A 230,686-nucleotide genomic window follows, 5' to 3' on the forward strand; every position below is an offset into this window, starting at 1 on the left:
GGCGATGAAGGCGCAGATCGAACACGGGATTTTCGATTACAGCGGGGCGACGGTAGTGAGTTCGACGCTGATGGTGGAGTCGGAGGTGCGTGATCCGCAGGAGCATCTGCAAACGGCGCGACATATCGGCGCCCAGATGTTCACCTGAGTCGCACCTCCTGTAGGAGCTGCCGAAGGCTGCGATCTTTTGATTTTTTTAAAGCAAGATCAAAGGATCGCAGCGTGCCGCAGCTCCTACAGGTCAGCGGGCGCCGGGCCAGCCGGCCTTGGCGAGGGCGGCGAGCAGAATTTCCTTATCCAGCCCAGGCACTGCATGCCCGTTGCCCGCAGTGCTCTCGCTGGCGAGCAGGGCGTTGATGATCGCTTCTTCGACCGCCTCGGTAGCCGCGAGGAACAGTTCGCTGATGTGGTCGTTGTTGACCATGCGCAAGCCGTCGCAGGTTGGCGCGCCTTTACCCTCGTAAGCGGCGGATGGCACCTGCTCGTTGCCGGTGGCGAAGGCAATGAAGATGTCGCCGCTGTGGTCTTCGTTACCGCCGCCGCTGCGCGCCAGACCGAGGCTGGCGCGCTGTGCCAGGCGCGTGCATTGATGCGGCAGCAGCGGCGCGTCGGTGGCCAGGCAGACCACGATCGAGCCCATGCCCGGATGCGGCAGCGAAGCCCGCAGGAACGGCGAATCTACCTGCTCCATGTAGCGACCCACCGGATAACCGTCGACCCGCAACTCGCTGCGAATGCCGTGGTTGGCCTGGACGATCGCGCCCACCGTCCAGCCGCCCTGAGCGCTGCTCAACCGGCGTGAGGCGCTGCCGATGCCACCCTTGAATTCGTGGCAGATCATGCCGCTGCCGCCACCGACGGCGCCTTCTTCAACGGCACCGTCATGCGCGCAATTCAGCGCCTCGGCGACATGCTCGGGTTTGACGTGAAAACCATTGATGTCGTTGAGCAAGCCATCGAAAGTTTCCAGCACCACCGGCATGTTCCAGTAGAGGCGCCCGTCGTCCGGTTGCTGTTGGCGATCCAGCGCAATCAACGCATCGCGCACCACGCCGAGGCTGTGGGTGTTGGTGAAGGCGATGGGACTGGTCAGCAGCCCGGCCTCGCGAATCCACTCAAGGCCGGTGGCATCGCCATTGCCATTGAGCACATGCACCCCGGCGAAGCACGGTTGCTGGTTGGTCGAGCCGCGGCGCGGTTCGATCACTGTGACGCCGGTGCAGATGTCACGTCCGCTGTCGCTGCGGCCACGCACGTTACTGTGGCCGACGCGCACGCCGGGGACGTCGGTGATGGCGTTGAGTGGGCCGGGTTGCAGTTGGCCGATGCGGATGTTGAGGTCACGGGCACGAGGTTTCATGGGATGTCTCTCTATAAAAAGGCAGAAATGAATGAGCGGGACTGAACACAAAACCCTGTGGGAGCGCGGCTTGCCCGCGAAGGCGGTGTGTCATTCAAAGGAGATGTTGACTGACCCGACGCATTCGCGAGCAAGCTCGCTCCCACAGGGAAATGTGTTGGGGTTACTGGCCGTTCTTGACCTTGCTCCACACCCGCGTACGCACGCGTTCGGTGGCTTTGGGCAGCGGTTCCAGGGTGTACAACGTGGCCATCGCCGCGGCCGACGGATACACCGCCGGGTTATCCCGGGTGGCCGCAGCCACCAGTGGCGTCGCGGCGCGGTTGCCGTTGGGGTACGACAGGTGATCACTGACCGGCGCGATCACTTCCGGGCGCAGCAGGTAGTCGATAAACGCCAGACCCTGAGCGCGGTTCGGCGCATCCTTGAGCAGCACCAGCGTGTCGAACCACACCGGCGCGCCTTCCTTGGGCAGGCTGTAGGCGATCTTCACGCCGTTGTTGGCCTGTTCGGCGTTGGTTTTGGCTTCGAGCATTGCGCCGGACCAGCCGACCGCTACGCAGATGTTGCCGTTGGACAGGTCACTGATGAATTTCGACGAGTTGAAGTAGGCAATGTGCGGGCGCAATTTGAGCAGCAGCGCTTCGGCTTTCTGGTAGTCCTCGGGGTTGGTGCTGTTGGGCGGCAAGCCCAGGTAGTGCAGGGCGACCGGGAGCATTTCCGACGGCGAATCAAGCATCGCCACCCCGCACTGGCCAAGCTTGGCGAGGTTCTCTTCCTTGAACACCAGATCCCACGAATCCAGCGGCGCCTTGTCGCCGAGCGCGGCGCGCACTTTGTCGACGTTGTAGCCGATGCCGTTGGTGCCCCACAGATAAGGCACGGCGTATTGATTGCCGGGATCGTTGTTGGCCAGTTTGCTCAGCAGATCGCTGTCCAGATTGTTCCAGCCCGGCAGTTGATCGCGAGGCAGCGGGGCGAGGGCGCCGGCCTTGATCAGCGTCGGCAGGCTGAAGTTGCTCGCCACCACCACGTCGTAACCGCTGCGGCTGGTCAGCAGTTTGCCTTCGAGCACTTCGGCGCTGTCGAAGGTGTCGTAAACCGGCTGAATACCGCTGTCGCGCTTGAAGTCAGCGAGGGTCGTCGGACCGATGTAGTCGTACCAGTTGTAAACGTGCACGCTCGGCGCATCGGCGGCACTGGCGACGGATGCGACGCCAAAACAGGCGAGCAGGCCAAGGTTGATGCCCCGGTTGATATAGCCACGACGACAACGCATGATGCGGCACTCCTGGCCTGCGGCAGGCCGGTGATTGACAGGAGTGCTCAGCCTATCGGGGCGGGCACGCCTGACCCATTCCCATCATGGGTTACTCAAAAGGGGTAGAGCGTGGACGCGTTGTTGCAGGAGTTGCCGGTGCACCAAAGTCTGGCGCGGGTGTTTGCCGCCGTCGGCCAGGACGCTTTCTGGCGCGCGCTGGTCGACACGCTGCGCCTGCTGGTGCCGCTGGACAACGCGCTGGTGGCGCTGATGAAGGCGGGGCAGGCACCGCAATTGCTGATCGACTTCGACAGCAAGGGCCGCGCCGATGAACAGGAAGAACTGGCCAGCTACACCGCTGGCATGTACCTGCTCGATCCGTTCTACCAAACCGCCTCGACCGGCATCGCCGACGGCTTGCACAGCCTGGCCTCGGTGGCGCCGGACCAGTTTCTGCACAGCGAGTATTACCAGAGCTACTTTCGCTCGGTGGTCGGTGAGGACGAGTTGCAGTTCATGATCAACATCGAGGGCGGCGTGCTTGGCCTGTCACTCGGACGCTCGACGGCTTTCGATCTGGCGGAGCAGGGCCGTCTGCTGTGTGTGCGCGACTGGGTGTTGGCGGCGATGCGCCGACACGTGCAGCTGTTGCCGCCACAAGGGACCGGCACCGAGCCGGTGGCGGGGGATCTGGCAACGCTGCTCGATCGCTTCGATGCGCGCCTGACCACCCGCGAAGTCGACACCGCGCGGCTGATTCTGCAGGGCTTTTCCAGCAAGGCCATCGCCCAGCAGATGGGCATCTCGCCGGAGACGGTGAAGGTGCATCGGCGCAATCTCTATCACAAGCTCAATGTGACCGGGCATGGCGAACTGTTTGCGCTGGTGTTGCGTCCATCCACCCCCTGACCCACCACAAATTCCTGTGGGAGCTGGCTTGCCAGCGATGACGGCCTACCCGCCGACCAACTCCCACCTGAATGCACGCAATCCAACTGTGGGAGCGGGCTTGCTCGCGAAAGCGGCCTCAAAGTCGACCAATCCCTGACTGAATACACTCGGTCAAATTGTGGGAGCTGGCTTGCCAGCGATGGCGGCCTACAAGACGATCACCCTCCCACTGAATGCACTCATTCCAACTGTGGGAGCGAGCTTGCTCGCGAAAGCGGCTTGCCAGACAACATCAAAACAACAGAGCAAACCCCGCACATAAACATAACCCCGCAACCACGTTTAAAGTACACGAACCGTTACGCCATAACGGCTACAACGCCTTGCGCCGTTACCTACGCGTACGCCAGAATCCGCCGGCTTACACGGCTATGCGACGGGCTTATCGTTTCCCTGTCACTGAAAATCAGTGATCGGGTTTGGTAGCCCGTCTGTAATAGCTGTATGGCAACACCTTTGCAGTCCCTTTGTGGGGCTCGTTTTTATGGTGGTCATGCGTGGGGCTCACTCGTGAGCGCCGGGTTCCTATTGCAGCCGGTCTACCAACCCGCGTATGGCCACCACCCCTCGTTTGGTAGCGAGAGTGATGGCTCCTGAATAACTGCAATAGGAGTACATCCATGTTCAAAGCCACACCCAACCCCCCGGACACTTCGATCCCGTACGACCCAGCCCTCGACCCGCAGAAGATAAAAGCCGCGACCGACCGTGCCATCAACTTCTACCTCAACCCCGGCGCCCTGAAGATCTCGATCCCTTCAATCTCGTCATGCAAGGCGAACAGAATCTTCCTCATCGACCCCACCGTGGACGAAGAAACCTTGCTCGTCGAAGCCTGCGAATCTTTAGCGGCCGCCAGTGACATGGCCCGCGACATCGGCGATGTCGTCGACCACTCACAGCGCCGGGCGATGCTGATGCTGCATCAGGTGATCATGCTCAGTGAACTGATGGTCAACCGGGTACTGGACGGCCGCCGCGTGCCGAACTAACTGCCCGGTCCCCCTGTAGGAGCTGCCGAAGGCTGCGATCTTTTGATTTTGTTTTTCAAGATCAAGATCAAAAGATCGCAGCCTGCGGCAGCTCCTACAGTGAGTAATCCTTTCAAAGTGCCTCGATCGGAGTTCCAGCTGATGTCCGAAACCAAGCCCAACCCACCGACCACAGACCCGCTATCACCCTACGAATCCCTCAACTCCAGAAAACTCCACGAAGCCGCCGAACGCGCCCTCGACCACTACCTCGCACCCGCGCAAATCATGGCAACGCCATACACCCCCAGCAGCATGTTCCTCGTCAATCCACAAACCGACACCGAATCCCTGCTGGCCAACGCCTGCGAATCACTGGCCTCGGCCACGGTGATGCTCGGCGATTTCGCCGGCACGCTGGAGGGGCCGAGTCGTAACACGGTGTTGGGCATTGCGCAGGTGGTGATGCTGGGGGAGTTGGCGGTGAATCAGGTGCTGGATAATGTTGTGCCAAAGGAATAGGCGCTGACAGTTCTGGCCTCTTCGCGAGCAAGCCCGCTCCCACAGTGGATCTTCGTTGATCACAGGTTATGTGACCGGCAAAGATGCCTTGTAGGTGTGAGCCTGCTCGCAATTGCCATCAAATAAATCCGTCCTCTTCCTGTTCATAATCAGAGGCCTTGAGTCCTGTCAGACAGGGACTAACGCGAGGACGTATCCGGAGACTCGTTGGGGGGGCGAGAGCAATGAAGAGGAGTCGAAGCGTTTATTTTCGGGAGATACCGCAGATATAACGCGAATGATGTCGGAGTCCGGGGAGTGGAAGTAATAAGCCCAGTACGGCCATGGGGCGTGTGGCTCGGATGGATTCAGTACAACACTAGCGTCTGGGTATTCGATATCGAAGTGATTCATCAATGTGCGGATGAGAATCTCAGTGGTCACTCCTCCAACTGAGGCTATCCATCTAGAAATCTCTGCGTAGGTTCCGGGCACGGGGGTCGACGACCTCACTACCTTGTATATTTTTATTTCGGTGCATTGGACGGGGAATTGTGCTTGGGCGCCATTCTGGTCTCTCACCGATATGACAGTCCACCCTTGCCGGAGGCCGGTCACTATCCCGTCATTGGTTACGCTTGCGATGGCTGGATCCGTCGATGTGTACGTATAGGGCGGGACGCCGCCGGTTGCCTCACGCCGACGTACTGACTCCGTTTCAGGCTTTCGAGCCCATCCGTAGTCATTGATCAGTCGCACCCCGTGAAGAAACATGTTCGAAGGGTCGACGAAAATCGGTGCAGTGCTGTCCGTCACGGTCAACGTCCACACCTCCGACTCCTTCCCGCCGCCATACAACGCTTTGGCTTTGAACACATGCGTTGTAGTTGTCAGCCCAGTCAGTTCAACCGTCCATATGCCTTTGTCATCGGACTTGGGCTTTTTGCCAGTGGAGGTAGCACCGTCGAAGATTTCCACTTCCTGTTCTACAGCTCCGGTGCCCTCAAGAGTGATTGAGGTGTCGTCAGTCGTGCCGCCCGGGAGAATCTCATTCCCTTTGGAGTCTTCCGCACCGGTAATTTCTGGCCGCACATCCTCAACCGCTTTGATCGTGTAAGTGCGCACGGGGAAGGGCACCGCCTCGCTCTCATCCGTGCTCTTGCCGAACGCGGCTTTGAACTCCATGGTCAACGGGCTGCCATCCTTGAGGTTTTTCAAGCCTTCAAGGGCGATGCTTCGCTCGTAGTAACCTTGCGCGATCCATTGATCAGTGACGTATGAACCCGGTGCCGTATGGATCTGCAGGTTGTAGTTGCTGCCATCAGCGTTCGTCCCTTTCAGGCGCAGCCAGACATATTGGCCTGTGGCAATCAACGGCCAGACGCCCATGCGATAGGTGGCATTGCTGGTCAGATTCCCTACGTTGAACTCCGGGCCTTCGCCGTCGTTGTCCGCGTCCTTGATGATCGGTTTGAGCAGTTCATTCTGCGGCATGCTCAACACAGTCAAATCAAAGACGAGGGACGGCAGCGGCTTGCTGTCGCGGATGACGACGTAGGACACCTTCACATCTTTGTTCAGGTTGAACGCGACCACACTATTCGGAATCGCAAACTCCCGGTTGCTGCCCAGCGGCCGAGGAGCAGAGGTATGCGAACCGCCTGCGGGCGTACCCTGTGCGCCAGTCCAGGTGACGCTGATTTCATCAGTTGGCAGCAACGCGCTGTTGTCCGGCACCACGATGGTCAAGGTGTCCCTGACCAGCAGCGGGTTGAGTGCGCTGTCGCCGTTGTTCTCCTTGATAGAGGGGGCGAGCAGATCCAGCGCGACGCCCACGGTGAACACCAATGGATTCGAGAGGCTGGTCTCATTTGTGGCATGGCGCCAGAGCTGGTAGCGGACGGTGATCTTGCCGCCGCGGTTCGGTTCGATGTGTTGGGCGACGAAGGCGGCGTCCAGGTTGATGACCCAGTCTTGTTGGGCGGTTACGGCATTGAATGTGCGGGACCCGGGTTCCTCGCCGGAGATGTCGCCCACCCACTTCCAGGTGGCCTCGTCGTTGGCTACCCATGGCTTCACCACAGGCCTGGGGATGGTCAGTTTACTGGTACCGCCGGGCAGTGTGGCCGGGTCGAGGAAGCCGTTCGCCACCCCGAGGACAATGGGGGCGTCCAGCTCGAATTTCGGTTCACCCACATTGAGCAATTTCGTGTGCAGCGACTCCCGTCTGAGGATCTCGTCGCCTTCGGCTATCAGCAGGTCGTACCACCCCTTCAGGGTTCCGCCGTCAAGGAGCTTGAGGTTGTAGTCATCGACGGTGATGACAAAACCTTCGGGATTCTCGACTTCATCCTCCTCCGGAATGTGCCACTCCAACTCAGGCAGGAAGGTGCTGCCGTCCGGGCTTTTACCCAACAGGAACAGCTCGATGCCCATGCCGTACTCGATGGCCGGATCGAACGGAATGCGGACGTTGATGGGTGTCTTCGTGGGATCGATGAATTCTCCCTCGGCTTCTTCGATGATCGGTGCGGCCAGGCGGTGGGCTGCGCCGGTGACTTGTACAAACTGCCTTTTTGAGCCTAACGGGTCACTGCTGCCGCTGCGTTCCAGCCGATAGAAGAAACTGACCTGGGTATTGACCAGTTTACGCACGGCCGCAATGGACAGCTTGAACTCGTAGTTATGCGGGATATTGTCGACGGTCTGGGGCAGGGCGGTGACTTCGACTTTTTCGCCCTCCGTGGTGGTGCCGAACATGGTCAAGTGAATGATGTCATTCATCTCGAAGTCTGGTCGGTCGGCCGTGACATGCACCGTGATGTCGTTATCGCCCTGTTTATCGGCGTCGAGCTTGTTGTTGACGGCCTCCTGAACAATCGGTGCGGCCAGCAGGTCGATGCCGGTGGTGACGACAATGCGGGTTTCCTTGCACCAGTCTTCCGATTCATTGCCGACGATGTCGCGCACCTTGAAGGTGACCGCCAGACCGAAGAGGTCGGTGTCACCAGCCTCTTTAATAGTGGCTTTGGAGACCGTGATTAATATCGGGTTTGCCGCTGGATCGTTGATCTGCGCCTGGGTCACCGGTGTGGAATACTCAAAAAAGCCACCCCAACTGAGATGAATGACATCGCCCTCCGCGATGTCCGGGTAAGGCAAGCCGCTGCCGGACTCGGACCTGATGACAATCGGCACCCCCGCTTCGGCAACGTCTTTGTCCACCCCGCCGTTGACGATTTCCGGGGGAATGTACATGTACAGGTTGGAGTGACCAGGGTCCGGGTCGATGTCCTGGCCACCGGGGAGTTCCAGTTTGACGAAGAGGTTGAGGGGCTTGTCCGGACGCTCTTCTTTTTGATTGGGCTGTTTGATTTCGTAGGTGAGTTGGTAAGGACCTGTCTGCAGATGACGGGGAGCCACCCACAAGAGGGTCGGTTGTTTGAGCTCGGTCTGGTCAATGATGGGACGCCCGTCGACCTCACGGTCATTGAGCAGCAGCTTGACGGTATCGCCGACAGCCTTGGTGGCCCAGACGGGGATGACGACCAGCAGGCCGAGGTCGGGAAAAGTGAACACCGCCGCCCGGTTGATCCCCCACTGGCCGGAAGGCAGGAGGCGCCCGAGCACTATCGGGTCCAGCAATGAATGGGGGGCAGAGATTTTCTTCTTGGGCGGAACGAGCATGGACGGAACTCCAAGCGAACTGTCGGGAGACAAAGGGCATGGAGTTATTCAGCGCTGAAGATGACGGCTCTGGCTACTGTCAGAAATTACAGGTGAGGAGGTATTTGCGATGAACGGTCGGGGGGCGCTGAGGTGATTGCGGGTGGGCAGGACAGCGCGGCAATCATCAGCAGCGTGCTCAATGATCATTCGTTGAAGACGGGTACGATTTGATCTCGGCCTGAACGACAAAACCCGCCGCCCCGGTTGATCGGGGCGGCGGGTTTTGTCCTTCTGAAGAAATGGGTTGCCGGTGAGTCAGTCTTCGCGAGCAGGCTCACTCCTACAGGGATGAGCGGGGTTCGCGGGATGTCGGGTCAGTCGAGGCGTTTGAAGACGAGCGCCTTCAGGCCGCTCTCAGGATCAATATCCGGAAACTCAGGCGGATTCTCCAGCCGCTGCTCAAAGCGCAAGCTTGGCGCCTCTTGCGTCACGCCATCGATCAGAAAGTCCGAACCGAACGACGGATCATTCATGCACGCCAGCACCGTGCCGTCAGCCGTGAGCAATTCCGGTAAACGACGCAATACGCGCTGGTAATCCTTGGTCAGCAGAAAGCTGCCTTTCTGGAACGATGGCGGGTCGATGATCACCAGGTCGTACGGGCCGCTGTTGATCACCTTGCCCCAGGACTTGAACAGGTCGTGGCCAAGGAAACTTACCTTGCTCAGGTCATGCCCGTTCAGCCGGTGATTGTCACGACCGCGGCTCAGTGCGGCGCGGGACATGTCGAGGTTGACGACATGGCTGGCGCCGCCTTCGATCGCTGCCACGGAAAACCCACAGGTGTAGGCGAACAGGTTCAGTACGCGTTTGCCCGCTGCCTGCTCACGCACCCAGTTGCGCCCGTAGCGCATGTCGAGAAAAAGCCCGGCGTTTTGCTTGCGGCCCAGGTCGACGCGGTAGTGCAAGCCGCCCTCGACGATGCTCATCTCCTCGATTTCATTGCCCAGCAGCCATTCGGCGGTGCTCTGCGGCAAATACCGATGTTGCACCAGCAAGGTGTGGGCGCCGGACTGTTGCCATTCTGCCGAGGTGCTGATGTCGAGCAACAAGTGTTTGAGCGCTTCGAGCTGCTCGGGCACAGGTTCTTTGAACAGCGAGACCAGCACCACGCCTTGCAGCCAGTCCACCGTCAACTGTTCCAGCCCCGGCCAGCAACGCCCACGGCCATGGAACAGGCGGCGGGTTTCGCTCGGTGCCGCGGCGAGTGCAGGCAGCAGATGGGCGCGGAGGGTGGCGAGGGCTTCAGGGTTCATCAGTCACGGTCGGCAAGCAAAAGGGCCGGCATTTTAACCACAAAAGCCGCTTGGCGAACGCCCGTCGCCGAACGCTGATCAGGACTGTTAAGAAAAGACCTGTATCAAAAATGAATTTATGCAGGGCGCGCTGCTCATACCAGATAAGCAGCGGAAACAAGCCGCTAAATCGTTAATGCAATTCAGGGAGTGCCAGTTCATGAGTCCAACACCGACGGCGAGCGAGCACCTTCCTGACGGGTTGATTCTGGTGGTTGAGGACGACCCGTTGATTCTGGAGTTTCTCTGCGAAATTCTTCAGGAGGAAGGTTTCAAGGTCGAGCCGCAAACCAGCGCGGATGCCGCCAAGCTGTATCTGGAAGAGCACGCGCCGGAAGTCGCGCTGCTGCTGACCGACATCACCATGCCCGGTGAAATCAACGGAGCGGGGCTGGCCAATCTGGTCGGCGACCGCTGGCCGGACAAACCGGTGATGGTCATGTCCGGTTATGAAACCCCGGAAACTTCCGGGGTCAAGCATCCGGTGGCGTTCATCAAAAAGCCCTGGGCGATCGGCCAGTTGCTTGACTGTGTCGACAGCGCTTTCAAGTCCAAGGCGCCACGTCTGCACTGAGGTGGCGGGTCGAACTGCCGGGTAAAAATGCTACATTGCCCGGCCAATCCGCCCAGTTCTGTCAAAGGATGCGACCTTTTGTCTGCTCACGATAACGTCTTCGACCGCGCGTTCGGCGCGTTCCTGTTCGACATGGACGGCACCGTCCTCAACTCCATCGCCGCTGCCGAGCGCGTCTGGGCCGCGTGGGCCGAGCGCCACGGGGTTGATGTCGAGCGTTTCCTGCCGACCATCCATGGCGCCCGCGCCATCGACACCATCCGCCGGCTGAACCTGCCAGGGGTGGACGCCGAGGCGCAAGCGGCGTTTATCGCGCAGGCGGAAATCGATGATGTCGAAGGGATCGTGCAGATACCTGGGGCCGCGGCGTTTCTCGAAGCCTTGCCGAGTGAGCGCTGGGGGATGGTGACTTCGGCGCCACGGGATCTGGCGTTGCGGCGGATGGCGGCGGCGGGGATTTGCGAGCCTGCGGTGATGATCACGGCGGAGGATGTGACGGCTGGCAAACCCGATCCGGCGGGTTATCGTCTGGCGGCAAAGCGCCTGGGGCTTGAGGTTGGCGACTGCCTGATTTTCGAAGATGCCACCGTCGGCATCCAGGCTGCTGAAGCGGCAGGTGCAGCGCTGATGATCATCACCACGACGCACCAGCATCCCCTCGAAACCCGCCACGCGACTATCGACAGTTATGAGCCGCTGAGCGTTGTCGTCGATAGCCAAGGTCAACTGCACCTGCAGAAGGCCTGACACTACAAAGTCCCCTGTGGGAGCGGGCTTGCTCGCGAATGCGGTCTTTCAGTTGCATGCGATGTCGACTGATTCAGCGCATTCGCGAGCAAGCCCGCTCCCACATTCGATCAATGTCGGGCCGTAAATGTTGCCCGCTATCCAACACTGCAGGAGCCGGTTCAGTCTGCTGGTGATGGCGTCAGTAAACCCCCGGCAACAATCGCCAGCTGCGCGCGCGATAAGCCTCGTACTCTGCACCAAACTGCCCGCGCAGCAGCGCCTCTTCCGAGTGAATACGTGCGATCAGTGGAATCAGCGTCAGCGCCGCCAGAATCAACCCGACACAGGAACGAAACGCCAGCGCCCAGCCCACGGCGTTGACCACCAACCCCAGATAGCTCGGATTGCGCAGGCGTGTGTAAATGCCGTCGGTGACCAGCCGATGCCCCGGCTGAATCGCCACCAGGCCGCTGAACCGACGGCCCAGCACAAACACCGGCCACAGCCGCAGCGTGCCACCGACGATAAACAACAGCGCGCCGAGCCAGCGCACGCCTTCAGCGCCGAAGGTCCAGAAGTCGATGCGATCGCAGTACGCCGGGAGAAATCCGCTGACCAGACCGATCACGCCGAACGCCGGAATCACCCAGCGATTGGCGCGGTCCTCGCGCTCGCCCGAGCTCATGTTTACATCGGTGAACAGCGACGCCACCACCATCAGCACCGTGGCCAGCGCCACCAGCACCAGCGCCCCATGCGAAAAGAACACCGCCGGCCCACCAATGCCCCACACCGCAAGGCCCAGGTAGGCGAGGGTGGCGAGCACCGCAACCACGGTTATTTGCGCAGACATTTTCATGGTCATCTCTTGAAAAGCGGCTGATCCTTTCAGTGTAGGACGCCGCTGAACCCGCGAAGGTGTCGGGTCAGTCACCATTGAAGCCGGATGTCCCGGCCCCTTCGTGAGCAAGCCCACTCCCACCCTTGATCATGGCCAGCCCGAGAGCCTCCATCCACCGACAATCCCAAGTGGGAGCGGGCTTGCTCGCGAAGGCGTCGGGTCGGTCGTGACCGGTCTTTGGTCGGCAACGCCTTCATCCGGCCAACATCGCGTCTACGCTGATCCATTCCTTCTATTTGTCCGTGTATTGCCCATCAAAGAGGTGAACCCATGAAAATCGACTTGAGTGGAAAACTGGCCATCGTCAGCGGCAGCACGGGTGGCATTGGTCTGGGCATCAGTCAGTCACTGGCCGAGGCCGGAGCCACGGTTGTGGTGATCGGGCGTGAAACGGCCAAGGTCGAGCAAGCGCTGGCGAGCATTCGCCAGCAGGTGCCGGGTGCGCAACTGCGCGGTCTGACGGCCGATCTGGGCACTGCCGAAGGTGCGGAAAAACTGTTCGCCGCTGAACCGCGCGCAGACATTCTGGTGAACAACCTCGGCATTTTCGACGCCGTGGATTTCTTTGACACCCCGGACAGCGAGTGGACACGTTTCTACGAGGTCAACGTGATTTCCGGCGTGCGCCTGTCGCGGCATTACGTGCCGGCGATGGTCGAGCAGGGCTGGGGACGGGTGATTTTCCTGTCCTCGGAATCCGGTGTGGCGACCCCGGCCGACATGCTTAATTACGGCGTGACCAAAAGCGCCAACCTTGCGGTGTCCCATGGCCTGGCCAAGCGTCTGGCGGGCACCGGTGTGACGGTCAACGCGATCCTGCCGGGGCCGACGTTTACCGGTGGCGTGGAACACATGCTCAAGGACGCCGCCGCCGAGTCCGGCCGCAATCTGCGTGAAGAGGCTGATGCGTTTGTGCGCAGAGCGCGGCCGACGTCGATCATCCAGCGGGTGGCCGATGTTGCCGAGGTAGCGCATCTGGTCACGTACATCGCTTCGCCGTTTTCCTCCGCCACCACTGGCGCGGCCTTGCGCGTGGATGGCGGTGTAGTCGACAGTATGGCGATCTGAACCGCGAAGACTCTGGAGAAGCGTTTATTTATGGCAACTGCATCAGCAACGATCGACATCCCGGCTTCGGCCGATCAGGTCTGGCAATTGATCGGCGGCTTCAACACGCTGCCGGACTGGCTGCCGTTGATTCCCAAGAGTGAGCTGAGCGAAGGCGGACGCGTGCGCACCCTGCAAACCGCCGACGGCGCGGTGGTGATCGAGCGTCTGCAAGCGTTCGACAACGCTGCCAGGACCTACAGCTACTCGATCGAACAGGCACCGTTCCCGGCGACTGACTATCTGGCGACGATCAAGGTTGAAGCTCAGGGGCAGGGCGCCCGGGTAACGTGGTCGGGACGCTTCAACGCCAAGGGCGTGAGCGATGAGGAAGTGGTGGCGCTGTTCACCGGCATCTATCAGGGTGGCCTTGAGGCGCTGCGGGCGAACTATCCGGCCTGATTGAACGCCACAAAAACCCTTGTAGGAGTGAGCCTGCTCGCGATAGCGGTCGATCATTCAACAATTATGTTGGCTGACCCACCGATATCGCGAGCAGGCTCACTCCTACAATGCAGCGCGGTGATTCTCAGGACTGCGAGATCAAACTCTGTCGACAATCCAGCACCAGCTGCGCACCGCCCAGCTCACTGCTGCCCACCTCAAGATTGAAGCCATGCAGGCTGACAATCGCCGCGACAATCGATAGACCCAGGCCAAAGCCACTCTGTGGTTGCCCGCCCTCGGCACGATAGAAACGCTGGAACACCGCCTCACGCTCGGCTTCGGGAATCCCCGGTCCGGAATCGTGGACTTCGATCCGCGTATGCCCACCGTCATTCACTCCGCGCAAAATCACCGTACCGCCCGCCGGAGTGAACTTGATCGAGTTGCTCAACAGATTGGCCAGCGCCTCGAACAGCAACGCCCGGTCGCCATTGAGCGGTGGCAGGGTTTCCGGCATGTTCAGCACGAACAGCAGTTCGCCTTCCTCGGCCAGTGGCAGGTAAAACTCATGCAGTTCTTCCAGCAGTTGCACCGGATCGAGCTCGACAAAACCTGAGCGGCGCTGACGATCTTCCAATTCGGAAATCCGCAGCAATCCGCGAAACCGCGCCATCAGCGTGTCCGCCTCGGCCAGCACCAGGTCCAGTTGCGCCGCCTCCTGTGAGCCTTCACCAGCCTGCTGTTGCATGCGATACAACTGCGCGCGCAAACGCGTCAGCGGCGTGCGCAAATCGTGGGCGATGTTGTCGCACACGCCTTTGACTTCATGCATCAGCCGTTCGATGCGATCGAGCATGGCGTTGACGATGGCGGCGAGCATGTCCAGTTCATCGCGGCGGTTGGACAGCGGCAAACGGTGGGTCAGGTCGCCAGCGACAATCGCCTGGGCGCTGTCCTGAATCGCGCGGATGCGGCGCATTGGTCGGCGGCGCAGCAAATGCCAACCGGCAATCCCCGGCAGAATCGTCAGTGATACCCCCCAGAACAATGCATGCAGAATGATCCGCGTCACGGCGAACAACGAACCGTTGTCGCGCAGCAACACCAGCCAGCGGCCGTCGCGGGTCTGAGTCGCCACCGCGTCGCAGCTGTCGGCGGGCAGGGTTGGGTCATCGGAATCGGCGCAGTCATCCAGGGTGTGGATCTTGCCATCCAGCGGCAGGCCTTCGGGCAGTTGCTGCAAAGCACCGCCGAGGTAAACGCCCTGGGCGTCGAACAGGCCATAGGCGTCGATGCCGCGTATATCAAAGGTCATGCTGGCGGCGAGCGCTTCTTCCAGCTGCTCACCGCGAAAGTGCGAAAACAGATGCTGACGTTGCATCAGCGAATGCTTGGCGAGGTTATCGAGATAGCTGGAGACCTCGAAATACATGACCCCCATGAGGATCGCGCTCCAGGCCACGAACAGCGAACTGTACAGCGCCAGCAGTCGACTGCTAGAGGAGCGCCAGCCGTCAGACGGGTTCGGCAATGACATAACCCGAGCCCCGTACCGTGCGAATCAGCGGAACATTGCCCGCCGCGTCGATCTTCTTGCGCAGACGACCGATGTGTACGTCGATCAGGTTGGTGCCCGGGTCGAAGTGATAGCCCCAGACCTCTTCGAAAATCATCATCCGCGACAGGATCTGCCCGCTGTTGCGCATGAGAAATTCCAGCAGCTTGTATTCGGTGGGCAGCAGCGTCAGGACCTGCCCGGCGCGGCGTGCTTCGTGGCTGATCAAATCCAGTTCGAGGTCGGCGACCTGCAACGTGGTGGCCTGGGTGGCAACGCTGTTCTGGCGGCGCAGCAGCACTTCCACACGTGCGGCCATCTCGTCGGTGGCGAACGGTTTGGTCAGGTAATCATCGCCGCCGGCGCGCAAGCCGCGCACGCGCTCATCGACATCGGAGAGGGCGCTGATCATCAGAATCGGCGTGGCCACGCCCATGGTGCGCAGGGTGGTGACGATCGCGAGGCCATCGAGTTCCGGCAGCATGCGGTCGAGGGTGATCAGGTCGTAGTTGCCGCTGACGGCTCTGTCCAGGCCTTCGCGGCCATTGTCGACCCAATCCACTTGCAGGCCGTGGCTGCTGAGTTCGGCGACGATTTCACGGGCAGTCACGGCGTCGTCTTCGATGGTCAAAATACGCGTCATAGGGCAGGCCTTGATCGGTTCAAACGGAATGGCTGCATTTTGCCAAGTATTTTGCGTCGCGCTTTAAATTAACTTTCATGTATAGCCTGTTACAAACGTCAATCCGGGGCGCTTTGCGGCGTTGGCGTCAATGCATAAAACCCGCTGCTTTCCGTCCATTGTTGCAAATTGCAATGAATGTAGAAGTTCAGTCTTTTTAAATCATTGAAATTGAAGGATTTGTTTCGGGCTCTCGACTGGCACGGTCGCTGCAATTCATCTCGTGACGAGTTGTAACACCATTTTTCATGCCTGGAGCACTACAACAATGAATAGATCCTCTGATGGGTTTTATCCTGCCTTCGAAGGAGAGTCGAGCAACGTGTCAGGCGTGTCCTGGGGCGCGATTTTCGCGGGCGCAGCGGCGGCCGCAGCACTGTCGATGATTTTAGTGCTGCTTGGCTTCGGTTTGGGATTCTCTGCCGTTTCACCTTGGGCCGGGGAGGGCATCAGCGCCAAGGGTCTGGGGATTTCGACGATTGTCTGGCTGGCGGCGACGCAAATCATCGCCTCCGGTCTGGGTGGCTACATCGCCGGTCGGCTGCGGGTGAAGTGGGCCAACATGCACGGGGATGAAGTGTATTTTCGTGATACTGCCCATGGCTTCCTCGCCTGGTGTGTGGCCACGCTGGTCACCGCAGTATTGGTAGTCGGCTCGGTCAGCAGTGTGATCAGTGGCGGTGTGCAGGCCGGTGCCAGTGTCGCCGGTGGCGCAGCGGCAGCCGCGACTCAGGCTGCCGGTAGCGCAGCGGCCAACACCGACAGCAATCAGTACGGTTACTACATCGACAATCTGTTCCGCGATGACCGTCCAGCATCGGTCAGTGATGATGCCGCCCATGGCGCCGTAGCGCGGATCTTCGCCCAGAGCCTGGCCAACGGCCAACTCAGCCCGGAAGACCGTACCTACCTCGCGCAACTGGTTGCACAACGAACCAATCTGAGTCAGGCCGACGCCGAGAAGCGTGTCGATGAAGTGTATGCCCGCACTCAGAAGGCCATCGCCGACGCCAAAGTCAAAGCCCAACAGGCTGCCGACACCGCTGCGAAAGTTGCTGCCTGGACCTCGCTGTGGATGTTCATCGCGTTGCTGGCCGGTGCGTTCTTCGCCAGTCTCGCCGCCACCTTCGGCGGTCGTCGCCGGGATGCGGTCGAGTACGTTGAAGTCGAGACCTACGCCACCACGACCACTCTGCCTCCAGTCCGTTAACAAGGAGAATCACCATGCGCTCTCTATTACTGTTTTTCCTCGGTGTGCCAATCCCGATCATCATCCTGATCGCCCTGTTCGTACACTGATTCCAATGCTCCATTGAGGCCCATGCCTCGGCCGCTTTCACTTCACGGTGAAAGCGGCTTTTTGCTTTCTGGCGTGCACCATTCGTCTTCTTCAACCGAATCGTTGAACAATCCGACCGCTTTCACTGGCCTGGATCAATATTCGCGTTTGTAACTTCCCCTAACGTAAATGTTCCAGGCCTTCGCTGAGGTTTGAACTACAGTGCTTCACGCGCACTTTGCTGCGCTGACGAAGTACCCGCGAGCCCGCCTGTAATCGAACAATAAACGGGCCGCACGGTGTAGAGCAGCAAGGAGCTGACGCAATACCTTCCCCCTGAACCTTTTCACGGATGAACTTCGTAATGCACTGCCTAGAACGCACTTTCGATATCCAGCCCCTGACCCAGGCGGATATGACCGTCCACATCAATGGTCAACCGGTGACGGCGGCCATTGGCGAAACCGTCCTGAGCGTTATCCAGTCCCTTGGCGTGCGCCAGGTCGCACGCAACGACCATGGCCAGATCAGCGGCGCCTACTGCGGCATGGGTGTGTGCCAGTGCTGCCTGGTGAAGATCAACGGCCGCCACAAGCGCCGTGCCTGTCAGACCGTGGTGCGCGACGGCATGCAGATCGAAACCCAGGTCAACCGCATCAACGAGCAGGAGGTCGTATGAGCCTGCAACCGGTGATCGTCGGCGGTGGTCCGGCGGGGATGGCGGCGGCCATCGAGCTGGCGCGTCATGGGGTGCGCTGCACCTTGCTCGAAGAGGCCTCGCGTCTTGGTGGCGTGGTCTATCGCGGGCCGCTGCGCGACGGCGTGCAACTGGATTATCTGGGGCCGCGCTATTCCGAAGCCCTGAGCAAACTGCACGGTGATTTCCAGGAACAGTCCGGGTTGATCGACGTGCGCCTCAATCATCGCGTGGTCGGCGCCGAAGGCACCCGCGCGCTGGTGGTGCTCGACGGCGACGAGCAGCTGCACGAGATCGAGTATCCGCAATTGCTGCTGGCCGCCGGCTGCCACGAACGCAGCGTGCCGTTTCCCGGCTGGACCCTGCCGGGGGTGATCATGCTCGGCGGCCTGCAACTGCAAATCAAAAGTGGCGTGGTCAAGCCGCAAGGGCCGGTGATCATCGCCGGCACCGGGCCGCTGCTGCCGCTGGTGGCCACGCAGCTGCACGCGTCCGGCGTCAAGGTCGCGGGCGTGTACGAAGCCTGCGCGTTCGGCAAGATCGCCCGCGAAAGCCTGGCGTTGCTGAACAAGCCGCAGCTGTTCCTCGACGGTTTGAGCATGCTTGCTTACCTTAAACTGCACGGCATCCCGATGAACTACGGCTGGGGCGTGGTCGAAGCCCACGGCGACGGCGAGCTGAAAAGCGTCACCGTGGCACCTTACTCGGCCAGCTGGGAGCCGGACCTGACGCGCATCGAGCGCTTCGAAGCGCAGACCCTGGCGGTCGGTTACGGCTTCATTCCGCGCACCCAGCTCAGTCAGCAGATGGGCCTCGATCACGGTTTCAGCGACGACGGTTACCTGCGCGCCAATTCGAACAACTGGCAGCAAAGCAACGAGCCGCACGTGCATCTGGCCGGTGACATGGGCGGGATTCGCGGTGGTGAAGCGGCGATGCTCGCCGGCAAGATCGCCGCGACCTCGATCCTCCTGCAACGCGGGGTGATCGAAGAAGAGCTGGCGCGGGTTCGCCGCGATCGTTATCTGGGCAAACTCAAATCCATCGTGCGCTTCCGCGCGGCTGTTGATCGCTACACCGAACGCGGTGTCGGCCAGACCGCTTTGCCGGCCGCCGACACCGTGATCTGCCGCTGCGAACACGCCACCCGCGCGGACATCGATCTGGCGCTGGAGCAGGGCGTGAAAGACATCGCCAGCCTGAAAATGCGCACCCGCGTCAGCATGGGCGATTGTCAGGGGCGGATGTGTGTCGGCTACTGCAGCGACCGTCTGCGTCAGGCCACCGGGCGCAAGGACGTCGGCTGGCTGCGCCCGCGCTTCCCGATTGATCCGATCCCTTTTTCCGCGTTCCAGTCCGTCGGCACGGAGGCCGCATCCCATGAGTAAGTTCTATGACGTGATCATTGCCGGTGGCGGCGTGATCGGGGCGTCCTGCGCCTATCAATTGTCCAAGCGCCAGGGCCTCAAGGTGGCGGTGATCGACGCCAAGCGCCCGGGCAACGCGACCCGCGCTTCGGCCGGAGGCTTGTGGGCCATCGGCGAGTCGGTGGGGCTGGGCTGCGGGGTGATTTTCTTCCGCATGATGTCGGCCAACCGCAAGCGCGAAACCCAGGGCGCGGCGGTCGCGGTGGACGCCAGCACGCCGCACATCCTGCCGGAGTCGTTCTTCGATTTCGCCTTGCAGTCCAATGCGCTGTACCCGGCGCTGCACCGCGAGTTGAAGGACAGGCACGGGATGGATTTCAAGTTCGAAAAGACCGGACTGAAGTTCGTCATCTATGACGACGAAGACCGGCTCTACGCCGAGCACATCGTCAGTTGCATTCCGCATCTGGCCGATCAGGTGCGCTGGCTCGATCAGGCCGCGCTGCGCGAGGCTGAGCCGAGCGTCAGCCACGAGGCGCGCGGCGCGCTGGAGTTTCTCTGCGATCACCAGGTCAGCCCGTTCCGTCTCGCCGATGCCTACATGGAAGGCGCGCGGCAGAATGGCGTCGACATCTTCGTCAACACCAACGTCATCGGTGTGTTGCACCACGGCAGCCGCGTGACTGGCGTGCAGACGGCCGAGGAGGGCGTGTTCCACTGCAAGACGCTGATCAATGCTGCTGGTGCCTGGGCGGCGGACTTGAGTGAGTGGGCGACGGGGATTCGTATCCCGGTGAAACCGGTCAAGGGCCAGATTCTGCTGACCGAACGCATGCCGAAGATCCTCAACGGCTGCCTGACCACCAGCGACTGCTATGTGGCACAGAAGGACAACGGCGAAATCCTGATCGGCAGCACCACCGAAGACAAAGGCTTCGACGTCACCACCACCTACCCGGAAATCGCCGGACTGGTACAGGGCGCGGTGCGGTGCCTGCCGGAACTCAAGGACGTCAATCTAAAGCGCACCTGGGCCGGACTGCGTCCGGGCTCGCCGGATGAGCTGCCGATCCTCGGGCCGATGCGTGGGGTGGAGGGATACCTGAATGCCTGCGGACACTTCCGCACCGGTATTCTGACCTCAGCGATCACCGGCGTGCTGCTGGACAAACTGGTCAATCAGGAGGCGCTGCCGCTGGATATCACACCGTTCCTGGCGGATCGGTTCGAGACTGCACCGGTCAAGCAAGAGCGTGAATTGGAAATGGCCTGAGCCCATCCACAATCCCTGTAGGAGTGAGCCTGCTCGCGATGGCGGTGTGTCAGTAACAGAGATGGGTACTGATAGATCGCCATCGCGAGCAGGCTCACTCCTACAATTGGAATTGCGCTGAAGTCAGACCTTGCGCGCTTCTTCTTCCAATTGATCCGACTCGAACAACCGCGCCAGTTCCGCTCGGGCTTCCTGGGCGGTTTGCAGGACTTTGGCCGCGTCGTCGTAGACCGCGTGCTGGGCTTCCAGCACCTGTTCGTCATGGTGTTTGAAACGCTTGATCCGCGCATCGGCCTGGGCCTGGGTCAGACCGAGGCCGACCAGGGTACGGCGGCTCATTTCCAGGCTGGAGTAATAGGTCTCGCGAATCGCTTCGGCGCCGACATCGACCAGGCGGTGCACGTGCTGACGGTTACGTGCGCGAGCGATGATCTTCATGTGCGGATACAGCTTGCGCACGATCTCGGCGGTCTTGATGTTGGTCTCCGGATCATCCGTGGCAATCACGAAATACTCCGCCTCGCCAACCTTCGCCGCATTGAGGATTTCCGGGCGCATCGGGTCGCCATAGAACACCGGCACACCGCCAAAACTGCGCGACAGCTCGATGGTTTCCACCGACGTGTCCAGCGCCACGAACTTGATGTTCTGCGCGCGCAGAATCCGCGCCACGATCTGGCCCATCCGACCCATGCCGGCGATCACCACGCGCGGCGCCTCGGTATCGATCTCGCGGAATTTCTCCGGCACCTCCACCGGCTGCACTTTTGGGCTGACCAGCCGTGCGCAGATCAGCAGCAGCAACGGCGTCAACGCCATCGACAGGGTGATGGTCAGCACCAGCAAGTCATACAGGCGCGGTTCGAACAGGCCCTGATCACGACCGATCTTGAACACCACAAAGGCAAACTCACCGCCGGCCGCGAGCACGATACCCAGGCGAATCGCACTGACCTTGGTCAGCCCGCCGGCCAGACGCCCGACCACAAACAGCAGCGGCAACTTCAAACCGATCAGCAGCAGCGTCAGGCCCAACACGGTGATCGGTGCGCTGAGCAGCAGACTGAGGTTGGCGCCCATGCCGACGCTGATGAAAAACAGCCCGAGCAGCAGGCCCTTGAACGGCTCGATCTGCGCTTCCAGTTCATGGCGATATTCCGAATCCGCCAGCAGCAGGCCAGCGAGGAAAGCCCCGAGGGCCATCGACACGCCGACCAGATCCATCAGCCACGCCGTACCGATCACCACCAGCAATGCGGTGGCGGTGGAGACCTCCGGCAGACCGGTTTTCGCCACCACGCGAAACACCGGCCGCAGCAAATACCGCCCGCCGACCACTACCACGGCGATCCCGCCGAGCACTTGCAAACCGTGGTTCAGGCTTTCCGCGTTGCTGCTGGCGTGGGCGCTGCCGGCGAGCATCGGCACCAGCGCGATCAACGGGATCGCGGCGATGTCCTGAAACAGCAGAATCGCAAACGCCAGTCGCCCGTGGGGGCTGGTCAGCTCCTTGCGCTCGGCCAGGCTTTGCAGGCCGAATGCGGTGGACGACAGCGCCAGACCAAGGCCGAGCACAATCGCACTGTTCAGCGGCTGTCCGAACACGTACAACGCCAGCACGCCGATCACCGCCGCCGTCAGCAGCACCTGCGCCAGACCCACGCCGAACACCGACTTGCGCATCACCCACAAGCGGCGGGGCGATAGCTCAAGGCCGATGATGAACAACAGCAACACCACGCCCAGTTCGGAAATATGCGCAACGCTCTGCGGATTGCCAATCAGGCCGAGCACCGACGGGCCGATGATCACCCCCGCCAACAGATAACCGAGCACCGCGCCCAGTTGCAGACGCTTGGCCAGTGGCACGGTGAGCACGGCTGCGAAGAGAAACACGACAGCGGCTTGCAACAGGTTGCCTTCATGGGGCATGGGTTGACTCCTGACAGCGGTACGGCGGGGGGGACAAGGATAAAGGCTGCGCCGCTCGTCAATCCACCACAAAACCCTGTGGGAGCGGGCTTGCTCGCGAAAGCGCTGGTTCAGTCGATGTTGATGGCGACTGTGACACCGCATTCGCGAGCAAGCCCGCTCCCACAAGGGCGATATCATCAAATCTGTAATAAATTGCATCATTTGGTTACATTGATAGCCTTCGCGAATCAATCTTTTCGAGTCCGCCATGGCCATCAACTTCGACCTCAACGACCTGCAAGCCTTTCGCGCCGTGGTCGAGCAGGGCAGTTTCCGCAAGGCCGCCGACACCGTGCGCCTGTCACAACCGGCCCTGAGCCGACGCATCGAGAAGCTTGAAGACGCCCTCGGCGTAAAGCTGTTCGAGCGCACCACGCGCAAAGTCAGTCTGACCCAGGCCGGGCGTGGCTTCATGCCCAGCGTCGAGCGTTTGCTGGATGATCTGGACGTGGCGCTGCTGGGCATCAGTGAAGTCGCATCGACCCGACTCGGTCATGTCACCGTGGCTTGCGTACCCTCGGCGGCGTACTACTTCATGCCGCGGGTGGTCGCTCGCTATCACCAGCAGTTTCCGCGGATCAAGGTCAAAGTCCTCGACTCCAGCGCCCACGACGTGTTGAGCGCAGTGGTCAACGGCGAGGCGGATTTCGGTTTGAGTTTTCTCGGCACGCAGGATGCCAAAGTCGATTTCGAACCGCTTGTGCAGGAGTGCTATGTCGTCGCTTGCCGGCGCGATCACCCGTTGGCCGGACGCAGCAGCGTGACCTGGGACGAGTTCTATCAGCAGGATTACATCTCGCTGGACAAGACGTCCGGCAACCGTTTTCTGCTCGATCAGGCCTTGAGCAGCGTGGTGCCGCAGCGCCCGAGCATCTGCGAGACGCGGCATGTGACGACCATGATTGGTCTGGTGGAGGCGGGGCTTGGCGTGGCGGCGGTGCCGCTGATGGCGATGCCCGGGCCGGATCATCCGATCCTGACGCGGGTGCCGCTGACCGATCCGCAAGTGATGCGCAGTGTCGGCATCCTCAAGCGCCGGGGTCGCACGTTGACCCCGGCGGCATTGGAACTGGAGCGGCTGGTGGTGGAAATGAAAGTCCAACCGCCAACGCTCAGCGCTTGACCGAATCCAGCCCGGTGGCTTGCACGTCAGCCTGGGCGGCAGGCGCGGCAAGATAGTCGAGCAGGGCCTTGGCCTCTTTTGGATGCTGTGCGCCGACCGGGATGCCGGCGGCGAAGCGCGTCACCGACTGCACCGACTCCGGAATCTTCCCGACAAACGTCACCCCCGGCACCGGCAGCAATTCGCTGACCTGCTGGAAGCCCAGTTGGTAATCGCCGGTGGCAACCACCGAGCCGACCGGGACTTTCGGGACCATCTTCGCTTTCGGTTTCAGTTGATCCTCGACACCAAGTTTGTTGAACAACTCTTTCTCGATGTACACGCCGCTGGCGCTGTCGGAGTAGGCCACCGATTTTGCGTCGAGCAGGGTTTTCTTCAGGCTTTCGACGCTGCTGATGTCCGGCTTCGGCGCGCCTTCACGCACCACCAGACCGATCCGTGAATCCGCCAGTTCGACCCGCGAGGCCGGGTCGACCTTGCCCTGTTTGATCAGGTCATCGAGGGCGTAGCCGACCATGATCACCACGTCGGCGTGCTCACCGCGAGCGAGGCGATTAGGGATGGCTTCCGGCGCCTTGCCCATCGACGGACCGAGTTGGGTGTCGAGGGTGTTGCCGGTGGCGGCCGCGAATTTCGGGCCGAGGATTTTGTAGGCGGCGGTGAAGCCGCCCGACGTCATCACATTCAGCTGTTCAGCATGGGCCAGGGCGCTGAAAGCGAAGAGGGCGATGGCGCTGAGATTGATCAGTTTTTCAAGGTGATTGCTCCTTAGGCGGCAACCGGTTGCAAACGGCCGCCTGCGCGGCGATAGAGGTACAACGTGGCGCACAACGCGCAGAGTGCGCCGACGCTCATCCAGTAACCCGGCGCCGCTTTGTCGCCGGTGTACTGGATCAGGAAGGTCGACATCGCCGGGGTGAAACCGCCGAAAATCGCGGTCGCCAGGCTGTAGGCGAGGGAGAAACCGGCTACTCGCACTTCCACCGGCATGATCTCGGTCAGCGCCGGAATCATCGCGCCGTTGTACATGCCGTAGATGAACGACAGCCACAGCAGCGACAGCAACATATGGCTGAAGCTCGGCGCCTGCACCAGGTACGACAGCGCCGGATAGGTGGTGGCCAGTGCCAGCAGCGCCATGGCGATCAGCACCGGGCGCCGGCCGATACGGTCGGACAACATGCCGCCAATCGGCAGCCAGAAGAAGTTCGACACGCCCACCAGCAAGGTCACCAGCAACGCATCGGAAGTGCTCAGGTGCAGCACGGTCTTGCCGAAGGTCGGCGCGTACACGGTGATCAGGTAGAACGCAGTGGTGGTCAGCGCGACCATCAACATGCCGCCGAGCACCACGCCCCAGTTCTGGCCAAGCGTGCGAAACACTTCCTTCATGCTCGGGCGGTGTTTGCGTGCGGCAAACTCTTCGGTTTCTGCCAGGTTACGCCGCAGGAAAAAGATGAAGGGCACGATCATGCAACCGACGAAAAACGGAATGCGCCAGCCCCAATCGGCAATCACGTCTGGCGCCATCCACGCGTTCAACGCATAGCCCAAGGCTGCCGCGACGATGATCGCCACTTGCTGACTGGCCGACTGCCAGGCAGTGAAAAAGCCCTTGCGGCCAGGGGTGGCGATTTCCGACAAGTACACCGAAACACCGCCCAGTTCCGCACCGGCGGAGAAGCCTTGCAATAGCCGTCCGACCAGCACCAGCGCTGGCGCAAACAGACCAATGGTCTCGTATCCGGGCACCAGCACAATCAGGATCGTGCCGCTGGCCATGATCGACAGGGTGACGATCAACCCTTTGCGCCGACCGACGTCATCGATGTACGCACCCAGCACGATGGCGCCCAGCGGACGCATCAGAAAGCCTGCGCCGAATACGGCAAAGGTCATCATCAGGGAAGCGAACTCACTGCTCGCCGGGAAGAACACCGCCGCGATCTGCGTGGCGTAGAAGCCGAACAGAAAGAAGTCGAACTGTTCGAGGAAGTTGCCCGAGGTGACCCGGAAAATGGCGCCGGCCCGCGAGCCGCCATGTGGGATTGAGGCTGTCATAGAAAAATCTCCACCGCTTTTATGACGTGCGCGACGTGGAAGCGGCGCACGGTTGTTATTGCGGCGGATGGTCGCGCAGCTGTAACAGGATGTTAATTGCATTGTTGGCATGGATTGATGCGCAAAGCGGATCAATCCTGAAAACACCGTCTAACCTGTGGGAGCGGGCTTACTCGCGAAGGCGGTGGTTCAGGCGGAACAGTGTTGAATGTGCCGGCCCCTTCGCGAGCAAGCTCGCTCCCACAGTTTTGCGGGGCGATCACACATCCTGTTTCATCAGCGGACCCTGTGGGAGCTGAATTGCCAGCGATGACGATCTGCCTGCCAACGACAATTCCCCAGCCAGCTCAGGCAAAAAAACAAGGAATGATTCCAGTCCTCCGCAGTCGGAGTTCAGGTATCACACATCCGAAGGAGGTTCACCGATGAACAGCAAAACCCTAATCGCCAGCCTGGCCCTGGTCGCCGGCATTGCCGGGATCAGCCCACTTGTTCAAGCGGCGCAAACCTCAAGCGAACCCACGGTCCAGTCGCCGACCAGCGACCGCGAATTGAAGGTCAACGACCGGGCTCCAGACATTTATCAGCGCAGCGACAAAGCGTTGAAAAACTGGAAACAGAAAGGCTTGAAAGCCCCGGTCGATCAGGCGCAGTGGGTGCAGATCAATGACAAGTACGTGATGGTCATGATCACCAACGGCACCATTGTCGAGATGCAACCTGTCGAGCGTTAAGTCCCCGACTCAAAGCCCTGCGCATGCACTCGTGCAGGGCTCTCGCCCCCCAACCGATACTGATTATTCCCACTGCGCTTGGCCTCATACATCGCCAGATCGGCAATGTGCAGCAGCCGATCCATGGTTGGCGCATGGTCCGGAAACACCGCGACCCCAAGGCTGGTACCGACATGGCGCTGGTCGTTGCCGATGCTGATCGGTGGGGACAGTTCGATGAAAATTTTCTGACAGATGCTGCGGGCTTCGTCCTGCAGGTTGAGGCTCGGGGCCAGACCTTGCAGGATTACTACGAATTCGTCGCCGCCAATCCGCGCGACGGTGTCGGTGGCGCGCAGGATGCGTTTCAGACGAGTCGCAGTGGTGATCAGCACGCGGTCGCCGGCGGCATGACCGTAGTGGTCGTTGATCGCCTTGAAACCGTTGAGATCGATAAACACCAGTGCCACCCGGGTCAGGCTGCGGCGCGCCTGTTCCAGTGCTTCGGATAAACGCTCCTCGAGCACCAGACGATTGGGCAGACCGGTCAACGGGTCGAAGTGGGCGAGGTGCTGGAGGTAACTCGCCGAGGCTTTCTCCTCGGTAATGTCGCGCACCACGCCCATCATCTTGATCACCGCGTCGTGGTCGTTGCGCACCACATTACCAGTCTCGCGCAGCCAGCGAATCGTACCGTCGGGCCAGACTACGCGGTATTCCTCATCGTGGTTTTCACCGGTCTCCAGGCAACGCAATTCACCGTCGCGCACTCTGACGCGGTCGTCCGGGTGCACGCAGGAGCAGAACAGCGCATAAGACGGCGTGATCTCGCCGATCTTGAACCCGAACATGCCGTAGATCGCGTCTGACCAGTACAGCCGATCGGTGTCGACTTCCCAGTCCCAAGTGCCGATCCGCGCAAAATATTGGCTGCGTTTGAAACGCTCGGCGTCACCGTCCTGGTGGATGTTCTGGCGTTCGGCGGCGCGGGTCAGCAGCTCGCGGTATTCGTTCAGTTGCTTGCGCAAACCGCGCGCTCGCCAGATCAAGACGACGATCAATCCAATCATGACAACGCCAAGGGCAAGGCTGATCCAGAGGTAAGTCATTCGGGAACTGCCAGCATGAAGAATCGATCCGTGAAGTAATGGCGGTTGGCTATCTTAATGGGTTGTCAGTCACTTCGGATACAGCGCCAATTTTCGTCAATGAGTTGCGACCAGCCGACATTTCTGGGAAAACGGCGGCCTGCTGAGAAATAGAGTGAATGTCATGACTGATGAACTGCAGGTAATCAATCTTCAGGTGGGCGAGGGCAAGGCTGCCGTCAAAGGCGCGCTGATCACCACCCATTACACTGGCTGGCTGGAAGACGGCAGCGAGTTCGATTCTTCCCACAGCCGTGGCAAACCTTTCCAGTGCGTGATTGGCACGGGCCGGGTGATCAAGGGCTGGGATCAAGGGCTAATGGGCATGCAAGTGGGCGGTAAGCGCAAGCTGCTGGTGCCGGCGCACTTGGGGTACGGCGAGCGGACGATGGGCAAGATTCCGCCGCATTCGAATCTGGTGTTCGAGATTGAATTGTTGGAGGTTTTGACGCGGGAGGATTGAGGCGAATAAACGCCGATCAATCAATGTCCATGCAACCTGTGGCGAGGGGATTTATCCCCGATGGACCGCGCAGCAGGCCTTGTTGGGGCATTGCTCCGCGATCCATCAAGCCCTCGCCATTTTTACTCAGGCAACCATCGCAATCTCGGTCAACGTGTCAGCCACTGTCCTTTCAAGTGACGGAAAACGCCGTTTCACTCGGTGCAGCGCGGGCAGCACAGCCTCCATTTCAAGCCCATCAAGTTTCCCTAGAGCGTTCACGGCCGAGGCCACAATTGTTTCCCGCTCGCTTTCAAACAACACCAGGCATGCGTTCTGCGCCCAGCGGCGATCCCGTTCGTTGAGGCCCATGGCGACTAATGCGGCGACGACGTGGGCATCTGGTTTATTGGCCATGTGAAATTCTCCGTTGCGCCGTTTTCCTTGTGGCGAGGGAGCTTGCTCCCGCTGGGTTGCGAAGCGACCCCAAGCCCCATCGATCCGGTTCGGATCCGGATTTTCGACTGCTATGCAGTCGAGCGGGAGCAAGCTTCCTCGTCACAGGGACGCTTTTTCAATTGCTGATAGGGGACTCGAGGTTGTCGAGGGCGCGGTTGACGGCGAGTTCGCCTAGCATCACCACTTGCTGGATGCCGAGCAGGGTGTTGCGGTAGGGCGTGTCGAGCAGGCTGGCGAAGTCGCTGAGCATGATGCTGGCCGAGGCCATGGATTCGCAGGCGTGGGTCAGCAGTTCTTCGTTGTCCATGTTCGGGGCGACGACAAACATGTGGCTGGGTTTGCGCTCGGGCGGGGCTTGCGGTTTCAGGTAGTGATCGAGGGCGCGTTCGGCGGCTTCGTGGAGTCTTCTGGAATAGGGGGATGTTGATTCCGGGTCAGGTATTGCGTCCGCTTCAGGCGGATTTGGCGTCACTTTAAACATTTGCTGGGTAACCTCAATGAGGCTGACACGCACTTGCGACTAAACAATAGGTGGCAGCTGTACGCAGGTTAGTCGACCAGTACCCAAGCATTACTGGCGCGCCCGAAGGCGCCCTGCGCACAGCCGCCATTGAGCGCAGGCGTAGAGATGCCTGACTGAATAACAGCTTGCGAACTTGAGATAACACCGAGCGACTAAACCCGATCACTGATCATTCAGTGACGCGAGCCAAGTTACCGATGCCCCCCAAACCGCACAAGCCGGCGGATTCTGGCGCAGTTGTAGGCAAAGGCGCAAGGCGATGTAGCCTCTTGGATGATGCTGAAATGATGCTGCGTTTTTCAGGCTGCCATCGCCAGCAGGCTGGCTCCTACAGGGGAATCTGCGTACGGCGCGGAACCCGAGCACCCCCCGGAAAAATGTAGGAGTGAGCCTGCTCGCGAAGGGGCCGGTACATCCAGCATCTTTGTTTCCAGACACACCGCTATCGCGAGCAGGCTCACTCCTACAACGGGATTGAGGCCGCTTTCAGCATCCCGTTCATCCCCTGAACACTCACCGAGCTTGCGATTGCCCAAGCCTTCGGCGACCATGCGCGCCATATAGGGGTAGGGGGTATAGGTATGTCGCACATTCATGAACACAAGGACGAGCTGCTCAACCGTGTACGACGCATTGCCGGCCAGGTACAGGCCGTCGAGAAAGCGCTCGAGGGCGATGCCGATTGCGCCAAGACCTTGCATCTGGTGGCGGCGATTCGCGGGGCGGTCAACGGGTTGATGGAGCAGTTCATTGAGGCCCACACCCGTGAGCACGTGGCGCATCCCGATCTCACCGATGAACAGCGCGCTCAGGGCGCCGAAGATCTGTTGCAAGCCATCCGCCGTTATTCCAAATAGAGCATCCGTATCATGAGCCTGACCCCAAGCGCTGAGCGTTTCAGCCACGATCACCAATTCCTCGGCGCGTCTCACGACGAAAACGCCCGCCGCACCTTGTGGGTGGTGGCGCTAACCTTTGTGATGATGATCGGCGAGATCGCCGCCGGTTATCTCACCGGCTCCATGGCCCTGCTGGCCGACGGTTTCCACATGGCGACCCATGCCGGGGCGTTGGGCATTGCTGCTGCGGCCTATGGTTTCGCCCGGCGCAACGCCAACAACCGCCGCTACAGTTTCGGCACCGGCAAGGTCGGCGATCTGGCCGGTTTTGCTTCAGCCATGGTGCTGGGGCTGGTGTCGCTGGGCATTGCCGGCGAGTCGATTTTTCGCTTGTTTGAACCAACTACCGTGGCGTTCGGCGAAGCGACCCTGATCGCGATTGTCGGGTTGGGCGTAAACATCCTCAGCGCCTTCCTGCTGATGGGCCATCACGGCCACGACCATGGCCATCAGCATGATCACGCGCACGGCCACGATCATCATCACCATCACGACAACAATCTGCGTTCGGCCTATGTCCATGTACTGGCCGATGCCCTGACCTCGGTGCTGGCGATTGCCGCGTTGCTGGCCGGGCGCTACCTCGGTTGGGTGTGGCTGGATCCGGCGATGGGGATTGTCGGCTCGATTGTCATCGCGAAGTGGGCCTATAACCTGATGCGCGACAGCGCTGCGGTGCTGCTCGACACCACCGACGAACCGGTTGCCGCAGAGATTCGCGAACTGCTGGAAATCTCGGACGACGTGCGCATCAGCGACCTGCACGTCTGGCAGGTCGGCCCGCAGGCGCGGGCGGCGATTGTCAGTGTGGTCGCGGCGGCGGGCGTGACGACGGAGGCGATTCGCGAACGGCTGGCGCCGGTGCATGAGCTGTCGCACCTGACCATTGAGCTGCGCAGCGCTTAAGGCTGCATTGCGCTGAACAGGGGAATCCGCCCATTGAGCGATGGGCGGTAATGCCACGTCAGTTGTTGCAGATTCATACCCTGATCAAGGATTTCTCTGACAGTCGCAGCGGCAATGCTCAACGCCAGCGTCTGCCCCGGACACTGATGCCGACCGCTGCCAAAGCTGAAACTGCGCCGGTCAGGACGATCCAGCAGAAACCGCTCGGGCTCTGCATTCAACAAAGGATCGCGGTTGGCCGAAGCCAGCAGCACCAGAATCACCTCACCGGCCTCAAGCCGCACGCCATCGATCTCGCAAGTCTGCGCGACAAAGCGCCGAGTGTTCTGCACTGGCGGATCAAAGCGCTGAACCTCGGCCAACAGTGCGTCCACTGAGGCATGGCGCAATTCGGGCTGACGTCGCAGCGCAATCAGTGCATTGCCGATCAGTCCCGCACTGGCCTCGAACGTCTGCGAACAGAGGCCGATCAGGTTGGCAATCATGGTCTCCTCATCGCCATCAAATCGCTGCCCGAACGCCTTGAGCAAATCGCTAGGCGGTTCGGCCAGCAACTCGACGAAGTAACCGCGCAATTGCTCCGCCGCCGCATGCGCCGCCGCCAGTTGCAGGTCATTGCTCAGCGGCGACAGGCAGGCGACGAAATCCGCCGTCAGCTCACTGATCGCCCGGCCTTGCGCCGGGGTGAAGCCGAGCAGCGCCGCGACCACGCACACCGGGCCGCGAAACATCGCCTTATATAAGCCGTCGGCGTCCGCTGTAATCAGACGCGCGGCCACCAGTGCGCGTACTTGCTCGTCATCTATCAACTGCAGTGACGGCTCGATTGCCGCACGCGGACAGCGCTGACGCTCGCCATCGTTCATCCGCATCAACTGCCCGAACACCTTGCCGGCCAGCCCCGAGGCAATCGCCTTGGGCACCGGTTCCAGCAACGGTCGCACCCGACAATCGGCATGCGTCAGAACCGCACGCACCGCTCGGGCGCTGCTGGCGACCCACAGCTTCAATCCATGATCAAAGGTCAGTCCGCCCTCGGCGCGCAGTTTGGCGTAGTAGGGGTAGGGATCGGCATGCGTCGCAGCGATGATCGGGTCCATGGTGCACAGCCTTGTGGTCGGGAAAGTGATGCGAGTATCTTCAGTTCGCAGCGGCGACGATTCGTCGGGGAGCGAAATATGCACGCAGAACATCAAGACATCGGCGTTTCGCAGGTGGCGGCCGCCATCGCCGAACCGGCACGCACGAAAATTCTCTGCTCGCTGATGGACGGCCACGCCCGCACCAGCACTGAATTAGCGGCCGTGGCGGAAGTCAGCGCCTCCACCGCCAGTGCACATCTGGCCAAGCTCAAGGATCTGGCACTGGTGCGCCTGCACGTGCAGGGCCGCCATCGTTATTACAGCCTCGCCGATCAGCGGGTGGCTCAGGCGCTGGAAGCGTTGATGGTGATCGGACAGAACGCCGCGCCGGGCTTCAAGCCGCACACCCCGGATCGCCTGCAATTCGCCCGCACCTGCTACGACCACATGGCTGGGACGCTCGCGGTGTTGCTCCACGACCGTTTGCTCGAGGCGGGGTGGCTGGTGGAAACCGATGAGCGGGTTTATCGCTTGAGCGGCACCGGCGACGCGTTGTTTGCGAGCTTGGGAATTGAGGTGCAGGACTTGAGTACCTTGCGCCGCAAGTTTGCTTGCCCGTGCCTGGACTGGAGCATGCGCCGGCCGCATCTGGGCGGATCGTTGGGCGCGGCGTTGTTGCAGATGGCGTTGAAACGCAAGTGGGTGACGCAGGATCTTGATAGTCGAGCGTTGGCGCTCACCGTGGCGGGGCGAAAGGAAATGGGTAAGCGGTTTGGTCTTGAGTTGCCTTTAGACGCGAAGATCAAAAGATCGCAGCCTGCGGCAGCTCCTACAGTAAGTCCGTACACCCGATAAATCTCGACCCTGCCCAATCCATGTAGGAGCTGCCGCAGGCTGCGATCCTTTGATCTTGAGCTTCTGCCCGACGAGGTGCGCTTCTGGCTCCTTGTAACCCCGTGCTCGGACCTATACTGTATATCCACACAGTAAAGAGCCCGCGCCATGCAAATCATCGACAAGCTCAGCATTCTCGCCGACGCCGCCAAGTACGACGCCTCCTGCGCCAGCAGCGGTGCGCCCAAGCGCAGCTCCGAAGGCAAGAGCGGGTTGGGCTCGACCGATGGCATGGGCATCTGCCACAGCTACACGCCGGACGGCCGTTGCGTGTCGCTGCTGAAAATCCTCCTGACCAATTTCTGTCTCTACGACTGCCAGTATTGCGTCAACCGTCGCTCCAGCGATGTGCCGCGCGCACGCTTCACCCCCGAGGAAGTGGTCACGCTGACCCTGGATTTCTACCGGCGCAACTGCGTCAGCGGGCTGTTTCTCAGTTCGGGGATCATCCGTTCGGCGGACTACACCATGGAACAACTGGTGCGCGTGGCGAAGCTGTTGCGCGAGCAGCACGAGTTTCGCGGCTACATTCACCTCAAGACCATTCCCGAGGCCGATCCGGCATTGATCGAGGAGGCCGGGCGCTACGCCGATCGCCTCAGCGTCAATATCGAACTGCCCACCGACGCCAGCCTGCAAACCCTGGCGCCGGAGAAGCAGATCGGTTCGATCAAGCAGGCAATGAACACCATTTACACCGGCGTACAAACGGTGCTCAACGAACCGCGTTCGGCAAAATTCGCTCCCGCCGGGCAGAGCACGCAAATGATTGTCGGCGCCGATGACACCGACGACAGCACGATCCTGCACAGCGCCCAGTCGCTGTATGGCAACTACCGCTTGCGGCGCGTCTACTATTCGGCCTTCAGCCCGATTCCCGACAGCCCGAAAAGCGTGCCACTGGCCGCGCCACCGCTGATGCGCGAACACCGTCTGTATCAAGCCGATTTCCTCTTGCGCAGCTACGGCTACAGCGCCGATGAGTTGCTCAAGGGCCCTGGTAATCTGGCGCTGGATATCGATCCGAAACTGGCTTGGGCGCTGCAGAATCGCGAGGTGTTTCCGCTGGACCTGAACCGCGCCGAGCCGTCGCTGATCGCACGAATCCCCGGCATCGGCCTGCGTACCACCGAACGTCTGGTGCAATTGCGCCAGCAACGGCGCATTCGCTACGAAGATGTGGCGCGCATGCGTTGTGTGTTGGCCAAGGCCAAGCCGTTCATCATCACCAGCGACTACCACCCGCAACAGGCCGAAGTCACCAGTCATATGCTTTACCAGCAACTGCGCGACCGGCCGCAGCCGCAGCAGATGGGGTTGTGGGGATGATCAATCTCGATTGCGACGACCTGTTCGACACCTGGCGCCAGCAGGCACGCTGGCTGCTCAGCCATGAAGTCGACCCGAGTCTGGTGAGCTGGGCGTCGGAAGGGGTGAGCGATCTGTTTGCCAGTGACGTTTCGGTGCCCGAGGGGCAGGGGCCGTTTCAGGCACGCATCCCCCGTGCACTGCTCGACACCCTGGAGCAAGCCGCACGCTACCGGGGCGACCAGCGCTGGAGTCTGTTGTATGAAGTGCTGTGGCGAGTCAGCCATGGCGATCGCACGGCGATGATGGCCGGCGACAAGCTCGGCAGCGAGTTGCAGCGGCGGATCAAGCAGGTGCAGCGCGAAGCCCACCATTTGCATGCGTTCGTGCGTTTCATCGAACGCCCGCAGGATCAGCCAGGCCCGCAATACGTCGCGTGGCACGAACCGGCCCACGACATCCTGCACAGTGCCAGCGAACATTTCATCGGACGCATGGGCCGGCATCGCTGGTTGATCGCCACGCCGCGTGACGGGGTTTATTACGACGGTGAACAGTTGATTCATCAGCGCCAGTGCCCGGTGGAATGGCAGCAACTGGCGCAGAACGTCGATGACCCGCATGGCGAGCTATGGCTGACCTATTACAGCCACATCTTCAACCCGGCGCGATTGAACGAGAAGGTCATGCAAGGGCATTTGCCGGTACGGTTCTGGAAGAATCTGCCGGAAGGGGAGTTGATTCCCGGGCTGATTACCCAGGCGCGCACGGGCAAGCAGCAGAACGGACAGGCCAGCGGGATTGCCGCGCGAGCCGGCAAGCGGATTGCCTTGAAACAGGATGAGCCTGAGCAGGTCGATCAGCGGGTTGCCGACGCCATCAGCAGACCAAAACCGGCAAAGGTCACCCCCGAGACTTTTGCCGCCAGCCAGGATCCTTTCGGGCTCGACAGCCAGCCTTTGGCCGCATTGGCGAGCAGGGCGTAGCTGCCGTGCACCAGAATTACCAGCACCGCGTAAGAGGCCACCAGTTTGAAGAACTGCGGGTAAAAAGCCTGTTCAGTGTCGATGAACTGCGGGAATACGGCCAGAAAGAAGAAGATCGCTTTCGGATTGAGAAACTGCAGGGACGCGGCTTCGAGAAAACGGTAGCCCGGACGAGAAGGGCGAACCTGCTGCAGGCTACGGAAACGATCTGAACGCCAGCTCTTGAAGCCCAAGTACAACAGGTATGCAGCTCCGGCGTATTTCAGCACGGTAAACGCCTCGGCCGAGGCGCTGAGGATCAAGCCGACGCTGGTGGCGCTGAGGGCAGCCACCACGAACGCGCCCGAGGCGATGCCCAGAATGCCGGGTACTGCGCCGGTCCAGCCCAGGCGCACGGCGTTGGACAGGGTCAGCACCACGCCCGGGCCGGGGCTCAAAATGGTCAGGGCGGCGAACAATACAAAGAGTCCGTAGCTGTGCATGATGTTGCTCCGTCGAATCGCGTATCTGCGTGCGGGCAGATTGGCGTGGCGGCAACGCGCTGACAAACGCTTTAAATGCAGTGCATATGTAACTAAATTAGACCCATGAAAAATTCACTTCCCCCGCTCAATGCGGTTCGCGCCTTCGCTGTGGCTGCTCGTCATCAGAGTTTCAGCCTGGCGGCCGACGAGCTGCATGTCAGCCATAGTGCGGTCAGCCGCCACGTCAAATTGCTTGAAGAACATCTGGGCGTTTTGTTGTTTGAACGGCGCATCAGGCAGTCGCTGCTGACGCCGGCGGGTGAGCTTTTTTATCAGCAAGTCAGCGCCGGTCTGGCGCAGATTGCCGACGCCGCTGCCGAGTTGAGGCGACAGGCAGCGCGGCCGACGATCACGATCAATGTCCGGCCGTCCTTCGCCCTGTTATGGCTGACGCCTCGTTTGGCGGACTTTTCGGTGCAGCATCCGCACATCGACACCCAGGTCGTCACGCAGACCCAGTCGCCGGATCCGGCCCGCGACGATTTCGACATTGTCATCCGCCGGGGCCGTGACGATTGGGCGCCGACGCTGGAGGCGCACGCGTTGTTCGAGGATGAATTGGTCATGGTCGCGGCGCCGGCATTGATTGAGCGACTGCCACTGACAAATCTCGCCGGCCTCAGTGCGCATACCTTGCTGACCGTCAGGGCGCGGCGTGAAGACTGGCACCACTGGGCCATGCATTTTGGCCAGAGCCAGAGCAGTAGCCAGGTGATCCGCCAGTTTGATTACATGCACCGGGTGCTGGAAGCGGCCGTGGCGGGCGAGGGCATCGCGCTGTGTCCGACTACTTTGCTCGGCACACATTTGTCGAGTGGTCGCCTGATCTGTCCGTTGCCGGATCTGCGCATGCCGCTGCCACGCTATTACTACGGCGTTGCCCCGCAAGCGTCGGCGCACACCAAAGTGTTGATTGAGTGGCTACAGCAACAGCGCCCATGAAAAAGCCCCCATCGATCACTCGATGGGGGCTTTTGTGCATCAGCAGCCGTCAGATCAAACCTTGACGATCCAGCCCGCTGGCGCTTCGATGTCGCCGGTCTGCACGCCAGTCAGCTCTTTGTAGAGCTTCTGGGTGACCGGGCCGACTTCGGTTTCGCTGTGGAACACGTGCAGGTGGTCGTTGTAACTGATCCCGCCGATCGGGGTGATCACCGCCGCGGTACCGCAGGCGCCGGCTTCCTTGAAGTCCGACAGTTTGTCGATCAGCACGTCGCCTTCAATCACTTCCAGACCCAGACGGGTTTTCGCCAGTTCGATCAGCGACAGACGGGTGATGCCTGGCAGCACGGATGGCGAGTTCGGGGTGATGAACTTGTTGTCGTGGGTGATCCCGAAGAAGTTGGCCGAACCGACTTCCTCGATCTTCTTGTGGGTCAGCGGATCCAGGTAGATGGCGTCAGCGAAGTGCGCTTTCTTGGCCTGGGAGCCCGGCATCAGGCTGGCGGCATAGTTGCCACCGACCTTGGCCGCACCGGTGCCTTGTGGGGCGGCGCGGTCGAAGCTGGAGATCTGGAAGTTGTGCGGAGTCAGGCCGCCCTTGAAGTAGGCGCCGACCGGGATCGCGAATACCGAGAAGATGAACTCCGGCGCGGTACGCACGCCGATGTTGTCACCCACGCCGATCACGAACGGACGCAGGTACAGCGCGCCGCCGGTGCCGTATGGCGGGATGAAGCGCTCGTTGGCGCGAACCACTTCCTTGCACGCTTCGATGAACTGCTCGGTCGACACGTGCGGCATCAGCAGGCGAGCGCAGCTGCGTTGCATGCGCGCGGCGTTCTGGTCAGGACGGAACAGGTTGATCGAGCCGTCCTTGCAACGATAAGCCTTCAGGCCTTCGAAGCACTGCTGGCCATAGTGAAGGGCAGTCGAGCCTTCGCTGATGTGCAGCACGTTGTCTTCGGTCAGGGTGCCTTTGTCCCACTCGCCATTGCGAAAGTACGACAGATAGCGTTTGTCGGTCTTGATGTAGTCAAAACCCAGCTTGTCCCAATTGATGCTTTCGTTACCCATGACACCCTCTATCACTGAACAACCGTCGAAACGGTTCAAGGCTTCTGACGTTTTTTTGGATGGGCACAACAATACTTCATTCTTGCGCGGTTTCGCAGCCCGGACTATCGGATGACAGGCAGATAAATCGTGTCGGCCTCAAGAATTCGCGAGCAAGCCCGCTCCCACATTTTGAAATGCATTCCCATTGTGGGAGCGGGCTTGCTCGCGAAGGGGCCATTACAGCCACCCACCATCACAGATGCAACGCATGCCCCAAAGCACGCAACGCCGCTTCCTGCACCGCTTCACCCAGGGTCGGATGCGCATGAATGGTGCCGCCGATGTCTTCCAGGCGCGCGCCCATTTCCAGACTTTGCGCGAACGCGGTCGACAACTCGGAAACGCCAACCCCGACCGCTTGCCAGCCGACAATCACATGATTGTCGCGACGCGCGACCACGCGCACGAAGCCGCTTTTCGATTCCAGGGTCATCGCCCGGCCGTTGGCAGCGAACGGGAAGCTGGAAGCGATGCAGTCCAGCCCCGCAGCCTTGGCCTCGTCCGGGGTCTGGCCGACCACCACCAGTTCCGGATCGGTGAAGCACACGGCGGCGATGGCGGTCGGGTTGAATTCGCGGGATTTGCCGCTGATCAGTTCGGCAACCATTTCGCCCTGAGCCATGGCGCGGTGCGCGAGCATCGGTTCGCCGCTGAGGTCGCCGATGGCGTAGACGTTGCGCATGCTGGTCTGGCAGCGGCTGTCGATCTTGATCGCCGAGCCGTTCATGTCCAGGTTCAGCGCTTCAAGGTTCCAGCCCTGCGTATTCGGCTTGCGACCGACCGCCACCAGCACCTGATCGGTTTCCAGATTGAGGGTGTCGCCGTTCGGGTCACGCACCTGCAAGGTGCCGTCGAAACCCAGCACGCTGTGCTTGAGATAGAGCTTCACGCCCAGTTGCTTCAGTGCTTCGTGGACCGGTTGGGTCAGCTCGGCATCGTAGGCCGGCAGGATACGATCCTGCGCCTCGACCACGCTGACCTCGGCGCCGAGCTTGCGGTAAGCAATGCCCAGCTCCAGACCGATATAACCGCCGCCCACCACCACCAGACGTTTGGGTACGGACTTCGGTGCCAGCGCTTCGGTGGAGGAGATGATCGGCCCGCCGATTGGCAGGATCGGCAGGTTGACGCTGGTCGAACCGGTGGCCAGCACCAGATGTTCGCACTGGATCCGCGTATCGCCGACTTCCACGGTTTTGCCGTCGATGACTTTGGCCCAGCCATTGATGACCTGGACCTTGTTCTTTTTCAGCAGTGCGGCGACGCCGGTGGTCAGGCGATCGACGATGCCGTCCTTCCACTCGACGCTCTTGCTGATGTCGAGGGTTGGTGCCGAGACGCTGATGCCCAGCGCCGAATGCTCGCTGTGATGGCGGGTCTGGTGGAACTGCTCGGCCACGTGAATCAACGCTTTCGATGGAATGCAGCCGATGTTCAGGCAAGTGCCGCCCAGCGATTGGCCTTCGACCAGAATCGTCGAAATGCCCAGTTGCCCGGCGCGGATCGCCGTGACGTAACCGCCGGGGCCGCCGCCGATAATCAGCAGCGTGGTGTTCAAGGTTTGCATTGCATCACTCCACAAACAGGGTTGCGGGTTGTTCGATCAAGCCACGAATGGCCTGGATGAAGAGCGCCGCGTCCATGCCGTCGACCACGCGGTGATCGAAGGAGCTGGAGAGGTTCATCATCTTGCGGATCACCATTTGGCCTTTGACGACCATTGGCCGTTCGACGATTTTGTTCACGCCGACGATCGCCACTTCCGGCAGGTTCAGCACCGGGGTGCTGACGATGCCGCCCAGCGCACCGAGGCTGGTGAGGGTGATGGTCGAGCCGGATAATTCGTCGCGGCTGGCCTTGCCATTGCGTGCGGCATTGGCCAGACGCGAGATTTCCGCGGCGCTGTCCCACAGGCTGCGCGCTTCGGCGTGACGCACCACCGGCACCATCAGGCCGACATCACTTTGCGTGGCGACACCGACATGCACTGCGCCGAGGCGGGTGATGACCTGGGCTTCGTCGTCGTAACGGGCGTTCATCTGCGGGAAGTCACGCAGGGCGACGACCAGTGCGCGGACCAGGAACGGCAGCAAGGTCAACTTGCCCCGGCTGGCACCGTGTTTTTCATTCAGATGCGCGCGCAGTTCTTCGATGGCGGTGACGTCGATTTCCTCGACGTAGCTGAAGTGCGCGGCACGCTGAGTGGCGTCCTGCATGCGCTGGGCGATCTTGCGGCGCATGCCGATCACTTGAATCTGTTCTTCATCGTGACGCTGGGCGTACGCGGCGGTTGCCGGTGCCGAAGCGTTTGATTGACCCTGGGCCAAATAAGCGTCGAGGTCTTCGTGCAGCACACGACCGGCCGGGCCAGTGCCGCGTACCAGACGCAGCTGAATGCCCAGATCCAGCGCATGTTTGCGCACGGCCGGCGAAGCCAGCGGACGTTCATCAGCCTCGCGGGCAACCATCGGGCCTTGGCAAACCGGTGCGGAACGCGGTGCAGCAGCGGCGGCAGGTTTGCTCTCGACTGCGGCTTCAACTTTCGACGCAGCAGGTGCCTCTTTCGTAGCAACCGGTGCTGGTGCGGCGGATTCCTTCAGGTTTCCGGCGCCTTCAACTTCGATGCTGATCAGCACACTGCCGACCGCCATCACTTCACCCGGCTGACCGCCGAGCGCAATCACCTTGCCGTGGACCGGCGATGGAATATCGACCATTGCCTTGTCGGTCATCACGTCCGCCAACACCTGGTCTTCAACCACCAGATCGCCAACCTTGACGTGCCACTGCGACAGTTCGACTTCTGCGATGCCTTCGCCGATGTCCGGCATCTTGATAACGTGCGTGCCCATTCAGACCTCCATGACCCGTTTCAACGCCGCGCCCACTCGGGACGGCCCTGGGAAATACGCCCACTCTTGCGCGTGCGGGTAGGGGGTGTCCCAACCGGTGACGCGTTCGATCGGCGCTTCCAGGTGGTGGAAGCAATGCTCTTGCACCAGTGACACCAGCTCGGCGCCGAAACCGCAGGTGCGGGTGGCTTCGTGTACCACTACGCAGCGGCCGGTTTTCTTCACCGACTTGACGATGGTTTCCAGGTCCAGCGGCCACAGGCTGCGCAGGTCGATGACTTCAGCGTCAACGCCGGATTCTTCGGCGGCCACTTGCGACACGTACACGGTGGTGCCGTAGGTCAGCACGGTCACGTCCTTGCCCGGACGGGTGATCGCGGCGACGTCCAGCGGCACGGTGTAGTAACCGTCCGGCACCTGGGCTTGCGGGTGTTTCGACCACGGGGTTACCGGACGGTCGTGGTGGCCGTCGAACGGGCCGTTGTACAGGCGTTTCGGCTCTAGGAAGATCACCGGGTCATCGTTTTCGATGGAGGCGATCAGCAGGCCCTTGGCGTCGTACGGGTTGGACGGCATCACGGTGCGCAGGCCACAGACCTGGGTGAACATCGCCTCGATGCTCTGGCTGTGGGTCTGACCGCCGTAGATCCCGCCGCCACATGGCATGCGCAGGGTCATCGGCGCGGTGAACTCGCCGGCCGAGCGATAACGCAGGCGCGCGGCTTCGGAAATGATCTGGTCGGAAGCCGGGTAGACGTAGTCGGCGAACTGAATCTCGGCCACCGGGCGCAGGCCGTAAGCGCCCATGCCCACCGCAACACCGACAATGCCGCTTTCAGAGATCGGCGCGTCGAATACCCGCGAGGTGCCGTACTTGGTCTGCAGGCCTTCGGTGCAACGGAACACGCCGCCGAAGTAGCCGACGTCCTGACCGAACACCACCACATTATCGTCACGCTCAAGCATCACATCCATGGCCGAGCGCAGGGCCTGGATCATGGTCATGGTGGTCGTGGTCATGGCGGTTTCCAACTGAATATTGTTGTTGTGATCGTTCATGTCAGATCCCCAACTGCTGACGCTGGCGCTTCAAGTGCTCCGGCATCTCTTTGTAGACGTCTTCGAACATGGTCGCGGCGCTTGGAATCTGCCCGCCGGCGAGGGTGCCGTACTGTTCGGCCTGTTTCTGCGCGGCAATCACTTCGGCTTCGAGCTCGGCGCTGACGGCGGCGTGCTCTTCTTCCGACCAGTGGCCGACCTTGATCAGGTGCTGTTTCAGGCGGGCAATCGGGTCGCCCAGCGGGAAGTGGCTCCAGTCATCGGCAGGACGGTATTTCGACGGATCGTCGGAGGTCGAGTGCGGGCCGGCGCGGTAGGTGACCCATTCGATCATGGTCGGGCCGAGGTTGCGCCGGGCGCGTTCGGCAGCCCAGGCGGAAGCGGCGTAGACCGCGTAGAAGTCGTTGCCATCGACCCGCAGCGAGGCGATTCCGCAACCGACGCCGCGTCCGGCGAAAGTGGTGGCTTCACCCCCGGCGATGGCCTGGAAGGTCGAGATCGCCCACTGGTTGTTGACCACGTTGAGGATCACCGGCGCGCGGTAAACGTGAGCGAAGGTGAGGGCGGTGTGGAAGTCCGATTCGGCGGTGGCGCCGTCACCGATCCAGGCCGAGGCGATTTTCGTGTCGCCCTTGATCGCCGAGGCCATGCCCCAGCCGACGGCCTGAATGAACTGGGTGGCGAGGTTGCCGGAGATGGTGAAGAAACCGGCGTCCTTGACCGAGTACATGATCGGCAACTGCCGGCCCTTGAGCGGATCACGCTCGTTGGACAGCAGTTGGCAGATCAGGTCGACCAGCGGTACTTCGCGGGCCATCAAAATGCTTTGCTGACGGTAGGTCGGGAAGCACATGTCGTCGATGTTCAAGGCCAGGGCCTGGGCGCTGCCGATGGCTTCCTCGCCAAGGCTCTGCATGTAGAACGACATTTTTTTCTGGCGCTGGGCGACCACCATGCGGTTGTCGTAGATCCGCGTCTTGAGCATGGCGCGCATGCCCTTGCGCAGGATCTCGACCGGCACGTTTTCAGCCCAGGGGCCGAGGGCGTTGCCCTGATCGTCGAGCACCCGAATCAGCCCACGCGCCAGGTCGGCGGTGTCGGCAGGTTCGACGTCGATGGAAGGTTTGCGCACCGTGCCGGCATCGGTCAGATGCAGGTAGGAGAAGTCGGTTTTGCAGCCTGGGCGGCCCGAGGGTTCAGGGACGTGCAGACGCAGCGGTTCATACGCTTGGGTCATGGCTTCTACGCTCGATCTTGTGAATTTCTTGTAGTGAGCTGGCAATCATTCTTGGGTGAAAGAAATCTTGTCCTACAACAATCATAGGCCCGGGCCAGAAGAATATTTCTCTCTGTTTCGTTGCGCTGGAGACGATTTGCAGATAGAAATTCTGCATAAACATAAAAAACAGGTGGTTTTGTCTCATGCGCAAACTGGACCGTACCGACATCGGCATTCTCAACAGCCTTCAGGAGAACGCGCGCATCACCAACGCCGACCTCGCGCGCTCGGTGAACCTGTCGCCGACGCCGTGTTTCAACCGGGTCAAGGCGATGGAGGAATTAGGGCTGATTCGCGAGCAGGTGACGCTGCTGGATGCCGATCTGCTGGGGCTGCATGTGAACGTGTTCATTCACGTCAGCCTGGAGAAACAGGTCGAGGAGGCGTTGCAGCATTTCGAAGAGGCGATCTCCGACCGCCCCGAGGTGATGGAGTGCTACCTGATGGCCGGCGACCCGGACTATCTGATCCGGGTGCTGGTGCCGACGATTCAGGCGCTGGAGAGGTTCATGATGGACTTTCTGACCAAGGTGCCGGGGGTGGCGAATATCCGCTCGAGTTTTGCCTTGAAGCAGGTGCGCTACAAGACGGCGTTGCCGTTGCCGGCGAATGGTTTGACGCTGGGACTTAAAGCTTGTTGATCGGCACCTTCAGATACACGACACCATTGTCCTCGGCCGCCGGAAAATTCCCCGCCCGCACATTCACCTGAATCGCCGGCAGCAACAGCGTCGGCATGCCCAACCCGGCATCGCGTTTGGTGCGCATCTCGACAAACGCCGCCTCGTCGATCCCGTCATGCACATGAATATTGCTCAGACGCTGCTCACCGACGGTGGTCTGGCATTGCGCAGCGCGGCCCTCGGGCGGGTAGTCGTGGCAGACGTAGAGTTTGACGCTGGCCGGGAAGGCCAGCAGTTTGTGGATCGAGTTGAACAGCTGATGCGCGTTGCCGCCGGGGAAGTCGCAGCGGGCGGTGCCGACATCGGGCATGAACAGCGTGTCGCCGACCAGAATCTGTTCGCCGTCGATCAGGTAGGCCATGTCTGCCGGAGTGTGGCCGGGGACGTGCAGGGCGGTGGCCTTGAGGTTGCCGATCTTGAACGACTCGTTCGGCGCGAACAGGTGATCGAACTGCGAGCCGTCAACGCAGAATTCCGGTTCCAGGTTGAACAGCGCCTTGAACACGTTCTGCACCTTGCTGATGGACTGGCCGATCGCAATCTTGCCGCCCAGTTCGCGGCGCAGGTACGGCGCGGCGGACAGGTGGTCGGCGTGTGCGTGGGTTTCCAGCAGCCATTGCACCTGCAAGTGGTGTTCTCGGACGAAGGTGATGATTTTGTCGGCCTGCGCGGTGCAGGTGCGACCGGCGGCGCCGTCGTAATCGAGTACCGGGTCGACGATTGCACACTGCCCGCCATCGGCTTCATAGACCACGTAGCTGTAGGTCGAGGAGGCGGGGTCGAGGAAAGCTTCAATCTGCGCGGGCATGGACACCAACCTGAATCAGGGAAATGGGTTGCAACACTTTATCTAAAAACATAATGTTCGCAGCTTAAGTGACGTTGAAGGCATCGTGCAAATGCAATCCAGTCTGACCGAATGTGAAGTCGCCCAATTGCGGGCGTCCGCCTCCAAGGCCTGCGCGCTGCTCAAGGCGCTGGCCAATGAGGATCGCCTGTTGATCCTGTGCCAGCTGACCCAGGGCGAGCGCAATGTCGGCGAGCTGGAAAAAATGACCGGCGTGCGCCAGCCGACCCTGTCCCAGCAACTGGGCATCCTGCGCGATGAAGGCCTGGTGGCGACTCGTCGTGAAGGCAAATACATCTTTTACGGTCTGGCCAGTCCTGAAGTGATTCAGGTGATGAAGACCCTGTCCGGGTTGTATTGCGGAGCGGTGCTGAAAAGCCTGGGCCATCAATAAATGTCAGCCACCACACAATCTCTGTAGGAGTGAGCCTGCTCGCGATAGCGGTGTATCAGCCAACATCTTCATAGACTGACATACCGCTATCGCGAGCAGGCTCACTCCTACAATGGATTTGTGCGATGGCCAAGAAATCCTTGCATGCAGCAATAAGGAACAAGCAATGAACGATCAACACTGGGGCCTATCCATCAGTGCCGATATCGTGGTCATCGGCGGCGGCACCGCCGGCATCGGCTTCGTCGCCAGTCTGCTCAAGCGTGATCCCACTCTTAAAGTCACTGTGATCGAGCCAAGCGTCCAGCACTACTACCAACCGGCGTGGACGCTGGTCGGCGGTGGCGCCTACGACGTCAAGGACACCGTGCGGCCGATGAGCAAAGTGATGCCGCGTCAGGCCACCTGGATTCAGGCGGCGGTGACCGGTATCGATCCCGATCTGCGCCAGTTGACCCTCAACGATCAGCGCACCGTCACTTACCAGAACCTGATCGTCTGCCCCGGCCTGCGTCTGGCCTGGGAGAAGATCGAAGGCCTGCAGGAAAGCCTCGGCCAGCATGGCGTGACCTCCAACTACAGCTATCAGCACTCGCAGTACACCTGGGATCAGGTGCAGAAACTGCGCGGCGGCAAGGCGCTTTTCACGCAGCCGGCGATGCCGATCAAATGCGCCGGCGCGCCGCAGAAGGCGTTGTACCTGTCGTGCGATCACTGGCGCAAAACCGGCGTGCTGAACAAGGTCGAGGTTGAATTCAACCTGGCCGGCGCTGCGTTGTTCGGTGTCGCGACCTTCGTCCCGCCGCTGATGAAGTACATCGAAAAGTACAACGCGCAACTGGCCTTCAACTCCAACCTGGTCAAGGTCGACGGCCCGGCGAAAACCGCCTGGTTCGAGGTCAAGGATGCTGACGGCAACCTCACCACACAGGCGAAAACCTTCGATCTGCTGCACGTGGTGCCGCCGCAAGTCTCGCCGGATTTCATCGCCCAGAGCCCGCTGGCCGACGCTGCCGGCTGGTGCGAAGTCAATCCGCACAGCCTGCAACATCCGCGTTACCCCGAGGTGTTCGGCCTCGGTGATATCTGCGGCACCAGCAATGCGAAAACCGCTGCCGCCGTGCGCAAGCAGGTCGTCGTAGTCGCCGAAAACCTCTTGGCCCTGCGCAAACAACAACCGCTGCCACTGAAGTACGACGGCTACGGTTCGTGCCCGCTGACGGTGGAGAAGGGCAAGGTGATCCTCGCCGAGTTCGGCTACGGCGGGAAGTTGCTGCCGACCTTCGCCCTCGATGCGACCGTGCCGCGCCGCTCGGCGTGGTTCCTCAAGGCGACGCTGCTGCCGTGGTTCTACTGGAACGGCATGCTCAAGGGCCGCGAGTGGCTGACCGGTTTGTCCAAAGTCGACTGAGAACTCCCTATGTTGCTGGCAAGTCTGTTTGGCGTGTTGATGGGGCTGATTCTCGGACTGACCGGGGCGGGCGGCGGGATTCTCGCGGTGCCGGCGCTGGTGCTTGGCCTCGGCTGGAGCATGACCCAGGCCGCGCCCGTGGCGTTGTTCGCCGTCGGCAGTGCGGCGGCAGTGGGCGCGATCGACGGTTTGCGCCATGGGCTGGTGCGCTACCGCGCGGCGCTGCTGATCGCCGCGCTTGGCGCGGTATTTTCGCCACTGGGCATCTATTTTGCGCACCAGTTGCCGGAGAAGATCCTGATGATCCTCTTCAGCCTGCTGATGGTCATGGTGGCCTGGCGCATGCTGCGCCGCGAGCGTGCGCAAACGGGGCCGAGCGACCACGGCCACGCCAGTTGGGGGCAGAAAAACTGCATGCTCAATGAGCAGACCGGGCGTTTCGACTGGACCGCCAAATGCACCGCGACCCTCGCGGCGCTGGGTGCGGTGACCGGCGTGGTCTCGGGCTTGCTCGGCGTCGGCGGTGGCTTCCTGATCGTGCCGGCGTTCAAGCAACTGACCGATGTGCAGATGCGCGGGATTGTCGCGACGTCGCTGATGGTGATCAGCCTGATTTCGGCGATTGGTGTGATCGGCTCGTTTCACGCGGGTGTGCGGATTGATGCTCAGGGCGCGGCGTTTATCGTGGCCAGCATCGTCGGCATGATCATCGGCCGCAAACTGTGCGCGCGGGTGCCAGCGCGGACGTTGCAGGTGGGGTTTGCCAGCGTGTGTCTGGTGGTGGCGGGGTATATGTTGTTGCGTGCCTGAATGTTGGCAGATCAAAAGATCGCAGCCTTCGGCAGCTCCTACAGGAAGCGCATTCCCATGCAGGAGCTGTCGAGTGAAACGAGGCTGCGATCTTTCAGGCTGTTACAACACCAGATGCGGTAGCCACAGGGAAATGGCGGGGATGTAAGTGACCAGCATCAACACCAGAAACAGCACCGCATAAAACGGCAGCAGCGCCTTCACGGTGCTTTCGATACTGACCTTGCCCACCGCCGAACCGACAAACAGCACCGCACCCACCGGCGGTGTTATCAGCCCGATCCCGAGGTTGACCAGCATGATCATGCCGAACTGCACTGGATCGACACCGATGCCGAGAATCACCGGCATCAGGATCGGCGTCAGAATCAGGATCAGCGGCGCCATGTCCATCACCGTGCCGAGCAACAGCAGCATGACGTTGATGCACATCAGGATCACGTAACGGTTGTCCGACAGGGTCAGAAACAGCGTGGTGATTTTCGCCGGAATCTGCATCAGGGTCATGATGTAGCCGAAGCTCGCGGCGAAACCGATCAGGATCATCACGATGGAAATGGTGCGTACCGTGCGGTGCATCAGCTTCGGCAGTTCACGCCACTTGTAGTCACGGTAGATGAACATGGTCACGAAGAACGACCACAACACGGCGATGGCCGCCGATTCCGTGGCGGTGAAGATCCCCGAGAGGATGCCGCCGAGGATGATCACCATCGCCATCATGCCCCAGAGGGCTTCGCCGACGATTTTCAGCGCCTGGCGCATCGGGATCACTTCACCCTTGGGGTAGTTGCGCTTTTTCGCGAAGATCAGGCACAGCACCATCAGGCAGGCGCTCATCATCAAGCCCGGCACGATGCCGGCCATGAATAGCGAGGCAATCGAAACCGTACCACCGGCGGCCAGGGAGTAGAGCACCGAGTTATGGCTGGGTGGCGTGAGCAGGGCTTGTACAGAGCCGCTGACGGTCACCGCGGTGGAGAAATCCCGTGGATAGCCTTTGCGTTCCATTTCCGGAATCAGCACCGAACCCACCGACGCGGTGTCGGCCACCGAGGAACCGGAGATCGCGCCGAAGAAGGTCGAGGCGACAATGTTGACCAGCGACAGACCACCGCGCACAAAACCCACCAGCACCCCGGCACACGCCACCAAGCGCCGGGACATGCCGCCCTCGGCCATGATCGCGCCGGCCAGGACGAAGAACGGAATGGCCAGCAGCGAGAACTTGTTCACCCCCGACGCGACCTGGATCATCACTGCCTGGAACGGGATGTCGATCCACCACGCACCGATCAGCGCGGCGGCGCCCAGCGCATAGGCGACCGGCATGCCGATCAGGATCAATACGATAAAACTGCCCAGCAGAATCAGAGCGTCCATTAAGCGCCACCTTCACTTTCTTCAACCAGATCGAACTGCACGACCCGCCGTTTGCTCTGGTCACCGAGCAAGAGTTTTTCCAGGACGAAAACCAGCGTCAGCAAGCCGCCCACGGGAATCGGCAGATAGGTCACGCCAACCCGCAGATCGGGGAGGGCCGCCATGAACTGGTTCCAGGTGGACATGCACAACTTGGCGCCCCAGATGGTCATGAAAATGCAGATCGACGCCATGAGCAGTTGCGAGAATATCGCCGCCGCAGATCTCAGCCGGGGTGGCATACGGTCGGTGAGCATGGCCACAGCCATGTGCGCGCCGGCGCGGTAACTGGCGGCGGCACCGATGAAGGTGAACACCATCATCAGCAGGATCGCCGTCGGCTCTGGCCAGCTCGAACCGGTGCCCAGCACGTAGCGGGCGAACACGCCCCAGGGAATCATCAGGGAAATCGCCAGGACGGAAAGGCCGGCGACCCAGATGCACGTCATGTAGATCTTGTCGTTGATACGCAGCAGCAGATTCTTCATCGGGTTCCACCGTAACCGGGCGCGCCTGAGTGATCAGGTGCGCCGGGCCTGGTTAATGAGGACGGAGCGGGAGGCGTTACTGAACGGCTTCGATTTTCTTGATCAGGTCGGCGTACTTCGCACCGTACTTTTCCCGCACCGGTGCGGTGGCGTCGTAGAAGGGTTTCTTGTCGACCTCGATGAACTCGACGCCAGCGGCCTTGAGTTTTTCTTCGCTGGCAGCGGACTTCTTGTCCCACAGCACGCGCTCTTCAGCCTGGGCAGCCTTGGCGGCGGTCTTGACCAGCGCCTGTTGATCCGGGGTGAGTTTTTCCCAGGTGATTTTCGACATCACAATCGGCTCTGGCAGGATCAAGTGACCGGTCAGGCTGTAGAACTTGGCGTTCTGGAAGTGGTTGTGTTCGAGCAGGGTCGGCGGGTTGTTTTCCGCGCCGTCGATCACGCCGGTTTGCAAGGCGCTGAAGATTTCCCCGGTGTCCATGGCGATACCGTTTCCGCCCATGGCGTTCATCATGTCGATGAACATCGGGTTGCCCTGGACACGAATCTTCATGCCCTTGAGGTCTTCGAGCTTGCGCACCGGTTTCTTGGTGTAGACGTTGCGCGTGCCGCCGTCCATCCAGGCCAGGGCCACGAGGCCGAATTCGGAGTTGGTGATTTTGTCGAGGATCTCGTCGCCCACTGCGCCGTCGATGACGTTACGCATGTGTTGATGGTCGCGGAAGATGAACGGCATGTTGAACACGTTCACATCCGGCACTACCGGGCCGACGATACCCAGGCTGACGCGAGACAGCTGTACCGCGCCGACTTGCATCTGCTCGATGACTTCCTTTTCTGAGCCCAGCACACCCCCGGGAAAGTATTGGAAGGTCAGCTCGCCGTTGGTTTCCCGGGTCAGGGTCTTGCCCATGTTTTCTTCGGCCACCACGGTGGGATAACCGGCGGGATGGATGTCAGCGAATTTGAGTTGCAGGGCCTGGGCGGCGCCAGTGAAGGTGAACATCAGCGGGAGTGCAGCGGCCAGCAAGGTGCGTTTGAAGTTCATGGGGGTGAGTCTCCAGTCTTGTTATTGTTGTGTTCAAGGCGCAGCGGTGCAGCAGAGGCGGGTGTTACAGGGAATCGTCGAACAGCGGTTCTTCCAGGCCTTTGACCCCAGGGTTGAGGGCGAACACGCCGCCGGCCAGGGATTGCGGATCGCGGTCGTCGCCGGGGCGAATCGAGGTCACGAAGAGGGTGTCCATGCGGCTGCCGCCGAAGGCACACATCGTCGGTTTCTTCACCGGCACTTCCAGCGAGAAATCGAGGCGGCCGTCCGGGGCAAAACGGTGAATCAGTCCGGCGTCGTTGGCGCAGATCCAGTAGCAGCCTTCGGCATCCACGGCAGCGCCATCCGGCCGGCCGGGGAAGTGGTTCATGTCAACGAAGATCCGCCGATTCGACGGGGTGCCGGTCTCGGTGTCGTAATCGAAGGCCCAGATCAATTGCACGTGCGGATGTGAATCGGACAGGTACATCGTCTTGCCGTCAGGGCTGAAGCCGAGGCCGTTGGGCACGATGAACCCGTCGAGTTGCGCTTCGATCACACCAGACTGCCCGGCGCCGTAGCGGTAGAGGCGGCCTTCGGATGCGTTCAGGCCCATGTTCAGCACCATGCTGCCAGCCCAGAAACGGCCCTGGCGGTCGCAGCGACCGTCGTTGAGGCGCATGTCTGCTCGGCTGTGCTCGACGGTGGCGAGCCATTCGCTGTCGAGGCTGCCATCGCTGTGCGGGTGCAGATGAAAAAAGCCGTTCTCCATGCCGGCAACCCAGCCGCCACCGCTGTGACGGGCGATGCAGGCGAGCATTTGCGGGGTTTTCCAGGCATGCACATGGCCGGTGTCAGCGCTCCAGCGTTGCAGCCCGCCGTTGGGAATATCGACCCAATACAGCGCGTTTTCCTGCGGCACCCAGACCGGGCTTTCGCCCACGGCGTTGCGCGCATCGACGATCAATTCGGCTTGCATACTCATTCCTTTGCGTCGTTGGCAGAGTGTTCAGTCGCCGAAGGGGCCGGCCGCGACGAACGCGCCGCCCTGATAGACCCGCGCCGGGTCATCGGCGGCGGGCATTGGCTGCGCTTCGACTTTTTCGCGGAACACTTCGGAGTTGTCCTTGGCTTCAAAACCGAGGTGGCTGGCGAAGCGGTTGTCCCACCAGACGTCCTTGTTGGCGGACATTCCATAGACCACGGTATGGCCCACGTTTGGCGTGTACAGCGCGCGTTCGAGCAATTGCGTGAGGTCGTCGAAACTCAGCCAGGTGTGCATCATTCGGCGGTTCTGCGGCTCGGGGAACGAGGAGCCGATGCGGATGCTGACGGTCTCGATGCCGTAGCGATCAAAGTAGAAACTGGCCATGTCTTCGCCGTAGGACTTGGACAATCCGTAGTAGCCGTCGGGGCGGCGGGCGCAGCTGGCGTCGAGCGGCTCGTCCTGTTTGTAGAAGCCGATGACGTGGTTGGAACTGGCGAAGATCACTCGCTTCACACCATGGCGGCGTGCAGCTTCGTAGATGTGAAATACGCCGCAGATGTTGGCGCCGAGGATTTCTTCGAAGGGCCGCTCCACGGAGACACCGCCGAAATGCAGGATCGCGTCGACGCCTTCGACCAGTTGGTGCACTGCCTGTTTGTCGGCAAGGTCGCAGGGGACGATTTCTTCGCGATCATCAATGGCTGGGGCGAGGGCGGCGATGTCCGACAGGCGCAGGACATGGGCATAAGGGCGCATACGTTCGCGCAGGACTTTGCCCAGGCCACCGGCAGCGCCGGTCAGCAGCAGACGGTTGAACGGGGCGCGGGGAATAGAGGTAGACGTCATGGCAATCCCTTACACGTTGTTATTAGGTTTGTTGTAGGTTGTCGTATGACTGCGCTGAAGTATCGGTAGGGTTTCCGGAACTTGTCAACGCGACTTTTGGGGTAAATGACGGAAGGGGCTCATTCACTTTTCAATCACCGCGACGCCTTCGTTGCAATGCAATCCCCCTGTGGGAGCGGGCTTGCTCGCGAAAGCGGTGTGTCATTGAAAGATGAATTGACTGACCCGACGCATTCGCGAGCAAGCTCGCTCCCACAGGGAAACCCGGTGTGAGGACTGGCTTTACAACAACGAAATCGGATAGCTGATAAAGACCCGGTTCTCGTCGAACTCATTGGTGCTGAAGTCCCGGCGTATCGTCGCGTTGCGCCATCTCACGTTGAGGTTTTTCAGCGGCCCGCTCTGCACGGTGTATCCCAGTTCCGACTCGCGCCCCCATTCCTTGCCGTCGGTTATCGTCCCGGTGTGCACGTTATCGCCGCTGATGTAGCGGTTCATCAGGGTCAGGCCGGGAATGCCGAGGGCGACAAAGTTGTAGTCATGCCGCAACTGCCAGGAGCGCTCTTTGGCGTTGTCATAACTGGCGTTGTAGCTGTCGTTGGCCAGGGTGCCGCCGCTGGTGCCGTTGACCCGCATCCACGCGTCATCGCCGCTGAGTTTTTGCAGGCCGACATAGAAGGTGTTGCCGCCGTAGCGGGCCGACAGCATGGCGAACGCGGTCTTGTTATCGAGGTCGCCGGCCTGGGCGCTGCCGTCTTCCTTGCCGGTGAAGAAACCGAGGTTGGCGCCCAGCGTCCAGTCACCCAGCGGCTGGCTGTGGCTGAGGTTGAAATACTGCTGCTGGTAGATGTCGCTGAGTTCGGCGTACCACACGCCGACCAGGGTGCGCTTGTCGTTGAAGGTGTATTCGCCGCCGCCGAAGTTGAAACGGTCGGAGGTGAAGGCGCCGCGGCCGTTCATCGACATGTCTTCCATGCTGGCGTCGTTGCGCGGGCTGTTGCCACGGAACTGCCCACCGTAGAGGGTCAGGCCGTTGATTTCGGTGGAGGTGATCTGGCCACCGCGAAAGGTCTGCGGCAACGAGCGGCCATCGTCCGAGCGCAGGATCGGCAGCACCGGCATCCATTCGCCAACCTTCAATTCGGTCTTCGACACCTTGGCCTTCAGCGCCACGCCGAGGCGACCGAAGTTGTCCGCCGGACGCCCGTCATCGTGAATCGGCAACAGTTGCGTACCGCCGGTGCCCTTGCCGCCATCGAGTTTTTGCGAATACATCCCCAGCACATCGAGACCGAAGCCGACGGTGCCTTGGGTGAAGCCGGATTTGGCATCAAGGATGAAGTTTTGCGTCCACTCTTCAGCCTTGCCCTGCGGGTAGTTCGGGTTGACGAAGTTGCGATTGAAGTAGGCGTTGCGCAGGTTCAGCGTGGCTTTGCTGTCTTCGAGGAAGCCTTCGGCGTCGGCGCTCATCGGCAAAACCAGGGCGAGGCTGCTGCAGCCGATCAAACTCAGGGTGGAACACGGGCGGGGGAAGGAAATACGGGACGTGCGAACGGAATTGCAGACGAGTGTGCTCACTGTGACGCTCCCTGTTGTTGTTTTTATTATTTGTCATACGTCGTCGTACAACATGGTTGCGGATAGTTGCGAGGTTTTCCGTAAAAGTCAACAGGGCTTGTTACGATTATTTTGCACGAGGTGGCAGCCCTCCAAATGCTGCGAAGAGGGCTGTTTTCGGCGGGTTTACCGGTTATAGAGCGCCTCTGTGTTGTCGATCAGCGGGTTTTTCTCGGTCAGGACGATCCGGGCGATCTGGTCCTTGCGCATGAATGTCACCTTCGGATGCGCCTGCGCATAGCGGATAAAGCGTTCCATCGCCTCGACCATCGCCGGAGTGCCGCCGATGCGATCGTGCAGACTCACTGACATCATCCGCCGCTTGCCAGCTCCTTCGGAGTACAGCCGATCAAATTCCAGAACCAGTTGCTGATAGAACTGCTCGGCGGAGAAATGCCGACCCTCGATCAACACGATGTCGTTGTTGCGCAAGGTATACGGCACCACGGCGAATTTGCGCCCACGGACCATGGTCACGAACGGTTCGTCGCGGCTGACATCATCGATGTGGTAGGTGAAATTCAGGTCTTGCAGGACCTTCAGCGTGTTGGGGCTGCGCCGCAGCCAGTTGGCGTTGTAGCCCACCGAGCGCTGGCCGGTGAGTTTTTCCACCGCGTTGACACCGTCGCCGATGAACTGTTTTTCCTGGTCGTAACTCATGTTGTAGGAATCGGCCCAGCGCATGCCGTGGGCTGCCAGTTCGTGGCCGCGCTCGGCAATCGCTTTCGCCAGTTCCGGGTGCTTGAGCGCCGCTTCGCCGACCACATGCGAGGTGACCTTGATCCCGGTGCGATCCCACAGGTCGAGCATCCGCCACAGGCCTTCCTTGTAGCCATAATCAAACCAGGTCTGCGCCGGCAGATCCGGGTAGCCCTTGGGCAATGGGCTGCCGGAAAACGGACTTTCCGCACCTTCGGGCTGGCCGCCGGTTTCGAACTGCATCGACACCGAAATCACCAGTTGCGAGCCGTCCGGCCACGGGCGTTCCTGGGCGAAGGCGAGGGCGGGCAGCAACAGGGCGGCAGCCAGAAGGTTTTTCAGCAGGCGTGGGGAGCGTTGCCGGTGGGGCGTGGTCATAACGGGCACCTTGCAGGTTGAGAAGGGCTGCAAGGGTGGCAGTTGCCCGCCGCGGGAAAAATCCGTTGCGGGCGAGAGGACCTTTAAACAGAATTTACGAATCCACCGCGAACCCTGTGGGAGCGGGCGTGCCCGCGATAACGGTCTGCCAGTCAGCCTGTTGCCGAGCCGACTGCCGTCATCGCCGGCAAGCCAGCTCCCACAGGATTGTGGGTTTGCCGCAAGATTTGCGGCAAACTCCCGGCAACACAAGCACAAGGCCTTTCAATGGATCGATACGCCCCGCGCGACTGGCAGCCTCACGAGAAGCCCAGTCTGCCCGGTTCCCCCTCGACGCCGCTGCACTCCAACCCCAAGCGCCTGGCCTATGCGCTGGTCGGGCTGCTGGTGGCGGTGACCGGTGGTTTGGGTAACTCGCTGGTGGTCGCCAACCTGCCTTACCTGCAAGGCGCGCTGGGCGCGACCACGGCGGAGATGGCCTGGCTGCCAGCTGCTTACGTGATGACCAACGTGTCGATGAACCTGCTGCTGGTGAAGTTTCGCCAGCAGTTTGGCCTGCGTGCATTCACCGAAGTGTTTCTGGTGCTGTATGCGCTAGTGACGTTCGGTCATCTGTTCGTCAACGACTTGAGCTCGGCCATCGCGGTGCGGGCGGCGCACGGCATGGTCGGTGCGGCGCTGAGTTCGCTGGGTCTGTATTACATGGTTCAGGCGTTTCCGGCCAAATGGCGGTTGAAAGCGCTGGTGCTGGGCCTCGGCGCCTCGCAACTGGCGCTGCCGCTGGCGCGCCTGTTCTCCGAAGACTTGCTGCAGATTGCCGAATGGCGCGGCTTGTACCTGTTCGAATTGGGCATGGCCTTGCTGTCGCTGGGCTGCGTGCTGCTGCTCAAGTTGCCGCCCGGTGATCGCTTCAAAACCTTCGAGCCGCTGGACTTTCTGACCTTCGCCATTCTCGCCAGCGGCGTGGCGCTGCTCTGCGCGGTGTTGTCGCTGGGACGCATCGACTGGTGGCTGGAAGCCAACTGGATCGGCTACGCGCTGGCGGCCTCGATTGCCCTGATCCTCGCCGGCCTGGCGATCGAACACAATCGCAGCAACCCGATGCTGATGACCCGCTGGCTCGGCAGCGGCACGATGATCCGCCTGGCGCTGGCGGTGACCCTGATCCGCATGGTCACCTCGGAACAGTCCACCGGCGCCGTCGGTTTCATGCAGAACCTCAACATGGGTTATGAGCAGTTGCACAGCCTGTATGTGGTGATGCTGATCGGCAGCGTCGCCGGGCTGGCGACCAGCGCCCTGACCATCGACCCCAAGCACCTGCTGATGCCGTTGATCATCTCGCTGGCGCTGATGGCGACCGGTTCGGTGATGGACAGTTTTTCCAATAACCTGACCCGCCCGCAAAACCTGTATTTCAGCCAGTTTCTGCTGGCCTTCGGCAGCACGTTTTTTCTTGGGCCGACCATGGTGTTCGGCACCCGCAACGTGCTGACCAATCCGCGCAATCTGGTGAGTTTTTCGGTGTTGTTCGGGATCTGCAACAACCTCGGCGGCCTGCTTGGCGCGGCGTTGTTGGGCACGTTCCAGATCGTGCGCGAGAAATTCCATTCCAGTCACCTGGTCGAGCATCTGACGTTGTCCGATCCGTTGGTGGCTGCCCGTGTGCAGAGCGGCGGGTCGGCTTACGGTTCCTTGCTGGCCGACCCGAGCCTGCGCAATCTGGCCGGGATGCGCAGCCTGTCCAACGCGGCCACTCGCGAAGCCAACGTGCTGGCCTATAACGATGTATTCATGCTGATCGCCGTGATTGCGGTGCTGACCATGATCTGGCTGTCCATTCGTGCGCTGTGGCTGATGAGCACCACCAAAGCCGTCGACCCCGCGCCTTCCGTACCTCCTAGCGGTGCTTCCAATTCATGACCGAACCCACCACCACAACCACCAATGCCATCGCCGCCACCCCGGAAGGCGTGGCACCGCCGTCCTCGCCGAACACCGAGCCGCGCTCGCTGCGGGTGCGGATCATCTCGTCGCTGGGCTTTGCCGCGATTGCCATCGTCGGTGTGCTGATCGTGCTCTACGCCTGGCAGTTGCCGCCGTTCAGCAGTGCGGTCGAAACCACTGAAAACGCCCTGGTGCGTGGCCAGGTGACGATCATCGGCCCGCAGCTCAGCGGTTATGTGTTCGAGGTGCCGGTGCAGGACTTCCAGTACGTGAAGGCCGGCGATCTGCTGGTGCGCCTGGACGACCGGATTTATCAGCAGCGCCTCGACCAGTCGCTGGCGCAACTGGCGGTGCAGAAAGCCGCGCTGGCCAACGTGGTGCAGCAACGTAACAGCGCCGAAGCGACGATCAAACTGCGTCAGGCGGTGGTGGCCGACAGCGAAGCGCAGTTGCGCAAAAGCGAGGCGGATCTGCGGCGTAACAAGGAGCTGGTGAGTGACGGCTCGGTGTCGAAACGCGAGATGGACGTGACGCTCGCGGCCAATGCGCAGAGCATTGCGGCGGTGGCGCAGGCCAAGGCCAATCTGGAAATCGCCCGGCAGGATCTGCAGACGGTGATCGTCAATCGCGGTTCGCTGGAAGCCTCGGTGGCCAGCGCTGAAGCGGCGGTGCAACTGGCGCGGATCGACTTGTCGAATACGCGCATCGTCGCCCCGCGTGACGGCCAGCTCGGGCAGATCGGCGTGCGCCTGGGCGCTTACGTCAACTCCGGTGCGCAACTGATGGCGTTGGTGCCGAACCAGAAATGGGTGATCGCCAACATGAAGGAAACCCAGATGAACAATGTGCGCGTCGGGCAGCCGGTGCGCTTCACCGTTGATGCGCTGAACCACCGCAAGTTCACCGGCCATGTGCAGCACATTTCGCCCGGCACCGGTTCGGAATTTGCCCTGTTGCAGGCCGACAACGCCACCGGCAACTTCGTGAAAATCGCCCAGCGCGTGCCGGTGCGGATCACCATTGATGAGGGGCAGCAGGAAGAGGAACGCTTGCGCCCGGGGATGTCGGTGGTGGTCAGCATCGACACCGCGGCGGGTGACACACAACCGCATTGACCTGCGCAGATCAAAAATGTGGGAGCGGGCTTGCTCGCGAAAGCGGTGTGTCAGGCGATATTTTCGTATCTGATACACAGCCTTCGCGAGCAAGCCCGCTCCCACAGTCTGATTGGGTTTATCCAGCAATCATCGGCGGCAGGGTACCGAGCAGGGAGACGGCCGCCACCGCACCCATCCCCAACAACCACTCCAGCACCACACTGCGCTTGAGCGCGCCCATCCGCTGTTCGCAATCATCAATCCGCAAGCGATTGAACAGCGCCAGCGCGAGCATGCCCAGCACCAGCAAGGCCTTGATCAGCAGAATCAAGGCAAACCCTGCAAAGAGCGGCGTCGGCCACCATTGCCCGGTCAGCACGCGCACGTTGATCAACCCGGTGATCAGAAGGCCGCCAACGATCGCATAACCGACACCGCTGAAGCGTTGCAGGATCCGGCCCATTGCTGTGCTCGGCTGACGCAGGATCAACACCAACAGCAACAAGCCGCCCAGCCATGCAGCGACGCAAGTCAGATGAACGATCTGGTTGAGGATCAGCAGTTGCCCGCTGAGGCCGTCGAGCATCGCGCCGTGACCGACCGGCGCCAGGGTCGCCAAGAGCAGCGCGCTCAAGCCCAGGCGCAGCAGCACATTCGAACGCCACGGCGTGAACAGCAGTGCCAGCAACAGCGCGTTGATCAGCAGATGCCAGCGCCAGACCTGGCCGAAAAAGGTGTTGCCGAGCACCACGCCAACAGTGTCCGGATCGAACGCTGCCGCCGCCGAACCGGCCATGCTCGCGGTGATCAACAGTGCCCAGGTGACACCGCTGACCAACGCAATCGCGGTCAGCCCACGCGCCAGTCGCGCCAGATGCCGATCCAACGTCGGCACTGGTGCCTTGAGCAGCAACAGCCGGAACAACCAGGCGCCGAACAGCATCAACACCGCGCTGAAATGCACAAAACGGCACAGCACCAGCGCTTCACTCATGAATTACTGGCCAACCTTGAACTGGTAGGCGCCTTCGCTCTTGTGTGTGTCGACCGACACCGCGTGCCATTCGACTTTGTATTCACCGGCACCGAGCGGTGCGGCAGGGGTGACGATCAGGGTTTTCTTGTCGCCTTCGGTGGTCAGCGGTTTGATTGCGACCGGGGCGCCGTCGTGGGTCAGGCTGACTTTGGTGAAACTGGCTTCGACGCCTTCAGAAAAGGTCAGGCGCAGATCGGCCGGCGTGGCGACGGTGCTGTCGGCGGCCGGGGTGGCACTTTTCAGGTGGGCGTGGGCGAAAACCGAAGATGCGGCGAACAGCGAAGCGAGCAGGGCAGTGGTGGTCAGGACGTTCTTGAACAGCATCGCGGATACCTCTGAGGCAGGACAAAGAAGCGCCAGTTTAGCCATGCGCCGGCCTTCATACGAAGTTTTGTTTGCAGCGGTCGCCCCGAGGCCAGAGCGGATGCTAGTCTTCAACAACGTCGTTGTCAGGGAGCCCTCATGGGCAATCACAAGATCGAGATCCGTCGCAGTAACGTCGAGAAAATCCTGCTCGCGGCGGAAAAAGTCTTCGCCGAAAAAGGTTTCGGCGGCACCGCCATGGCCGACATCGCCGCCGAAGTGCAGCTGCCGCGTTCCAACCTGCATTACTACTTCTCGACCAAAAGCGAACTGTACAGCGCGGTGCTGTTCGACCTGCTGGAGGTGTGGAAACAGGACGCGCTGTGCTTCGAGATGTTCGATGACCCGCGGGTGGTGCTCAGCAGCTACATCCGCGCCAAGATGAACCACTCGCGCAGCCGGCCGCACGGCTCGAAAGTCTGGGCCAACGAGATCATCCACGGCGCGCCAACGTTAGGCGAGGCGCTGGATGTCAGCCTGTATGACTGGGCGAAAATGAAGGAAGCGAAGATCCGCCAATGGGTTGAGGACAAGCGGATTCTGCCGGTGGAGCCGTCGAGCCTGCTGTACATGATCTGGGCTTCGACCCAGCATTACGCCGACTTCGATCATCAGGTGAATATTCTCAACGAGCATCAACCGCTGTCGGACATGCAGTTCGAGCGGGCGGTGCAGACGGTGACCAGTGTGATTTTGCGCGGGATCGGGTTGGAGCCCTGAAGCAAGAGCTGACCCTCACCCCAGCCCTCTCCCGGAGGGAGAGGGGGCCGACCGAGGTGTCTTGCGAGTTACATCGACCTGAAAAATCCAGTCGAATATGGACTCAAAAAGCCGTCCGTGCCTGTGCATGCATCGATTTTGGATTCAAAGCCGTCCGTGCCTGTGCATGTATCGATTTTGGATTCAAAGCCGTCCGTGCCTGTGCATGTATCGATTATGGATTCAAAGTAAATCGCTCAAGTCGGTGGATTTCTGAAATATCCCCCAATCAGTCCCCTCTCCCTTTGGGAGAGGGTTAGGGTGAGGGGGCTGTTGGATCAGCCGGCGATCTAGACGGCAACGTGGTAAGGATTCCTCGGATCATGATTCCAGTCCAGAAACGGCTTGCCGGTTTCCATCGGCACCATCTCGATACAGTCCGCCACCGGACAAGTGATCTGGCACAGATTGCAGCCGACACACTCATCATCGATCACTTCATATTTATGCGTGCCGTCGGCCTGTTTCAAGCTGCTGATCGCTTGGTGTGAAGTGTCCTCGCAAGCAATGTGGCAACGCCCGCAACCGATGCACGCGTCCTGGTCGATCTTGGCGATTACCTGGTAGTTGATGTCGAGGTACTTCCAGTCGGTGGTATTGCCCACCGCGCGCCCGGAGAACTCGGCGATGTTGGCGTAGCCTTGGCTGTCCATCCAGCGCGACAGCCCGTCCTTCATCTCCTCGACAATCCGGAAACCGTGGAGCATCGCCGCCGTGCACACCTGCACCGCGCCACTGCCCAGCGCGATGAACTCCGCCGCGTCACGCCAACTGCCGATGCCACCAATGCCGCAGATCGGCAGGCCCTGGGTCTGTGGATCACGGGCGATTTCGGCGACCATGTTCAGCGCGATCGGTTTGACGGCCGAGCCGCAGTAACCGCCGTGGGTGCTCTTGCTGCCGACGGTGGGCAGGGCGACCATGTGTTCCAGGTCGACGCTGGTGATCGAGTTGATGGTGTTGATCAGCGACACCGCATCGGCGCCCCCGCGATGCGCAGCGCGGGCGGCGACACGGATGTCGGTGATGTTCGGTGTCAGTTTGACGATCACCGGTAGCGAGCAATAGGTCTTGCACCAGCGCGTCACCTGCTCGACGTACTCCGGCACCTGACCGACCGCCGCGCCCATGCCGCGCTCGGGCATGCCGTGCGGGCAACCGAAATTCAGCTCGATGCCGTCAGCACCGGTGGCTTCCACCAGCGGCAGGATGTGTTTCCACGATTCCTCGACGCACGGCACCATCAGCGAGACGATCAGCGCACGGTCCGGCCAGTCCTTCTTGACCTGTGTGATCTCGCGCAGGTTGATTTCCAGCGAGCGGTCGGTGATCAGTTCGATGTTGTTGATGCCCAGCACCTCGCGGTTGTTGCCGTAGTGCGCCGAGTAGCGCGACGAGACGTTGACCGCTGCCGGGTCCTCGCCGAGGGTTTTCCAGACCACGCCACCCCAGCCGGCCTCGAAGGCGCGGACCACGTTGTAGGCCTTGTCGGTCGGTGGCGCGGAGGCCAGCCAGAACGGATTGGGCGCTTTGATGCCGGCGAAGACTATCGAGAGATCGGCCATTTATGCAGCCTCCACGTTGAGCATCAGTTGCGCATTGATCGCCTCGGCGGCGAGTTTGCCGTGTTGCACCGCTTGCACGGTGAGGTCCTGATCGAGGCTGGTGCAGTCGCCGCCGGCATACACGCCGGGAATGCTGGTGCGCAGGTTGTCATCGACCTGAATCCGTTCGCCCTGACGCTTGAGTTCACGGGCCAGCGGGTCGGCGAGGGCGCTGCTGTCGAAGGCCTGGCCGATGGCTTTGAAGATCGCGTCGGCGACCAGTTCGAAGGTCTCGCCAGTGGTTTGCAGGCGACCGTCGACCAGTTGTGTACGGGCGAAACGCATGCCGCGCACCTTGCCTTGCGAGTCGAGCAGCACTTCCTCCGGTTGTGCCCAGGTCAGCAGGCGCACCTGATTGGCTTTGGCGATGTCTTGTTCGTGACCGGTGGCGCCCATGTCCGCCGCGCCCCGGCGATATACCAGATTCACGTCACGCGCTCCGAGGCGGGCCATTTGCACGGCCATGTCGATCGCGGTGTTGCCGGCGCCGAGGACGATGCAGCGTTCGGCCAGTGGCAGTTGCGTCAGGTCATCGGCCTGGCGCAGTTCGCGGATGTAGTCGGTGGCGGCGAGCAGGCCGGGCGCGTCTTCGTGGGCCAGACCGAGCTGTTTGCTGGCGTTGAGGCCGAGGCCGAGGAACACCGCGTCGAACTGCTGATGCAGCTCGCTGAGGGTCAGATTCTCGCCGAGTTTCTGTCCGTGACGGATTTCGATGCCGCCGATCTGCAGGAGGAAATCCAGCTCCTTCTGCGCGTAGTCGTCGACCAGTTTGTACTTGGCGATCCCGTATTCGTTGAGGCCGCCAGCCTTCTCCCGTGCTTCGAAAATCACCACGTCATGCCCGTGCATCGCACTGCGGTGGGCGCAGGACAAACCCGCTGGCCCGGCGCCGACCACGGCGATGCGCTTGCCGGTGCTCGCCGCACGCTGGAACGGGTGCTCGGTGAAGTGCGCGTTGTCCACGGCGTAGCGTTGCAACAGGCCGATCAGCACTGGCGCGCATTCCTGGGCGTTGTTGCGCACGCAGGCTTGCTGACAAAGGATTTCCGTCGGACAGACCCGGGCGCAACTGCCGCCGAGGATGTTCGCCGAGAGAATTTTCTGCGCCGCACCGGGCACGTTGTCCTGATGGATATTGCGGATGAACGACGGAATATCGATCTCGCTTGGGCACGCGTTGACGCATGGCGCGTCGTAGCAATACAGGCAGCGCGAGGCTTCCAGATGCGCCTGCCGGGCGTTGAGCGGTGGCGCCAGATCGGTGAAATGGCCGGCGAGGGCGGCCGCGCTTTCGTGCGGGTGCGGGAGATGGTTCAGGGTCTCGATCACGGTTTTTTGCCTCACGGTTATTGAGGTTCTCTGCCTCTGATGGGCAGTGGTTTTTTTGTTGTCTGGACGGGCCCCTTCGCGAGCAAGCCCGCTCCCACATTTTGGAATGCGTACACCCTGTGGGAGCGAGCTTGCTCGCGAAGGCCGAAGGCCTGGATTTCAGCGTTTCACCGCAGTCGGCTTTTGTAATTCAGCCCGCTTGCTCAGCAAATCAAACACCGCCGGATACGCCGGCCGTTCGATGTACCGCCCGGCCCCACGCTCGGCGCGCAGGTCGCCGTCGGCCCAGACCACTTTGCCCTGGCTGACGGTATGGCTCGGTACGCCGCGCACGGTCTTGCCTTCGAAGATGTTGAAGTCCACCTGCTGATGGTGGGTCTTGGCGGAGATGGTGCGGCTGCCTTGCGGGTCCCACAGCACCAGGTCGGCATCGGCGCCGACGCGGATCGCGCCTTTGCGCGGGTAGAGGTTGAAGATTTTCGCGGTGTTGGTGGAGGTGAGGGCGACGAAGTCCTGCATCGACAAACGTCCGCTGTTGACCCCTTCATCCCACAGCACCGCCATGCGGTCTTCAATGCCGGCGGTGCCGTTGGGGATCTTGCTGAAGTCGTCGCGACCGGCGGCTTTCTGCTCGGCGCAGAAGCAGCAGTGGTCAGTGGCGGTGGTGTGCAGATTGCCGCTTTGCAGACCGTGCCACAGCGCTTCCTGATGCCCGCGCGGGCGGAACGGCGGGCTCATCACGTAACCGGCGGCGGTCTGCCAGTCCGGGTGCTGGTAGACGCTGTCGTCGAGCAGCAGATGCCCGGCCAGCACCTCGCCGTACACCGGTTGACCCTTGCTGCGGGCGTAGGTGATTTCGTCCAGCGCTTCCTTGGTGGAAACGTGCACCAGATACAACGGCGTGCCGATGGTCTCGGCAATACGAATCGCCCGGCTCGCCGCTTCGCCTTCCACCTGCGATGGCCGCGACAGTGGATGCGCTTCCGGCCCGGTAATGCCTTGGGCCATCAACTTGCGTTGCAGGTGATAGACCAGCTCACCGTTTTCCGCGTGCACGGTCGGCACGGCGCCGAGTTCCAGGCAGCGTTCAAAACTTGCCACCAGCGTGTCGTCGGCGGCCATGATCGCGTTCTTGTAGGCCATGAAATGCTTGAAGCTGTTGATCCCGTGATGGCTGACCAGCTCGGCCATTTCCTCACGCACTTGCTCGCTCCACCAGGTGATCGCGACGTGGAAGCCATAGTCCGATGCCGACTTCTCGGCCCAGCCGCGCCACTGATGAAACGCTTCCATCAACGACTGCTGTGGATTGGGAATCACGAAGTCGATGATCGAGGTAGTGCCGCCGGCCAGACCTGCAGCGGTGCCGCTGTAGAAGTCTTCGCTGGCCACGGTGCCCATGAAAGGCAGTTGCATGTGAGTGTGTGGGTCGATGCCGCCGGGCATCAGGTATTGGCCGCTGCCGTCGAGCACTTCGGCGCCGGCGGGAACATCCAGGTTCTGACCAATGGCTTTGATCACGCCGTCGGCGCAATAGACGTCGGCGCGATAACTTTCATCATGGGTAACAACGGTGGCGCCACGGATCAACAGAGACATTCCGAGTTCCTCGCAGGCATGACCGACTTGTGCCGGTTCTAAATGTTTTATTGATGTACAACGCTGATCGGCGTATTCCTGTCAGCGCTGTCAGGAATAGAAGCTAGTCGCAGTTTTGAAATTGATCAAGATTATTTTTTATAAGCTTATGACTGTTTTAACTGTATGAAAAATAACGATAAAAACTGCAAATCACCAAAATGGTGAGGCTGTTCACCATTTTGACGCACTTGACAGGATGGAAATATGAGCAAGATTTCCTATGTGAAATCAGCCGCTTGAAGTTGAGCTGCGGCTGATTGCCCATGATGAAAAAAAGAGCAGTGCACCAGATTGAGTCCTGACATTTCGGACAACGTTGGCAAACGTTTGGCCTGAGCGTGCAGACAAGTTTTCGCGGACCCTTTCGTTGAATAATTAAAACCGAGCAATATCAGAAAGTTGCAATGTGTTTGAACCACGGCCCTACCGTTAAGCGGGGCACCCGGCACGTTTATTGATGCCGCCGCTGACACCATGGCCGGTACACGAAAGTTGTCAGTTCCTCCGGCCATCGTCCGGCTCGCACCCCGTGTGCAGCCGCCTGATGAGCAAAAAAATAATCAGAAGAACAGTGGAGCGGCCATGCAACAGAACAGATCGCAAGTGACCGAGCGCGACGGCTTGTTCGAACTCGAAGCCGGCAGTGACGTCCTCGACAGTCCCCGTTACAACCACGACATGGCACCGACCAAGGTGCGCGAACGAACCTGGAATAAATGGCACATCACCGCGCTGTGGGTCGGCATGTCGGTGTGCGTGCCGACCTACACCCTCGGCGGCGTGCTCACCGCGTATTTCGGCCTGACCGTCGGCGAAGCGCTGATGGCGATTCTGCTGGCCAACGTCATCGTGCTGATCCCGTTGACCCTCAATGCTTTCCCCGGCACCAAGTACGGCATTCCATTCCCGGTGCTGCTGCGCTCGTCGTTCGGCGTGCTCGGTTCCAACGTGCCGTGCCTGATTCGTGCACTGGTGGCGTGTGGCTGGTTCGGCATTCAGACCATGTTCGGCGGGTTGGCGATTCACCTGTTTCTCGGCTCGGTATTCGAGGGCTGGAAATCCCTCGGCGGCACGGGCGAGGTGATCGGCTTCATGATTTTCTGGTCGCTGAACCTGTGGGTGGTGATCCGTGGCGCCGAGTCGATCAAATGGCTGGAAACCCTGTCCGCGCCGCTGCTGGTGGCAGTCGGCATTGGCCTGCTGGTGTGGGCGATGCCCAATGTGTCGATGACCGAGCTGCTGGCGATTCCACCGAAACGCCCGGAAGGCGCGAGCGTGGTCAGTTACTTCGCCGCCGGGCTAACAGCGATGGTTGGCTTCTGGGCCACGTTGTCGCTGAACATTCCTGACTTCAGCCGCTACGCCAAGAGCCAGAAGGACCAGATCCTCGGGCAGATTTTCGGTCTGCCGCTGACCATGTTCCTGTTCGCTTCGCTGGGTGTGGTGATGACTGCCGCGTCGGTGAAACTGGTCGGCGTGACGGTGTCCGACCCGGTGAGCCTGATCGGCCATATCCAGAGCCCGGTGTGGGTGGCGGTGGCCATGGCACTGATCATCATCGCCACGCTGTCGACCAACACCGCAGCGAACATTGTCTCGCCGACCAACGACTTTCAGAACATCGCGCCCAAGGTGATCAACCGCACCAAAGCGGTGTTGCTCACTGGTTTAGTGGGGCTGGCGTTGATGGCCCACGAGCTGCTGAAAAAGCTCGGGCTGATCGTTTCCGATGTCAGCTTGGAAACCGTGTATTCCAACTGGCTGCTGGGCTATTCGAGCCTGCTCGGACCGATTGCCGGGATCATGGTGGTGGACTATTTCCTGATCAAGAAACAGCAGCTGGACCTGGCCGGGCTTTATCGCGACGACGTGTATCCGGCGTGGAACTGGGCCGGGTTTACCGCATTTGGCGTGCCGGTGGTGCTGACCTTGCTGTCGCTGGGCAGCGATGCGTTCAGTTGGTTTTACAGCTACGGCTGGTTTACCGGTTCGGCGCTGGGTGGGGTGATTTATTACGGGTTGTGTTCGATGCGAAGCAGCCCCTCTGTTGTGAAATCTTCGGTGTGAGGAATGGCCCCTTCGCGAGCAAGCCCGCTCCCACAGGGTGAACGCATTCCAAATGTGGGAGCGGGCTTGCTCGCGAAGACGGCCTCAAATACACACAAGAACTGCCTGTAGAAACTCATAAAAAAACTGCCTGAGGAGATCAACATGAACGCAGCCGTAGACGTTCTGCAATCCACCCATCAGCACATCAACCGCGACCGCCTCTGGGCCTCGCTCATGGAACTGGCCAAGCTCGGTGCCACGGTCAAGGGCGGGGTCTGTCGTCTGGCCCTGACCGACCTCGACCGTCAGGCTCGTGACCTGTTCGTGCAGTGGTGCAAGGACGCCGGGTGCAGCGTCACGGTGGATGAAGTCGGCAACATCTTCGCCCGCCGTCCCGGGCGCAATCCGAACCTGCCGCCGGTGATGACCGGCAGCCACATCGACACCCAGCCCACCGGCGGCAAGTTCGACGGCTGTTTCGGCGTGCTCGCCGGCGTCGAAGTGCTGCGCACCCTCAATGACCTCGGCGTAGAAACCGAAGCGCCGCTGGAAGTGGTGGTCTGGACCAACGAAGAAGGCTCGCGCTTTGCTCCGTGCATGATGGGTTCCGGCGTGTTCGCCGAGAAATTCACCCTTGAAGAAACTCTGGCCAAGGTCGATGCCGACGGCGTCACCGTCGGCGAAGCCCTGAATGCCATCGGCTATGCCGGTTCACGCAAGGTCAGCGGGCACAAGGTCGGCGCCTATTTTGAAGCGCACATCGAACAAGGCCCGATCCTCGAAGACGAACAGAAAACCATCGGCGTGGTACTCGGCGCTCTCGGGCAGAAGTGGTTCGACCTGAAACTGCGCGGCGTCGAAGCCCACGCCGGGCCCACGCCGATGCACCTGCGCAAGGACGCGCTGGTCGGCGCCTCGGTCATCGTTGGTGCGGTCAACCGCGCCGCCCTCGGCCATCAACCCCACGCCTGCGGCACCGTCGGTTGCCTGCAAGCCTACCCCGGTTCGCGCAACGTCATCCCTGGCGAGGTGCGCATGACCCTCGACTTCCGGCATCTGCAGCCAGCGCGTCTGGACTCGATGATCGCCGAGGTGAAGCAGGTCATCGACGCCACCTGCGAGGAACACGGCCTGACCTATGAGCTGACCCCGACTGCAGACTTTCCGCCGCTGTACTTCGAAAAGGGCTGCGTCGAGGCGGTACGCGGCGCGGCAAAAGGCCTTGGCCTGTCGCACATGGACATCGTCAGCGGCGCCGGGCATGACGCGATCTTCCTCGCCGAACTCGGTCCTGCGGGGATGATTTTCGTACCGTGCGAAGGCGGGATCAGCCACAACGAAATCGAGAATGCCGCGCCGGAAGATCTGGCGGCCGGGTGTGCGGTGTTGTTGCGGGCGATGCTGGCGGCTTCGGCGATGGTGGCGGAGGGGCAGCGCGCGGCCTGAAAACGCGGCGTGACCTGTGGGAGCTGGCTCGCCAGCGATGGCGGTGGACCAGTCGACACTGGATTAACTGAAAGTCCGTCATCGCTGGCAAGCCAGCTCCCACAGGTTTTTGTTCAGTTGAGTAAAGTGATCAGCCGGGCCGGTCATTCTTGCCCGCTGTGCCCTGGCGTCGGTCGGGGCCGTTGGGGTTGCCGACATCCAGCAACCGTCGTTCGACCAAAACATTCTCCAGCGCCTGACGCTCGACCGGCGCCATTTGGTGTTCGCGCTTTTTCAGCTCCAGCAGAATCGGGCTGGACCAGGTGCGATAAGTCTGTTCGATGTTGCGACGCGACGTCATCAGTCTCTCCTTGATCAAGAGCCCGGTGGATCTGGCAGGGGCTCAATCCGATGAGGGGGTAACCTTAGTCGAGAATCCCCGGGTCCGCGAATGTGGCGTTGTTCCCTGTAGGAGTGAGCCTGCTCGCGATAGCGGTGTGTCAGTAGCGCAAATGTCAGCTGACACACCGCTATCGCGAGCAGGCTCACTCCTACAGGTTTTGCATTGCATGCGGATCCGCGGTCAATCGTCGATATTCATCATCGCCTGCACACCTTCCCATGCCTCGGCGCGCATCCGTTCGATATCCAGCCCCGGAATCACGCCGTTATCGACCACGATCCGGCCGCCCACCAGGCTGTACTTCACCGTGATCGGTTCCCCCGCGACCACCGGTGCAACCGCGCAATCGTGGAAGCCGAAGAACCGTGGATGATCAAGGCTGTAGATCACCAGATCCGCCGCTTGCCCGACCTCCAGCGTACCGACCGCGCCCAGTCCCAATACCTGCGCGCCGCCCGCCGTGCCCCAGTGGATCACGTCTTCGGCAGTGGTCGCCGAGGCGCCTTGTTCGGCGCGGTGGATCAGCCATGCGGTGTTGGCTTCGCCGACCATGCTTCCGGATTCGTTGGACGCGACGCCGTCGACGCCGAGGGAGATCGGTACGCCGGCCTCATACATTTGCGGAACCGGCGCGACGCCGCTGCCCAGGCGCGCGTTGCTCACCGGGCAATGCGAGATGCCGCTGCCGGTCTGGGCGAGCATGCGGATTTCGCCGGGTTGCAGGTGCACGGCGTGGGCGAACCACACGTCGGGGCCGAGCCATTCGTGTTCGGCGACGAACTCCACCGGCAGGCAGTTGTATTTCTCGCGGCAGAAATTCACGTAGTTCTGCGTTTCCGACAGGTGCGTGTGCAGGCGCAAACCGAGGCCGCGCGCGGTGTGCCCCAGTTCGCGCAGCAGGGTCGGCGGCAGCGAAAAGGTCGGTGTGGTTGGCGCGACGACCACCCGGCGCATGGCGTCCGGGGTGTCCTGGTGATACAGCGATTTCAGCCGCTCGATATCGCCGACCATTTGCTCAAGGCTTTCCGGTTGCAGCGCGGTTTTCGAGAAACCCGGGTGCGCGCTGGCGGATTCCAGCGCGCCACCGCGACACAGCACAAAGCGCAGGCCGAACTCATCGGCCAGATCGAACAGCAGGTCCCCGGTCTCGGTGGTGCCGTGGGCGTGGTAGAGATAATGATGATCGGCGCAGGTCGTCACCCCGGACAGCAGCAATTCGACCATGCCCAGCCGAGCGGCGATCCGCGCCAGTTGCGGGGTAAAGCGGTTCAACCTTGGGTAGGGCACGCTCGCCAGCCAGCCTTGCAGATCCTGATTCAAACCTTCGGGCACGGCTTTGAGCAGGTTCTGGAACAGGTGATGGTGGGTGTTGATCCAGCCCGGATAGATCACGCAGTTGCGTGCATCGATCACGCGCTCGCCGGGTTGCGCTTGAAGGTCGGCGGCCATTTCGGCGATGCGTCCGTTGACCACGCGAATGTCCACCGCGCCGGCCCGTGCTCGCGGGCCGCGCAGGCCGGTCATCACCGCCAGCGGGTTTTTGATCAGGATGTTTTGAAGTCGAGTCATGGGCAGGCTCCAGTCAGAGAATGTGCGAAGCGGATTTGCCGGGTGTGGTGTCTGGCACGCTGACGCCGTTGAGCGCCGCGTTGAGCAGCACCGACACCAGGCAGGCGATGACCACGCTGCTGTGCAGGAACGGCTGTGACCACTCGGGCATTTGTTTGAACAGGGTGGGCGCGAGCACCGGTACCAGCGCGGCGGCGATGGTGAAACCGACGATCAATACGTTGTAGCGATTGCGCTCGTAATCGACCTTGGCCAGGGTCTGGATCCCCGCCGCCGCGACCACGCCGAACATCGCGATACCGGCGCCGCCCAACGCCGCGGTCGGCATCGACGCGATGATCGCCCCGGCCTTGGGCACCAGCGCAATCGAACACATCAACAGGCCACTGACGGCGACCACCCAACGGCTGCGCACGCCGGTCAGGATCACCAGACCGACGTTTTCCATGAAGGCAATGAACGGAAACGCGGCGAACATTCCGGCGATGGTGCTGGCCAGGCCATTGGCGCGCAGGCCGTTGACCACTTGCTGGTCTTCCACCGGTTTGTCGACGATGTCGCCGATGGCCACGAACAGCCCCATCGACTCGACCATCTGCACGATCATCACCACCACCATGGTCGCGATGGGGATCAAGCTGAAAGTCGGCAAACCGAAGTAGAACGGGTAGGGCACGGTCAGCCACGGCGCCTCTTCGACACTGTGGAAATTGCCCATGCCCAGACCGTAGGCCAGACCGGCGCCGACCAGCATGCCCACCAGCACCGCCATGTTGCGCAGCAGCGGACTGCCATAGCGATTGACCAGCAGAATGGTCAGCAGCACCACCACCGCCACCGCGAGAAATGCCGGGGCGCCGAAGTTGCTCGCGTTGCGTCCGCCACCGACCCATTCATAGGCGATCGGGAACAGCTGCAAACCAATCACCGTGACGATGCAGCCGGTGACCACCGGCGGGAAAAACCGCCGCAATCGGCCCACGAACGGCGCCATCAGCAGGGTGAAAATCCCGGCGCCGATCACCGCGCCGCAGACTCCCGCAAACCCCACGTCAGGGTTGCTGCCGATGGCAATCACCGGGCCGACGCTACTGAACGCCACGCCTTGCAGAATCGGCAGACGCACGCCGAATTTCCAGAAGCCGACGGTTTGCAAAAGGGTGGCGATGCCGGAGCAGAACAGCGTGGTGCTGATCAGCACCACGGTGTCGGCGTGGGACATCTTCAGGGCACTGGCGACGATCAACGGCACGGCGATGGCGCCGATGTACGAGACGGCCATGTGTTGCAGGCCGAGGGTGAGCATCTGTCGCACCGGCAAAACGCGGTCGACGGGGTGCACGGTGGAGGAAGGAGTGGCTGACGACATGGAATCACCTCTGGCTGTTTTTATGCGGTAGAGAGGGGTATTCGTCTGATGCCGCGTAGCGCCAGAACACGGTGTAACCCTGTGGGAGCGGGCTTGCTCGCGAAAGCGTTGTGTCAGTCGACATCACTGTGCAATGACCCACCGCATTCGCGAGCAAGCCCGCTCCCACATGTTCTGCGCCAGGCGAAAGAACATCAGTCATTCGTGCTGCGAAGCCGCCATCCACCGGCTCCGATGCCTTGTTCAGCCTGCCAGGCAGGCGGCAAAGCCCTGGTTCAACGCCGCGCGGTCCAGGTCGCGGCCGATGAACACGATCTTGCTCGAACGGGGCTCCATGCCCCAGGCGGTCGAGGCGCGAAACTCCACCAGGCTGTGCACGCCTTGCAGCACATAGCGCTGGTCTTCGTTGGCCACGGCGAGCACGCCTTTCATGCGATAGAGGTTGTCGGCCTGGGACGAGCGCAGCTCGCTGATCCAGCGGTGGAACGCCATCAGATTGACCGCGCCGTCGACGGCGATGCCCACCGATGACACGCTCGGATCGTGTTCGTGGTCTTCTGATTCATGGTGGTGGTCATGGTCGTGATGCTCAGGTTCCGCGCCGATTTCCATAAGCTTCTGCGTGCACTCGAACGCACCGATGCCGAGAATTTTCGTCAGGTCGATCTGCGCATGGGTGGAGGTCACCAGATCTGCGGTGGCGTTCAAACCACGGATCTTGCCGCGCAGGATTTCCACCTCGTCGCCGCTGACCAGATCGACCTTGTTGATGACAATGCGATCGGCGCAGACGATCTGATCCACCGCCTGATTGTCGACGCCATCCAGTTGCAGATCCTCCAGGTGCTGGGCGATGTGCTTGGCGTCGACCATGGTCACGATCGCGTCGAGTTCGACTTCTTCGGCAATCGGGTCATTGATGAAAAAGCTCTGCGCCACCGGGTACGGATCGGCCAGCCCGCTGGTCTCGATCAGGATGTGATCGAGGCGCACCGGGCGCGCCACCAGCTCGCGGACGATGCGCACCAGGTCCTCACGAACCTCGGCGGTACAACACACGCAGCCGTTGACCATTTCGTAGATCTCTTCGGTCTCGGAGCTGAGCACCAGATCGCCGTCGATGCCGACCTCGCCGAACTCGTTTTCGATCACGGCAATCTTGCGCCCGTGGTTTTCCTTGAGGATGTAGTTGAGCAGGGTGGTTTTGCCGGCGCCGAGGAAGCCGGTGAGGATGGTCACGGGGATTTTGGTGTTGGGGGTTGGGGCGTTGAAGGGGGTGTTCATATGCAGCTCCTTGATGGACGCGGATTTGCTTTGGGTGGGAGCGGGCTTGCTCGCGAATGCGGCGGTTCAGCCACCATCATTGTTGAATGACCCACCGCATTCGCGAGCAAGCCCGCTCCCACAGGGTTCTCGGTGTTCTTTCCAGCGGGTGGCAACGCCGGCATCGAGGCCGAACAGATCGAGCACTCTGCCGAGGCTGTGATCGACCATCTGCGCCAGGCTTTCGGGCCGGGCATAAAACGCTGGAACTGGGGGCGCGATGATTCCGCCCATCTCGGTCACGGCGGTCATGTTGCGCAGGTGGGCGAGGGTCAGCGGGGTTTCGCGGGCCATCAGCACCAAGGTGCGGCGTTCCTTGAGGGTGACGTCGGCGGCGCGGCCGATCAGCCCGGAAGACGTGCCGGTGGCGATCTCCGCCAGCGTGCGCATCGAACACGGCGCGACCACCATGCCCAGGCAGCGAAACGAACCGCTGGCGATCCCGGCCGCGACGTCATCGGCGCGGTGGTAGTGGCTGGCAAGCGCAGTGACATCGGCCAGTTTGTAATCGGTCTCGTGGGCCATGGTCAGCAGCGCGGCGCGGCTGATGATCAGGTGGCTTTCGATCTCCAGTTCGGCGAGCAATTGCAAAAGACGCACGCCGTAGATGAAGCCGGACGCGCCGCTGATGCCGACCACCATCCGCCGACGGTTCACGATGCCAGACCCTTGAGCAATTGCCGGGCACGTTCGAGCACGTCCTGATCGAGCTGCGCCTTGATCCCGTCGAAGCCCGAGCCACGGGTGGCGTCCAGGCCCATGCGCGAAGTGGTGCCGTTGACCGAGGATGACGGGTCCAGCGGGCTGCCGGGCAAGCCGTCGATCATGAACAGGTCCAGATGCGGCTGGAAATGCGCGGCCAGTGCCCACAACACCTGGCTGTCGTCGGTGATATCGATATCGCTGTCCACCGCGATCACGCTTTTCAGATAAGGATCCCAGCCGAGCAGGGCCAGCATGATCTGCCGCGCCTCGCCGTCGCGGCTTTGATCCAGCGCCACGTAGCAATGAAAGTGGGTGCCGGAGTTCGGATAATGCACGGCGGTGACGGCAGGGAAACGCGCCTTGAGTTTTTCGCTCATTTCCGCTTCGCGCGGTAGCCGCGCCAGTGTCAGGTGTTCGGCGTAGCGGCCGCCCATCACGTCCACCAGCCAGGCGTCCTTGCGCCGCAACAGGGTGTCGACGCGCAGCACGTTGTTGGTCGAACGATCCGAGGAATATCCGCTGAACTCGCCGAACGGGCCTTCCTCGGCGTAGGCCGTCGGGTCGATGGCGCCTTCGAGGACGAACTCGGCGTATGCCGGGACGCCGATGCCATAGCGCGGGGTCTTGACCAGTTCCAGCGGTGCGCCGAACAAGCCGCCGGCGACGGCGCGTTCATCGCTGCCGTAGGGTAAACGCGCTGCCGCCGCGAGCATGAACAACGGATGTGCACCGACCACCATCGCCACGCGCAATTCTTCGCCGCGCTCACGGGCGGTCTGCAGCATCCGCCACAGGTGTCCGCGCGAGTGCAGGCTGGTCGCCAGGGACTGGCGCGCGTGGCGCATCGAGCGGTGGTAGCTCATGTTGGCGATGCCGGTCAGCGGGTCCTCGGCGATGATGATCGCGTTGGTGATGTACGGCCCGCGATCGCTGTCGAAATGCTTGAGCATCGGCAGCAGCGCCAGATCTACGGCTTCGCCTTCGAACACTTCATCAAGCACGGGGCCGCTTTCCACGTAGCGCGGGGCGATGGGCTGGTTGGCGCGGCGCTGGAAGGTTTCGTGCAGTTGTGCCGGGGTGACATCGAACAACCGGGCAATGCGGGTGCGGGAGGCGAACAGGTTAGTTGCCACCGTTACCTTGAGGCCGCCGACGTTTTCGCAGATCAGCAACGGATCGCGACCCTGTGCGGCGAGGGCATCGACCAGGGCGGTGATGTCCTGATCGGCAGAAACGGGTTGGGTGATGGTCAGCACATCGTCCGGGTATTCACGGCGATAGGCGTCGATGAACACGTGAAAATCCTGAGAATCGCCGAGCGTCGAACGGGTCATGGTTTCACCTCGTAAAAAGCAGGCACGCAGGGGTGAGAGGGCGTTCGATCGAGCAGCCGTTGGCCTGCCGGTCGAGGGAACGCCGGGTCATCTTCGTGCCTGTAAAGTCGCTGTGTAACTGTCGTAACACGGCCCCAATGTGGGAGCGGGCTTGCTCGCGAATGCGGTGGATCAGCCACCTTCATTGTTGAATGACGCACCGCTTTCGCGAGCGAGCCCGCTCCCACATGGATTGTGTGTGGCTACAAGTACGTGGTGGTCAGGCGAATATCCGCCTCAACCAGATCCTTCGGCGGTGGCGTCGGTTCGATCCCACACAACCGGGCGATGTTGTTGCCCAGGTAGTCCTCCAGATGATCCTCATCGATGCCCAAGCCCTGCGGTGCCGGTGAGCACAACACCTCCAGTTCGCGCAGCCACATGCCCGGTTCGTTCGGCGGCGAGTCGGTGCCGAACACGATCTTGTTGCGCGGCAGCTCCTTGGCGAATTCGACGATCCGCGACTGGAAGCACCAACCCGATTCGCAGTACACGTTCGGCGTGTCCATCGCCATCCAGAACGCCTCGAACGAGTAGTTGCCGCCGGTCTGGATGCCGAAGTGGCCGATGATGAAATTGACCATCGGGAACTCACGGATGATCGGGTAGAACATCGTCGGAATGGTGTACGGGCCGTCGCCGGTATGGATCAGCACCACGATGTTGTACTTGGCGCAGACTTTCATCGCCGGACGCAACCAGTCCAGCGCCCGATCCGGGCGATAGCCGTGCATGTTGGCGTGCAGCTTGAGCATCTTGAAGCCGTATTCCTTGATGTGGAATTCCAGCTCCGCCGCACCGTTTTCCGGTCCCCAGCGCGGGTTGAAGTTGAAGTTGCCGATGAAGCGATCCGGGTACTTCACACAGAGTTCGGCGACATACGACATGTAGTCGCGCACGCCCTCGCGGCCCCGGCGGTTACCGTCGCGATAACCGGTGTTGCCCGGTGGCGGCTGGATGAAACCCATGTCGATGCGGCGCGGTTTGCCGTTGATCATGTACGGGCCGTCCATCAGTTTGAGCATGCGCTCGCCGGTGAACGGTTCGCCGGTGTGGCGCCAGGCCTCGTCGACCAGATTGGTGGGGTGCAGATGGGTGTCGATGATCATCGGTTCAGCTCCTGGCCAGTTGCGTGGTGACGGGGCGCTTGAGTTGCGCCTCTGCTTCGGAAACGGAACGCGGCGGCGGGGTCGGTTCGAGGCCGATCATCCGCGCGGTGTTGTTGCCCAGGTATTCCTCGAGGGTGTCTTCGTCGAGGTTCAGGCCTTGCGGCGGCTCGTGGCACAGCACTTCGAGCAGGCGCAGCCACATGCCCGGTTCGTTCGGCGGGGTGTCGGTGCCGAACAGGATCTTGTGCGTTGGCAAGACCTTGGCGAACTCGACGATCCGCGATTGCAGGCACCAGCCGGATTCGCAATAGACGTTGGGCAGTTCCATCGCCCATTGCATCGGTTCGAACACGTAGACCCCGCCGGTCTGCACGCCGAAGTGGGCCATGATGAAATTCACGTTGGGGAATTCCTTGATCATCGGCACCCATTCCGAGGGGATGCTGTACGGGCCGTCACCGGTGTGCAGCTTGACCGGAATACCTAGCTCGGCGCACTTCTCGAAGCATGGGCGCACCCAGTCCAGTGCACGATCAGGCCGGTAGGCGTGCATATTGGCCTGCATCTGCACCATCTTGAAACCGTGCTCCTTGACGTAGCGCTCGATCGCCTCGACGCCGTTTTCCACACCGCAGCGCGGGTTGTAGACGAAGCAGCCGATGAAACGATCGGGGTAGGTCTGCACCATTTTCAGGGTGTAGGCCATGTAGGCGTCGATGGATTCACGGCCCGAGAGTTCGCCGTCGGTCCAGGTGTAAATGGTGTTGCCCTGCGGCGGCTGGATGAAGGCTTTGTCGATCCGGCGAGGTTTGCCGTTGACCATGTACGGGCCATCCATCATCTCCAGCAAACGCTCGCCGGTGAACGGGTCACCGTCATGCCTCCAGGCGAGGTCCACGAGATCCGTGGGATAGCAGCTGATATCGATGATCATTGAAGTCGATCTCCTGATAGCGGGGAAGGGAGCCTTGCGGCTCTCGGCATCCACGCCCCGGGCTATCGGCCATTTCTATGCGCAGCACTCGCGCATTCCCTCGCCTGTTCGCATCCGGCCCGGGTGGGTGGTTGCTGAGGGCGAGTATTGGAAGGCGGGGGAGGGTTCGTACAATATTAATTGGGTGGGGTGGTGATACTTCTGGGATATGGGCCTTGGATCAAGAGCCTTGCCCTCACCCTAGCCCTCTCCCGGAGGGAGAGGGAACCTACGGAGGTGTCTTTCGGTTTACATCGACCTGAAAGATCCAGTCGATTATGGATTCACAGCTGAGCTTTCACGTCGGCGTAATTCGTCAATATTCCCCAATCGGTCCCCTCTACCTCTGGGAGAGGGCTAGGGTGAGGGCAGCGTTCTCAAGCGTACACAGAGCCAACTGTTTGATGACCTCAACCACCGGCGCCACACGCTCGGCCTGCCCATGCGGCCAAACCGCATACAGGTTGTAATGCGCAGCAATCTGCGCCTCGTTCAACGCCACCAGCCGCCCATTGCGCAACGCATCGGCGGCGAGTAAACCGCGCACCAGCCCGGCACCAACCCCGGCTTCGGCAGCCGCAATCAGGTTCGCCGCATTATCGAAAATCACCCGCGCCGCTGGCTCTACCGGGGGCATTCCGGCCGCATCCAGCCACGGTATCCACGAGCGCCGCGTATAGCCCAACAGCGGCAATTCAAGGATCTGCGCCGGGCTCAGCGGCAACTGCAAACCATAGCGCTCAAGCAGCGCCGGTGAAGCCACCGCCAGCACCCGGTCGCCGCAGATCTGCGTCATCTCGCAGTCATCCCAATCGCCATAACCGTAACGCAACGCCAGATCCACCCGCTCGAAGCTGCTGCGATCACTGCGCGGCATCGACCGCAGCGTCACCTCGTAATCCGGCAGTCCGTCGAGCAACTCCGGCAGGCGCGGATTGAGCCAGCTCTGCGCCAGTTCACTGTCCACGTCCAGGGTCAGGCGTTGCGCCACGCTGCGGTTTTTCACCGAGGACAGCGCCCGGTCGATCTGCGCCAGCCCGTCCGCTAGCACGCTGGCAAACAACTGCCCGGCATCGGTGAGGTTGCTGCCGCCGCCCTCACGTACGAACAACGGCTGACCGATGAAATCTTCCAGTGCGCGAATCTGCTGGCTGATCGCACTGTGCGTCAGGTCGAGCTTGCGCGCAGCGCTGGAGAAACTGCCGCTGCGCGCCGCTTGGATGAACGCGCTCATGGACTGCACCGACGGGTATCGCTTGTACATGTTGTTAGTCCTGCTTACACCGGTTGGCAGAAATCGTCGCTGGCCGCGTGTTGCGTGGGCTTCCAATAATCGGTCACCAGGCCCGCACAAAGACGGGCCGCTCTTTTGGAGCCTGACAATGATCGCATTCACGGTTAACGGCGAACGACGCGAGCTGGATGAGGCGTCCCCCTCCATGCCCTTGTTATGGGTACTGCGTGATCAACTGAAACTCACCGGCACCAAATTCGGCTGCGGCATGGGCCTGTGCGGTGCCTGCACCGTGCATCTGGACGGTGTCGCGGTGCGTTCCTGCCAGTTGCCGCTGGCCGCCGTCGCGGGCCACAGCATCACCACCATCGAAGGTTTGTCGCCGAACGAAAGCCATCCGCTGCAACTGGCCTGGGTCGCCGAAGATGTGCCGCAATGCGGCTACTGTCAATCCGGGCAGATCATGTCCGCCGCCGCGCTGCTCAACACCGGCGCGGCGGTAACCGACGATTCGATCCGCAATGCGATGACCGGCAATATCTGCCGTTGCGGCACTTACGCGCGGATCAACAAAGCGATCAAGCGCGCGGCGAACGCGCCGAAGGAGGCGTGATGAGCCTGCGCGACGACACCTTGCTCGAACCGTCACGCCGGGTCTTTCTCAAGCAAGCGGCGACGGTGGCTTCGGGCCTGGCGATTGCCTTGTATCTGCCCTCCGGCAGCGCCGCCAGCGACCCGAAAGCTCCGGCGCCGGCCACCGAATTCGAGCCCAACGCCTGGGTGCGGATCTTCCCCGGCGGCACAGTGAAACTGGTGGTGCACAAACACGATTCCGGCACCGGCACGCAAACGGCGTTGGCCGCGTGTGTGGCCGAAGAGCTGGATGTGAACCCGATGACCGTGCAGGTGATCACCCCGGAAGATCCGTTCTTCGACACCTACATTCACCCGGTCTGGAAAGTCTTTTCCACCGGCGGCAGCACCAGTGTGTCGCTGGAATACGAGCGCCTGCGTATGGCCGGGGCCACGGCGCGGGCGCTGCTGATCGCGGCGGCAGCACAGCAATGGAAAGTCAGCCCCGACAGCTGCAGCACCGAAGAAGGTCGGGTGGTTCATCTGCCCAGCAAACGCAGCCTCGGCTACGGCGAACTGGTCGGCGTGGCGGCGCATTTGCCGGCGCCGGCCGGTGTCACGCTGAAGGATCCGACGCAGTTCAAATACATCGGCAAACTGCGGCACAAGCGCGATGCCGCGGCCAAGGTCTGCGGGCGCTTCAAGTACAGCATCGACGTGCAGTTGCCGGGGATGATGGTGGCAGTGATTCAGCGCGCGCCGGTGGTCGGGGCGAAAGTCGTCAGCGTGAATTCGGCGGCGGCATTGCAGGTGCCGGGCGTGCGCCAGGTGCTTGCAATCCCTGGGCGCCCGGACGTGCTCGGCGGCAATCTGGAAGGCGTCGCGGTGCTGGCCGAGACGTTCTGGGCGGCGCAGCAGGGGCGCAAAGTGCTGGAGATCAAATGGAGCGATTCGCCGCTGGCCGGGTTCGACAGCGCGGAACTGGCCAAGGCCCAGGCTGCCGCTATTTCCGACCCGAACAGCCAAACCATCAAAGCCATGACGCATGGCGATGTCGGCGCGCAATGGCCGCACGCGGCGCAACTGATCGAAGCCGATTACCGCATGCCGTACAAGGTGCAGAACCCGCTGGAACCAATCTGCATCACCGCGCACGTGCAGGACAGCGCAATCACCTATTGGGGCGGCGTGCAGGTGCCATCGTCAGCGCTGGAAGCCGCGCAAACCGTGTGTGGCATCGCCAAGGACAAAGTCACCATCAACGAACTGGTATCCGGCGGCAGTTTCGGTGCGCGGGAAGCCAAATACTGGTTGTTCGAGGTGGCGTATCTGGCGCAGCAAACCGGTGTACCGGTGAAGTTGCTCAACAGTCGTGAAGACGAGATGCACGCACTGTTCAATCACCCGGCCACACTGCACCGAGTCAAAGGCGCGTTGGATGCCCAGGGCAACCTCGCTGCGCTGAAACTGCACGCGGTATCACCCGCCTCGCCGGAGCAGTGGGAGCCGGGCTATTTCGAACGCCCGGATCACATGGATTACAGCACCACCGAAGCGATCACCGCGTGGGACTTCGCCTACCGTCCGCCGCATCTGGAGCTGAACTGGGTCAAGCACGAAAGCCATGTGCCCAGCGGCTGGTATCGCTCGGTGAGCTTCATCCCCAACGTGTTCGCCGTCGAGAGTTTCATGGACGAACTGGCCCATGCGGCAGGCGCGGATCCGCTGGCGTTCCGTCTGGCCAACATGCAGGAGCGGCCACGGCATGTGGCGGTGCTGAAACAGGCTGCCGAACGCGCCGGATGGGGCCAGCCGTTACCGCCCGGCACTGCGTTGGGGATTGCGACCAATCAGGGTTACACCAGTTTTATCGCGGTGGTGGCGCGGGTCGCGACGGTCGATGGCAAGTCGAAAGTGGAGAAGCTGACCTGCGTGGTCGATTGCGGTCTGGCGGTGTCGCCGGGCGGGGTCGAGGAGCAGATCTACGGCGGACTGATGTGGGGCTTGGGCCATGCGTTGTTTGATCGCCTCGACATTCAACAGGGCAGGGTGGTGCAGAGCAATTTCCACGACTACCGCGTGACCCGCATGTCGGACATGCCGGCCACCGATATCGTGGTGCTGGATGGCGAGCCGGGCAAGCCCGGTGGCGTAGGCGAGTTGGGCAGTCCGTCGGTGGCGCCGGCGATTGCCAACGCCTTGTTTGCGCTGACCGGCGTGCGCCAGCGCTCAACGCCGCTGAGTCCGGGGTAAGCGCCATGGACCTGCGCCTGCTGCGGTACTTCATGGCCCTGGCCGATGAGCTGCATTTCGGTCGGGCGGCGGAGCGTTTGCACATCTGCCAGCCACCGCTGAGCCAGCAGATTCGCCTGCTGGAGGAGGAGCTGGGCACGCCGTTGTTCGAGCGCAGTCACCACCGGGTCGAACTGACAGCGGCGGGGCAGATGCTCAAGGAGCAGGCGCCGCTGGTGTTCGAACAACTGGAACGGGCGCTGGACCTGACGCGCCAGACCGGGCGCGGGCAGCTTGGCGAGCTGGAAATCGGCATGATCAGCTCGGTGATGGTCGGCGTGCTGCCCAGAGCCCTGCACCTGTTTCGCGAGCGCTATCCGCAGGTGAACTGGCGCCTGCATGAAATGACCCCGGCGGCGCAGGTCAAGGCGTTGAAGGAAAAACGTATCGACGCCTGCGTGTTTCGCGTGGGTTATGACGATCCGTTGCTGCGCAACGAGTTGTTGATCTACGAGCCGATTCATGTGGTGATGCCGGCCGATCATCCGCTGGCCAGCCGCGAGCTTCTGGCCCCGGCGGATCTGGCACAGGAACCGTTTGTCGCGCTGGAACTGAAGCAGTCGCGGTTCGCCAACTTCCTTTATCAGTGCTGCATTCAGGCCGGATTCACCCCGCAGATCCGCCAGCAGGTGATCGAGGTGCAGACCTTGCTCAGTCTGGTGCGCGCCGGTTTCGGGGTGGCGCTGCTGCCTGCTTCTATCGAGCAGTTGGCCCCGGCTGGGTTGGTGTTTCGCAAGCTGACACCGGCGCTGCCGGAGGTGCCGTTGTATGCGACTTACCGGGCGGATGATGCCTCGCCAGTGCTCAAGCTGTTTCTCGATACGTTGCGGGAGCTGGTGGAAACTTCAGATCACCATTGATCCCCTGTAGGAGTGAGCCTGCTCGCGATAGCAGTGTGTCAGTCAGAGTTGATGTGGCTGACAGACCGCTATCGCGAGCAGGCTCACTCCTACAGGGATTTGTGGTGTTGTTGAAGAGTTCGGCACGATCACGAACGCCTGCGGTCGTAATCTTCACACGCGAATTCCCTGTGGAGATCCAATGAGCCAGGAAGTCCTGACCACTGAAACCAACCGTCGCCAGCTGCAGCAGATCATCGCCGGGCTGTCCGACGGGGTGATTCTGCTGGAGCTCGATCAGAGCATCCTCTGGGCCAATGAGGCGGCGCTGGCGATGCACGGTGTCAGCCGGATCGGTGAGCTGGGCACTAATGCCGATGAGTATGCCAAGCGCTTCAGCCTGCGCTATCGCAACAATCATACGGTGCCCCCGGAACACTATCCGATCAGCCGCGCTGCACGCTGCGAAGCCTTCAACGACGTGCTGATCGAAGTGTCTGCCGTGAATGATCCCGAGCACGTCTGGGTGCACAGCGTGCGCAGCATGATCCTGACTGATCGCGAAGGGCAGCCGGAGTCACTGGTGCTGATCATGAGCGACGTCACCGATTGGGCGAACGCCGAGCAGCGCTTCGAAAAGACCTTCAATGCCAACCCGGCGCCGGCGGTGATCTGCCGCCTCAGCGATTTGCGCTACATCAAGGTCAATCCGGGGTTTCTGGAGATGACCGGTTACACCCGCGAGCAGGTGATCGGCACCTCGGCCTATGAAATCGACATCTTCGAGCAGGCCGAAAAAAAGGATCTGGCGATCCAGCGCCTGCGCGATGTGGCGACCATTCCGCAGATGCAGGCTCAACTGCGCCTGCCCGATGGCGGCAGCAAGCAAGTGATCGTCGCCGGGCAACCGTTGGTGCTCAATGATGAGGATTGCATGCTGTTTTCCTTCGTCGACATGGAGCTGCGCCACAAGGCCGAAGTTGCGCTGCGTCAGAGTGAAGAGCGCTTTGCCAAGGCGTTCCGCCTGACTCCGGTGCCGATTCTGATCTGCACCGCCGACGAACAGCAGGTGATCGATGTCAATCAGGCGTTCCTCGACACCCTGGCGTACGAGAATGACGACGTCGTCGGCAAAACCGTGACGCAGCTGAATTTCATTGACGACGATGGTGCGCGGGCCCGACTGCTGACCGCCTTGGCGAAAAGCGGACGAGTGGATCGGGTCGATGTGCGGGTGCGCAAGAAGGACGCGGATCTGCTGGAGTGCGCGGTGTCTGCGGACACCGTGAATATTCAGGACACGCCGTGCTATCTGCTGGTGCTGATGGACATCACCGAACGCAAGCGCACCGAGCTGGAGCTGGTGGCGGCGATTGAAGAGGTGATGAAAGACGCTTCGTGGTTCAGCCGGACGCTGATCGAAAAACTGGCCAATGTGAAGAAGGTCAACTCGCCGCAACTGCCGAGCGTGTCGTTCACTGACCTGACGGCGCGTGAGCGCGACGTGCTGGGGCTGATCTGCGAAGGCCTGGCCGACAAGGAGATCGCCGCCCGCCTGAAACTCGCGCCGAACACCGTGCGCAATCATGTGGCGACCGTGTATTCCAAGCTTGATGTACACAGTCGCAGCGAGGCGATTGTCTGGGCGCGGGAGCGTGGTCTGTTTTCTGGCGAGCGCGGCGCGAAGGGTCAGCGGTAGGTGCAAATGCACTAGCTGATGCGGTGCAAATGCAGGTTCTGGTGAGATAGGGCAGTTCTTAGTCTGTTGGGGTGCGATACGAGCCTGTTTGGCTTGGGATCGTCTCCCTTCGAAACAGCTAAAGGAACAGGCTCCATGATGAATCTTGCGCAGTTGCGCGCCAGCCTCGAACAGAGTTTTTCGCCATTGGCGTGCGAGTGTTCAGTGGATGGGGATCATTCGCTGACGGTGAAGTTGTATCACCCGGATTCGGGGCAGGTGGATCTGGTGATCAGTGGGTTGAAGCTCAATGCGTTGCGTACGCCTGAGTCGGTGGCGGCGCTGGTGGATGAGTTGCGGTATGAGTTGGAGAGCAATTCTTTGCGGGCTGCTCGGGATCCGGATATGGCCTAGGGTTTTGGTGTTGGTTTGTTTTGGGGGGAGTGTCATAAATTTTGTGTTCGGGCATAACATGTCGCAGAGGTGCATGTATGCCGACCAAAAAGAAACCGGCCCGAGAGGCCCAGCGTGACCTTCCTTCCATTCCCCAAGAGCTGATCGACCAGTTCGTCAGCGGCCCGATGAGTGCCGACGCTATTCAGGATGCCGCGATGGCGTTTAAGAAAGCGCTGATCGAGCGAGCCCTTGGCGCCGAGATGGGGCACCACCTTGGTTATCCTCAGGGCGCGGAGCGCCCTGAGGATTCGAGTAATCAGCGTAATGGCAGAAGCAGCAAGACCGTGCTGACCGAAGACGGCCCGTTGCGTCTGGATATTCCCAGAGACCGCGACGGCAGTTTCGCCCCGATCCTGATCCCCAAGCACGAGCGCCGTTTCACGGGTTTCGACGACAAAATCATCGCCATGTATGCCCGTGGCATGAGCGTTCGCGAGATTCGTGCTTTCCTCTCGGAACAGTACGGCACAGATGTCTCTCATGACTTCATCAGCTCCGTCACCGATGCGGTTCTGGAGGAAGTCAGTACCTGGCAGCAACGCCCGCTTGAGCCCATGTATCCGGTCATTTTCTTCGATGCTCTGCGGGTCAAGATCCGTGACGAAGGCGTGGTTCGCAATAAGGCCATCTACTTGGCTCTGGGCGTGCTGCCGGATGGGACCCGAGATATTTTGGGGATCTGGATCGAGAACACTGAAGGTGCCAAGTTCTGGATGAAGGTCTTCAATGACCTCAAAACCCGGGGCGTCGAAGACGTGCTGATCGCGGTAACTGACGGGCTCAAAGGTATGCCGGAGGCTTTGAGTGCGGTGTTTCCAGAGACAACGCTGCAGACATGCATCGTCCATTTGATCCGCAACAGCCTTGATTACGCGGCGTGGGACAAGCGCCGTGAACTGGCCAAGGCCCTTAAGCCGATTTATCAAGCTCTCAATGCCGATGTCGCCGAACAGGCTCTGGACGCCTTCGAAGCGGGGCCGTGGGGCAAGCAGTATCCGACGATAGCGGCGGCTTGGAGACGCGCCTGGGAGCGGGTTATCCCATTTTTCGTGTTCCCACCCGCGATACGCAAAGTGATCTACACCACCAACGCGATCGAAAGCATCAATTCGCAGTTACGCAAGATCATCAAGACAAGAGGCCACTTTCCAACCGATGAGGCGGCGACAAAACTGATCTGGCTGGCGCTGAAAAACATCACCGCCAACTGGGGCAGCGCCGCCCATGACTGGAAAAACGCCATGAATCAGTTTGCGGTTTTATATGGAGACCGATTCATCAGGCCGAACTGGTGAAATGAAGGCCTGCCTGACGGCAGGCCATTACCGGCCCGCACACAAAAAATCTGACACTCTCGTTTTGGGTGTATATCCGTTGCTGCGGTAACGGTCACTTAGGGTTCCGCCCTTACGGCGGGTCACTTTTTCCAGACGCCGAAAAAGTAACCAAAAAGGCTTTACCCTGACGTTCGGCCCTCGCTTAGGCTCGGGTTCCTTCGCTGCGGGATTCATCCGGGGGGCAGCGCCTACGGTTTGCTTCGCTGCACCTCCTCTCGCTGTGTTTGGCTGCGCCAAACGGTCGCTGCGCTCCCACCCCCGGATAAATCCCTCCACTCAGCCTGCCGACGGGCCCTCAGATCAAAAGCGGTACTCGAGCTAACGCTCATTGTGTTGAGTGGGGCGGCTTCGCCGCATGGGGGGCTCGCTCTCTGAATTGCAGGAGTCAGCCTGCTGGTGAAGGCGGCCTGACAGCCGACCAATTTTTGGTGATGCACCCGGCCCAACTGTGGGAGCGGGCTTGCTCGCGAAGGCGGCCTGACAGCTGACCCATTTCAGTCAGGAATACTCAACCCCTGTGGGAGCTGGCTTGCCAGCGATGGCGGCCTTCCAGTCAAAAAATTCTTGTTGATGTACCCCTCCCAAACAGAGTTACTCCCCGCAAAATCGACAGCCAATTCCCTTATCCCCCTCCATTTCACTGGCGCTTACAGGGTGGTCGGCTATAAAGAATGAGTGGTCAGGTCTTCCGTCATCCGCGGTATTCGTGCGCGATTGCGGAAGTGGCTCTTCCATTCATCGCGGGTCGTCCTATGAATAATCCTGGGAAACGCGTGTATCTGCCGTTGTCGCTGGCTTTCTCTGTCGCGCTATTGAGCGGCTGCGCCAGTCCTCCGCCACCGCCTCCTGCTGCACCGCCACCACCGCCGGTGCGTACCTGTCAGACCCTGGAAAACACTCAGGTGTCGGGCGATATGTATGTTGACGAGCAGGTCACTCGGCATATCACCACCACCCGGTGTGTCACGCAATAGTGCTGTAGGGGTACTTGCCGGTGCACTTTGTCAGGCAATTACCCAAAGTCACTGTCTTACGGATAACCCCTGTGGGAGCGGGCTTGCTCGCGAATGCGGTGTGTCATTCAAGGCAATGCTGCCTGACACTCCGACTTCGCGAGCAAGCCCGCTCCCACAGGGTTAATCATTTGTCAGAGAGATCAGGACAGGAACCCACCATCCACATTCAGCGAAACCCCGGTGGTGTAGCTCGATGCATCACTTGCCAGATACAGCACCGCCCCGGCCATTTCACTCGGATCGGCCACGCGCTTGAGCGGGATCTGCGTCAGTGCCTGCTTGAGGATCGCGTCATTCTTCACCAAGGCCGAAGCGAATTTGGTGTCGGTCAGGCCCGGCAGCAAGGCGTTGCAGCGGATGCCGAATTGCGCGCATTCCTTGGCGAAGACTTTGGTCATGTTGATCACGGCGGCCTTGGTCACCGAGTAGATGCCCTGGAACACGCCCGGTGAAATCCCGTTGATCGAGGCGACGTTGATGATGCTGCCGCCACCGTTCTCGCGCATCAGCTTGCCGGCTTCCACCGACATGAAGAAGTAGCCACGGATGTTCACGTCGACAGTCTTCTGGAACGCACCCAGATCGGTGTCCAGCACGTTGCAGAACTGCGGGTTGGTCGCCGCGTTGTTCACCAGAATATCGAGGCGACCGAACTGTTCCTTGATCCCGGCGAAGACTTGGCTGATCTGTTCCATTTCACCAATGTGGCAGGCCACGGCGGTGGCCTTGCCGCCGGCGGCGATGATCGCGTCGGCGACGTGCTGGCAGCCTTCGAGCTTGCGGCTCGAGACGATCACGTGGGCGCCTTGCTGGGCCAGCAGTTTGGCGATGGCTTCGCCGATGCCACGGCTGGCGCCGGAGACGAATGCGATTTTGCCGTCGAGGTCGAACAACTGAGTCTTGGACATAAGGGTTCCTTGGTGTGGGCCGTCAGAGGCTCGATTTCGCAATGACCTGCAGGCTCATGTGCTCCAGCAGTTTGTTCATGTGAATGAACTGCGCGAAGCGTTTGTCCTGAGTCTGGCCGTGGTAGAAGCGGTAGTAGATCTGCTGCACGATGCCGGCCAGACGGAACAGGCCGTAGGTGTAGTAGAAGTCGAAATTGTCGATCTGGATGCCCGAGCGTTCGGCGTAGTAATCGACGAATTCGCGTCGGGTCAGCATGCCCGGGGCGTGGCTGGGCTGGCGGCGCATCAGTTGCACCGGTGCCGGATCATCGGCCTGAATCCAGTAGGCGAGGGTGTTGCCCAGGTCCATCAGCGGATCGCCGAGGGTAGTCAGTTCCCAGTCAAGCACGCCGATGATCTGCATCGGGTTGTTCGGGTCAAGGATCACGTTGTCGAAGCGATAGTCGTTGTGGACGATGCTCGAGGTCGGATGGTCGGCCGGCATCTTGTCGTTGAGCCAGGCTTTGACTTTCTCCCAGTGCGGCGCGTCCGGGGTCAGGGCTTTTTCGTAGCGCTCGCTCCAGCCTTTGATCTGACGGGCGACATAGCCTTCAGGCTTGCCCAGATCGCCGAGGCCGCAGGCGTTGTAGTCAACCCGGTGCAGCTCGACGAAACGGTCGATGAAGCTCTTGCACAGCGCTTCGGTTTTCGCTGCATCGAGGCCCAGTTCTGGCGGCAGGTCGGAGCGCAGGATGATGCCCTTGACCCGTTCCATCACATAGAACTCGGCACCGATCACCGACTCGTCGGTGCAGTGCACGTAGGCTTTCGGGCAGTAGGGGAAACCGTCGAGCAGTTGATTGAGGATGCGGAATTCGCGGCCCATGTCGTGGGCGGATTTGGCCTTGTGGCCGAACGGCGGCCGGCGCAGCACGAACTCCTGCTGCGGGTATTCCAGAAGGTAAGTCAGGTTCGACGCACCGCCTGGAAACTGGCTGATCTGCGGGGTGCCGGTCAGGTCCGGAATGTGCGCCTTCAAGTATGGATCGATCAGGCTGGCATCGAGTTCTTCGCCAGAGCGGATCCGGGTGGACTGGTCAGTAAGCGCCATGCTTATCCCTTCTGCTTATTTTGGAGGCCAGACATCATTGGCTAATCTAATGGCGCACTCGGGCGGCCACAAGCGCGCAGCGGTCTTATAGGTTAGCGTGTTGCAGGATAATCAGCGTTTCGAATAGGTACGGCAGCAGGGCGCTGCCGGCTCTTTTCAATGCACGCGCTGGTTGTTGAGCCTGGGGGGCAGGGCGATGGGCGTCAGCACCGGTTGCCCTGAGAAGAACGCCACGAGGTTTTTTCCCACCAGTTCCACCGTGCCTTGGGTGGCCTCGGGTGACAGGCCGGCGACGTGTGGCGTGAGAATCACATTACTCAGGGTTTTCAGCGCATCCGGCACCTGCGGTTCGTGATCGAACACGTCCAGTGCGGCGCCGGCAATCCGCCGTTGCTCAAGGGCGCTGATCAGCTCAGCGGTGGCGATCACACTGGCCCGCGCGATGTTGACGATGAAACCGTTCGGGCCAAGGGCGTCGAGCACCGGGCGAGTCACCAGATGCTGGGTGCCAATCCCGCCCGGCGTGGCGACGATCAGAAAGTCCGAGGCCCGCGCCAGTTCGGTCGGCGTCGAGCAGAACGTATAGGGCACATCACTGCGCAGTTGACGGTTGTGGTAACTGATCTGCATGTCGAAACCGAGGTGAGCACGTTTGGCAATCGCCATGCCCACCGCGCCCAGGCCGAGAATGCCCAGGCGCTTATGGGCCAGCGACGGGCGCATGATCTTCGGCCATTCACCCCGGCGCACCGCCGCGTCGCAGCGCGGAATGTCGCGCACCAGCGCCAACAGCATCGCCATCGCATGATCGGCCACCGACGAGGCGTTGACCCCGGCACCATTGGTCACGGTGATCCCGCGATCGCTGGCAGCCTGCAGGTCAACGTGTTCATAACCGGCGCCGATCACGGTGATGATTTTCAGCGCCGGCAGGGCGGCGATTTCCTCAGCGGTCAGTCCCAGCGGGCCACGGGTCAGCACCGCGTCGATCCGTGCGCCGTGGCTGGCGATGGCTTGCGCACGTTCGGCAGGGGTTGGTGCGAGGATCAGGTGAAAACCCTGATGCTCGAGAATCGGCAAATAGTCATTGATGGTTTCAACCAGTACCAGAACGGTGGCGGGCATTGCGCGGCTCCTGTGATCTATGACGGTGTGGTCGCGAAAGTCTTGTCAGAGTGCTGATTCCAGAGCGGTTTGGCAATGGTGGCCGCAGCCCCGCTTCAGCCAGTGTAGGAGCTGAAACGGGGAGCGCGCGGGCGCTTCGTCAGAAGCTCACGTCGGCGCTGTTGATCAGCCGCGTAAATGCCCCGCCGAGGGTGGCGTTATGGTGCTCGATAATGATGTGGGCGGGTAATGCGGGGGTGTCCATGCAAGTGTGGGCGTCGGCCACCAGCAACGGTTTGAAGCCCAGATCAGCAGCGGCGCGGCAGGTGGCGTCGACGCAGAACTGGGTTTTCATGCCGACCAGGTACAGGTCGTCAATCTGATTAGTGTTGAGTTGCTGCGCCAGATCGGTGCCATGGAAGGCGTTGGGTCGGGACTTGTCGAACACGTGGTCGGACTCGGCATTCAGGTCAAGTTCCGGCAGCAATTGCCAGAAGGGGCTGCCGGCGGCAATCGGCGAACCTGTCGGGCCGGTGTGGCGTACGGCGTAGATCGGCACGTGTTGCAGGCGTGCCTGGTGGATCAGCTGCTGGATGTTGGCGAGCACACGTTCGCCGTCGTGGGGTTTTTCCGGGCCATGGAACAGACCGACCTGCATATCGATGATCAACAATGCTGCGGACATGATGTTTCTCCTTGAGGGCTGCAAGTGCCGCACGGACGGGAGAAACAGCAAGGCCCCGTCCATTGCTGGCGGGGCCTTGGGTTCACTGCGCTGGATTCATCTCAGGCAGCAACACCACGACCCGCCGGTGGCGGTCGTGGTGGTACGGGTGAGGTGCAGCGGGCGAAGGTTCATGCCGCCGATCATGCTGGCGGCGGCGAAGGGCTGTCAACTGGCGTATTGAGCGATGCCGTTGCCGAACGACCAATTCTCCTTTTTGACTTCCACCAGATTGATGAACACGTCTTCCAGGCGGATGCCCAGTTGGGTGTTCAGGTTGTGCGCGATGGTCTGGTACAGGGCTTTTTTCTGCTCCAGCGTCCGCCCTTCATTGAGGGTGATCTGGATGATCACCAACCGATCGCTGCGCTGGATGCCCAGGTACTGCGGGTCGAAGATGAAATGCTCGCCGTCGTGCTCGTTGAGGATCTGGAAGTTGTCGTGCTCCGGCACGTTGATGGTGCTGCGCATGGCGGCGTAGATCTGCTCGCCGATGCGTTTGGCGAAGGTGGGGTCAGAGTGTTTTTTGATTTCGACGCGGACGAGGGGCATGGGCAGAGACTCCGTGAGGCAGGGGACTGATCTCACGCTAGAACATGTCGGCCAGATTGAAAGTGTAGGGTGATGAACTCGCCGCTGTTTTTGTACGAGGCTACCTACGTTTTTCGCGGATTTTGCCTACGAGTTTGGCGGATGCGTCTGCTACCGGAATGGTGATGAACGCGAAATCATGGAGGCACAAAGTAGCTTGGGCAGTGACTACCAACAGCCAAGGAAGGCAAATGCTTCAAAACAATCGAGAACACCTGGAACTCGAAAGGATAATGAGTGAAATACGGAAACTGGCGGCCGAGAGAAAAAAGCTTATAGCGGAAGAAAAGAAGTTGAGGTGGGATACGTATTTTTATCCGTTTGCGGTAGTCACTGGGGTGTTGACCGCAACAGCAGCCGCAGTAGGACTTTCACTCAAGGTTTAAGTGTTTGCGTTTGTACCATTCAGACCCCTCTCTAAAAAAGGAAATCACCATGAGTACATTTGACCGTCAGGCCATGATTGAACGGGCAGATCGAGAATACGATGAGGACGTTGAAAGAATGCGCGTCAAAAACAAGGGCGATATGTACCCAATCTGGGGAATGCTGGTGTTCGGCCTGTTTTGCATGTCACTCGGATTCATGCTGGCTCGATCAATCTGATCAAGTCTTCCCGCTCGTATTACATTGAAACTTGCCGGAAAACGACATCGCACGTATCCGGAGCCGACAGCCATTTTCCCGAAAACGACAACCCGCTGATCTGCTCCGTACAACCATTCCTCAGCTAAGTCTTTGCTTCTGCTCATTTATCGCGGAGAATCGCGCCCCTGTTTCGGCCGGAGCATGTCTGTCGGTTTTTTCCGACGCGTCCTGACCGAGTGGCAAGTGACCGGAATGCGGAGATCCGACCGGATGAATGATCAGGCCAATAGCGTCGACGCACGCTATGAAGCGGCAGCACCAGCTGAACTGTCGAGCTGGAATCGCCATGACACCACGTGGATGTTGGGACTGTTCGGGACGGCCATTGGCGCCGGTACCCTGTTTTTGCCGATCAACGCGGGTCTGGGTGGCTTCTGGCCGCTGGTGATCCTCGCGCTGCTGGCCTTCCCGATGACATTCTTCGCTCACCGCGGCCTGACCCGCTTCGTGCTCTCCGGTCGCGAAGGCGCCGACATCACCGAGGTGGTCGAGCAGCATTTCGGCATCAAGGCCGGCGCGCTGATCACCCTGCTGTACTTCTTCGCCATCTTCCCGATCCTGCTGATCTACAGCGTCGGCCTGACCAACACGGTCGCCAGCTTCCTCGAACACCAACTGCACATCACGCCGCCGCCGCGCGCGCTGCTGTCGTTCGTGCTGATCCTCGGCCTGCTGGCCGTGGTGCGTTGCGGCGAGCAGGCGATCGTCAAGGCGATGAGCCTGATGGTGTATCCGTTCATCGTCGCGTTGCTGTTCCTCGCGGTGTACCTGATTCCGCACTGGAATGGCGGCATTCTCACCACCGCTTCGCAAGTGCCGGCACCGTCGGCACTGCTGCACACACTGTGGCTGGCGATTCCGGTGATGGTGTTCTCGTTCAACCACTCGCCGATCATCTCGGCCTTCGCGGTGGACCAGAAGCGTCGTTACGGTGCCAATGCGGAGCAGCGCAGCTCGCAGATCCTCTGCCGCGCCCACCTGCTGATGGTGGTGATGGTGCTGTTCTTCGTCTTCAGTTGCGTGCTGACCCTGTCGCCGGAACAACTGGCCGAAGCCAAGGCGCAGAATCTGTCGATCCTGTCGTACCTGGCCAACCACTTCAGCAATCCGGCCATCGCTTTTGCGGCGCCGTTGATTGCCTTTGTGGCGATTTCCAAGTCGTTCCTCGGCCACTACATCGGTGCCAGCGAAGGCCTCAAGGGCCTGATCGTCAAGAGCGGCAAGCGTCCGGGCGCCAAAGCGCTGGATCGTATCGTGGCGGCGTTCATGCTGGTGGTGTGCTGGATCGTTGCAACCCTGAACCCGAGCATTCTCGGGATGATCGAGGCCGTCGGCGGTCCGGTGATTGCGGCGATCCTGTTCCTGATGCCGATGTACGCGATTCGTAAAGTACCGGCGATGGCGCGCTATCGCGGTCAGGCGTCGAACGTATTCGTTACCCTGGTCGGTCTGGTGGCCATTTCGGCGGTGATTTATTCGCTGACGGCGTAAGCCAAAGCGCCAGAGACTCAGCTACAGTGGCCGCTGTGCGTGATACGCACAGCGGCTTTTTTTCGTCTGGAGACAGTGGATTGTCGAGCGCGCCCCAATCTGTAGAGCCCCCCAATCGCTGGCAGGATATCCTCGCCGGTCTGTCGATTGCCGGTCTGCTATTACCCGAAGCGGTCGCCTATTCGACCATCGCCGCACTGGCGCCCCAGGCCGGGGTGATTGCGCTGTTTGCCGGGTTGCTGTGCTATGGGTTGTTTGGCACCAGCCGCTTTGCCATTGTCTCGGCCACGTCTTCGTCAGCAGCGGTGCTGGCGGCGGCCACCGCGACCATGGTCAATGGCGACCCGCAGTTACGCGCGACGCTGGCGGTCGGGTTGGTGCTGGTCACCGGTGGGCTGTTCTTGCTGGCGGGGATCTTTCGTTTCGGCAGCGTCACTGCGTTTATCGCCAAACCGGTGCTGCGCGGCTTCGCCTTCGGCCTCGCGCTGACCATCATCCTCAAGCAGGTCGCCAGTGTGGTCGGTGTGCATCTGACCGATGCCAATCTGGTGCGCTTCGCCCCGCAACTGCTCGAACAACTGCCGCAGTGGAACTGGCCGGCGGCGGCCGTCGCAGCGGTGTCGCTGGTGCTTTTGGGACTGTTCTCGCGCTTTCCACGGGTGCCAGGCGGTTTGCTGGTGGTGGTGATCGGCATCGTCGCCGGACAATGGCTGAACCTTCCGGCGTATGGCGTGAACATGATTGGCTTGATCGACCTGAGCCTGGAGGTGCCAAGCCTGCCGGTGCTGCCGTTTGCCGACTGGCTGCGGCTGGGGGAGGTGGGGTTTGCGCTGGTGATGATTCTGTACGCCGAGTCGTACGGCTCGATCAGTTCGTTCGCCCTCAAGCACGGTGATCGTGTGACCTCCAACCGCGATCTGCTGGCGCTCGGCGCAGCGAACTTGTTGTCCGGATTGTTCCATGGCATGCCGGCGGGGGCCGGGTATTCGGCAACGTCGGCGAACGAGGCCGCTGGCGCGACTTCTCGCTGGGCCGGTGGGGTGGCGGCGCTGGTGGTGCTGGTGATCGTGCTGACGGTGCTGCCGTGGATCGCCCTGACACCGGAGCCGATTCTGGCGGCCATCGTGGTTCATGCGCTGGCGCGGGGCTTGAGTCTGCAGCCGCTGGGGCGCTATTTCGTCTGGCGCCGGGATCGGGTGCTGGTGTTGTGCGCGGTGGGGGCGGTGTTGGTGCTGGGCATTCTCGACGGCTTGCTGGTGTCGGTGGCCATCAGCGTGTTGCTGATGCTCAAACAGATGTCGGCGGCGGACATTCAGGTGCTCGGTCGGATCGACGGCGGCCATGATTTTGTCGATCTGCAGCGTCACCCAACGGCGGTGACTGAGCCGGGAGTGCTGATTGTGCGGCCCAGTGAGGCGTTGTTCTTTGCTAACGTCGAGCGAGTTCTTGGTGCAGCTTTGCACTTGATTCGTCATTCGGACGTGGCGCTGCACACGGTGATTCTCAGTCTGGAGGAAACCCCGGATCTGGACGGCACCAGCATTGAGGCGATCCAGGAGTTCTTCCTGCGGGTGCATCAGGAGGGCAAGCGCCTGATTCTGGCGCGACTCAAGCATGAGGCGCTGGCCGTGTTGGAGGCGTTGCCTGAAGTGCAAGCAAATGGCGTGACGCTTAGCGGGCTGAGCGTTGATGGCGCGGTCCGGCAAGCCCTCAAACTCAACACTTAACCCCCCTGTAGGAGTGAGCCTGCTCGCGATAGCGGTGTGTCAGTCGATACAAATGTATCTGACACACCGCTATCGCGAGCAGGCTCACTCCTACAGGGGACGGTATTCCAAGGTATAAAAAAACGCCGCGCATCTCACGATGGGCGGCGTTTTCTATTGCTTTGTAACCTTAGGCTTGAACGACTGGAATCTTGGCGTTCGCAGCAGCTTCACGGAACTCGGCGATCTGGTCGAAGGACAGGTAGCGGTAGACATCGGCCGCCATGCTGTCGATCTTGCCAGCGTATTCCATGTACTCCTCGACGGTCGGCAGGCGACCCAGGATCGAAGCCACGGACGCCAGCTCGGCCGAAGCCAGGTAGACGTTCGCGCCGTCGCCCAGACGGTTCGGGAAGTTACGGGTCGACGTCGAGACCACGGTGCTGTTCGGCTCAACGCGTGCCTGGTTACCCATGCACAGCGAGCAGCCTGGCATTTCCATGCGTGCGCCAGCCTTGCCGTAAATGCCGTAGTAGCCTTCTTCGGTCAGTTGGTGAGCGTCCATCTTGGTCGGCGGCGACAGCCACAGACGGGTTGGCAGCTGACCTTTGACCTGATCCAGCAGTTTACCGGCAGCGCGGAAGTGACCGATGTTGGTCATGCACGAACCGATGAACACTTCGTCGATCTTCTCGCCAGCGACGCTGGACAGCAGACGGGCGTCGTCCGGATCGTTCGGCGCGCACAGTACCGGCTCGTTGATGTCGGCCAGATCGATTTCGATGACTTCGGCGTATTCGGCGTCGGCATCGGCTTCCATCAGCTCAGGGTTGGCGATCCAGGCTTCCATCGCTTGCGCGCGACGTTCCAGGGTACGTGCATCGCCGTAGCCTTCGCCGATCATCCAGCGCAGCAGGGTGATGTTGGACTGCAGGTACTCGGTGATCGACTCTTTCGACAGCTTGATGGTGCAACCGGCAGCCGAACGTTCGGCCGAGGCGTCGGACAGTTCGAACGCCTGTTCCAGGGTCAGACCTTCCAGGCCTTCGATCTCCAGGATGCGGCCGGAGAAGGCGTTTTTCTTGCCTTTCTTCTCGACGGTCAGCAGACCGTTCTGGATGGCGAAGTAAGGAATGGCATGAACCAGGTCACGCAGGGTGATGCCAGGTTTCATTTTGCCTTTGAAGCGCACCAGGATCGATTCCGGCATGTCCAGCGGCATGACACCGGTGGCAGCGGCGAACGCGACCAAACCGGAACCGGCCGGGAACGAGATGCCCATCGGGAAACGGGTGTGCGAGTCACCACCGGTACCCACGGTGTCCGGCAGCAGCATGCGGTTCAGCCACGAGTGGATGATGCCGTCGCCCGGACGCAGGGAAACGCCGCCGCGGGTCATGATGAAGTCAGGCAGGGTGTGGTGGGTGGTCACGTCGATCGGCTTCGGATACGCCGCGGTGTGGCAGAAGGACTGCATCACCAGGTCAGCGGAGAAGCCCAGGCACGCCAGGTCTTTCAGTTCGTCACGGGTCATCGGACCGGTGGTGTCCTGAGAGCCCACGGTGGTCATCTTCGGTTCGCAGTAGGTGCCAGGACGAACGCCTTTGCCTTCCGCGAGACCGCACGCCTTGCCGACCATTTTCTGCGCCAGGGTGAAGCCCTTGGTGCTTTCAGCCGGTGCTTCCGGCTTCTTGAACAGATCGAATGCCGGCAGACCCAGTTCGGCACGAGCCTTCTCGGTCAGGCCACGGCCGATGATCAGCGGAATACGACCGCCGGCACGGACTTCGTCCAGCAGCACAGGGGTCTTCATTTCGAAGGTGGTGATGACTTCGTCGGTACCGTGCTTGCAGACTTTGCCAGCGTGCGGGTACAGGTCGATCACGTCGCCCATGTTCATGTTCGACACGTCGAACTCGATTGGCAGTGCGCCGGCATCTTCCATGGTGTTGTAGAAGATCGGAGCGATTTTGCTGCCGAAGCAGAAACCGCCAGCGCGCTTGTTCGGCACGTAAGGGATGTCGTCGCCGAAGAACCACAGCACCGAGTTGGTCGCCGATTTACGCGAGGAACCGGTACCGACCACGTCACCGACGTAGGCGATCGGGAAGCCTTGACCGCGCATTTCTTCGATCTGCTTCATCGGGCCGGTCTTGCCTTGCTCGTCCGGAACGATGCCGTCACGGGCCATTTTCAGCATGGCCAGGGCGTGCAGCGGGATGTCAGGACGCGACCAGGCGTCTGGTGCAGGCGACAGGTCGTCGGTGTTGGTTTCGCCGGTGACCTTGAATACGCGCAGGCTGATCTTGTCGGCCAGGACAGGACGCTTCTTGAACCACTCGCCGTCAGCCCAGGATTGCAGCACGGCCTTGGCGTGAACGTTGCCGTTCTTGGCTTTTTCAGCCACGTCGTGGAAGGCATCGAACATCAGCAGGGTGTGCTTGAGTTCTTCGGCAGCCACTGGCGCCAGCTCGGCGTTGTCCAGCAGTTCAACCAGAGTCACGATGTTGTAGCCGCCCTGCATGGTGCCGAGCAGTTCTACAGCACGCTTCTTGTCCAGCAGAGGGGAGGTGACTTCGCCTTTGGCCAGGGCCGACAGGAAACCGGCTTTGACGTAAGCGGCTTCGTCCACTCCTGGTGGTACGCGATTGGTGATCAGGTCAACGAGGAAAGCTTCTTCGCCAGCCGGAGGATTCTTCAGCAGCTCGACCAGGCCTGCAGTTTGTTCGGCGTTAAGCGGCTGGGGAACGATACCCAGGGCTGCACGCTCTTCGATATGTTTGCGGTAGGCTTCAAGCACAGTTATTACCCTCATCAGTGGTCCCAAATGGGTGTCCGGGACGCTCATCCCGAAATTGCCGTACTCATGCACCGCACGACGTTGTGGGTCGTTTGGCCAGAATTACCGGCAATTCCTTACAGAAGCTGCTTTCAAAGTTTTACGCCTGCAGAACGGGGAGCTGATGAGGGTTGGCGTTGGGCTTTTCCCCGCTGGAAAAACCCTTCGCCAACACCGCTCTGAAGGAACGACTGTGCTCGTGACGCTTTGAAAACAGCTTCTAACGGACATTGGCGCCTTAAAAGGCTGGCTGATTCTACGGCAAAAAAAATTTAAAGGTAAGTCGCGCTCTATTGGACTTTGGTGGCGTTGTGCGCGGGCGAGGCAAACCGCGAGCCAGCGCTTGCCCCTGACGTTTGAGGGGTGATCAATGCCCGACAAAGGGCTAACATGCCGGCCTGTTCCGCGTTTCAGTGTTTTGCCAATTTATGCCCAATCAGACCATCAAGACCCCCTGCGTCGGCCTCTGCTCCACTGTTTACGGAGATCTGGTGTGCCGTGGCTGCAAGCGTTTCCACCACGAAGTGATCCACTGGAATGGTTACGGCGAGGAGGAAAAGCGTGCGGTGTGGTTGCGTCTGGAGCAATTGCTGTCACAAGTGATGGCGAGCAAGGTCGAGATCTTCGATTCGGCGCGGCTGCGCCAACAGCTGGAGCAGCGCAAGATCCGCTTCGTGCCGCATCAGTCGGAATATTGCTGGGCCTATCAGCTGATTGCGCGCGGGGCGCGGGTGATCATTAATCTGGAAGCCTATGGGATGGTGTTGCTGCCGGAGTTCCGCGACTGGAACCTGCCGGCGTTGCGCGATGCCATTGATCGGGAATTTTTCCTGCTGTCGGAAGCGCATTATCAGCGCTACATCGCCCCGGGCTTCCTCAAGGACGTCTTTGGCGCCTGAAGATCAAAAGCTTCGCGAGCAAGCCCGCTCCCACAGGAGATTGCATTCCAAATGTGGGAGCGGGCTTGCTCGCGAAGACTGACTTTCAAACGCCGCAGTCCCTAATGCTTCACCGCCAACTCCACCAGATGATCTTCAATCTCCTCCGGCTTGAGCACCAGCACGTCGCTTTCCAGGGCATCCAGCACCACTTCGGCGGTATTGCCGATCAGTGCGCCTGACAACCCGGTGCGCGCCACAGTGCCGATCACCGTCACCGCCGCCTGCAGCTTGTGCGCCATGAATGGGATCAGCACGTCGGCCGGGCCTTCCTCGATGTGCAGGTGTTCGTCGTCCACATCGAACTCGGCCTGAAACGCCTTGCACTGCTCGCGGTATTTCGCCTCGATGGTTTCCTTGAGTTGAAAGGTCGGATCCGCCGCCGAGAGCATGGGTGACGGATGCGCCGTGATCACATGCAGATGCGCCTTGGCGAGGCTGGCAATGTCGTAGCCGTGATCAATGATCGTGGTGTGCAAATGCCGGTGTTCGCCATCGGCATTGCCCACGTCCACAGCCGCAAGAATCACCCGGTCTTTCCAGGAAGTGGATGTTTTTACCAATAGCACCGGGGTCGGGCAGTGCCGCAGCAGTTTCCAGTCGGCCGGCGTCAGCAGGGCCTTTTTCAGCGCACTGTCGGGATAGTGCTGCTTGACCACCAGCCCGCAGCCTTCGGCCTGCTGCACATCGATGATGGTTTCATGCAGGCTCTCGTTCCACGCCTGTTCGGTGGTCGCGCTGTAGCCATCCGCCAGCAGCGCGGCTTTGAGCACGCCGAGCATGCCGGCGTGGTCGTGCTTGCGGTCGCACACCAGCAGGTGCAGATGGGCCTGGGTCACGCCGGCGATCAACTTGGCGCGCTTGAGCGCCAGGCTTTCCGAATGTTCGGGTTCGATGACCACCAGAATGCTGCGAATGGCTTGCATGAGCGGAGTCTCCAGCAAAGAAAAGGCACGGCGTTGCACAACTATAGTTGCTGCTCATGCGCCTGCGACTTGATACATATCAACGCCTGCGACTGGTGGTCTGCGGGCAGGCCGGTATAATCGGCGGCCTTTGCTCGTACACCTTTTACCGTGAGCCCCATGATCCTTCCCGAAATCCACGAATTCCTTGGCTGCCGCACGCCCGACGCCTGGGTCCAGGCGGCACTGGCCGATCAGGAAACCCTGCTGATCGACCACAAGAACTGCGAGTTCAAGGCCGCCAGTACCGCGTTGAGCCTGATTGCCAAGTACCATTCCCACGTCGACCTGATCAACATGATGTCGCGTCTGGCCCGGGAAGAGCTGGTGCACCACGAACAAGTCATGCGCATCATGAAACGCCGCAAGATCGAGCTGCGCCAGTTGCACGCCGGGCGTTACGCCTCGGGCCTGCGCAAAGTGGTGCGCAGCCATGAGCCGGTGAAACTGGTGGATACGCTGGTGGTCGGCGCATTTATCGAAGCGCGCAGTTGCGAGCGTTTCGAAGCGCTGGTGCCGCATCTGGACGAAGAACTCGGCAAGTTCTATTTCGGCCTGCTGAAAAGCGAGGCGCGGCACTTTCAGGGTTATCTGAAACTGGCTTACCAGTACGGCGACGCGAAGGACATCGCTCAGGTGATCGACAAGGTGCGTGCGGCCGAGCAGGAGCTGATCGAGTCGCCGGACGAAGAGTTCCGCTTCCACAGTGGTGTGCCGGCCGCGGCCTGAAACACAAACTGTTAAAAACTCTTAAGAGTATGAAATATCACCGAAAACCGGCCCCTGCGGCCGGTTTTTGCTGCCCGAAACAACGCCTCGCCGACGAATCCCGCCATACTGTCGCCCACTTCACACATGGGTTGGCAGACGGTCGTTATGGATAACCTGGGTTTTGGCAAAGTCCTGCTGGTCGAAGACGATGAGCGTCTGGCCACGTTGATTGCGCACTTTCTCGAACAACATGGCTACGAGGTGCGCGCGGTGCATCGCGGTGATCTGGCAGTGGCCGCGTTTCTCGAGTTCCAGCCCAAAGTGGTGGTGCTCGACCTGATGCTGCCGGGGCAGAGCGGCCTGCACGTGTGCCGGGAAATCCGCAGCGTGTCGGACACGCCAATTGTCATCCTTACCGCCAAGGAAGACGACCTCGACCATATTCTCGGCCTGGAATCCGGCGCCGACGACTACGTGATCAAACCGATCAAACCGCCGGTACTGCTCGCTCGGCTGCGCGCCTTGCAGCGGCGGCAGATGCCGGAAGCCGGCGTGGTCAGTGCGCTGGAGTTCGGACGCTTGAGCATCGATCGCAGCTGTCGCGAAGTGCGTCTGGCCGGCGAGATCATCGAAATGACCACCATGGAATTCGAGCTGCTGTGGTTGCTGGCCAGCGCCGCCGGCAAGACCCTGTCCCGCGATGACATCCTCAATCGCATGCGCGGTATCGCTTTTGACGGGCTCAACCGCAGCGTCGACGTGTACATCAGCAAGTTGCGCAACAAACTCAAGGACAACCCACGCGAACCGGTGTGCATCAAGACCGTGTGGGGCAAGGGGTATCTGTTCAATCCGTTCGCGTGGGAGCTGTAGATGCTGCGGTTATTCCTCGGGCTGTTTCTGGTGATGACGGTGGGCCTGGTCCTGGCCCTGCAAACTGTCGAGCGTACGTTCGATGCCTTGCTCGACTATCAGATGCAGGACTACAACCGCGAGGCGGTGCGTGGTCAGGCCTGGACGCTGGGGGAGTTGCTGCGCAACCTCGACAGCCCGGCCCGTGAAAAACAATTGCAGGCCCTGCGCCCGCACTATGGCCTGGGGTTGACCTTGGTCGACGCCGATCAACTGGCGCTCAGCGACGAGGAAAAAGCCGAGCTGGCTCAAGGCTTGCTGGTGATCCGCGACAAATACACCCAATACATTTCAGCCATCGACGGCGGCTCGCAACTGCTCAGCATTCGCTTGCCCGCCGAACCCAGCCTGATGCCGTTCTACATTGCCGGTGCCTACTTGATGATCGCCGTGCTGATCGGCTGTGTGTTGTTTTTCTGGGTGCGTCCGCACTGGCGCGATCTGGAAAAACTGCGTCTGGCCGCCGAGCGCTTTGGCGACAACGACCTGTCGGTGCGCATTCAACTGTCCAAGCGCTCGAACATTCGCGATCTGGCTGAACACTTCAACCTGATGGCGGCGCGCATCGAGAGTTTGATCGCCAATCAGCGTGAGCTGACCAACGCGGTGTCCCACGAACTGCGCACGCCGATTGCGCGATTGTCGTTCGAACTCGACCAGCTCAAGCAACAGCCGGACGCCAGCCAGAACCGCGAACTGATCGCCGACATGTACGCCGACCTTGGCGAGCTGGAAGAAATGGTCTCCGAGCTGCTGACCTACGCCAGCCTCGAACGTGGCGCGACGGTGATCAAGTGCGAAAACATTCAAGCGGCCAACTGGCTCGACAGCGTGGTCGGCAGTGTGGCGCTGGAGGCGGAAGCGGCGGGGGTGCAGTTGCTGATTGGTGATTGCCTGCTCGACACCGTGCGCATCGAGCCGCGGTTCATGGCGCGGGCGGTGATCAATCTGCTGCGCAACGCCATTCGTTATGCCGAGCAGCGAGTCGAAGTGACGCTGGTGCGCAGCGGCGATTACTACGAAGTGCGGGTCAACGACGACGGCCCGGGTGTGCCGGTGGAAGGTCGGGAGAAAATCTTCGAGCCGTTCTCGCGGCTGGATGCCAGTCGCGACCGTCGTACCGGCGGTTTCGGCCTGGGTCTGGCGCTGGTGCGGCGGGTGTCGCAGTCTCATGGCGGGCAGGTCGAGGTCGGGGAATCAGTGTGGGGTGGGGCGTCGTTCCGGATGACCTGGGCGCATCTGGACTGATTTGTGTAGACAGGTTGGGCCCTATCGCGAGCAGGCTCACTCCTACATTTGGAATGCATTCCCTTGTAGGAGTGAGCCTGCTCGCGATAGGGCCATCAATCACAACACAACCCCCTGCTCATTTGACCAATCCCAACCGCTCATGCCACTGCGCAATCGACTCCTCGGGATACACCGCAAACTGCTTGTCCTTGGGTTTCGCATCCACCTCGACCCAGGGCGCCTTCGACCCCAGCATCAAATGCGTGTGCTGCGGCGGCACCGGCAGTGGCGTATCGATGGCCGAGGCGAATGGATGAATCAACTCCGGCCATTCCGGGCTGAACAGCCACAAGCCGCTGCCGCACTGTGAGCAGAAATGCCGCTCGGCGGTGCTGCGATGGGCACGTTTTTCACCTGCTTCCTTCATCTTCGCGTGGTAGATGCTGATGTGCTTGCGCCCCTGAACCTTGAGGCTGGCCGCATCGCCACCGAGGTTGATCGCATAGCCGCCACCGCCTTGAGTCTTGCGGCAGATCGAGCAGTAGCAGCGTTGATAGGGGTAGGGATGGGCGCTGGTCAGGCTGAAAGTGACGGCGCCGCAATGGCAGGAGCCTTCGAGGTGCATGTTGGGCCTCCGGTTGGCTGAAGTGGGTGCGGTTGAGCCTAGAAGATTTGTGGTGATCATGTTGACGCCTTCGCGAGCAAGCCCGCTCCCACAGGGGAACGCATTTCAAAGTGTGGGAGCGGGCTTGCTCGCGAAGAACGATAACGCGGTGCCACTGGACGCCTGCTCAAGGCCCGGTCAGCATGTCCCCAAAAAAGGCACCCCAACCCATGCGAAGACTCCCCTCACTGGCGGCCCTGCGAACCTTCGAATGCGCCGCCCGCCACGCGCATTTCGGCCGGGCTGCCGCCGAGTTGTGCGTCACCGACAGCGCGGTCAGCCACCAGATCCGTCAGCTCGAAGAGCAACTGGGCGTCTCGCTGTTCATCCGCGAAGGCCGGCAGATCCGCCCGACCATCGCCGCCGGACGCCTGATGCAGAGCCTGCAGCAGGCCTTCGAACTGATCGGCGAGGCCTGCGATGAACTGCGCGATCCTTCCTCGCTGGCGGTGTTGCGCCTGGCGGTCACCGCCGAGCTGGCGCAAAAGTGGCTGATGAACCGCCTCACCGATTTCTACGCACGCTATCCGCACATCACCCTGCATCTCTACGAACAGCCGATCGACGCCAGCGCGCCGGGCGAAGACATCGACCTGGCGATCACCTACGGCACCGGCCCGGTGGACAGCAGCGCCTACTTCGTACGGCCGTTGCCGGCGCTGCAATTCTTCCCGGTATGCAGCCCGGGGCTGTTCAACCAGGGCACCCTGAAAACCCCGAAAGACCTGGCGCGCCACTGCCTGCTGCACGACGATCAGGACGGCAAGACCTGGACCGCATGGCTGACCAGTCACGCCGGCGATCTGCGCCCGCAGCGCCAGTTGTATTTCGCCCATGCCGGTCTGGCGCTGGAAGCGGCGGCACAGGGGCAGGGTGTGGCGATGGGCGACAACCTCACCGCGCAGGAGGACTTGCTGAGCGGGCGGCTGGTGCGGCCATTCACCTCGAGCATGACCGCGCTCGGCCAGTACGCGCTGGTCTGCGAACGGCTGCGCCTGGAGCGGCCGGCGGTGGCGCAGATGCTTGAATGGTTCAACGATCAACTGGCCGATTGATGAGTTGAATTCAACTGTTCCGCAATATTCATCGTTGGCGGGCCAGCCGTCCGCGACCGTAGCCTGTGGTCATTCCCAACCCCAAGACGAGGTTTGACCATGGCACGTTTGCTCGACTCCACCCCCAAGCGCGACGGCTTCCGTCTGCCCGGCGAATTCGAAGCCAAGTCCGGCTGCTGGCTCGGCTGGCCGGAGCGCACTGACGTGTGGCGCAACGGCGCGAAACCGGCGCAGAAAGTCTGGGTGCAGATCGTCACCGCCATCTCCCACAGCGAACCGGTCACCGTCTGCGCCTCCGCCGCGCAATTCGCCACCGCCCGCCGCCAGTTGCCGCCGCAAGTGCGTGTGGTCGAGATGACCTGCAACGACACCTGGTTCCGCGACAGCGGCCCGTGCTTCGTGGTCAACGACCAGAGCGGCGAAGTGCGTGGCGTCGACTTCGAGTTCAACGCCTACGGCGGCCTCGACGGCGGGCTGTATTACCCGTGGGACAAGGACGACCAGATCGCCAGCAAGATCCTCGAAATCGAACGCTTCGACCGTTACCGCGCACCGCTGATTGCCGAACTTGGCGGCATCCAGAGCGATGGTCAGGGCAGCATCCTCACCACCGAACAGTGCCTGCTCAACCGCAATCGCAACCAGCATCTGGGCAAGGACGAGGTCACTCGACGCCTGACCGATTACCTCGGTGCCGAACAGGTGATCTGGCTGCCACGCGGCTGCAAGTTCGACGAAACCGATGGCCATGTCGATGACCTCGCCTGCTTCGTGCGCCCCGGCGAAGTGGTGCTGCAATGGACCGACAACCGCGACGATCCGCAGTGGGAAATCTATCAAGAGGCCTACGACATCCTGCGCAGCACCCGTGACAGCCGTGGCCGCGAGTTGATCGTGCACAAGCTGCCGCAACCGGACGTGCTGGAGTGGACCGCCGAAGAAGCCGAAGGCCTCGATCAGCAGGACAGCACTCACACCCGTCAGGCCGGCACCCAAATCTGTGCGTCGTACATCAACTACTACGCCGGCAACAGCTCGATCGTGGTGCCGCTGTTCGGTGATCGCAACGATCAGGTGGCGCTGGCGACCCTCGCCGAGCTGTTCCCGCAGCACAAGATCGTCGGCATCGAAAATTCCCGGGAAATCCTCCTCGGTGGCGGCAACGTCGCGTGCATCACCATGCCGCAATACGCCGGCACGTCTAATCGCAAGGGGGTGTGATGATGGGCCTGCACAAACTGACTCAAGCGTTATTGCTGGTGCTTGCACCCCTGTGTGTGCAGGCCGCCGACACCGCCAGACCGGTGGTTAATCTGTATATCTGGGGCGAGTACCTGGCCCCGGATACGCTGAAGAACTTCGAGGCGAAAACCGGGATTCAGGTGGTCGCCGATCACTTCGATTCGCTGGAAACCGTGGAGACCAAACTGCTCACCGGACGCAGCGGGTATGACTTGGTACTGACCGCCGGCCAGCACCTGTCGCGGGCCATTGAAAGCGGTGCGATCCAGCCGCTGGACAAGGCTCGGGTGCCGCACTTTGCCGGGGTCGGTGACGAGTTCCGCCAGCACATGGCGGTGTTCGATCCGGGTAACCGTTACGCCGGCATTTATGCCTGGGGCACCACCGGCGTCGGCTATCAGGAGCAAGCGATCAAGCAGCGTTTACCAGAAGCGCCGACCGACAGCTGGGCGATGCTGTTCGACCCGGCGGTGGTGGCCAAATTTGCCGATTGCGGGGTGAGTCTGCTCAACGATCCGAACGAAGTGTTCGCGGCGGTCATGAAGTACCTGGGCCTGGACATCAACCGGCAGAACCTCGATGACCTGAAACTCGCCGAACAGCAACTGGCGAAGATCCGCCCGTACATTCGCTACTTCGACAACGATCTGAATATCAGCGATCTGGCCAACGGCAACACCTGCGTGGCGATGTCGTGGAACGGCAACGTGGCGATTGCCGCAGGGCAGGCGCAAGCGGCGAACAAGCCGTTCCAGCTCAGTTACCGCATCCCCAAAGAGGGCACGTTGATCTGGTTCGACGCCATGGTCATTCCCAAAGATGCGCCGCATCCGCAGGCGGGGCTGGCATTGATGGATTATCTGATGACGCCTGAGGTGATCGCGCCGATCACCGACACCATCCACTACGCCAATGCGATCACGGCGGCGGATGGTCTGGTGGATGCATCGATCCGTAATGATCCGGGGACGTATCCGTCGGAGGCGGTGCGGGCTTCGCTGTACAGCAAAAATGACAATGGCAAGGCGTTCAATCGGGCTTTGATTCGGGCGTTCAGCAAGTTGAAATCTGGCCTCTGAAAAGCCAACCCTCACCCCAGCCCTCTCCCGGAGGGAGAGGGAGCCGACCGAGGAGTCTTGCGTAATACATTGACCTGAAAATCCTGGGCGACTATGGATTCGCAGCAGCTATTACAGGTCGGCAAACATCTCCAGTCTCCCCCAGTCAGTTCCCTCTCCTGGAAGGACAGGGAGCCAACCGGGGCGACTATGGATTCACAGCCGCTATTTCAGGTCGGCGGATATCTCCAATCTCCCCCAGTCAGTTCCCTCTCCCTCCGGGAGAGGGCTAGGGTGAGGGCAGCGGTTTTGGTACGCGCCACAGGTACCACGCCGCCACCGTCCGATACGGACTCCACGCCAGGCCGATCTCGATCATCTGCCTGCGCGTCGGCTGTACCTCCAGCGCCTTCAATCGGCGATAGCCCTCGCGCACGCCAAAATCATCCGCCGGCAGAATATCCATGCGCTCCAGGCTGTAAATCAGCAGCATCTCCACGGTCCAGCGGCCAACCCCGCGCAGGCTGACAAGGCGTTCGATCAGCGCTTCATCGTCCATCGCCAGCGCGGTGGGATAATCCGGCACCATACCGTCCAGCGTTGCCCGGGCGATGCCCTGAATGGTCGCAATCTTGCCCGCCGAAAAACCGCAACCGCGCAGTTGATCGAAGTCGGTCGCGAGAATCTGTTCAGGCCGGGGAAACGTCTGCCCCGGAAACAGCGCCACCAGACGCCCGACAATCGCATCCCCGGCCTTGGCGTGCAGTTGCTGATAGGCAATCGCCCGCACCAGCGATTCGTAAGGGTCACGCGCCGGGTGCGGTTGATGCAGGCACTGGCCGACGGCTACAACGTGGCGCTGCCAGTCCTCGTCGAGCGCGGCCAGAAATTCGCTGGCCGCCTGATAACGATCCGTCATGCTATTTCAGCAGTCCGTTGACTTCGCCGTAGGTCAGCGCCTTCAGGTCGTGGGTGTCGAGCTTGCCGCTGGCGAGGAAGCTTTTCACCAGCGAACCCATCGCGCCGTAGAGGAACTCGGCGATTCCCGACCCGGCGCTCAGGCGCCGCACGCCCAAAGCTTGCAGCTCGGACGGCGAGGGCAGGCAGGCAAAGCCGAGCACGTTCACCGGCAGTGACGTGCCCTTGCAGATTGCCTCGATTTCATAAGCGGCGGTCACGCCAGCGGCAAACAAGCCATCGGCCCCGGCGGCCTGGTACAACGCTGAACGGTGCAGGGTTTCGGCGACGCGATCCTCGGCCGGTACCAGGCCCTTGAGGTAGACGTAAGTGCGTGCGTTGATGAACAGCTTCACACCACGCTTCTGAGCGATCTGCCGTGCTACTTCGATCTTGCGCGCCAACAGTTCCGGGGCGCCGCTGCCGTCCTCGATATTGATCCCGACCGCACCGGCGGCGAGCACCGCGTCGACCACTTCGGCCACACGGCCAAGGTCATCGGAATAACCCGCCTCGATGTCCACGCTCAGCGGCACCTGGATCACCCGCGCGATGGATTCCACGGTTGAAATCAGCCGTTCAAGGGGCAGGGTGTTGCCGTCTGGATAGCCATGCGCCCAAGCGACTGCCGCGCTGCTGGTGGCGACCGCTTGCCCACCCGCGTGCTCGACCAGCCGCGCGCCGGTGGCGTCGGCGACGTTGGTCAGGATCAGCAGACCTTCCTGGTGTAACTGGTGGAACCGAGTGTCGAGCGCGTTCATCGAAATCCCTTCTTGTGAGTGGTGCGAGCGTCAGAAAGCCAGTGGTTGCGTGAGCTGCACCGCAGCGTTTTCCAGCCTCAGCAGAAACGCCTTGCGCGGCTGTCCACCACCATAGCCGGTCAACGAGCCGTCCGCACCGATCACCCGATGGCACGGGACCACGATCGACAGCCGATTGTGCCCATTGGCCAAGCCTACCGCGCGACTGGCGCCGGGTTTGCCCAGGCGTGAGGCGATGGCGCCGTAGGTGCTGGTCTGGCCATAAGGAATTTGCAGCAGTTGCTCCCAGACTTGCTGGTCGAACGCGCTGCCGGGCAGATGCAGCGGGACGCTGAATGCACTGCGCGTCCCGGCAAAATATTCGTCGAGTTGCTCTTCGATCTGCCGCAAAGGCGCGTTGTGTCCCGGGGCGACCACGTAGCCATGACGGCTTTGCAGCTCTTCGACTTCGCGGGTCAGCGCCGGGCGATCGAGAAACTCCAGCAACACCAGTCCGCGACGTTCGGCCATGGCGATCATCGGCCCCAGCGGCGTGGTCAGGCGGGTGAACAGCAGCGGTTCACTGCTGGCCGCACGACCCGGGGTGATGTGGAACGACTTCTGGAACGCATCGCGAAAACCGCTGAGCGATTCGTAGCCGGAATCGAACGCCGCATGATCAATCGAGGTGCCTTGGCGAATGCCGCCCAGTGCCATGCCGAGCCGGCGCGTGCGCAGCCACGCATGAAAGGTCATGCCGAAATGCTGCTTGAACCAGCGCCGCAGCTTCAGCGGTTCGATGCCTTCGGCCAGCAGTTGCGCATCGCTCCAGCGCATTTCCGGGTCGGCATCGACGGCGGTGAGCAGGCGCTGCACCCAGTCGGGGGCGATGGCTGCGGCGTCCAGCGGCTTGCAGCGCAGGCAGGCGCGATAACCGGCGCTCAAGCACTCATCGGCATGGGCGAAGAATTCGACGTTCTCCGGTTTCGGCTTGCGCGCCGTGCAGCTGGGGCGGCAGAAGATCCCGGTGGTTTTCACGGCCGTGAAGAACACCCCTTCGTAGGCGGTGTCGCGTTCGAGCATGGCGCGAACCATCTCGGCGTGGGGCGGCAGGAGTGCGGTTTGTATGTTCATGGGCAGAGCTTAAATCCAGGATTTCGATGGCTCCACCGAAAAATCGACAGTGAATTTTTTCGATTCTGCACCACAATCAGCGGATCGCCGATTCGCTGGAGCCAACCATGCCACCGTTCATCATTCAACACATCGATCACATCGTCCTGCGTGTCGCCGATCTGCAACGCAGTATCGAGTTCTACCGCCAGGTCTTCGGCGCCGAGGTGGTCAGGCACAACGAACCATTGGGGCTGGTGCACCTGCGCGCCGGCACCTCGATGATCGACCTCGTCGACTTGCAAGGCGAACTCGGCAAAAAGGGTGGCGCGGCGGCCGGTGCCGAGCGGCGCAACGTCGATCACTTCTGCCTGCGCATCGAGCCGTTCGATGAATCTGCGCTGACCGAGCACTTGCAGGCGCACGGTCTGACTGTGGAAAAAGCCGCCAGACGCTTCGGCGCCGAGGGCTACGGCCTGTCGTTGTATTGCTTCGACCCGGACGGCAATCAGGTCGAACTCAAAGGGCCGTCCGAGGCCTAGGTATCACGCGCGTTTCGCCAGCAACAACACCGAAGCCGCCGCCGACAACAGCCCTGCGCAGCAACGGTTGAAGATCCGTTTGCCGCGCGGCTCGGCGAACCAGCGGCGCATGTGCAGGCCCATCCACGCGTAGGCGCCGATGGCAATCCATTCCAGCAGCAGAAACAGCGCGCCGAGCACGGCGAATTGCGCCGGCACCGGGCGGCTCGGATCAACGAATTGCGGCAGAAACGCGGTGAACAACAGGATCGCCTTCGGATTGCCCGCCGCCACCAGAAACTCCTGACGTGCCAGCCGCCAGAACCCCACCGACGCTCCGTCCATCTGCTGCTCAGCCTCGGGGTTGGCCCGCCACAGTTGCCAGGCCAGGTACAGCAAGTACGCCGCGCCAATGATCTTGATCGCATGGAACAGCCATTCCGAGGTCTGCAGCACCACCGACAGCCCCGCGCCGGCGAGGGCGATCATTGCGGCGAATGCAACGATTCGCCCGATACCGGCGGCGCAGGCCCGACGATAGCCGTAGCGGGTGGCATTGCTCACCGACAGCAGGTTGTTCGGGCCGGGGGCCATGTTCAGGGCGAAACAGGCCGGGAGAAACAGCGAGAGCGTGGCGAGATCCATGGGCTTGGGCTCCGGAAACGATGGTGCTTTTTTAGCACAGGCTGCGGGCGCCTTGACCCGTACAGTCACGCGGTGCTGTCGCGGTACAGCATCAGCAGCCCGACCATCGAGTCGAACTTTTCCGGTTGGCCGAAACTCTCAAAGGTCTGAAGGCGCTGGTTTCGTCAGAAAAATCTGTGCGCCAAGTCAGAAAAAGGCGTTTGCCGTGTAATATCCGTCCAAAGCTGCAAACACCCTGCCGGCCCCGAAGCGGCCCCACCAAGAGCGATCTACATGCAAGCAAAGGCCCGTGAAGTTTATGTGCCACCGGTGCTGCAAGATCTGCGAGCCGGCACTGCCGAACTGCACATCGCACTGGAAAAACGTCTTCCTTTTTTCTCCGATACCCTCGATTCCAACGCTTTTTTGCGGTTGATGCAGGCCTACTACGGCTTTTATCGACCGCTGGAAAGTGCACTGCTCGACAGTGGCGTGATGCCGGTCGATTTCGATCTTGCGCCACGTCTCAAGGCACCGACCCTGTTCAATGATCTGAGGGCCCAGGGTCTGTCGGTCGAGGCTATCGCCAGTTTGCCGCTGTGTCAGGCGCTGCCCGTGATCGACTCCAACGCTGCCTGTCTGGGAGTGACGTACGTGCTGGAAGGGGCAACCCTCGGCGGGCAGATCCTGCGCCGCGAAATCGCCTCGCGGTTGAGCCTGAACGCCGACAATGGCGCGGCATTCCTCGACATTTATGGCGCCGCCACCGGCCGCCGCTGGCGCGCTTTCATTGAATACCTGGGCAGTCGATCACTGGATGCGAGCGAACGTGAAGCCGTGGTTGCGGCGGCCCGAACCACATTCAGTTGTTTCGAGCGCTGGCTCGAAAGCCGGGAGGTACTGGCATGAACCCGCAAGACCAAGAAGCCTTTGAAGAACTGCTGGCCAACTGTGCCGACGAACCGATCCGCTTTCCCGGGGCAATCCAGCCCCATGGCCTGTTGCTGACCCTGAGCGAGCCGGCGCTGGAGATCATTCAGATCAGCGCCAACGTCGAGACCCTGCTGGCACGCCCGGCGCAGGAACTGATCGGCCAGCCGCTGCACGAATTGCTGGGTGAGAAGCACGCGGTGGCCGTGCGCGAGGCGTTGCAACAACCGGTATTTGCCGATGCCGCACCGCTGCACTTTCGCCTCAACGGCACCGCGTTCGAAGGTCTGCTGCACCGGCATCAAGGCGTGTTGATTCTGGAACTGGAAATCCACGTTGAAAACTTCCAGCCGCGCAACGTCGCCGGCAACCAGACCCATCTGGGGCGCATGCTCCAGCGCTTGCAAGCGGCCACTTCGCTGCAGGCCCTGTACGACATTAGCGTCAAGGAAATCCAGGCGATGACCGGTTACGACCGGGTGCTGATCTACCGCTTCGAGGAGGAGGGCCACGGTCAGGTGATCGCCGAGGCGTCCGATCCGTCGATGGAAGTGTTCAACGGCCTGTTTTTCCCGGCCTCGGACATCCCCGAGCAGGCGCGCGAGCTGTACCGCACCAACTGGCTGCGGATCATCCCGAATGCCGATTACCAGCCGGTGCCGCTGGTGCCCAAGTTGCGCCCGGACACCCAGACCCCGCTGGACCTGAGTTTCGCCACCCTGCGCAGCGTCTCGCCGATTCATTGCCAGTACATGAAGAACATGGGCGTGCTGTCGTCGATGAGCATCTCGCTGCTCAAGGGCGACAAACTCTGGGGCCTGATCAGTTGCGGCAACCGCCAGCCGTTGCATGTTCCGCACGAACTGCGCAGCGCGTGCCAGACCATCGGTCAGGTGCTGTCACTGCAGATCAGCGCGATGGAGGCGCTGGAGATCAGCCGCCAACGCGAGGAGAAAGTCGAGGCGTTGGCGCTGCTCAATCAAGCGATGATCGACTCGCCGGAAAACGTCTTCGATGGTCTGGCGCAGCAACCGCAAGTGCTGATGGCGCTGGCCGGGGCCGGGGGCATTGCGATCATCGAAGACAAGCAATTGCACCGTTACGGCAATTGCCCGGAGCCGGAAGACATTCGCGCCCTGCACAAGTGGTTGCAGGACACCGGTGAGCCGGTGTTCGCCAGCCATCATCTGGCGAGCGTTTACCCGCCAGCCGCGCAGTTTCAGCAAGTGGCCAGCGGCGTGCTTGCCATGAGCCTGCCCAAACCGGTGGACAACGGGGTGATGTGGTTCCGTCCCGAGGTCAAGGAAAACATCAACTGGAGCGGCGACCCGCGCAAACCGCTGGATCTGGAAAATTCCGACGCCGGCCTGCGTCTGCGTCCGCGTACTTCGTTCGAAATCTGGAAAGTCGAGATGGCTGGAATCTCCACCAAATGGAGTCACGGTGATCTGTTTGCGGCCAATGACCTGCGCCGTTCGGCACTGGAAAACGACCTCGCCCGTCAGGTGCGCCGTGAGCAGGAGGCGGTGCGCGCCCGTGATGAACTGGTAGCGGTGGTGTCCCACGACTTGCGCAACCCGATGACCGTGATTTCCATGCTCTGCGGCATGATGCAGAAGACCTTCAGTTCCGACGGCCCGCACACCTCGCGGCGCATCTCCACGGCTATCGACACCATGCAGCAGGCAGCTGGGCGGATGAACACGCTACTGGAAGATCTGCTCGACACCTCGAAGATCGACGCCGGGCGCTACACCATCGCCCCGCAGACCCTGGATGTCGGGCAGATGTTCGAGGAAACCCAGTCGCTGCTCGGGCCACTGGCGATGGACAAGGACATCAATATCTCGTTCGAGGCCGATCCCGACCTGAAAATCCACGCCGACCCGGAGCGCCTGTTTCAGGTGCTGTCGAACCTGATCGGCAACGCGATCAAGTTCACCCCGCGCAAAGGTTCGGTGGGCGTGTTGGCCAAGTCTGACGGCAAAGAGATCGTGTTTACCGTGCGCGATACCGGCGAAGGCATTCCCAAGGAAAACCTGGCGCGGGTGTTTGATCGCTACTGGACGGTGAAGGAGGGCAACCCGACCGGAACCGGACTGGGCTTGTACATCACGCAGGGGATTGTTGAAGCCCATGGCGGGCGGATCGAGGCCAGCAGTGAGCCGGGTGAGGGCACTGAGTTTCGGTTTACCGTGCCGGCGATGCTCTCCGGGGAATGAAGAAATCCGTGCCACGTTAAACGGGGCACGGATTTTGAGTGGTTAGCCCAGATCGCTCAACGACATGAACACGTGTTTCGGCATCGGTACAAATCGATTGTTGCGCAGTTGGCTGATCGCATACACCGCGCTGGCGGTACGACCATTGCCGTCGCCGAAGCCTTGAAAACCGGCGATGGCCGCCAGCAAGTGTTTGTCGACATGCTCATGGGCGGCATCGAGCGTCTTCAGATGTTGTTCCAGCGAAGCATAACCGCTGATGCTGCCACCATATTTTGTTGGCTGTCCTACCTCGCGCACAGACTCCGCCAGTTGAGGCACCAGTCGAGCGTGGATCTCTTTGACCACGTTCGCATCGGTGAGCGATTTATTGTTGCTCGTATACTCGCGCAGGATCGCGACAATGTGCTCCAGTTCGTTGTCGGAGGACGAACCCTTGACCATCCAGGCTCCGGCTCTCTGCGCATTGTCGGTGAAACCCTGCGGGTTGAACGCCGTTTCGGGCATCACGTCGCTGTAGGGTGGCTTGCCCAGATCCGTCTTCAAGACGCTTTGCTGATGATTCTTCAGATAGATGACTTTCCTGGATTCAAGCTCGGCCATTGATCCAAGTATTTCCGAATAGTCACCAGCTTTTGTAGTGAACTTTGTGCCGTTGAACCGGGGGCCTCTGCTTTTGGTGAAGCTGATCAGTACGTCGTTCGCCGCGGCATGACCTATTAACGATTCCAGTTGCTGGAATCCCTTTGAGGACTGAGTCGCTTCCCTCGTTGCAGCGTTGAACAGATGCTGCAGTTCTGTCGCATTGCCGCCCTTGGGTATGGAAACAACGTCCTGGCTCAGGCGTGTGACGAGCTGTTCGACTGTTTCGAGTGCATCATCCTTGAACAATGCCCGTGCATGCGCCAGCGTCGGCAACGTCATGCGAATCTCCGCTGCAACTCCGGTCTTGCTCAGGGCCTTGACCAGGTCGTACGAGCCGCTGCTGGTACTGCTCAGCGCTCGGAGTTGTCCGGCTCCGGCCCGGATGACGGTATGGCCGAAATGGCTGAGTTTCATCACGCCTTTGCCGACCAGTCTGGCGCCACCGTAAACCAGCTTCGGAACGCCATCGAGCGGATTGAACACCGACAGCGCTACGCTTGCGCCGACCTTGCTCAGGCTTAACAGTCTTGTACTGCTGCCCAGCGCCTTGCTGAACGGCCCCAGCGCTCCGGCAAAGACGAAAAGGATCGCGGTCAGGTCCATCACGCAACTGAATATGGCGCCGCTGCGAAGATCCGGGTCACTGGAGGACAGGCCCCTGATGCATTGGCGGAACGGGATGACGACGTCGAGAATGGTTTCGGTGATGTTGTCCCAGTCATCAAGATTCTTCTCCAGGGCGGTTTTGTCGTAACTGATTGCATAAAACTGATCGTAATGGGTCGGCGGATTATGTTCGGCAATGATTTCGCCGATCTTGTTGAAACGTTCCGAGTTGAAACTGTGCATAGGGCTACGCGTAAAGGGTAGCGCGTCGTCAGGCTCATCGAATTCGGCAAAGCGTTCGAGAATGATGCCCGGCCTGTCTCGCAGCTCCTCGCCCAAGGGGGCCTGGCCTTCGAAGTAGGCGGTTTTTTCGATTCGCGTATGAAGATACGTCAGCGACTTGAAGTCGTTGTCGCCGTTCGGCCCTTCGGTAAACCATCCGATCTCATCGAGTGTCTGGCCGCGGACGTAGGCCTCAGCAAGAGCCGGATTATTGCGGCAAATGCCTTGCAGGGGGAATATTTCAAAACAGTAAAACTGCAATCCATACTTGCAAAACAGCAGGGTGCCGAAGCGCGCTGTTTTACGTGGATCAAAAGGCACAAAGCTGCTGTTTATCGGGGTTTGTATGGAGAATTCGCGAACGATGAATATGGCTGCCTTGCCAAATTCAAGTGCCATCCGTTCTTCCCGTGGCAGTCGTGAAAGTGTCAGGCGCATAGTGGTGTTGATGGCCGCTTTGTATTGCTTGAAGTATTCTTTTACTTTTGCCTTGTAAAGGTCATTGATTGGTTCGAGTCTCAGCAGATCCGGATGTGCCTTGTAGATACTTGTGCCGGATTGCCTGTCATAGTCCTTTTTGAACAACAGGTTGCGCGTCATATAAACATCAAGTACGGAATGATAGTTGCGTTTGAATCCGTATTCGACCGGCAACGATATTTCTGTCGTCGGATCGCAATCAATGTCGTACAGCTCGGCTTTCGCCAGCTTGCGCCGACTGACCGGTGGGGTGGCGAGCGTTGTCAGTGCGGCGCTGATCGCGTCGAGGTGGGCGTTGTATTGGCTGGCTGCCTGCTTGAACAGTTCCTGGGTTGGCAGTTCATTGGCATTTTCCGGTTCCAGGCCATTCAGCATCGACCAGTCCATGATGCCTTGCAGGTTCGCCCAGTCATGCAGGGTCTGCTGTTGCGCACTGGTGGGCAAAATCGCGCCCAATTCAAGCAACTTGTCATAGGACATCTGACTGGACAGGCCCGGCGCGACGCTCTCGGCCAGACTTACCGATTTGCGCAGAATTACCCAACCAGGCGTGCCGATCTGCAGAGTTGCGGGTGTCCTGACCAGGAACTCAGGTGCAAGTCCGGCGAGGATCAGTTCCAGCGTCATGGGAACTGCATATTCCTTGATACGTCGGCGTCCGAGTGCCTGTTCCAGTGCCAGGTTGACCTCATGGGAGGTAGCCTGCACGTAACCTGGGTTATAGATATTCTGCTCGATGAAGTTCTGGTTCTTGTCTTCGCGACCCAACGACAAATCCAGCATGACCGCTGCGACCAGCAGGCGACTGCGCTGCGCTGTGCTCAGCACAGTCGCATTGGCCATGGACGGTCCATTCAACGCTTCAAGGCAGGACTGGACGAAAGCTTTGGCTTCTTCGGTCTCGATCAGCAGTGCCCAGGCGCGACGCGGGTATTCACGCAGGGCTGTCGGCGTCTCTTTCTTGAGCAGTGCGCCCGCCAGATAATTGATCAGCGGTTCCGCGCGCGGCTCGCCCTTGTCCATCAGCTTATGGATGACCTGGTAGATAGCCGATTGCTGATCTTCGTCGATGCACAGCTCTGTTGCGCCGGTTTCGTTCGATATCCCCCAGTAGTTGCCATGCGTGGGCGGCAGCGGCAACGTCAGTTCGAGCCAGGCAATCAGGTTTTGCAACTGGTCTGCGGTCTCGGGCAGGTTCAGTTGCTGGAACTGCAGCCAGTTGAGCAAGGGCAGACGGTCGCTTGAAGACACGATGCCGCCTGTCATGACTGCACTGCTGGCCAGCAGTTGCAGGTCGGCTTTCAACGAATCAATCTCGTTGATCTGCTGGGTGATATCAATGCGCTCGATAAACGTCCCGACAGTTGTTTCGATTTCATGGACTTGAAAGATTTCGCCCTTTTTATTGACCAGTGTCCAGTTGTCATCATTGATTTCTAACGTATCGACGATTGCAACGAATTGTGGCTGACGTACCAGTTGGCGCAGGACGATGTGTGCCGAAAAATGCGCTTGATTGAATAGACTTCCCTCAAGAGTCGATATGCACAGTTGTTTGTTATTAACACGGTTGGTGGGGTAGGCATAGTTGTCGCTGGCCTTGGCCTTTTCCCACTTTTCGAGCATGGCTCTCATTGTCTGCGCAATATCACGTCGCTCAAGTTGCTCACTTGATAGAGGTGCTGGGGTAAAAAGATTGGTTGAAGTCGTCATTGGGTGTCAGTCCATCCATGGCTATATAGGTGGGTCAATAAACGGGTACCGCGAAGATTTGTTTTCGCGTGGCGACTATATCGGCGCAACCAGGGTTTGTTTTGCAGTATTGGTTTCAACGTATGTTTCGTGTCGGTCGATACGAGGGCAATTTTGTTCAATACAGCAGGCCGTGCCTTAGTTAGCCTGAGTCTCTTTCTCCCCACTCTGCAGCAGGTGCGTAATGAGTCTGATTGTGTCGATGGCGGCGTTTGCGCTGGTGGCGTCCATAACCCCGGGGCCGGTGAATATAGTGGCGCTGAGTTCCGGTGCGCAGTTCGGCTTTCGGGCCAGTCAGCGGCACGTGGCAGGAGCGACGCTGGGTTTTGTGCTGTTGCTGGTGCTGATGGGCCTGGGGCTGCATGAGGTCCTGAAACTGTGGCCATTTCTGACCCGGGTGGTGCAATTGGCCGGGGTGGCGTTTCTGTTGTTCATGGCCTGGAAACTGGCTGCCGATGACGGCCAGTTGCATGCCGGCGAGGCGGGTCGGGCGCCGTCGATGTTGTACGGCGCGGTGATGCAATGGCTCAACCCGAAAGCCTGGCTGGCGTGTGTGGCAGGGATGGGCGCGTTTGTCGCCGATGGCGAGGCACGGCTGGTCTGGCAGTTCGCCGCGGTGTATCTGGTGATCTGTTATCTGTCGGTCGGTTGCTGGGTCTATGCCGGGACGTTTCTGCGTGGGTATCTGGGCAATCCGAAGGGGATGCGCCTGTTCAATCGGTTGATGGCCTTGTTGCTGGCGGCGAGCGCGGGTTATCTGCTGTTGCCGTGAGCCCGGCGCCAGGATCAGCCGCGATATTGGCCGGGAGTCGCCGCCAGATGCTGTTTGAATGCGCGCTGAAAATGCGCCTGATCGGCAAACCCTGCCTCCAGTGCGACATCAGCAATCAACTGGCCGCTGCGCAGACGTTCGCGGGCGAACTGGATGCGCTGGTTGACCACAAACGCGTGCGGAGTCATGCCGTAATGCTGCTTGAACGTACGGATCAGATACGACGGTGACAACTGCGCCGCCGTGCAGATGTCCTCCAGGCTGAGCAGGTCAGTGCAGTGTTCGCGAATGAAGTCGGCGGCGCGTTCGAGCTTGAAATTCGGTTCGCGCAACGGTGGTTCAGCCGGGTTCAGGCGAAGTTGCAGATCGCTGAAAAACTCCACCGCTGCGCTGTGTTTGCGCAGTACGTCCTGCTGCTCGTCGACAAGGGTGGCGTAAAGCCCTTGCAGGTCACGAAACAGTCGCGGGTCATCCAGATGAGTAGTGGAGAACCGCCGAAACTCCAGCTCGGCACTGAACCCCAGTTGATGCTGCAGATCCGTCAGCCACGGCGTCTCGACATACAACATCAAGTACGACCACGGCTGATCATCGAGTGGGTTGCAGGCATGCACGTCGCCCGGATTCATCAGCACCACGGTGCCGGCGGCGACTTCAAACGTCGATTGCTCATGCACATAAATGCTCCGTCCGGCGGTGATCGCGCCAATCGAAAAATGCGCATGGGAATGGCGCGAGTAGCAGACCTCACGGCCATCGGCGATGGCCCGTGCCTCGATGAAGGGCAGAGCATCGTCGCGCCAGAAGCGAGGGGCTTTTTCAGGTTTTTTGGCGGCAGCGTGTTTCATCGTTATGGTTCCCGGCAGGCCAGAACCGGAGTGTATTAGCTCTGGCCGGCAAAGGCCCGCTCCAGTTCGGCGATGTCGAGTTTTTTCATCTTGAACATGGCCTGCATCGCCCGTTGCGACTTGCTGGTGTCGGGGTCCAGCATCATGTGCATGAACGCCACCGGCACGATCTGCCACGACACCCCGAACTTGTCCTTGAGCCAGCCGCATTGCTGGGCCTCGACCGGGCCGCCTGCCGACAGATTGCCCCAGAAGTGGTCGACTTCTTCCTGATTCTGGCAATTGACCTGAAACGAAATGGCCTCACTGAACTTGAACATCGGCCCGCCGTTGAGGCCGGTGAAGGTCTGGCCGTCGAGTTCGAAACTGACGGTCATCACCGCGCCTTCCGGCTTGCCGTGAAATTCCTGGCCGACCTTGCTGTAGTGGGTCAGGCCGGTGATTTTCGAATGATCGAAGATCGAGCAATAGAACTTCGCGGCGGCTTCGGCCTGATCATCGAACCACAGGCACGGTGTGAGTTTTTGAAAGCGTTGCATGGCAGTCATCCTCGGCAGGTTAGACACGCAGGATTTACAGCGTAGTCAGTCCTTGGTCGAATGGCGGTGCCGTAGATCGACAAGTGCGGCGCTTGCTGACAAACCCTGTAGGAGTGAGCCTGCTCGCGAAAGCGTCGGCACATGCGGCAACGAGCCTGTCAGACACTCCGCATTCGCGAGCAAGCTCGCTCCCACAAGGGGTTCGAGTCGCCCCGGTCAGCGCCGTTCGGCGATCAGCAACAGCGACTGCGGCACCGGGCTTTGCGGATGCTGCGGCTCTTGCAGGCTGACCAGGTGAAACCCGGCCATGTCCAGCGCGTTGCACCAGCTCGACAGCGTGCGGAAATACCATGGCATCGGCTGCCACTGGCCCTTGAACCCGGCGAAGGACTCTTCACGCCAGCCATCCTGATAATCGCCGGCCGCCACGGCCCACGGATGCAGGGTCTGAATGATCATGGCGCCGCCCGGAACCAGCAACGCATGCATTGCGGCGAGCAATGGAATGATGTCCTGATGCAGCAGCGAGAAGTTGGCGCAGATCAAATCGTAGTCACGGCCAATATCAATTTCGGTGTCGACCAATGCCGCATAACTGGCCACATGTACCTTGGCCGAACCGGCCTCGCGTGCAGCTTCTATCAAGGTCGCATCGCCATCGACGCCCGCCGCATCGATACCGCGATCCGCCATCGCCCGCAACATCCAGCCTTCGCCGCAACCCAGATCCAGCACGTGTTCCGGTTGGCGGCCCATGATCGCCAGCAGGATCGCCTGATCGGTGACCTGCTGACGGCTTTCGATGGCACCGCTGCGGATCGCGTCGATCCAGGCATCAGCGTTGGCGTGCCAGCTTTGCAACAAGATGGATTCGTGGGAGGGCATGGAGCGGTCTCCGGTAAAGGCCGATAGTGGGCGTTCACTTGTACGGCTGCTATGTTCAAAGGCTTAACAGAGTCTGGCAGAGGATGGACACCATGAACTCATTAACTGGCGGCTGCCTGTGCGGCGATTTGCGTTTCGAAGCATCAGGCCAACCTTACCGCGTCGGCATCTGCCACTGCCTCGACTGCCGCAAACACCACGGCGCGTTGTTTCATGCCTCGGCGATATTTCCCGAGAATGCGGTGACCGTCAGCGGCAAGACCGGCGAGTATCAAGGGCGAGTGTTCTGTCCGCGCTGTGGTTCGCCGGTACTGGCGCGTTCGGGGGATGAAATTGAAGTGAATGTCGGCTCGCTGGACGCGCCGAACCAGCTCAAGCCGACTTATGAACTGTGGACTGTACGGCGCGAGTCATGGTTGCCGGCGCTGCCACTGGCGCACCACTACGAACGTGATCGCGAACGCACGGGGCGCACCGAGGAATAGCAAAAAGTCCGGGCAATACCGAGTCCCCCGGTGGGAGCGGGCTTGCTCGCGAAAGCGGTGGTTCAGCCAACTCGATATCGACAGACCGATTGCCTTCGCGAGCAAGCCCGCTCCCACAGGATTTGTGTTGGATAGATAGAATTGTTTGCACCACCGACCTTGGTGGGAGCGGGCTTGCTCGCGAAAGCGGTGGTTCAGCCAACTCGATATCGACAGACCGATTGCCTTCGCGAGCAAGCCCGCTCCCACAGGATTTGTGTTGGATAGATAGAAGTGTGTACACCACCGACCTTGGTGGGAGCGAGCTTGCTCGCGAAAGCGGTGATTCAGTCAACCTGATATCGACAGACAGATAGCCTTCGCGAGCAAGCCCGTTCCTTCAGTGGAGTCAGCTGACTTCGGTTATTTCAGCCACGAATAAACGCCAGCAAATCGGCATTGATCGTCGCCGCCTCAGTCGTCGGCATCCCGTGCGGAAACCCCGGATACGATTTCAGCGTGCCATTTGGCAGCAGTTTCGCCGACAAAGGCCCCGAGTTCGCATACGGCACGATCTGATCATCCTCGCCGTGCATCACCAGCACCGGCACGGTGACCTTCTTCAGGTCTTCGGTGAAATCGGTCTGGGAGAAGGCGACGATCCCGTCGTAATGTGCCTTGGCGCCGCCGATCATGCCCTGACGCCACCAGTTGCCGATGATCCCCTCGGAAGGCTTGGCGCCCGGGCGGTTGTAGCCGTAGAACGGACCAGTGGGAATGTCGCGATAGAACTGCGCACGATTGGCCGCCAGTTGCGCCTGAAAATCGTCGAACACCGATTTCGGCAATCCACCGGGATTGCTTTCGGTCTGCACCATCAAAGGTGGCACCGCGCTGATCAGCACGCCTTTGGCGACGTTGTCCTGACCATGCCGGGCGATGTAGTGGATGACCTCGCCGCCGCCGGTGGAGTGGCCGACATGCACCACATTCTTCAGCCCCAGATGCGTGACCACCGCCAGCGCATCGTCGGCGTAATGGTCCATGTCGTGGCCATCCCAGACCTGGCTCGACCGTCCGTGACCTCGACGGTCGTGAGCAATCACCCGAAAGCCCTGGGCCAGAAAGAACAGCATCTGCGCATCCCAGTCATCCGAGCTGAGCGGCCAGCCGTGGTGGAAGTGGATCACCGGGGCGTCCTTCGGGCCCCAGTCCTTGTAGAAAATATCGACGCCGTCTTTGGTGGTGACAAATCCCATGTTCGCGACTCCTGAGCATTGTGATGGGTTACCGCGCTCGTCGCAGACCGGTCGTGAGGGTTCGGATAAGCGCCGTTATCAGCCAGAGGATTAAAGTCGACATTTTTGCGATAGGGCATGACCGGTGGTCGCCACGTCTGGCTTCACGCGCAAATTAGGCTTTGCTGAAAGGGATAAGCCGAGGCGCGCACAGGCTTCGATGGCCGTAGCGACGCCCCTTCAGAACACCGTGAGTCTGAGGAAAATCCCCGATGCTGACCTTGAATATCAATGGCAAGGATCAGGAACTCGATGTGCCGGCCGACATGCCGTTGCTCTGGGTCCTGCGTGACGTTGCGCACCTGACCGGTACCAAATTCGGCTGTGGCATGGCCCAGTGCGGCGCCTGCACCGTACACGTCGATGGCGCACCATTGCGTGCCTGTATCACGCCCGCCACCGCCGTGGCCAACGGGCAGAAAATTCTCACCATCGAAGGCCTTTCGACCGATGGCTCGCACCCGGTGCAGCAGGCCTGGGCCGAACTTGATGTGGTGCAGTGCGGCTACTGCCAGTCGGGGCAGATCATGTCTGCCGCCGCGCTGCTGGCGAAAATCCCCAAGCCCACCGACAGCGATATCGATCAGGCGCTCTCCGGCAATATTTGCCGCTGCGGTACCTATCCGCGAATCCGCGCGGCTGTGAAACGTGCGGCCGAGATTGGCTGATTGGGAGACAGACGATGAACAGTCCTGTATCGCGTCGCGGATTTCTCAAGGGCAGTGCCGTGCTGGGTGGCGGTCTGGTGGTGGCGTTCGTCGTGCCTGGTGCCCATCGTTTTGCTCTGGCGGCGGAAAATGAAGGCAAGGTCTTCGCGCCGAATGCGTTTTTGCGCATTGCCGCCGACAACAGCGTGACGGTGTTGCTCGGGCACTCGGAAATGGGTCAGGGCATCTGGACCGGTCTGACCATGCTGATCGCCGAAGAACTGGACGCCGACTGGTCGACGATCCGCGTCGAACACTCGCCGGCCTCGGCGGCCAATTACGGCATGCCCGCGTTTGGCGGGATGCAGATTACTGGGGGCTCGACCTCGACCTGGATGGAGTTCGACCGTTACCGGCTGGCCGGGGCCACGGCGCGGCAGATGCTGGTGGAAGCGGCGGCCAAGCGCTTCAACGTCGCTGCGTCGACGATTCGCACCGAGTCCGGCGTAGTGATCGCCGGCGATAAACGCGCGACGTACGGCGAACTGGCGGACGCCGCCGGGCAACTGCCAGTGCCGGATCCAAAGTCGATCACCTTCAAGGAGGCCAAGGACTGGAAAGTCATCGGCAAACCGACCAAGCGTCTCGACACCCCGGAGAAAATCACCGGCCGCGCCAAGTTCGGCATGGACGTGCAATTCGAGGGCTTGATGACCGCGATGGTCGCCCGTGCGCCGGTGTTCGGTGCCACGGTCAAATCCTTCGAGGGCGCCGAGGCACTGGCGGTGCCCGGTGTGCACAAAGTGGTACAGGTGCCGACCGGTGTGGCGGTGATTGCCGACCATTACTGGGCGGCGAAACTTGGTCGCGATGCGCTGAAGGTCGATTGGGATCTCGGGCCGCACGCTGACCTGAGCAGCCAGGGCCTGCTCGACAGTTTCCGCAAACTGGCAGCGACACCGGGCACTTCCGCCAGTCAGGCTGGGGATCCGAAAGGCAACTTCGACAAGGCGGCGAAGAAAATCGACGTCGAATACAGCGTGCCGTATCTGGCGCATGCGCCGATGGAACCGCTGAACTGCACAGTGAAGATCAGCGCCGAAAAGTGCGAGATCTGGACCGGCACGCAATTCCAGACCCTCGATCAGATGGTCGCCGGCAAGATCACCGGACTCAAACCGGAACAGGTGGAAATTCACACCGAATTTCTCGGTGGCGGCTTCGGGCGGCGGGCCAATCCGACCTCGGACTTCGTCGCCGAAGCGGTGCAAGTGGCGAAAGCCGCCGGGCTGCCGGTGAAAACCGTGTGGTCGCGGGAGGATGACATTCGCGGCGGTTATTACCGCTCGATGTTCCTGCATCAGGCGCGCATCGGCCTCGACGGGCAGGGCATGCCGCTGAGCTGGCAGCATGTGCTGGTCGGCCAGTCGATCATGGCCGGCACCATGCTCGAACAGACCATGGTCAAGAACGGCATCGACGCGACTTCGGTCGAAGGCGTGGCTGACAGCCCGTATATCAAGGGCCTGGCCCATCAACAGGTCGAGCTGCATTCGCCGCAGACCGGGATCAATGTGCTGTGGCTGCGTTCGGTGGGGCACAGCCACACCGCGTTCGTCATGGAGTCGCTGATCGATGAGATGGCCACGGCGGCGGGCAAGGACCCGATCGAATATCGACGCACCTTGCTCAAGGACCATGCGCGGCATCTCGGGGTGCTGAATCTGGCGGTGGAGAAGGCCAACTGGACAGCGCCGTTGCCTGACGGGCATGCATTGGGCGTGGCGGTACACGAGTCGTTCGGCAGTTATGTGGCGCAGGTGGCCGAGGTCTCGCAGGACAATCTGGCGATTCGCGTGCACCGCGTGGTGTGTGCGGTGGATTGCGGGATAGCGGTCAACCCGCAGAGCATCGCGGCGCAGATGGAATCGTGCATCACCTTTGGCCTGGGCATGGCGCTGCACAGCAAACTGACGCTCAAGGATGGCGCGGTGGTGCAGTCCAATTATCACGATTACCAGGTGCTGCGGCTCAACGAGATGCCGCTGGTCGAGGTGCATATCGTGCCCAGCAGCGACAAACCCGGCGGCATCGGAGAGGCCGGTGTTCCGCCCACCGCGCCGGCGGTGGCCAACGCGGTGTATGCGCTGACCGGGCAACGCCTGCGTGAACTGCCGCTGCAACTGTCGGGGGGGTGAGATGAAACGACATCTGCTGTTGGGCACGGTGATACTGCTGGGGCTGGGCGGCTACGCCTCGGACCTGTTCGCCGATGATCAGGAAGCGCTCAAGGCGTTCGGCACGGTGCAGAAGGTGTTCCAGAGCCCGCGCTGCCAGAACTGCCACATCCCCGGCGACTCGCCGCTGCAGTTCGATGCGGGCAAACCACACGCGATGAATGTGGTGCGTGGCATGGACGGCAAGGGCGCCGCCGGTTTGCCCTGCGCCACCTGCCACGCCGAGAGCAATCCGCCGGCCAGTTATGGCCCGCATGCACCTCCGGGAGCGCCGCACTGGAGCTTGCCTCCGGCGGCGCACAAGATGGCGTGGATCGGCCTGCCGCCGGACAAGTTGTGCGCAATGATCAAGGATCGTTCGAGCAATGGCGACCGTGATTTCGCCGCGCTGATCAAACATGTCAGCGACGACAAACTGGTGTTGTGGGGATGGAATCCCGGGGCAGGGCGCACGCCGGTACCGGTACCGCATGACATTTTTGTGGCCCAGTTCAAGCTTTGGGCCGATGCTGGCGGGCCATGTCCGGTGGCGGGCGGTTGAGTGTGTGAGTCGCTGGCGAATCAAGCTACTCTAACGGTCATTGACCCTGATGGAGTGCGTGATGCTGGCCCCGATCAAACCCGCCAATGAAGCCACCCGAATTCAAGCGCTGCACGGCTTGAAGGTTCTTGATTCGGCGCCGGAGGAGCGTTTTGACCGGCTCACGCGGCTGGCCAAACGCCTGTTCAACGTGCCGATTGCGCTGGTGACGCTGGTGGACAAGGATCGGCAGTGGTTCAAGTCGTGCGTCGGCCTCGAGGTCAACGAAACCCCGCGTGATGTGTCGTTCTGTGGGCACGCGATTCTTCAGGACGAATTGCTGCTGGTGCCTGATGCCAAGCAGGACAAGCGCTTTCATGACAATCCGCTGGTCACCGGCGAGCCGAAGATTCGTTTCTACGCGGGCTACCCGCTGACCGTGCCCAACGGCAACAAAATGGGCACGTTGTGCCTGATCGACACCAAGCCGCGTGAACTCGACGACGAGGAGCGTGCCCTGTTGCGCGATCTCGCCGGCATGGCCGAGCAAGAGTTGATGGCGGTGCAGATGGCAAGCATGGACGAGCTGACGCTGCTGTCCAACCGCCGCGGCTTCAAGACCCTGGCCCAGCATGCGCTGGACGCCTGCAAACACCGGGACAAACCGGCGACGCTGCTGTTTTTCGATCTCAATGACTTCAAACAGATCAATGATCGTTACGGCCATGCCGAGGGCGACAGTGCGCTGAAGACCTTTGCCGATGTGCTGCGCATCGCTTTTCGCGAGAGCGACGTGGTCGGGCGCCTGGGCGGTGACGAGTTCGTGGCGCTGCTGACCGGCTCCAGTCACGTCGAAACCACAGCGATCATGGCGCGGCTCAAGGAAATCCTCGACGAGCGCAATGCGATGTTGCAGCGCGGCTACGAGATTCGCTTCAGCGTCGGCCAGATCGAATACGATCCGCAACGCCATGAAACGGTGGATCGACTGCTGGCCGATGCCGACGAGGCGATGTATGCGCACAAGCAGGCGTTGAAACGGCGCTGATTCAGGCCTCATCGCTGGCAAGCCAGCTCCCACAGGTTTATCGGGTGCTCACAAAATCCAGATACACCGCAGAAACCTGTGGGAGCGGGCTTGCTCGCGAAAGCGTCCGCTCAGGCGATATCCATGTTGAATGTGCCGGCCTCTTCGTGAGCAAGCTCACTCCCACAGGTTTATCGGCTGCTCACAAAATCCAGATACACCGCAGAACCCTGTGGGAGCGGGCTTGCTCGCGAAAGCGTCCGCTCAGGCGATATCCATGTCGAATGTGCCAGCCTCTTCGTGAGCAAGCCCACTCCCACAGGTTTGTCGGCTGCTCACAAAATCCAGATACACCGCAAAACAGTGTGGGAGCGGGCTTGCTCGCGAAAGCGTCCGGTCAGGCGATATCCATGTTGAATCTGCCGGCCTCTTCGTGAGCAAGCCCACTCCCACAGGTTTATCGGGTGCTCACAAAATCCAGATACACCGCAGAACCCTGTGGGAGCGAGCTTGCTCGCGAAAGCGTCCGGTCAGGCGATATCCATGTCGAATGTGCCGGCCTCTTCGTGAGCAAGCCCACTCCCACAGGTTTATCGGCTGCTCACAAAATCCAGATACACCGCAGAACCCTGTGAGAGCGGGCTTGCTCGCGAAAACGTCCGGTCAGGCGATATCCATGTTGAATGTGCCGGCCTCTTCGTGAGCAAGCTCACTCCCACAGGTTTATCGGGTGCTCACAAAATTCAGGCATATCGTAAAAACAGTGTGGGAGCGGGCTTGCTCGCGAAAGCGTCCGCTCAGGCGATATCCATGTCGAATGTGCCGGCCTCTTCGTGAGCAAGCCCACTCCCACAGGTTTATCGGCTGCTCACAAAATCCAGATACACCGCAGAACCCTGTGGGAGCGGGCTTGCTCGCGAAAGCGTCCGCTCAGGCGATATCCATGTTGAATCTGCCGGCCTCTTCGTGAGCAAGCCCACTCCCACAGGTTTATCGGCTGCTCACAAAATCCAGATACACCGCAGAACCCTGTGGGAGCGGGCTTGCTCGCGAAAGCGTCCGGTCAAGCGATATCCATGTTGAATCTGCCGGCCTCTTCGTGAGCAAGCCCACTCCCACAGGTTTGTCGGCTGCCCACAAAATTCAGGCATATCGTAAAAACATTGTGGGAGCGGGCTTGCTCGCGAAAGCGTCCGGTCAGGCGATATCCATGTTGAATCTGCCGGCCTCTTCGTGAGCAAGCCCACTCCCACAGGTTTATCGGGTGCTCACAAAATTCAGGCATATCGTAAAAACAGTGTGGGAGCGGGCTTGCTCGCGAAAGCGTCCGGTCAGGCGATATCCATGTTGAATGTGCCGGCCTCTTCGTGAGCAAGCCCACTCCCACAGGTTTATCCGCTGTTCACGAAATTCAGGCTCACTCCTACAGGGGATTTGGGTTGTTGAAGACATTGCAGGCACAAAAAAACCCGCCGATTGGCGGGTTTTTTATCGGCAGAGCGAAGATTACTCTTCGATGTTGCCCATGGCGGTGGTGTTGAAGCCGCCGTCCACGTACATGATTTCACCGCTGATGCCCGACGCCAGGTCGGAGCACAGGAAGGCGCCGGCGTTGCCGACTTCTTCGATGGTGACGTTGCGGCGCAGTGGGGTTTGCGCTTCGTTGGCGGCCAGCATCTTGCGGAAGTTCTTGATGCCCGAGGCTGCCAGGGTACGGATCGGGCCGGCCGATACGCAGTTGACGCGGGTGCCGTCCGGGCCCAGGGAGCCGGCCAGGTAACGCACGCCAGCTTCCAGCGAAGCCTTGGCCATGCCCATCACGTTGTAGTTCGGCATGGTGCGCTCGGCGCCCAGATACGACAGGGTCAGCAGGCTGCCGTTGCGGCCTTTCATCATTTCGCGGCCAGCCTTGGCCAGGGCCACGAAGCTGTAGGCGCTGATGTCGTGAGCGATGCGGAAACCTTCACGGGTGGTGGCTTCGGTGAAGTCGCCGTCCAGTTGGTCGCCCGGGGCGAAGCCGACGGAGTGCACGATGCAGTCCAGGCCGTCCCACTTCTTGCTCAGTTCTTCGAAGACCTTGGCGATTTCTTCATCGCTGGCCACGTCGCACGGGAAGCACAGCTCAGGGCTCGAACCCCAGCCTTGAGCGAATTCCTCAACACGACCTTTCAGTTTGTCGTTCTGATAAGTGAAGGCAAGCTCAGCGCCCTCGCGATGCATGGCGGCAGCGATGCCGGATGCGATGGACAGCTTGCTGGCGACACCGACGATCAGTACGCGCTTACCGGCGAGAAAACCCATGTGTTGCTCCTCTTTCAGGTTATTGCGCAGTGGCTGGTGCCAAAAAAGCGGCTTCCAGCAACTGCTGTGTATACGGATGTTTGGGGGCGGCAAAAATATCTTGCGCAGCTCCCTGTTCGACCACTTGGCCATGCTTGACCACCATCAGCTGGTGGCTCAGCGCTTTGACGACAGCCAGGTCATGGCTGATGAACAAATACGTCAGGTTGTACTTGGCTTGCAGTGAACGCAACAGCTCCACCACTTGCCGCTGCACCGTGCGGTCGAGCGCCGACGTCGGCTCGTCCAGCAGGATCAGCGCCGGTTTCAGCACCAAAGCCCGGGCAATGGCGATACGCTGCCGTTGCCCACCGGAAAATTCGTGAGGGTAGCGGTGCCGGGTTTCCGGATCCAGACCTACCTCCTTCAATGCCGCAATAATCGCCGCTTCCTGCTCGGCGGCGGTGCCCATCTTGTGAATCCGCAGGCCTTCGCCAACGATGTCGCTCACGCACATCCGCGGGCTCAGGCTGCCGAACGGATCCTGAAACACCACCTGCATCTCCCGACGTAACGGGCGAACCTCGTTCTGCGTCAGGCAGTCTAGCTGTTTGCCCTCAAAGCGAATCGCGCCTTTGCTGCCGATCAGCCGCAAAATTGCCAGACCGAGGGTGGATTTGCCGGAACCGCTTTCCCCCACGATCCCCAGCGTCTGTCCCTGAGGCAGGCTGAAATTGATGCCGTCCACTGCCTTGACGTAATCCACCGTGCGCTTGAGCAGGCCTTTCTTGATCGGGAACCAGACTTTGAGGTTCTCGACTTCGAGCAGTGGCGCCCCGATTTTATTGGTCGCCGGGCCTCCGCTGGGCTCCGCGCCGAGCAATTCCCGAGTGTACGGATGCTGCGGCGAACGGAACAGCTCTGCGCACGATGCCTGTTCGACGATGCAACCGCGCTGCATGACACATACGCGATGCGCAATTCTTCGCACCAGGTTCAAATCGTGACTGATCAGTAGCAGCGACATGCCCAATCGAGCCTGAAGTTCCTTGAGCAAATCGAGGATTTTCAGCTGAACGGTCACGTCCAGTGCGGTGGTCGGTTCGTCGGCGATCAGCAGTTCCGGCTCGTTGGCCAACGCCATGGCGATCATCACCCGCTGGCGCTGGCCGCCGGACAATTCGTGGGGCAGGGCCTTGAGGCGTTTGTGCGGCTCGGGAATGCCGACCATCTCCAGCAGCTCCAAAGTGCGCTTGGTCGCGACTTTGCCGCTCAGACCCTTGTGGATGCCGAGGATCTCGTTGATCTGCTTCTCGATCGAGTGCAGCGGGTTGAGCGAGGTCATCGGCTCCTGAAAGATCATCGCGATGCGGTTGCCACGAATATGCCGGATGGTCTTTTCGCTCAGCCCCAGCAGATTCTGCCCGGCATAGTTGATGCTGCCGGCTGGATGGCGGGCCAGCGGGTAGGGCAGCAGGCGCAGGATTGAATGCGCCGTCACCGATTTGCCCGAGCCGGACTCGCCGACCAGGGCCAGGGTTTCGCCGCGTTTGATGTCGAAGCTCACGCCCTCGACCACCCGGTGCAGCCGCTCGTTGAAGCCGAACTCGACGGCGAGGTCGCGCACTTCGATCAGATTGTCCTGATTCATTTCACTTCCTCGGGTCGAAGGCATCGCGAGCGGACTCGCCGATAAACACCAGCAAACTCAACATCAGCGCCAGCACGGCAAACGCGCTAATGCCCAGCCACGGTGCCTGGAGGTTGGATTTGCCCTGGGCCACCAGTTCACCCAGCGACGGGCTGCCGGCCGGCAAACCGAAGCCGAGGAAATCCAGCGCAGTCAGGGTGCCGATGGCGCCGGTAAGGATGAACGGCATGAAGGTCATGGTCGAAACCATGGCGTTGGGCAGAATATGGCGGAACATGATCGCACCGTTCTGCATGCCCAGCGCCCGTGCCGCACGCACGTACTCGAGGTTGCGGCCACGGAGGAACTCGGCGCGCACCACGTCGACCAGGCTCATCCACGAGAACAGCAGCATAATCCCCAGCAGCCACCAGAAGTTCGGCTGGACGAAACTGGCGAGGATGATCAGCAGGTACAGCACCGGCAATCCCGACCAGATCTCCAGAAAGCGTTGCCCGGCCAGATCGACCCAGCCGCCATAGAAACCCTGCAGCGCGCCGGCAATCACGCCGATGATCGAGCTGAGCACAGTCAGGGTCAGGGCAAACAGCACCGAGATGCGGAAGCCGTAGATCACCCGCGCGAGCACATCGCGGCCCTGATCGTCGGTACCCAGCAGGTTGTCCGCCGAGGGCGGGGCCGGGGCCGGGACTTTCAGGTCGTAGTTGATGCTCTGGTAGCTGTAGGGGATCGGCGCCCACAACACCCACGCATCCTTGGCCTTGAGCAGTTCGCGGATGTACGGGCTCTTGTAGTTGGCTTCCAGCGGGAATTCGCCGCCGAAGGTGGTTTCCGGGTAGCGCTTGATCGCCGGGAAGTACCAGTGGTTGTCGTAATGCACCACCAGCGGCTTGTCGTTGGCGATCAGCTCGGCACCGAGGCTCAGGCCGAACAGGATCAGAAACAGCCACAGCGACCACCAGCCACGCTTGTTGGCCTTGAACAGTTCGAACCGGCGGCGGTTGAGAGGGGACAGATTCATCTCAATGCTCCCGGCTGGCGAAGTCGATGCGCGGATCGACCAGGGTGTAAGTGAGGTCGCCGATCAGTTTCACCACCAGACCGAGCAGGGTGAAGATGAACAGAGTGCCGAACACCACCGGGTAATCGCGATTGATCGCCGCTTCGAAACTCATCAGACCCAGACCGTCGAGGGAGAAAATCACTTCCACCAGCAACGAGCCGGTGAAGAAGATGCCGATGAACGCTGACGGGAACCCGGCAATCACCAGCAGCATGGCGTTGCGGAACACATGGCCGTAGAGCACGCGATTGCGCGTCAGGCCCTTGGCCTTGGCGGTGACCACGTACTGCTTGTTGATCTCGTCGAGGAAGCTGTTTTTGGTCAGCAGGGTCATGGTCGCGAAGTTGCCGATTACCAGCGCGGTCACCGGCAGCGCCAGGTGCCAGAAATAGTCGAGGATCTTACCGCCCAGGCTCAGTTCATCGAAGTTGTTCGAGGTCAGCCCGCGTAGCGGGAACCAGTCCAGATAACTGCCGCCGGCAAACACCACGATCAGCAGAATCGCAAAGAGGAACGCCGGGATCGCGTAGCCGATGATGATCGCGGAGCTGGTCCAGACGTCGAAGTGGCTGCCGTGTCGGGTGGCTTTGGCGATCCCCAGCGGGATCGACACCAGGTACATGATCAGCGTGCTCCACAGCCCGAGCGAGATCGATACCGGCATCTTTTCCTTGATCAGGTCGATAACCTTGGCGTCGCGGAAAAAACTGTCGCCGAAATCCAGCTTCGCGTAGTTCTTGACCATGATCCACAGACGTTCCGGGGCCGACTTGTCGAACCCGTACATGTGTTCGATTTCCTTGATCAGCGCCGGGTCGAGGCCTTGCGCGCCACGATACGCGGAGCCGGCCACCGAGACCTCGGCACCGCCACCGGCGATGCGGCTGGTGGCGCCTTCGAAGCCTTCGAGCTTGGCGATCATCTGCTCCACCGGGCCGCCGGGCGCGGCCTGGATGATCACAAAGTTGATCAGCAGGATGCCGAACAGGGTCGGGATGATCAGCAGCAGTCGCCGAAAGATATACGCCAGCATCTGATTACTCCGTGCCCACAGGGTCGGCTTGCAGTTTGGTTTCGACTTCTATGGCGGGCTTCGCGTCAGGCTTGACCCACCAGGTGTTAATCCCGATGTCGTATTTGGGCGAGACTTTCGGGTGACCGATGTGGTTCCAGTACGCCACGCGCCAGGTCTTGATGTGCCAGTTGGGGACCACGTAGTAACCCCATTGCAGCACCCGATCCAGCGCCCGGGCGTGCGCCACCAGGCTGCTGCGCGAGTCGGCGTTGATCAGGTTCTCCACCAGTTGATCGACGATCGGATCCTTCAGGCCCATGGTGTTGCGGCTGCTCGGTTTGTCGGCGGCGGCGCTCATCCAGAATTCGCGCTGCTCGTTGCCCGGCGAGTTGGATTGCGGGAAGCTGCCGACCATCATGTCGAAGTCCCGCGAACGCACGCGGTTGATGTATTGCGAAACGTCGACACGGCGGATCACCAGATCGATGCCGAGGTCGGCCAGATTGCGTTTGAACGGCAGCAGCACGCGTTCGAATTCGGTCTGCGCCAGCAGGAATTCGATGACCACCGGTTTGCCGTTGGCGTCGACCATTTTGTCGTCGACGATCTTCCAGCCAGCCTCTTGCAGCAATTGATAGGCCTCGCGCTGTTGGGCGCGGATCATGCCGCTGGCGTCGGTCTTGGGGTTCTCGAAGGCTTCGCTGAACACCTGCGCCGGCAATTTGCTGCGAAACGGTTCGAGGATCGCCCGTTGCTCGGCGTCGGGCAGGCCGGTGGCGGCCATTTCCGAGTTCTCGAAATAGCTGCGAGTGCGGAAGTAGGCACCGTTGAACAGCTGTTTGTTGGTCCACTCGAAATCGAACAGCAGACCGAGCGCCTGCCGCACCCGTACATCCTGAAACACCGGACGGCGCAGGTTGAAAACGAAGCCCTGCATGCCGGTCGGGTTGCTGTTGGCGATCTGTTCCTTGATCAAGCGGCCTTCGGTGACCGCCGGGATGTTGTAAGCGTTGGCCCAGTTCTTCGCGGTCATTTCCAGCCAGTAATCGAACTGGCCGGCCTTCAGCGCTTCGACGGCGACGGTGTTGTCGCGGTAGTAATCGGTGGTCATTACGTCGAAGTTGTAGAACCCGCGATTGACCGGCAGATCCTTGCCCCAGTAGTCCTTGACCCGCTCATAGCGCACCGAGCGTCCGGCCTTCACTTCGGCGACCTTGTACGGGCCGCTGCCCAGCGGTATCTCCAGATTGCCCTTGGAAAAATCACGGCTGGCCCACCAGTGTTTCGGCAGCACCGGGAGCTGGCCGAGGATCAGCGGTAACTCGCGATTGTTGGTGTGCTTGAACTTGAACAACACCTTGAGCGGGTCTTCGGCGATGGCCTCTTCAACATCGCTGTAGTAACCGCGAAACAGCGGCGAGCCGTCCTTGGTCAGGGTCTGGAAGCTGAACACCACGTCTTCGGCGCGCACCGGATGGCCATCGTGAAAACGCGCTTCCGGGCGCAGGTAGAAACGTACCCAGCTGTTGTCCGGGGCTTTCTCGATCTTCGCGGCGATCAGGCCGTACTCGGTGAACGGCTCGTCGAGGCTGTGCTTGGTCAGGGTGTCGTAGATCTGCCCGATATCATCGGCCGGCACGCCTTTGCTGATGAACGGGTTGAGGCTGTCGAAGCCGCCGAACCCGGCCTGACGGAAGATCCCGCCCTTGGGCGCGTCGGGGTTCACGTAATCGAACTGCTTGAAGTCCGCCGGGTATTTCGGCGGCTCGTTGTACAGGGTCACAGCGTGTTGCGGGGCGGCAATCGCCAGCCCGGCGAACAGCAGACCGCTGGCCTGCACGAGCAGGGCGCGGATGGGCGTCATTTATTGTTCTCCGAAGATTTCAGCCACCACGCGCTCAGGCCCAGGGTGTAGGGCGGCGTGGTGACGAAGGCCAACCGGTTGCGGTAGGCCAGTCGGTGATAATTGAGGTACCAGTTGGGAATGCTGTAGTGCTGCCAGAGCAGCACGCGGTCGAGCGCCTTGCCGGCGGCGACCTGTTCGTCGCGGGTTTGCGCGGCGAGCAATTGTTCGAGCAGGTGATCGACCACCGGGTTGGCAATACCGGCGTAATTCTTGCTGCCCTTGACCCCGACCTGACTGGAATGGAAGTACTGCCATTGCTCCAGACCCGGGCTGAGGGTCTGGTTGAGGGTCATCAGGATCATGTCGAAATCGAACTGGTCCAGGCGCTGTTTGTACTGGGCGCGATCCACCGTGCGCAGGCGTGCGTCGATGCCGATGCTGTTAAGGTTCTCGATATAGGGCTGGAGGATCCGCTCAAGGTTCGGGTTGACCAGCAGCAGTTCGAAGCTCAGCGGCTGCCCTGCGGTGTTTTGCAGGCGCTGGCCGTTGAGCTTCCAGCCGGCCTCGGCGAGTAGCGCCAGGGCCTTGCACATGGTCTCTCGCGGGATGCCACGGCCATCGGTTTGCGGCAGGCTGAACGGCTCGGTGAACAGCTTCGTCGGTAACTGATCCTTGTACGGCTTGAGCATCAGCCATTCATGCCCGACCGGCAGGCCGCTGGCGCTGAATTCGCTGTTGGGATAGTAGCTGGTGGTGCGTTGGTAGGCATCGCTGAACAGCGCGCGGTTGGTCCATTCGAAGTCGAACATCAGGCCCAGCGCTTCGCGCACCTTGACGTCGCTGAAGGTTGCGCGCCGGGTGTTCATGAACAGGCCCTGGCTCTGGGTCGGGATCTGGTGCGGAATCTGCGCCTTGATCACGTCGCCACGGCGCACCGCCGGGAAGTTGTAGCCGTTGGCCCAGTTCTTCGCCTGATGCTCGATGTAGATGTCGAATTCACCGGCCTTGAACGCTTCGAAGGCCACGTCGCTGTCTCGGTAAAACTCGACTTCCATGCGATCGAAGTTGTACTTGCCGCGATTGACCGGCAGATCCTTGCCCCAGTAATCCTTGACCCGCTCGAAAATCAGCTGCCGCCCCGGCGTCACCGAGGTGATGCGGTACGGGCCGCTGCCCAGCGGTGGTTCGAAGGTGGTGGCCTTGAAGTCGCGATCCTTCCAGTAATGCTGCGGCAGCACCGGCAACTCGCCGAGGCGCAGGATCAGTAACGGATTGCCCGAGCGTTTCATCACGAAACGAATGCGCTGCGGGTTGAGGATGTCGACCCGCGAGACTTCCTGCAGGGCGGTGCGGTACAGCGGGTGGCCGTCCTTGAGCAGTGTTCGGTAGGAGAACGCCACGTCGTAGGCGGTGATCTGGGTGCCGTCGTGAAAGCGCGCTTCCGGGCGCAGATTGAACACCACCCAGCTGCGATCTTCGCTGTACTCCACCGATTGCGCGATCAGGCCATAGCTCGATGCTGGCTCGTCGCCGGACGGCGAATACTGGCCGGTGCCGACCATCAGCGGTTCGTTCAGCTCATTGATGCCGTACTGCAGGAAATTCGGTGTGGTAACCGGGCTGGTGCCCTTGAACGTGTATGGGTTGACCGTATCGAAGGTGCCGAACGCCATCACCCGCAACGTACCGCCCTTGGGCGCTTGCGGGTTGACCCAGTCGAAGTGGGTAAATCTGGCCGGGTACTTGAGCGTGCCGAACTGCGCATAACCGTGACTTTCGGTAATCGTCGCGCTTGCGGGTGAGCTCAAGGCCAGGCTGATCAGGAGCAGGAGGAGGGGACGCTTCAAGTCAGATCCGATCCAGGCGGCTTGGGCTTTGTGGGCCGTACAGTAACAGCTTGTCTGGACAGGAAAAAGACAGAGGTTAATGTGGGGTTAATCGGCAAGGCCAAGAGCCCCTCACCCTAACCCTCTCCCGGAGGGAGAGGGGACTGACCGAGGTGTTTATGAGAAGTACGCCGACCTGAAATATCGAGTTGAACTCAGGTTTGAAAAAGCCCCCAATCTGCTCACTTTTCCCGTCGCCCCCTTGAGGGGAGAGGGTTGGGGTGAGGGGGAGAAATTTTGAGGGCGCCAACAAAATCAAGCCAGGCGCCAGGCGAAAAAAAGCCCCTGAAAATTCAGGGGCTCTTCTGTCAGTGCGGCTGGTAAACCGTGAGCATCTGCCCAGGCTTGAGGGCCTTGCCGGCACCCGGGTTCCAGCGCTTGAGATGTTGCATCTCGACGTTGAAACGCTTGGCCACCACATACAAGGTGTCGCCACGCTTGACCTTGTACTGGGTCTGCTGCTGACTGTCGGCCTTGCCTTTGGTCTTGCTGTTGGCGGCGATCACCGTGTTGACCCGGCCACCGCTGCGCGCCGGGGTGCGCTTGGTGTTGTCCTGCATCACCAGAGTCTGGCCGACCTTGAGGTTCTTACCGGTCAGCTTGTTCCAGCGCTGCAGGTCCTTGACTTCGACCTTGTTGGCCTTGGCAATGGAACCGAGGTTGTCACCGCGCTTGACCCGATAGGCGCGCTTCAGCTTCGCCACTTCACTTGGGTCGGCCCCGTCGAACACCGGCTTCAGCGAGCGCGGGCTGATCAGCTCTTCAGGCCGCATGGTCTGCAGGCTGGCGGTCAGCAATTGCGCCTTCGACGTCGGCACCAGCAGATGCTGAGGGCCGTCGATGGTGGTGCGCTGCTTGAAGGCCGGGTTGAGCTGGAACAGCTCGTCTTCGTCGATGTTGGCCACCGCTGCGACCTTGGACAGGTCCATGCGCTGGTTGATTTCGACGACCTGGAAATACGGTTCGTTGGCGATCGGGTTGAGGTTCACCCCGTAGGCTTCCGGGGCCAGTACCACTTGCGACAGGGCCAGCAGCTTCGGTACGTAGGCCTGGGTTTCCGCCGGCAACGACGACAGGTTCCAATAATCGGTCGGCAGGCCAAGCTTCTCATTACGCTCGATGGCGCGGCTGACCGTGCCTTCACCGGCGTTATAGGCCGCCAGGGCCAGCAGCCAGTCACCGTTGAACATGTCGTGCAGACGAGTCAGGTAGTCCATCGCGGCGGTGGTCGAGGCGGTGATATCGCGACGGCCATCATAGAAGCGGGTCTGGCGCAGGTTGTAGTAACGACCGGTGGACGGAATGAATTGCCACAGGCCCGAAGCGTCGGCCCGGGAATAGGCCATCGGGTTGTAGGCGCTCTCGATCACTGGCAGCAGGGCCAGCTCCAGCGGCATGTTGCGCTCTTCGAGACGCTCGACGATGTAATGAATGTAGAGACTGCCGCGTTCGCCGGCGTTCTCCAGAAAGGACGGGTTGCTGGCAAACCACAGCCGCTGCTGCTCGATGCGCGGGTTGACGCCCAGGCCGTCCTGCAGCTGGAAACCACCGCGCATGCGCTCCCAGATGTCCTGAGGCACCTGCGGGCTGGGCTTTTCGCTGAGCCAGATCGGTTTCTGCTTGGCTCGCGCAGCAATGTTCGGCGTATGGCTCGCTTCAGGCTGCGGAGCATGGCTGGAACAGCCCGCCAACGTGGCGGACACAGCCACCGCGATGGCTTGCGCCAGGCGGGTCAGCGTGTCTGAATTGACGGACTTACGTATGGATGACGACATTGGCTGGAAGTAAGTTCCGGGCAAAAATGTCGGGCGATTCTAGAAAGCGCACCCCCTGCGGTCAACCATTCAGAATTTTTGTACCAGCTGGTGAGTCACTTAGAAATTATCTTTCCATGCCCGCAGAGCCGCAAAAACCTCACTCGGCGCCCGGTTTTGAGCGCCTGCCCGTTCGTCCACTTTTTGTGTAACTAATGTTTCAGCGGTACGCAAAAACGGATTTGTGAGCTTTTCCAGGGCCAGGGTCGAGGGCAGGGTCATCACGCCTTTTTCCCGTTGTTGGCTGACTTTTTCCAGACGGGCGGCAATGTCCGGGTTGCTCGGTTCGACGGCCGCAGCAAACTTCAGATTGCTCAGGGTGTATTCATGGGTGCAATACACCAGCGTATCCTCGGGCAAAGCGGCGAGACGGCCGAGCGAGTGGTGCATCTGCTCCGGCGTGCCTTCGAACAGGCGTCCGCAACCGGCGGCGAACAGGGTGTCGCCGCAAAACAGCAGGCCGTGGTGGTAATAGGCAATGTGGCCGAGGGTGTGACCGGGCACCGCATAGACATCGAAATCCCAGCCGAGCACGCTGACCTTGTCGTTGTCCTTGAGCGCCACGTCGCGCCCCGGGATGTTTTCGCTGGCCGGGCCGTAGACTTTGGCGCCGCTTGCCGCTTTCAGGCGTTCGACGCCGCCGACGTGATCGTGATGGTGATGGGTGATCAGAATGTCGCTCAGTACCCAGCCCGGGTGTGCGGCCAGCCAGGCCTGCACCGGCGCGGCATCGCCCGGGTCGACCACGGCGCAGCGCTGGGTGCGGTGATCCTGTAACAACCAGATGTAGTTGTCGGTGAACGCGGGCAGGGCACTGATCTGTATCATCGTCGGAATTCGCCAAGCGGAAAACATTGGCGCATCTTAGAGCTTCTAGCGGCGTTGGAGAATGACATGACCGATAAAGCGTTCGCTCAGGCCGATCCCGACTGGCTGGCGTTGATCGGCGCGGCCCGTGAATGGCTGGCCGGCCCGCTCGGGCAATTTCTGCTGGATGAAGAACGGCGCATGCTCGAAGACGAGTTGGGGCGGTTCTTCGGCGGCTATCTGGTGCATTACGGGCCGTCGGCCCAGACCCCGCCGTCGGCGCCGCAGGTGCAGCGCAACGTGCGGCTCGGCGCACCGTTGCCGGGTGTCGAGATCGTCTGCGAGGAACAGGCCTGGCCATTGAGTGAGCACGCCGCCGACGTGGTGGTATTGCAGCACGGTCTGGATTTCTGCCTGTCACCCCACGGTTTGCTGCGCGAAGCGGCGAGCAGCGTACGCCCCGGCGGGCATCTGCTGATCATCGGCATCAACCCCTGGAGCACCTGGGGTTTGCGCCACGTATTTGCCCACGACGCCTTGCGCCAGGCACGCTGCATCTCGCCATCGCGGGTCGCCGACTGGCTCAATCTGCTGGGCTTTGCGCTGGAGAAACGCCGCTTCGGGTGCTATCGTCCGCCGCTCGCGTCGCCCAAGTGGCAGGCCCGACTGGCCGGCTGGGAACGCAAGGCCGGCGACTGGCAACTGTCGGGCGGTGGCTTCTATTTATTGGTCGCGCGCAAGATCGTGGTTGGCCTACGCCCGGTGCGTCAGGAGCGCCGCGAGCCGATGGGCAAGCTGATTCCGCTGCCGATGGCCAAGGTCAACCGCCGTCGTATCGAACCGTAAACCTTCTTTTTATAGTGGCCGGACTTGTTCCGGCCGCGGCCATCGTCGATCCGCGATTGACGGGGCCAGGCATTTTTCTGGATAGAGTGGCATGAGCGAAAGCGTCGATAGCGTAGAACTGTTCACCGACGGTGCCTGCAAGGGCAACCCCGGCCCGGGCGGCTGGGGCGCCTTGCTGGTGTGCAAGGGCGTCGAAAAGGAACTGTGGGGCGGCGAAGCCAATACCACCAACAACCGCATGGAACTGCTCGGCGCCATCCGTGGCCTCGAAGCCTTGAAACGGCCGTGCGAAGTGCTGCTGGTGACCGACTCGCAATACGTGATGAAGGGCATCAACGAGTGGATGGCCAACTGGAAAAAGCGCGGCTGGAAGACGGCGGCGAAAGAGCCGGTGAAAAACGCTGATCTGTGGAAAGAGCTGGACGAGCAGGTCAACCGGCACAAGGTCACCTGGAAGTGGGTGCGCGGGCACATTGGTCATCACGGTAACGAACGGGCGGACCAATTGGCCAACCGTGGGGTGGATGAAGTTCGCGGGTACAAGCAGAGCTGATTCCCTCCGTTGCACCGAGTCGTGGCCTTCGCGAGCAAGCCCGCTCCCACACTGGATCTCCTGCGTACATCAGCACTGTGTCCACCGCAGATCAATTGTGGGAGCGGGCTTGCTCGCGAATGGAGCGACTCGGTCTACCTGAAACACCCCCACCGAGCGTGTTAACATCGCCGCTTTTGCACGATTGACCCCGTTGAGAATTGAACACTGATGGCCACCAGATCCGTTGTACTCGATACCGAAACCACCGGCATGCCGGTGACCGATGGTCACCGGATCATTGAAATCGGCTGTGTCGAACTGATCGGTCGGCGCCTGACGGGCCGGCATTTTCACGTCTACCTGCAACCGGATCGCGAGAGTGACGAAGGCGCGATCGGCGTTCACGGCATCACCAACGAATTCCTCGTCGGCAAACCGCGTTTCGCCGAAGTGGCCGACGAGTTCTTCGAGTTCATCAACGGCGCGCAACTGATCATCCATAACGCGGCGTTCGACGTTGGCTTCATCAACAACGAATTTGCCTTGATGGGTCAGCACGATCGCGCTGACATCACGCAGCACTGCACCATCCTCGACACCCTGATGATGGCCCGGGAACGTCACCCGGGGCAGCGCAATAGCCTCGACGCCTTGTGCAAACGTTATGGCGTCGACAACTCCGGCCGTGAACTGCACGGCGCCTTGCTCGACTCGGAGATTCTCGCCGACGTCTACCTGACCATGACCGGTGGCCAGACCAGTCTGTCGCTGGCCGGCAACGCTTCCGACGGCAATGGCACGGGCGAGGGCGCGGACAACTCCGCCACCGAAATCCGTCGTCTGCCGGCGAGTCGTCAGCCTGCGCGGATCATTCGGGCGACGGAAGAGGAACTGGCGGCGCATATGGCGCGGCTGGAGATCATTGCCAAGTCGGCGGGCGGGCCGGCGTTGTGGACGCAGATTGCCGAGGCTGATGCTCAAGCTTGACCCCCTCTGTGGCGAGGGAGCTTGCTCCCGCTTGGCTGCGAAGCAGTCATAAAACCTGAATGCACTATTGATGCTGAACGAATACTGGGGGCCGCTTCGCGCCCCAGCGGGAGCAAGCTCCCTCGCCACAAAAGCCGAGTCAGGCTGAATGAAGCCAACTGGCCACCCTCGCCACTTTCGCTGCAACCCTCTACCCTGAGTGCATTGGCAGACTTTGATCCGCCGCCTCAGGACACTGAGCCTCATGTACAAAGATTTGAAGTTTCCGGTGTTGATCGTCCACCGCGACATCAAGGCCGACACGGTCGCCGGTGACCGTATCCGTGGCATCGCCCGGGAGTTGGAGCAGGAAGGTTTCAATATCGTTTCGGCCATCGACTACACCGAAGGGCGGTTGGTGGCCTCCACCCATCATGGTCTGGCGTGCATGCTGATCGCTGCCGAAGACGCCAGCACCAACTCGCATCTACTCCAAAACATGGCTGAACTGATCGGTCTGGCGCGAGTGCGGGCGCCGGATCTGCCGATCTTCGCGCTGGGCGAACAGGTCACTCTGGAAAACGCCCCCGCCGATGCCATGGCCGAGCTCAATCAACTGCGCGGCATTCTCTACCTGTTCGAAGACACTGTGCCGTTTCTGGCGCGGCAAGTGGCGCGGGCGGCGCGCAAGTATCTGGACGGTCTGCTGCCGCCGTTTTTCAAGGCGCTGGTGCAGCACACCGCCGACTCCAACTATTCCTGGCACACCCCCGGGCATGGCGGTGGCGTGGCTTATCACAAGAGTCCGGTGGGGCAGGCGTTTCACCAGTTCTTTGGCGAAAATACCCTGCGTTCGGACTTGTCGGTATCGGTGCCGGAACTCGGTTCGCTGCTCGATCACACCGGCCCGCTGGCTGAGGCCGAAGAGCGTGCGGCGCGCAACTTCGGCGCCGATCACACGTTTTTCGTGATCAATGGCACCTCGACCGCCAACAAGATCGTCTGGCACTCGATGGTCGGTCGGGATGATCTGGTGCTGGTCGATCGCAACTGCCACAAGTCGGTGCTGCACGCGATCATCATGACCGGCGCGATCCCGCTGTACCTGTGCCCGGAGCGCAATGAGCTGGGGATCATCGGCCCGATTCCGCTGAGCGAATTCAGCCGCGAGTCGATCCAGGCCAAGATCGACGCCAGCCCGCTGACCAAAGGCCGGGCGCCGAAAGTCAAACTGGCGGTGGTGACCAACTCGACCTACGACGGCCTGTGCTACAACGCCGAGCTGATCAAGCAGAGCCTGGGCAACAGCGTCGAAGTGCTGCATTTCGATGAGGCGTGGTACGCCTACGCGGCGTTTCACGAGTTCTTCGCCGGGCGTTATGGCATGGCCACCTCGCGCACAGAAGACAGCCCACTCGTGTTCACTACCCATTCCACGCACAAGCTGCTCGCCGCATTCAGCCAGGCCTCGATGATTCATGTGCAGGACGGCGGCGCGCGGCAACTGGACCGTGACCGTTTCAACGAAGCGTTCATGATGCACATCTCAACCTCGCCGCAGTACAGCATCATCGCTTCGCTGGATGTGGCCTCGGCCATGATGGAAGGCCCGGCCGGGCGCTCGCTGCTGCAGGAAACCTTCGATGAGGCGCTGAGTTTTCGCCGGGCGCTGGCCAATCTGCGCCAGCACATTGCGGCGGACGACTGGTGGTTCTCGATCTGGCAGCCGCCCGGCGTCGAAGGCATCGACCGGGTGCAGACTGAAGACTGGCTGCTGCAGCCGGACGCCGACTGGCACGGCTTCGGCGAAGTCAGTGACGACTATGTGCTGCTCGACCCGATCAAAGTGACCCTGGTCATGCCCGGGTTGAACGCCGGTGGCGCGCTGAGCGAGAAGGGCATCCCGGCGGCGGTGGTCAGCAAGTTCCTCTGGGAGCGCGGGCTGGTGGTGGAGAAGACCGGGCTGTATTCGTTCCTGGTGCTGTTCTCGATGGGCATCACCAAGGGCAAGTGGAGCACGCTGCTCACCGAATTGCTGGAATTCAAGCGCAGTTACGACGCCAACGTCAGTCTGGCCACTTGCCTGCCTTGCGTGGCGCAGCAAGATACCGCGCGCTATCGCGGCATGGGCCTGCGTGACCTGTGCGATCAACTGCACGCCTGTTACCGCAGCAACGCCACCGCCAAACATCTGAAGCGCATGTACACGGTACTGCCGGAAATCGCCATGAAGCCGGCCCATGCCTATGATCATCTGGTGCGCGGCGAAGTCGAGGCGGTGCCGATCGATGAGCTGGAAGGACGGATCGCGGCGGTGATGCTGGTGCCGTATCCACCGGGAATTCCGTTGATCATGCCCGGCGAGCGCTTCACCGAGTCGACCCGCTCGATCATCGACTACCTGAAGTTTGCCCGCACGTTCGATAGCAGCTTCCCCGGTTTTGTCGCTGATGTGCATGGACTGCAACATGAAGACGAGGGCAATGGACGGCAGTACACCGTCGATTGCGTCAAGGAATGAGGACTTTTCCGAGTATGCAACCGGTCATGAATCCGAAATACCCAGGGCTGTCGGTGCGCGTCGCCGACGATGGTTTCGCGGCGTACATCTGGGGCAGCGACTTCAGTTTCGAGGTCGCCGCGTACGGTGCCGCCGTCATTGGTCAACCGGTCGAGCGCTGGGCGGTGACGCCGATCGTGCCGTACCGCAAGTGCTATGGCATCGACCCTGAAGAGTTCAGCAGCTATCGCGATGCCGCCGACAGCGCGATTTTCATGGCGTATCTCGATGATGAGCCGGTCGGTCATCTGGTGATCAGCACCAACTGGAATGGCTTCGCCCATATCGATGAGCTGGCGGTGCACGCACCGGCGCGCCGGCATGGTGTGGCCAAGGCGTTGCTGGATGTCGCGCACTTCTGGAGTCGCAAGAAAAAACTGCCGGGGATCATGCTCGAAACCCAGAACAACAACCTCGGCGCCTGTCGTTTGTATGAGCGTTGTGGCTACGAGATTGGCGGTATCGACCATTTGCGTTATCGCGGGATTGATCCGAACACTGCGGAAATTGCGCTGTTCTGGTACCGGCTGTTCGATAACCCGCTGGAAAACCCGCTCAGCTCGCCAGCATCGCCTCGGCTTGTTCCGTGACGATCGTCAGCAGGGTCTGAATCGCTGTCGGCGTGGCGCTGTGTCGGTAGGTCAGGGCATACAGGCTGATCGGCACCGCCGGTGACAACGGGCAGACATCCAGTCCGCTCGTCCGCGCGCCGAGGGCGGTGAATGGGTCGACGATGGCCAGGCCTTCGCCGGCCTCGACCATGCTGCGCATCATCTGATGGGTTTGTACTCGGGTCTGGATGCTCGGCGCCGGGCGCAGGGCCTGGAGTTTGTTCTCCAGCGCCGGGCTCAATGGGTCGTGGCCTTCGAGGCCAACCATTGCCTGGCCAGCCAGATCCTGCAGGGAAATGTATTTCTGCTTCGGTTGCAGCCAGCCGTGGGGCGCGAGCAGTTGCAGCTTGCCGTGGGCCAATGGCTGGCAGTGGATGTCGGGGTGTTCCGGATCGTGCAGGCTCAGGCCCAGATCGCTTTCGCGCAGCAGCAGGCTGCGGACGATGTCGCAGGTCGGAGAGCTGAGCAAGCGGCAAGGAGCGTCGGGCGACCGTCGGCGCAGCAGCGCGATACTTTGCGGCAACAGCTGTTGCGCCAGCGGCGGGGTGCCGATGATGCGCAGGGGCGGGGCGAGGTATTGCTTGAGGCTGCTGGCCAGACGCTGCACCGGCTCCAGCGCCTGATAGACATGAGCGATTTCCACCTGCAACGCCCGCGCTTCAGGCGTCGATTGCAGCCGGCCGCGTACGCTGGCGAACAGCATGAACCCCAACTCGCTCTCGGCTTCGCGCAAACGCTCTTCGACCTCGGTCACCGGGAGCTGCAGCCATTCGGCGGCGGTGCCCAGGTGACCGGTCTGCAAGAGCGCCTGAATCACTTCGATATGACGTAAACGCATGCGTGAAGTCCATGTTCAGCAGGTGGGGTCAGTGGCTGAATCCTACCCCAAGTCTGCGCATATGACTTCTGCTCATAACGGCCAGTTATGACGCGACGGTTGTCTCAGGCTCACGGGTCAGGGTGATACCTGACTGAACCAGGAGAAACTCGGTGTCACTGACTTTGTTGACGCGATCGCCAATGGCCAGTTTGTAAATCGGCTCCGAGCCAGTGGAACCGTCTGCCGACGGGGTGGATTCCTGGAACTCATGCACGGAATAAACGCGGCCTTCCGCATCTCTTGCATGGAACTGACCGACGAGTACTGCTGCCATCTGCTTAGAACCTCTGGAGATAAAACGCTTGATTTGCGGCTTGGTAGACCGTCATCAAGCCCTGTAAGTTTTCCTACAGGAAAAAAATAATCAGCGCGCATGAATTTCCCTTGCTCGCTGGTGAAACTGTCATCGAATCATCTATAACTACTGGCTCTTCCCACCGACAGTCGAGAGTCTTCCATGAGCAATGTCTACAACGTCGCTGTAGTCGTCGGCAGCCTGCGCAAAGCATCGATCAACCGCAAAGTCGCGCTGGCGCTGGCCCAACTGGCACCGGCGAACCTCAAACTGAAGATTGTCGAGATTGGCGACCTGCCACTCTATAACGAAGACATCGACGGCGATTCACCGCCGGCAGCCTACAGCACTTTCCGCCAGGAAGTCGGTTCTTCCGACGCGGTGCTGTTCGTCACCCCGGAATATAACCGCTCGGTGCCGGCGCCTTTGAAGAATGCGATTGACGTGGGTTCACGGCCGTATGGCAAAGCCGTCTGGAGCGGCAAACCGGGTGCGGTGATCAGCGTGTCGCCGGGGGCGATCGGCGGTTTTGGCGCCAACCAGCATTTGCGCCAGTCCTTCGTGTTTCTCGATGTGCCGTGCATGCAGCAGCCGGAAGCGTATCTGGGTGGCGCGGGTTCGGCGTTTGACGAGGCGGGCAAGTTGAGCGAGTCGGTGAAACCGTTCCTGCAGAATTTCATCAATGCGTATGGGAAATTTGTGGAACAACACAAAAAATAATCTGGTCAGAGCTGCGATAAAACAGAGATCCTGTGGGAGCGGGCTTGCTCGCGAAAGCGGTGTGTCAGACACAAAGTTGTCATCTGACACACCGCTTTCGCGAGCAAGCCCGCTCCCACGTTTGGATCTCCACTCATTGAATAATTGAAGGCTGTCGCGAATGCTCGCTGCGTCACTGATCTTCCTGCTGACCATCACCCTTGTCATCTGGCAACCCAAAGGCCTCGGGGTCGGCTGGAGCGCGACGCTCGGCGCCGTGCTGGCACTGATCTTCGGCGTCGTGCACCTGAGCGATATTCCGCTGGTGTGGCAGATCATCTGGAACGCCACCGGCACCTTCGTTGCGCTGATCATCATCAGCCTGTTGCTCGACGAAGCGGGGTTCTTCGCCTGGGCTGCGCTGCATGTAGCACGCTGGGGGCGGGGCAGTGGGCGCAAGCTGTTTGCCTTCATGGTGCTGCTCGGCGCGCTGGTGTCGGCGTTGTTCGCCAATGACGGCGCGGCGCTGATCCTCACGCCGATCGTGATTTCGATGCTGCTGGCGCTGCGCTTTTCCCCGGCGGCGACCTTGGCGTTCGTCATGGGCGCCGGCTTCATCGCCGACACCGCGAGCCTGCCGCTGGTGGTGTCGAACCTGGTCAACATCGTTTCGGCGGACTTCTTTCACATCGGCTTCAACCGCTATGCGGCGGTGATGGTGCCGGTCAACTTCGTCAGCGTGGCCGCGACGCTGGGCGTGCTGATGTGGTTTTTCCGTCGCGACATCCCTAAGGCTTACGATCCCGAACAGCTCGAACAGCCGCACACGGCGATCCACGATAAGGCCACGTTCTATGCCGGTTGGGTAGTGCTGGTGATTCTGTTGATCGGCTGCTTCTTCCTCGAACAGCTGGGCATCCCGATCAGCGCGATCTCGGCGGTCTGCGCGGCGCTGCTGCTGGGGATCGCCGCCCGTGGCCACAAGATTTCCACGCGCAAGGTGCTCAAAGAGGCGCCGTGGCAGATCGTGATTTTCTCCCTCGGCATGTATCTGGTGGTGTATGGCCTGCGCAATGCCGGGCTGACCGGGTATCTCGCTGGCTGGCTGGATGTGTTCGCCGGGTACGGCGTATGGGGCGCGGCGCTGGGCACAGGGGTGCTGACCGCGCTGTTGTCGTCGATCATGAACAACTTGCCGACAGTGCTGATCGGCTTGTTGTCGATCGATGCCAGTCAGGCCAGCGGTGTGATCAAGGAAGCGATGATCTACGCCAACGTGATCGGCAGCGACTTGGGGCCGAAAATCACCCCGATCGGCAGCCTGGCGACCTTGCTCTGGCTGCATGTGCTGGCGCGCAAGGATATCCGGATTGGTTGGGGCTATTACTTCAAGGTCGGGATTGTGCTGACGGTGCCGGTGTTGTTGATTACCTTGGCGGCTTTGGCGTTGCGGTTATCAATCTAGAACGCGTTGGCCCCTTCGCGAGCAAGCCCGCTCCCACATTTTGAGCAGCATTCCAAATGTAGAAATTGGAATGCCATCCCCTTGTGGGAGCGGGCTTGCTCGCGAAAGGGCCGGTCCAGGCACTGCAGAAACTCAGGCCTGCCCCGGCACATTCGGCCAAAGATCCGCCACCAGAAACAACCGCTCCGCCTCTTCCCATTCGCCCCGGGCATTCTCGGTCAGGCGTACCAGCAGTTGCGCCGGGGCCATCGGTTCCAGGTCGTCCAGCCACATCTGCAGATGTTCAGCGCTCCAGGTCTGATCCGCCGGGTAGTGTGCCGGCGCGAGCCACGCATGGCGGGGCAGGGGTTGCCAGCGCCCGGCCGGACGCTGGGCGACGAACGCCGGCCAATCCTTCTGATGCAGCCAACTGCCACGCAGGTGCTGCGGATGCGCGCCTTTCGGTGGTTCGGCCTGACCGGGCCACGGGTACAGCAGATAACCGCCCAGCCACAACTGCGCACTGAACGCCTCGATACCCAGCTTCGCCAGCACCTCACGGCTTTCCGGGCGCGCCGAGATCGGCAGTTGGTGTTCGGCCAGATGCGCCAGTTTGCGGTCCAGTCGATCATGACAACCCGGCCCCAGCCATTGCGCCGGGTCGTGGCCGTCGCCTTCCTGCGGGCCGAGGTAGAGCTTGATCGCCAGTTCAAGGTGATGCACGCCGTCGCGGTCGCGCAGCAACATGTCCAGCTCGCCGAGGGTGTGGCCTTCGCGGCGGATCGGCAGGTTGGCGGCGATCAGTTCGATGCCCGGCGCATGCTGCACCGCAAACTGCCACAACCGTTCGTAATACAGGCCCAGCCGCCGGGTGCGCGCCTGCGACAGCCAGTGCAGCAAGCCATAACTGTCACGATCAAGTTGCCGCAGCCAGTGCTCCAGGCGCTGCGGATCACTGACCCAGTCGCTGCCGGCCAGCGGATGGCGCTGCGGCCACGGCGTCGCGGCCAGCATCGGCGGGGCGAGAATCACCCACGCCAGGTCACGCACTTCCGGATGGCGTAATTGGTGTGGCAACTGGAGCAGGTCGGGAAACAGGATCATCTTGCGAGCATAGCCTTAAACACGCGCGCACCCTTGAGGCTGAAAGGATTTTGTCTATCGCGGGCTTTCGCCCATAATCGTGTTTTTCGCGTTTTCGATTGTCCGCAGAGGTCCCATGGAGCAATTTCGTAATATCGGCATCATCGGTCGCCTGGGCAGTTCCCAGGTGCTGGATACCGTCCGCCGACTGAAACGCTTTCTGCTCGATCGTCACCTGCACGTGATTCTCGAAGACACCATCGCCGAAGTCCTGCCGGGCCACGGCCTGCAAACCTCGTCGCGCAAGATGCTCGGCGAAGTCTGCGACATGGTCATCGTCGTCGGCGGTGACGGCAGCCTGCTCGGCGCCGCGCGGGCGCTGGCCAAGCACAATATTCCGGTACTCGGGATCAACCGTGGCAGCCTCGGTTTTCTCACCGACATTCGCCCCGATGAGCTGGAAGTCGAAGTGGCCAAGGTGCTCGACGGCCATTATCTGGTGGAAAACCGCTTCCTGCTGCAAGCCGAGGTGCGCCGGCATGCCGAGGCCATTGGCCAGGGCGATGCGTTGAACGACGTGGTGCTGCACCCGGGCAAATCGACGCGGATGATCGAGTTCGAGCTGTACATCGACGGCCAGTTCGTCTGCAGCCAGAAGGCCGACGGCCTGATCGTCGCCACGCCGACCGGTTCCACCGCGTACGCGCTGTCCGCCGGTGGCCCGATCATGCATCCCAAGCTCGATGCCATTGTGATCGTGCCGATGTACCCCCATATGTTGTCGAGCCGGCCAATTGTGGTCGATGGCAACAGTGAGCTGAAAATCGTCGTGTCGAAAAACATGCAGATCTACCCGCAGGTCTCCTGCGACGGGCAGAACCACTTCACCTGCGCGCCGGGCGACACCATCACCGTCAGCAAAAAAGCCCAGAAGCTGCGGCTGATTCACCCGCTCGACCACAACTACTACGAAGTCTGCCGGACCAAGCTCGGCTGGGGCAGCAAGTTGGGTGGTGGAGGCGACTGATGCTCGATCCCGCGCGCAGTTATGACTTGATTGGTGACGTGCACGGATGCGCCCTGACCCTCGAACACTTGCTTGACCGTCTCGGTTATCACAAGCAGGGCGGGGTCTGGCGGCATCCATCGCGCATGGCCGTGTTCGTCGGCGACATCATCGACCGTGGCCCGCGAATCCGCGAGGCACTGCACATCGTCCACGACATGGTCGAGGCCGGGCAGGCGCTGTGCATCATGGGCAACCACGAATTCAACGCACTGGGCTGGAGCACGCCGGCGCTGCCGGGCAGCGGCAAGCAGTTCGTCCGTGAGCACACGCCGCGGCACGCGCGCCTGCTGCACGAAACCCTGACCCAGTTCGAAGACCATCCGGGCGACTGGCATGACTTTCTCAACTGGTTCTACGAACTGCCGCTGGTGGTTGATGCCGGACGCTTCCGTGTGGTGCACGCCTGTTGGGATGCCAGCCTGATCGAACCATTGCGCGGGCTGTTTCCCGATGCGCGCATCGACGAGCACTTTCTCCAGGCGTCGGCCGTGCCCGGCAGTTTCGCCTGCACCGTGTTCGACCGCTTGCTGCGCGGCACCGACATGCGCCTGCCGGATGGCTTGACCATGACCAGCGGCGACGGTCTGGTGCGCTCGTTCTTCCGCACCAAATTCTGGGAAGACGACCCGAAAACCTACGGCGACATCGTCTTCCAGCCAGATGCGCTGCCGGAGCCGGTGGCGCAGAAACCGCTGACCTCCAGCGAGAAAAACAACCTGCTGCGCTACGGCATTGACGAGCCCTTGCTGTTCGTCGGCCACTACTGGCGCAGCGGCAAACCGGCGCCGATCCGCCCGAACCTCGCGTGTCTCGATTACAGCGCGGTGCTCTACGGCAAACTGGTGGCCTATCGTCTGGATCAGGAAACACGTCTGGATCCGCATAAATTTGTCTGGGTCGATGTCGAGCGGCCGGAGGTGCTGCAATGAGTGCGGTAGCGGTATTGCGTCTGCCGTTGGCGGTGGATCTGAGCGGTTTCGTCAAGCTGCTGCAACGGATGCAGGTGCCGCATCGAGTCAGCGAAGAGGCGGGCGAGCAGGTGCTGTGGGCGCCTTCGGAAATCAGCGAGGACGTGCGTTCGCTGTACGAGCGCTTCCCGGCCGGCGATCCCGATCAGCAACTGGACATCCCGCTGGCGCCGACTTTCAAGCGTCCGAGCTTCGCCGAGCAACTCAAACACGCCAAGGCCACCGGGTTGATCCTGCTGCTGAGCCTGCTGGTCGGTGGCCTGACCTATCTGGGCGACAACCTCGAGACCATTCGCTGGCTGACCTTCCTCGACTTCCGCGTGGTCGGCGAGTACATCCAGTTCACGCCGCTGGCCGACAGCCTGGCGGCGGGGCAGTGGTGGCGCCTGTTCACGCCGATGCTGCTGCACTTCGGCATCCTGCACCTGGCCATGAACGGCATGTGGTACTGGGAGCTGGGGCGGCGCATCGAGTCACGTCAGGGCAGCATCAACCTGCTCGGACTGACCCTGCTGTTCAGCCTGGTGTCGAACTACGCGCAGTTTGCCTGGAGCGGCCCGAGCCTGTTTGGCGGCTTGTCCGGCGTGCTCTACGGTTTGCTCGGCCATTGCTGGATTTTCCAGTTGCTGGCGCCGAACCCGGCGTATCGCCTGCCGCGTGGCGTGCTGGTGATGATGCTGGTGTGGCTGGTGATTTGCATGTCCGGACTGGTCTCGATGATCGGTTTCGGCCAGATCGCCAACGCCGCGCACGTCAGCGGGTTACTCATCGGATGCTTCACCGGTTTGTTGGGCGGTTTGTATAACCGCCGTAAACTGGCCGCCTGAAATTTTAAGTGAATAAAGAGCACGGAGACCCTGATGTCCTCTTTTAACGACATGATCAAGAACATCACCCCGGACATCTACGAGAGCCTGAAACTGGCCGTGGAAATCGGCAAGTGGTCCGACGGTGGCAAACTCACCGCCGAACAGCGCGAGCTGTCGCTGCAGGCGATGATCGCCTGGGAAATCCAGAACCTGCCTGAAGACCAGCGCACCGGTTACATGGGCCCGCAGGAATGTGCGTCGAAGTCGATCGAAGTGCCGAACATCCTGTTCAAGTCGGATGCCATCCATTGATCGAGATTGGCCGCGGTGCAATCAGCAAAATGTCGGCGCGCCTGGACGGGCCGAATGTGCAATACGCGTTTCGTCTGGATGACGTCGAGGTCCCGGTCAACCCCATGATCGGCACCACGGTGCGTCTGGAGTACCTGGGGGCGATTCATTGCACCCATTGCGGGCGCAAGACCAAAACCAGTTTCAGTCAGGGTTACTGCTACCCGTGCATGACCAAACTGGCGCAGTGCGATCTGTGCATCATGAGCCCGGAGCGTTGTCACTTCGAGGCCGGCACCTGCCGGGAGCCGGAGTGGGGTCAGAAGTTCTGCATGACTGATCATGTGGTGTATCTGGCCAACTCGTCGGGGATCAAGGTCGGTATTACTCGCGCCACGCAACTGCCGACCCGTTGGCTGGATCAGGGCGCGAGTCAGGCGCTGCCGATCATGCGCGTATCGACGCGCCAGCAGTCGGGCTTCGTCGAAGACCTGTTCCGCAGCCAGGTGGCCGACAAGACCAACTGGCGCGCCTTGCTCAAGGGCGATGCGGCGGCGGTGGACCTGGCCCAAGTGCGCGACCAGTTGTTTGAAAGCTGCGCCGAGGGCTTGCAAGGCCTGCAACAGCGATTCGGCCTACAGGCAATTCAGACGATTGCCGATGTAGAACCTCTCGAAATCCGCTATCCGGTCGAGCAATACCCGGCCAAAATCGTCAGCTTCAACCTGGACAAGAACCCGATTGCCGAAGGCACGCTGCTGGGAATCAAGGGGCAGTACCTGATTTTTGACACCGGCGTGATCAACATTCGTAAATACACGGCCTATCAGCTCGCCGTGCATCAATAAGGATTCCAGCATGCGCACCGAACAACCGAAGATGATTTACCTGAAGGACTATCAGGCGCCCGAGTACCTGATCGACGAGACCCACCTGACCTTCGAGCTGTTCGAGGACCACAGCCTGGTCCACGCGCAACTGGTGATGCGCCGCAACCCGGAGCGTGGCCCGGGCCTGCCGCCGCTGGTGCTCGACGGCCAGCAGCTGGAACTGCTGTCGGTAACCCTGGCCGACCAGGAACTGAGCGCCAGTGATTACCAGCTGAGCGAAAACACCCTGACCCTGCAGCCGGCCAGCGCCAGCTTCACGGTCGACACCAGCGTCAGGATCCACCCGGAAACCAACACCGCGCTGGAAGGCCTGTACAAGTCCGGCACGATGTTCTGTACCCAGTGCGAGGCCGAAGGCTTCCGCAAGATCACCTATTACCTCGACCGCCCGGACGTGATGAGCAAGTTCACCACCACGGTGGTCGCCGAGCAGCACAGCTATCCGGTGCTGCTGTCCAACGGCAACCCGATTGCCTCCGGCCCGGGCGAAGACGGCCGACACTGGGCGACCTGGGAAGACCCGTTCATGAAGCCGGCGTACCTGTTCGCGCTGGTGGCCGGTGATTTGTGGTGTGTCGAAGACACCTTCACCACCATGACCAATCGTAATGTCGCGCTGCGGATCTACGTCGAGCCGGAAAACATCGACAAGTGCCAGCACGCGATGAACAGCCTGAAGAAGTCGATGCGCTGGGACGAAGAGGTCTACGGTCGCGAGTACGATCTGGACATCTTCATGATCGTCGCCGTCAACGACTTCAACATGGGCGCGATGGAGAACAAGGGCCTCAACATCTTCAACTCCAGCGCCGTGCTGGCCCGCGCCGAAACCGCCACCGACGCCGCGCACCAGCGGGTCGAGGCGATCGTCGCCCACGAATACTTCCACAACTGGTCGGGCAACCGCGTGACCTGCCGCGACTGGTTCCAGCTGTCGCTCAAGGAAGGCTTCACGGTGTTCCGCGACGCCGGTTTCTCCTCGGACATGAACTCGGCCACGGTCAAGCGCATTCAGGACGTGGCGTACCTGCGTACTCACCAGTTCGCCGAAGATGCAGGTCCCATGGCCCACGCGGTGCGCCCGGACAGCTTCATCGAGATTTCCAACTTCTACACCCTGACCGTGTACGAGAAAGGCTCGGAAGTGGTCGGCATGATTCACACCCTGCTGGGCGCCGAAGGCTTCCGCAAGGGCAGTGACCTGTACTTCGAACGCCATGATGGCCAAGCCGTGACCTGCGACGACTTCGTCAAGGCCATGGAAGATGCCAACGGTGTCGACCTGACCCAGTTCAAACGCTGGTACAGCCAGGCCGGCACGCCGCGTCTGGCGGTCAGCGAGTCCTACGACGCTGCGGCGAAAACCTACAGCCTGACCTTCCGCCAGAGCTGCCCGGAAACCCCGGACAAGGTGGAAAAACTGCCGTTCGTGATCCCGGTCGAACTCGGTATGCTCGACAGCAAAGGCAACGCGATCGCGCTGCGTCTGGCCGGTGAAGCGTCGGCGCAAGGCACCACCCGCGTGATCTCGGTGACCGAGGCTGAGCAGACCTTCACCTTCGTCGACATCGCTGAACAGCCGCTGCCATCGTTGCTGCGTGGTTTCTCGGCACCGGTGAAACTGAGCTTCCCGTACAACCGCGATCAGTTGATGTTCCTGATGCAGCACGACAGCGACGGCTTCAACCGCTGGGATGCCGGTCAGCAACTGTCGGTGCAGGTCCTGCAGGAGCTGATCGCCCAGCAGCAGAAGGGCGAGAGCCTGGTGCTCGATCCGCGTCTGATCTCGGCGCTGAAAACCGTGCTGTCTGACGAGTCGCTGGATCAGGCCATGGTCGCCGAAATGCTTTCGCTGCCGAGCGAAGCGTATCTGACCGAAATCAGCGAAGTGGCGGATGTCGAGGCGATCCACACCGCTCGCGAGTTTGCCCGCAAGCAACTGGCGGACAATCTGTTCGAAGCGCTGTGGCTGCGTTATCAGGCCAACCGCGATTTGTCGAAGCAGACGCCGTATGTGGCCGAGGCCGAGCACTTTGCCCGTCGTGCGCTGCAGAACATTGCGCTGTCGTACCTGATGCTCAGCGGCAAGCCGCAAGTGCTGGCCGCTACGCAAGAACAGTTCGAAAACAGCGACAACATGACCGAGCGCCTCACCGCGCTGGCGGTACTGGTCAACTCGCCGTTCGAAGAACAGAAGGCCAAAGCGCTGGCGACTTTCGCCGAGCACTTCAAGGACAACCCGCTGGTCATGGATCAGTGGTTCAGCGTGCAGGCCGGCAGCACACTGCCGGGCGGTCTGGCGCGGGTCAAGGCGTTGATGCAGCACCCGGCGTTCAACATCAAGAACCCGAACAAGGTGCGTGCGCTGGTCGGTGCGTTTGCCGGGCAGAACCTGATCAACTTCCACGCCGCCGACGGTTCGGGCTACCGCTTCCTCGCGGATCTGGTGATCGAACTGAACGGCTTCAACCCGCAGATCGCTTCGCGGCAACTGGCGCCGCTGACTCGCTGGCGCAAATACGACAGCGCCCGTCAGGCGTTGATGAAGGCTGAGCTGGAGCGGATTCTGGCTTCGGGGCAGCTGTCCAGCGATGTATATGAAGTGGTGAGCAAAAGCCTGGCGTAACGCATAACGAAATGTGGGAGCGGGCTTGCTCGCGAAAGCGGTGTGTCAGACACGGAGATGTCGACTGGTATACCGCATTCGCGAGCAAGCCCGCTCCCACAGGTTTTTGCGTTTTCTGTTATTTCAGATCAAACCGATCCAGCTCCATCACCTTGGCCCACGCCGCCACGAAGTCTTTGACGAACTGTTCCTTCGCGTCAGAACTCGCATACACCTCGGCCAGCGCGCGCAGTATCGCGTTGGAACCAAACACCAGATCAACCCGCGTCGCCGTCCACTTCACGCTACCGGTTTTACGGTCGCGTCCTTCGAACTCGTCCGCCGCTGCCGACGTCGGCTTCCACTCCACGCCCATGTCCAGCAGGTTGGTGAAGAAGTCGTTGCTCAGGGTTTCAGTGCGCGAAGTGAACACGCCATGCCGGCTCTGCCCGACATTCGCCCCCAATACCCGCAGACCACCGACCAGTACGGTCATTTCCGGAGCGGAGAGGGTGAGCAGTTGCGCCTTGTCGATCAGCAGCGCTTCGGCCGACACGGTGTATTTGCCCTTGCTGTAGTTGCGGAAACCATCGGCAATCGGTTCGAGGAAACCAAACGACTCGACATCGGTTTGCTCCTGAGTCGCGTCGGTGCGTCCTGGATTGAACGGCACAGAGACCGAGTGCCCGGCGTTTTTCGCCGCTTGCTCGACCCCGGCGTTACCCGCCAGCACGATCAGATCCGCCAGCGAGACTTTTTTGCCGGATGAACTGGCGTTGAACTCGTTCTGAATGCCTTCAAGGGTCTTCAGCACCTTGTCCAGTTGCTCCGGCTGGTTGGCCTGCCAGAACTTCTGCGGGGCCAGACGCAGACGCCCGCCGTTGGCGCCCCCCCGTTTGTCCGAACCACGGAAGGTCGATGCCGCGGCCCAAGCGGTGGACACCAGTTGCGACACGGACAGACCGGACGCCAGCACTTTGCTTTTCAGCGCCGCCGCATCATTGCTGTCGATCAGTGGGTGAGTGGCCTCAGGAATCGGGTCCTGCCACAGCAGTTCTTCGTTCGGCAGTTCCGGGCCGAGGTAGCGCGACAGCGGACCCATGTCTCGGTGGATCAGTTTGTACCAGGCGCGGGCGAAGGCGTCGGCCAATTGGTCAGGATTGGCCAGGAAACGGCGGGCGATCGGCTCGTAGATCGGGTCGAAACGCAGCGCCAGGTCGGAGGTGAGCATGGTCGGCGAGAGCTTTTTGCTTGGATCATGCGCATGCGGAACAGTACCTGCGCCGCCGCCGTTTTTCGGTTTCCACTGATGCGCACCGGCCGGGCTTTTGAACAGTTCCCACTCGAAACCGAACAGGTTTTCCAGGTAGTTGTTGCTCCATTGGGTCGGGGTCGTGGTCCAGGTGACTTCGAGGCCGCTGGTGATGGTGTCGGCGCCTTTGCCGGTGCCGAATGCGTTGCGCCAGCCGAGGCCTTGTTCTTCCAGGCCGGCCGCTTCCGGCTCAGGCCCGACATTATCGGCCGGGCCGGCGCCGTGGGTCTTGCCGAAGGCGTGACCGCCGGCGATCAGCGCGACGGTTTCTTCGTCGTTCATGGCCATGCGGCCGAAGGTTTCGCGGATATCGCGACCGGAGGCGACCGGGTCGGGATTGCCTTCAGGGCCTTCCGGGTTGACGTAGATCAGGCCCATCTGCACGGCGGCCAATGGATTTTCCAGATTACGTTCGCCCTGATCGGTGCGGCTTTGCTCTTTGCCGTGCAAGTCCGGTTCGGCCACCAGCGTACCGTCACCCGGTTCCTGCATGGCCGACTTGTCTTTGCCGTAGCGGCTGTCGCCGCCGAGCCATTCGCGCTCCGAACCCCAGTACACGTCTTCGTCCGGTTCCCACACATCGGGACGTCCACCGGAGAAGCCGAAGGTCTTGAAGCCCATGGATTCCAGTGCAACGTTGCCGGTGAGCACGATCAGGTCGGCCCAGGAAATATTGCGGCCGTATTTCTGTTTGATCGGCCACAGCAGGCGCCGCGCTTTGTCGAGGCTGACGTTGTCCGGCCAGCTGTTGAGCGGAGCGAAACGCTGTTGCCCGGAACCGGCGCCACCACGGCCATCGGCGGTGCGATAGGTGCCGGCGCTGTGCCAGGCCATGCGGATGAACAGCGGGCCGTAGTGGCCGAAGTCGGCTTGCCACCAGTCCTGGGAGTCGGTCATCAGCGCACGCAGGTCTTGTTTCAGGGCCTGGAAGTCCAGGCTTTTGAAGGCTTTGGCGTAGTCGAAGTCCTTGCCCAGCGGATCGGACTTGGGCGAGTGCTGGCTGAGGATCTTCAGGTTCAGTTGATTCGGCCACCAGTCACGGTTCGTCGTACCACCACCGGCGGCGTGGTTGAACGGGCATTTCGATTCGTTTGCCATGTTCGAGTCCTTATCAGGTCTTGTGCGGCCGGCTCATGCCGACTTCGGACTAGTAAGGCTAGACCCGACTTGGGCAGTCAGCTAATAGGCCGACTATTGGAGCGTGATAGGCGCAGTCTTTCGAGACCCTGGTAACGCGGGTCTATTCCATAGCTGGCTGATACTTTGCCGAAAACTGGTTTGATAACGCCGTTAATGATTTTAAATATTGAACTTTTTATTTCGAATTGGGCTAGCGGCCTGTCAGATATGACAGTAGCGCTCGAAGTAATGGCGCATTAGCTTTGTCAGCGGAAGCAACGGTCTCAAGATTTTTTGAGAGCCAATCATCACTATAAAACTATTTTGGAATGCATTCGGATGAACAAATCAATTAATACAAAAGAGCAACTTGATGCGTTGCTGCAGGAGATTGGTCGCGGCTCTAATGGTGAGTTCAGTGCATCTATTGGTGGAAGAAATTTCTTGTCGGCGACGAAGGAGAATGCGACTTTTTATATAGCAGCAAATGACTTCATGATTATTGGAGCTGATGACAACAATCGAGGGCATGTAGCTTTCTGCGTTCCAAAGAGCCTGGTTGGTGACGGACCTCATGAGGTGACGTGCTACACAGGTGACTTGAGTTGGACCGCGGCTGACAATGACAATTATCAACTTATTAAATCAGGACGGGCAAAACTGACGTTCTTGAAAAAGGAACATGCGCGAGTCGGCGTTACAGGAAAGATCTATTTTGATTTTCCTGATGGAGGGGAAATAGAGGGGGATTTTAATATCAAGCTTGTTTAGCAAACGTAAAGGGACGGATCCAGCCAATCCGTCCCTTCCCTGATTTCAACTCGATTGCACAGTCTCATCATCGGGCAACGCATCCAGCGGATCTTCCTGCCCCGGCAATTCAGTAATCACACTGAAATCCGTGACCTCGACCGCACCCAATCCATAACCCAGCAAATGAAACGAGAAAGCCTTGCGTTGCTGCGGGTTGTCGAAGCTGAAATCCATCTCCAGCGGCTGATCGGCTGTGGCGACCATCTCGGTCGGCAGGCCCAGTTGCACGTCCTGTTCGAACTCCTTGGCCTTGAGCTGAATGTACGCCGCCTGCTGCGGGTCCACCGAGCGCACGGTCAGGCGCACACGAGTGTGCGAGCCCTTGGGCATTTCCAGGTATTGCGCACCGATCAGGTTATCGGCCCAGTCATCCTTGATCTGCGCCTGTAGCGGGATGACGTTGTTGCTGCCGAACTGGTAACGCTGATTGAGCGGGGTGCGCAGCAGTGACAGGTCCAGCGCCATGGCCCGCGCGGCTATCTGTCGGGCCTGCTGGCTGCTTTCGGTACCCTTGAAGGTGGCGCGCTCGGCAATGAAACCGGCGCTTTCGTAGTAGCGACAACGGCGCGGCATGTCGCACTCGGAAAAGATTCCCTGGCCGTTGTGGTAGCGCAGTTTACCGTTGGTGTAGGACATGATTTCGCGTCCGCTGTCGTAATCGCGAAACAGCGAACGGCCGCTCAGCGCCGACGGCACCGGCAGATCGAAATAGTCGAGGATCGACGCACTCAGATCGACATGCCCATACACCCCGGCATTCAGTCGCGGCAGTTGCTCGTGTTCCGGCGCCAGCGTCAGGTTGAAGCCCCAGGACGACGCCAGACGCACGCCATCGATGCCGTGGGATTCGTCCGAAGTAATCACCACCAGCGTGTCCTTGAGCACGCCCTGGCGTTCGAGGCCGCTGAGGAACTGCTCCAGCGCATCGTCCAGATAACCGACGGCGGCCTGTTTCGGCGTCTCGTAGCGCGCCAGATAGTCTTCCGGTGCGGAGTAGGGCTGGTGGGTGCCGACAGTCAGCAGGGTGAGCATCCACGGTTGCTTCTGCTTCTTCAGTTGGCCGACGTAATCCAGCGCACCTTCGAAGAACGCCTTGTCATCCTTGCCCCACGGGAACTCCAGATAGTTGGCGTTGGTGAACCATTCCAGACCATGGGTCGCATCGAAACCGATGTGCGGCATGATCTTGTCTTTGGCCATGAAACGCAGACCGGCGCCTTGCAGGTAATGAGTGCTGAAGCCGTTCTGCCGCAGTTGCGCCGGCAGGCAGGCCTGATTGCGCTCCTGCTGAGTGAGCATCTCCACGCCTTTGGGCGTGCCGTTGTTGAGCTTGTCGTAATCGCCACAGAGCATGGCGTACAGGCCGCGAATGGTCTGGTGCGTATGCAGCACGTAATCCGGGGTGTTCATGCCGCGCTCGGCCCAGCGGCTGAGATGGGGCATCAGGTCTTCCTGATAATGACTGCCGATGGCCTCGCGATTGGCGCGGATGTACGCGCCGGGGATGCCTTCCAGGGCGATGATCAGCACATTGCGCGCCTGACCCGGTGCGGCCAGCAGCTTGTGGCCATTGAGATCCAGATCGGTCAACCCGGCCATCTGTGGCGCGGGCTCTTCGACGTCACCGTCCAGCCATTCCTCGGCCTGCAACTGCAGCTCGGCGACTTGCGAGGCGAGCAACTGATGCGGCAGGTTGTACAGGCGCCACGGATCTTCCTCGCTTGGCCACTGGTTTTGCACGCCCCAGTGCGCGGCGAACAGCAGCGCCGGTGCGGCCCACACGGCACGGGGCAGGGCAGCAGCGGGCTGCGCGCGATTGGCGAAACGCGTCAGCAACCAGAGCAGCAGCGCCAGCAACAGGGCAACGCCCAGCGCCGGATGGGCAAAGCCGCCACCGGTGGAGTTTTCCACGAACTGCGGGTCAATCAGGTAATGCAGGTCGGATGGGGTCGGCAACCGGCCGACAGCGCTGACCAACTCCGCCGTCGCCACCGCCAGCAACCCCCAGAACAGCAGCAACGGCAACGCCAGCCACCACGCGCGGCGATGCAGCAACAGCACCAGCAAACTGCCAATCGCCAGGTCGGACAAATAGCCCAGCGACGACGACCAGCCCAACGCCGCGCGCAGGCACACCGGTACGATCAGCACCAGCAGAATCAGGGAAAACAGGCGGGCATGCGGCTGCCGTAACCAACGCAATAAAACGCTCACAAACAAAGACCTTCCAGCCATCAAACCGTCATAAAAGTGTGCGCGATGATACCAAGGGTGGGCTGTCTGATCGCCCTTTTAAACTACCGGCTGATCCGCTCTCGCAGGCACGGCGCAGGGCTTGAGGCCGTGACTGGCGTTGGTGTCAGCGCGCTAGCGACGGACGCCCAGCTTGTAACCGGTGGCAGATTTATTGTTTCAGGCTGTTTAAACCGGCGCACGATGGCAAACGTGAGCGTGCTATGGATATTCGATAACGGTATTTAATTTCTGTTTTTTATAGCGATAGAGTTCGGCCTTTCAGCCAATCCACCCAGCTGCGAGGTTGTCATGGCCATACCGTCCAAACGTTCTGCGCTGATTCTGTTGGCCGCATCCCTGGCAGGCAGTCTGCTGTTCAGCGCCGGCGCCCAGGCCGAAGGCAAGATCAGCATCGCCCAGCAATTCGGCATCGGTTATTTGATTCTCGATGTGGTGCGTGATCAGCAGTTGATCGAAAAACACGGCAAGGCGCAGGGGCTGGAGATCAAGGTCGACTGGAACAGCATCTCCGGCGCCACCGCCATGAACGAAGCGCTGCTGACCGGCGCGCTGGACGTGGTTTCCGCCGGGGTGCCGCCGATGCTCACCGTGTGGGATCGCACCCGTGGCAAACAGAACGTCAAGGCGATTGCCTCGCTCGGCTCGATGCCCAATTACCTGCTGACCAACAACCCGAACATCAAGACCCTGAAGGATTTCAGCGACAAGGATCGCATCGCCGTGCCGGCGGCGGGCGTGGGGTTCCAGTCGCGGACCCTGCAGATCGAAACGGCCAAGGAATTCGGCAATGACCAGTACAAAAAATTTGACGACATCTCGGTCAGCCTGCCGCATCCGGACGCCACGGCGGCGCTGATTGCCGGTGGTTCGGAAATCAACTCGCACTTCTCCAGCCCGCCGTTCCAGTATCAGGCGTTGCAAAACCCCAACGTGCACAAAGTGCTGAGTTCCTACGACGTGCTCGGCGGTCAGGCCACCTTCAACGTGCTCTACACCACGGAAAAATTCCACGACGAAAATCCCAGGACCTACAAGGCGTTCTACGACGCGTTGGCCGAAGCGGAAAAAATCATCAAGGCCGACAAGCCCGCCGCCGCCCAGGCGTACATCCGCGTCGAACAGTCGAAGCTGCCGCTGGCGCTGGTCGAGCAGATCGTCAAAGACCCGGAAATCGACTTCACGGTGGTGCCGCAGCGCACGTTCATCTATGCCGAAAAATTGCAGGAACTGGGCGTGCTGAAGAACAAGGCTGACAGCTGGAAGGACTACTTCTTTGAAGAGGCGCACGGCGGCGCTGGGAGCTGATAACGGCTCGCCAAAGCGTTGAAGCCTGTGGTTGTTTCTGGACAGCCTGATGGCCACTCAGTAGCATTCGAGCCCAATGGATTTTCCCTTCGCACGTCGTCCGACGTGGAGTTCTCAAGGAATCGACATGCGCGACACCCCCAATGGCGAACAACGAACGGTCGTGACCTTGGTCAACGGCGAGATTCATCACGAAACCCAGATCAGTTTCAGCTCGGTGTCGGTCGTCAATGGCGAAGTGCGGGTGCATACCGCTGAAGGCAATCAGATAAATGTCCAGGTACCGGGGGCGGATTTCTCATTGCGCTTTGATCTGGATGGAGTGCAGCAGATTCCAGTGGCGCAGCAGGCACCGGTTGAAACGGTGCCCGTCGACAACAACCTGAAGCTGTTCACCTGGAAAACCGTACTGATCACCCTTGGGCTGTGGACAGTGGTCAACCTGATTACTGGTTGGCTGGGATTCTTCGCGGCGGCCGGTTATCTCGGTTATCGCTGGAGTCAGGTGTTGAAGCGCAAGCAGCAGTTGGCGGCGGCGCCCGTGGAGAAAACTGCGGCGGCATCGCGCTCGGGGATGTCGAGAGAAAGCGTGCGCAATGCCCTGGCCCGCAAGCGCGGCTGACATGCGCGATAAAAAAGGGGCGACCTGATCATCAATCAGGCCGCCCCTTTTTATTACCGCCAAGTCAGATCAATGCATCTTGCTGTGATCGTGACCTTCCATGTGCGTCAGCGCACGCACTTCGGCTTTGACTTCGACGGTTTCTTTCTCGCCCTTGGCGTTTTCCACGGTCAGGGTCAGCGGTACGCTTTCGCCTTCCTTGAGCTGGCCGGTCAGGCCCATCAGCATCACGTGGTAGCCGTTCGGGTCGAAGGTGACGGCTTTGCCGGCTGGCAGGTCGACCGATTTGACCGGGCCCATGCTCATCACGTCGTTCTTCATCGACATTTCGTGGATCTGCACATCCTTGGCCACTGGCGAGGCCACGCTCAGCAGTTTGCTGTCGCTGTCAGCGGTGACGGTCATGAACGCGCCGCTGGCCGATTGGGTCGGCACGGTCGCACGCACCCAGGCATCATCGACCTTGGTCTGAGCCGAGGCTTGAAACGCCAGGCCCAGCAGGGACAGGGCGAAAACGGCGCGTTTGATGTTGTTCAAAACGGGGTGCATCAGCAGACCTCCATAACGGTGAGCAAATCTTCCGTGCACTCTTGTGCCGAAAGCGATACAGACAGACCCATGCGCAACTGGCCGCGCGAGTCGTAGACGTAACTGGTGGACGTGTGGGAGATGGTGTAGGTGTCGCCGGCCGGCACCTTCTCGAAGAACACGTCGAATTCCTTGGCGGTGGCCTGGGTTTCTTCCAGCGTGCCGTACAGTGCGACGAAGCTCGGGTCGAAGGCTTTGACGTAGGCGTCGAGGATCTGCGGCGTGTCGCGTTCCGGGTCGAGGGTGATGAAGATCACCTGCAGACGGTCGCCGTCCTTGCCCATCAGCTTCTTGATTTGCGCGGCGCGGGCGAGGGTGGTCGGGCACACCGCCGGGCATTGGGTGAAGCCGAAGAAGATCATCGGCATCATCCCGCGAAAGCTCGACAGCGTCATGGTTTCGCCGTCGGTGTTCTTCAGCTTGAAGGTGCGTCCGAGGATCTTGTCACTCAGGTCCTTGCCGTACTTGTACGACAGTTGGCCACGGGTGTCGCAGCCGGCGAGCAGGCCCAGGCCCAGCACGCCCATTCCCGCAAGCACCTTGCGGCGAGTCAACAAAGCCGTCATCTAATACCGCCTTTTGCAGCCCGTCAGTCGGCAGGACTGGCGGGGGGTTAACCGTAAAAGCGGCGCATGATACCAAACTGACGGCAGACGCCGGCCACGGATCGCCGCGCGGCGTCGGATCGGGCGACAAAAGGTGTAAGAAAAAGTGACGAGGGGCTACTGAATCAGGGCCTCATTGGCCTGCCAGCCGCCGCCCAGCGCGGTGTACAGGTTGACCTCGGCAACCAGCTGCGCAAGACGATCAGTGATCAGCCCCTGCTGTGAACTGAACAGCGAACGCTGTGCATCGAGAAACGTCAGGCTGCTGTCGACACCGTTTTGATAGCGGTGTTGCGCCAGGTTGTAGTAGTCCTGAGTGGCCTGTACCAGATCGCGTTGCGCCTGCAATTGCTGCTGATAAGTGCTGCGCGCCGCCAGGCCATCAGCGACTTCCTGAAACGCGGTTTGAATCGATTTTTCGTATTCGGCGACCGCCACATCCTTCTGCAACTTCGAATAATCCAGACTCGCGCGCAGGCTGCCGGCGTTGAAAATCGGCAGGTTGATTTGCGGCTGGAACGTCCACGCCCCGGAGCCGGCGCTGAACAGGCCGGACAGATCGCGGCTGGAAGTGCCGGCGCTGGCGGTCAGGCTGACACTGGGGAAAAACGCCGCGCGCGCTGCACCGATATTGGCGTTGGCCGCTTTCAGTTTGTACTCGGCCTGGAGAATGTCCGGGCGCCGTTGCAGCAGGTCCGACGGCAACCCGGCCGGCAATTGCTGAACCAGATCGCTGGCCAGTGGTTGCGCCGGCAGTTGCTCGGGGACTGGCGCGCCAACCAGCAGTGTCAGGCTGTTGAGATCCTGCGCCACCTGACGTTTGTATCGCGCCAGATTGGCTCGCGAACTGTCGACGCTGGTTTGCGCCTGCGCCTGTTCCAGCGCCGAAGACTTGCCGGCCTCACGGTTGCGCGTGGTCAGGCGCAGGCTTTGCTCATCCGCGGCCAGGGTCTGGCGCGTCAGTTCGAGCAACTCCTGATCGGCGCGCCAGGTCAGGTAGGCGTTGGCGACGTTGGCCACTAGACTCAGCTCGGCACTGCGCCGCGCCTGTTCGGTCGCCAGCCAGGTTTGCAGCGCCTGCTCGCTGAGGCTGCGCACTCGGCCGAAAAAATCCAGTTCATAGGCACTGACGCCCAGATTCACCGCATAGGTCGAATTGATCATGGCTTTGCTGCGGGTCACGCTGGGCGGCATGCGCTGGCGCGACTCGCTGGCATTGGCCGACACCGCCGGCAGCAAATCGGCGCGCTGGATGCGGTACTGCGCCTGAAACGCCTCGACGTTCAGCGCAGCGACCCGCAGATCGCGATTGTTCACCAGCGCGCTTTCAATCAACTGTTGCAGCGCCGGGTCGTTGAACAGCGTGCGCCAGTCTTCAGTGCGCGCTGCGGCGGGTTTCGGTGCCGGGTAAACCGCGCCTTGCGGATACTGCGCCGCGCTCGGTGAGGCAGGGCGCTGGTACTCGGGAATCAACGAACAACCGGCCAGCAGGGCGGCGAGGGACAGCAGGGAAATGCGCAGCATCGAACGCTCTCATGCAGAAAAAACACGTGCCGGGCACTGCGTCCCCACACCATCATCAAACACCGTTGAACCACGGCCGCGCGGTTATGCCCCAGCCATCCAGCGCGCCAGACCGTGCCGTCCGCTGACCCCCAGTTTGGCGGTCGCCCGTTTGAGGTAGGTCTCGACCGAACTGCTCTTGACCCGCAGCTTCTCGGCCAGTTGCGGCACGGTACCGCCGGTCAACAAACCGAGGCAGACTTCTTTCTCTCGGGCCGACAGCACGATGCCGCCCAGCGCCAGACGTTCGTCGAACACCTGCTGCAACGGCGCCTGCTCCAGATCGGCCAAGGGCTGGCGCGGCTGTTTGGCGACAATCTGCCGACTGAGCTGCGCGTGCCGTTCGATCAGCGGCAACAGCGTGTCGGACAGGCTTTTGAGAAACGACAGTTCCGGCAGGGAAAACACCCGTTGCGTATGCGGTCGGTAGAACGAGATGACACAGCGGCGATTAGAGGTGCGGGACACCAGATTGCACTGGTGCACGCTGTGCTGCGGATGTTGCGGCTGGAGCGACGCTTTGAGTTGAATCAGCAGGGAATCATTCATCTCGATCATCTTCTGCAACAACGGATGATCGTCCGGACTTTTCAACGGGTCCGGTGGCGGGAAGGTCTGCGGCAGTCCGGCGCTGCCCAGCGCCTTGATCTCGACCACGCTGGCCTGACGTTCGTCCAGCGTCCACTCACTGAGATCGACGCGATTGACCGGCACCAGGGTGTCGACCAACTGGAACAGGTTGCTGGCGAAATGATCGTCGCCGGTGCTGGCAATCAGTTCCCCCAGTTGCCAGTAGAAATGCGGGTTTTCCATGTTGCGAATGCTGCCGGTCAGATTCATATCCTTGTCATCCCTGGTTTCGAGTCATCACCGAGTCGTCCGCTGTTTATGCAAAAGCCGCCCACGCAATCGTCTCTCCTTGAAACTGATCTGGGGCGGGATTTAAGCCTATGGATTTGTCCTACGTCTGTAGGGGAAAACAGGGACACAAAGTGCCATCATTTCTGAAAGTTGGCGCCGGGCTTCTGACGCCGTTTGCGACAGGTGTTGCGCATCGCGTGACTGTTTGGTCACGGCAAGACCTTGAAAACCGGGGCAGTGGCGTTTTTTTGAGGTCACAACGCAGGTCGATGGCAGCGCTGGTGTGTGGCATTTTTCCTACAGGATTTTCAGTGTTTCCTCTCCGAACTTTTAGTGGGTTCCCACCCAATCAGGGGTTACAAGCGCTGACAGGCCAGCCCCCGGGGCGGGGTTGTCCGGGTTTTACGTGTCATGTCGGCATCAGGGCCGATGCTTGAATAGGCGCAAAATCACATGAGAAGGATCTTATGCCGCCTATTTCTGCCCCTGCGGTGGCCACGCCGTCCGCATCGCTCCAGACGTATCCGCTGACCGCTGCGCAGCTGGATATCTGGCTGGATCAGCTGAGTCGCGGGGATTCGCCGCTGTACAACATCGGCGGCTACCTGGACCTCAGCGGGCCGCTGGATCCGGCGCGGATGCAGGCTGCGCTGGAAGCACTGGTAGCCCGGCATGACGCGCTGCGCACGATTCTGCTGCCGGGCGCTGGCGCCGATGGCTTGCCGTTGCAGCAGTTTGCCCGGTCAGTAGCGGTGCCGATGCCGATCGACGATGTGTCGGCGCACAGCGACCCGGAATCGGCGGCGCGGGCATTGGTGCAGGCGCGCATCGATCAGCCCTTTGTACTGGACGGCGGCTGCCTGTTGCGCTTTCTGTTGATCCGCCTCGATGACCAGCGACACTGGCTGTCCGTGCAGGCGCATCACTTGATCATCGATGGCTGGGGCTTCGGCGAAATGTTCAAGTCGCTGGACGAGATCTACAACGCGCTGGCGCACGGCCAACCGACACCGGTCGCGGCGCCGTCGTACATCGACTTCATCGAGGACAATGCGCGCTATCAAGCGTCGCCGCGTTATGCGCAGGATCGCGCCTACTGGCTGGACAAGTACCGACAATTGCCCGAGCCGCTGTTGCTGCCACGGCATCAGCAGAGTCTGGCCGGCCAGACCGCGCAGACGCAGGTCTACGCGCAGCCCTTGCCGGCGTTGCTGCACGAGCGCATGCAGCAGGTGGCCCGAGCGTTCGGCGCGTCGGCGTTCCATGTGTTGCTGGCGGCGCTGCATGTCTACTTCAGCCGCACCGCACAACGTGACGAATGGGTGGTTGGATTGCCGATTCTCAACCGCTCCGGCGCGCGCTTCAAATCCACGCTTGGGCTGTTCGCCCAGGTCAGTGCGGTGCGCATGGGCTTCGGTCGCCACTGCACGTTCGCTGAACTGGTCAAAGCGATCCGTGAGGAACTGCGCAAGGATTTCCGCCATCAGCGTTTTCCCGTGAGTGAGATGAACCGCGCCCTCGGCCTGCTGCGGGAGGAGCGCTCGCAGCTGTTCGAAGTCACTGTTTCCTACGAGCAGGGCACTCACGATTATCGCTACGGCGAGGCGTCGGGACGGATTATCAAGGCCTCGAACGTCGAAGAGGCCACACCGCTGGCGGTGCACTTGCTGAGCAATCTGGCCAATGACGACGCGCGGCTGTACCTGATCTACAGCGAGGCGTATTTCAACGCCGATGAAGTCCAGGCACTGGCTGAACGCTGGTTGCTGATTCTGGAGCAGGGGCTGGAAGCGGTGAATCTGGCGGTGGCGGATTTCGACCTGAGCACGCCGGAAGAAACCGCGCTGCTGCAGCAGTGGAATGCCACGCGGGTGGACTACCCGGCGCCGACGACCCTTCAGCAACGTATCGAAGCGCAGGCGACGCTGCGGCCGCAGGCGCTGGCGGCGGTTGATCAGGGGCAAAGCCTGACCTATGCCGAACTCAATCAACGCGCCAACGCGCTGGCTCATCATCTGCTCGATCTCGGGGTGCGCCCGGATGACCGGGTGGCGATCGTTGCCCGGCGCGGGCTCGACACGCTGGTCGGACTGTTGGCGATCCTCAAGGCTGGCGCCGCGTATGTACCGCTGGATCCGGCGCATCCAGCCGAGCGCCTGAGCTACCTGCTGGAGGACAGCGCGCCCATCGCGGTGCTGACCCAGCGCGCGCTGCGCGGGCATTTGCCGGCGTTGTCGGTGCCGGTGATCGAACTGGATCAGCCGAGCTGGCCCGCCGCCCATGTCGACGCGCCGAAGGTGCCGGGGCTGACCCCGGCCAACCTCGCTTATGTGATTTACACCTCCGGCTCGACCGGCCTGCCCAAGGGGGTGATGGTCGAGCACCGCACCTTGTGCAATCTGGTCGATTGGCACACTGACGTTTTCGACCTGCGCGCCGGCAGCCATACCTCAAGCCTGGCCGGTTTCGGTTTCGATGCGATGGCCTGGGAAGTCTGGCCGGCGCTGTGCGTGGGCGCGACCCTGCACCTGGCGCCGGTCAGCGAGGGCAGCGAAGACATCGATGCGCTGCTCGACTGGTGGCGTGCGCAGCCGCTGGACGTGAGCTTCTTGCCGACGCCGATCGCCGAATACGCGTTCAGCCGCCAGCTCGATCACCCGACGTTGCGCACGCTGCTGATCGGTGGCGATCGCCTGCGCCAGTTCCCGCGTCAGCCATCGTTCGAAGTGATCAACAACTACGGCCCGACCGAAGCCACCGTGGTGGCGACCTCGGGGCGCATCGACGCCGGGCAGGCGCTGCACATCGGCAAACCGGTGAGCAACGCCACGGTGTATCTGCTCGACGAGCAGCAGCAACCGGTGCCGCTCGGCGTGACGGGCGAGTTGTACGTCGGCGGGGCCGGGGTGGCGCGCGGTTACCTGAACCGCGCAGAGCTGAGCGCCGAACGCTTCCTGCGTGATCCGTTCAGTGCTGAACCGGGCGCGCGCCTGTACCGCACCGGCGACCTCGCGCGCTGGCGCGCCGACGGCAATCTGGAGTATCTGGGGCGCAACGATGATCAGGTGAAAATCCGTGGCATCCGGATCGAGCCGGGGGAGATCGAGAGCGCACTCGCCAGCCATTCGGCGGTGCGCGAAGCGGTGGTGCTGGTGCGCGACGGGCAATTGCTGGCGTGGTTCACCGAGCAGGCGCCGCTGGACATCAATGAGCTGCACGCGCAGCTGAAAACCCGCCTGAGCAGCGCCATGCTGCCGAGCGCCTACGTGCGTCTTACGGCGCTGCCGCTGACCGCCAACGGCAAGGTCGATCGCAAGGCCCTGCCGGCGCCCGGGCCGGACGATCTGATCCGCCGCGAATACGAGGCGCCGCAGGGTGAGGTCGAAATCGCCCTGGCGCAGATCTGGGCCGAAGTCCTGCAAGTCGAGCGGGTCGGGCGTCACGATCACTTCTTCGAACTCGGCGGACATTCGTTACTGGCAGTGATTCTGATCGAGCGCATGCGTCAGCTCGATCTGAGCAGCGACGTGCGCGTGCTGTTCAGTCAACCGACCCTGGCAGCGCTGGCGGCTTCGGTCGGCAGCGGTCGAGAGATCGAAGTGCCGGCCAACCGCATCGCCGCCGATTGCACCCATATCACCCCGGATATGCTGACCCTGCTGCAACTGAATCAGCCGACGCTCGACCGGATCGTTGCGACGGTACCGGGCGGCGCCGCCAATGTGCAGGACATCTATCCGTTGGCACCGCTGCAGGAAGGCATTCTCTATCACCACATCACCGCCGCGCAGGGCGATCCGTACCTGCTGCAATCGCAACTGGCGTTCGACAGTCTTGAGCGCGTCGAGGCTTTCGCTGCGGCACTGCGCGAGGTCATGGCGCGCCACGACATTCTGCGCACTTCGGTGCTCTGGGAAGGCCTGAGCACCCCGGTGCAGGTGGTGTGGCGCGAAGCGATTCTGCCGTTGCAGGAGGTCGAACTGGACCCGGCCGACGGCCCGGTCATCGAGCAGTTGCACGAGCGTTTCAACGCCCGGCGTTATCGCCTCGACGTCAGCCAGGCGCCGCTGATGCGCCTGGTGTATGCCCGTGATCCGGCGCTGGATCGGGTGGTGGGGATTCTGCTGTTCCATCACCTGGCCATGGATCACATCGCCCTCGAAGTGATGCGCAGCGAAATGCAGGCCAGTCTGTCGGGGCAGGTCGTGGCGCTGGCGCCGCCGGTGCCGTATCGCAATTACGTGGCGCAGACGCGGCTGGGCGTCAGCGAGCAGGAACACGAGGCGTTTTTCCGTGAGCAACTGGCGGACATCGACGAGCCGACCCTGCCATTCGGCCTGCAGGAAGTGCAGGGCGACGGACGCGACATCGACGAAGCGCAGCAGGCGTTGCCGGCTGACGTCTATCAGCGTCTGCGCACCCAAGCACGACAGGCCGGGGTCAGTGTGGCGAGCCTGATTCATCTGGCCTGGGCGCGGGTGCTGGCAGCGACGTCCGGTCAGCAACGTGTGGTGTTCGGCACCGTGCTGATGGGGCGCATGCAGGGGGGCGAGGGTGCTGACCGGGCCTTGGGCGTGTTCATCAACAGCTTGCCGTTGCGCATCGATGTCGATGCCGGAGTGCTCGACGCCGTGCGCGCCACCCATGCGCGGCTGACCGCGTTGCTCGGGCATGAGCACGCTTCGCTGGCACTGGCCCAGCGCTGCAGCGGCGTCGCCTCGCCGTCACCGTTGTTCAGCGCGCTGCTCAATTATCGGCACAGTGACGAGTCCGAACTGCTGGAGCCGTCCAGCCATGCCTGGAAAGGCATCGAAACCCTGGCCAACGAGGAGCGCACCAATTACCCGCTGACCATGAGCGTGGATGATTTTGGCAACGGCTTGCGCCTCACCGGCAGGGCCGTGGCGCAGATCGGCGCGCAGCGGATTTGCGGCTACATGCAAACCGCGTTGAGCGGCCTGGTACAGGCCTTGGAGCAGACTCCGCAACAACTGTTGAACCGCTTGCCGATCCTGCAAGCCGAGGAGTTGCGACGTTTGCTGATCACGTTCAACGCCACCGAGGTCGATTGTCCGCTGGACCAGCCACTGCACGCGTTGTTCGAAGCACAGGTGCGGCGTAAGCCGGACGCCATCGCGCTGCAATCCGCGCAGGGAACCCTGACTTACCTTGAGCTCAATCAGCGCGCCAATCGCCTGGCCCATCACCTGCGTGAACTCGGCGTGCAACCGGACTCGCGCGTAGCAATCTGCGTCGAGCGCGGACTGGATCTGATCGTTGGTTTGCTCGGCATCCTCAAGGCCGGTGGTGCTTATGTGCCGCTGGACCCGGACTATCCGCTGGAGCGCCTGAATTACATGTTGCAGGACAGCGCGCCGGTCGCACTGCTGGTGCATGGCGCCACGCGGCAATTGCTCGGCGAACCGGGTGTGACGCTGATCAATCTGGATCACGGCAGTTGGGAGCAGCAGTCGTCAGGAAATCCGCAGGTGCCTGGCCTGAATGCTTCGAATCTCGCGTACATGATCTACACCTCGGGCTCCACCGGGTTGCCGAAAGGCGTGATGATCGAGCATCGCAGCGCCTGCAACATGGTGCATTGGGGTTCGCAGCTCAGTCCGCCGACCGAGCACGGTGCGCTGCTGCAAAAAGCGCCGTTCAGCTTCGACAGTTCGGTGTGGGAGATCTTCTGGCCGCTGTGTTCCGGGATGCGTCTGGTACTGGCGCGACCGGACGGCAACCGCGATTCGGCGTATGTGGTGCAGACCATTCGCGAGCATCAGGTCACCGTAGTCAAATTCGTTCCTGCGTTACTGCAGCAGTTCATTGAGCAGGACGGTGTCGAACAGTGCACCAGCCTGACCGATGTGCTCAACGGTGGTGGCGAACTCAGCGCAGCGCTGGCGCGCCAAGTGCGCGATCGCCTGCCGTGGGTGCGGTTGCACAACGTTTACGGGCCGACTGAAACCACGGTGGACAGCACGGGCTGGACGCTGGACCCGGAAATGCCGGTGCCGGACAATGTGGTGCCAATCGGTACAGCCTTGAGCAATACACGCCTGTACGTGCTCGACGCGTACGGACAACCGGTGCCGCAAGGCGTCAGCGGTGAGTTGCACATCGGCGGCGTCGGCGTGGCGCGTGGTTATCACGGTTTGCCGGAGATGCAGGCCGAGCGCTTCATCGACAGCCCGTTTGTTGCGGGTGATCGCCTGTACCGAACGGGCGACCTGGCGCGCTACAACAACCACGGGGAACTTGAATTCCTCGGCCGCAATGACTTCCAGATCAAGCTGCGTGGCTTGCGTCTGGAGCCGGGGGAAATCGAGGCGCGGCTGATCGAACATCCGGCGGTTCGCCAAGCGGTGGTGATGGTGCGCGATGAGCGTCTGGTGGCCTGGTACAGCTTGCGCGCCGGCATCGACGCGCCATCGTTGGAAACCTTGCGCAGCCATGTGCTGGAGCGTTTGCCGGAGTACATGGTGCCGGGCGCGTTTGTGCTGCTCGACGCGTTGCCACTGACGCCAAACGACAAGATCGATCGCAAAGCCTTGCCGGAGCCGGGAGCCGACGCAGTCATCAATCGCCCATACGTGGCACCCGAGGGTGAAGTCGAAACCGCGCTGGCGCAGATCTGGAGCGAAGTGCTTGGCGTCGAACAGGTCGGACGGCACGACAACTTCTTTGAACTCGGTGGGCATTCGTTGCTGGCGGTGAGTCTGGTGGCGCGCATGCGTCAGAGCGGCCTGCACACCGACGCCCGGGCGCTGTTCAGCCAGCCGACGCTGGCGGCACTGGCGCTCAGCACCACACCCGAGGCGCAGCAAGTGTTGATCCCGCAAACCACCATCCCGAGCCTCACCCGCAAACGCCGGCTCTAGCCCGGAATTGATTGTGTAAACCAAACCCTGTGGGAGCGGGCTTGCTCGCGAATGCGGTGTAACAGTCACCATCAACATCGACTGACCCACCGCATTCGCGAGCAAGCCCGCTCCCACAGGGGAATTGCGGCGGCCGAGCCTGTGGCTTGTCCCCGCTTCCCATGTCAGCCCCGCAAGCCCCGATGTTTTAGTTTTTCCAGGCTGCGCACAGCAGGCACGGACTCGCGGCTGCGCGCTCCTTTTTCTCGTATTTACAGCAGGTTATCCCATGCATTTCAGCGAACTGATGGCTGTTCTTTCCACCCATGCGATCCGCCTTCAACAGGAAGATGAAGACCTGGTCATTCTGGGCAGCGACGACGCGCTGGACGATGCGTTGTGGGACAGCCTCAGCGAACACAAGGCGCAGTTGCTGGAACTGGTCGCGCAAAACGGTGGCGACTGGCTGAGCCCGGCGTTTCGCATCACCCCGGACATGCTGCCGCTGGTGACTCTGGATCAGCCGACCATCGATCGCCTGGTCGCCAAAGTACCCGGCGGCGCCGCCAACCTGCAGGACATTTACCCGCTGGCGCCGCTGCAGGAAGGCATGCTCTATCTGCACCTGTCGGCGCCCGCCGGTGACCCCTACGTGTCGCAAGCGCGATTCGCCTTCGACAGCCGCGAACGGCTGGAGGCTTTCGCCGAGGCGCTGCAATGGATGATCGAACGCCACGACATCCTGCGGACCTCGTTCGTCTGGGAACGCCTGGATGAACCGCTGCAAGTGGTGCAGCGTCAGGCTCGTCTGCACTGCGAAGAAATCGCCCTCGACCCGGGCGCGGATGTGTTGACGCAACTGCTGGAGCGCCACGACCCACGGTTCTTCCGCCTCGACATCCGGCAGGCGCCGCTGCTGCGTCTGGTGTACGCCATGGATCCGGCCAACGGGCGCGTGGTCGCGCTGTTGCTGTTTCATCACCTGATCATGGACCACGTCGCGCTCGACGTGGTGCGCCGTGAAACCCGCGCGCATCTGCTGGGCCAGACCGCGCAGGTCGGGCCGCCGGTGCCGTACCGTGATCACCTGGCCAAGGCGCGCATGGGCCTGGACGAAAAATCCCATGAAGGGTTTTTCCGCGAGATGCTCGCCGACATCGACGAGCCGACCTTGCCCTGTGGTCTGCAGGATGTGCAGGGCGATGGCCAAGGCATCGAAGAAGCCTTGCTGATGCTCGACACCGATTTCAGCCGGCAACTGCGCGGCCAGGCGCGCCAGCTCGGCGTCAGTGTGGCGAGCCTGATGCACCTGGCACTGGCGCGGGTGCTCGGCCAGTTGTCGGGCCGCACCGCCGTGGTGTTCGGCACCGTGTTGCTGGGGCGGATGGAGGCGGGTGAGGGCGGCGAACAGGCACTGGGGATGTTCATCAACACCTTGCCGCTGCGCGTGGATGTCGGGCAGGACGGCGTGCGTGCCGGGGTGCTGGCCACCCATCGACGCCTGACCGCGTTGCTCGGTCATGAACAGACCTCGCTGGCCCTGGCCCAGCGTTGCAGTGCGGTGGCGGTGCCGACGCCGTTGTTCAGCGCGATCCTCAACTATCGCCACAGCAGCAGTGAAGAGATCGCCGAGGTCAGCGAACTGGCCCCCGGCGTGCAAGTGCTGGGCGCCCGCGAACGCACCAACTACCCGCTGACGATCAACATCGACGACCTCGGCGAAGACTTGCGCATCACCGCGCTGGCGGATGCGGCGCTGGGCGCGCAACGCATCGCCGCTTATCTGCACACCGCGTTGCACAGCCTGCTGCAGGCCTTGCAATCGACCCCGGATGCGCCGCTGCAACGTCTGAACATTCTGCCGGCGACCGAGCGCGATTATCTGCTGCACGGGGTCAACTCGCCGTTGCCACAGTTCCCGGAAACCCCGCTGATTCACCAGCAGTTTGAAGCCCACGCGGCGGCGCGCCCCGAGGCCACAGCGCTGCTGTTCGAGGAGCAGACGCTGAGCTATGGCGAACTCAATCGCCGCGCCAATCAACTTGCGCATCACCTGCTGGCGCAGGGGGTTCGCCCGGATCAGCGCGTGGCGATCTGCGTTGAGCGCGGCCCGCAGATGATCATCGGCCTGCTCGGTATCCTCAAGGCCGGCGCCGGTTACGTGCCGATCGACCCGGCGTATCCACTGGAGCGCATCGCTTACACCCTGGAGGACAGCGCCCCGGTGGCGGTGCTGACCCAGGCCGATACGCTGGACCGGGTTGGCGCGCTTGGCGTGCCGATCATCGATCTGGACAGCGTGCAGTTGCAGGCTGAACTCAGCAGCAATCCGCAGATTCCCGAGCTGACTCCAAGTCATCTCGCCTATGTGATCTACACCTCGGGCTCTACCGGGCTGCCCAAAGGCGTGATGGTCGAACATCGCAATGTGGTGCGGCTGTTTTCGGCGACCCACGACTGGTTCAACTTCAACCCACAGGACGTGTGGGCGCTGTTCCATTCCTTCGCTTTCGACTTCTCGGTGTGGGAAATCTGGGGTGCGCTGGCGTTTGGCGGGCAATTATTGCTGGTGCCGCAGGCCGTGAGCCGCTCGCCGGACGACTGCTACGCGCTGCTGTGCCGCACTGGCGTCACCGTGCTCAATCAGACCCCGAGCGCCTTCCGCCAGTTGATCGCCGCGCAGGGGCGCAGCCCGTTGCAGCACTCGTTGCGCGAAGTGATTTTCGGCGGCGAAGCCCTGGAGCCGGGCCTGCTTAAACCATGGTACGCGCGGGTCGGCAATGCCGGTACGCGGCTGGTGAACATGTACGGCATCACTGAAACCACGGTGCACGTGACCTATCGGCCACTGCAGGCAGCGGACTCGCTACTGGTCGGGCGCAGCCCGATCGGTGTGGGCATTCCCGACCTGCAACTGTACGTGCTCGACGCGCAGCGCGAACCGGTGCCGGCCGGCGTGATCGGCGAGTTGTACGTCGGCGGCGCCGGGGTTGCCCGGGGTTATCTCAATCGTGAAGCGCTGACTGCTGAACGCTTTATCGCCGACCCGTTCAGCGGCCGTGCCGAGGCGCGACTGTACAAGACCGGTGACCTGGCGTGCTGGTCAGCGGATGGCAGCCTCGAATACCTCGGGCGCAACGACGATCAAGTGAAGATCCGTGGTTTTCGCATCGAACTCGGTGAAATCGAAGCTCGCCTCGCCGCCTGCGCCGGTGTGCGCGAAGCGCTGGTGATTGCCCGCGAAGACAGCCCCGGTGACAAGCGTCTGGTGGCCTACTGGCTGGCCGCCGAAGGCACTGAACCGAGCGCCGCGCAATTGCGCGACGCGTTGCTGCAATCGCTGGCCGACTACATGGTGCCGAGCGCCTTTGTGCGCCTCGACGCCATACCGCTGACCACCAACGGCAAGCTTGATCGCAAAGCCTTGCCGCAACCGGACAGCGATGCGTTTGCCCGGCGCGGCTTCGAAGCTCCGCTGGGGCCGGTGGAAACCCTGATCGCCGGGATCTGGCAGAGCCTGCTCGGTGTCGAGCAGGTCGGGCGGCACGACAATTTCTTCGAGCTCGGCGGTCATTCGCTGTTGGCGGTGAAACTGATCGAACGCATGCGCCAGCACGACTTGCAGTGCGACGTGCGCGTGCTGTTCGGCCAGCCGAGTGTGGCGGCGCTGGCGGCGACCTTGAGTCACAATCACGCCCTGCGGGTGCCGGACAATCTGATTGCCGCCGATTGCACGCGGATCATCCCGGACATGCTGCCGCTGGCCACGCTGGATCAGGCCGCCATCGACCGCGTGGTCGCCACTGTGCCCGGCGGCGTTGCCAATGTGCAGGACATCTATGGCCTGGCACCGCTGCAGGCAGGGATCCTCTATCACCATCTGGCGACCAGCGCCGGTGACCCGTACGTGTTGCAGGCGCAATTTGCCTTCGCCGGACTGGCGCAGATCAAGGCCTTCGTCCGTGCGTTGAACGCGGTGATCGAGCGCCACGACATTCTGCGCACCAGCGTGGTCTGGGAAGGGCTTGAAGAACCGGCGCAAGTGGTCTGGCGCGAGGCGCCGCTGGCGCTGGAACGGGTCGATGCCGACCTGCTGGAGGGCGATGTGCTGGAGCAGATGCAGGCGCGGTTCGATCCACGGCACTACCGCCTCGACCTGCGCCGCGCGCCGCTGATGCGTCTGGCCTACACCGAAGACCGGGAACAGCAGCGCTGGGTCGGCATCCTGTTGCTGCACCACATCGTGCTCGACCACACCGCACTGGAAGTGTTGCTCGCGGAAATGAACGACAGCCTGTACCCGAGCGGTGCCGAGTTGCCGATGCCGGTGCAGTACCGCAACTACGTGGCGCAGGCGCAACAGCACGCCGATACTCAGGCGCATGAAGCGTTCTTCCGCGACATGCTCGGCGACATCGACGAGCCGACCGTGGCCTTCGGTGTGCAGGACGTACATGGCGACGGCAGCACCATTGTCGACAGCGAGCAGGCGCTGGATTCGAGCGTGGCCCAGCGCTTGCGCGAGCAGGCGCGCCGCCTCGGCATCAGCGCCGCCAGTCTGGTGCACCAGGCCTGGGGCCAGGTGCTGGCGCAGGTTTCGGGGCGCGAAGAGGTGGTGTTCGGCACCGTGCTGCTCGGGCGCATGCAGGGCGGCGAGGGCGCCGATCGCGCACTCGGCATGTTCATCAACACCTTGCCGTTGCGGGTCAGTGTTGGCGCTACCTCGGTAGAGCAAGGCGTGCGCGCTACTCATGAGCGTCTGGCGCAATTGCTGGCGCATGAGCAGGCCTCACTGTCGCTGGCCCAGCGTTGCAGCGGTGTGGCCGCGTCGCTGCCGCTGTTCAGCAGCTTGCTCAACTATCGTCACAGCGCGGCCGAACCGGCAGGCGTGACCTGGGACGGGATCGAGATTCTCAGCTCGCGCGAGCGCAGCAACTATCCGCTGGTGGTCAGCGTCGATGACCTCGGCACCGGTTTCCGCCTGAGCGTGCAAGCGGTGCCACAAGTGGATGGCGCACGGGTCTGCGATTACTTGCAGACCGCGCTGCACAACCTGCTGACCGCCCTCGAGCACAATCCGGCCACGCCGCTGCGGCAGATATCGGTGCTGTCGCCGAGCGAGCGTCAGCGGGTTCTGGTCGGCTTTAACATCACCGGTCGCGACTACCCGCCGGCGCAAACCGTGCAGCGTTTGGTCGAGGCCCAGGCCGCCGCGCACCCCGAGGCTTTGGCGGCGGTGCAAGGTGCGCAGCAGTTGCGCTATGGCGAACTCAATCAGCGGGCCAATCGCCTGGCGCATCACCTGATCGGCCTTGGCGTGCAGCCCGATGACCGGGTCGCCCTGTGCGCCCGGCGCAGCCCAGACATGCTGGTCGCGCTGCTGGCAATCCTCAAGGCCGGCGCCGGTTATGTGCCGGTTGATCCGGCGTATCCGCCGGAACGCATCGCCTACCTGTTGCAGGACTGCGCCCCGGTGGCGGTCGTGGCGCAGGCATCGACTCGCGATCTGCTCGGTGGCGTGCCGGTCATCGATCTGGACCGCGACCTCTGGCAGCACCTGTCGGATGCCAATCCGCAGGTGCCGGCATTGACGCCGAAGCATCTGGCGTACGTGATCTACACCTCCGGCTCCACCGGCCAACCGAAAGGGGTGATGGTCGAGCATGCGACCCTGGAAAACCTTGTGCACTGGCACGCCGAAGCTTTCGACTTGCAGGCCGGCAGCCAGACCGCGAGCGTCGCCGGCTTCGGTTTCGATGCGATGGCCTGGGAAGTCTGGCCGGCACTGTGTGTCGGCGCGACCTTGCACCTGCCGCCGCCGTCGATCCGCAACGAGCACCTCGACGAGATGCTCGACTGGTGGTGCGCGCAGCCGTTGCAGGTCAGCTTCTTGCCGACGCCGGTGGCCGAATACGCGTTCAGCCGGCAGTTGCAGCACCCGACCTTGCGCACGCTGCTGATCGGCGGCGACCGACTGCGTCAGTTCAGTCGTGCGCAAACCTTCGACGTGATCAACAACTATGGCCCGACCGAAGCCACGGTGGTCGCCACCTCGGGGCCGGTCGAACTGGATCAGCCGCTGCATATCGGCCGGCCGATCGCCAACGCCAGAATCTATGTGCTGGACGCCGAGCAGCGCCCGGTGCCGGTGGGTGTGGCGGGCGAGTTGTATGTCGGTGGAGCGGGCGTGGCGCGGGGTTATCTGAATCGCCCCGAGCTGAGCGCGGCGCAGTTCCTCTTCGATCCGTTCAGCGATGAGCCGCAGGCGCGCATGTACCGCACCGGCGATCAGGCGCGTTGGCTGGCCGACGGCAATATCGAGTACCTGGGGCGCAACGACGATCAGGTCAAACTGCGTGGCGTACGTATCGAACTCGGTGAAATCGAAGCCGCGCTCGGCAGCCACGCTGCGCTGCAGGAAGCCGTGGTGCTGGTCCGCGATGGACGGCTGATTGCCTGGTTCACCGAGCGCACGGCGGTCGATATTCAGCAGTTGCACACGCATTTACAGGCACGCTTGCCGGATGCGCTGTTGCCGGCGGCCTACGTACGTCTGGATGCGTTGCCGTTGACCGCCAACGGCAAAATCGACCGCAAGGCCTTGCCGGAACCGGAGCAGGGCGCGTGGCTCAGCCGCGAATATGAAGCGCCCCACGGTGCGGTGGAAACCGCGCTGGCGCAGATCTGGATCGACGTGCTGAAAGTCGAGCGGGTCGGGCGTCACGACAACTTCTTCGAATTGGGCGGGCATTCGCTGCTGGCGGTGAGCCTGATCGAACGCATGCGCCAGATTGACCTCGCAGCCGACGTGCGCGTGCTGTTCAATCAGCCGACCCTGGCTGCATTGGCGGCCGCTGTGGGCAGCGGTCGCGAAATCGAGGTGCCGGCCAACCGCATTCCGCCGAGCTGCACCCGCATCACCCCGGACATGCTCAGCCTGACTGAACTCGATCAAGCGAGCATCGAGCGCATCGTCGCCACCGTGCCGGGCGGGGCCGCCAACGTGCAGGACATCTATCCGCTGGCACCGTTGCAGGAAGGCATTCTTTACCACCACTTGAGCGCCGAACAGGGCGATCCGTACCTGCTGCAATCGCGGCTGATCTTCGACAGCGTCGAGCGCTTGCGCACCTTCAGCCAAGCCTTGCAGCAGGTCATCGCGCGCCACGACATTCTGCGCACCAGTGTGGTCTGGGAAGGGCTGGCGAGTCCGCAGCAAGTGGTCTGGCGTCAGGCGCCGCTGGTGGTGCAAGCGGTGCCGCTGGATCCGGCGCAGGGCGACGTCCTCGAACAGTTGCACGCGCGGTTCGATGCCCGGCACAACCGCCTCGACCTGAGCCAGGCGCCGCTGATGCGCATCGTCTACGCCGAAGACCCGGCGCAGCAACGGGTGGTGGCGATCATCCTGTTCCAGCACTTGATTCTCGACCACACCGCCATGGAGGTGGTGGGCCAGGAAATGCGCGCGTTCATGTTCAATCAGGCCGACAGCCTCGGCACGCCGATGCCGTACCGCAACTACGTGGCGCAGGCGCGTCTGGGCGCCAGCGAGCAGGAGCACGAAACGTTCTTCCGCGACATGCTCGGCGATATCGATGAACCGACCCTGCCGTTTGGTCTGCACGACGTGCAAGGCGATGGCGGCGACATCGAGGAGGCGCAGCAAGCCGTGGATGCCGGGTTGACCCTGCGCCTGCGTGAACAGGCGCGGCAGTTGGGTGTCAGCCCGGCGAGCCTGATGCACCTGGCCTGGGCGCAGGTGCTGGGCGTGCTTGCCAACCGCCGCGATGTGGTCTTCGGCACGGTGCTGTTGGGTCGTTTGCAGGGCGGTGAAGGCGCGGATCGCACCCTCGGCGTGTTCATCAACACCTTGCCGCTGCGGGTGGATGTCAGCGAAGGCGTGCGCGCTGCGGTCAAGACTACCCACGCACGGCTGACCGCGTTGCTGGCCCATGAACACGCGCCATTGGCGCTGGCCCAGCGTTGCAGCGCGGTGTCCGGGGCGCCCCTGTTCAGCGCCTTGCTCAACTACCGGCATACCGCTGCCGAAGCGCAGCCGCATGACGGTCAGGGCATCTGGGAAGGCGTGCAATTGCTTGGCGGCGAAGAACGCAGCAACTATCCGCTGACCCTCAGCGTCGACGATCTGGGCGAAGGTTTTTCCCTGTCCGTGCTGGCGTTGGCGCAGATCGGCGCGCAACGGATCTGCGGCTACATGCACACCGCGCTGGAGCATCTGGTGCACGCGCTGGAACAGGCGCCGCAACGTCCGCTCAACCGCTTGCCGATTCTTGCGGTCGAGGAATACGAGCGCTTGCTGGTCGGTTTCAACCCGACTGCGGCGGCGTATCCGCGCGGTGCAACGATTCAGACGCTGGTGCAAGCGCAGGCCGAGCAGCAGCCGCAGGCATTGGCGGTGGTGCAGGGCACGCAGCAACTGACCTATGCGCAACTCAATCAGCAGGCCAATCGCCTGGCGCATCACTTGCTGGGCCTCGGCGTGCAACCGGACGACCGGATTGCCGTGTGCCTGCAACGCAGTCCGCAGATGCTGGTGGCGCTGCTGGCGATTCTCAAGGCCGGCGCCGGTTACGTGCCGGTCGATCCGGCGTACCCGGCCGAACGCATCGCGTATTTGTTGCAGGACAGCGATCCGGTGGCGGTGCTGGCGCAGGGATCGACCCGCGAGCTGCTGGGCCGGGTGCCGGTGATCGATCTGGACCACGTCCTCTGGCAACACCTGCCGCAGACCAATCCGCAACTGCCGACGTTGACCCCGGCGCATCTGGCCTACGTGATCTACACCTCGGGATCGACCGGCCAGCCGAAAGGCGTGATGGTCGAACACGCGACCCTGGAAAACCTTGTGCACTGGCACTGTGAGGCGTTCGACCTGCGCGCCGGCAGCCACACCGCCAGCGTCGCAGGTTGCGGTTTCGACGCGATGGCCTGGGAGGTCTGGCCGGCGCTGTGTGTCGGCGCGACCCTGCACCTGCCGCCGCCGTCGATCAGTAACGAACACCTCGATGAACTGCTCGACTGGTGGCGCGCGCAGCCGTTGCAAGTGAGCTTCCTGCCGACGCCGATTGCCGAATACGCCTTCAGTCGTGAGCTGGGTCACCCGACCTTGCGCACGCTGTTGATCGGTGGCGACAAGTTGCGCCAGTTCTCGCGTGAGCAGACGTTTGCCGTGATCAACAACTACGGCCCGACCGAAGCCACGGTGGTCGCGACCTCCGGGCAAATCAATGCCGGACAGCTGCTGCATATCGGCCGGCCGATGAGCAACGCCAGGATCTACCTGCTCGATGAACAGCAACGCCCGGTGCCGGTTGGCGTGGCGGGCGAGCTGTACGTCGGTGGCGCGGGTGTGGCCCGTGGTTATCTGAACCGTCCCGAGCTGACCGCCGAACGCTTCCTCGACGACCCGTTCAGTGACGAACCGCAGGCGCGCATGTACCGCACCGGTGACCTCGCGCGCTGGCTGGCCGACGGCAATATCGAGTACCTGGGGCGTAACGACGATCAGGTCAAACTGCGCGGCGTGCGGGTGGAACTGGGGGAAATCGAAGCTGCGCTGTCCAGCCATCCAGCGGTGCAGGACTCGGTGGTGCTGGTACGCGAGGCGCGGTTGATCGCCTGGTTCACTGCGCGCGCAGCGGTCGATATCGAAGAGCTGCGTGCGCATCTGCAAGCGCGTCTGCCACAGGCACTGGTGCCGGCAGCTTACGTGCGGCTTGAGGCGCTGCCGCTGACCGCCAACGGCAAACTCGACCGCAAGGCCTTGCCAGAACCGGATCAGGACGCCTGGCTCAGCCGCGAATACGCCGCGCCGCAAGGGCCGGTGGAAACCGCATTGGCGCAGGTCTGGGCCGAGGTGCTGCAAGTCGAACAGGTCGGTCGTCACGACAACTTCTTTGAACTGGGCGGCCATTCGCTGCTGGCGGTGACCCTGATCGAGCGCATGCGTCAGCTCGGCCTGAGCACCGACGTGCGCGTGCTGTTCAGCCAGCCAACCCTCGCCGCGCTGGCGGCCGCCGTCGGCAGCGGTCGCGAAGTCGCGGTGCCGGTCAATCTGATTCCACTCGGTTGCACGCACATCACGCCAGACATGCTGACCCTGCTGCAACTGGATCAGCAGAGCATCGAGCGGATCGTTGCCACGGTGCCGGGCGGTGCCGCCAACGTGCAGGACATTTATCCGCTGGCACCGTTGCAGGAAGGCATTCTTTACCACCACTTGAGCGCCGAACAGGGCGATCCATACCTGCTGCAATCGCGCCTGGCATTCGACAGCCTTGAACGCTTGCACGCCTTTGCCGCCGCGCTGCGCCAGGTCATGACACGTCACGACATTCTGCGCAGCGGAGTGGTCTGGGAAGGGTTGTCGACGCCGGTGCAAGTGGTCTGGCGCGAAGCTCAACTGCCGGTGCAGGAAGTCGCACTCGACCCGGCCGCCGGTGATGTTCTGGCGCAGTTGTATGAGCGCTTCGACGCGCGGCATTACCGCATCGACCTCAGTCAGGCGCCGTTGATTCGCCTGGTCTATGCACAAGACCCGGCCAATGATCGAGTGGTCGCCATGCTGCTGTTCCATCACATCGCCATGGATCACACGGCGCTGGAAGTGGTGCAGCAGGAACTGCAGGCGCTGCTCTTCGGTCACGGCGAAGCCCTGATACCCGCCGTGCCGTATCGCAATTACGTGGCGCAGACCCGGCTGGGCGTCAGCGAGCAGGAGCATGAAGCGTTCTTCCGCGCGATGCTCGGCGAGATCGACGAGCCGACACTGCCGTTCGGTCTGCTGGATGTGCACGGTGACGGCCATGACATCGAAGAAGTCCGTCAGCGCCTGCCGGACGCCGTGGCGCAGCGTTTGCGCAGCCAGGCGCGGCAGCTGGGCGTTAGTGTCGCGAGCCTGTTCCATCTGGCATTTGCCCAGGTATTGGCGGCGACCTCCGGACATGCGCGCGTGGTGTTCGGCACCGTGCTGCTGGGGCGGATGCAGGGCGGTACCGGCGCCGATCGCGGCCTGGGGATGTTCATCAACACGCTGCCGCTGCGGGTGGATTTGGGCGATGTTTCGGTACGGGCCGGGGTGCGCGCCACCCATGCGCAACTGACCGCATTGCTCGGCCATGAACATGCGTCACTGGCATTGGCCCAGCGTTGCAGCGGGGTGGCGGCGCCGTCGCCGCTGTTCAGCGCCATGCTCAACTACCGGCACAGCGTCAGCGCGGAACAGTTGCAAGCCAATCGCCTGGCCTGGCAAGGCATCGAAAATCTGTCCAGCGAGGAGCGCACCAACTATCCGCTGAGCTTCAACGTCGATGACCTGGGGCAGGGCTTTGATCTCACGGCCATGACCCCTGCGCCGATTGGCGCGGCGCGGGTGTGTGGCTACATGCAGCAGGCGTTGGCGGGGCTGGTCGAGGCGCTGGAGCAGGCACCGCAGCAGGCCTTGAACCGCCTGCCGGTGCTGGCGGATGCCGAGCGCCAGCAGTTGCTGTTCGGCCTGAATGCCACGGACGTCGATTACGATCTTCAGCAGACCATTCATGGCTTGTTCGAAGCGCAAGTGGAGCGCTCGCCACAGGCACCCGTCGTGGTCGCGGGTGAGCAGCAACTGAGCTACGCCGAACTCAATGCCCGGGCCAATCAACTGGCGCGGCACCTGCGCGAATTGGGCGTAGGGCCGGACTCACGGGTGGCGCTCTGCGTCGAGCGCGGTCTGGACATGGTGGTCGGGCTGCTGGCGATCCTCAAGGCTGGCGGCGGTTATGTGCCGCTGGACCCGGCGTATCCGCTGGAGCGTCTGGCCTACATGCTGAAAGACAGCGCGCCGTTGGCGGTGCTGGTGCAGGGAACCACGCGTTCGTTACTCGGCGAAGTCTCAGTGCCGGTGGTCGATCTGGATCAGCCGCACTGGCAATCGCTGCCTGCCGACAACCTTTCAGTAGCCGAACTGACCCCGCAGCACACCGCTTACGTCATTTACACCTCCGGTTCCACTGGCCAACCGAAAGGCGTGATCAACGAACACAGCGGGGTGGTCAACCGATTGCTGTGGATGCAGGACGCCTATCAACTGACCTCCAGCGACACGGTATTGCAGAAAACCCCGTTCAGCTTCGACGTCTCGGTCTGGGAGTTCTTCTGGCCGCTGATGACCGGCGCACGTCTGGTCATGGCCCGGCCCGAGGGGCACAAGGATCCGCAGTACCTCAGCGAAATCATCGAACGCGAACAGATCACCACGCTGCACTTTGTTCCGTCGATGCTCGATGTGTTCCTCGCTCATGCTGACACCGCACGCTGCAGCAGCCTGCGGCAAGTCATGTGCAGCGGCGAAGCGTTGCCGGGCAGCGTGGTACGGCGCTTCAAGCAGCAACTGCCGGCCAGCCAATTGCACAACCTCTACGGCCCGACCGAGGCTGCGGTGGACGTGACCGCGTGGAACTGCGCCGGGCCGCTGGAACAAACGCCAGACAACACGCCGATCGGCAAACCGATCGCCAACACCCGCATGTACATCCTCGATGCCCAGCAACAACCGGTGCCGCACGGCGTGGTCGGCGAGCTGTATATCGGTGGCGTGCAGGTGGCGCGCGGTTATCTGAATCGCCCGGAGCTGAACGCCGAGCGCTTCCTCAACGATCCGTTCCAGGCCAATGGGCGGATGTACCGCACTGGCGACGTCGCCCGCTATCTGCCGGACGGCAATATCGAATACCTGGGCCGTAACGACGATCAGGTGAAGATCCGTGGCCTGCGCATCGAACTCGGTGAAATCCAGGCACGCCTGACCCAGATCGATGGCGTGCAGGAAGCCGCCGTACTGGCCCGCGAAGATGCATCCGGCGACAAGCGTCTGGTGGCGTACTACACCGGCGCACGCCTGGAAATCGACGTGCTGCGCAGCCATCTGCTGGAGCACCTGCCGGACTATATGGTGCCCGCGCTGTTCGTGCACCTCGATGCATTGCCGCTCAGCCCCAACGGCAAACTCGACCGCAAGGCACTGCCGGCCCCGGATCTGGCGGCGCTGACCGCCCGCGAATACGAAGCCCCGGTGGGCGAAGTGGAAATCACCCTCGCACGGCTCTGGGCAGAGTTGCTCAACGTCGAGCGGGTAGGGCGCCACGATCATTTCTTTGAACTGGGTGGTCACTCGCTGCTGGCGGTCAGTCTGATCGGCCGGCTGCGTCAGGAAGGCATGGAAGCCGATGTCAGGTCGCTGTTCGAACATCCGACCTTGGCAGGCTACGCCGCAATTACCGAACGAATGGAGATCGTCCTGTGAACGTGATCGAACTGTTGGCCACATTGAAGGCTAAAGATATCCAGCTGGCGGTCGCGGACGACCAATTGCGGGTCAATGGCAACAAGCAGGCGTTGAACGACCCGGCGTTGCTGGCGCTGTTGCGCGAGCACAAACCGGCGCTGATCGAACTGATCAAGGCCGGGCAGTACTCGGCCAGCAAGCACGGCCAGGTCGAAGTGCCGGCCAACGGCATTGTTGCGGGTACCACGCGCATCACCCCGGCGATGCTGACGCTGGTCGAGCTCGACCAGGCGACCATCGACCACCTCGTCGCACAAGTCCCTGGCGGCGCGGCCAACGTGCAGGACATCTACCCGCTGGCGCCGCTGCAGGAAGGCATCCTGTATCACCACGTGAGTGGCGGTGACGGTGATCCGTATGTCATGCAATCGCATTTCGCCTTTGCCAGCCGCGAGCGTTTTCAAGCGTTCGCTCAAGCGCTGCAAGCGGTGATCGATCGCCATGACATTCTGCGCACCGCTGTGCATTGGGCAGGGCTGGATGCGCCGGTGCAGGTGGTCTGGCGTCGGGCCGAACTGCCAGTGGAAGAGGTGACGTTGCCTGATGCAAATGGCGACGTGCTGGCGTATCTGCATGAGCGTTTCGACGCCCGGCACTTCCGCCTCGACGTTACCCTGGCGCCACTGATGCGTCTGGCCCACGCCTGGGATGAAGCCGGGCAACGGGTGATCGCCACGCTGTTGTTCCATCACATGGCGCTCGACCACTCGGCCCTCGACGTGGTGCGCCACGAAATGCGCGCCTGCCTCACCGGGCAGCGTGAACGGCTCGGGCGCCCGGTGCCGTTTCGCAACTACGTGGCGCAGGCGCGTCTGGGCGTCAGCGAGGACGAGCACGAGGCGTTTTTCCGCGAAATGCTCAGCGATATCGACGAGCCGACGCTGCCTTATGGTCTGCAGGATGTGCAGGGTGACGGCAGTGAAATCGTCGAACTCAGCGTGCCGGTGCCAACGTTATTGGGCCAGCGTCTGCGGGCGCAGGCGCGAACCCTTGGCGTGAGTGTCGCCAGCCTGTTCCATCTCGGCTGGGCGCAGGTGCTGGCCGCGCTGACCGGCAAGCAGCAGGTGGTGTTCGGCACCGTGCTGATGGGCCGCATGCAGGGCGCCGAAGCGATTGACAGGGCGCTGGGAATTTTCATCAACACCTTGCCGTTGCGGGTGAATATCGATGGGCAGGATGTGCGCGCGGCGGTCAACGCCACCCACGCACGGTTGACCACGCTGATGCGTCACGAACACGCACCGCTGGCCCTGGCTCAGCGCTGCAGCCACGTGGTGGCGCCGACCCCGCTGTTCAGCACACTGCTCAATTATCGTCACAGCCACAACGTGGCCACTGCCAGCGCCGAAACCCTCGCGGCGTGGCAGGGCATCACCACCCTGCACTCAGAAGAGCGCAGCAACTATCCGCTGACCCTGAGTGTCGATGACCTCGGTGATGCATTCAGCCTGACCCTGCTGGCGAGCACCCAGACCGATCCGCAGCGCATCTGCGATTACCTGCACTGCGCGCTGGAAAACCTCGTGCTCGCGCTGGAGCAGGCGCCGCAGACACCGGTCAATCAACTGCCGATCCTGCCGGCGGCGGAGCTTGCGCAGGTACTGCTCGAGTTCAATGCCACTCAAGTGGATTTCCCGACTGCACAGACCATCCAGCAACGTTTCGAGGCGCAGGTGGCCGAACGGCCGGACGCGCTGGCGGCGGTGTTTGCCGATGCGCATTTGACTTACGCCGAACTCAATCAGCAGGCCAACGCCTTGGCGCAGCACCTGATCGGCTTGGGCGTGAAACCGGATGATCGCGTGGCGATCGTCGCCCGCCGTGGGCTGGACACGCTGGTGGGACTGGTGGCGATCCTCAAGGCCGGCGCCGGTTACGTGCCGATTGATCCGGCGCATCCGGCCGAGCGTTTGAACTACCTGCTCGACGACAGCGCGCCAGTCGCCGTACTGACCCAAAGTCATCTGCGCGAGCGACTGCCGGCGCTAAACGTGCCGGTGCTCGAACTCGACCGCTGCAACTGGCCGCAGGGCGTGACCCATAATCCGCGCGTTCCCGGCCTGAGTACCGAAAACCTGGCCTACGTGATCTACACCTCCGGCTCCACCGGCCTGCCCAAGGGGGTGATGGTCGAACATCACACCTTGAGCAATCTGGTCGACTGGCACTGCACCGCGTTCGACCTGTGTGCCGGGCGTCACACCTCAAGCTTGGCCGGTTTCGGCTTCGATGCGATGGCCTGGGAAGTCTGGCCGGCGTTGTGTGCGGGCGCGACCCTGCATCTGGCGCCGACTCACGAGGGCGGCGAGGACATCGATGCCTTGCTCGCGTGGTGGTGCGCGCAGCCGCTGGACGTGAGCTTCCTGCCGACGCCGGTGGCCGAATACGCCTTCAGCCAGAACCTCGAACACCCGACCCTGCGCACGTTGCTGATCGGCGGCGACCGCTTGCGTCAGTTCAATCGCAACCAGCATTTCGACGTGATCAACAACTACGGCCCGACCGAGGCCACGGTGGTCGCGACTTCAGGTCTGGTGCAAAGCGGCGATGCGCTGCACATCGGTAAACCGGTAAGCAATGCCACGGTCTACCTGCTCGACGAACAGCAGCGCCCGGTGCCAATTGGCGTGGCTGGCGAGTTGTACGTTGGCGGTGCCGGGGTCGCCCGTGGCTACCTGAATCGTCCGGACATGACTGCCGAGCGCTTTCTGCGTGACCCGTTCAGCCGCGCGCCGAACGCGCGGATGTACCGCACCGGCGACCTTGCACGCTGGCGCGAGGACGGCAACATCGAGTACCTGGGACGCAACGACGATCAAGTGAAAATCCGTGGCGTGCGCATCGAGCTGGGCGAGATCGAAACCTGCCTCAACCAGTTGCCGGGGATTCAGGAAGCGGTGCTGCTGGCCCGCGAAGATCAACCCGGCCAGCCGCGACTGGTGGCGTACTTCACCGAGCAGGCGCAGGTCGAAGCGCTGCCGGTGGGCGAGTTGCGCGCGCAATTGCTCAGCCGTTTGCCGGAGTACATGGTGCCGACGGCGTTCGTCAAACTCGCCGCGCTGCCGCTGACCGCCAATGGCAAGGTCGACCGCAAGGCCTTGCCGGCGCCGGATCTGGCGGCGCTGTTCACCCGCGAGTACGCGGCGCCCGAAGGCGAGGTGGAAACCGCGCTGGCGCAGATCTGGGCCGAGGTGCTGCAGGTTGAACGGGTCGGGCGGCAGGATCACTTTTTCGAACTCGGCGGGCATTCGTTGCTGGCGATGCGCATGGTCTCGCAAGTGCGCCAGCGCCTGGGTGTGGAGCTGGCGTTGAGCGATCTGTTCGCCAATGCCGAACTGGCGGCGGTCGCGGCAGTGCTGAGCGAGGCCGGGCGCTGTGCGCAACCGCAGATCGTGCCGGTCCCGCGTGACGGCGCGTTGCCGCTGTCGTTCGCCCAGCAACGCCTGTGGTTCCTCGCGCAAATGGAAGGCGCCAACACCGCCTACAACATTCCCGTGGCCCTGCGGCTGCGTGGCCGTCTCGACGACGCGGCGCTGCAACGCGCGCTGGCACGGATCGTCGCCCGCCACGAAACCCTGCGCAGCCGCTTCGCGCAATTCAACGACGAAGCGCAGGTGCTGATTGCCCCGGTGGACACCGGTCTGCTGCTGCGGGTCGAAGACCTGCGTCAGCACCCGCAACCCGACGAGACCCTGCAGGCGCTGATTCAGGGCGAAGCCTCCGGGCCGTTCGACTTGCAGGACGATCCGTTGATTCGCGGGCGACTGGTACGTCTGGCCGACGATCACCATGTGCTGTTGCTGACCCTGCACCACATCATCTCTGACGGTTGGTCGATGGGTGTTTTGACCCGTGAACTGATGGCGCTGTATCAGGCGTTCAGTCATGGCCAGCCGGATCCACTGGCGCCACTGGCGCTGCAATACACCGACTACGCGGTGTGGCAACGGCGCTGGCTCAGCGGCGAAGTGCTGCAGCGTCAGAGCGAATACTGGCAACAGACCCTCGCTGGCGCCCCGGCACTGCTGATGCTGCCGACCGATCGGCCGCGCCCGGCGCAGCAGGACTATGCCGGCAGCAGCGTTGCCGTCGTGCTCGACGAACGCTTGAGCGCCGGGCTCAAAGCCTTGGGCCAGCGTCACGGCGTGACCCTGTACATGACGCTGATGAGTACCTGGGCGATGCTGCTCAGCCGTTTGTCCGGGCAGGCTGAAGTGGTGATCGGTTCGCCAGTGGCCAACCGCACCCGCGCCGAGATCGAAGGCCTGATCGGCATGTTCGTCAACACTCTGGCCTTGCGCATCGACACCTCCGGCGAGCTGAGCGTCGAAGCGCTGCTGGCGCGGGTCAAGGCGCAAACCCTGCAAGCGCAGGCGCATCAGGATCTGCCGTTCGAGCAAGTGGTGGAAATCACCCGGCCGGTGCGCAGCCTGGCGCACAGCCCGTTGTTCCAGAGCTTGCTCAGTTGGGATGGCCTCGAAAGCCCGGCGCTGGCCCTCGGCGAACTGACGCTGGAAGGCGTGGCCGAGCCGAGCCACTTTGCCAAGTTCGACCTGTCGCTGAGCCTCAGCGAGTCCAACGGCAGCATTCGCGGATCGCTGGAATACGCCACGGCGTTGTTTGACCAGAGCACGGTCGAGCGCTTCACCGGTTACTTCCTGCGCCTGTTGCAGGCGATGGTCACCAACGATCAGGCAGTGCTGGAACACGCGCCGCTGCTGGCGCAGGAAGAACAGCAGCGCTTGCTGGTCGAGTTCAATGCCACGCAGGTCGATTACAACCTTGAGCAGACCATTCATGGTCTGTTCGAAGCGCAAGTGGCGCGCTCGCCGCTGGCACCAGCGGTGGTCGCGGGTGAGCAGCAACTGAGCTACGCCGAACTCAACGCTCGGGCCAATCAACTGGCGCGACACCTGCGTGAATTGGGTGTAGGACCGGATGCGCGGGTGGCGCTCTGCGTCGAGCGCGGTCTGGACATGGTGGTCGGGCTGCTGGCAATCCTCAAGGCCGGCGGCGGTTATGTGCCGCTGGACCCGGCGTATCCGCTGGAACGTCTGGCCTACATGCTGGAGGACAGCGCGCCGTTGGCGGTGCTGGTGCAGGGTTCGACGCGTTCGCTGCTCGGCGAAGTCGCCGTGCCGGTGATCGATCTGGATCAGCCGCACTGGCAATCGCTGCCGACGGACAATCTATCGCTCGCTGAGTTGACCCCGCAGCACACCGCCTACGTGATCTACACCTCCGGTTCCACTGGCCAACCAAAAGGCGTGATCAACGAACACGCCGGGGTGGTCAACCGTCTGCTGTGGATGCAGGACGCCTATCAACTCACCGCCAGCGACACGGTGTTGCAGAAGACCCCGTTCAGCTTCGACGTCTCGGTATGGGAGTTCTTCTGGCCGTTGATGACCGGCGCTCGATTGGTCATGGCCCGGCCCGAGGGGCACAAGGATCCGCAGTACCTCAGTGAAGTGATCGAGCGTGAACACATCACCACGCTGCACTTCGTACCGTCGATGCTCGAGGTCTTTCTCGCCCACGCCGACACCGCACGTTGCAGCAGTCTGCGGCAAGTGATGTGCAGCGGCGAAGCGCTGCCGGGCAGCGTGGTGCGACGCTTCAAGCAGCAATTGCCGGCCAGCCAATTGCACAACCTCTACGGCCCGACCGAAGCCGCAGTGGACGTCACCGCGTGGAATTGCGCCGGGCCGCTGGAAAGCACCCCGGACAACACGCCGATCGGCAAACCGATTGCCAACACCCGGATGTACATCCTTGATGCCCAGCAACAACCGGTGCCGCACGGTGTGGTCGGCGAGCTGTATATCGGTGGCGTGCAGGTAGCGCGCGGTTATCTGAATCGCCCGGAACTGAACGCCGAACGCTTCCTCAACGACCCGTTCCAGAGTAATGGGCGGATGTACCGCACCGGCGACGTCGCTCGTTATCTGCCCGACGGCAATATCGAATACCTCGGTCGCAACGACGATCAGGTGAAGATCCGCGGTTTGCGCATCGAACTCGGTGAAATCCAGGCGCGCCTGACCCAGATCGACGGCATTCAGGAAGCCGCTGTACTGGCCCGCGAAGACGTGCCGGGGGACAAGCGTCTGGTCGCGTACTACACCGGCGCACCGCTGGAAGTCGAAACGCTGCGCAGCCATCTGCTGGAAAACTTGCCGGACTACATGGTGCCCGCACTGTTCGTGCATCTCGATGCATTGCCGCTCAGCCCTAACGGCAAACTTGACCGCAAGGCGCTGCCGGCCCCCGATCTGGCGGCGCAGACCGCCCGTGAATACGAAGCCCCGGTCGGCGAAGTGGAAACCGCGCTCGCGCAGCTCTGGGCTGAATTGCTCAAGGTTGAGCGGGTAGGGCGCCACGACCATTTCTTCGAACTCGGTGGTCACTCGTTGCTGGCGGTGAATCTGGTGGCGCGGATGCGCCGTGCCGGCCTGAGCGCCGACATTCGCGTGCTGTTCAACCAGCCGACCCTCGCCGCACTGGCCGCTGCCGTGGGTGGCGAGCCCGAGGCCGAAGTCGCGGCCAACCTGATCACTGCGGACTGCACGCGTATCACTCCCGAGCTGCTGCCACTGGTGGCGCTCGATCAGTCGAGCATCGATCGTATCGTCGCCAGCATCCCCGGCGGCGTGGCCAACGTGCAGGACATTTACCCGCTGGCGCCGTTGCAGACCGGCATCCTGTTCCATCATCTGTCCGCCGCGCAGGGCGATCCGTATGTGTTGCAGGCGCAGTTTGCGTTTGCTGACGAGCAACGCCTTGACGCTTTCACCCAGGCCTTGCAGAACGTGATCCAGCGTCACGACATCCTGCGCACTTCACTGTTCTGGGACGGGCTGCAAGACCCGGTGCAAGTGGTCTGGCGTGAGGCGCCGCTGGTTTGCGAAGCGCTGGAACTGAATGGCGCGGACGGTGATGTACTCGAGCAATTGCGCCAACGCTTCGACGCTGCGCAATACCGCATGGCCGTCAATCAGGCGCCGCTGATGCGCGTCGTGCACGCCTGGGACGCCGCCAATCAACGTGTGGTGGCGTTGCTGCTGTTCCATCACCTGGTGATGGACCACGTGGCGCTGGAGGTGCTGCAACACGAAATGCAGGCGTTCCTCAGCGGCCAGCCGCAACGTCTGGCCGAGCCGGTGCCGTATCGCAATTACGTGGCGCACAGCCGTGGCGCAATCAGTGATCAGGCGCATGAAGCGTTCTTCCGCGAAATGCTCGGTGACGTCAGCGAACCGAGCGCGCCGTACGGCCAGCACAGCATTGCCGAGGGCCACGCCGCAGAAGCACGACGGGTACTCGACCTCGATCTGAGTCAGCGCGTCAGGGCCAAGGCCCGGCGTCTGGGGATCAGCGCCGCGAGCCTGATGCATCTGGCCTGGGCGCAGGTGCTGGGAAAACTCTCCGGGCGAGACGCGGTGGTGTTCGGCACCGTGTTGCTGGGGCGGTTGCAGGCGGGCGAGGGCGCCGAACGCGCGCTGGGGGTGTTCATCAACACCTTGCCGCTGCGCGTCGATCTCGGGCAACGCTCGGCGCAGGAAGCCGCGCTCGCCACCCACCAACAGTTGAACGCGCTGCTGCAACATGAGCATGCGCAATTGGCGCTGGCCCAGCGTTGCAGTGGTATGCCCGCCGGCACGCCGTTATTCAGTACGCTGTTCAACTATCGCCACAGCGCAACTGCCGGCACGCCTTCTGCGGAGGCGACGAACGCGTGGCAAGGCATGCAGTTGCTCAATACCCAGGAGCACACCAACTATCAGTTGAGCGTGAGTGTCGATGACCTCGGCGAAGGTTTCGGCTTCACTGCACTGGCTGCCCCCGGCATCGATCCCGCACGCATCTGCGAGTACCTGCAACGGGCGGTGAGCAACCTGCTGCAGGCACTGGAACAGACACCACAATTGAGCGTTGATCAGGTGTCGATCCTGGCCCCGGACGAACGCCGGCAATTGCTGGTCGAGTTCAATGCCACCGAGCGGGAATACCCGCGTGCGCTGACCGTGCACGCATTATTCGAAAGGCAAATGGCGGCAGATCCACACGCCATCGCTGTGGTGCATGGCGGGCAAATGTCGAGTTATGCCGATTTGAATGATCGGGCCAACCGTTTGGCCCACTACCTGATCGCTCAAGGCGCAAAGCCGGGCGCTCATGTGGCGATCCTGCTGCCGCGCTCGCGGGAGCTGTTGGTCGCGCAGCTGGCGATTGCCAAGTGCGCAGCGGCCTATGTGCCGCTGGACATCAACGCGCCGAGCGAGCGCCAGGCGTTCATGCTTGAGGACAGCCGCGCCGTGGCGTTGCTGACACTCAGCAGCGAAGAGATCGACTACGCCGCGCCGCGCATCGACCTCGACCGGCTCAAGCTCAGCGGTCAGTCGACGCACAATCCGAATCTGGCGCAAAGCTCGGACGCGCTGGCGTACATCATGTACACCTCCGGTTCCACCGGTACGCCGAAGGGTGTGATGGTGCCGCACCGTGGCATCGCTCGTCTGGTGCTGAACAACGGCTACGCCGATTTCAACCGGCAGGATCGCGTAGCGTTTGCGTCCAACCCGGCGTTCGACGCCAGCACCATGGACATCTGGGGGCCGCTGCTCAACGGCGGACGCGTGGTGGTGATCGATCACCAGACCCTGCTGGATCCGAACGCATTCGGTCGCGAATTGAGCGCCAGCGGCGCGACAATCCTGTTTGTCACCACCGCGCTGTTCAACCAGTACGTGCAACTGATTCCGCAGGCCCTGAAAGGCTTGCGCATGGTTCTGTGCGGCGGTGAACGCGGCGATCCGGCAAGCTTCCGCCGCTTGCGGGCCGAGGCGCCGCAGCTGCGCATCGTGCATTGCTACGGCCCGACCGAAACCACCACTTACGCCACCACGTTTGAAGTGCACGAAGTGGCGGAAAACGCCGAAAGCGTGCCGATTGGCGCGCCGATCTCCAACACGCAGGTGTACGTGCTCGACGCGCATCAGCAACCGGTGCCGATGGGCGTGACCGGCGAGTTGTACATCGGCGGGCAGGGCGTGGCCCTCGGTTACTTGAACCGTGCCGATCTGACGGCGGAAAAATTCCTGCCCGATCCGTTCAGCGACCGTCCGGGCGCGTTGCTCTACCGCACTGGCGACCTCGTGCGCTGGCTGGCGCCGGGGCAGCTCGATTGCATCGGGCGCAATGACGATCAGGTGAAAATCCGTGGTTTCCGCATCGAACTCGGTGAGATCGAAAATCGTTTGCTGAGCTATCCGGGGATCAACGAAGCGGTGGTGCTCGCCCGGCGCGATGGTCAGGAACCGCTGCGGCTGGTGGCCTACTACACCGCGCACGACGGCACGCTGGAACTGGCTGGCCTGCGTGAGCATTTGCAGACGCAATTGCCGGAATACATGGTGCCGAGTGCCTGGGTGCAGCTCGATGCCTTGCCGCTGAACAACAACGGCAAGGTTGATCGCAAAGCCTTGCCCGAACCGGATGCTGCGGCGTTGTTCACCCGTGAATACGTTGCGCCGCAAGGTGAACTGGAAACCGCGCTGGCGCAGATCTGGGCCGAGACCCTGCAAGTCGAACAGATCGGCCGCCATGACCACTTCTTCGAACTCGGCGGTCATTCGTTGCTGGCGATGCGCATGCTGTCGCAGGTGCGCCAGCGTCTGGGCGTCGAACTGCCCCTGAGCGAGTTGTTTGCCGATCCGCATCTCAGCGCGGTGGCCGAGGTGCTGACCCGCGCCGGGCGCAGCACGCTGCCAGAGATCGTCGCGGCCGCGCCGGATCAAGCGCTGCCGCTGTCCTTCGCCCAGCAGCGCCTGTGGTTCCTCGCGCAAATGGACGGTGGCAACTCGGCGTACAACATTCCGCTTGGCCTGCGCCTGCGCGGGCAACTCGACGGCGAAGCGCTGCAACGCGCACTGGCGCAGATCGTTGCGCGGCACGCAACCCTGCGCAGCCGTTTCGTCAGCATCGACGATCAGGCGCAGGTGCTGATTGCGCCGGTCGATAGCGGTCTGCTGTTGCCGATTGAAGACCTGCGCCAAGACCCGCAGGCCGAAGCCAGCGTGCAGGCGCTGCTCGCGCAGGAAGCCGCGACGGCCTTCGATCTGCAGCACGATCCACTGATTCGCGGACGTCTGGTACGTCTGGCCGACGAGCACCATGTGCTGTTGCTGACCGTGCATCACATCGTCGCCGACGGTTGGTCGATGGGTGTGCTGACCCGTGAGCTGATGGCGCTGTATCAGGCCTTCAGTCACGGTCAGCCGGATCCATTGCCGCCACTTGCGCTGCAATACGGCGACTACGCCGTGTGGCAGCGGCGCTGGCTCAGCGGTGAAGTGCTGCAGCGGCAGAGCGATTACTGGCAGCAGACCCTCGACGGCGCGCCGGCCTTGCTGACCCTGCCCACCGACCGTCCGCGTCCGCCACAACAGGACTTTGCCGGCAGCAGCGTCGAAGTACGCCTGGATGAGCAACTAAGTGCCGGGCTAAGAGCCTTGAGTCAGCGTCACGGCGTGACCCTGTTCATGACCCTGATGAGTGCCTGGTCGCTGTTGCTGAGTCGTCTGTCTGGGCAGTCCGACGTGGTGATCGGCTCGCCGGTGGCCAACCGCACCCGCGCTGAGATCGAAGGCCTGATCGGCATGTTCGTCAACACCCTGGCGCTGCGCATCGACACCTCGGGTGAACCGAGCGTTGCCACGCTGCTGGCGCGGGTCAAGGCGCGCACGCTGGAGGCGCAGGCGCATCAGGATCTGCCGTTCGAGCACGTGGTGGAAATCGCCCGGCCGGCGCGCAGTCTGGCGCACAGCCCGTTGTTCCAGAGCACGCTGAGCTGGGACAGCAGCGTCGGCCCGCACCTGGCGCTGGGCGATCTGAGCCTCGAAGGGGTGGCCGCGCCGGGCCGGGTGGCCAAGTTCGACCTGACTTTGACCCTGGGTGAGGTCAACGGGGTGATTCGCGGTTCGCTGGAATACGCCACGGCGTTGTTCGATCAAGCGACCGTCGAGCGTTATGTCGGCTACTTGCAGCGCCTGCTGGCGGCGATGGTCAGCGATGAGCTGACAGTCCTGGAGCGGGTGCAATTACTCGCCGAGTCTGAGCGTCAGCGCTTGCTGTACGACTTCAACGCCACGGCGCGCGAGTATCCGCAAACGCTGACCGTACACGGGATTTTCCAGCAACAGGCAGCGGCGCATCCCAAAGCGGTGGCGGCGGTGCATGGCGAGCATTCGCTGAGCTACTTTGAGCTGAACGCCCAGGCCAACCGTCTGGCGCATCACTTGATCAGCCACGGCGTGCAGCCCGGCGACCACGTGGCGATCCTGCTGCCACGCTCGCTGGAGTTGCTGGTGGCGCAACTGGCGATTGCCAAATGCGCGGCGGCCTATGTGCCGCTGGACATCAACGCGCCGAGCGAGCGGCAGGCGTTCATGGTCGAGGACTGTCACGCGGCGGCGTTGCTGACCCTCAGCAGTGAAGTCATCGACTACGCTGCGCCACGCATCGACCTCGACCGCTTGACCCTCAGCGGCCAACCGACGCACAACCCGAATCTGGCGCAGTCCTCGGAGTCGCTGGCGTACATCATGTACACCTCCGGCTCCACCGGCACCCCGAAAGGCGTGATGGTGCCGCACCGCGCCATCGGCCGCCTGGTGCTGAACAACGGTTATGCCGATTTCAACCCGCAGGATCGCGTGGTGTTCGCCTCCAACCCGGCGTTCGACGCCAGCACCATGGACATCTGGGGGCCGCTGCTCAACGGCGGGCGCGTGGTGGTGATCGATCACCAGACCTTGCTCGATCCGAGTGCGTTCGGCCATGAATTGAGCGCCTCCGGGGCGACCGTGCTGTTCGTCACCACGGCGCTGTTCAACCAGTATGTGCAGCTGATTCCGCAGGCGCTGAAAGGCTTGCGCATTCTGTTGTGTGGTGGTGAGCGTGGCGATCCGGCGGCGTTCCGTCGACTGCTGGCCGAGGCGCCCGCGCTGCGCATCGTGCATTGCTACGGTCCGACCGAAACCACCACTTACGCCACGACATTTGAAGTGCGTGAAGTGGCGGAAAACGCCGAGAGCGTGCCGATTGGCGCGCCGATCTCCAACACTCAGGTGTATGTGCTCGACACGCATCAGCAACCGGTGCCGATGGGCGTGACCGGCGAGTTGTACATCGGCGGGCAGGGCGTGGCGCTGGGTTATCTGAATCGCGCCGATCTGACCGCCGAGAAGTTTCTGTGTGATCCGTTCAGCGAGCAGCCGGGTGCGTTGCTGTATCGCACCGGCGACCTCGCACGCTGGCTGGCCCCGGGGCAGCTCGATTGCATCGGGCGCAATGACGATCAGGTGAAGATTCGCGGTTTCCGTATCGAGTTGGGCGAAATCGAAAACCGCCTGCTCAACTGCCAAGGGATCAAGGAAGCGGTGGTGCTGGCGCGCCGCGATGGTCAGGACATCACGCGTCTGGTGGCCTACTACACCGCGCACGCCGGCCGTCTGGACAGCGCGGATCTGCACGCGCAGTTGCTGGCGCGACTGCCGGAATACATGGTGCCGACCGCCTGGGTACAACTGGATGTACTGCCGTTGAACAACAACGGCAAGGTCGACCGCAAGGCGCTGCCGGCACCGACGCAGGCAGCGCTGCTCAGCCGGGTGTATGTGGCGCCGATCTCGGCGCTGGAACAACATTTGGCGCGGATCTGGGCCGGTTTGTTGCAGCTCGAACAGGTCGGTCGTCACGACAACTTCTTCGAACTGGGCGGGCATTCGTTGCTGGCGATGCGCATGCTGTCGCAGGTGCGCCAGCAGTTGGGCGTCGAGCTGACACTCGCCGAGTTGTTCGCCAACCCCGAGCTGGCCGCTGTCGCCGAGGTGTTGAGCCGGGCGGGGCGCAGCACCTTGCCGGAGATTTTGTCGGCACCGCGTGATCAGCTATTGCCGCTGTCATTCGCCCAGCAACGCCTGTGGTTCCTGGCGCAGATGGACGGCGGCAACAGCGCCTACAACATCCCGGTCGGTTTGCGCCTGCGCGGTCGACTGGATGAAGACGCGCTGCAACGGGCTCTGGCACGCATCGTCGCCCGACACGAAACCCTGCGCAGCCGCTTCAGCCAGATCGACGATCAGCCGCAGGTGCTGATTCTGCCGGCCGAGAGCGGTCTGCTGCTGACGGTAGAAGACCTGCGTCAGCACCCACAGGCTGACAATGCCTTGCGTGGTCTGATCGAGGAACAGGCCTGCGCTTCGTTCAATCTGCAGCACGATGCGCTGCTGCGCGGACGTCTTGTGCGTCTGGCCGACGACCATCATGTGCTGTTGCTGACGCTGCACCACATCATCGCCGATGGCTGGTCGATGGGCGTGCTGACCCGTGAGCTGGCGGCGTTGTATCAGGCGTTCAGCCGTGGCGAGGACGATCCGCTGCCGCCGCTGGCGCTGCAATACACCGACTACGCGGTGTGGCAACGGCGCTGGCTCAGTGGCGAGGTGCTGCAGCGTCAGAGCGATTACTGGCAGCAGACCCTGGCCGGCGCGCCAGCCCTGCTGACCCTGCCCACCGACCGTCCGCGTCCGCCACAGCAGGACTATTCCGGCAGCCGCGTCGACCTGCTGCTCGATCAACACTTGAGCGCCGGTTTGAAAGCCTCGTGTCAGCGTCGCGCGGTGACGCCGTACATGGTGATCATGAGCGCCTGGGCGATGTTGCTCAGTCGGTTGTCCGGGCAGAGCGACGTGGTGATCGGCTCGCCGGTGGCCAACCGCACCCGCGCCGAGATCGAAGGCCTGATCGGCATGTTCGTCAACACCCTGGCGCTGCGCATCGACACCTCGGGTGAGCCGAGCGGCGAGGCGCTGCTGGCGCGGGTCAAGGCGCAGACTCTGGACGCTCAGGCGCATCAGGATCTGCCGTTCGAGCAAGTGGTGGACATCAGCAAGCCTGTCCGCAGCCTGTCGCACAGCGCGTTGTTCCAGACCATGCTCAGTTGGGACAACAACGACGGTCCGAGCCTGACCCTCGGCGACCTGACCCTGGAAGGGGTGGCCGGCGACAGCCATTTTGTGAAGTTCGACCTGTCGCTGAGTCTTGGCGATTCCCACGACGGGATTCGCGGTTCGTTGCGCTATGCCACGGCGTTGTTCGATGAAGCGACGGTGCAGCGTTTTGTCGGCTACTTCCAGCGGCTGCTGGCGGCGCTGGTCAACGATGATCAGGCGGTGCTTGCGCGAGTGCCGTTGCTGGCACCGCAGGAGCAGCAGCGTTTGCTGGTCGATTTCAATGCCAGCGCCGTTGATTGTCCGCTGGAGCAGCCGTTGCATGGCTTGTTCGAAGCGCAGGTGCGGCGCAAACCGGACGCTGTCGCGCTGCAGTCCGCGCAAGGCAACCTGACCTACCGCGAGCTCAATCAGCGCGCCAACCGCTTGGCCCAGCACCTGCGCGAACTCGGTGTGCAGCCGGATGCGCGGGTGGCGATCTGCGTCGAGCGCGGGTTGGATCTGGTGGTCGGTCTGCTCGGCATCCTCAAGGCCGGTGGTGCCTATGTGCCGCTGGACCCGGGGTATCCGGTGGAGCGTCTGGCCTACATGCTCAAGGACAGCGCGCCGACTGCGGTGCTGGTGCAGACCGCTACTCGCGGGTTGTTCGATGACGCGGTCGCCACGGTGATCGACCTTGACCGCAGTACCTGGCAGCACCTGCCGGATCACGATTCGTCAGTGCCGGGCCTCAGCGCCTCGAACCTTGCGTACATGATCTACACCTCCGGTTCTACCGGGCTGCCGAAGGGCGTGATGATCGAACACCGCAGCGCCTGCAACATGGTGCATTGGGGTTCGCAGATTTCGCCGCCGACCGAACACGGTGCGTTGCTGCAAAAAGCACCGTTCAGCTTCGACAGTTCGGTGTGGGAGATCTTCTGGCCGCTGTGTTCCGGGATGCGTCTGGTGCTGGCGCGGCCGAACGGCAACCGCGATTCGGCCTATGTGGTGCAGACCATTCGTGAGCAGCAGGTCACCGTAGTCAAATTCGTTCCGGCGCTGTTGCAGCAGTTCATTGAGCAGGACGGTGTCGAGCAATGCACCAGCCTGACCGATGTGCTCAACGGTGGTGGTGAACTCAGTGCGGTACTGGCGCGACAGGTGCGTGATCGCCTGCCGTGGGTGCGTTTGCACAACGTTTATGGCCCGACTGAAACCACGGTGGACAGCACGGGCTGGACGCTGGAGCCGCATATGCCGGTGCCGGACAACGTGGTGCCGATCGGCACAGCCTTGAGCAACACTCGGCTGTACGTGCTCGATGCGTACGGTCAGCCGGTGCCGCAAGGCGTCAGTGGTGAGTTGCACATTGGCGGCGTCGGCGTGGCGCGTGGTTATCACGGACTGCCGGAGATGCAGGCCGAGCGCTTCATCGACAGCCCGTTTGTGGCGGGTGATCGCCTTTACCGTACGGGAGATCTGGCGCGCTACAACAATCACGGCGAGCTGGAATTCCTTGGTCGCAACGACTTCCAGATCAAGCTGCGGGGCTTGCGCTTGGAGCCGGGGGAAATCGAGGCGCGGATGATCGAACATCCGGCGATTCGCGAGGCGGTGGTGATGGTCCGTGATGAGCGTCTGGTGGCCTGGTACACCGTGCGTTCCGGCGTGGAAGCACCGAGTCTTGAGACGTTGCGCAGCCATGTGCTGGAGCGCCTGCCGGAATACATGGTGCCGGGCGCGTTCGTGTTGCTCGACGCTTTGCCGCTGACACCAAACGACAAGATTGATCGCAAAGCCCTGCCGGAGCCGGGAGCGGACGCCGTGATCAACCGCCCATACGTGGCGCCACAGGGTGACGTCGAAACCGCGCTGGCGCAGATATGGGGTGAAGTCCTCGGCGTCGAACAGGTCGGTCGCCATGACAACTTCTTTGAACTGGGCGGGCATTCGTTGCTGGCGGTGAAGCTGGTCAATCTGATGCAACGGGCCGGGCTGTCGCTGTCGCTGGCCGAACTGTTCCAGCATCCGAGCATCGAGTCTGCCGCCGCGCTGCTCAGTCAGGGCGAGGCGGTCAGTCAGCCTGACGGGCTGGTCGTGGTGCGTGCCGGGACGCACGGTACGCCGCTGTTCCTGCTGCATGAATTCAGCGGCAGGGACGTGTATTTCCCGACGCTGGCCCAGCACATCGGTGGCGAGTTCCCGATTTACGGCCTGCCCGGTGTGCCGCTGGGGCAAGCGCAATTGCGCACGCTTGAGTGCATGGCGCAGCGCATGGTCGGGATCATCCGCGCGGTACAGCCTCACGGGCCGTATCGGCTGGCGGGCTGGTCGTTCGGCGGGGTGCTGGCGCATGAGGTCGCGCAGCAATTGCTCGGCCTCGATGAGCCGGTGGATTTCATCGGCATGCTCGACAGCTATGCGCCAAACCCACTCGCCCAAGACAAAACGATGTGGAGCGGCGAGGGCCTCGACAAGCGTCAGTTGCTCGGCCATTGCCGTGGGCGTTCGCTGATGCTTGGTGCTGGAAGCGAGACGGCGCTGGCGGCGGTGCAAGCGCTGGAAGCGCAAGTCGAACAACTGGATTTCCCCGAGCTGTTCAAGCGCTGTCAGGCGCAGCAACTGACCGATCCGGAACTGGCCACGGTCAGCGCGGCGGACGCCTGGCATTACTTTGATCGCGAAGCGGCGCATCGTCTGGCGCTGGCGCATTACCGGGTCAGCCCGGCGAGCCAGCCGATCCACCTGTTCCGTGCACAGGAACTGATGGAAGGCCAGTCATTGCCGAGCTCGACGCGCGGCTGGGAAGAGCGCTTCGACATTGGCTTGCTGCGCTGCATCGACATCCCCGGCGACCACCGGACCATGATGAAGCACCCGCACATCCAAGCGCTTGGCCAGGCCATTACCCAGGCGCTGGAAACCCTGGTGACGCCGGAACCGGCGCTGTATCAACCGCTGCTGACGATTCAGACCGGGCAGCCGGGGCATGCGCCGATTTTCTGTGTGCCGGGGGCGGGTGACAGCGTCACCGGGTTCATTCACCTGACCGAGGCGATCGGCCCGGAGTGGCCGATCATCGGCCTGCAACCGCGCGGGCTGGACGGCGTCAGTGTGCCGCACAGCGCGGTCGAAGCCGCTGCCGCGTTCTACCTGCAAGCCATCGAGCAGATCCACCCGCAGGGGCCGCTGCACCTGATCGGCCATTCGTTCGGCGGCTGGGTCGCGCATGCCATGGCTGCGCAGTTGCAGGCGGCCGGGCGCGAGGTGGCTTCGCTGACCTTGATCGACAGCGAGGCACCGGGCGGTGACGGCACGGCGGGCAAGCCGTACACGGCCACTGCCGCGCTGCAACGGCTGATTGACACCCTGCAGTTATCCTGTGGCAAATCGCTGGGCATCGATCCTGCGACCTTCGCCAACGCCGACGACACCACGCAACTGCGTCTGCTGCACGACGGCATGGTGCGCGCCGGGGTGTTGTCGGAGCGCGCGGCGCCGGACGCGATGCATGGCCCGGTACGCACCTTCGCCAGCGCCTTGCGCACGGTCTATCAACCGCGACTGGCCTATACCGGGCCGGTGCGGCTGGTACTGGTCGATGACCCGACGCTGGACGAGTGGGGCAATCAGCGCGAACAGGCGGCGGTGCTTGAAGGCTGGCAGCGGCAGGTCAGCGATCTGGCGGTGTGGTACGGGCCGGGCAACCACTTCACGATTCTCAAGGCGCCCAACGTCTTCAGTTTCGCCGCGTGGTGGCATGACGGCCTGGCGCTGACGGTCGGCGAAGTGCTGTCCTGAGTGTGGTTGTTCTATCAAGACCCGGCCGCTGGCCGGGTTCATCCCTGAACGGACTTGTGGTTATTTATGGAAAAGTCGAAGTTGCGCAAAGTCGGTATGGGGTTGGCATTGGCGGCGGTGGCCGGGTTGGTGCTGTACACGGTGCAGGCACCGGCCGAAGCGCCGAAATACCAGACCGCCCCGGTCGAACGCTCGGATATCGAAAACACTGTGCTAGCTACCGGTTTGCTGGAAGGCGTCAAGCAGGTGGACGTCGGTGCCCAGGTGTCGGGGCAGTTGAAGTCGCTCAAGGTCAAGGTGGGCGACAAGGTGAAGAAGGGCCAGTGGCTGGCCGAGATCGATCCGCTGGTGCTGCAGAACACCCTGCGGCAGGCGCAGGTCGATGAGGAAAACCTGCAGGCGCAAAAGCGCGCCACACAAGCCCAGCTCAAGCAGACCAAAGCGATTTACCAGCGCTATCAGAACCTGCAGGAAGACGCGTCGATCTCGCGTCAGGACTTCGAAACCGCGCAATCGGACTACGAGGTGCAGCAGGCCAATCTGCTGTCGCTGGACGCGCAGATCAAAAGTGCGCACATCCAGATCGACACCGCCAAGGTCAACCTCGCGTATACGCGGATCGTCGCGCCGATCGATGGCGACGTGGTCGGCATCGTCACCCAGGAAGGCCAGACCGTGATTGCTAACCAGTTGGCGCCGATCCTGCTGAAACTGGCGGATCTGGATACCATGACCATCAAGGCCCAGGTGTCGGAGGCCGATGTGATTCATATCGCGCCGGGGCAGCAGGTGTATTTCACTATTCTCGGCGAAGACAAACGCTATTACGGCAAGCTGCGCGGCACTGAGCCGGCGCCGCAGAACTTCCTCGAAACACCGCCGGCCGGTACGCCGAAACAAAACACCGCAGTGTTTTACAACGCGCTGTTCGAGGTGCCCAATCCCGACCATCGCTTGCGCATCTCGATGACCGCGCAAGTGCGCATCGTCCTCGATACCGCGCAATCGGTGCTGACCGTGCCGGTGGCCGCGCTTGGGCCACGCAACGCCGATGGCAGCTTTCCGGTGCGGGTGCTCGATGCCAAGGGCCAGGCGCAGTCGCGCAACGTGCAGACCGGGATCAACAACAACGTCAAAGTGCAGATCAATCAGGGCCTCAGCGAAGGCGAGCGGGTGGTGATCGGTGATCCGTTGCCCGCCGTGGCGGGGGCTTGAGCATGACGCAGGCGTTGCTGCAACTGACTGGCATCACCCGCAGTTTCACTGCCGGCGACCGCGAATTTCTCGCGCTGAAGGACATCAACCTGACGATCAACGCCGGAGAAATGGTGGCGATCATCGGCGCCTCCGGCTCCGGCAAATCAACCCTGATGAACATCCTCGGCTGCCTCGATTACGCCACCGCCGGCAGCTACAAGATTAACGGCCAAGAGACCCGCGACCTTGACGATCAGGCGCTGGCCGAGCTGCGCCGCGATTACTTCGGTTTCATCTTCCAGCGCTATCACTTGCTGCCGCACCTGAGCGCGATGCACAACGTCGAGATGCCGGCCATCTACGCCGGCATCCCCGCGCCGCAACGCCACGCCCGCGCCCGCGAGCTGCTGGCGCGTCTGGGTCTCGACGGGCACCTGACGCACCGTCCGAGTCAGCTCTCCGGCGGTCAGCAGCAGCGGGTGAGTATCGCCCGGGCCTTGATGAATGGCGGTGAAGTGATTCTCGCCGACGAACCCACCGGCGCCCTCGACACCGCCAGCGGCAAGGAAGTGATGCGCATCCTGCTGGAGCTGCACGCGGCCGGGCACACGGTGATTCTGGTGACCCACGACCCGAAAGTCGCGGCCAACGCCGAACGCATCATCGAAGTCAGCGACGGTGAAATCCTCAGCGACCGGCGCAACCAGCGCGACACCGGGCAACTGTCGGACGAAGAGGAGGTGCCGCCCAAACCACCGGCGACACGCCGTTTGGTCGCCAGCCTCGGGCTGTTCAAGGAAGCGTTCAACATGGCCTGGGTGGCGCTGATTTCGCACCGCATGCGCACCTTGTTGACCATGCTCGGGATCGTCATCGGCATCACCTCGGTGGTGTCGATTTCGGCGATCGGCGAGGGCGCGAAAAACTACGTGCTCAAGGACATTTCGGCGATCGGCAGCAACACCATCGATATCTATTCCGGCAGCAGTTTCGGCGACAAACGCGCCGCGTCGATCGAGACACTGGTGCCGGCCGACGTCACCGCGCTGAATCAACTGTATTACGTCGACAGCGCCACCCCGGTGGTCGGTCGCAGCATGCTTCTGCGTTATCGCAACATCGACCTCGATGCGCAGATCAACGGTGTCAGTGATCAGTATTTCCAGGTTCGCGGAATCAAACTGGAGGCGGGCATCACCTTCAGCGAAACCGACGCCCGGCGTCAGGCGCAGGTGGTGGTGATCGACTACAACACCCGGCATCGGCTGTTCGCCGAGGGCGTCGATCCGCTGGGCCAGGTGATCCTGATCGGCAACCTGCCGTGCACGGTGATCGGCGTGGCGGCCGAGAACAAAAACCTGTTTGCCTCCGGCAAGACTCTCAACGTCTGGGTGCCCTACGAAACCGCCGCCGGCCGTATCCTGGGCCAACGTTTTCTCGACAGCATCAGCGTACGGATCAAGGACGGCCAGTCGAGCAAAGTGGTGGAAAATCACGTCACCCAATTGATGCTGCAACGCCACGGCATCAAGGACTTCTACACCAACAACCTCGACAGCGTGATGCAGACCGTGCAGAAAACCAGCCGCTCGCTGGCCTTGCTGCTGTCGCTGATCGCGGTGATTTCGCTGGTGGTCGGCGGCATCGGCGTGATGAACATCATGCTGGTGTCGGTCACCGAGCGTACCCGCGAGATCGGCATTCGCATGGCGGTCGGCGCACGGCAGTCGGACATCCGTCAGCAGTTTCTGGTGGAGGCGGTGATGGTCTGCTTGCTCGGCGGGGCCATCGGCATTTCCCTGTCGTATGCCATCGGCCATCTGTTTTCGCTGTTCATCAAGGAATGGGAGATGGTGTTCTCCATGGCCTCGGTGCTGACGGCGGTGATCTGCTCGACGCTGATCGGCATCGTCTTCGGCTTCGTCCCCGCGCGCAATGCATCGCGCCTCGATCCGATCGAGGCGCTGGCGCGGGACTGATTGCCGAAGCTGATTGGCCGGGCTCGTGCCTGAAGTGCAAAAATCGAAAGGGACGGGTCATGAACCCGTCCCTGTTTTTCGCTTTCCAACTGTGGGAGCTGGCTTGCCAGCGATGGCGGCCTACCCGCCGACCAACTCCCACCTGAATGCACTCATTCCAACTGTGGGAGCGGGCTTGCTCGCGAAAGCGGCCTCACAGTCGACCAATCCCCAACTGAATACACTCGGTCAAATTGTGGGAGCTGGCTTGCCAGCGATGGCGGCCTACAAGACGATCACCCTCCCACTGAATGCACTCATTCCAACTGTGGGAGCGAGCTTGCTCGCGAAAGCGGCTTGCCAGACAACATCAAAACAACAGAGCAAACCCCGCACATAAACATAACCCCGCAACCACGTTTAAAGTACACGAACCGTTACGCCATAACGGCTACAACGCCTTGCGCCGTTACCTACGCGTACGCCAGAATCCGCCGGCTTACACGACTATGGGTCGGGCTATATCGTTTCCCTGTCACTGAAAATCAGTGATCGGGTTTGGTAGCCCGTTTCTAAGTGTGATGGCGACGCCATATGCAGTCCCTTTTCAGGGGGACTCGATTTTTTATGGTGGCCATGCGTGGGGCTCCTTCGGGAGCGCCGGGTTTTCCTGCTTAGACCGGTCTACCAACCCGCGTATGGCCGCCACCCTCGTTTGGTAGCGAGAGTGATGGCTCCTTACTTTTGCTAAGCAGGAGCTTCACCTATGTTCAAAGCCACACCCAACCCCCCGGACACCTCGATCCCGTACGACCCGGCCCTCGACCCGCAGAAGATAAAAGCGGCAACCGATCGCGCCATCAATTTCTACCTCCACCCCGGCGCACTGAAGATCTCGGTCCCTTCAACCTCGTCATGCAAGGCGAACAGAATTTTCCTCATCGACCCCACCGTGGACGAAGAAACCTTGCTCGTCGAAGCCTGCGAATCATTAGCCGCCGCCAGCGACATGGCCCGTGATATCGGCGACACCGTCGATAACCCACAGCGCCGGGCCATGCTGGTGCTGCATCAGGTGATCATGCTCAGTGAACTGATGGTCAACCGAGTACTGGACGGCCGTCGCATCCCGAACTAATCACGCGGCCCCCTGTAGGAGCTGCCGAAGGCTGCGATCTTTTGATTTTGTTTTTTAAAAGCAACATCAAAAGATCGCAGCCTTCGGCAGCTCCTACAGGAAGTGATTCTTCCAAAGTGCCCCGATCGGAGTTCCAGCTGATGCCCGAAACCCCACCCAATCTGCCAATCACAGACCCGCTATCGCCGTACGAATCCCTCAACTCCAGAAAGCTCCACGAAGCCGCCGAACGCGCCCTCGACCATTACCTCGCGCCCGCGAACATCATGGCAACGCCGTACACCCCCAGCAGCATGTTCCTGGTCAACCCGCAAACCGACACCGAATCCCTGCTGGCCAACGCCTGCGAATCCCTGGCCTCGGCCACCGTCATGCTTGGTGATTTCGCCGGCACGCTAGAAGGGCCAAGCCGCAATACGGTGTTGGGCATTGCGCAGGTGGTGATGCTGGGGGAGTTGGCGGTGAATCAGGCGCTGGATAGAGTCGTGCCGAAGGATTAGGCCCCCAATGTAAAAAACCGCCGTCCGGGGAGGGCGGCGGTTTTTTTCTTCAGTGGCGGACTCAGGCCGCGCTGGTGGCGGTGGACGTGTCCTCCGGCGAATACATCCAGCGCATCAACGAATGCCGGCCGCTGATCCCCAGTTTGATCGCGGCGCGTTTGAGGTAGCTTTCCACTGTGTTGACCTTCAGTTGCAACTGTTCGGCCAGCTCCGGCGCGGTACGCCCGGCGAGCAGGCCGATGCACACTTCGGTTTCGCGATTGGACAGCCTCAGGCCCAGTTGCTGCAAACGCTCGTTGAAGCGCAGCCGCAGGTTTTCCAGGCCCTGTTGCGCGCCGTCAGCGCCGGGCGACGGGTCTTCTGGGTTGGTCTGCTGGGGTTGCAGGGCGTGAATGTGTTTTTCCACCATCGGCAACAGCACCGGAGAAATGTCCTGCAACAAACTCTGCTCCTGAGCCGAGAATCGTTGCGACTGGTCGTTGCGATACACCGAAATCACGTAGCGGTAGCCGTCCTTGCGCCGGGTCAGGTGTAGCTGCGAGGCGTCGGCGCTGGCCGCGTCTGGCGTGTCTATCGGCTCGCTCGAGCGTGCGGCAATCTGTTCGCAGAATACCGTTTCAGCCTGCTGGGCCGAGTCTTGGCCGGTTTCCGGCGGGTTGCGATGGGCGGGGCGGCCCACCGGCTCGACGCGCATCTGGCGAATGTGTGTGGCGTCCACCGCCAGTTGTGTCTGGATCAGGTCATGCAGCATCCGCGGAAAGTGCCGGCTGCCGGTGCTCGCAATGACTTTACCGATGTGGGGAAACAGGTGTGAATTCATAAACATCATCCATGAGTTGCAGGTGAAACAGTCCCATTCCTGACCTGCGTCGAGCATGTTCCCTGGTCGGCGCAAATGTCAGGATGTGGATCCTATCCTAGTACAACGTTTGAAAGACGGTTTAATGAAGGTGTTATTAGCTCATAACCTCATTCGAGCTTTTCCGGCGCCACCACCCACACACTGCATGGCATCCGGTACAGCAGGTGTTCGACGGTGCTACCGATCAGGCGGCCCATGCCCCGGTGCGCGACGCGGCCCATGACGATTACGTCAATGTCGTACGCGTCGGCGTAACTGGCCAGTACCTTGGCCGGGTCGCCCATGATCATGTGCTGGTTTTCTGCCGGAATATCGTTGCGCTCGGCCAGTTCACGAAAGGCTTCGCCCTGGGCATCGAACAGCGCCTTGGCGGCGCTGGAGGAAAAGAACGCCGAGGCATGATCGAAACCGAATTCGGCGGCGCTGATCGAGGACAGGTCGTGGGCGTAGATCACGTCCAGCTCGGCTTTACACAAACTTGCCAGTTTGCCGGCTTCGTACAGGATCCGGTCGTTCAGACCCTGGTACTGCCCATCGCGATGGAACGGGTCGACCGCCGCGACAATACGCCGTGGCAGAGCATGTTGCACATGGCTGACAAAGTGCAGCGGCACCGGGCACTCGCGCAGCAGATGCACATCCAGCGGGGTGAACATCAGGCGTGACAGCAGCGATTCGTGCTCCAGTGTCTTGATCAGCGCCGCCATCGGCTGTTCGCGCAGGTGAATGAGGATTTCCTCCAGCGGACTTTCGACCCAGACCACCTCGGTGGTGACGTGCACCCCGAGTTTGCGCAGCGGCCGAGCCTGGTCTTCGAGCCATTGGTGATGGCGCTCGACGTAGCCCAGGCGCATTTGCTCCAGCGCCTGTTCATTGACCAGCCCGGCAGTCGCCAGGCCTTCCAGATAATCGAACGCAACGATGTGCAAGGCCGCGTCAGACGCCTTGGCCAGCGCGGCGGCGCGTTCGAAAGCCGGGCTGTTTTTCATCAGGGGCGAAACCACCAGCATGAAACGCGATTGCTCAGACATGACAAATCTCCCGTGGTTGATCGCACACACGACGCGAAAAGGCGGCGCGGTGTTCGGGCCGTGAGCCTTGCGCCCATCGTGGCGCCGGCATAGCGGGCGGGATTGATATTTGTCAACGGGACGATTCGGCAGCACAGCTCATCGGACGCGCGGTATGTGGTGACCGTAATGGCCCCTTCGCGAGCAAGCCCGCTCCCACGGGGATATGCGATGTTCACGGGTTGGGTGACTGCCCGAGATCCAGTGTGGGAGCGGGCTTGCTCGCGAAAGCGGTGGGCTGATCCACGCATTGTTTGACCATTATCAACTTCGGCGCCGTGACGACGGCGCAGTCTTGAGGACATCTCAAGCTGCGACTCGCTCAGGGGAATTGACCATGGCCATGATGAAAGCGGCGATATTCGTCGAAAAGAACCGCATCGTGCTCGAAGACAAGCCGATTCCGCAAGTCGGCCCACTGGATGCGCTGGTGCGCGTCACCACCACGACCCTCTGCGGCACCGACGTGCATATCCTGCGCGGCGAATACCCGGTGGCCAAAGGGCTGACCATCGGTCATGAGCCAGTGGGCGTTATTGAGCGGCTGGGTTCGCAGGTGCGTGGTTTCGTCGAGGGACAACGGGTGATCGCCGGGGCCATTACGCCCAGCGGACAGAGTTACGCCTGTTTGTGCGGCTGCGGCTCGCAGGACGGCCCGGACACTCGCCACGGCTTCAAGGCGATTGGCGGCTGGAAGTTCGGCAACACCATCGACGGCTGCCAGGCCGAATACGTGCTGGTGCCGGACGCCCTGGCCAATCTGTGTCCGATCCCTGATGGCCTCAGCGACGAGCAGGTGCTGATGTGCCCGGACATCATGTCCACCGGGTTTTCCGGGGCGGAGCGCGGCGAGATCAATATCGGCGACACCGTCGCGGTGTTCGCCCTCGGGCCGATCGGCCTGTGTGCCGTGGCGGGTGCGCGCCTCAAGGGCGCTACCACGATCATTGGCGTCGATGGCGTGCCGGAGCGCATGAGCGTCGCCCGCCGGTTGGGCGCGACCCATGTGGTCAACTTCAAGGACGGCGACGTGGTCGAGCAGATCATGGCGTTGACCGATGGCCGTGGCGTCGACGTGTCCATCGAAGCGCTGGGCACCCAGGGCACGTTCGAATCGGCATTGCGGGTGCTGCGTCCCGGTGGCCGTTTGTCGAGTCTGGGGGTGTATTCCAGCGACCTGCGCATCCCGCTCGATGCCTTTGCCGCCGGGCTGGGCGATTACAGCATCGTCTCGACCCTGTGCCCCGGTGGCAAGGAGCGCATGCGTCGCTTGATGGCGGTGGTGCAAAGCGGCGCGGTCGATTTATCGCCGCTGGTGACCCATCGCTTCAAACTCGATGACATCGAGGCGGCGTACGAGTTGTTTGCGCATCAGCGCGACGGGGTCATGAAGGTCGCGATCAGCCCTTGAACAAGGGTCTTTTTCCGACTCGACGGAGGCTTTTCGATGAACATTGATATCAGTGCAACAGCGGCGCCGCATGGCTGGATCGTGTCCCTGGACGACTGGCAGGTGAGCTTCGATCACCTCGAAGACGCGCGGGCATTCGTCAGTCGACTCAGGGCCCGCATCGACGCCCCGCACCCCTGGCCGCAGGCCAGCGAGCGCCAAGAAGCAGGCCAGCCGGCCAGAGCGGCGGACGCCGTCGTCGGCTGAAGCCGTTGGGCTGATGGACGGGGCAGGGCGGATCGACGATGAATGAATCCCTTGGCATCACGCAGGCAGCGGCCGCCCTGGGCATCGGCATGCTCATCGGTCTTGAGCGCGAACGGCACAAGGGCAGCGGCGAACGTCGAGGCAGCGCAGGTTTGCGCACGTTTGCGATCAGCGCATTGCTCGGCTACGCCGCGATGGTGGTGGGGGCGGCGCTGTTGGTGGGCATGGTCGCGATCGGTTTGACCTTGCTGATCACCGTCGCCTATTGGCGCGGGCGCGATGACGACCCCGGCGTGACCAGTGAAGTGGCGCTGATCATCGTGCTCATATTGGGCGCGTTGTGCACGCGCGCGCCCGAACTGGCGGTGGCGATTGGCGTGGTGGTGGCGGGATTGCTGACGTATCGGGAAAAACTGCATCACTTCGCGATCACTCAGTTGAGCGAAACCGAAATGCGCGACGGCCTGGTCTTGCTGATTACCGCGCTGGTGCTGCTGCCATTGACGCCGGATCGCTACATCGGGCCCTACGCCGCGCTCAATCTGCGCACCATCTGCACCTTGACGGTGTTGCTGATGCTGGTGGGGGCGGCAGGGCACATCGCCGTTCGTACGCTGGGCATTCGTTACGGCTACGTCATCAGCGCCATCGCTTCGGGTTTCGCTTCCAGCACCCTGACCATTGCGACCATGGGCCAACGAGTCGCCCGGGAACCGAATAATGTGCGGATCCTCAGCGCGGCGGCGCTGCTGTCCAATCTCGCCACCATGGTTCAGACCGGGCTGATTCTCGCCACCGTCGATCCAGCCTTGTTGCGCAGCCTGTGGCTGCCGTTAGTGTCCGGCAGCGTGGCGGCGCTGATCTACAGCGCTGGTCTGATGTTGCCCCGGTCGACCCAAGGCACTGACGAGACGCTGCCGGCGGGCGGCGCATTCAATCTGAAACTCGCCGTGATCATCGCATTGACCATGACCGCGATCACCCTGGTCTCGTCGGCCATGCTCAGTCAATTCGGCCAGGTGGGCGTGATGCTCACCGCGACCTTCAGCGGATTCGCCGATGCGCACGCGTCAACCGCTTCTATCGCCGGGCTGGCCAAGGCCGGTCTGTTACCGGTGGAAGCGATTGTCGCTCCCGCGCTGATCGCGATCAGCAGCAACTCATTGAGCAAATGCGTGGTGGCCTGGGTCAGTGGAGGCAGAGGGTTCGCTGCGATTGTCATCCCCGGGCAGGTGCTGCTGACATTGGCGATGTGGGCCGGCACCTTGTGGCACTGAAACAGTGGCGGCGAAGGTTCGATGCAGAACTGATCAAGATCAACTCGCCGGTAGCAGGAGCGCGCAATCTGGATATCTGTTCACTCGATCCAGATGGCCGTCGTGCCGAGGTGCCCCATGTCGCAGACCCAACGTTTATTGTTGATTGCTCCCCCCACCATGAGCCACACACCGGCGTTCGAGCGTGCCGCTGCGTTGGCAGTCGCCATGCAATTGCCGTTGCACATCGTCGCCTTCGATTATCTGCAGGCGCTGGCGGTGGCGGGCCTGTTCGCCCCTGAGCAAATCCGTCTGGCCCGCGACGGTTATCTGCGCACGCATCGCCAGTGGCTGGCCGAGCAGGCCACATTGCTTGAGCGCCACGGTATCGAGGTCAGCAGTGAGGTGGTCTGGGTGCAACACCCGTACGAAGAAGTCCTGCAGTTCGTCAATGAGATGCCGTTGGCGCTGATCATCAAGGATGCGCAGCAGGAGTCGGCGTTGAAGCGGGTGTTTTACACCCCGCTGGATTGGCAATTGCTGCGCGATTGCCCGGTGCCGGTGCATCTGGTCACCGATGACGCGCATCCACGGCCACGCAGTGTGCTGGCGATCATCGATGTGTTGCGCAGTCAGGATCAGGATCTGCGCTTCAACGATCAGATTGTCGAAGCCGCCGTGCGCCTGGCCGAGCAGTGTGATGCCCGGCTCGAATTGCTGCATGTCTACGACTGGGCGGCGGTGTATGCCACCGACATGGGCTACGGCGCCTTACCGCTGGCCACCGGAATTTATGAAGCCTTGGGCAGCGCGCAACACGAAGCATTTGCTGCCCTGTCCGAACGCCAGGGTGTACCGACGGCTTGCCGACATTTTGTCGAGGGGCCCCCGGTACCGAGCATTTGCGAGTTTGCCGTCGAACATCACATTGACGTGATCGTGTTGGGCACGGTGCAGCACCATGGGTTGAACAAGTTGTTGGGCACCACTGCCGAACAGATCCTGCATCGTGCGCCTTGCAGTGTGCTGGCGATCAAACCGGGACATACCTTGCAATCGTGAAAAAAAACGCCCGGTGGCGAGTCGTTTGCAGACTCGCCACCGGGCGTTTTTTTACAGCTGAAGACGGTGTATGACCTGACGGCTGTCGTCAGGATCGTGATGGGTTTCGAAGTTCAGGTTACGCGCCAGTTCACGCATCGCTTCGTTGCCGGCGGAGTCCACTGAATACATCCGGTGAAAGCCGTTTCTGCGCGCAGCCTTGATCAGATGCTCCATCAACAGCGTCCCCAGACCCAGATGTTGCCATTCATCTGCAACGGTCACGGCGCATTCGCATTCATGCTCGCCGGTGGCGGCATAACGGCTGATGCCGATTTCGATCAGCTGGCCATTTTCATGCACCAGGGCGATGAACGCCGTGCGCTGCTGGTTATCGGTGTCCATCAATTGATCGAGCAGCGCCGTGCCGGGCTCGCTGATCTGCGCCAGAAAACGCATGTGCCGGGACTCGGGCGACAGGCGCTTGATGAAGGCATATTCACGCTCGCGATCCTTTTCCGCCAACGGACGGATCAACACATGACGCCCATCCTTGACGGCTTCAATCCAGTATTGCCCGGAGACTGCGGCGTAGGCGGCCACGGCCCGATCGTTGTGATCTTTGACAGTAAGCATGGGGTAATCCTCCATCCGGTTGGAAAGGCTGGCGCGCGAACACGCACCGTTCTTTCACTCCTTTTCTACGCGGTTGCCGGTGGCTGGATCTGATCTGGATCAGACGCACGCGATGGCGTCGCCGATCGAGGTGTTCGGGCAGGGGGGCAATTGGCTCAGCGCGGCGAGCGGTGGCAGCCGGCAACCAATTGCTTGAGGCCGTCCATGTTCTGGATCCGCACGTCGCGGCCGCTGATTTCCACCAGCTCCTGATCCCGCAGGTGGGCGATACCCCTGCAGATGGTTTCCAGGCGCAGCCCCAGATAGGAGCCGATTTCCTCGCGGCGCATTTTCAGCACGAAATCCTTTGCCGAGTAACCGCGCAGGCTCAGGCGTTGCGACAGGTTGAGCAGAAACGCCGCCAGCCGCTCATCCGAGTTCATGTTGCCCATCAGCATCAACATGCTGTGGTCGCGCACGATTTCACGGCTCAGCAACCGGTTGAGGTTGTGCTGCAGCGACGGCAGGCTTTGCGCGAGCTTTTCCAGCTGCGCAAAGTGGATCGGGCAGACCTCGCTGTCCTCCAGGGCAAAGGCGTTGCAGGCATGCTCGTCGGCGCTGATGGCGTCCAGCCCGAGCATCTCGCCGGGGATGTGAAAACCGGTGACCTGCTCTCGGCCGTCCACGGACAGCATGCTGGTCTTGAACGAGCCGATTCGCACCGCGTACAGCGAGCGCAGCGGATCGCCGGTGCGGTACAGCGCCGCGCCCTTTTTGACCTTGACCCGTTGCACGATAAGCGTATCCAGGCGCGCGACCTCCGCACCGTTCATCCCGATCGGCAGACACAACTCCAGCACGCTGCAGTTGGAGCAAGCAGTCTTGAGGTGTTGTGCCTGGAGAACAGGTGCTTCTGACATGGGGGAGATCACGCTGGCGGGGGTGGGTTAAGCATAGGTGTCACTCACCCTGACACCGATCTCATTCATGTTCCGGCAGCGCCAAGTGACGAACGGACACAAACTTAGACGCGGGCTGCCGCAGTTCGGCCATTGCTTGATAAAAATCAGAGCCGTCAGGGGGCGGCGCCGGATACTGGCCGAGCAAGTCGTCGATACACGATAGACAGGGATGTCAGGCTGGCCCTCGCGCCGGTACCGCACTGCCAGGACGAGGTTCGTATGCTCAGACTCAAACGAATGTTGTTGATTGCCCCCACCGAAATGACCCGCACCCCGGCCTTTGATCGCGCAGTGGCCTTGGCCCGGGCAACTGGCGCGGCGCTGCACATGGTGGCGTTCGATTACGTGCAGGCGCTGGCGGTGGCCGGTCTGTTTGACCACGACGCGATGGCCCAGGCGCGCGAGGGCTATTTGCAGGTGCACCGCCACTGGCTGGAGCAACAGGCGCGGTTCCAGGCGGGCAGCGGCGTGCAGGTCAGCAGCGAAGTGGTCTGGGCCAAGGCCACGCCGGCGCACATGCTGGAGTACATCAAAGACTATCGGGCCGATCTGGTGATCAAGGATACCCATCATGTCCCGGCGCTGAATCGGGCTTTCCATCGACCGCTGGACTGGCTGTTGCTGCGCGACTGTCCGGCCCCGGTGCATCTGGTCACCGAAGCCCGTCATCCACTGCCGCTGAACATTCTCGCCGCCGTCGATCTGTCACATCTGGAGGATCTGACCCAAGGCCTCAACGAGCGCATCCTCGAACTGGCGGCAACGCTGGCAAACGCCTGTGGCGCGGCCCTGCATGTGCTCAATGTCAGCCACTGGTCGGTGCTGGGCGATGCGGCGATGAGCGTGCCGACCCTGAGTCTGGATCACAGCCTGTGCGAGGCGATCAACGACACCCAGCAAGAGGCTTTCGAGGCTCTGGCCGAGCGTTACGCCATCGAGTCTCACCGTCGACACCAGGTGACCGGAATACCACACAAGATGATCGAGCAGTTCGCCCGCCAGAACGCGTTCGACATGCTGGTGCTCGGTACCGCCTACCCGCAAGGCCCGAACTTCATCGGTGCAACCGTCGAGAGTGTCCTGAACCGGGCGCCGTGCAGTTTGATGATCGCCAAACCAATGCTCGAGCCGAACTGAGTCGGAGGCTGGCAAGCCTGTGTTGTGTCGCCAGGATTGTCCGTTATGAGTTGACGGTGAAACGCTTTTCAACCGATTTATCGGTTCCGGTGGTGTCAGTAATCTGTGCCCATGTTCAACGCAACGCCAACTACCTCAACCAAGAAAAGGGATTCAAACATGAGCACTGCAACCTACAACCGCCTGAACAAAGACGACGCCGTAGTCCTGCTGGTCGACCACCAGACCGGTCTGATTTCTCTGGTTCAGGACTTTTCGCCGAACGAGTTCAAGAACAACGTCCTGGCCTTGGCCGACCTGGCGAAATTCTTCAACCTGCCGACCATTCTCACCACCAGTTTCGAACAAGGCCCCAACGGCCCGCTGGTTCCGGAACTGAAAGAAATGTTCCCCGATGCGCCGTACATCGCCCGCCCAGGCCAGATCAACGCCTGGGACAACGAAGACTTCGTCAAGGCGATCAAGGCCACCGGCCGCAAGCAGATCATCATTGCCGGTGTGGTCACCGACGTCTGCGTAGCGTTCCCGACCCTGTCGGCACTGGCCGAAGGCTTTGACGTATTCGTCGTCACCGACGCCTCCGGCACCTTCAACACCACCGTCCAGCAAGCCGCCTGGAGCCGCATGACCCAGGCCGGCGCGCAAATGATGAACTGGTTCTCGGTCGCCTGTGAGCTGCACCGCGACTGGCGCAACGACATCGAAGGGCTGGGCAATCTGCTGTCGCAGCGGATTCCGAACTACCGGAACCTGATGAACAGTTACTCGGCGTTGACCGCTCAGCAGAAGTGACTGCAGCGTTGTGAACGTGAAAGCCTGCCCTGAAAAGCAGGCTTTCTCTGTTTGCGCCGCTGCATCAGCGTTACTACCCGGCGCGATGAACCGAGCGCTGGCTTCTGCGGGTTTTTGATCAGACTCAGCTGGGTTTTCCGTGACGTTTACGGCTAATCTGCGCACTCGCTGACGACAACAAGATAAAAACAGGAGTCACTGATGCAACCGATCCGTCTCGGTCTGGTGGGCTACGGCAAGATTGCCCAGGATCAACATGTTCCGGCGATCAACGCCAATCCCGGATTTCGTCTGGTGGCGGTCGCCACGCAAGGTAAACCCTGTGCCGGGGTGGAGAACTTTCACTCGTTGAGCGAGTTGCTGGAGAACGGCCCCGAGGTGGATGCGATTGCGTTTTGTACGCCGCCGCAAGGTCGGTTCGCACTGGTGCAGCAGGCGCTGGCCGCCGGCAAACATGTGTTGGTGGAAAAACCGCCGTGCGCCACGCTGGGTGAGGCGCTGGCCCTGGTCAGTCAAGCGCAGCAACAGGGTGTCAGTGCGTTGTTCGCCTGGCATTCGCGCTACGCCCCCGGTATCGAAGCCGCCCGCGACTGGCTCGCCAGCCGCACACTGCAAAGCGTGCAGATCGACTGGAAGGAAGACGTGCGCAAGTGGCATCCCGGTCAGACGTGGATCTGGCAACCCGGTGGTCTCGGCGTTTTCGATCCGGGCATCAATGCCTTGTCGATTGTCACCTATTTGCTGACGCAGCCACTGTTTGTGAAGTCCGCCGAACTGCGCGTACCGGACAACTGCCAGTCGCCGATAGCCGCGTCGATCAAGATGTCCGATGCGAACCGACTCGACGTGCAGGCCGAGTTCGATTTCGACCACGGTCACGACGAACTCTGGAGCATCGAGATTCGCTGTGCCGAAGGGGTGCTGCGTCTGGACAACGGCGGGGCGCTGCTGAGCATCGACGGCGTGCGCCAGGCGGTGTCGGAAGAGGGCGAGTACACCGCGGTGTATCGACACTTCCGGCAACTGATTGGCGATCGGGCCAGCGATGTGGACCTGCAGCCACTGCGGCTGGTGGCTGACAGTTTCTTTGTCGGCAGCCGGGTGGCAGTCGAACCGTTTTATGACCCGGCACGTTGATCAGTTGAAGCGGGAGAGCTGTCGCGTGATGACAGCGAACTTGAGCGTCAGGCCTAAGCTAATGCAAAAAGGGTATTTGTTCGTGGTTTTTAAGATCGTTTAGTTTTGTCTCACGACGAATCGAACGCATCAAACCGATAGACCCCCGATTGCCATGACGGCACACGCTGAATCGATCAAAGGCTCTTCAGGTTTGGTTCACACGGGAGTGAATCATGCCGCATACCCTCGATATCACCACGCTGCCGACGCTGGACCTTTCGTTGTTCGAAGGCACCGCGCAACAGCGTTATGAATTTCTTGAAAACCTGCGTCACGCCGCGCGTGACGTCGGCTTTTTCTATCTCACCGGCCATGGCATCGACAGCCACCTGCTCAAGCAGGTGCAGGATCACGCCCGGCAGTTCTTCGCCTTGTCCGAGCAGGAAAAGACCGCCGTCGGCATGATCAATTCGCCGCATTTTCGCGGTTACAACCGTGCCGCTTCCGAGATCACCCGTGGTCAACCCGACTGGCGTGAGCAATTCGATCTCGGCGCCGAGCGCGAAGCGTTGCCGCTGGACGCGGACAGTCCGTTGTGGGCTCGGTTGCAGGGGCCCAACCAATGGCCGGCGGCGCTGCCAGAACTGAAACCGCTGCTGCTCGAATGGCAACAGGCGATGACGCGCATGGCGTTGCGTCTGCTGCGTGCCTTTGCCCAAGCGCTGTCGCTGCGGGCGGACGCGTTCGATCAGTTGTACGGCGACAAGCCCAACGAACACATCAAGTTGATGCGCTATCCAGGCCAGGCCGCCAACGCGAGCCAGCAAGGCGTCGGCGCGCACAAGGATTCGGGTTTCCTGAGCTTTCTCCTGCAAGACCAGCAGGCAGGTCTGCAAGTGGAAGTCGAGGAGGGGCGCTGGATCGATGCGCTGCCCCGCGACAACACGCTGGTGGTGAACATCGGTGAACTGCTGGAGCTGGCCACCAACGGCTATCTGCGCGCCACGGTGCATCGGGTGGTGTCGCCGCCCGCAGGCAGCGAACGCTTGTCCATCGCCTTTTTCCTCGGCGCGCAACTCGATGCCGTGGTGCCGCTGTATCCGTTGCCCACCGCGCTGCTGCGCGAAGCGCGTGGCCCGGCGAGTGATCCGCTCAATCCGTTGTTTCGCGATGTCGGCTGGAACTACCTCAAGGGACGGTTGCGTTCGCACCCCGACGTCGCCCGGCGCTTCTATGCCGACGCGCTGATGCCCGCCGCACCAGCTCGTAAAACCGCCAACGCCTGATTCATCACTCGCTCAAGGACTCCGCACATGTTGAAAAAAGCAGGTTTGACCCTGGCCGTGCTCGGCGCGCTGGTGACTTCGTTCGGCGCTCAGGCACTGGAGCCGTTGCGGGTGGCCGCCGACCCGGTGCCCCACGCGCAGATTCTCGCGTACATCCAGACAATCGATCCGCAACTCAAGCTCAAGGTCATCGAGATTCCCAACGGCGTGAACTCCAACGAGCTGTTGGTGCATGGCGATGTCGATGCCAATTACTTCCAGCATCTGCCTTATCTGAAATCCCAGGAACAAGCGCTGGGGCAGAAACTCGCGGTGGCCGCCACGGTGCATATCGAGCCGCTGGGCATCTATTCGCGCCGGCACAAAAGCTTCGCCGACGTGCCGGAAAAAGGCACCGTGGCGGTTCCCAACAACGTCACCAACCTGAGCCGTGCGCTGTACCTGTTACAGGACAACGGGCTGATCAAACTCAAGCCCGGTTTCAAGGATCCGGCAGCCGATCAGGCCACACCCAAAGACATCGCCGAGAACCCGAAACAGCTGAAGATCCTTGAAATCGAATCGCCGCAAATCCCTCGGGCCCTGGACGATGTCGACCTTGCGGTGATCAACGGCAACTACGCGCTGGAAGCCGGACTGGTGCCGGCCCAGGATGCGCTGGGGCTGGAGAAGGCCGAGCACAATCCGTACGCCAACATTCTGGTGACCACGCCGACACTGCAAAACGATCCGCGCATCGCACAACTGGCCAAAGACCTGACCTCGCCGCAAGTAGCGAAATACATCACCGATAACTTCAAGGGTTCGGTGATCCCCGTGGTGGATGCCAAGCCATGATCGTCGTCGAGCAGTTGAGCAAGACTTACCCGGCGGCGCCGGCACCGGCACTGGATCAGGTGTCGCTGAGTATTCCCGACGGCGCGATCTACGGCATCCTCGGGCGCAGCGGGGCGGGCAAGTCGACCCTGTTGCGCTGTCTCAATCTGCTTGAACGTCCGGACAGCGGGCGAATCCTGATCGACGGCGTGGACCTGTTGACGCTGTCTGCCAGCGACCTGCGCCGCCAGCGTCAGCGCATCGGCATGATCTTCCAGGGCTTCAATCTGCTGCACTCGCGCACCGTGTTCGACAACATCGCCGTGCCGCTGGAAATCGCCAACGTCGGCAAACCGTGGCGCCATGTGCGGGTGCGCGAGCTGCTGGAACTGGTCGGCTTGACTGACAAGGCGCAAGCCTTTCCCTCGCAGTTGTCCGGTGGGCAAAAACAACGGGTTGGGATTGCCCGCGCCCTGGCCGCCGAGCCGGCGTATCTGCTGTCGGACGAAGCCACCAGCGCGCTGGATCCGGAAACCACCGCGTCGACTCTTGACCTGCTGCGCGACATCAATCGGCAACTGGGCGTGACCATAGTGCTGATCACCCATGAGCTGGAGGTGGTCAAGTCGATCTGCGATCACGCGGCGTACATGGCTGACGGGCGACTGGTCGAGTCCGGCCCGGTGCCGCGTTTGCTCGCCGATGCGCAATCGAGTCTCGGCACTTCGTTACGTCCAACCTGCGGCCTGCCGCTGGGCCACGACATCCCCGGGCTCAGCTTCCTCAAGCAATACGGCGTGCGGGCGGCTCAGTCATGAACCGCAGCATCGACTGGAATGAAATCCTGCAACTGGTGTTCAACGCCACCGGCGAAACCCTGTACATGGTCTTGCTTGCCGGGCTGTTCACGCTACTGATCGGTTTGCCGCTCGGGGTGTTGCTGTTTGTCAGTCGCCGCGACGGCCTGTGGCCGCTGCCACGGCTCAATGCCGCGCTGGGTTCGCTGGTCAATCTGGGGCGCTCGCTACCCTTTGTGGTGATGCTGATTGCGCTGATTCCGCTGACCCGACTGGTGGTCGGCACCACCCTCGGCAGCACCGCGGCGGTGGTGCCGATCACCATTGGCGCGTTTCCGTTTTTTGCGCGGATCGTCGAGAACGCGCTGGACGAAGTCGACAAGGGCCGCATCGAAGCGATCCTCGCCATGGGCGGCGACATCCGTCATGTGATTTTCAAAGTGCTGTTGCCCGAAGCGCTGCCCGCGTTGCTGGCGGGGATCACTCTGACGCTGGTGATGCTGATCGGTTTTTCATCCATGGCCGGGGTGATTGGCGGTGGCGGCCTCGGTGATCTGGCGATCCGATATGGCTATCAGCGTTTCAACAATGAAGTGATGGTCGCCACCGTGGTGGTGCTGGTCATTCTGGTGCAGGGCGTGCAGAGCCTGGGCGACCGGCTGGTGCGTTCGCTGGCCCATCGGCGTTAAGGAATTTTATGAGTGTCGTCGTGGCCCGCGCGCCGCTGATTCAGGTGCGTGAACTGAGCAAGCGCTTCGGCTCGAACAGCGCCCTGGATCGCGTCAGCCTGCAGATTCATCCCGCCGAAGTGGTGGCGTTGCTCGGTGCCAACGGTGCCGGCAAATCGACGCTGGTGAAGATTCTCGCCGGCAGCCAGCGCGCCGATGGCGGCGAGATTTACATCGACGGGCAGCCCCGGCAATTCAGTTCGCCGCTGTCGGCACGCCGGGTCGGGATTGTCGCGGTGCATCAGCAGATCAACGAGGGCATTGCGCCCGGTTTGAGCGTGGCGGAAAACCTGTTGCTCGATGAGTTGTGCAAGCCTGACGCGGACTTCTGGCTCAATCGCAAACGCTTGCTGGAACGCGCCGCGAGTATCGCCGCCGGGCTGGGTCTGGTGTTGCCGCTGGAGCAGCCGATTGAACACTTGGGCCAGGCCGAGCGGCAGTTGGTGGTGCTGGCGCGGGCCTTTGCCTTGCAGCCGCGTCTGCTGATTCTCGATGAGCCAACGGCGGCGTTGTCGGATGCCGAGGCGCAGCGTCTGTTTGATCTGATCGATATCTTGCGCAGCCGTGGCGTGGCGATTGTTTACATCTCCCATCGCTTGTCCGATCTGCAACGGGTCGCGGATCGCGCCATTGTCCTGCGCGATGGGCGACTGGCCGGAGAGTTCAGCGCGCGGCAGTTGCCCGAGGCGGTGCACGCCATGCTCGGGCAGGCGCTGGACGGGCATGTCTACACGCCCGGCAGCGTGGGGCAAAAAGTATTGGGTGCGCGAGGTTTGCAGATTTTGCCACGATCCAGACGTTTCGATTTCGACCTGCACCAAGGCGAAGTGGTGGTGCTGACCGGGCTGCTCGGCGCTGGCAAAAGCGAGATCGCCGAAGTGCTGTTCGGCTTGCGTAAAGCCGTGGCTGGCAGCCTGCAACTGGACGGCATGGACTGGCTGCCGGGTTCGCCAAGGGCGGCGATTCGCAGCGGTGTGTTTCTCGCAGCGGAGGATCGCGCCAGTCAATCGTTGGTGCCCGACTTTTCCCTGCGCCGCACCCTGACGCTGCCGTTTCTGCAGCGCTTCACCCGTGCCGGGTTCATTCGCAACCGCGCCGAAGCCGCAGCGGTCGAGGCGCAAGTCGCGGCGCTGGGGATCAAGACCGCCGGCATCGAGGTGCCGATGAGCGCGCTGTCCGGCGGCAATCAACAGAAAGTTGTGCTGGGTCGCTGGCTGCTCGGGGACGGGCGGGTGCTGATTCTCGATGAACCGTTTCAGGGTGTCGACGTGCGCGCCCGTCGCGAGATCGGCCAGTTGCTGCGCGACAGTGCCGGCGGCCGCGCGACCCTGGTGATCTGCGCCGATGTCGATGAAACCCTGGAAATCGCCGACCGCATTCTGTTGGTGCGCGATCACGCGGTGGTCGCCGAATACCCGCGCGCCGGTCTTGAACGCGCGACCCTGGTCGCTGCGCTGGCCGGCAGCGACGCTAGCGAAAATCCCTTTCATGCCACGCCAAGGAGCAGAGCGAGTGCCTGATTCGAGTTCATTGTTGTCTGCCGCTACGGCACCCGCCGAGCGCCTGCTGCAAGCGCTGATCCGCTACGGCCTGTTGTGGCTGCTGGCGCTGATCGTGGTGTTTTTCAGTGTCGCGGAGCCGGCGTTTTGGCGCGTCGGCAATCTGTTCAGCATCTTGCAGTCGGTGTCGATCGTCGCGCTGCTGGCCCTTGGCGTGACGCTGACCATGGCCGTCGGCGGACTTGATCTGTCGATTGGTGCGGTGGCGGCGATGAGCCTGATGATCGCCAGTTACGTGATGGTGGTGCTCGGTTGGGGCGCGGTGCCGGCGGTGCTGATCAGTCTGGCCGGTGGCGCACTGGTCGGGCTGCTCAATGGCTGGCTGATCGTCAAGCTGCGGGTGCCGGACATTCTCGCGACGCTGGGCAGCATGTTTCTGGTGATCGGCGTGCAACTGATTCCCACGGGCGGACGCTCGATTGCGGTGGGCATGACCTTGCCCAGTGGCGTGGAAACCGAAGGCACGTTCAGTACGGCGTTTCTCGCCCTCGGCCGCGGCCGCTTGTGGGACGTGGTGCCGGTGCCGGTGTTGATCACTGCGTTGGTGGCGCTGGCGGTGTGGCTGTTTCTTGAGCGCACGCGCATCGGCCGGTTGTTTTATGCGATTGGCGGCAACGAGCAGGCAGCGCGATTGGCAGGCGCGCCAGTGCAGCGCTTCAAGTTGCTCGCTTACGTACTGTCGGCATTGCTCGCTTCGCTTGGCGGGTTGCTGTTGGCGGCGCGCCTGGGTCGGGGTGATGTCAGCTCCGGCAACGGACTGGTGCTCGACGCCCTCGGCGCGGCGCTAATCGGTTTTGCCGTGCTCGGGGCGAAGAAGCCCAATGCCTTTGGCACATTGGTCGGCGCACTACTCGTTGCCTCGTTGCTCAACGGTCTGACCATGCTCAACGCGCCGTACTACACGCAGGATTTCGTCAAGGGACTGGTGCTGGTGCTGGCCCTGATGTTCACCTTCGGCCTCGCGCATCGGGCGCGCTGAGCCGGTTCATTTGTCGCTGCAAGGAAGATGTATGCACGGTTCAATCAAGCAGTTCGCACGCCATTGCCTCGCCGGCGCGGTGCTCTCGGCGTTGGCTTTGAGCGCTCAGGCCAAGGCATTGCCGGGGGCTCCGGCGCCGTTCGACAAGGGGCAGGTGCAGATCGCGCTGGTCGGCTATCTGTTTTCCGGGGACTTTCCCGAAGCGTATCTGCGCGGCGTGGAGAAACAGACCGAGGCGCTGGGGGCCAATCTGCGGGTGTTCGATGCGCGGCAGCAGGCAGCGAGTCAGGGCGAGATGATCGATCAGGCGATCGACCTCGGCGTAGACGGGATCATCGTGCAACTGGGCCTGGCGGAAACCCTCAAGGGACCGATTGACCGGGCGATCGCCAAAGGCATCAAGGTGGTGGCGTTCGACGTTGACCTGAACAGCCCGCAGGTGACCCAGGTCGAGCAGGATCACCATGCACTGGCGCGACTGGCGCTGGATCAGGCGGTGAAGGACAACGGCACGCGGTTCGATGCCGGTTATGTGTACATCAGCGGCTTCACGCCGATGGAGCGCCGCGACGAGATCTGGAGTCAGGTGAAAAAGGCCAATCCGGGCATCATCGAGAAGGCGCGTTTCGGCACGCTCAACCCGCCGATTGCCAACTCGGTGGCGGATCAGGCCAGCGCGGTGTTGCGCGCCAATCCGGATATCAGCGTGATCTTCGCGCCGTTCGACGAGTTCGCCAAAGGCGCGAAAATCGCCGTCGACGAGGCCGGGCTGGGGCGCAAGGTGAAGATCTACAGCGCCGACATCTCCACCGCCGACATTCAGATCATGAAAGAACCGGACAGTGCCTGGGCGGCGACCGCAGCGGTCAATCCGCAAGTGGCGGGGGCGATCAGCGTGCGCAGTCTGGCGATGTTGATTGCCGGCGAAAATCCGGGACATCAGGTGTTGGTGCCACCGACCCTGATCACACGCCAACAGTTGCTCGATCTGGACGTGAAAAACGTCCGCGACCTGGCGCAGAAACTCCCGGCGTTCGGCGATACCGCCAATGTGGCGCGGGCCGAGTGGATTCCTGTGGCGAACTGAATGCAGCCGTTATCACCGGGTGACGCGCTTGGGAGTGAACATGCACAACAAAGCCATGCGTTTGCGCAACAGCCGCGCACCTAAGGCTGATCCGGCGCTCGGTCAACGTTTGCCGCCGGGGCAGGTGTTGACCGAGCGGTTCCCGATTCTCCACGAAGGCACGGTGCCGGAGTATGAGTTGGCAACCTGGTCACTGCGCCTGTTCGGCAAGGTCGGGCGTGGCGTCGAGTTGAGTTTTGCCGACCTGCAGGGTTTGCCGCAACGCCAGTTGCAATGTGACATTCATTGCGTCACACGCTGGTCGAAGTTCGACACGCAGTGGAGCGGGGTGCATCTGCAGGATTTGCTGAGCGAGCTCGATATCCAGCCCGCTTCACGTTTTGTCATGGCCCACGCCGATCACGATTACCAGACCAACCTGTTGCTGGACGACCTGCTGCACCCGGACAGCCTGCTCGCCACCCATTACGCCGGCCAACCCTTGACCGCCCAGCACGGCTGGCCACTGCGGCTGGTGGTCGCCGGGCGCTACTTCTGGAAAAGCGCCAAATGGCTGCGCGGTCTGGAGTTTGTCGACGAAGAACAACCCGGTTTCTGGGAGCGCAACGGCTTTCACCTGCACGCCGATCCGTTTACGGAGCAACGCGTTAGTGCACAGGCCCTGGACATTGCCGAGGATGCCTGGCTGGAAAAGGAATTCGACTGAGGTTTTGCGCCTGTTTTGCAGTCAACCTCCCGGGTGACTGGACTGGCCCCTTCGCGAGCAAGCCCGCTCCCACATTGGATTTCAGTCGGGAGTAAAAAGTCAGCTCGCTCCAATAACAACTGTGGGAGCGAGCTTGCTCGCGAAGGGGCCATTCCAGCCAACATCTGCATTGGCTGATGCACCGTTTTCGCGAGCAAGCTCGCTCCCACACTGGATTTCAGCTGGGAGTAAAAAGTCAGTTCACTCCAATAAAAGCTGTGGGAGCGGGCTTGCTCGCGAAGGGGCCATTCCAGCCAACATCTGCATTGACTGATACACCGATTTCGCGAGCAGGCTCGCTCCTACACTGGATTTCAGCCGGGAGTAAAAAGTCAGTTCACTCCAATAAAAAACTGTGGGAGCGAGCTTGCTCGCGAAGGGGCCATTCCAGCCAACATCTGCATTGGCTGATACACCGCTATCGCGAGCAAGCTCGCTCCCACACTGGATTTCAGACGGGAGTAAAAAGTCAGCTCACTCCAATAAAAAACTGTGGGAGCGAGCCTGCTCGCGAAGGGGCCATTGCAGCCAACATCTGCATTGACTGATACACCGCTTTCGCGAGCAAGCTCGCTCCCACACTGGATTTCAGCCGGGAGTAAAAAGTCAGTTCACTCCAATAACAACTGTAGGAGTGAGCCTGCTCGCGATGAGGGTAGAACATTCAACTTCTTCAGTGGCTGATACACCGCTATCGCGAGCAGGCTCACTCCTACAAAAGATCTTTGGCTGATCTTGAATTAGTGGGTGTTAGTTAGGGTTTAAGTGTTTGTCCAGCAACACTTGTGTTGCTCTAAAAACAACTATTCAGCCCGATCTAACCTAAGTGTTATTGGTTCTTTTACGGCAGGCCTTTGGCCCGTCTAGCATCGGTGTTCAAGGGGAAATAACTAACTTTGGGGATCCTGCGCTTCACTGACTAATCACGCTAAAAAGCCTTCACCGCCTTCCTGATTTCTACAACTACAGCAGACATTGCCGCGCATTGATTGCCGACCCTTTATTGTCGGCAACGGCCGGGTATTAGCTGCGATAAAGGAGCTGTCACATGTATCACCGTTCCCGTTCATTACTGGCCATCGCGGTGGTCGGTGCGATCTGGCAAGTTCCGGCGCAAGCCGAAGACACTTCCACGCGCGTTAACGATGACACACGGCTGGGTACCGTGCTGGTCACCGGCACCCGTGGCACTGCTCGCACGGTGCTGGATTCTCCGGTGCCGGTTGACATATTGACTGCCACCGACCTCAAGTCCACCGGCGCGGCCGACGGTGAGCTGGGTCAGGCGCTGCAAACGTTGCTGCCATCGTTCAGCATGCCGCGTCAGTCCAACTCCGGTGGCGCCGACCACGTGCGCGCCGCACAGCTGCGCGGCATGAGCCCGGATCAGGTGCTAGTGCTGGTCAACGGCAAGCGTCGTCACACTTCAGCGGTGGTCAACGACTCGTCGAAAATCGGTCGCGGTACGGCGCCGGTGGACTTCAACTCGATCCCCATCAGCGCGATCAAACGCATCGAAGTGCTGCGCGACGGCGCCGGTGCGCAGTACGGTTCCGATGCGATTGCCGGGGTGATCAACATCATCCTCGACGACGCGCCCGAGGGCGGCGAAGTGTCCACCAGCTACGGCGCGTTTCACACCCATCAGGACGCCATCGGCAGAACCACCACCGACGGCCAGAACAGCGTGACCACGGCCAAGATCGGCACGCGTCTGGGTGAAGAGGGCGGGTTCATTCGCGGCGGTACCGAGTACAAAAATCGCAACCCGACCAACCGCGCCGGTTTCGACGGTTTTGCCGATACCCCGGACCAGCGCAACTACGTGATGGGCGACGGCCTGGCGCGGGACGTCAACCTGTGGTTCAACAGCGAGCTGCCGCTGGCCGGCGGCAAGGCCTACAGCTTCGGCACCTACAACCAGCGCCACACCACCGGCGCCGAATTCTATCGCTACCCCTACGAGCAGCCGCAGTTCTATCCCAACGGCTACCTGCCGCAGTCGCTGGGCGACAACAAGGACGTCTCTGCCACCGCCGGTTTCAAAGGCATGATCGGCGAAGACTGGGACTTCGACAGCAGCCTTACCCATGGCCGTAACCGCTTCGACGGATCCACCCGCCGCACCCTTAACGTCAGCCTCGGCGAGGACTCGCCGACGAAATTCGACACCGGCGATTACGAACTGCGCCAGACCACCACCAACCTCGATTTCAGTCGCGAGCTGCGCCTCGGTGGACGCTCGTTCGTGCTGGCGCTGGGTGGTGAATACCGTTACGAAAACTACCTGACCTACGCGGGTGACGAGGCCTCCTACATCGGCTCCGGCGCTGACGGCGCCAACGGTCTGCGCCCCAGCGAAGAGTCGGACCTGGACCGCAACGTGTTTGCGACCTACGCCGAGTTGTCGGGCGATCTCACCGAGCGCTTCTTCGTCGACGCCGCCACGCGTTGGGAACATTACGACGATGCCGGCAGCAAAATCACCGGCAAGCTCAGCGGTCGCTACAAACTGACCGAGCAGTGGGCGCTGCGCGGTGCGGTGTCGAACAACTTCCGCGCGCCGTCGCTGGCGCAGAGCGGTTTCCAGAACACCACCAGCAACTTCGGCGAAGGCGGCACGCTCACCGATATTCGTGTGCTCTCGGTCAACGACCCGATCGCCCGCGCGCTGGGGGCCGAGAAGCTCGATCCGGAAACCTCGAAGAACTTCAGCCTCGGCCTGACCTTCCAGCTCAACGAACGCTTCGACGCTTCGCTCGATGTATTCCGCATCGACGTCAAGGACCGCATCACCCTGTCGCAGCGCATCGGCAGCGACGCCATGGAGCAATACATCAACGACAACTTCGGCGTGGCCGGGGTGCATGACGTCAACTTCTTCACCAACGCCGCCGACACCAGCACCCACGGCGCCGAACTGGTGCTCAACTACCATCAGCCGCTGTATGAAGGGCAACTGGGCCTGACCACCGCGTACACCTACAACCACACCAAAGTCACCAGCACCAAAGGCACACCCTCGCAACTGACGGCGCTGGGGATCGGCAACGATGCACTGGTCGGCGTTGAAGAAACCAATACTCTGACCGACGCTGCGCCCAAGGATCGTTTCGTGTTTTCCGCCAACTGGGCCAGCGAACACTGGGGCCTGCTCGGGCGTCTGACCCGTCAGGGCGAGACCACTCGCGTGTTCGACTTTGGCGACTCGCAACCGGAGCAGACCTATGGCGCGGTGTGGCAACTGGATGCCGAGGTGACCTACAAATTCACCCCGAAATTCAGCGTCGCCCTGGGCGGCAACAACCTCACCGACAACTACCCGGAGCGCTCCGGCTCGGCGATCAATTACGGCGGCAACCTGCCGTATGACGTGCTGTCGCCGATCGGCACCAACGGCGCTTACTACTACGCCAGCGCCA

172 protein-coding genes and 3 pseudogenes (2 of these 175 cut by a window edge) are annotated in these 230,686 nt (G+C 61.6%); 95 read left to right on the forward strand and 80 right to left on the reverse strand.

Annotated elements, in window-relative coordinates; genetic code table 11:
- Positions 1 to 148 carry the 3' end of an NAD(P)H-dependent oxidoreductase gene (locus E4T63_RS11095; protein ID WP_135295463.1) on the forward strand. It extends 440 nt beyond the left edge of the window, so 148 of the gene's 588 nt are visible here — the last part of the coding sequence; the start codon falls outside the window, past its left edge; it ends in the stop codon at positions 146 to 148.
- 93 nt (positions 149 to 241) lie between these two features.
- Here the strand turns inward: E4T63_RS11095 and E4T63_RS11100 are convergent, their stop codons facing one another.
- Together E4T63_RS11100 and E4T63_RS11110 are read right to left on the reverse strand one after the other, a co-directional pair.
- On the reverse strand, positions 242 to 1,360 hold the full coding sequence (locus E4T63_RS11100; RefSeq protein ID WP_135295464.1) for a P1 family peptidase: 1,119 nt from the start codon (positions 1,358 to 1,360) through the stop codon (positions 242 to 244).
- Positions 1,361 to 1,523: 163 nt separating this feature from the next.
- Complete coding sequence (locus E4T63_RS11110; RefSeq protein ID WP_098968189.1) at positions 1,524 to 2,639, reverse strand: polyamine ABC transporter substrate-binding protein; 1,116 nt, start codon at positions 2,637 to 2,639, stop codon at positions 1,524 to 1,526.
- A 111-nt stretch (positions 2,640 to 2,750) separates the two neighbouring features.
- Here E4T63_RS11110 and E4T63_RS11115 point away from each other — a divergent pair, with 111 nt between their 5' ends.
- The 3 genes from E4T63_RS11115 (at position 2,751) to E4T63_RS11130 (ending at position 5,065) form a co-directional block, all read left to right on the forward strand.
- Entirely contained in the window at positions 2,751 to 3,530 is a 780-nt protein-coding gene (locus E4T63_RS11115; RefSeq protein WP_135295466.1) for a helix-turn-helix transcriptional regulator, read from the forward strand.
- A gap of 662 nt (positions 3,531 to 4,192) precedes the next feature.
- Positions 4,193 to 4,564, forward strand: coding sequence for a DUF6124 family protein (locus E4T63_RS11120; RefSeq protein ID WP_135295467.1), 372 nt, complete (start codon positions 4,193 to 4,195; stop codon positions 4,562 to 4,564).
- A gap of 141 nt (positions 4,565 to 4,705) precedes the next feature.
- Positions 4,706 to 5,065, forward strand: a complete 360-nt coding sequence (locus tag E4T63_RS11130) for a DUF6124 family protein (protein ID WP_135295468.1) — start codon at positions 4,706 to 4,708, stop codon at positions 5,063 to 5,065.
- Positions 5,066 to 5,233: 168 nt separating this feature from the next.
- Here E4T63_RS11130 and E4T63_RS11135 read toward each other — a convergent pair whose 3' ends face one another.
- Positions 5,234 to 8,731 (reverse strand): hypothetical protein, encoded by a 3,498-nt coding sequence (locus tag E4T63_RS11135; RefSeq protein ID WP_135295469.1) that lies wholly within the window; start codon positions 8,729 to 8,731, stop codon positions 5,234 to 5,236.
- Positions 8,732 to 9,087: 356 nt separating this feature from the next.
- Positions 9,088 to 10,029 carry a class I SAM-dependent methyltransferase gene (locus E4T63_RS11140; RefSeq protein WP_098968194.1) on the reverse strand — a complete coding sequence of 314 codons (942 nt, stop codon included), beginning with the start codon at positions 10,027 to 10,029 and terminating at the stop codon, positions 9,088 to 9,090.
- A gap of 199 nt (positions 10,030 to 10,228) precedes the next feature.
- Here E4T63_RS11140 and E4T63_RS11145 point away from each other — a divergent pair, with 199 nt between their 5' ends.
- Both E4T63_RS11145 and E4T63_RS11150 read left to right on the forward strand, forming a co-directional pair.
- The gene (locus E4T63_RS11145) at positions 10,229 to 10,642 is read left to right on the forward strand and encodes a response regulator (protein WP_135295470.1); all 414 of its coding nucleotides are present in this window, start codon (positions 10,229 to 10,231) and stop codon (positions 10,640 to 10,642) included.
- Positions 10,643 to 10,720: 78 nt separating this feature from the next.
- On the forward strand, positions 10,721 to 11,389 hold the full coding sequence (locus E4T63_RS11150) for an HAD-IA family hydrolase (RefSeq protein WP_135295471.1): 669 nt from the start codon (positions 10,721 to 10,723) through the stop codon (positions 11,387 to 11,389).
- Positions 11,390 to 11,570: 181 nt separating this feature from the next.
- Here the strand turns inward: E4T63_RS11150 and E4T63_RS11155 are convergent, their stop codons facing one another.
- Complete coding sequence (locus tag E4T63_RS11155) at positions 11,571 to 12,230, reverse strand: methyltransferase family protein (protein WP_135295472.1); 660 nt, start codon at positions 12,228 to 12,230, stop codon at positions 11,571 to 11,573.
- Between the two features lie 312 nt (positions 12,231 to 12,542).
- On the opposite strand from E4T63_RS11155, the gene E4T63_RS11160 reads away from it, so the two are divergent.
- Both E4T63_RS11160 and E4T63_RS11165 read left to right on the forward strand, forming a co-directional pair.
- Positions 12,543 to 13,340: an SDR family NAD(P)-dependent oxidoreductase gene (locus E4T63_RS11160; protein WP_027613242.1), complete on the forward strand. Its 798-nt coding sequence runs from the start codon at positions 12,543 to 12,545 to the stop codon at positions 13,338 to 13,340.
- 30 nt (positions 13,341 to 13,370) lie between these two features.
- Positions 13,371 to 13,781 (forward strand): SRPBCC family protein, encoded by a 411-nt coding sequence (locus tag E4T63_RS11165; RefSeq protein ID WP_098968198.1) that lies wholly within the window; start codon positions 13,371 to 13,373, stop codon positions 13,779 to 13,781.
- A 127-nt stretch (positions 13,782 to 13,908) separates the two neighbouring features.
- Here E4T63_RS11165 and E4T63_RS11170 read toward each other — a convergent pair whose 3' ends face one another.
- Entirely contained in the window at positions 13,909 to 15,303 is a 1,395-nt protein-coding gene (locus E4T63_RS11170; RefSeq protein ID WP_027613240.1) for a sensor histidine kinase, read from the reverse strand.
- On the reverse strand, positions 15,281 to 15,964 hold the full coding sequence (locus tag E4T63_RS11175; protein ID WP_027613239.1) for a response regulator transcription factor: 684 nt from the start codon (positions 15,962 to 15,964) through the stop codon (positions 15,281 to 15,283). The genes E4T63_RS11170 and E4T63_RS11175 overlap by 23 nt, the downstream gene beginning before the upstream one ends.
- Before the next feature lie 307 nt (positions 15,965 to 16,271).
- Between E4T63_RS11175 and E4T63_RS11180 the strand changes: the two genes are divergently transcribed.
- The 4 genes from E4T63_RS11180 to hcnC all read left to right on the forward strand — a co-directional run bounded on the left by E4T63_RS11180 (position 16,272) and on the right by hcnC (position 20,619).
- Positions 16,272 to 17,213, forward strand: a complete 942-nt coding sequence (locus tag E4T63_RS11180) for a hypothetical protein (protein WP_027613238.1) — start codon at positions 16,272 to 16,274, stop codon at positions 17,211 to 17,213.
- A gap of 433 nt (positions 17,214 to 17,646) precedes the next feature.
- Positions 17,647 to 17,961: a cyanide-forming glycine dehydrogenase subunit HcnA gene (gene hcnA, locus E4T63_RS11185; protein WP_027613237.1), complete on the forward strand. Its 315-nt coding sequence runs from the start codon at positions 17,647 to 17,649 to the stop codon at positions 17,959 to 17,961.
- The gene (gene hcnB / locus E4T63_RS11190) at positions 17,958 to 19,367 is read left to right on the forward strand and encodes a cyanide-forming glycine dehydrogenase subunit HcnB (protein WP_135295473.1); all 1,410 of its coding nucleotides are present in this window, start codon (positions 17,958 to 17,960) and stop codon (positions 19,365 to 19,367) included. Before hcnA ends, hcnB begins: the two co-directional genes overlap by 4 nt.
- Positions 19,360 to 20,619, forward strand: a complete 1,260-nt coding sequence (hcnC, locus tag E4T63_RS11195) for a cyanide-forming glycine dehydrogenase subunit HcnC (protein ID WP_135295474.1) — start codon at positions 19,360 to 19,362, stop codon at positions 20,617 to 20,619. The genes hcnB and hcnC overlap by 8 nt, the downstream gene beginning before the upstream one ends.
- Before the next feature lie 123 nt (positions 20,620 to 20,742).
- Here hcnC and E4T63_RS11205 read toward each other — a convergent pair whose 3' ends face one another.
- The gene (locus E4T63_RS11205) at positions 20,743 to 22,551 is read right to left on the reverse strand and encodes a monovalent cation:proton antiporter-2 (CPA2) family protein (protein WP_096795893.1); all 1,809 of its coding nucleotides are present in this window, start codon (positions 22,549 to 22,551) and stop codon (positions 20,743 to 20,745) included.
- A 250-nt stretch (positions 22,552 to 22,801) separates the two neighbouring features.
- On the opposite strand from E4T63_RS11205, the gene E4T63_RS11210 reads away from it, so the two are divergent.
- A complete protein-coding gene (locus E4T63_RS11210) occupies positions 22,802 to 23,716 on the forward strand; it encodes a LysR family transcriptional regulator (protein WP_097088034.1) in 915 nt (304 codons plus the stop codon).
- On the opposite strand, the gene E4T63_RS11215 is transcribed toward E4T63_RS11210, so the two are convergent.
- Positions 23,706 to 24,464, reverse strand: a complete 759-nt coding sequence (locus E4T63_RS11215) for a substrate-binding domain-containing protein (protein WP_135296917.1) — start codon at positions 24,462 to 24,464, stop codon at positions 23,706 to 23,708. The two genes, E4T63_RS11210 and E4T63_RS11215, sit on opposite strands and share 11 nt — an antisense overlap.
- A 20-nt stretch (positions 24,465 to 24,484) precedes the next feature.
- Positions 24,485 to 25,777, reverse strand: a complete 1,293-nt coding sequence (locus E4T63_RS11220) for an MFS transporter (protein WP_098968204.1) — start codon at positions 25,775 to 25,777, stop codon at positions 24,485 to 24,487.
- Between the two features lie 425 nt (positions 25,778 to 26,202).
- On the opposite strand from E4T63_RS11220, the gene E4T63_RS11225 reads away from it, so the two are divergent.
- Positions 26,203 to 26,511 (forward strand): RcnB family protein, encoded by a 309-nt coding sequence (locus E4T63_RS11225; protein ID WP_027613230.1) that lies wholly within the window; start codon positions 26,203 to 26,205, stop codon positions 26,509 to 26,511.
- On the opposite strand, the gene E4T63_RS11230 is transcribed toward E4T63_RS11225, so the two are convergent.
- Positions 26,508 to 27,599 (reverse strand): sensor domain-containing diguanylate cyclase, encoded by a 1,092-nt coding sequence (locus E4T63_RS11230; RefSeq protein ID WP_135295475.1) that lies wholly within the window; start codon positions 27,597 to 27,599, stop codon positions 26,508 to 26,510. The genes E4T63_RS11225 and E4T63_RS11230 overlap by 4 nt on opposite strands.
- 163 nt (positions 27,600 to 27,762) lie before the next feature.
- Here E4T63_RS11230 and E4T63_RS11235 point away from each other — a divergent pair, with 163 nt between their 5' ends.
- The gene (locus E4T63_RS11235) at positions 27,763 to 28,101 is read left to right on the forward strand and encodes an FKBP-type peptidyl-prolyl cis-trans isomerase (RefSeq protein WP_098968206.1); all 339 of its coding nucleotides are present in this window, start codon (positions 27,763 to 27,765) and stop codon (positions 28,099 to 28,101) included.
- A 126-nt stretch (positions 28,102 to 28,227) separates the two neighbouring features.
- Here the strand turns inward: E4T63_RS11235 and E4T63_RS11240 are convergent, their stop codons facing one another.
- Positions 28,228 to 28,497, reverse strand: coding sequence for a hypothetical protein (locus tag E4T63_RS11240; RefSeq protein WP_135295476.1), 270 nt, complete (start codon positions 28,495 to 28,497; stop codon positions 28,228 to 28,230).
- A 157-nt stretch (positions 28,498 to 28,654) separates the two neighbouring features.
- Positions 28,655 to 29,020 (reverse strand): DUF6124 family protein, encoded by a 366-nt coding sequence (locus E4T63_RS11245; RefSeq protein WP_135295477.1) that lies wholly within the window; start codon positions 29,018 to 29,020, stop codon positions 28,655 to 28,657.
- 623 nt (positions 29,021 to 29,643) lie between these two features.
- Between E4T63_RS11245 and E4T63_RS11255 the strand changes: the two genes are divergently transcribed.
- Together E4T63_RS11255 and dmeF are read left to right on the forward strand one after the other, a co-directional pair.
- Positions 29,644 to 29,919: a metal/formaldehyde-sensitive transcriptional repressor gene (locus tag E4T63_RS11255; RefSeq protein WP_003223990.1), complete on the forward strand. Its 276-nt coding sequence runs from the start codon at positions 29,644 to 29,646 to the stop codon at positions 29,917 to 29,919.
- Between the two features lie 12 nt (positions 29,920 to 29,931).
- A complete protein-coding gene (dmeF, locus tag E4T63_RS11260) occupies positions 29,932 to 30,867 on the forward strand; it encodes a CDF family Co(II)/Ni(II) efflux transporter DmeF (protein ID WP_135295478.1) in 936 nt (311 codons plus the stop codon).
- Here the strand turns inward: dmeF and E4T63_RS11265 are convergent.
- A complete protein-coding gene (locus tag E4T63_RS11265; protein WP_135295479.1) occupies positions 30,864 to 31,967 on the reverse strand; it encodes a cytochrome P450 in 1,104 nt (367 codons plus the stop codon). The genes dmeF and E4T63_RS11265 overlap by 4 nt on opposite strands.
- Before the next feature lie 78 nt (positions 31,968 to 32,045).
- Between E4T63_RS11265 and E4T63_RS11270 the strand changes: the two genes are divergently transcribed.
- The 3 genes and pseudogenes from E4T63_RS11270 to E4T63_RS11280 all read left to right on the forward strand — a co-directional run.
- Entirely contained in the window at positions 32,046 to 32,804 is a 759-nt protein-coding gene (locus E4T63_RS11270) for an ArsR/SmtB family transcription factor (RefSeq protein ID WP_098968215.1), read from the forward strand.
- A 147-nt stretch (positions 32,805 to 32,951) separates the two neighbouring features.
- Positions 32,952 to 34,172 carry a putative DNA modification/repair radical SAM protein gene (locus E4T63_RS11275; protein WP_047601560.1) on the forward strand — a complete coding sequence of 407 codons (1,221 nt, stop codon included), beginning with the start codon at positions 32,952 to 32,954 and terminating at the stop codon, positions 34,170 to 34,172.
- A pseudogene (locus tag E4T63_RS11280) lies at positions 34,169 to 34,987 on the forward strand (TIGR03915 family putative DNA repair protein); the annotation flags it as partial. The gene E4T63_RS11275 and the pseudogene E4T63_RS11280, both read left to right, overlap by 4 nt.
- 23 nt (positions 34,988 to 35,010) lie before the next feature.
- Here the strand turns inward: E4T63_RS11280 and E4T63_RS11285 are convergent.
- Positions 35,011 to 35,619 carry a LysE family translocator gene (locus E4T63_RS11285; RefSeq protein WP_098968216.1) on the reverse strand — a complete coding sequence of 203 codons (609 nt, stop codon included), beginning with the start codon at positions 35,617 to 35,619 and terminating at the stop codon, positions 35,011 to 35,013.
- A 105-nt stretch (positions 35,620 to 35,724) separates the two neighbouring features.
- On the opposite strand from E4T63_RS11285, the gene E4T63_RS11290 reads away from it, so the two are divergent.
- A complete protein-coding gene (locus E4T63_RS11290; RefSeq protein ID WP_098968217.1) occupies positions 35,725 to 36,603 on the forward strand; it encodes a LysR substrate-binding domain-containing protein in 879 nt (292 codons plus the stop codon).
- Positions 36,604 to 36,657: 54 nt separating this feature from the next.
- Here E4T63_RS11290 and E4T63_RS11295 read toward each other — a convergent pair whose 3' ends face one another.
- From E4T63_RS11295 to E4T63_RS11315, 5 genes are all read right to left on the reverse strand, one after another.
- Positions 36,658 to 37,677 (reverse strand): branched-chain amino acid aminotransferase, encoded by a 1,020-nt coding sequence (locus E4T63_RS11295; protein ID WP_027613221.1) that lies wholly within the window; start codon positions 37,675 to 37,677, stop codon positions 36,658 to 36,660.
- A 235-nt stretch (positions 37,678 to 37,912) separates the two neighbouring features.
- Positions 37,913 to 39,286 carry a dihydrolipoyl dehydrogenase gene (gene lpdA / locus E4T63_RS11300; protein ID WP_135295480.1) on the reverse strand — a complete coding sequence of 458 codons (1,374 nt, stop codon included), beginning with the start codon at positions 39,284 to 39,286 and terminating at the stop codon, positions 37,913 to 37,915.
- Between the two features lie 4 nt (positions 39,287 to 39,290).
- The gene (locus E4T63_RS11305) at positions 39,291 to 40,571 is read right to left on the reverse strand and encodes a dihydrolipoamide acetyltransferase family protein (protein WP_135295481.1); all 1,281 of its coding nucleotides are present in this window, start codon (positions 40,569 to 40,571) and stop codon (positions 39,291 to 39,293) included.
- Complete coding sequence (locus tag E4T63_RS11310) at positions 40,572 to 41,630, reverse strand: alpha-ketoacid dehydrogenase subunit beta (RefSeq protein WP_003224000.1); 1,059 nt, start codon at positions 41,628 to 41,630, stop codon at positions 40,572 to 40,574.
- Between the two features lies 1 nt (position 41,631).
- Entirely contained in the window at positions 41,632 to 42,867 is a 1,236-nt protein-coding gene (locus E4T63_RS11315; protein ID WP_003224001.1) for a 3-methyl-2-oxobutanoate dehydrogenase (2-methylpropanoyl-transferring) subunit alpha, read from the reverse strand.
- Positions 42,868 to 43,052: 185 nt separating this feature from the next.
- Here E4T63_RS11315 and bkdR point away from each other — a divergent pair, with 185 nt between their 5' ends.
- On the forward strand, positions 43,053 to 43,550 hold the full coding sequence (bkdR, locus tag E4T63_RS11320) for a Bkd operon transcriptional regulator BkdR (protein WP_135295482.1): 498 nt from the start codon (positions 43,053 to 43,055) through the stop codon (positions 43,548 to 43,550).
- On the opposite strand, the gene E4T63_RS11325 is transcribed toward bkdR, so the two are convergent.
- On the reverse strand, positions 43,537 to 44,400 hold the full coding sequence (locus tag E4T63_RS11325; RefSeq protein WP_098968221.1) for an MBL fold metallo-hydrolase: 864 nt from the start codon (positions 44,398 to 44,400) through the stop codon (positions 43,537 to 43,539). The two genes, bkdR and E4T63_RS11325, sit on opposite strands and share 14 nt — an antisense overlap.
- A 91-nt stretch (positions 44,401 to 44,491) precedes the next feature.
- On the opposite strand from E4T63_RS11325, the gene E4T63_RS11330 reads away from it, so the two are divergent.
- The 3 genes from E4T63_RS11330 (at position 44,492) to E4T63_RS11340 (ending at position 47,054) form a co-directional block, all read left to right on the forward strand.
- A complete protein-coding gene (locus tag E4T63_RS11330) occupies positions 44,492 to 44,833 on the forward strand; it encodes an ArsR/SmtB family transcription factor (RefSeq protein WP_007965280.1) in 342 nt (113 codons plus the stop codon).
- A gap of 166 nt (positions 44,834 to 44,999) precedes the next feature.
- Positions 45,000 to 46,244 carry an NAD(P)/FAD-dependent oxidoreductase gene (locus E4T63_RS11335; protein WP_135295483.1) on the forward strand — a complete coding sequence of 415 codons (1,245 nt, stop codon included), beginning with the start codon at positions 45,000 to 45,002 and terminating at the stop codon, positions 46,242 to 46,244.
- A gap of 9 nt (positions 46,245 to 46,253) precedes the next feature.
- A complete protein-coding gene (locus E4T63_RS11340) occupies positions 46,254 to 47,054 on the forward strand; it encodes a sulfite exporter TauE/SafE family protein (protein WP_098968223.1) in 801 nt (266 codons plus the stop codon).
- Between the two features lie 102 nt (positions 47,055 to 47,156).
- Here the strand turns inward: E4T63_RS11340 and E4T63_RS11345 are convergent, their stop codons facing one another.
- The 7 genes from E4T63_RS11345 to E4T63_RS11375 form a co-directional block, all read right to left on the reverse strand.
- The gene (locus E4T63_RS11345; protein ID WP_122608249.1) at positions 47,157 to 48,437 is read right to left on the reverse strand and encodes a TRAP transporter large permease; all 1,281 of its coding nucleotides are present in this window, start codon (positions 48,435 to 48,437) and stop codon (positions 47,157 to 47,159) included.
- Complete coding sequence (locus tag E4T63_RS11350; protein WP_135295484.1) at positions 48,437 to 48,964, reverse strand: TRAP transporter small permease; 528 nt, start codon at positions 48,962 to 48,964, stop codon at positions 48,437 to 48,439. The genes E4T63_RS11345 and E4T63_RS11350 overlap by 1 nt, the downstream gene beginning before the upstream one ends.
- A 76-nt stretch (positions 48,965 to 49,040) precedes the next feature.
- Complete coding sequence (locus E4T63_RS11355) at positions 49,041 to 50,012, reverse strand: TRAP transporter substrate-binding protein (RefSeq protein ID WP_135295485.1); 972 nt, start codon at positions 50,010 to 50,012, stop codon at positions 49,041 to 49,043.
- A 64-nt stretch (positions 50,013 to 50,076) separates the two neighbouring features.
- The gene (locus tag E4T63_RS11360; protein ID WP_135295486.1) at positions 50,077 to 50,970 is read right to left on the reverse strand and encodes an SMP-30/gluconolactonase/LRE family protein; all 894 of its coding nucleotides are present in this window, start codon (positions 50,968 to 50,970) and stop codon (positions 50,077 to 50,079) included.
- Between the two features lie 30 nt (positions 50,971 to 51,000).
- Entirely contained in the window at positions 51,001 to 51,825 is an 825-nt protein-coding gene (locus tag E4T63_RS11365) for an NAD-dependent epimerase/dehydratase family protein (RefSeq protein WP_135295487.1), read from the reverse strand.
- A gap of 282 nt (positions 51,826 to 52,107) precedes the next feature.
- Positions 52,108 to 53,403, reverse strand: coding sequence for an OprD family porin (locus E4T63_RS11370; protein ID WP_098968228.1), 1,296 nt, complete (start codon positions 53,401 to 53,403; stop codon positions 52,108 to 52,110).
- 165 nt (positions 53,404 to 53,568) lie between these two features.
- Positions 53,569 to 54,519 carry a polysaccharide deacetylase family protein gene (locus E4T63_RS11375; RefSeq protein WP_135295488.1) on the reverse strand — a complete coding sequence of 317 codons (951 nt, stop codon included), beginning with the start codon at positions 54,517 to 54,519 and terminating at the stop codon, positions 53,569 to 53,571.
- 267 nt (positions 54,520 to 54,786) lie between these two features.
- Here E4T63_RS11375 and E4T63_RS11380 point away from each other — a divergent pair, with 267 nt between their 5' ends.
- Both E4T63_RS11380 and E4T63_RS11385 read left to right on the forward strand, forming a co-directional pair.
- Positions 54,787 to 56,442: an MFS transporter gene (locus E4T63_RS11380; RefSeq protein WP_135295489.1), complete on the forward strand. Its 1,656-nt coding sequence runs from the start codon at positions 54,787 to 54,789 to the stop codon at positions 56,440 to 56,442.
- On the forward strand, positions 56,439 to 57,581 hold the full coding sequence (locus tag E4T63_RS11385) for an HlyD family secretion protein (protein ID WP_027613204.1): 1,143 nt from the start codon (positions 56,439 to 56,441) through the stop codon (positions 57,579 to 57,581). The genes E4T63_RS11380 and E4T63_RS11385 overlap by 4 nt, the downstream gene beginning before the upstream one ends.
- A 118-nt stretch (positions 57,582 to 57,699) precedes the next feature.
- Here E4T63_RS11385 and copD read toward each other — a convergent pair whose 3' ends face one another.
- Positions 57,700 to 58,557 (reverse strand): copper homeostasis membrane protein CopD, encoded by an 858-nt coding sequence (copD, locus tag E4T63_RS11390; RefSeq protein WP_135295490.1) that lies wholly within the window; start codon positions 58,555 to 58,557, stop codon positions 57,700 to 57,702.
- Between the two features lie 3 nt (positions 58,558 to 58,560).
- On the reverse strand, positions 58,561 to 58,923 hold the full coding sequence (gene copC / locus E4T63_RS11395; RefSeq protein ID WP_098968231.1) for a copper homeostasis periplasmic binding protein CopC: 363 nt from the start codon (positions 58,921 to 58,923) through the stop codon (positions 58,561 to 58,563).
- A gap of 138 nt (positions 58,924 to 59,061) precedes the next feature.
- On the opposite strand from copC, the gene E4T63_RS11400 reads away from it, so the two are divergent.
- On the forward strand, positions 59,062 to 59,682 hold the full coding sequence (locus E4T63_RS11400; RefSeq protein ID WP_007965266.1) for a TetR/AcrR family transcriptional regulator: 621 nt from the start codon (positions 59,062 to 59,064) through the stop codon (positions 59,680 to 59,682).
- Positions 59,683 to 60,011: 329 nt separating this feature from the next.
- On the opposite strand, the gene preA is transcribed toward E4T63_RS11400, so the two are convergent.
- From preA to hydA, 3 genes are all read right to left on the reverse strand, one after another.
- Positions 60,012 to 61,286: an NAD-dependent dihydropyrimidine dehydrogenase subunit PreA gene (preA, locus tag E4T63_RS11405; protein WP_135295491.1), complete on the reverse strand. Its 1,275-nt coding sequence runs from the start codon at positions 61,284 to 61,286 to the stop codon at positions 60,012 to 60,014.
- Positions 61,287 to 62,654, reverse strand: a complete 1,368-nt coding sequence (locus tag E4T63_RS11410) for an NAD(P)-dependent oxidoreductase (protein ID WP_135295492.1) — start codon at positions 62,652 to 62,654, stop codon at positions 61,287 to 61,289.
- Positions 62,655 to 62,813: 159 nt separating this feature from the next.
- A complete protein-coding gene (gene hydA, locus E4T63_RS11415; protein WP_135295493.1) occupies positions 62,814 to 64,253 on the reverse strand; it encodes a dihydropyrimidinase in 1,440 nt (479 codons plus the stop codon).
- A gap of 624 nt (positions 64,254 to 64,877) precedes the next feature.
- Between hydA and E4T63_RS11420 the strand changes: the two genes are divergently transcribed.
- Both E4T63_RS11420 and E4T63_RS11425 read left to right on the forward strand, forming a co-directional pair.
- Positions 64,878 to 66,362 carry an NCS1 family nucleobase:cation symporter-1 gene (locus E4T63_RS11420; protein ID WP_135295494.1) on the forward strand — a complete coding sequence of 495 codons (1,485 nt, stop codon included), beginning with the start codon at positions 64,878 to 64,880 and terminating at the stop codon, positions 66,360 to 66,362.
- Positions 66,363 to 66,506: 144 nt separating this feature from the next.
- On the forward strand, positions 66,507 to 67,790 hold the full coding sequence (locus E4T63_RS11425) for a Zn-dependent hydrolase (protein WP_135295495.1): 1,284 nt from the start codon (positions 66,507 to 66,509) through the stop codon (positions 67,788 to 67,790).
- Between the two features lie 130 nt (positions 67,791 to 67,920).
- Here E4T63_RS11425 and E4T63_RS11430 read toward each other — a convergent pair whose 3' ends face one another.
- The 9 genes from E4T63_RS11430 to E4T63_RS11485 all read right to left on the reverse strand — a co-directional run bounded on the left by E4T63_RS11430 (position 67,921) and on the right by E4T63_RS11485 (position 77,857).
- Positions 67,921 to 68,130, reverse strand: coding sequence for a hypothetical protein (locus E4T63_RS11430; RefSeq protein WP_003224027.1), 210 nt, complete (start codon positions 68,128 to 68,130; stop codon positions 67,921 to 67,923).
- A 222-nt stretch (positions 68,131 to 68,352) separates the two neighbouring features.
- Entirely contained in the window at positions 68,353 to 69,741 is a 1,389-nt protein-coding gene (locus tag E4T63_RS11440; protein ID WP_135295496.1) for an amidohydrolase family protein, read from the reverse strand.
- A gap of 13 nt (positions 69,742 to 69,754) precedes the next feature.
- A complete protein-coding gene (locus E4T63_RS11445; protein WP_135295497.1) occupies positions 69,755 to 71,110 on the reverse strand; it encodes a nucleobase:cation symporter-2 family protein in 1,356 nt (451 codons plus the stop codon).
- A 243-nt stretch (positions 71,111 to 71,353) separates the two neighbouring features.
- Complete coding sequence (locus tag E4T63_RS11455) at positions 71,354 to 72,394, reverse strand: CobW family GTP-binding protein (RefSeq protein WP_135295498.1); 1,041 nt, start codon at positions 72,392 to 72,394, stop codon at positions 71,354 to 71,356.
- A gap of 66 nt (positions 72,395 to 72,460) precedes the next feature.
- Complete coding sequence (locus tag E4T63_RS11460) at positions 72,461 to 73,075, reverse strand: UbiX family flavin prenyltransferase (protein ID WP_167797092.1); 615 nt, start codon at positions 73,073 to 73,075, stop codon at positions 72,461 to 72,463.
- 11 nt (positions 73,076 to 73,086) lie between these two features.
- Entirely contained in the window at positions 73,087 to 74,472 is a 1,386-nt protein-coding gene (locus tag E4T63_RS11465; RefSeq protein ID WP_135295500.1) for a UbiD family decarboxylase, read from the reverse strand.
- 242 nt (positions 74,473 to 74,714) lie between these two features.
- Positions 74,715 to 75,620, reverse strand: coding sequence for an amidohydrolase family protein (locus E4T63_RS11475; protein WP_003224037.1), 906 nt, complete (start codon positions 75,618 to 75,620; stop codon positions 74,715 to 74,717).
- Between the two features lie 4 nt (positions 75,621 to 75,624).
- Positions 75,625 to 76,554, reverse strand: a complete 930-nt coding sequence (locus E4T63_RS11480; protein WP_007965237.1) for an amidohydrolase family protein — start codon at positions 76,552 to 76,554, stop codon at positions 75,625 to 75,627.
- Between the two features lie 379 nt (positions 76,555 to 76,933).
- Positions 76,934 to 77,857: a LysR substrate-binding domain-containing protein gene (locus E4T63_RS11485; protein WP_135295501.1), complete on the reverse strand. Its 924-nt coding sequence runs from the start codon at positions 77,855 to 77,857 to the stop codon at positions 76,934 to 76,936.
- Positions 77,858 to 77,975: 118 nt separating this feature from the next.
- On the opposite strand from E4T63_RS11485, the gene E4T63_RS11490 reads away from it, so the two are divergent.
- From E4T63_RS11490 to E4T63_RS11520, 6 genes are all read left to right on the forward strand, one after another.
- Complete coding sequence (locus tag E4T63_RS11490) at positions 77,976 to 78,440, forward strand: (2Fe-2S)-binding protein (RefSeq protein WP_027613188.1); 465 nt, start codon at positions 77,976 to 77,978, stop codon at positions 78,438 to 78,440.
- Positions 78,440 to 80,653: a xanthine dehydrogenase family protein molybdopterin-binding subunit gene (locus E4T63_RS11495; protein ID WP_135295502.1), complete on the forward strand. Its 2,214-nt coding sequence runs from the start codon at positions 78,440 to 78,442 to the stop codon at positions 80,651 to 80,653. The genes E4T63_RS11490 and E4T63_RS11495 overlap by 1 nt, the downstream gene beginning before the upstream one ends.
- A gap of 5 nt (positions 80,654 to 80,658) precedes the next feature.
- Positions 80,659 to 81,552: a LysR substrate-binding domain-containing protein gene (locus E4T63_RS11500; RefSeq protein ID WP_098968246.1), complete on the forward strand. Its 894-nt coding sequence runs from the start codon at positions 80,659 to 80,661 to the stop codon at positions 81,550 to 81,552.
- Positions 81,553 to 81,733: 181 nt separating this feature from the next.
- Positions 81,734 to 83,230, forward strand: a complete 1,497-nt coding sequence (locus tag E4T63_RS11510; protein WP_135295503.1) for a helix-turn-helix transcriptional regulator — start codon at positions 81,734 to 81,736, stop codon at positions 83,228 to 83,230.
- Positions 83,231 to 83,365: 135 nt separating this feature from the next.
- Positions 83,366 to 83,623: a DUF1652 domain-containing protein gene (locus E4T63_RS11515; protein WP_096795930.1), complete on the forward strand. Its 258-nt coding sequence runs from the start codon at positions 83,366 to 83,368 to the stop codon at positions 83,621 to 83,623.
- A 77-nt stretch (positions 83,624 to 83,700) separates the two neighbouring features.
- Entirely contained in the window at positions 83,701 to 84,960 is a 1,260-nt protein-coding gene (locus E4T63_RS11520) for an IS256 family transposase (protein ID WP_135295504.1), read from the forward strand.
- Positions 84,961 to 86,158: 1,198 nt separating this feature from the next.
- Here E4T63_RS11520 and E4T63_RS11530 read toward each other — a convergent pair.
- From E4T63_RS11530 to E4T63_RS11550, 5 genes are all read right to left on the reverse strand, one after another.
- Positions 86,159 to 86,926: an SDR family oxidoreductase gene (locus tag E4T63_RS11530; RefSeq protein ID WP_007965755.1), complete on the reverse strand. Its 768-nt coding sequence runs from the start codon at positions 86,924 to 86,926 to the stop codon at positions 86,159 to 86,161.
- Positions 86,927 to 86,948: 22 nt separating this feature from the next.
- Positions 86,949 to 88,016: a phosphotransferase family protein gene (locus E4T63_RS11535; protein ID WP_135295506.1), complete on the reverse strand. Its 1,068-nt coding sequence runs from the start codon at positions 88,014 to 88,016 to the stop codon at positions 86,949 to 86,951.
- A gap of 156 nt (positions 88,017 to 88,172) precedes the next feature.
- Positions 88,173 to 89,141: a 2-hydroxyacid dehydrogenase gene (locus E4T63_RS11540; protein ID WP_135295507.1), complete on the reverse strand. Its 969-nt coding sequence runs from the start codon at positions 89,139 to 89,141 to the stop codon at positions 88,173 to 88,175.
- A 139-nt stretch (positions 89,142 to 89,280) separates the two neighbouring features.
- On the reverse strand, positions 89,281 to 89,805 hold the full coding sequence (locus E4T63_RS11545) for a cysteine hydrolase family protein (protein WP_135295508.1): 525 nt from the start codon (positions 89,803 to 89,805) through the stop codon (positions 89,281 to 89,283).
- Between the two features lie 207 nt (positions 89,806 to 90,012).
- Positions 90,013 to 90,396 (reverse strand): tautomerase family protein, encoded by a 384-nt coding sequence (locus E4T63_RS11550; RefSeq protein WP_134786084.1) that lies wholly within the window; start codon positions 90,394 to 90,396, stop codon positions 90,013 to 90,015.
- A gap of 474 nt (positions 90,397 to 90,870) precedes the next feature.
- Here E4T63_RS11550 and E4T63_RS28510 point away from each other — a divergent pair, with 474 nt between their 5' ends.
- From E4T63_RS28510 to E4T63_RS11565, 3 genes are all read left to right on the forward strand, one after another.
- A complete protein-coding gene (locus E4T63_RS28510; protein ID WP_167797071.1) occupies positions 90,871 to 91,041 on the forward strand; it encodes a hypothetical protein in 171 nt (56 codons plus the stop codon).
- Between the two features lie 252 nt (positions 91,042 to 91,293).
- On the forward strand, positions 91,294 to 92,574 hold the full coding sequence (locus E4T63_RS11560; RefSeq protein ID WP_027613177.1) for an HAAAP family serine/threonine permease: 1,281 nt from the start codon (positions 91,294 to 91,296) through the stop codon (positions 92,572 to 92,574).
- Between the two features lie 80 nt (positions 92,575 to 92,654).
- Positions 92,655 to 94,301: a SulP family inorganic anion transporter gene (locus tag E4T63_RS11565; protein WP_135295510.1), complete on the forward strand. Its 1,647-nt coding sequence runs from the start codon at positions 92,655 to 92,657 to the stop codon at positions 94,299 to 94,301.
- A 169-nt stretch (positions 94,302 to 94,470) separates the two neighbouring features.
- Here the strand turns inward: E4T63_RS11565 and acnB are convergent, their stop codons facing one another.
- On the reverse strand, positions 94,471 to 97,080 hold the full coding sequence (acnB, locus tag E4T63_RS11575; RefSeq protein WP_027613175.1) for a bifunctional aconitate hydratase 2/2-methylisocitrate dehydratase: 2,610 nt from the start codon (positions 97,078 to 97,080) through the stop codon (positions 94,471 to 94,473).
- Positions 97,081 to 97,547: 467 nt separating this feature from the next.
- On the opposite strand from acnB, the gene E4T63_RS11580 reads away from it, so the two are divergent.
- Positions 97,548 to 98,018 carry a DUF1289 domain-containing protein gene (locus E4T63_RS11580; protein ID WP_098968254.1) on the forward strand — a complete coding sequence of 157 codons (471 nt, stop codon included), beginning with the start codon at positions 97,548 to 97,550 and terminating at the stop codon, positions 98,016 to 98,018.
- Positions 98,019 to 98,119: 101 nt separating this feature from the next.
- Here E4T63_RS11580 and E4T63_RS11585 read toward each other — a convergent pair whose 3' ends face one another.
- A complete protein-coding gene (locus E4T63_RS11585) occupies positions 98,120 to 98,983 on the reverse strand; it encodes a universal stress protein (RefSeq protein ID WP_135295511.1) in 864 nt (287 codons plus the stop codon).
- Between the two features lie 159 nt (positions 98,984 to 99,142).
- Here E4T63_RS11585 and E4T63_RS11590 point away from each other — a divergent pair, with 159 nt between their 5' ends.
- The 3 genes from E4T63_RS11590 (at position 99,143) to E4T63_RS11600 (ending at position 101,893) form a co-directional block, all read left to right on the forward strand.
- Positions 99,143 to 99,751 (forward strand): tRNA-(ms[2]io[6]A)-hydroxylase, encoded by a 609-nt coding sequence (locus E4T63_RS11590; protein ID WP_007965776.1) that lies wholly within the window; start codon positions 99,143 to 99,145, stop codon positions 99,749 to 99,751.
- A gap of 147 nt (positions 99,752 to 99,898) precedes the next feature.
- Positions 99,899 to 100,606 carry a response regulator gene (locus E4T63_RS11595; RefSeq protein WP_027613172.1) on the forward strand — a complete coding sequence of 236 codons (708 nt, stop codon included), beginning with the start codon at positions 99,899 to 99,901 and terminating at the stop codon, positions 100,604 to 100,606.
- A complete protein-coding gene (locus tag E4T63_RS11600) occupies positions 100,607 to 101,893 on the forward strand; it encodes an ATP-binding protein (protein WP_098968257.1) in 1,287 nt (428 codons plus the stop codon).
- 118 nt (positions 101,894 to 102,011) lie between these two features.
- Here E4T63_RS11600 and E4T63_RS11605 read toward each other — a convergent pair whose 3' ends face one another.
- Positions 102,012 to 102,500 carry a GFA family protein gene (locus E4T63_RS11605; RefSeq protein ID WP_041067362.1) on the reverse strand — a complete coding sequence of 163 codons (489 nt, stop codon included), beginning with the start codon at positions 102,498 to 102,500 and terminating at the stop codon, positions 102,012 to 102,014.
- Between the two features lie 209 nt (positions 102,501 to 102,709).
- On the opposite strand from E4T63_RS11605, the gene E4T63_RS11610 reads away from it, so the two are divergent.
- The 3 genes from E4T63_RS11610 to E4T63_RS11620 all read left to right on the forward strand — a co-directional run bounded on the left by E4T63_RS11610 (position 102,710) and on the right by E4T63_RS11620 (position 105,915).
- A complete protein-coding gene (locus E4T63_RS11610) occupies positions 102,710 to 103,594 on the forward strand; it encodes a LysR substrate-binding domain-containing protein (protein WP_135295512.1) in 885 nt (294 codons plus the stop codon).
- 99 nt (positions 103,595 to 103,693) lie between these two features.
- Positions 103,694 to 104,815: an agmatine deiminase gene (gene aguA, locus E4T63_RS11615; RefSeq protein ID WP_135295513.1), complete on the forward strand. Its 1,122-nt coding sequence runs from the start codon at positions 103,694 to 103,696 to the stop codon at positions 104,813 to 104,815.
- Between the two features lie 2 nt (positions 104,816 to 104,817).
- The gene (locus E4T63_RS11620; RefSeq protein ID WP_135295514.1) at positions 104,818 to 105,915 is read left to right on the forward strand and encodes an extracellular solute-binding protein; all 1,098 of its coding nucleotides are present in this window, start codon (positions 104,818 to 104,820) and stop codon (positions 105,913 to 105,915) included.
- A gap of 268 nt (positions 105,916 to 106,183) precedes the next feature.
- On the opposite strand, the gene E4T63_RS11625 is transcribed toward E4T63_RS11620, so the two are convergent.
- From E4T63_RS11625 to E4T63_RS11635, 3 genes are read right to left on the reverse strand one after another with little or no spacing between them, the layout of a single operon-like run.
- Positions 106,184 to 106,813, reverse strand: a complete 630-nt coding sequence (locus E4T63_RS11625; protein WP_135295515.1) for a DNA-3-methyladenine glycosylase family protein — start codon at positions 106,811 to 106,813, stop codon at positions 106,184 to 106,186.
- A 1-nt stretch (position 106,814) separates the two neighbouring features.
- Positions 106,815 to 107,612: an isocitrate lyase/PEP mutase family protein gene (locus E4T63_RS11630; protein ID WP_135295516.1), complete on the reverse strand. Its 798-nt coding sequence runs from the start codon at positions 107,610 to 107,612 to the stop codon at positions 106,815 to 106,817.
- A 30-nt stretch (positions 107,613 to 107,642) separates the two neighbouring features.
- Entirely contained in the window at positions 107,643 to 108,725 is a 1,083-nt protein-coding gene (locus tag E4T63_RS11635; protein ID WP_135295517.1) for a bifunctional transcriptional activator/DNA repair enzyme AdaA, read from the reverse strand.
- A gap of 107 nt (positions 108,726 to 108,832) precedes the next feature.
- Here E4T63_RS11635 and E4T63_RS11640 point away from each other — a divergent pair, with 107 nt between their 5' ends.
- Positions 108,833 to 109,246: a VOC family protein gene (locus tag E4T63_RS11640; protein WP_135295518.1), complete on the forward strand. Its 414-nt coding sequence runs from the start codon at positions 108,833 to 108,835 to the stop codon at positions 109,244 to 109,246.
- Positions 109,247 to 109,249: 3 nt separating this feature from the next.
- Here the strand turns inward: E4T63_RS11640 and E4T63_RS11645 are convergent, their stop codons facing one another.
- Complete coding sequence (locus tag E4T63_RS11645) at positions 109,250 to 109,870, reverse strand: LysE family translocator (protein ID WP_134786094.1); 621 nt, start codon at positions 109,868 to 109,870, stop codon at positions 109,250 to 109,252.
- Positions 109,871 to 110,143: 273 nt separating this feature from the next.
- Here E4T63_RS11645 and E4T63_RS11650 point away from each other — a divergent pair, with 273 nt between their 5' ends.
- Both E4T63_RS11650 and E4T63_RS11655 read left to right on the forward strand, forming a co-directional pair.
- On the forward strand, positions 110,144 to 110,758 hold the full coding sequence (locus tag E4T63_RS11650) for a biliverdin-producing heme oxygenase (protein WP_135295519.1): 615 nt from the start codon (positions 110,144 to 110,146) through the stop codon (positions 110,756 to 110,758).
- Positions 110,755 to 113,001: an ATP-binding protein gene (locus tag E4T63_RS11655; RefSeq protein WP_134786096.1), complete on the forward strand. Its 2,247-nt coding sequence runs from the start codon at positions 110,755 to 110,757 to the stop codon at positions 112,999 to 113,001. Before E4T63_RS11650 ends, E4T63_RS11655 begins: the two co-directional genes overlap by 4 nt.
- A 42-nt stretch (positions 113,002 to 113,043) precedes the next feature.
- Here E4T63_RS11655 and E4T63_RS28515 read toward each other — a convergent pair whose 3' ends face one another.
- Positions 113,044 to 116,727, reverse strand: a complete 3,684-nt coding sequence (locus E4T63_RS28515) for a hypothetical protein (protein WP_167797072.1) — start codon at positions 116,725 to 116,727, stop codon at positions 113,044 to 113,046.
- 223 nt (positions 116,728 to 116,950) lie between these two features.
- Here E4T63_RS28515 and E4T63_RS11665 point away from each other — a divergent pair, with 223 nt between their 5' ends.
- On the forward strand, positions 116,951 to 117,538 hold the full coding sequence (locus E4T63_RS11665; protein WP_095139638.1) for a LysE family translocator: 588 nt from the start codon (positions 116,951 to 116,953) through the stop codon (positions 117,536 to 117,538).
- Positions 117,539 to 117,552: 14 nt separating this feature from the next.
- Here E4T63_RS11665 and E4T63_RS11670 read toward each other — a convergent pair whose 3' ends face one another.
- The 3 genes from E4T63_RS11670 to E4T63_RS11685 form a co-directional block, all read right to left on the reverse strand.
- On the reverse strand, positions 117,553 to 118,386 hold the full coding sequence (locus E4T63_RS11670; protein WP_135295520.1) for an AraC family transcriptional regulator: 834 nt from the start codon (positions 118,384 to 118,386) through the stop codon (positions 117,553 to 117,555).
- A gap of 35 nt (positions 118,387 to 118,421) precedes the next feature.
- Positions 118,422 to 118,925, reverse strand: a complete 504-nt coding sequence (locus E4T63_RS11675) for a VOC family protein (protein ID WP_096795948.1) — start codon at positions 118,923 to 118,925, stop codon at positions 118,422 to 118,424.
- Between the two features lie 216 nt (positions 118,926 to 119,141).
- Positions 119,142 to 119,810, reverse strand: coding sequence for a class I SAM-dependent methyltransferase (locus E4T63_RS11685; protein ID WP_135295521.1), 669 nt, complete (start codon positions 119,808 to 119,810; stop codon positions 119,142 to 119,144).
- 92 nt (positions 119,811 to 119,902) lie between these two features.
- On the opposite strand from E4T63_RS11685, the gene E4T63_RS11690 reads away from it, so the two are divergent.
- The gene (locus E4T63_RS11690) at positions 119,903 to 120,295 is read left to right on the forward strand and encodes a GFA family protein (RefSeq protein ID WP_135295522.1); all 393 of its coding nucleotides are present in this window, start codon (positions 119,903 to 119,905) and stop codon (positions 120,293 to 120,295) included.
- Positions 120,296 to 120,702: 407 nt separating this feature from the next.
- Here the strand turns inward: E4T63_RS11690 and E4T63_RS11695 are convergent, their stop codons facing one another.
- On the reverse strand, positions 120,703 to 121,533 hold the full coding sequence (locus E4T63_RS11695) for an alpha/beta fold hydrolase (protein WP_135295523.1): 831 nt from the start codon (positions 121,531 to 121,533) through the stop codon (positions 120,703 to 120,705).
- Between the two features lie 251 nt (positions 121,534 to 121,784).
- Between E4T63_RS11695 and E4T63_RS11700 the strand changes: the two genes are divergently transcribed.
- From E4T63_RS11700 to E4T63_RS11715, 4 genes are all read left to right on the forward strand, one after another.
- Positions 121,785 to 122,240 carry a (2Fe-2S)-binding protein gene (locus E4T63_RS11700; RefSeq protein ID WP_025111491.1) on the forward strand — a complete coding sequence of 152 codons (456 nt, stop codon included), beginning with the start codon at positions 121,785 to 121,787 and terminating at the stop codon, positions 122,238 to 122,240.
- Between the two features lie 14 nt (positions 122,241 to 122,254).
- Positions 122,255 to 124,417 (forward strand): xanthine dehydrogenase family protein molybdopterin-binding subunit, encoded by a 2,163-nt coding sequence (locus tag E4T63_RS11705; RefSeq protein WP_135295524.1) that lies wholly within the window; start codon positions 122,255 to 122,257, stop codon positions 124,415 to 124,417.
- A 1-nt stretch (position 124,418) separates the two neighbouring features.
- The gene (locus E4T63_RS11710) at positions 124,419 to 124,997 is read left to right on the forward strand and encodes a hypothetical protein (protein ID WP_134786104.1); all 579 of its coding nucleotides are present in this window, start codon (positions 124,419 to 124,421) and stop codon (positions 124,995 to 124,997) included.
- A gap of 61 nt (positions 124,998 to 125,058) precedes the next feature.
- Positions 125,059 to 126,024, forward strand: a complete 966-nt coding sequence (locus E4T63_RS11715) for a sensor domain-containing diguanylate cyclase (RefSeq protein WP_134786105.1) — start codon at positions 125,059 to 125,061, stop codon at positions 126,022 to 126,024.
- A 1,485-nt stretch (positions 126,025 to 127,509) separates the two neighbouring features.
- Here E4T63_RS11715 and fabI read toward each other — a convergent pair.
- The 8 genes from fabI to gloB all read right to left on the reverse strand — a co-directional run bounded on the left by fabI (position 127,510) and on the right by gloB (position 138,386).
- Positions 127,510 to 128,304, reverse strand: a complete 795-nt coding sequence (fabI, locus tag E4T63_RS11730; RefSeq protein WP_003202751.1) for an enoyl-ACP reductase FabI — start codon at positions 128,302 to 128,304, stop codon at positions 127,510 to 127,512.
- A 19-nt stretch (positions 128,305 to 128,323) separates the two neighbouring features.
- Complete coding sequence (locus E4T63_RS11735; protein ID WP_098968277.1) at positions 128,324 to 129,934, reverse strand: ABC transporter ATP-binding protein; 1,611 nt, start codon at positions 129,932 to 129,934, stop codon at positions 128,324 to 128,326.
- A gap of 1 nt (position 129,935) precedes the next feature.
- Positions 129,936 to 130,955: an ABC transporter permease gene (locus tag E4T63_RS11740; protein ID WP_003224146.1), complete on the reverse strand. Its 1,020-nt coding sequence runs from the start codon at positions 130,953 to 130,955 to the stop codon at positions 129,936 to 129,938.
- A 1-nt stretch (position 130,956) separates the two neighbouring features.
- Complete coding sequence (locus E4T63_RS11745) at positions 130,957 to 132,030, reverse strand: microcin C ABC transporter permease YejB (RefSeq protein ID WP_003224148.1); 1,074 nt, start codon at positions 132,028 to 132,030, stop codon at positions 130,957 to 130,959.
- A gap of 4 nt (positions 132,031 to 132,034) precedes the next feature.
- Positions 132,035 to 133,876, reverse strand: a complete 1,842-nt coding sequence (locus E4T63_RS11750) for an extracellular solute-binding protein (protein ID WP_135295527.1) — start codon at positions 133,874 to 133,876, stop codon at positions 132,035 to 132,037.
- The gene (locus tag E4T63_RS11755; RefSeq protein ID WP_135295528.1) at positions 133,873 to 135,705 is read right to left on the reverse strand and encodes an extracellular solute-binding protein; all 1,833 of its coding nucleotides are present in this window, start codon (positions 135,703 to 135,705) and stop codon (positions 133,873 to 133,875) included. The genes E4T63_RS11750 and E4T63_RS11755 overlap by 4 nt, the downstream gene beginning before the upstream one ends.
- A gap of 347 nt (positions 135,706 to 136,052) precedes the next feature.
- Positions 136,053 to 137,519 carry a LysM peptidoglycan-binding domain-containing protein gene (locus E4T63_RS11760; protein WP_135295529.1) on the reverse strand — a complete coding sequence of 489 codons (1,467 nt, stop codon included), beginning with the start codon at positions 137,517 to 137,519 and terminating at the stop codon, positions 136,053 to 136,055.
- 99 nt (positions 137,520 to 137,618) lie between these two features.
- Entirely contained in the window at positions 137,619 to 138,386 is a 768-nt protein-coding gene (gene gloB, locus E4T63_RS11765) for a hydroxyacylglutathione hydrolase (RefSeq protein ID WP_135295530.1), read from the reverse strand.
- 66 nt (positions 138,387 to 138,452) lie between these two features.
- On the opposite strand from gloB, the gene E4T63_RS11770 reads away from it, so the two are divergent.
- From E4T63_RS11770 to E4T63_RS11790, 5 genes are all read left to right on the forward strand, one after another.
- Positions 138,453 to 139,211: a methyltransferase domain-containing protein gene (locus tag E4T63_RS11770; protein ID WP_003224159.1), complete on the forward strand. Its 759-nt coding sequence runs from the start codon at positions 138,453 to 138,455 to the stop codon at positions 139,209 to 139,211.
- A 91-nt stretch (positions 139,212 to 139,302) separates the two neighbouring features.
- Positions 139,303 to 139,764: a ribonuclease HI gene (gene rnhA, locus E4T63_RS11775; protein WP_003224162.1), complete on the forward strand. Its 462-nt coding sequence runs from the start codon at positions 139,303 to 139,305 to the stop codon at positions 139,762 to 139,764.
- A gap of 210 nt (positions 139,765 to 139,974) precedes the next feature.
- Positions 139,975 to 140,733 (forward strand): DNA polymerase III subunit epsilon, encoded by a 759-nt coding sequence (dnaQ, locus tag E4T63_RS11780; protein ID WP_027613146.1) that lies wholly within the window; start codon positions 139,975 to 139,977, stop codon positions 140,731 to 140,733.
- A 244-nt stretch (positions 140,734 to 140,977) separates the two neighbouring features.
- Positions 140,978 to 143,233 carry an Orn/Lys/Arg decarboxylase N-terminal domain-containing protein gene (locus E4T63_RS11785; RefSeq protein ID WP_135295531.1) on the forward strand — a complete coding sequence of 752 codons (2,256 nt, stop codon included), beginning with the start codon at positions 140,978 to 140,980 and terminating at the stop codon, positions 143,231 to 143,233.
- A gap of 14 nt (positions 143,234 to 143,247) precedes the next feature.
- Positions 143,248 to 143,862, forward strand: coding sequence for a GNAT family N-acetyltransferase (locus tag E4T63_RS11790; RefSeq protein ID WP_135295532.1), 615 nt, complete (start codon positions 143,248 to 143,250; stop codon positions 143,860 to 143,862).
- Here E4T63_RS11790 and E4T63_RS11795 read toward each other — a convergent pair.
- Positions 143,828 to 144,721, reverse strand: coding sequence for a LysR substrate-binding domain-containing protein (locus E4T63_RS11795; RefSeq protein ID WP_135295533.1), 894 nt, complete (start codon positions 144,719 to 144,721; stop codon positions 143,828 to 143,830). The two genes, E4T63_RS11790 and E4T63_RS11795, sit on opposite strands and share 35 nt — an antisense overlap.
- An 85-nt stretch (positions 144,722 to 144,806) precedes the next feature.
- A complete protein-coding gene (locus E4T63_RS11800) occupies positions 144,807 to 145,037 on the reverse strand; it encodes a hypothetical protein (protein WP_007965845.1) in 231 nt (76 codons plus the stop codon).
- A gap of 183 nt (positions 145,038 to 145,220) precedes the next feature.
- On the opposite strand from E4T63_RS11800, the gene E4T63_RS11805 reads away from it, so the two are divergent.
- Together E4T63_RS11805 and E4T63_RS11810 are read left to right on the forward strand one after the other, a co-directional pair.
- Positions 145,221 to 145,778: an NADPH-dependent FMN reductase gene (locus tag E4T63_RS11805; RefSeq protein ID WP_135295534.1), complete on the forward strand. Its 558-nt coding sequence runs from the start codon at positions 145,221 to 145,223 to the stop codon at positions 145,776 to 145,778.
- 160 nt (positions 145,779 to 145,938) lie between these two features.
- Positions 145,939 to 147,222: an arsenic transporter gene (locus E4T63_RS11810; RefSeq protein ID WP_098968286.1), complete on the forward strand. Its 1,284-nt coding sequence runs from the start codon at positions 145,939 to 145,941 to the stop codon at positions 147,220 to 147,222.
- 132 nt (positions 147,223 to 147,354) lie between these two features.
- Here the strand turns inward: E4T63_RS11810 and E4T63_RS11815 are convergent, their stop codons facing one another.
- Positions 147,355 to 148,305 (reverse strand): DUF1853 family protein, encoded by a 951-nt coding sequence (locus E4T63_RS11815; RefSeq protein ID WP_135295535.1) that lies wholly within the window; start codon positions 148,303 to 148,305, stop codon positions 147,355 to 147,357.
- A gap of 115 nt (positions 148,306 to 148,420) precedes the next feature.
- Between E4T63_RS11815 and E4T63_RS11820 the strand changes: the two genes are divergently transcribed.
- From E4T63_RS11820 to pepN, 6 genes are read left to right on the forward strand one after another with little or no spacing between them, the layout of a single operon-like run.
- Complete coding sequence (locus tag E4T63_RS11820; protein WP_003224174.1) at positions 148,421 to 149,311, forward strand: NAD(+) kinase; 891 nt, start codon at positions 148,421 to 148,423, stop codon at positions 149,309 to 149,311.
- Positions 149,308 to 150,282 (forward strand): metallophosphoesterase, encoded by a 975-nt coding sequence (locus tag E4T63_RS11825; protein ID WP_372241222.1) that lies wholly within the window; start codon positions 149,308 to 149,310, stop codon positions 150,280 to 150,282. The genes E4T63_RS11820 and E4T63_RS11825 overlap by 4 nt, the downstream gene beginning before the upstream one ends.
- Positions 150,279 to 151,148 (forward strand): rhomboid family intramembrane serine protease, encoded by an 870-nt coding sequence (locus E4T63_RS11830; protein WP_135295536.1) that lies wholly within the window; start codon positions 150,279 to 150,281, stop codon positions 151,146 to 151,148. The genes E4T63_RS11825 and E4T63_RS11830 overlap by 4 nt, the downstream gene beginning before the upstream one ends.
- A gap of 33 nt (positions 151,149 to 151,181) precedes the next feature.
- Positions 151,182 to 151,442, forward strand: coding sequence for a YeaC family protein (locus tag E4T63_RS11835; protein ID WP_003224178.1), 261 nt, complete (start codon positions 151,182 to 151,184; stop codon positions 151,440 to 151,442).
- Positions 151,439 to 152,269: a DUF2797 domain-containing protein gene (locus tag E4T63_RS11840; protein WP_027613137.1), complete on the forward strand. Its 831-nt coding sequence runs from the start codon at positions 151,439 to 151,441 to the stop codon at positions 152,267 to 152,269. Before E4T63_RS11835 ends, E4T63_RS11840 begins: the two co-directional genes overlap by 4 nt.
- 10 nt (positions 152,270 to 152,279) lie before the next feature.
- Positions 152,280 to 154,937, forward strand: coding sequence for an aminopeptidase N (pepN, locus tag E4T63_RS11845; protein ID WP_135295537.1), 2,658 nt, complete (start codon positions 152,280 to 152,282; stop codon positions 154,935 to 154,937).
- Between the two features lie 118 nt (positions 154,938 to 155,055).
- Here pepN and katG read toward each other — a convergent pair whose 3' ends face one another.
- The gene (katG, locus tag E4T63_RS11850) at positions 155,056 to 157,326 is read right to left on the reverse strand and encodes a catalase/peroxidase HPI (RefSeq protein WP_135295538.1); all 2,271 of its coding nucleotides are present in this window, start codon (positions 157,324 to 157,326) and stop codon (positions 155,056 to 155,058) included.
- A gap of 360 nt (positions 157,327 to 157,686) precedes the next feature.
- On the opposite strand from katG, the gene E4T63_RS11855 reads away from it, so the two are divergent.
- Positions 157,687 to 158,118, forward strand: a complete 432-nt coding sequence (locus tag E4T63_RS11855; RefSeq protein WP_098968292.1) for a hypothetical protein — start codon at positions 157,687 to 157,689, stop codon at positions 158,116 to 158,118.
- Between the two features lie 45 nt (positions 158,119 to 158,163).
- Here E4T63_RS11855 and E4T63_RS11860 read toward each other — a convergent pair whose 3' ends face one another.
- Entirely contained in the window at positions 158,164 to 160,395 is a 2,232-nt protein-coding gene (locus E4T63_RS11860; protein ID WP_134786118.1) for an LTA synthase family protein, read from the reverse strand.
- A gap of 309 nt (positions 160,396 to 160,704) precedes the next feature.
- Here E4T63_RS11860 and E4T63_RS11865 point away from each other — a divergent pair, with 309 nt between their 5' ends.
- Positions 160,705 to 161,721, forward strand: coding sequence for an ABC transporter substrate-binding protein (locus E4T63_RS11865; RefSeq protein WP_135295539.1), 1,017 nt, complete (start codon positions 160,705 to 160,707; stop codon positions 161,719 to 161,721).
- Between the two features lie 127 nt (positions 161,722 to 161,848).
- Positions 161,849 to 162,343, forward strand: coding sequence for a hypothetical protein (locus E4T63_RS11870; RefSeq protein ID WP_098968295.1), 495 nt, complete (start codon positions 161,849 to 161,851; stop codon positions 162,341 to 162,343).
- A gap of 69 nt (positions 162,344 to 162,412) precedes the next feature.
- Here the strand turns inward: E4T63_RS11870 and E4T63_RS11875 are convergent, their stop codons facing one another.
- From E4T63_RS11875 to E4T63_RS11890, 4 genes are all read right to left on the reverse strand, one after another.
- Positions 162,413 to 162,892, reverse strand: coding sequence for a copper chaperone PCu(A)C (locus E4T63_RS11875; protein WP_027613130.1), 480 nt, complete (start codon positions 162,890 to 162,892; stop codon positions 162,413 to 162,415).
- Positions 162,892 to 163,497 carry an SCO family protein gene (locus tag E4T63_RS11880; protein ID WP_047599796.1) on the reverse strand — a complete coding sequence of 202 codons (606 nt, stop codon included), beginning with the start codon at positions 163,495 to 163,497 and terminating at the stop codon, positions 162,892 to 162,894. The genes E4T63_RS11875 and E4T63_RS11880 overlap by 1 nt, the downstream gene beginning before the upstream one ends.
- Positions 163,498 to 163,653: 156 nt before the next feature.
- Entirely contained in the window at positions 163,654 to 165,060 is a 1,407-nt protein-coding gene (gene adeC / locus E4T63_RS11885; protein WP_280818743.1) for an AdeC/AdeK/OprM family multidrug efflux complex outer membrane factor, read from the reverse strand.
- Positions 165,061 to 165,144: 84 nt separating this feature from the next.
- On the reverse strand, positions 165,145 to 165,939 hold the full coding sequence (locus tag E4T63_RS11890) for a helix-turn-helix transcriptional regulator (protein WP_096795978.1): 795 nt from the start codon (positions 165,937 to 165,939) through the stop codon (positions 165,145 to 165,147).
- Positions 165,940 to 166,427: 488 nt separating this feature from the next.
- On the opposite strand from E4T63_RS11890, the pseudogene E4T63_RS28940 reads away from it, so the two are divergent.
- The 8 genes and pseudogenes from E4T63_RS28940 to E4T63_RS11930 form a co-directional block, all read left to right on the forward strand.
- Positions 166,428 to 167,750 (forward strand): annotated as a pseudogene (locus E4T63_RS28940) (condensation domain-containing protein); the annotation flags it as partial.
- 90 nt (positions 167,751 to 167,840) lie between these two features.
- Positions 167,841 to 172,841: pseudogene (locus tag E4T63_RS11895) on the forward strand (amino acid adenylation domain-containing protein); the annotation flags it as partial.
- Positions 172,842 to 173,109: 268 nt separating this feature from the next.
- On the forward strand, positions 173,110 to 186,123 hold the full coding sequence (locus tag E4T63_RS11900) for a non-ribosomal peptide synthetase (protein WP_135295541.1): 13,014 nt from the start codon (positions 173,110 to 173,112) through the stop codon (positions 186,121 to 186,123).
- Complete coding sequence (locus E4T63_RS11905; RefSeq protein WP_135295542.1) at positions 186,120 to 203,963, forward strand: non-ribosomal peptide synthase/polyketide synthase; 17,844 nt, start codon at positions 186,120 to 186,122, stop codon at positions 203,961 to 203,963. Before E4T63_RS11900 ends, E4T63_RS11905 begins: the two co-directional genes overlap by 4 nt.
- Before the next feature lie 66 nt (positions 203,964 to 204,029).
- On the forward strand, positions 204,030 to 205,178 hold the full coding sequence (gene macA / locus E4T63_RS11910) for a macrolide transporter subunit MacA (protein ID WP_096797354.1): 1,149 nt from the start codon (positions 204,030 to 204,032) through the stop codon (positions 205,176 to 205,178).
- Positions 205,179 to 205,180: 2 nt separating this feature from the next.
- On the forward strand, positions 205,181 to 207,139 hold the full coding sequence (locus E4T63_RS11915; RefSeq protein WP_135295543.1) for a MacB family efflux pump subunit: 1,959 nt from the start codon (positions 205,181 to 205,183) through the stop codon (positions 207,137 to 207,139).
- 745 nt (positions 207,140 to 207,884) lie between these two features.
- Positions 207,885 to 208,256: a DUF6124 family protein gene (locus E4T63_RS11920; RefSeq protein WP_135295544.1), complete on the forward strand. Its 372-nt coding sequence runs from the start codon at positions 207,885 to 207,887 to the stop codon at positions 208,254 to 208,256.
- Between the two features lie 140 nt (positions 208,257 to 208,396).
- Complete coding sequence (locus E4T63_RS11930; protein ID WP_135295545.1) at positions 208,397 to 208,756, forward strand: DUF6124 family protein; 360 nt, start codon at positions 208,397 to 208,399, stop codon at positions 208,754 to 208,756.
- A 61-nt stretch (positions 208,757 to 208,817) separates the two neighbouring features.
- Here E4T63_RS11930 and E4T63_RS11935 read toward each other — a convergent pair whose 3' ends face one another.
- Together E4T63_RS11935 and E4T63_RS11940 are read right to left on the reverse strand one after the other, a co-directional pair.
- Positions 208,818 to 209,576 carry a helix-turn-helix transcriptional regulator gene (locus tag E4T63_RS11935; protein ID WP_135295546.1) on the reverse strand — a complete coding sequence of 253 codons (759 nt, stop codon included), beginning with the start codon at positions 209,574 to 209,576 and terminating at the stop codon, positions 208,818 to 208,820.
- A gap of 149 nt (positions 209,577 to 209,725) precedes the next feature.
- Positions 209,726 to 210,649, reverse strand: a complete 924-nt coding sequence (locus E4T63_RS11940; protein WP_135295547.1) for a universal stress protein — start codon at positions 210,647 to 210,649, stop codon at positions 209,726 to 209,728.
- 376 nt (positions 210,650 to 211,025) lie between these two features.
- Here E4T63_RS11940 and E4T63_RS11945 point away from each other — a divergent pair, with 376 nt between their 5' ends.
- From E4T63_RS11945 to E4T63_RS11960, 4 genes are all read left to right on the forward strand, one after another.
- Positions 211,026 to 212,099: an NAD(P)-dependent alcohol dehydrogenase gene (locus E4T63_RS11945; RefSeq protein WP_098968307.1), complete on the forward strand. Its 1,074-nt coding sequence runs from the start codon at positions 211,026 to 211,028 to the stop codon at positions 212,097 to 212,099.
- 36 nt (positions 212,100 to 212,135) lie between these two features.
- A complete protein-coding gene (locus E4T63_RS11950; protein WP_098968308.1) occupies positions 212,136 to 212,345 on the forward strand; it encodes a hypothetical protein in 210 nt (69 codons plus the stop codon).
- 38 nt (positions 212,346 to 212,383) lie between these two features.
- A complete protein-coding gene (locus tag E4T63_RS11955; protein WP_135295548.1) occupies positions 212,384 to 213,622 on the forward strand; it encodes an MgtC/SapB family protein in 1,239 nt (412 codons plus the stop codon).
- Between the two features lie 117 nt (positions 213,623 to 213,739).
- Positions 213,740 to 214,663 (forward strand): universal stress protein, encoded by a 924-nt coding sequence (locus E4T63_RS11960; RefSeq protein ID WP_135295549.1) that lies wholly within the window; start codon positions 213,740 to 213,742, stop codon positions 214,661 to 214,663.
- A gap of 51 nt (positions 214,664 to 214,714) precedes the next feature.
- On the opposite strand, the gene E4T63_RS11965 is transcribed toward E4T63_RS11960, so the two are convergent.
- Entirely contained in the window at positions 214,715 to 215,278 is a 564-nt protein-coding gene (locus tag E4T63_RS11965) for a GNAT family N-acetyltransferase (protein WP_135295550.1), read from the reverse strand.
- A 155-nt stretch (positions 215,279 to 215,433) separates the two neighbouring features.
- On the reverse strand, positions 215,434 to 216,177 hold the full coding sequence (gene fnr, locus E4T63_RS11970; RefSeq protein WP_135295551.1) for a fumarate/nitrate reduction transcriptional regulator Fnr: 744 nt from the start codon (positions 216,175 to 216,177) through the stop codon (positions 215,434 to 215,436).
- Positions 216,178 to 216,438: 261 nt separating this feature from the next.
- Between fnr and E4T63_RS11975 the strand changes: the two genes are divergently transcribed.
- From E4T63_RS11975 to E4T63_RS12045, 12 genes are all read left to right on the forward strand, one after another.
- Positions 216,439 to 217,356 carry a universal stress protein gene (locus tag E4T63_RS11975; protein WP_135295552.1) on the forward strand — a complete coding sequence of 306 codons (918 nt, stop codon included), beginning with the start codon at positions 216,439 to 216,441 and terminating at the stop codon, positions 217,354 to 217,356.
- A 159-nt stretch (positions 217,357 to 217,515) separates the two neighbouring features.
- Complete coding sequence (gene ycaC, locus E4T63_RS11980) at positions 217,516 to 218,148, forward strand: isochorismate family cysteine hydrolase YcaC (RefSeq protein WP_007966399.1); 633 nt, start codon at positions 217,516 to 217,518, stop codon at positions 218,146 to 218,148.
- A 201-nt stretch (positions 218,149 to 218,349) separates the two neighbouring features.
- Positions 218,350 to 219,285 carry a Gfo/Idh/MocA family protein gene (locus tag E4T63_RS11985; protein WP_135295553.1) on the forward strand — a complete coding sequence of 312 codons (936 nt, stop codon included), beginning with the start codon at positions 218,350 to 218,352 and terminating at the stop codon, positions 219,283 to 219,285.
- A 215-nt stretch (positions 219,286 to 219,500) separates the two neighbouring features.
- On the forward strand, positions 219,501 to 220,553 hold the full coding sequence (locus tag E4T63_RS11990) for an isopenicillin N synthase family dioxygenase (RefSeq protein WP_134786133.1): 1,053 nt from the start codon (positions 219,501 to 219,503) through the stop codon (positions 220,551 to 220,553).
- Between the two features lie 27 nt (positions 220,554 to 220,580).
- Positions 220,581 to 221,390 (forward strand): MetQ/NlpA family ABC transporter substrate-binding protein, encoded by an 810-nt coding sequence (locus E4T63_RS11995; protein WP_135295554.1) that lies wholly within the window; start codon positions 220,581 to 220,583, stop codon positions 221,388 to 221,390.
- A complete protein-coding gene (locus tag E4T63_RS12000) occupies positions 221,387 to 222,187 on the forward strand; it encodes a methionine ABC transporter ATP-binding protein (protein WP_135295555.1) in 801 nt (266 codons plus the stop codon). The genes E4T63_RS11995 and E4T63_RS12000 overlap by 4 nt, the downstream gene beginning before the upstream one ends.
- Positions 222,184 to 222,855 carry a methionine ABC transporter permease gene (locus tag E4T63_RS12005; protein WP_115990051.1) on the forward strand — a complete coding sequence of 224 codons (672 nt, stop codon included), beginning with the start codon at positions 222,184 to 222,186 and terminating at the stop codon, positions 222,853 to 222,855. Before E4T63_RS12000 ends, E4T63_RS12005 begins: the two co-directional genes overlap by 4 nt.
- 8 nt (positions 222,856 to 222,863) lie before the next feature.
- Entirely contained in the window at positions 222,864 to 224,414 is a 1,551-nt protein-coding gene (locus E4T63_RS12010; protein WP_135295556.1) for a sugar ABC transporter ATP-binding protein, read from the forward strand.
- Positions 224,407 to 225,432: an ABC transporter permease gene (locus tag E4T63_RS12015; protein ID WP_135295557.1), complete on the forward strand. Its 1,026-nt coding sequence runs from the start codon at positions 224,407 to 224,409 to the stop codon at positions 225,430 to 225,432. The genes E4T63_RS12010 and E4T63_RS12015 overlap by 8 nt, the downstream gene beginning before the upstream one ends.
- Before the next feature lie 31 nt (positions 225,433 to 225,463).
- Positions 225,464 to 226,519, forward strand: a complete 1,056-nt coding sequence (locus tag E4T63_RS12020) for a substrate-binding domain-containing protein (protein WP_007966380.1) — start codon at positions 225,464 to 225,466, stop codon at positions 226,517 to 226,519.
- Positions 226,520 to 226,559: 40 nt separating this feature from the next.
- Positions 226,560 to 227,225 (forward strand): molybdopterin-dependent oxidoreductase, encoded by a 666-nt coding sequence (locus tag E4T63_RS12025; protein ID WP_135295558.1) that lies wholly within the window; start codon positions 226,560 to 226,562, stop codon positions 227,223 to 227,225.
- Between the two features lie 1,087 nt (positions 227,226 to 228,312).
- On the forward strand, positions 228,313 to 230,686 hold the 5' portion of the coding sequence (locus E4T63_RS12045; RefSeq protein WP_135295559.1) for a TonB-dependent receptor plug domain-containing protein. Its footprint extends 14 nt past the window's final position; the window shows 2,374 of its 2,388 coding nt (coding positions 1-2,374); it begins with the start codon at positions 228,313 to 228,315; its stop codon lies off the right edge, out of view.

Source organism: Pseudomonas fluorescens (assembly GCF_004683905.1).
Classification (GTDB): Bacteria; Pseudomonadota; Gammaproteobacteria; order Pseudomonadales; family Pseudomonadaceae; genus Aquipseudomonas; species Aquipseudomonas putida_A.

Excerpts from the sequence above, each read along its gene's own strand:
- E4T63_RS11475 (WP_003224037.1), bottom strand. The coding sequence starts at position 75,620 with ATGATCATCGACACCCATCTGCACCCCACCAATCTGGTCGACGAGGCC.
- fabI (WP_003202751.1), bottom strand. The coding sequence starts at position 128,304 with ATGGGTTTTCTCGCCGGTAAGCGCGTACTGATCGTCGGTGTCGCCAGC.
- hydA (WP_135295493.1), bottom strand. The coding sequence starts at position 64,253 with ATGTCTCTGTTGATCCGTGGCGCCACCGTTGTTACCCATGATGAAAGT.
- E4T63_RS11545 (WP_135295508.1), bottom strand. The coding sequence starts at position 89,805 with ATGTCCGCAGCATTGTTGATCATCGATATGCAGGTCGGTCTGTTCCAT.
- E4T63_RS11495 (WP_135295502.1), top strand. The coding sequence starts at position 78,440 with ATGAGCCTGCGCGACGACACCTTGCTCGAACCGTCACGCCGGGTCTTT.
- E4T63_RS11770 (WP_003224159.1), top strand. The coding sequence starts at position 138,453 with ATGACCGATAAAGCGTTCGCTCAGGCCGATCCCGACTGGCTGGCGTTG.
- E4T63_RS11490 (WP_027613188.1), top strand. The coding sequence starts at position 77,976 with ATGATCGCATTCACGGTTAACGGCGAACGACGCGAGCTGGATGAGGCG.
- E4T63_RS11175 (WP_027613239.1), bottom strand. The coding sequence starts at position 15,964 with ATGACGCGTATTTTGACCATCGAAGACGACGCCGTGACTGCCCGTGAA.
- E4T63_RS11610 (WP_135295512.1), top strand. The coding sequence starts at position 102,710 with ATGCGAAGACTCCCCTCACTGGCGGCCCTGCGAACCTTCGAATGCGCC.
- E4T63_RS11805 (WP_135295534.1), top strand. The coding sequence starts at position 145,221 with ATGAGCAATGTCTACAACGTCGCTGTAGTCGTCGGCAGCCTGCGCAAA.
- dmeF (WP_135295478.1), top strand. The coding sequence starts at position 29,932 with ATGAGCCTGACCCCAAGCGCTGAGCGTTTCAGCCACGATCACCAATTC.
- E4T63_RS11170 (WP_027613240.1), bottom strand. The coding sequence starts at position 15,303 with ATGTCATTGCCGAACCCGTCTGACGGCTGGCGCTCCTCTAGCAGTCGA.
- E4T63_RS11225 (WP_027613230.1), top strand. The coding sequence starts at position 26,203 with ATGAACAGCAAAACCCTAATCGCCAGCCTGGCCCTGGTCGCCGGCATT.
- E4T63_RS11880 (WP_047599796.1), bottom strand. The coding sequence starts at position 163,497 with ATGACGGCTTTGTTGACTCGCCGCAAGGTGCTTGCGGGAATGGGCGTG.
- E4T63_RS11285 (WP_098968216.1), bottom strand. The coding sequence starts at position 35,619 with ATGCACAGCTACGGACTCTTTGTATTGTTCGCCGCCCTGACCATTTTG.
- E4T63_RS11270 (WP_098968215.1), top strand. The coding sequence starts at position 32,046 with ATGCACGCAGAACATCAAGACATCGGCGTTTCGCAGGTGGCGGCCGCC.
- E4T63_RS11420 (WP_135295494.1), top strand. The coding sequence starts at position 64,878 with ATGCAACAGAACAGATCGCAAGTGACCGAGCGCGACGGCTTGTTCGAA.
- E4T63_RS11985 (WP_135295553.1), top strand. The coding sequence starts at position 218,350 with ATGCAACCGATCCGTCTCGGTCTGGTGGGCTACGGCAAGATTGCCCAG.
- E4T63_RS11245 (WP_135295477.1), bottom strand. The coding sequence starts at position 29,020 with ATGTTTAAAGTGACGCCAAATCCGCCTGAAGCGGACGCAATACCTGAC.
- E4T63_RS11445 (WP_135295497.1), bottom strand. The coding sequence starts at position 71,110 with ATGTCGTCAGCCACTCCTTCCTCCACCGTGCACCCCGTCGACCGCGTT.
- E4T63_RS11430 (WP_003224027.1), bottom strand. The coding sequence starts at position 68,130 with ATGACGTCGCGTCGCAACATCGAACAGACTTATCGCACCTGGTCCAGC.
- E4T63_RS11155 (WP_135295472.1), bottom strand. The coding sequence starts at position 12,230 with ATGAAAATGTCTGCGCAAATAACCGTGGTTGCGGTGCTCGCCACCCTC.
- E4T63_RS11485 (WP_135295501.1), bottom strand. The coding sequence starts at position 77,857 with ATGTACAAGCGATACCCGTCGGTGCAGTCCATGAGCGCGTTCATCCAA.
- E4T63_RS11595 (WP_027613172.1), top strand. The coding sequence starts at position 99,899 with ATGGATAACCTGGGTTTTGGCAAAGTCCTGCTGGTCGAAGACGATGAG.
- E4T63_RS11800 (WP_007965845.1), bottom strand. The coding sequence starts at position 145,037 with ATGGCAGCAGTACTCGTCGGTCAGTTCCATGCAAGAGATGCGGAAGGC.
- E4T63_RS11455 (WP_135295498.1), bottom strand. The coding sequence starts at position 72,394 with ATGAACACCCCCTTCAACGCCCCAACCCCCAACACCAAAATCCCCGTG.
- E4T63_RS11695 (WP_135295523.1), bottom strand. The coding sequence starts at position 121,533 with ATGGGATTTGTCACCACCAAAGACGGCGTCGATATTTTCTACAAGGAC.
- E4T63_RS11385 (WP_027613204.1), top strand. The coding sequence starts at position 56,439 with ATGACCGAACCCACCACCACAACCACCAATGCCATCGCCGCCACCCCG.
- macA (WP_096797354.1), top strand. The coding sequence starts at position 204,030 with ATGGAAAAGTCGAAGTTGCGCAAAGTCGGTATGGGGTTGGCATTGGCG.
- E4T63_RS11230 (WP_135295475.1), bottom strand. The coding sequence starts at position 27,599 with ATGACTTACCTCTGGATCAGCCTTGCCCTTGGCGTTGTCATGATTGGA.
- E4T63_RS11670 (WP_135295520.1), bottom strand. The coding sequence starts at position 118,386 with ATGAAACACGCTGCCGCCAAAAAACCTGAAAAAGCCCCTCGCTTCTGG.
- E4T63_RS11750 (WP_135295527.1), bottom strand. The coding sequence starts at position 133,876 with ATGACGCCCATCCGCGCCCTGCTCGTGCAGGCCAGCGGTCTGCTGTTC.
- E4T63_RS11510 (WP_135295503.1), top strand. The coding sequence starts at position 81,734 with ATGAGCCAGGAAGTCCTGACCACTGAAACCAACCGTCGCCAGCTGCAG.
- E4T63_RS11220 (WP_098968204.1), bottom strand. The coding sequence starts at position 25,777 with ATGACAGCCTCAATCCCACATGGCGGCTCGCGGGCCGGCGCCATTTTC.
- E4T63_RS11685 (WP_135295521.1), bottom strand. The coding sequence starts at position 119,810 with ATGCCCTCCCACGAATCCATCTTGTTGCAAAGCTGGCACGCCAACGCT.
- E4T63_RS11585 (WP_135295511.1), bottom strand. The coding sequence starts at position 98,983 with ATGCAAGCCATTCGCAGCATTCTGGTGGTCATCGAACCCGAACATTCG.
- E4T63_RS11990 (WP_134786133.1), top strand. The coding sequence starts at position 219,501 with ATGCCGCATACCCTCGATATCACCACGCTGCCGACGCTGGACCTTTCG.
- E4T63_RS11655 (WP_134786096.1), top strand. The coding sequence starts at position 110,755 with ATGAACCCGCAAGACCAAGAAGCCTTTGAAGAACTGCTGGCCAACTGT.
- E4T63_RS11640 (WP_135295518.1), top strand. The coding sequence starts at position 108,833 with ATGCCACCGTTCATCATTCAACACATCGATCACATCGTCCTGCGTGTC.
- E4T63_RS11255 (WP_003223990.1), top strand. The coding sequence starts at position 29,644 with ATGTCGCACATTCATGAACACAAGGACGAGCTGCTCAACCGTGTACGA.
- E4T63_RS11915 (WP_135295543.1), top strand. The coding sequence starts at position 205,181 with ATGACGCAGGCGTTGCTGCAACTGACTGGCATCACCCGCAGTTTCACT.
- E4T63_RS11665 (WP_095139638.1), top strand. The coding sequence starts at position 116,951 with ATGAGTCTGATTGTGTCGATGGCGGCGTTTGCGCTGGTGGCGTCCATA.
- E4T63_RS11100 (WP_135295464.1), bottom strand. The coding sequence starts at position 1,360 with ATGAAACCTCGTGCCCGTGACCTCAACATCCGCATCGGCCAACTGCAA.
- E4T63_RS11110 (WP_098968189.1), bottom strand. The coding sequence starts at position 2,639 with ATGCGTTGTCGTCGTGGCTATATCAACCGGGGCATCAACCTTGGCCTG.
- E4T63_RS11760 (WP_135295529.1), bottom strand. The coding sequence starts at position 137,519 with ATGTCGTCATCCATACGTAAGTCCGTCAATTCAGACACGCTGACCCGC.
- rnhA (WP_003224162.1), top strand. The coding sequence starts at position 139,303 with ATGAGCGAAAGCGTCGATAGCGTAGAACTGTTCACCGACGGTGCCTGC.
- E4T63_RS11785 (WP_135295531.1), top strand. The coding sequence starts at position 140,978 with ATGTACAAAGATTTGAAGTTTCCGGTGTTGATCGTCCACCGCGACATC.
- E4T63_RS11945 (WP_098968307.1), top strand. The coding sequence starts at position 211,026 with ATGGCCATGATGAAAGCGGCGATATTCGTCGAAAAGAACCGCATCGTG.
- E4T63_RS11355 (WP_135295485.1), bottom strand. The coding sequence starts at position 50,012 with ATGAACTTCAAACGCACCTTGCTGGCCGCTGCACTCCCGCTGATGTTC.
- E4T63_RS11560 (WP_027613177.1), top strand. The coding sequence starts at position 91,294 with ATGAATGATCAGGCCAATAGCGTCGACGCACGCTATGAAGCGGCAGCA.
- E4T63_RS11965 (WP_135295550.1), bottom strand. The coding sequence starts at position 215,278 with ATGCTTACTGTCAAAGATCACAACGATCGGGCCGTGGCCGCCTACGCC.
- E4T63_RS11295 (WP_027613221.1), bottom strand. The coding sequence starts at position 37,677 with ATGGGTAACGAAAGCATCAATTGGGACAAGCTGGGTTTTGACTACATC.
- aguA (WP_135295513.1), top strand. The coding sequence starts at position 103,694 with ATGGCACGTTTGCTCGACTCCACCCCCAAGCGCGACGGCTTCCGTCTG.
- E4T63_RS11865 (WP_135295539.1), top strand. The coding sequence starts at position 160,705 with ATGGCCATACCGTCCAAACGTTCTGCGCTGATTCTGTTGGCCGCATCC.
- E4T63_RS11605 (WP_041067362.1), bottom strand. The coding sequence starts at position 102,500 with ATGCACCTCGAAGGCTCCTGCCATTGCGGCGCCGTCACTTTCAGCCTG.
- E4T63_RS11530 (WP_007965755.1), bottom strand. The coding sequence starts at position 86,926 with ATGTCCAAGACTCAGTTGTTCGACCTCGACGGCAAAATCGCATTCGTC.
- E4T63_RS11955 (WP_135295548.1), top strand. The coding sequence starts at position 212,384 with ATGAATGAATCCCTTGGCATCACGCAGGCAGCGGCCGCCCTGGGCATC.
- lpdA (WP_135295480.1), bottom strand. The coding sequence starts at position 39,286 with ATGCAAACCTTGAACACCACGCTGCTGATTATCGGCGGCGGCCCCGGC.
- E4T63_RS11995 (WP_135295554.1), top strand. The coding sequence starts at position 220,581 with ATGTTGAAAAAAGCAGGTTTGACCCTGGCCGTGCTCGGCGCGCTGGTG.
- E4T63_RS11160 (WP_027613242.1), top strand. The coding sequence starts at position 12,543 with ATGAAAATCGACTTGAGTGGAAAACTGGCCATCGTCAGCGGCAGCACG.
- E4T63_RS11715 (WP_134786105.1), top strand. The coding sequence starts at position 125,059 with ATGCTGGCCCCGATCAAACCCGCCAATGAAGCCACCCGAATTCAAGCG.
- E4T63_RS11500 (WP_098968246.1), top strand. The coding sequence starts at position 80,659 with ATGGACCTGCGCCTGCTGCGGTACTTCATGGCCCTGGCCGATGAGCTG.
- E4T63_RS11620 (WP_135295514.1), top strand. The coding sequence starts at position 104,818 with ATGGGCCTGCACAAACTGACTCAAGCGTTATTGCTGGTGCTTGCACCC.
- adeC (WP_280818743.1), bottom strand. The coding sequence starts at position 165,060 with ATGCTGCGCATTTCCCTGCTGTCCCTCGCCGCCCTGCTGGCCGGTTGT.
- E4T63_RS11920 (WP_135295544.1), top strand. The coding sequence starts at position 207,885 with ATGTTCAAAGCCACACCCAACCCCCCGGACACCTCGATCCCGTACGAC.
- pepN (WP_135295537.1), top strand. The coding sequence starts at position 152,280 with ATGCGCACCGAACAACCGAAGATGATTTACCTGAAGGACTATCAGGCG.
- E4T63_RS11165 (WP_098968198.1), top strand. The coding sequence starts at position 13,371 with ATGGCAACTGCATCAGCAACGATCGACATCCCGGCTTCGGCCGATCAG.
- E4T63_RS11675 (WP_096795948.1), bottom strand. The coding sequence starts at position 118,925 with ATGCAACGCTTTCAAAAACTCACACCGTGCCTGTGGTTCGATGATCAG.
- E4T63_RS11380 (WP_135295489.1), top strand. The coding sequence starts at position 54,787 with ATGGATCGATACGCCCCGCGCGACTGGCAGCCTCACGAGAAGCCCAGT.
- hcnB (WP_135295473.1), top strand. The coding sequence starts at position 17,958 with ATGAGCCTGCAACCGGTGATCGTCGGCGGTGGTCCGGCGGGGATGGCG.
- E4T63_RS11635 (WP_135295517.1), bottom strand. The coding sequence starts at position 108,725 with ATGAACATACAAACCGCACTCCTGCCGCCCCACGCCGAGATGGTTCGC.
- E4T63_RS11630 (WP_135295516.1), bottom strand. The coding sequence starts at position 107,612 with ATGAACGCGCTCGACACTCGGTTCCACCAGTTACACCAGGAAGGTCTG.
- E4T63_RS12000 (WP_135295555.1), top strand. The coding sequence starts at position 221,387 with ATGATCGTCGTCGAGCAGTTGAGCAAGACTTACCCGGCGGCGCCGGCA.
- copD (WP_135295490.1), bottom strand. The coding sequence starts at position 58,557 with ATGAGTGAAGCGCTGGTGCTGTGCCGTTTTGTGCATTTCAGCGCGGTG.
- E4T63_RS11860 (WP_134786118.1), bottom strand. The coding sequence starts at position 160,395 with ATGGCTGGAAGGTCTTTGTTTGTGAGCGTTTTATTGCGTTGGTTACGG.
- E4T63_RS11310 (WP_003224000.1), bottom strand. The coding sequence starts at position 41,630 with ATGAACGATCACAACAACAATATTCAGTTGGAAACCGCCATGACCACG.
- E4T63_RS11400 (WP_007965266.1), top strand. The coding sequence starts at position 59,062 with ATGGGCAATCACAAGATCGAGATCCGTCGCAGTAACGTCGAGAAAATC.
- E4T63_RS11735 (WP_098968277.1), bottom strand. The coding sequence starts at position 129,934 with ATGAATCAGGACAATCTGATCGAAGTGCGCGACCTCGCCGTCGAGTTC.
- E4T63_RS11810 (WP_098968286.1), top strand. The coding sequence starts at position 145,939 with ATGCTCGCTGCGTCACTGATCTTCCTGCTGACCATCACCCTTGTCATC.
- E4T63_RS12025 (WP_135295558.1), top strand. The coding sequence starts at position 226,560 with ATGCACAACAAAGCCATGCGTTTGCGCAACAGCCGCGCACCTAAGGCT.
- E4T63_RS11830 (WP_135295536.1), top strand. The coding sequence starts at position 150,279 with ATGAGTGCGGTAGCGGTATTGCGTCTGCCGTTGGCGGTGGATCTGAGC.
- E4T63_RS11145 (WP_135295470.1), top strand. The coding sequence starts at position 10,229 with ATGAGTCCAACACCGACGGCGAGCGAGCACCTTCCTGACGGGTTGATT.
- E4T63_RS11330 (WP_007965280.1), top strand. The coding sequence starts at position 44,492 with ATGCAATCCAGTCTGACCGAATGTGAAGTCGCCCAATTGCGGGCGTCC.
- E4T63_RS11375 (WP_135295488.1), bottom strand. The coding sequence starts at position 54,519 with ATGACCACGCCCCACCGGCAACGCTCCCCACGCCTGCTGAAAAACCTT.
- E4T63_RS11340 (WP_098968223.1), top strand. The coding sequence starts at position 46,254 with ATGTTGCTGGCAAGTCTGTTTGGCGTGTTGATGGGGCTGATTCTCGGA.
- E4T63_RS11335 (WP_135295483.1), top strand. The coding sequence starts at position 45,000 with ATGAACGATCAACACTGGGGCCTATCCATCAGTGCCGATATCGTGGTC.
- E4T63_RS11790 (WP_135295532.1), top strand. The coding sequence starts at position 143,248 with ATGCAACCGGTCATGAATCCGAAATACCCAGGGCTGTCGGTGCGCGTC.
- E4T63_RS11705 (WP_135295524.1), top strand. The coding sequence starts at position 122,255 with ATGAACAGTCCTGTATCGCGTCGCGGATTTCTCAAGGGCAGTGCCGTG.
- E4T63_RS28515 (WP_167797072.1), bottom strand. The coding sequence starts at position 116,727 with ATGACGACTTCAACCAATCTTTTTACCCCAGCACCTCTATCAAGTGAG.
- E4T63_RS11890 (WP_096795978.1), bottom strand. The coding sequence starts at position 165,939 with ATGAATCTGACCGGCAGCATTCGCAACATGGAAAACCCGCATTTCTAC.
- gloB (WP_135295530.1), bottom strand. The coding sequence starts at position 138,386 with ATGATACAGATCAGTGCCCTGCCCGCGTTCACCGACAACTACATCTGG.
- E4T63_RS11460 (WP_167797092.1), bottom strand. The coding sequence starts at position 73,075 with ATGGTGGTCGGCATCAGCGGCGCGTCCGGCTTCATCTACGGCGTGCGT.
- E4T63_RS11240 (WP_135295476.1), bottom strand. The coding sequence starts at position 28,497 with ATGGCCAATAAACCAGATGCCCACGTCGTCGCCGCATTAGTCGCCATG.
- E4T63_RS11130 (WP_135295468.1), top strand. The coding sequence starts at position 4,706 with ATGTCCGAAACCAAGCCCAACCCACCGACCACAGACCCGCTATCACCC.
- E4T63_RS11820 (WP_003224174.1), top strand. The coding sequence starts at position 148,421 with ATGGAGCAATTTCGTAATATCGGCATCATCGGTCGCCTGGGCAGTTCC.
- preA (WP_135295491.1), bottom strand. The coding sequence starts at position 61,286 with ATGGCCGATCTCTCGATAGTCTTCGCCGGCATCAAAGCGCCCAATCCG.
- E4T63_RS11315 (WP_003224001.1), bottom strand. The coding sequence starts at position 42,867 with ATGACCCAAGCGTATGAACCGCTGCGTCTGCACGTCCCTGAACCCTCG.
- E4T63_RS11210 (WP_097088034.1), top strand. The coding sequence starts at position 22,802 with ATGGCCATCAACTTCGACCTCAACGACCTGCAAGCCTTTCGCGCCGTG.
- E4T63_RS11120 (WP_135295467.1), top strand. The coding sequence starts at position 4,193 with ATGTTCAAAGCCACACCCAACCCCCCGGACACTTCGATCCCGTACGAC.
- E4T63_RS11600 (WP_098968257.1), top strand. The coding sequence starts at position 100,607 with ATGCTGCGGTTATTCCTCGGGCTGTTTCTGGTGATGACGGTGGGCCTG.
- E4T63_RS28510 (WP_167797071.1), top strand. The coding sequence starts at position 90,871 with ATGAGTACATTTGACCGTCAGGCCATGATTGAACGGGCAGATCGAGAA.
- copC (WP_098968231.1), bottom strand. The coding sequence starts at position 58,923 with ATGCTGTTCAAGAACGTCCTGACCACCACTGCCCTGCTCGCTTCGCTG.
- E4T63_RS11855 (WP_098968292.1), top strand. The coding sequence starts at position 157,687 with ATGAACAAATCAATTAATACAAAAGAGCAACTTGATGCGTTGCTGCAG.
- E4T63_RS11480 (WP_007965237.1), bottom strand. The coding sequence starts at position 76,554 with ATGATCATCGATATCAGCTGCTATCCCACGGATCTCGTGGACCTCGCC.
- E4T63_RS11580 (WP_098968254.1), top strand. The coding sequence starts at position 97,548 with ATGCCCAATCAGACCATCAAGACCCCCTGCGTCGGCCTCTGCTCCACT.
- E4T63_RS11135 (WP_135295469.1), bottom strand. The coding sequence starts at position 8,731 with ATGCTCGTTCCGCCCAAGAAGAAAATCTCTGCCCCCCATTCATTGCTG.
- E4T63_RS11440 (WP_135295496.1), bottom strand. The coding sequence starts at position 69,741 with ATGACTCGACTTCAAAACATCCTGATCAAAAACCCGCTGGCGGTGATG.
- E4T63_RS11325 (WP_098968221.1), bottom strand. The coding sequence starts at position 44,400 with ATGCCCGCGCAGATTGAAGCTTTCCTCGACCCCGCCTCCTCGACCTAC.
- katG (WP_135295538.1), bottom strand. The coding sequence starts at position 157,326 with ATGGCAAACGAATCGAAATGCCCGTTCAACCACGCCGCCGGTGGTGGT.
- E4T63_RS11975 (WP_135295552.1), top strand. The coding sequence starts at position 216,439 with ATGCTCAGACTCAAACGAATGTTGTTGATTGCCCCCACCGAAATGACC.
- E4T63_RS11935 (WP_135295546.1), bottom strand. The coding sequence starts at position 209,576 with ATGAATTCACACCTGTTTCCCCACATCGGTAAAGTCATTGCGAGCACC.
- E4T63_RS11205 (WP_096795893.1), bottom strand. The coding sequence starts at position 22,551 with ATGCCCCATGAAGGCAACCTGTTGCAAGCCGCTGTCGTGTTTCTCTTC.
- E4T63_RS11425 (WP_135295495.1), top strand. The coding sequence starts at position 66,507 with ATGAACGCAGCCGTAGACGTTCTGCAATCCACCCATCAGCACATCAAC.
- E4T63_RS11535 (WP_135295506.1), bottom strand. The coding sequence starts at position 88,016 with ATGGCGCTTACTGACCAGTCCACCCGGATCCGCTCTGGCGAAGAACTC.
- E4T63_RS11360 (WP_135295486.1), bottom strand. The coding sequence starts at position 50,970 with ATGCAAGCCGAATTGATCGTCGATGCGCGCAACGCCGTGGGCGAAAGC.
- E4T63_RS11930 (WP_135295545.1), top strand. The coding sequence starts at position 208,397 with ATGCCCGAAACCCCACCCAATCTGCCAATCACAGACCCGCTATCGCCG.
- E4T63_RS11815 (WP_135295535.1), bottom strand. The coding sequence starts at position 148,305 with ATGATCCTGTTTCCCGACCTGCTCCAGTTGCCACACCAATTACGCCAT.
- hcnA (WP_027613237.1), top strand. The coding sequence starts at position 17,647 with ATGCACTGCCTAGAACGCACTTTCGATATCCAGCCCCTGACCCAGGCG.
- E4T63_RS11365 (WP_135295487.1), bottom strand. The coding sequence starts at position 51,825 with ATGACGTCTACCTCTATTCCCCGCGCCCCGTTCAACCGTCTGCTGCTG.
- hcnC (WP_135295474.1), top strand. The coding sequence starts at position 19,360 with ATGAGTAAGTTCTATGACGTGATCATTGCCGGTGGCGGCGTGATCGGG.
- E4T63_RS11645 (WP_134786094.1), bottom strand. The coding sequence starts at position 109,870 with ATGGATCTCGCCACGCTCTCGCTGTTTCTCCCGGCCTGTTTCGCCCTG.
- E4T63_RS12010 (WP_135295556.1), top strand. The coding sequence starts at position 222,864 with ATGAGTGTCGTCGTGGCCCGCGCGCCGCTGATTCAGGTGCGTGAACTG.
- E4T63_RS11180 (WP_027613238.1), top strand. The coding sequence starts at position 16,272 with ATGAATAGATCCTCTGATGGGTTTTATCCTGCCTTCGAAGGAGAGTCG.
- bkdR (WP_135295482.1), top strand. The coding sequence starts at position 43,053 with ATGCGCAAACTGGACCGTACCGACATCGGCATTCTCAACAGCCTTCAG.
- ycaC (WP_007966399.1), top strand. The coding sequence starts at position 217,516 with ATGAGCACTGCAACCTACAACCGCCTGAACAAAGACGACGCCGTAGTC.
- E4T63_RS11690 (WP_135295522.1), top strand. The coding sequence starts at position 119,903 with ATGAACTCATTAACTGGCGGCTGCCTGTGCGGCGATTTGCGTTTCGAA.
- E4T63_RS11515 (WP_096795930.1), top strand. The coding sequence starts at position 83,366 with ATGATGAATCTTGCGCAGTTGCGCGCCAGCCTCGAACAGAGTTTTTCG.
- E4T63_RS11345 (WP_122608249.1), bottom strand. The coding sequence starts at position 48,437 with ATGGACGCTCTGATTCTGCTGGGCAGTTTTATCGTATTGATCCTGATC.
- E4T63_RS11350 (WP_135295484.1), bottom strand. The coding sequence starts at position 48,964 with ATGAAGAATCTGCTGCTGCGTATCAACGACAAGATCTACATGACGTGC.
- E4T63_RS11140 (WP_098968194.1), bottom strand. The coding sequence starts at position 10,029 with ATGAACCCTGAAGCCCTCGCCACCCTCCGCGCCCATCTGCTGCCTGCA.
- E4T63_RS11590 (WP_007965776.1), top strand. The coding sequence starts at position 99,143 with ATGATCCTTCCCGAAATCCACGAATTCCTTGGCTGCCGCACGCCCGAC.
- E4T63_RS11650 (WP_135295519.1), top strand. The coding sequence starts at position 110,144 with ATGCAAGCAAAGGCCCGTGAAGTTTATGTGCCACCGGTGCTGCAAGAT.
- E4T63_RS11870 (WP_098968295.1), top strand. The coding sequence starts at position 161,849 with ATGCGCGACACCCCCAATGGCGAACAACGAACGGTCGTGACCTTGGTC.
- E4T63_RS11540 (WP_135295507.1), bottom strand. The coding sequence starts at position 89,141 with ATGCCCGCCACCGTTCTGGTACTGGTTGAAACCATCAATGACTATTTG.
- E4T63_RS11875 (WP_027613130.1), bottom strand. The coding sequence starts at position 162,892 with ATGCACCCCGTTTTGAACAACATCAAACGCGCCGTTTTCGCCCTGTCC.
- E4T63_RS11835 (WP_003224178.1), top strand. The coding sequence starts at position 151,182 with ATGTCCTCTTTTAACGACATGATCAAGAACATCACCCCGGACATCTAC.
- E4T63_RS11235 (WP_098968206.1), top strand. The coding sequence starts at position 27,763 with ATGACTGATGAACTGCAGGTAATCAATCTTCAGGTGGGCGAGGGCAAG.
- E4T63_RS11940 (WP_135295547.1), bottom strand. The coding sequence starts at position 210,649 with ATGTCTGAGCAATCGCGTTTCATGCTGGTGGTTTCGCCCCTGATGAAA.
- E4T63_RS11265 (WP_135295479.1), bottom strand. The coding sequence starts at position 31,967 with ATGGACCCGATCATCGCTGCGACGCATGCCGATCCCTACCCCTACTAC.
- E4T63_RS11625 (WP_135295515.1), bottom strand. The coding sequence starts at position 106,813 with ATGACGGATCGTTATCAGGCGGCCAGCGAATTTCTGGCCGCGCTCGAC.
- E4T63_RS11745 (WP_003224148.1), bottom strand. The coding sequence starts at position 132,030 with ATGCTGGCGTATATCTTTCGGCGACTGCTGCTGATCATCCCGACCCTG.
- E4T63_RS11900 (WP_135295541.1), top strand. The coding sequence starts at position 173,110 with ATGCATTTCAGCGAACTGATGGCTGTTCTTTCCACCCATGCGATCCGC.
- E4T63_RS11305 (WP_135295481.1), bottom strand. The coding sequence starts at position 40,571 with ATGGGCACGCACGTTATCAAGATGCCGGACATCGGCGAAGGCATCGCA.
- E4T63_RS12020 (WP_007966380.1), top strand. The coding sequence starts at position 225,464 with ATGCACGGTTCAATCAAGCAGTTCGCACGCCATTGCCTCGCCGGCGCG.
- E4T63_RS11700 (WP_025111491.1), top strand. The coding sequence starts at position 121,785 with ATGCTGACCTTGAATATCAATGGCAAGGATCAGGAACTCGATGTGCCG.
- fnr (WP_135295551.1), bottom strand. The coding sequence starts at position 216,177 with ATGTCAGAAGCACCTGTTCTCCAGGCACAACACCTCAAGACTGCTTGC.
- E4T63_RS11795 (WP_135295533.1), bottom strand. The coding sequence starts at position 144,721 with ATGCGTTTACGTCATATCGAAGTGATTCAGGCGCTCTTGCAGACCGGT.
- E4T63_RS11550 (WP_134786084.1), bottom strand. The coding sequence starts at position 90,396 with ATGCCCCTCGTCCGCGTCGAAATCAAAAAACACTCTGACCCCACCTTC.
- dnaQ (WP_027613146.1), top strand. The coding sequence starts at position 139,975 with ATGGCCACCAGATCCGTTGTACTCGATACCGAAACCACCGGCATGCCG.
- E4T63_RS11960 (WP_135295549.1), top strand. The coding sequence starts at position 213,740 with ATGTCGCAGACCCAACGTTTATTGTTGATTGCTCCCCCCACCATGAGC.
- E4T63_RS11465 (WP_135295500.1), bottom strand. The coding sequence starts at position 74,472 with ATGACCCGTTCGACGCTCGGCGATTCTCAGGATTTTCACGTGTTCATC.
- E4T63_RS11740 (WP_003224146.1), bottom strand. The coding sequence starts at position 130,955 with ATGAATCTGTCCCCTCTCAACCGCCGCCGGTTCGAACTGTTCAAGGCC.
- E4T63_RS11950 (WP_098968308.1), top strand. The coding sequence starts at position 212,136 with ATGAACATTGATATCAGTGCAACAGCGGCGCCGCATGGCTGGATCGTG.
- E4T63_RS11710 (WP_134786104.1), top strand. The coding sequence starts at position 124,419 with ATGAAACGACATCTGCTGTTGGGCACGGTGATACTGCTGGGGCTGGGC.
- E4T63_RS12005 (WP_115990051.1), top strand. The coding sequence starts at position 222,184 with ATGAACCGCAGCATCGACTGGAATGAAATCCTGCAACTGGTGTTCAAC.
- E4T63_RS11520 (WP_135295504.1), top strand. The coding sequence starts at position 83,701 with ATGCCGACCAAAAAGAAACCGGCCCGAGAGGCCCAGCGTGACCTTCCT.
- E4T63_RS11290 (WP_098968217.1), top strand. The coding sequence starts at position 35,725 with ATGAAAAATTCACTTCCCCCGCTCAATGCGGTTCGCGCCTTCGCTGTG.
- E4T63_RS11275 (WP_047601560.1), top strand. The coding sequence starts at position 32,952 with ATGCAAATCATCGACAAGCTCAGCATTCTCGCCGACGCCGCCAAGTAC.